This is a genomic window from Pedobacter sp. UYEF25 (genome assembly GCF_054061655.1).
In genome coordinates this window covers 1-222,115 of record NZ_JBSSEL010000005.1, presented here as the reverse complement: position 1 = coordinate 222,115, position 222,115 = coordinate 1, and the positions used below count along the sequence as shown (strand labels likewise).

Genomic DNA, 222,115 nt, shown 5'->3' with positions numbered 1-222,115 from the left:
GAACAGAGAAGTTAAGCCCGCCAGAGCCGATGGTACTGCGGTAACACGTGGGAGAGTAGGTCGGTGCCAGATCTTAAAGATGGATTCCCCGTAGCATGACGCTACGGGGATTTCCTGTTTATACACCCCGGCGGAAGCCGCAGACCCGAAGTCAGAAATCAGACATCGTTCAACCGCGTAACCGATTGCAGAGAGATCCTCTCAGCACGGAACGAACATAAAAGATTGGAATAGCAGGCCACCGCAACCGGACAGGATAAGCCCATAACTCCCCGCATCGGGAATCTACATGTGATCCCTTCAATCCGTGTCAGAAGACCCTTTTGGCCAATGCATAGGCAGGTAAAGTAGTTGAGTGAGAATTGATCAGTTGGATTGCTTCACGCGGCATATTAAAAATATTTTTTCTATCGGAATAAAATTTATGTTGTTTAATAATATTTTGCGACTTTGTAAACTTTCAGCAATTATTGATTAACAATGAATTTTATCAAAAGCTCTTACGCTGATATCAGTTCTATTTCGGCCCTTTATAATTCGGCAGCCGCTTATCAACGGGAGAAGGGTATGCCGAACTGGCTCGGGTTTGACAGACGAATCATAGAAGATTCAATAGGTGAAGGTTGTCAATGGCAGATTATGATAGGTGCTGAGATTGCATGCGTTTTTACTTTGGCTTTCAACGATCCAATGATTTGGGGTGAAAGAGATCGTGATTCTGCAGTCTACATACATCGGATTGCGACAAATCCTTCGTTTCGGGGCAATCAGTTTGTGCAGCATATCCTTACTTGGGTTTCAGAATATGCAAGAACTCACATGAAGGACTATGTAAGGTTGGATACCCTAAGTGGAAATCAACAATTGCACAACTATTATTTAAGTTGTGGGCTTATCTTTATAGGGTCCGTCAAATTAAAAGAAACCACAAGTCTTCCTGCTCATTATCAAAATGGGATGTTTAGTTTATTTGAAATTTGCCTCACTAACCCTGTATTGTCAACAGTTTAACTGAAAATAGCTTTGCTATTAATCCTATTGTGGGCGCAAAATGAATGTTAGTTCTTTAAAATTAAAAATGGGCAAAAAAATACTTACATGTATTTAAAAAAAATTTCGGCAAAACACAATCTATATGCTGAGGTTTGTTATGGTGCTGTTAAACAAGCGTATTGAATTTAGATTCGATGTGACTTCTAGCTTGTTTTTGAAATCCTTCGGGCGTTTGCTGTGTTTGTTTTTTAAAAAAGCGACTAAAATAGGGTCGGTCGGAAAAGCCCAACTCGTAAGCGATTTCTTTAATGGTACTTTCACTGTGAATAATTTTTCTCTTCGCTTCTAAAATAATGCGGTCGTGGATAATTTGCATGCCCGTTTTATTTAGTTTTTCTTTTAAGATTTGATTAAGGCGTTTCGAGCTGATTCCAATTTTACCCGCATAGAAATCAGTATTTCTTACTTGCTGATAATTGCTTTCTAAAAGCATTAAAAATTCATAGACTCTTTTTTGATTCACATCCTGGCTCGTAAATTCATGCTCCTTAACCTGAATGAGCTTCAATAAAAAAACCTTCAGCAACGCTTTTGTAATCACGAAGTTGTTGCCGGCTTTTTGATACTCATCTTCTATTAACTTATAGATACCGGCTAATTCTTCAGCCACAGCTTTGTTCAATCTCAGACAGGAAAATTCGCCTTGTACATTAAAAATTTTAAACAAGTCTAATAAGAATTCTTTTTCCTCACCCTCTAAAACAGACCTTTTAAACGAAATTAATTCGCCGTTTTTTCCTGCTTTATTTAATTGATGAACGCGATAGGGAGGAATCAAATAAATCCAGTCGCCAATAGTTTCGAAATCATTGTCTTTCAAGTCGTGCAATGGAGCTTCATTTTTGAGCCAAACGATCTCAAAAAATTCTTTACGATTGGGATCGTTCAAATAACTAGGCGGACAATTATTAAGATTTCGAATGTAGATGATTGATTTTTCTAGGTTGGATATTTCTGCTAAACTCATGATCATCAAAGATAAGGACTAAATATTTTAATGTAGGATATCTTATCTCCTGCGGTGGACTATTCGGAAAGTCTGTTGCTATAAGGCGTTGTTTATGACTTTCATCAGATTAAATTTCCTGATAGTCCAATATTACTGGCTAAATGTGTAACCTTTGCCGCTGATGGTAATTCTACCTTTACAAAGCAAAAAGCAAGCAAAATTATGGACCTGGACATATTATTAAAAGAGGTTGAAAATGATAAATCAATTATGGATACACTAGATAATCAACAGTTGATTTGGGATTTACAGATGAATCTTGATCAGGTTATTAATGAAAACGCCCAATTAAACAAGCGTTTGGATCTTGAACAGCTGATTCCTTTCATCTATCATATTCAACAGGCCAAACGAATTTTTATTACGGCAGCTGGTCGCTCTGGTTTTGCAATGAGATCTGCCGCAATGCGTTTAATGCATTTAGGATTAACGGTTTATTATGTTGGCGATACCACTACGCCAGCTATTGAAGAAGGTGATTTATTGATCGCCGCTTCTGGCTCGGGAACAACCAGTACGATTTTGAAAGCAGCAGAAAAATCAATTTTGGTAGGCGCAAAAGTAGTTGCATTAACCACTCAAGTCGAATCTGAACTAGGTAAACTCGCTACTCATATCGTTTTTATTCCTGCGGCAGAGAAGCAAGATCATAGTGAAAAAATCTCCACGCAGTATGCTGGTAGTCTTTTCGAACAGTTTTTACTCCTACTAACCGACGCAATATTTCAATCTCTCTGGAAGCTAAATGGTAAACCTGCAGAAGAACTTTGGAAAAAACATTCAAACTTAGAATAACATAAAATTTAATTTCACATATAAATACCATCATGGCAAAATTACAAGTAGCAATAGATTTATTAACTACAGAAGAGGCTTTAGCACTTGCTGCAAAAGTTGCTCCCTATGTAGACATCGTTGAATTAGGAACACCATTAATTAAGAATATGGGTTCGGCAGTGATCACTGCAATGAAAAATGCACATCCCGATAAATTGGTTTTCGCAGATTTAAAAACTGCAGATGCAGGCGAATTAGAAGCTGATGTCGCTTTTAAAGCAGGAGCAGATTTAGTTACCGTTATGGGCGCAGCAGGAAATGCAACAATTTTGGGTGCAGTAAAAGCAGCAAAAGCACACAATAAAGGGATCGTAGTAGATACCATCGGTTATGCTGATCGCGTTAAAAGAGCGCAAGAAGTTACTGAGTTTGGTGTTGAATTTGTAGAATTACATGCCGGTTTAGACGAACAATGGACGGATGGTTATTCGATTCAGGTTTTAATTGATGAAGCGGCAAGAGTTGGCGTTCCGGTTTCAGTTGCTGGTGGTGTAAACATTGATAATGTTGCAGCAGTAGTAAAGGCTGGTGCAATTGTAGTGGTAGCGGGTGCAGCAATTTATGGCGCTGAAGATCCAGCGGCTGCCGCAAAAGCACTTCGCGAAGCAATTGATGCAGTTGCAGCTTAAGAAATAACTCACATGTAAAGAAAGGCCATTTCCATTTCAGAAGTGGTCCTTTTTTTGGTTTGAGCTTTAGGGAATAAGGTTTGGGGATGTGTTGAGGGAATTGGGGGAAAGTGCTCGTTGTTTTATTGTACGAACTCAGGTTTTATAACCTTTTAAACGCGACGGCCATTTAAATTAGTTGAATTATATTTTAAATAAACTATTTTAGGGCGTTATTTAATTTTAACTGATAAATAATCAGCCAACTTCAAGAAATCAATGCTTTTGAGAATCACCAACTGTTGTTAATGTATTAAACTATGAAAACCTATATTTCTAAATTTCTTCTACTATTTTCACTCAGCGGAATTATGTTTAAAACCAACGCGCAAGATGCTGTGAGAGCCAATCATGTGGCGCTTTACGTAAATAATCTGGCGAAAAGCGCCGCGTTTTATAAGGATGTAATGAAGCTGCAAGAAATTCCAGAGCCATTTCATGATGGTAAACATGTGTGGCTAAAAACCGGCCCAAATACCAATCTACATCTAATACAAGGTGCAGAAAAAGTAACCGAGCATGATATTAACTCGCATTTTGCGTATTCCGTTGGTAACATGGACAACTTTATTAAGCATTTAGACGCATTGCATATTGAATATGGTAACTGGAAGCAACAGTCTAAAACACCGCAAATTCGGCCTGATGGCGTTAAGCAAATTTATTTAAAGGACCCAGATAATATTTGGATAGAAGTGAATGACGAGAAACTCTGAAACGGTTTTTCTTTGAGGTATAATAACATCAGCATCTGCCGTGTTAAATTGGTTTAGAAGCTTGCTTTTTTCACGATAAAATATTGGAAACTGCCTTCTATGTGCGGAGTGCTTAATTATTCATTTTACAGAATGCAAAGCCAATCAAATAGTTTGCACTTTTGATGTAAAAATTATTCCGCATAACGGTCTTTCGGAAGAAAAGTAGATTATATGGAGGAACAAGTTGTCACCTACAACAGAAATCGGGGCTGAACCCAACCGAAGGACTACTGCACGAGCGTTTTCAATTAACTAAACATGCTCCTTTTCGGTTCTAGTGCTCAGACTGCTTTCCCAAAGCACAAATCTGGACAAGCTGTTCCTCGCAATGGCGCCGTGAGGAAACCTTCAACCCTCTACCTTCCAAAACTCATCCTAAAAAACTTCCTCCAACTATTTGATACTAAAAGTATTTCAGCTATCTTTGCAGTCCTTTAAAAAAGAGGAAATTAACAAATAATTAAATAATTAAATAAAAGCAAGTGAATACGTTAAGTTACAAAACTGTCTCTGCCAATGCCAAAACTGTTAACAAACAGTGGGTTGTTGTTGATGCTGAAGGAGAGATTTTGGGGCGCTTGTCATCGAAGATCGCAATGATCATCCGTGGTAAAAACAAGCCTGAGTACACCCCACACGTAGACTGCGGCGATAATGTAATTGTTATCAATGCAGAGAAGGTTAAATTGACAGGAAACAAATTTACTGATAAGCAGTATGTTTCTTACACTGGTTACCCAGGTGGCCAGCGGTTTATCTCCCCAAAGGAGTTAATGGACAAACACCCTCGTCGTGTAGTAGAAAAAGCGGTTAGAGGTATGCTACCTAAAACTAAATTAGGCAAAAAATTGTACACCAATCTTTTTGTTTATGCAGGTTCTGAGCATCCACATGAAGCCCAATCTCCAAAAACCATTAAACTTTAATTAAATGCAAGTTACAAACACTTCGGGAAGAAGAAAAACAGCTGTTGCCCGCATCTATTTGAAAGATGGCGCCGGCATTATTACCGTTAACGGTAAAGATTACAAAGAGTATTTCCCTACCTTACCTTTACAATATATTGTTAACCAGAGTTTAGAAGTTGCTGAACTTACTGGTCGGTACGATATCAAAGTAAATTTAGCTGGTGGTGGTATTAAAGGACAAGCAGAAGCTGTTCGTTTGGCTATTGCCAAAGCGATTGTGGAACTTGATGCGGAGAAAAAGCCTGCATTGCGCGCAAAAGGTTTAATGACACGTGATAGCCGTATGGTTGAACGTAAAAAACCAGGACGTGCAAAAGCTCGTAAGAAATTCCAATTCAGTAAACGTTAATCTAAGGAGACAAACACAATGGCAAGAACGACATATCAAGATTTATTGGATGCAGGTGTACACTTTGGTCACCTTACCCGTAAATGGAACCCGAAAATGGCTCCTTATATTTTCATGGAGCGTAATGGCATCCACATTATAGATTTAAACAAAACCTTATCAAAAACAGAAGAAGCAGCTGCTGCAATTAAGCAGATTGTTAAATCTGGAAGAAAGATTTTGTTTGTATCTACTAAAAAACAAGCAAAAGGAATTGTTGCAGAACAAGCTGCAAAAGTTAACATGCCTTTCGTAACAGAACGCTGGTTAGGTGGTATGCTCACCAATTTTGCAACCGTTCGTAAGTCTATCAAAAAGATGGGCAACATAGATAAGATGACCAAAGATGGCACTTACACGATCTTATCTAAGAAAGAGCGTTTGATGATTCAGCGTGAGCGCATCAAGTTGGAAAGCCTTTTAGGTGGTATTGCAGATTTAAATCGCCTGCCCGCAGCGCTTTTCTTAGTAGATGTTAAAAGAGAACACATTGCTGTAACTGAGGCCTTGAAATTGAACATCCCAACTTTTGCGATGGTTGACACAAACTCAGATCCTTCAAACATAGATTTCCCTATTCCTTCTAACGATGATGCGACAAAATCTATAACCTTAATTACCGATATTGTGGTTAACGCAATTCAAGAAGGTTTAGACGAACGCAAACGCGAAAAGGAAGATGAAGCTGAGAAAGAAGCAGTAGCAGCAAAGGCTGCCGCAGATGAGCCTGAAGTTAAGGAACCTCGTCGTAAAAGAGCTGGGTCAATAGATGTTGATGCTGTTTCAACAACTGAAACTCCTTCGGAAGAAGTAGCTCCTGCGAAAGAAGAAGCCCCTGTGAAGGAAGAAGTTTCTACTCCAAAAGATGCGGTAGAAGAAGCCCCTAAAGAGGAAGAACTAAAAAAAGATTAATAATTAAAATTATAAGTTACGAGTTTTGAGTTGTAAGCATAACCTTACAACCTTTAACCCGTAACTTTTAACATTTATAGAACATATAAAATTCAAAAAATGTCTACAGTACAAATTTCTGCAGCAGATGTAAATAAGTTGCGCCAACAAACTGGTGCAGGCATGATGGATTGCAAAAAAGCTTTGGTAGAAGCAAATGGCGATTTCGAAGCAGCGGTTGATTATCTGCGTAAAAAAGGAGCAAAAGTTGCCGCAAGCCGTCAAGATCGCGAAAGCAACGAAGGAGTGGTAATAGCAAAAGCAACCGCTGATGGCAAACGCGGTGTCATTTTAGAATTTAACTGCGAAACTGATTTCGTGGCTAAGAATGCTGATTTTATTGATTTGGCAAATAAGTTTGCTGATTTGGCAATAGCCGAAAATCCGGCAACTTTGGAAGCATTGTTAGGCCTAACTTTAAACGGATCTTTGGTTGCTGACGTTATTATCGAAAATACTGGAAAAATAGGTGAGAAAATAGGTATTTCGAAATACGAAGTAGTAGAAGGTGAGAAAGTTGTTCCCTACATTCACAGCAATTATCGCTTGGGTGTTTTGGTTGCTTTGAATCAAGATGGGTCTCAATCTGACGAAGCAGGAAAAGATGTAGCAATGCAAATTGCTGCGATGAATCCGGTAGCGTTAGATAAAGGAGATGTTGATCCCCATACTATTGAGCGTGAAATAGAAATTGCCAAAGAACAAATTCGTGCAGAAGGAAAACCAGAAGAAATGGTTGAGAAAATTGCAGCGGGTAAACTAAATAAATTTTATAAAGACAGTACTTTGCTAAATCAAGAGTTTGTAAAAGACGGTTCAAAAACTGTAATTCAGTTTTTAGATTCAACTTCTAAAGGGCTAACGGTTACTGCTTTTAAGCGTGTTCAGTTAGGCGCTTAAGAAAATAAATTTTCGTAAAAAGCCCAGATTTTATCTGGGCTTTTTTTTGTCTGTTTTTTTTTCGTGTGGACGCTAGTTGTTCATTTAAGTTCACCATGAAACACTGAAGTTCGGTCTGTTATTTAGCGTTACATGGTAGCGGATATCTTTTCTTTTAATGGGAAAGTGTCTACTAACAAGTTTATTAGTTCTTTTTTTGGCGCATTTTATTTCTCGAAATATTCAATTGTTAAATCCTTGCCATCAAATATTCCGTATGAGTTATGACCCAACCATTCGCCGATATTTACATATTTGCTACCTTTGCCCAACTCTATCTCAATAGGCAAATGTCTATGGCCGAATATAAAATAATCATAATGCGCTCTTTCAAGCTGCTCTTTTGAATAAAGCGCAAGCCATTCTCTATCTGCACCCAAGAATTTTTCCTCGTTCATACTGGCTGCACGGCTTTGGTTCGCCCAGGCATTCGCTAAACCAATTCCAAAATTAGGATGTATTCTTTCAAACAACCATTGTGAAAGCTTATTTCTAAAAACCTTTCTTAAAAATTTATACTTATTGTCGCCGGGGCCTAAGCCATCACCATGGTGGAGGAAAAATTTTTTCCCATTGCGCTCCATCACAAACTCATCGCTAATGATTTTCAGTCCCAACTCTTCTTCAAAATAGTCCTTCACCCACATGTCATGGTTTCCTTTAAAAAAGTAGATTTTTATTCCCGCATCAGCCATTCTAGCTATTTTCCCTTGGAATCGGATAAATCCTTTCGGAATAACTTTGGCATATTCAAACCAAAAATCAAATATGTCCCCCATTAAAAATAGTTCGCTACAGGTTGGTTCTATAACATCTAACCACCTAACAATACGCGCTTCTCTCTCCCTGCTTTTTTCGTATGTTGGGCTTCCTAAATGGAAATCAGATGCAAAATAAATGTTTTTATCCATAAAATGATTGTCAAAGGTAAGCCAAAAACCTCAAAGTCTAACAGTTTGACAGGGCAGACATAAAAACATATCTTAGTAAATAAATCTTTCAGATGATGGAAAAACCAATGCTTATTTTTTTATTTGTGCTTAGTCTATTCGCTTGCAATCAAGATAAACGCCCCAAAACAACCATAACTTTGATGAAATATCCGGAGACAAGAAAAGACAGTGTAGAAGACAATTATTTTGGGACGAAGATCGCAGATCCTTATCGTTGGTTAGAGGATGACACTTCGGCAGAAACAAATGCTTGGGTGAAGGCCGAAAACGATGTTACTCAGAATTATCTTTCGCAGATTCCTTTTAGAGCGCATATTAGAGATAGATTGACAGAAATATGGAATTATCCAAAAGAAGCTGCTCCTTTTAAAGTTGGCGATTACTACTTCTTTAGCAAGAACAACGGGCTACAAAGTCAGAGTATTTGGTTTATTAAAAAAGGAATTAACGGCCCAGAGGAGCTCTTCTTAGATCCGAACAAAATCACTGCCGACGGTACAGCATCGGTATCTCTCCTGGGCTTCTCTAAAGACCATAAATATGTGGCCTATTCTGTTGCACAAAGCGGTTCTGATTGGAGCAATATCTATGTGATGGAAGTTGCCAAAAAACATAAATTGATCGACGAACTAAAGTGGACCAAATTTTCTGGCGCCGCGTGGAATGGCAATGGATTTTATTATAGCAGATTTGATAAGCCGGCAAAAGGAACAGATTTGTCTGCGGAAAATAAATATCAAAAGGTTTATTTTCATAAGTTGGGTGAAGATCAAAAAGCAGATCAACTTGTGTTTGAAGATAAATCAAATTCAAATCTTTATTTTGGCGCAGGAACTACTGAAGATGAACATTTTTTAATAATAAATGCGGGCGCAGGAACTTCTGGAAATGCTATTTATTACAAAAATTTAAGTGAGCCGAACGGCAAAATCACCTTACTTGTTCCTGGTTATAAAAACAACCATCAAGTGGTAGATAACATAGGCGATAAGCTGCTCCTGGAAACCGATTTAGGAGCTGAAAATAGGAGGGTTGTGCTTGTCGACATAAAAAATCCAGCGGTGGAAAATTGGGAAACTATCATTCCTGAATCGAAACTTGCCCTAGAAGCGATCAATACAGGGGGTGGTTTTTTGTGGGCCAGCTATTTGAAAGATGCAAGCAGCGAAATTGTACAATTTGACTTATCTGGGAATGAAATTACTGCTGTAAGCTTGCCTGAAATTGGTACAGCGACGGGTTTTGGCGCGCATAAAAATGATAAAGATTTTTATTATACCTTTTCTAATTTTACCACTCCCAACACGATCTATCGCTATGATATTGCTGCAGGAAAATCATCTATTTATCGAAAATCTGAATTTAAATTAAATACAGATGATTATGAAACCCATCAGGTTTTCTATCCATCGAAAGATGGGACCAAAGTACCAATGTTTATCGTGCATAAGAAGGGAATAAAGTTAGATGGAAACAATCCAGTTTATCTTTATGGTTATGGCGGCTTTCAAATTAGTTTGACCCCAGGTTTTAGCCTTTCACGTATGTTGTTTTTAGAACATGGTGGAATTTACGTGCAGCCGAGCTTACGCGGTGGTAATGAATATGGAGAAGCTTGGCATAAAGCTGGTATGTTTGATAAGAAACAGAATGTGTTCGATGACTTTATTGGCGCAGCAGAATATCTAATTAAAAAGAAATATACCAAGCCAAGTAAAATCGCCATTTCTGGTGGTTCAAATGGAGGTCTTCTGGTGGGCGCCTGTATCACTCAAAGACCCGAACTGTTTAGAGTTGCCTTGCCTGCCGTAGGTGTGCTTGATATGCTGCGATACCATAAATTTACTGTTGGCTGGGGTTGGGCAGTAGAATACGGAAGTAGCGACAACAAAAATGATTTCGATTATTTGATCAAATATTCGCCTTTACACAATATTAAGGACAAGGTTAATTATCCTGCAATTTTAATCACTACGGCCGATCATGACGACCGTGTCGTACCCGCCCATTCTTTTAAGTTTGCCGCTACGCTACAAGAAAAATACCATGGAAAAGAACCCGTGTTAATAAGAATTGATACGAAAGCAGGCCACGGAGCGGGTAAACCAACGGCAAAGCAGATTGATGAAGCTGTAGATGTTTGGAGTTTCGTGTTTCAAAATTTAGGAATGAAGTGGTAAAAAAATAAAAACTACTAAAATTGTAGATTATTTCACAAAATTGACCGACTGCGCGCATTTTATAAACGGCTTTTTTGTAACTTCGCATCAAAATTTTTTAAATGATCTCTACTGATATTGCTGTTATTGGTGCTGGCCCAGTTGGGTTATTCGCGATTTTTGAAGCCGGTTTGCTAAAAATGCGCTGCCATTTAATCGATTATTTACCGCAAGTTGGCGGGCAGCTTTCTGAAATTTATCCAAAAAAACCAATCTATGATATTCCGGGTTATCCATCTGTTTTAGCACAAGAATTAGTGGATAATTTAATGGAACAAGCTAAGCCATTTCATCCAACATTTACACTTGGTGAACGGATTGAAGGTCTGGAAAAAAGAGCAGAAGGGGATTTCCTACTCACCACCAATATGGGTACAACAGTGCACGCAAAGTGTGTGGTAATTGCAGGCGGTTTGGGTTGTTTCGAACCACGTAAGCCGGCAGTAGAGCATCTAGAGAAATTTGAGAATGGCAAAGGAGTCAATTATATGATTTTGGATCCTGAAAAATACCGAGACCAAAAAATGGTTATTGCTGGTGGTGGAGATTCTGCCTTAGATTGGACCATTTATCTCGCAGATGTTTGTTCCGAACTTACCCTAATCCACCGAAGTGAAAGTTTTAGAGGAGCACCGGATTCTGTGGCTAAAGTAATGAGTCTTGCGGAAAGTGGCAAAATTAATTTGGTGTTAAACAGTAATCTTCAGTCGGTTAATGGTGGAGAAAGATTAGAACGGGTAGAAGTTGTCCAAAACCGGACAATGGAAAAATCTACCATTTTAGCAGATCACTTAATTCCTTTGTTTGGATTGAGTCCGAAACTTGGTCCTATTGAGGGATGGAATCTTAACATAAGTAAGAGTGCAATTGAGGTAAATACCGATGACTATTCAACCAATATTCCCGGTATTTATGCCATAGGCGATATAAATACCTACACCAATAAGTTGAAGTTAATTTTGTGTGGTTTTCACGAAGCTTCATTGATGAGTCATAGTGCTTACAAATACATTAATCCTGGTGTGAAATACACTATGAAATATACGACAGTAAACGGAGTTGCAGCGTTTTAAAACGATTTGCTTTATGCAAAACTGATTACGCCAAATTGTTAACAAATTTTTTCTCTGTTAGGAAAGGGTGTTAAAACGCCCCAAAACTTTTATTGATTAATACCCATCAAATTTAGGCTTTTAACAAAAAAAGCTGCTATTATGGAGAACAACATTACCATTTACATGCAAGAACCAGATGGTTCTGTTACAGAACATGAGGCGCCCACAGACATGGGATTAAGCTTAATGGAGTTTTTAAAGGCATCAGAATATGATATTTTGGCCACTTGTGGCGGAATGGCGCTTTGTGCGACGTGCTGCGTAGACGTATTGGTCGGCGACGAAAATTTGCATGAAATGAGCGACGATGAATACGCAATGCTAGATACTTTACCTGATCTTTTACCCAATTCTCGTTTGGCCTGTCAATTGCAGTTGCACAATAACATGAACGGCTTGAAGGTTAAATTACACTAAAATATTATTTTGATTTTTGCAGTGTAAAAGCGAATGTAGTTCCAACACCCGGAGTGCTGCGAACAGAAATGGTTTGTTCATGCGCTTCGATAATGTGTTTTACAATTGCCAAGCCTAAACCTGTGCCACCAATTTGTTTCGATCTGTGATTATCTATGCGATAAAAACGTTCAAATAATCGAAAAAGATGTTTTTCTTCAATTCCTACGCCGTTGTCGGTCACCTCTACTAAGTACTGGTCATGAAGTTCAAAAATTTTAATTGCAGTATCGCCACTTTTTCTACCGTATTTTATGCTGTTGATGATGAGATTTATTAGCACTTGCCTAATTTTTTCTCTATCGGCAATTACAAATGTCGAAGCCGTATACTTTTCTTTAAAATGGAGTTGAATCTCCTTGGTTTTTGCAGAATCTTCTAAATAATCCATCACCTCTTTAGCCAGCAAAACGAAATCAAATTTTGCAAATATGATAGGAGACTCGCCACTTTCTAACTTAGAAATACTGTCTAAATCTTCAATAAGATAACTTAATCGTTCGACATTCGTTTCCGCTTTTTTTAAAAACTTCAATGCCTGTTCCGGATCATCCAACAAGCAATCTTGCAGCGTTTCGATATAACCTTGTATGGCAAAAAGTGGTGTTTTGAATTCATGCGATACATTTGAGAGAAACTCTCGCCGAAATTGCTCTTGCTTCTTTAATAAATCTATCTCCTTTTTCTTGGCACCCGCCCATTCCTTCACCTCTTGCTCTACATCGTTGATTGGGTCTGCACTAACATACTCGCCAAGCGCATCTTTTAAATCTTGACCGAGTTTTAAGTTGTGAATAAGCTTATAAATCAGTTTAATTTTGGTATAGATGTACTTCTCGAGTAGGTAATAGAACACCAAGAAGCTAGATAAAAATGAGACGCTGAATGATATCAATAGATAGTACCAGCTGTGTTGAAAATAAAAATTTACCATCCCGATGGATAATCCAACTGCTAAGGCGGTAAATAAAACCAACACGCTCAATTTCATGTTGCAATTTAGCGGTTTAATGTTAACAGAACGTTAAATAGGGGAGATTATAATTCGTTTAAAATGCCTTATTTTTTTGCTTTAGGGTTGTTTTTATTAAGAAGGTAATTGCGTTTTTACACGCTTTGTAGCGAGATTTTTTTGAAACAAAAACTAAAACAATGTCGCGTCAATCGTCAATGCTCCGCCAAAGTAGAAAAGTGTCTAGCCAAAACAATACTGCAGGTCTGAACAATCTTTGGCATTAATTAATTAAACTTAACAGAACCATAATTTACTTTAACAGCGATGTTCGCATTTCCACCATTACCAATTTTTCCCGAGTATCGCTTTTCATTTCCAGAGCTGCTAGGATCTGCTTTTTGCGAAGTTATATTAGTCCCATAATTAAAACTTCCATAATCTGTCCCTAAATTAAAATCGCCGTTAAAATTTGTTGCAAAAGCCAAGGAAACGTCTGCATAACTCGCACTAACGTCAAGCTTTTTGCAATCGTTGGTTACGTTTTCAACATTAAGTCCGCTGTATCCTAAACTTGCTGTAATATTTCCTGCCGCCTGCCCTAATTTTACATCACAGTACTGAGATTTTAGAATTAGGTTTTTTGCCGAACTGATGTTTAATCCGCTGCCGTATTGTTGATTTATTGTTGCATTCCCAGTGACAGAACCAATGGAAACTTTCGAATACTGGGCATTTAACTCCAACGTGTTTACAGCGCTAATCGTCAGTCCGCCACCATATTGCTGCTTTATTTTAGCTGCATTAATGTTTCCAATCATTGCTTTGCCATATTGAACGCTGATGTAATTATTGGTATTGCTCAAATCCCCTGCAGTTAAGTCTCCATATTGAACTTTTAGGGAGGTTGCGCCAGAAAAATTTGGCATCGAAATGTTCCCATATTGTTGCATGGCCGTTAGGGAGTTGTTTGCTGGCATGTAAACGGTGTAAAAAACTTTTATCTGATTTCCGTTTCTATTTCTTCTTTTGACATTCGTCTCGGCAATTGAGGTTTTAAAACTTGCCTGATCTCCCTCTTTTATTGCAGTAATGGCAACATTTTCTAACAATTGACTCGCTTCTTGATCTGAATTGCCGAAGGCGTTTATTGCTACATCGACCCTTATCTCATTTTTATTCCAGATTTTAATAGAAATACCTCCAAAAATATTACTTAACACAACCTTGTCGTTTTTATCCAAAGGAAAACTCTTGCTTAACAACTTGTTTTTTTGTATGTCAAATGTAGGCGCAGCTTCAGCAAGGTATTTTTCGCTGCTAAACTCGGTTGTGGCAACGGCAGCCAAACGGGTCATATCACTAGACCGAAGGCTGGTCTTCGCATAACTATTCATTGAAACAATAGCCAAAAGGCAGATACATATGTTTGTGTGTTTCATTTTTGATATATAAGATTATAATTACTCCAGGTCCAGACAGCCGATGTTTAAATCTGATTTACTCTATTATAGCTATCCACTTGATTTATGATTAAAAGTTGTTGTTTTAACAGTTTAAGCTGGATTTCTCTATTCTTAATCATTGCCAGCAGAATAGTTGGTCGGTTTGGGGTGGTATTTAATTCGTCTTTTAAGCGGTTATATTCTTCGTCTAACTTAAATAAATCGGTAGTAAATCGCTTATATAAGTCTGGATTTGTAGAAGCGAAAATTGCCAAGCTGTCTTTCTTCTCTATAATCAAGCTACGATACCTCGTTTCTTTATTTGCTATTTCTGAGTTAATTCCCGGGTTTTCCCCATCTGCATTTACAAATTTTGGGATATAAACCAAAGCCATTGCAGATAAGGTTAATACTGCCGCAATTCCTCCAAGCCATGTAATTAGTCGTGTAGATTTTTTTGCCCGTTTCCGTTGGAGATTCATGGCGATTTTAGCCCATACTTCCTTACTAGGCTCGCCATCGTTAAAGGCTTTTCTATTTATTGTGATAAAATCTTCTAACTTATCAATCATGTTGATTCCCCTTTTCCTTTAAAAAAATTCTTAATTTTTGTTTTGCCCTCATATACTGTGTTCTGCTCGTATTTTCGCTAATTTTTAAAATATGGGCGATTTCTTCATGGTCGTACCCTTCCAACAGATACAAGCTCAAAACAACCCTATAGCCGTCAGGCAAACGTTTTATTGCTTTTTTAACCTCGTCGACGCTGAGCGACTCGTCAGACATGTTCTCAGGCTTTACTTCCGGAACTTCTACAAATTCATCTACAGATACAAACTCTAATTTCCGTTTTCTTAAGTAATTGATGGATTTGTTAATGACAATTTGCTTAAGCCAGAGACCAAAAGTGCTTTCCTGCCTGAAATCTGCAATTCGCATAAAAGCATCTAAAAAAGCCTCCTGTAAAATATCTTCAGCTTCTTCCTCGTCGTTAACAATACGCAGCGCCACATTGTACATGGCTTTGCAATAGCATTTATACAGTTCAAACTGAGCAGAGCTACTGCCTTGCATACATTGCTTTACCAACTGTAAATTCTTGTCTAAGTACGCTGTTTCCAAATTCTGTAGGTTCTTGTTATAAGACATTGGTTTTTCGGATGTGTTGCACGAGAAAAAAAATATATTTTTCGTGGTGGTCACCCGTCGAATAGTAACATTTCCTTCGAACATAAGCAATCGAACTATAGTTTGTCCTTTTTGGAATGTTACTCGATCATTTTAATGATTTCTAACGCCGGTGGTCATGGTTTAATAAACATTAACAGGGTAGCGTTTTCTAGTCATTTAGCCAACATTTAGCCTTGTTTCAAACCATTCGCCAAGTGTCAACTGCCAGTCCAAACCATTCTTTAAAAAGCATAGGCCAAATACTAAGCGCCTCAGCACTCGGGACGATGAAATCGCTCAGATCCAAAGAGGTTTTGCCCAAGAAATTGCAAGGGTAGTAGATGAGTTTTTTTTCGAATACCTTATCGAAAATAATTTTAGACCTAGGAATGTGCCATGCACTCGTAATCACAAGGATTGTTAAGTTTTTACCACGCTTCGATATTAGCGTAGCACTATTTTTTGCATTTTCCAGCGTATTTCTGCTACTGTTGTCAACCATGATCGCGCTGTCAGGAATGCCGATTTCTTTTAAATATGCAGATGCCAAATCTGCTTCCTTAATTTTATTATCCATCAAATTGGCATTCCCGCTGGCGATTAATATCTTTCCGATAATTCCGTTTTTATAAAGTTTAATGGCCTGGATCAACCTATCGCCAGAGCCATTAAATGCAATGCTCTTGTTTCTTGAGTTAATGCCTGAGAAACCTCCCAAAACGATGCCCACATCGTATGTTTTTAACTTTGGATATTTTGCTTCGTAAATGTTTAGCACCGAGCACACTAAAAAAGTATTTGAAAAGATAACCAGTGCAATAGCACACAACCAGATCAACTGTTTTTTTCGCTGATAATTTCTGCAAAATCCCGCGTAGAATAGCAATAAGCAAATCCAGAGAAGTGGATTTATAAAAAAGCCAAAGACTTTAGATAGGACGAACATTATGAGAATTGGCTTTGCTAATTAACAAACATTTACAAGCCATTGCCCATACGCGTTGACCGAATATTGTTAACTAAAGATAGCATTTCGATTTAAGAAGAGGCCTTTGGCCTTCATTTTTTATGACATTTTTTCATGAGCTAGCTAGCACAATTGTATTGAAGTCCTTTCTTCAGCTTAATGGAGTAAAATACAGCAGAAGTGTTTTAAAAGCGCCAAAATAATAGGAGTAATATACAGTGGAGAAATAAATCAACCTCTACAATTAATGCAACTTACAATTCAACATAAGTTCAACATTTCCAACTCGTTAACGGAGAGGTATCCTTATTGGTTTTAATCTTTTTGATAGCATCAGCGTTCTAGGGGAACGATTTTTTGAATCAAATTAATAATGGTCATTTGCAAAGAAATAAACTGCCTAAATTTTTTTGCATTTAGGGGCAAATTTCTTAAAAAAAGAATGCCTTCGGGAACCACTCCGAAGGCACAATCAACCTAAACCTAAACTAAAACTATGAAAAAAATCTTTATCTAATATCGTCTCTAAATATCTTAAATCATTTATTCAAATCAAGGTGAGTTTTTATCTTGATTTGGTGGTGCAAAAGTAAGTATTATTCGTATAATATTTAGTATTTTTTTTAAAAAAAAATATTAATACAATTGTATGATATTTGAAGTCGAAAATAATTGGAAATCTAATTTTTAACGAATTTAAAATCAGACACTTGCAAGTGTTTAGAGCAAAAATCATATTCATGTTCTTGATTTGAGCCGACGATGATTAATTTATCTGCTGAGAAATTCTTTGTCAATTCTCTGTACCAATCTAGTCCTTGAACGTCTAAATTGCTGGTTGGCTCATCTAAAAATAGTATTGGGCTTGCCGCACAGAATGCTATCGCCAACTTTGTTCGCTGTTTCATACCGGATGAAAAATACCGAATTTCCTTATTTGCCGACTTTTGCAGACCGAGTAAGTCAATTAAATTCGATGTGTTCATCCCAGGCGTAAATTCTTTGAATTTGAAATGAAAGTTTATGAGCTCTATAAGCGTGAAAGTTTCTACCAACTCTAAATAAGGAGCTGCGAAACTTATTTTTTTATAAACGTCAGAAATGTCGACAGGCGATTGATTGTGACTGTAAAGTATTTGGCCTTCAGAAGGTGTTAAGCTTCCGTTTAGAATGCTGATGAGCGTAGATTTTCCAGAGCCATTGGCTCCAAGTATTGCATAACAGTTTCCGGAAGTAAACTCGTAATCTACATGTTTAAATATCCATTCTCTGTTAAACCGCCGACCAATATTCTTTAGCGTTATTTTCATGTTTGATCACGTCAGAAGCGCAAAATTTACGATTTTCGTGTTTTTTTAAAAATGAGTGTATTCCTACTTGTATTTTTTTCAACAGCTGTGCTTGCCTTTTACGTGTCAACGTTAAGCCATGCGCTAGGCTTTTATGAGATACAAAAGATTATTTTTGGTTCTTGAGCATCAGCTTCCCATTCCAAAACCTTTCATCACACCTCTATTCGAGTTTCTTATAAAATCTACAATTTCATCTCTTATTTCTGTTGGTTTAAATTCTGCTTCAATTATATCTAACGCTTTGGTTACATTGTTATGTTTTACAAAAAGTACTCGGTAGATTTCTTGAATTTCATCAATTTTTTCGTTTGAAAATCCTTTTCTTCTTAATCCTACAGAGTTAATACCGGCGTAAGAAAGCGGTTCTCTTGCTGCTTTAACGTATGGTGGAACATCTTTTCTAACGAGCGAACCACCTGTAACAAATGCAAACGAACCTACTTTTACAAATTGGTGTATGGCTACTAAACCTGCCAACACTACATTGTTTCCAATGATAATATGTCCTGCCAGTGTGGTACTATTTGAGAAAATACAATTATCTCCCACTTGACAGTCGTGTGCGATATGTGAATAAGCTTGGATGAGGCAGTTTTTACCAATTACCGTTTTCCACCTATCTTTGGTGCCTCTATTGATGGTAACACATTCTCTAATTGTTGTATTGTCACCAATTTCTGCGGTAGTAACTTCTCCCTCGAATTTAAGATCTTGAGGTTCGCCAGAAATTACAGCGCCTGGAAAAATTCTACAGTTTTTGCCAATGCGGGCGCCGTCCATGATGGTTACATTAGATCCTATCCACGTACCTTCTTCTATGACAACGTCTTTATGTATGACAACAAATGGCTCAATTACTACATTTTCTGCAATTTTGGCTTGAGGATGTATGTATGCTAAGGGCTGAATCATATTTTACGAGGCTTCTACTTGTTTAACTTTAGATATTTGGGCCATCATTTCTGCTTCTACCACAACTTTATCGCCTACCATACCTACTCCTTTCATTTGTGCAATTCCTCTCCGTATCGGTTCTAATAAATCACATCGGAACACAAGTGTATCGCCAGGGAGCACTTGGGCTCTAAAACGTACTTTGTCTATTTTTAGAAAATATGTTAAATAATTGTGTGGATCTGGAACGGTACTCAATACCAAAATTCCGCCAACCTGAGCCATAGATTCGATTTGAATCACTCCGGGCAAAACGGGAGCACCTGGAAAATGACCCTTGAAGAATTCTTCATTAATGGTTACGTTTTTTACACCAACTACATGGTTTTTAGAAAGTTCTAAAATTTTATCAACGAAAAGAAATGGTTGTCTATGAGGTAAAATCTCCATAATTTTAACAACATCGTACAACACAGGCCCTGCGGGGTCGTAGATTTTCTGCAATTTCTTACTTTTTTCTTTTTTTATGGCTGCTTTGATTTTCTTGGCAAATGCAACATTCGCAGCGTGGCCAGGTCTAGCAGCCATAATGTGGCCTTTTAAGTGCATGCCCACCAATGCCAAATCACCAATCATATCAAGAAGTTTATGTCTGGCAGGCTCATTCTGGTAGCGAAGTTCCATGTTGTTTAAAATCCCTTGCGGGGCCACGTTGATGTCTTTCCTGTTGAAAAGTTTTGCCAGATTATCCAGCTCTTCTTTATCTACTTCCTTATCTACGATAACAATGGCATTATTTAAATCACCGCCCTTTATTAAGTTGTGTTTTAACTGATATTCTAACTCATGCAAAAAACAAAATGTACGACATGAAGCAATTTCTTTTTTAAACTCTGCAATGGTGTTAATGCCGGCATGTTGGCTTCCCAACACCGGCGAGTTGTAATCAATCATGCAGGTAAAGCGATAATCGTCTAATGGCATTGCCACTATTTCTACTCTTCTTTCTTCTTCTGTATAGGTAATGTTATGCGGAATGACAAAATACTCTCTGTAGGCATTTTGTTCTACCGCTCCGGCTTGCTCTAGCAAATCCACAAACTGAATGCTGCTGCCATCTAAAATAGGTGTTTCTGGTCCGTCTAGCTTAATTAGAATGTTATCTAAATCCATGCCTACTAGCGAGGCCAAAACATGTTCTACTGTGCTTACGCTTGCGCCATGTTGAGTAAGTGTGGTTCCTCTGCTTGTGTCGGTAACTAAATCTGCATCGGCATTTATAATCGGTTCTCCGGCTAAATCCACGCGTTGAAATTTAAAACCATGGTTTTCTGGAGCAGGACAAAAAGTTAGGTTTACATTTTTACCAGTATGCAATCCAACACCATAAATAGATACTTCTGTGCTTATCGTTTTCTGTCTAACGTTCATTTTGGTAAGGTGTTCCTTTCTAGTTCTGAAGTAAGTCGTGTAAGTTCCTTTTCGAGGAGGTCAATTCTGTTTTTAATGTCGGGCAATTGCTTAAAAATTACAGACGAGCGCAACCAGTTGCGTAAAGGCTGCGCAGGGCTTCCATGCCATTGTTTGTTTTCTTGTGATATGTTGAAGTTGACTCCAGCTTGGGCTCCAATTTGAGTTCCCTTTGCTAAATTTAAGTGACCGGCAATACCAACCTGACCACCAATAACACTATTGGGACCAATCTTGGTACTTCCAGAAACGCCCGATTGTGCAGCTAGCACAGTATTTTGTCCAATCTCTACATTATGTGCAAGTTGAATAAGATTATCTATTTTTGCACCTTTTCTAACAATTGTTGCACCGAGAGTGGCCCTATCTATGGCTGTATTTGCACCAATTTCTACATTGTCTTCTATAATTACATTCCCAATTTGGGGTATTTTGTTGTATGTGCCATCTGGTTGGGGTGCAAATCCAAAACCATCGCTTCCAATAACAGTATTGGCGTGGATAATTACTTTATTGCCAATAATGCAATTGTGGTAAATTTTAACACCTGGATGAAAAACGCAACCCTCGCCAACTTTTGTATCGTGACCGACAAAAGTTTGAGGATATATCTTAACATTGTCGCCAATTTCTACTTGCTCCGCAATATAGCTAAAGGCTGCAATAAAGACATTTTTACCAATTTTTGCCGTGGGATGAATAAATGCTGACTGCTCTACGCCCTGCTCGTCAGATTTGCTGTTAACCCTGTCGTTGTACTTATCTAGCAAAATAGTAAATGCACTATATGGATTATCTACCCTAATAAGAGTGGGTTTATATGGATGAGCAGGCTTAAAATCTTTGGAGACTAAAACAACCGAAGCCTGTGTTGCATACAAAAAAGACTCATACTTTGGGTTAGACAAGAACGAAAGCGAACCTTCTTTTCCATCCTCGATTTTAGAAAGCTCACCTACCAAAACCTCGGCATCGCCTTCTACAGAGCCATTTAAGAAGTCACTAATCGTTTGTGCAGTAAATTGCATCGTACAAAGTTAAATGTTAAATTGACATGACCAAAAAAACCTAAACAGGCGTGTATGGGATAATTTACACAATGATAAGATTTTAAATACAACAGAAAATTTATTTTTAGTTAAAAAAGCTTAAATCCCTCGTGGGTAACAGAGAATAAATTTCTCTACGGTTTTTTGTAAAGACTCTAGATTAGAAAGATCAGAGGCTTTAGCAATATCTAGTACCTCGTTATTTTTCATTAAAATTTTAACGTTGCCTACACCTGGATGGTATGCCCTATTCTTAATCGTGTCTGTAAAGACAAAGTATTCAATGTCATCTTTATCAATTTCTAAGAGATTCATAGCATCGTCCTTAAGCATTGAAATTCTATCTTCACTTGTTAAATTTGTGCTAATTTCTACCTTATACAAATTTCTGTAAATAAGCATGTGTGATAGTTTAGACAAAATTTTGTCGCTATGGTTTATCCAAACTTTTATAGAAGTGTGAATGTCTTGATCGTCTAAATTAGTAAAATGGGTTAAGCTTTCTTTGTTATCGAAGAAATTTAGCTCATCAACGTTGTTCTTTAAAAAATAATTTAGAGACGGAGGCGCAAACAGTTCATGGCCCATAGAGGCCAAGTATTTTGCTCTGGCCAATATTTTTACCAAAAGCATTTCACCCGCGATAACTGTTTTGTGAAGGTATACTTGCCAATACATCAGCCGACGTGCAATTAGAAATTTCTCTACAGAATAAATTCCTTTTTCCTCCAATACAAGATTATCGTTGCTAACATTTAACATTTTGATAATCCTATCAAAGCTAATTACGCCCTCACTTACCCCAGTAAAAAAACTATCTCTATTCAGGTAATCCATTCTATCTAGATCTAACTGCCCTGATATAAGCTGATTTAAGAACTTCTTAGGATAAGTGCCACGAAAAATTTCAATAGCTGTATCTAGTTTTCCCTCAAAATGGAGGTTTAGTTTATGCATCAATTTCAGGGAGATGTCTTCATGTTTTATTCCGGTTACAAGCGAATGTTCTAATGCATGTGAAAATGGTCCGTGGCCAATGTCATGCAATAAAATCGCCAACAAAGCGGCCTGTTCTTCTGCGTCAGTAATGTGGTTTCCCTTACTTCGCAACAATGAAATAGCGAGCGACATAAGGTGCATAGCGCCTAATGCATGATGAAACCTGGTATGAAGTGCACCAGGATAAACCAAATGAGTCATTCCTAATTGCTTAATGTAGCGCAAACGCTGGAAATAGGGGTGTGAGATGACATCGTAGATCAACTCTGAAGGAATGCTGATAAAGCCGTAAACAGGGTCGTTTATTATTTTTTTCTTATTCAATAGTTAAAAAGAGTTAAATAGAGGGATGCGGTACAAAAATTGCTATTTTTATTTATACTTTGAATAAACTCATTTAAATTAAACTCAAAATTTAATTATTATTACATTAACATGCTAGAAACCAAAATTTTATGGGCAGATGACGAAATCAATCTGCTTAAACCTCATATTCTATTGTTAAACGATAAAGGCTATGACGTTACCACCTTTACCAACGGGAACGACGCCTTGGAAGCATTTAGAAATGGGCAATTTGATTTGGTTTTTTTGGATGAGAACATGCCTGGTATGAGTGGGTTAGAAACCTTATCAGCGATTAAAAATATCAGTCCGGATGTGCCAGTTGTACTTATTACAAAAAGCGAAGAAGAAAATTTAATGGAAGATGCCATTGGCAGTAAAATAGATGATTACCTAATAAAGCCTGTAAATCCAAAGCAGGTATTGTTAACCATTAAGAAGCTGATAGACAATAAACGTTTAATCAATGAGAAGACCTCTATGGCTTATCAACAAGACTTTAGAAGGTTGGGGATGACGTTAGGCGATAAACTTAGTTACGAAGAATGGGTAGATGTATATAAAAAAATCGTGTTCTGGGAGTTGGAGTTAGAAAAGCTAGACGATCCGCAGATGCATGAGATTTTGACGATGCAGAAACAAGAGGCCAATACACAGTTTTCAAAATTTATTCAACAACATTACCTCGCTTGGATAAAGGACCGCAACATTGCACCTTTAATGAGCAACGAACTTTTAAAGAAGAAAGTTTTTCCGCTGCTTGAAGAAAATACGTCTGTGTTTTTCATTTTAATAGACAATTTACGCTACGATCAATGGAGGGTAATCCATCCCCTTATCTCAGAGTATTTTAGGATAGATGAAGAAGACATGTATACTGCCATTTTACCAACGGCAACTCAGTATGCCAGAAATTCTATTTTTTCTGGGCTGATGCCTTTAGATATGGAGAAGCGTATGCCTAAACTTTGGCAGAACGATGATGAGGAAGGCGGTAAGAATTTGCACGAAGAAGAATTTTTGGCAGACAATATAAAACGCAGTTTGCATAAAGATTGCAAGTTTAGCTATCATAAAATTTTAACTTTTGAACAGGGGAAAGAATTGGTAGAAAACACGAATAATTTATTAAAAAACGATTTCAACGCCATTGTTTTTAACTTTGTAGACATGCTAAGTCATGCGCGCACCGATATGCAAATGATTAGGGAGCTTGCCAATGACGACGCCGCATATAGGTCTCTTACGCTTTCTTGGTTTGAACATTCTCCACTATTTGATTTGTTGAAGAAACTAGCGCAAAAGAAAACAAAAATAGTGTTGACAACAGATCATGGAACGATACGGGTTAAAAAACCTGTAAAAGTTATTGGTGATAGAAGCACAAACTCTAACCTACGTTACAAACAGGGAAGGAATTTGAGCTTTAATGAAAAAGAAGTTTTTTCAATAAAAAATCCGCACGAAGCCATGTTGCCAAAAATAAACATTAGCAGCAGCTATATTTTCGCCCAAAACGACAACTACTTTGTCTATCCGAATAATTACAACCAGTTTGTGAATTATTACAACGAAACTTTTCAGCACGGGGGAATTTCATTAGAAGAAATGATTATTCCAGTAGTTACTTATTCACCTAGATAGAGGTTAATCATTCTATATTATGTCAAGATAGGTTAGACTGCATTTCAGCCTAAAAGTCTATAAATCCTTTTCATACCGATCTAAAATCGCATATTAACTTAGACGTTAATGTAAAGTGCGGTTTTAGTTCGGTTTTCTTCTAGCGGGCTATTTTTCAAACCTACGACACTCACCAAAAGATTCTACGCTTAAATGTATCCGCTTAGAATTGCCATTAACTATTTGAGCAACAAACATAAACTTTGGATTTCCTTAGAACGGGCAAATAAAATTCCCCGGTAATTATATTATGCATTTCAAAAGAATTGTAACTTGCATTTTTAATACCAAAACTAACTGCGATGAGCAAGAGCAAGACTAGCAAGAAACAAGACGCTTTAGATTACCATTCAATTGGCCGCCCTGGTAAGATAGAGGTGATACCTACCAAGCCTACAAATTCTCAAAGAGACCTCACATTGGCCTACTCGCCTGGTGTGGCAGAACCCTGTCTAAAAATAGCAGAAAATAAAGATGATGTTTATAAATATACCGCAAAGGGGAATTTAGTTGCTGTAATTAGCAATGGTACCGCGGTTTTGGGTCTTGGAGATATTGGTGCAGAAGCCAGTAAGCCAGTAATGGAGGGAAAAGGGTTGCTGTTTAAAATCTACGCAGATATTGATGTATTCGATTTGGAATTAGACTGTAAAAACGTTGATGATTTCATTAAAATAGTAAAAGCGTTAGAACCGACTTTTGGAGGAATAAATCTTGAAGATATAAAAGCGCCAGAGTGTTTCGAAATAGAGCGCAGGTTAAAGGAAGAGATGACCATTCCGGTAATGCACGATGACCAGCATGGTACTGCAATTATTTCAGCGGCAGCCTTGATTAACGCTTGCGAGATTCAAAAAAAGAAATTAGATAAAATCAAGATTGTAGTTAACGGCGCTGGCGCTGCGGCAGTTTCTTGTACAAAACTTTACATAAGCTTAGGGGTGAAGCCCGAAAATGTAGTCATGTGCGATCGATCTGGCGTTATTAGAAAAGACAGAGCAGACTTGGGTGTAATTAAAGCGGAGTTTGCCACTTCTAGAAAAATAAATACTTTAGAAGAAGCAATGAAAGGTGCTGATGTATTTATTGGGCTATCTTCGGCGGATTGTGTAAGCAAAGAAATGATCGTTTCTATGGCGAAAAATCCTATTGTTTTCGCTATGGCAAATCCTAATCCAGAGATTGCTTACGAACTTGCAACAAAAACACGTAGTGATGTAATTATGGCCACCGGACGGTCGGATTACCCAAATCAGGTAAATAATGTATTGGGTTTTCCCTACATTTTTAGGGGCGCATTAGATGTTAGAGCTCGGGCAATAAATGAGGAGATGAAAATTGCAGCTGTAAATGCGATAGCGCAATTGGCGAAACAAACGGTTCCTGAGGCCGTAAATTTAGCGTACAATTCCAGAAATTTAAAGTTCGGTAAAGATTACATCATTCCAAAACCAGTAGATTCTAGGCTTATTACGGAAGTTTCTATCGCGGTTGCAAAAGCAGCGATAGAAAGTGGGGTGGCGAGAAAAATCATAACCAATTGGGAAAAATATGCCGATGAGCTTAGAACGCGTTTGGGTTTAGATGATGCAATTATGCGCTCCGTAACAATCCACGCAAAGGCAAATCCTAAAAAAGTAGTGTTTGCTGAGGCAGATAATTATAAAATTCTTAAAGCCGCTCAAATTGTCAGAGAGGAAAATATAGCGATTCCTGTGCTTTTAGGCAATAAGCAGAAGATACAAGAAATTATAAGTGCAAATGCGCTTGAACTCGACGATGTAGAAATTATCGATCCTGCATTGGAACCGGAAAGAAGTGCGCTATATGCGGAGTCGCTTTATAAAAAACGTCAAAGAAGTGGTTTTACGCAAACTGATTCGATAAAAGCCTTGAGAGACCGAAATTATTTTGGGGCAAGTATGGTAGAATTTGGCGAGGTAGACGCTATGATTTCTGGTCTAACCAAGAATTACGCCGCCACTATAAAACCTGCATTGCAAATTATTGGCGTAGAACCGGGCATAAGGCGCGTTGCCGGCATGTATATGATGATGACAAAAAAAGGCCCTGTATTTTTTGGAGACACAACGGTAAATGTTAACCCAACTGCAGAAGAATTGGTAGACATTACGCTTTTAATCGACCGATCTGTTAAGCAATTTAACATTATACCCCGAACTGCCCTTCTTTCTTACTCTAATTTTGGTTCGAATGATGGAGAGACACCAGAAAAAGTAAGAGCAGCCGTAAAAATATTGCATAGAGATCATCCAGAAGTTTTGGTAGATGGAGAAATGCAGGCGAATTTTGCGATGAATAGCAAATTGCTCGAAGAAAATTTTCCTTTTAGTCGGTTGGTAAAAGACCCGGCCAATACATTAATCTTTCCAAATTTGGAGGCGGGAAACATAGCTTACAAGTTGTTGCAAGAATTAGGCGAAGCTGAAGCGATAGGCCCAATCTTACTGGGGCTCAATAAGCCGGTTCACATCGTCCAACTTGGCAGCTCTGTTCGCGAAATCGTAAATATGGTAACCATAGCAGTTGTAGATGCCCAGGCAAAAGAAAGCTTAGGTAAAAACTCCCCAAAAAAGGGTAGATTTACGCAAAAATAGATAACAATACTTGAATGTATGATTATATAGACGGGAAACTCAATTCTAAAAACCCTGCATTTGTTGTAATAGAGGCTGGCGGAGTGGGTTACCACATTAATATTTCGTTAAATACGTACAGCAGTTTGCCAAGTACTGAGCGGTGCAAATTGTTTACATGGCTACATGTTAAAGAAGATGGCCATACGCTGTATGGCTTTGCAGACGAGGGGGAACGTAGATTGTTTTTACATCTAATTTCTGTTTCGGGTATTGGGCCTAATACCGGCAGGATGATTTTATCGTCCATTACCCCCTTAGAAATTCAAGCCGCCATCGTCCATGCAGATTATCCTTTAATACAACGCATAAAAGGACTTGGGGCGAAAACCGCACAACGCTTGGTTTTAGAACTGCAAGATAAGCTAAAAAAAGAAGGTTCAGACTCGCTCATTTCTATGCCTCAGCATAATACCGTAAAAGATGAGGCTTTGTCGGCCCTGGTAATGCTGGGCTTTGCAAAGCTTTCAGCGGAGAAGACATTAGATCAATTACTAAAAATATCAGAGGCTCAACTTACTGTGGAGGAACTGATAAAGCAAGCATTAAAAAAGTTATAATAACCTGTTTTTGAAGAAAATCTGCACTCAATTTTTTCTCCTCCTTATTGTTTGTTGTGCAGTAACAACTTCTGCGCAGGTGGTATTGAACAAAACTGATAGCTCTAAAATTAAGCAAAATAATTTATCCCTAAAAGAACGACAACTGCTTGGTTTAAGCCCAATTAAAAGTTCATTTTTCCCGCTACAGGGCAATATGAAAACAATAGTTGAATATGATGCAAAAAATAAACGTTACGTTGTAAAAGAACTCATTGGAGACACTTATGTTACTCAAACTAAGTATTTAACTATTGACGAGTATCAAAAATATGTAAATAGCGAAATTACGAGGTTTAATTTTAGAAAAAACTCTAATGCCGAGGTTAATGAGATTCGAACTACTGGCATTATCCCTCCAATTGAGGTAAGGAGCGAGGGTTTTGAGAAATTATTTGGAAGTGGTTTAATAGATATCCAACCTCGTGGCGAAGCAGAGCTTACTTTTTTAGTGCGTAGAAATAAGAATGAAAATCCTTTATTTAATGAGAGGCAAAGGGTTCAGACAAATTTCGATTTTAACCAACGGATTCAAATGGATCTGGTTGGCAACATTGGTACCAAGCTTAAGATTGCAAGTAACTATAATACTGAGGCACAATTTGATTTTGAAAACCAGATTAAATTAGACTACACTGGTGGACAGGATGAAATCATTAAAAAAATTGAGGCTGGGAATGTAAGTCTACCCTTAAATACTACATTAATTAGTGGAACGCAGGCGCTGTTTGGAATAAAAACTCAACTTCAGTTTGGTAAGCTTAATGTTACAAGTGTGTACACACAGCAAAAATCGCAGTCGAAAGAAATTAGAATTACAAACGGTGCTCAACAGAATGAATTTCGGATTAGTGCCGACAGCTATGAATCAAATCGGCATTATTTTTTAGCGCAATACTTTAGAAATAACTATAACAAATTTCTTGCAAATGCACCGATCATTACTTCGCCAATACGCATTACACGTATAGAAGTTTGGATCACAAATAAGTCTGGAAGCACGACAGACAGTAGAGATGTGCTCGGTCTTTTAGATTTGGGCGAAAATCAACCTTACAATACCAGCTTAATTACGGGAGGTACTTCCGCACTTCCGGCAGGTACAACGGCGGCGGGCTTTCCCCAACAATCCAACTCGTTGTTGAGAAATTTACCACCCGGCGCCCGATTTACAAATAATAACGACATTATCAATTATTTTCAGGCCAGCGGTGCTACAGATAACTACGGTAAAGTGGTCTATGCCAGACGTTTGTCTGATAATGAGTTTACTTTTCAACCCCAGCTTGGCTACATTTCTCTTAATAATCCTTTAAATAGTGATGAAGTTTTGTCTGTAGCCTACCAATATACTTATAACGGTCAGGGCTATCAGGTTGGGGAGTTTTCTACAGATATCCCTTTTGACCCTACCAATCCAAAGTTGCTTTACACCAAGTTGCTTAAGAATGAAACCACTAAAATAAAGTTGCCAACTTGGGCGCTGATGATGAAAAACATCTATTCAATGGGTGGATATCAGATTAGTCCGGATAACTTTATTTTTAATATTTTTAGGATTGATAACCAAACTGGAGTAGAAAGTCCTGTGATGACGGAGGGGCAAAATACCAACAATCAACAATGGATTCGGCTTGCAGAGTTAGATCGATTAAACCAGCAAAATGAGCGGAAACCAGACGGAGTATTTGATTTCGTTTCTGCAAATAATGCATTTGGAACTTACGCTGCCGGCGGTAGCAACGCTTATGCAGCTAGCGCATCGAGCAATCCGTTTGGAGGAAATCTATCTACTTCTGGTAATGCTCAATCTCTTTTTAATACCAATAATGGATATGTAACCATCGACCCTGCAAATGGGCGAATTATTTTTCCGGTAATTGAGCCATTTGGAAAAGATTTGGCGTCAAAATTTTTACCAAGCGAGCAAGGATTGATAGATAAATATGCTTTTACAGCTTTGTACGATTCTACCCAAACCATTGCAAAGCAATTGTTTCAAAATCAAAATCGCTATGTTTTCAAGGGAAGTTATCAATCTACCGTTTCCTCAGAATTTAGTCTTAATGCGTTTAACATTCCTGCCGGTTCTGTAAAGGTTTTCGCTGGGTCTACGCCGTTAACAGAAGGAGTTGATTTTACGGTAGATTATCAGGGAGGAAGAATTAGCATCATAAACCAAGCACTGCTGCTTTCTGGGCAGCCGATAAGAATCACAACAGAAAACAATGAGCTATTTGGTTTACAGCAGCGCTCGCTCTTTGGCACTAGGTTAGATTATCGGGTAAATAACAAATTGAACATCGGCGGCACTGTCATGAATTTGACGGAAAAGCCACTTACGCAGAAAGTAAACCTTGGCGAAGAACCGGTATCTAATACCATTTGGGGCGCCGACCTCAATTACAGCGCTCCCTCCAGATTTTTGACGAAGTTGGTTGATAAAATTCCGCTAATCTCTACAAAAGCACCATCTAGTGTGACCTTTTATGGCGAATTTGCCAACTTGATACCTGGGCATCCTAAGTCTTTGGACTTTGCCGGAAGTGATAGAGGAGTAAGTTATTTAGACGATTTCGAAGCTTCGCGATCCGTTATAGATTTAAAAGGAGCGATTGCCTGGCAAATCTCTGGAACGCCACAGTTGTTTCCAGAATCCCAATTGGTTAATGACTTGTCATATGGTTACAACCGCGCTAGAATGGCCTTCTATAACATTGATCCAACTTTCTACAATAGTTCTACATCATTAATTGGAAACATTGCAAATCGCAAAAACGAACTTTCTAACCCGTATGTTAGGCAGGTAATAGAGCAAGAAGTATATCCTTTTAAGCAAACGGCAGTCGGTCAGCCTTTAAATATTGCCACTTTAGACGTTGCTTATTATCCCACCGTGCGTGGTCCATATAATTTTACCACCTCTGGGTTTGCCAGTGATGGTTCGCTGCTAAATCCTAAAGGCAGATGGGCCGGATTTCAAAGGAAAATAGAAACCAACGATTTCGAAGCCCTAAATGTTGGATACATTGAAGTTTGGATGATGGATCCATTTATCAGCAAGCCAAACTCAACGGGAGGAGATTTATATTTTAACTTAGGTAATATCTCAGAAGACATTTTAAAAGATGGTAGAAAATCTTTAGAAAATGGACTGCCTGCCACAGACGATCCGACGAAGTACGACGAAACCAATTGGGGTAGAGTACCGAAATTGCAACCTGTGGTACAGGCTTTTGACAACGATGCGACCATAAGAAAAGCACAAGATGTTGGTTTGGATGGACTGTCTGACGAAAATGAACGACTAAAATTTGCTCCCGCAATAAACATAATTAGAGGTCAGCTTAACCCAGCCGCCGCAGCAGGTTTAGAAGCCGATCCATCTTCTGATGATTACAGTTATTACCGTGGCCCAGTTTTAGATCAAATTGGGGCAGGTATTTTAAAGCGTTATGAGCGATATAATGGTACAGATGGGAACTCGAAAACTGCCCAGCAGTCGCAGGCTGAGTTAGGTTTGGAGAATTCTGCCGCTACATCCCTGCCCGATGGAGAAGACATTAATCGCGACAATAACATGACGCAAAGCGATGAATATTTTCAATATAAGATATCCTTAAAGCCTGCTGACATGATTGTAGGGAAAAATTTTATCACCGATAAGGTAACCACCCAAGTGAAACTCTTAAATGGCAATACGCAGGCCATTACTTGGTATCAACTCCGTATCCCGATAGATCAGTATCAAGACAGAGTTGGCGATATACAAGATTTTAAATCTATTAGGTTTTTTAGGTTGTTTATGACAAACTTTGCAGACACGACCGTATTGCGTTTTGCAGCCCTTCAATTAGTTAGGGGTGATTGGCGCGCGTATAATGCCACAAATGGTGCAGAGCAAGTTATTGTAGACCCCTCTTTGCCAATACTTACTCCAGATAATTCTACCATAGAAGTGGCGACCGTAAATATTGAGGAGAATGGAAAAAGGCAGCCGATTCCGTATGTAACGCCGCCAGGAATTGTGCGAGAGCGAGATTATAGCAATTTTAATGGAGATACCCGTTTAAATGAGCAATCGTTATCGGTTACAGTTAAAAATTTACGAGATGGATATGGAAGAGCTGCATTTAAAACTGCATTTAGCGATTTCCGTTCTTATAAACGCCTACAAATGTTTATACATGCAGAAGCGATCGACAATATGGTGCTTAATGACAGAGACATTTCTGGATTTTTACGTATCGGTACAGATAACCAAGACAATTACTACGAATATTCCATCCCGCTAAAAGTTACGCAGCCAGGAACAAGTGATCCTGAGAAAATATGGCCTGCAGAAAATGAGATGGATATTGATTTATCTCTTTTTCAGAAAGCAAAGCTCGCCAGAAATGCAGCTCGGTTGCCAAATGGTCAAAATTGGCCAATAAATGTTCCTTTTGGTTTTTCAGATGGTTTGCACACTGTTACGATTAAAGGGCAGCCCGATATGAGCAAAGTGAGGGTGTATATGCTTGGGGCAAAAAATCAATTAAGAGTTGCAGGCGATGTAGAAGGCGATAATTTAGATAAGAGCGTGTTGCTTTGGTTTAATGAGTTGCGGTTGACCGAATTTGACGAACGCGGCGGTTGGGCAGCAACTGCGCGATTAAATTTAAAATTGGCCGATTTTGCAGAAGTAAATGTTTCTGGAAGCAGATCTACCATCGGTTTCGGCACGTTGGATTCTAAAGTTGGCGAAAGAAATCGATCAAACAATACACTTCTAGATGTTTCGACATCCATAGAACTTGGAAAATTTCTTCCACAAAAATCTGGAGTGAAAATTCCATTGTTTTTAAATTATACGGCACAGATTGCTACGCCGCAATACAATCCTAGTGCGCCAGACATTGAGCTTAAGACGGCACTGAATGGCGTAAGCAAGGCACAAAAAGACTCTATTTTAAACTTTGCACAAGATTATACAGAGCGGCGCGGAATTAATTTTACCAACGTACACAAAGAGCGCGGCCAAAACGCCAAACCGGCCCAACTTTGGGACTTAGAAAATTTTGCGGTAAGCTATGCTTTTACAAAATATAGTCATCGCGATTTTATCACCCAAGACAATTCTCAGAATGTTTATAGAGGATCATTGCAATATTCTTATGCAAAGGAAGCAAAGAATTATGCGCCTTTTGAAAAGATTGTAAAATCTAACTTATTGAGGGTGCTCAAAGATTTTAACTTCAGCTTGTTTCCAAGTGCAATAAATTTTAGGATTGAAGTAAACAGGTTGTATGCAGAAAATACGCTTAGAAACAACGACCCGAACAATAGCATTCCAGTTTTTCAAAATGGGTATCCGACTACTTTTAATAAAAATTTTAACATAAATAGGATTTATGGAATTTCTTGGAATTTGACAAAGTCACTCCAGCTGGATTTTAACGCAACCAATTATTCCATCATAGACGAACCTGATGGAAGAATTGATGGATTGAAACGAGATACTGTGTGGGAAAATTTAAAAAAATTGGGTCGTACGACAGACTACAACCATAATTTAAATTTAACGTATGCCATACCTATAAATAAATTGCCTGGTTTAGATTGGGTTATGATGCAGGCAAGATATGGAACCAATTTTAACTGGCAAACTGAGCCTTTGGCAACACTGCAAGATCCAAATATCAATTTAGGGAATACGGTTCAGAACAGTCGAACGGTGCAACTCAATCCCACATTGAATTTTTCCTCTTTATACAATAAGTTCGGTTTTCTGCGCAACAAAGAATCGTCGGGCGCAACAGGATTTTTTATAAACTTACTTACAAGTATTAAAAATTTAAATGCTGCTTACACGCAAACAAAAGGGATTTTTTTGCCCGGCTATTTGCCAAATACTACTTATTTTGGTTTAGATAAGGCAACGGGTGCGCCTGGTTTAGGCTTTGCATTCGGTAGCCAGAGAGATATAAGGGAAATGGCACTTGGAAGTGGCTGGCTCACCTCAGACACGTTACAAAACCAGCTGTATGTAAACTCGCTACACGAAGATTTAAGCCTAACTAGCCAAATTGAACCTATAAAAAACTTAAGAATCACGCTTCGTGCAAATAAAGCACAATCTAGAAACTACTCCAGTAATTTTAGATACCTCGCGGCTACAGATGCGTTCGAAAACTTAAATGGGATTACGAGTGGCGACTATAGCATATCGTACATTGCTTTGAAAACCTCGTTTAAAGAGAATAACTCTAGCATTGTTTCAGCATTATTTAATCGTTTTATGGCCAATCGGATAATTATTTCTCGAAGACTTGGCGCGCAGAACCCAAATTCGGCAGGAACGACAAATGGATATGCAGATGGGTATGACAAGCAAAGTCAAGATGTGCTGATTTCTGCCTTTTTAGCGGCTTATTCAGGCAAAGATCCAAACCAAATAAAAACAAATTCTTTTCCGAACATCCCGTTGCCAAATTGGAATTTAACCTATAGTGGCTTAACTACCATACCGTTTCTTGCAGAAAGGTTTTCTTCCATCGATATTAGACACGGTTATCGGTCATCTTACAATGTAAATGGCTACAATACCTTATTAAATTATGGGGAGAATAATGGTTTTGTAACTAGTAGGGATGGAAATAATAATTTTTTGCCGAAATACCAATTTGCACAGGTAACTGTTTCAGAGTATTTTGCCCCTTTAATTGGGATAGATGCAAGGTTTAAAAGCAGTTTAAGCGCTTCTGTTGAGTTTAACAAATCGCGTTTATTGGGATTAAGTTTAGCAAACAGCCAACTCGCGCAATTCTTAGAAAATAACATTGTATTAGGCATTGGCTACCGCACCAATAAATTTCAATTCCCATTTGGTTGGTTTTCTAATTTAAAACTCGACAACAATTTGGATTTTAAGCTAGATGTCGCTATTCGAGATAATAAAACGGTTATTTACAGGGCAGATGTTGAAGAAGCGGAAGTATCTTCTGGAGCAAAAAACATTACTTTTAGGCCAACAATCGATTATGTAATCAATCAAAAATTCAATATCAAACTGTTTTACGATTCCAACATTACCAAACCCTATACTTCGCAGACTTTTAATACTTCTTTTAGCAATTTTGGCTTTAGTTTAAGGTTTATTTTCAACTAAGAAGGTTGATTTAAGTATTGTGAGCGACATTGTGCTTTAATACAGAAGCCGGGATCTTCAGTACCAAACCTAAACCTCCTTTATTTTTTTCTAAAATAACTGATGGCATTTCAAACGGCATCAGCGTCTTCAAATCAAATACATCTCAATATTTCAGTTTTATAATTAACTTTGTGCAACTAATTATTAGACGCATGGATTTTCCTATAGAATTTAAGTATACCAAAGACCACGAGTGGATTAAGATAGATGGCAACGAGGCAACCATTGGCATAACACAATTTGCGCAAAGCGAACTTGGCGACATTGTTTATGTTGATATAAACTCAGTTGGTTCTACAATAGAGAAAGATGAAGTTTTTGGAACTGTAGAAGCGGTTAAAACAGTTTCTGACTTATTTATGCCAGTTACAGGAACTATTGCAGAAATTAATCCCGCACTAAATGACAATCCTGAGTTGGTTAACTCTGATCCATATGGAGAAGGATGGATGGTAAAAGTTACTGTTACAAATCAAGCGGACATTGAGGAGCTTCTTTCTGCAGATTCTTACAAAACATTGGTAGGTGCATAATTGGCAAATATGCAAATGTTAAGAATCCAGAAATGGGCAATTTTCTGGGCAATTTTTATCTTAATTCTCTGCAACATTCGCCTGCCGGATACCTCCGGTAGCGGGTTTTTTTTTAAAGGTTTCGACAAGATGACTCATTTGGGGTTTTTCTTTGTCCTTTCTGTATTGTTGTTTTATGGGAAGATAAAGTATCAACACAGTTTTGCATTTCGAAAATTAACTGTCGTTAAAATCCTGATCATCAACATTGCGCTAGGTGGCGGGATAGAACTTTTACAATGGAAAATTTTTACATATAGGTCTGCAGAATGGTGGGATTTTGGCAGTGATATGATCGGTTGTTGTATGGCAATATTTAGTTATGTATTGCTACACCGTTTAAATCCGTTAACTGTTGCTTTGAGAGATGAACAACTTCTTAAGAATGATTAAACTAAAAATATTTCTCGGCGGTTTACTTGTTGCGCTATTAATTAGTGGCTGTGGCCTTTTTAAGAAGGGCTGCGGTTGCCCAACGGTGTATCAGAAAACGTTATCCCTGCGAAAGCCCAATAAGTTCTAAACCTTTTTTTGGGTGTGTATTTAAATTGTTACCATCGGCTTCCTTTTCTCAATGAAACCTTTACCACTTCTTGGAGTCTGAAAAGATGATTTAAAATAACAATCTGAATTAATGAGATCATTCCTTCGCATAATAATTATGCTTATTGTAGTTGCCATGTGTAACTATAGTGCCAACGCTCAAAATGCTGCTACGGTTACTGGTAAAGTGATCAATTCAAAGGATAAATTCCCGGTAGAATTTGCTTCACTGGCGATACGAAATTTAAAAGATTCTACTGTAGTTGCCACCGGACAAACAAATGGTGATGGTGTTTTTACGTTAAAGCCGTTGCCCGCTGGAAGATATAGGATTTACGTTGCATATCTTGGCTTGAAGCCATTAAACAAAGATTTCGAGATTATCGATAAAGCGATCAATCTCGGTAGTTTGGCATTGTCAGATGATGGTTTAAATTTAAATACTGTCGATGTAACGGCTACTATTCCTGTTGTGGTTAAGCAAGATACTTTAGAATTTGATGCAAAATCTATTAAAACTAGAGAAAATGCAGTTGTAGAAGATGTATTAAAGAAGCTGCCCGGAGTTGAAGTTGCGAAAGATGGTAGTATTAAAGCGCAGGGCGAGACCATTACAAAAGTAAAAGTAGATGGAAAGGAGTTTTTTGGAAGTGATCCACTTTTGGCTACCAAAAATTTGCCGGCAGATATGGTGGATAAAATTCAAATTATAGACGAACAGTCTGAACAAGCAAAATTTTCTGGTGTGGATGATGGGGCAAGAACCAAAATTTTAAACATTACCACGAAAAGTGGAATGAAGAAAGGATATTTTGGAAATAGTAGTTTAGGATATGGTACCAATGATAGATACGATGAAAACATCAATATAAATAAATTTGATAGCGATCAGCAAATTAGTTTGATAGGTCAGTTTAACAATGTTAACAAACAGAATTTTGGCGGTGGTGGCGGTCGTGGGAATAGGTTTGGCGGTGGCGGCGGAAGCTCAAGCGGCGGAATTACTACAACAAATGCTGCGGGCTTAAATTTTGGAGATACCTACAAAGACGGAACGGAGATCCAAGGAAGTTACTTCTTCAATAAGTCTTCAGTTTTTAACGATCAAAATAGTTTTACTCAAAACCTATTAGGCAACACCATCACAACGGTTGCAAATAATTCTACCAATAATACCAATACCACCAACAATAGGTTTAATTTTATGGTTGATACCAAGTTGGGAGAAACGGCTTCGTTAAAAATTCAGCCAAATATTAGCTACACAGAAAACGATGGTGTAAATCAAAGCACCTACAATAAAAATTTGTTGAGCGGGCAGACGATCGGTTTACAGAACTACAACACAAAATCGACGACACCTAACATCAGCAACAATTTACTGTTTCGCAAAAAATTTCAACGTCGTGGGAGAACACTTTCTTTAAACGTTAGTACAACAATTGGGGACAACAACAGCGAAAATAAAAATTATATTTCCGAGCGCATTCAAACCGGTACTGATAGTACCACAAATCTTACAAACCAATTAAACAATTTAGCCAGCAATTCCATCAGCAATACATCTCGTCTTGTCTATACAGAGCCAATTTCTAAGACGCTTAGTATGGAATTTAATTATCAAAATGGATTTAATAGAGACAATCAAGATCGGGCGGTGTTAAATTTTAATCCCGCTAGCGGCATGTATGATGTGATAGATTCTGTGTACAGTAACGTGTATCAAAACAGAACGCTTACCAATGCGGTTGGATTTAGCTTGAGTAAAACGGAGCGAAAATATAATTTGAATATTGGTGTTGCGGGTCAACAAACCAATAGAATAAACAGCAACTTAACTACAGGCTTGGTTAGAACTCAAAACTTCATCAATTTAACACCTTCGGCAAATTTCAGGTATAATTTTAGCAATTCAAAACGCTTAAGTATAAGATATAGAGGAACGACTCAGCAGCCATCTATAAGTCAAATTCAACCGATCCCAGACAATACAAATACGCAAACTATTTTTGTCGGAAACCCAACGTTAAAGCCGTCTTTTAACAATAACCTGAATTTTAGATACAACAATTTTGATTTTGCGCACTACCGTATTTTCTTCGCATTTTTAGATTTAAACCAAAGCTTTAATGCCATTGGCAACAACAATACGTTAATAACCGATCTTAACGATCCGAACTATGGAAAAATTGCGACTACCTATGTAAATGTTGGCGGAGTTTATTCTGGTAATGGAAATGTAACTTATGGTGTGCCACTTTTGCCCGACAAAAAGTTAAATTTAAACATGTCGTTAAATGGCCAATACAATCGAAATACCAATTTTACAAATTCCATTAAAAACATTACCAATTCATGGTCGATTACAAACCGATATACCTTTGTAACCAATTTTGATAAATTTGATTTTACTGGCGGTATTTCTGGTACTATAAATACAGCAAGTTATTCTGCCCAACCAAAATCAAACACTACTTATTACACGGTTAACCCAAATTTCGAAACGAGCTATGTTTTTCCAGGTAGCATCCGTTTTGCGGTAGATTTAGATTATATTAACAATAGCGGCCGTGGCGAGGGTTATAATACTCAATATACCCTAGTGAATAGCTATGTAAGCAGACAGTTTTACAAAAATAAATTTACTTTCAAGGCAGCTGTAAACGATGCTTTTAATCAAAATCAAGGCATTAGCCGTACAGCTACAAACAATACAATAGTAGATTTAAATTATAACGTGCTCAAGCGTTATTACATGTTTTCTCTTACTTATTCTATTACTAGAATAGCTGGAAAAACCATTGGAGGAGACATGCAACAAGATGGAGGAAGAGGTTCCAGACAGAGAATGTAATGTTTAAACTAACAACTAGTAAGCGCTAATTGTCTTTTTTTTTTAAAATCTGTTTTTGGTGTCAACATGCGGTTAACGCTGTTGATAGCCACTTATTGTTTATATTATAAGAGGTTTAAGGACAATATACGAGTCTAAATCGTTTTATCTATTATTTTTGTTACGAAAGCGATGTAAACCTTTTAGTAATTTCACAGTCATTAATGGCAACTAAATCAGGCTCGGATGACTAAATATTTTACTATAATTTTTTTTCTTTTTGTTTTTTCCTTCGCAAAGGCGCAAAAGAAGGCGTCTGTTACTGGCGTAGTTTTAGATTCAAAAGATAGTAAGCCAATTAGTTTTGCTTCTATCCTCATAAAAAATTCAAAAGATTCTACCGTTGTTGCGAGCGCAAGTACCGATGATGACGGTCGCTTTAAATTTGAAGGCATAAAACCTGGCAAGTACATTATTTATGCTGGTTTTTTAGGCTACCAGAAGATTTTGAGAAATTTTTCCTTAACGGAAGAGAAACCCAGCTTAACGCTTTCTAACTTTATGTTAGAAGGCAGTAGCACAGACCTAAATACGGTAGACATTACGGGAAAAGTTGCGCCAGTTGTGATTAAAAAAGATACCGTCGAATTTAACGCGAGTTCTTTTAAAGTGATCGAAAATGCTGTTGTGGAAGATTTGTTAAAAAAGTTGCCGGGCGTGGAGGTCGATAAAGATGGCGGGATAAAAGCGCAGGGGGAAACCATAACGAAAGTGTATGTAGATGGGAAAGAGTTCTTCGGCAGCGATCCGCTGTTGGCTACAAAAAATCTTCCTGCCAATATGATTGCCAAAATACAGGTAATAGATCAAGGGTCAGAACAATCTAAATTTACAGGTATAGACGATGGAAGTAGAACTAAAGTCTTGAACATTACCATAAAGAAAGACAGAAAATATGGGCATTTTGGACGCGCAGATGTAGGATATGGGACAAATGATAGGTATGACGCTTCGTTTAACGTGAATCAGTTTGAAAACGAGAAAAAATTAAGCGTAATTGGCCAGTTTAACAATGTTAACAAACAAAATTTTGGCGGGGGCTTAAGAGGAGCTGGGATTACTGAGACAAATGCAGGTGGAATTCGTTTTGTGGATTCTTATGATGACAAAACTGAGATTAATGCCAATTACTTCATTAATAAGTCCAGTAAGACTGAACTTAGAAATAGCATCAATACCAATTTTTTGGGGGATGTAACCACTTTGTTCAAAACCAATCAAAATAACAATGCTGATAGATTGAACCACCGGTTTGATTTTATGGTAGATACAAAATTGGACAGTTTAACTTCTATCCGCATCCAGCCAAACATTAGTTTTACGGTAGATAACAACGATAATTTAAATACTTATAACAGAGATTATGGCAATTACATCATAAACGGAACTCAAAAATATAAAAGCCACAATACTTCGCCTTCAATTAACAATAGCCTTTTATTACGTAGAAATTTTAACAAAAAGGGCAGAACTATTTCATTGAGTTTTAATACGAACCTAAATAATAACGATGGAAATGTGTATAGCGATATTGAAGAGTTGAATACGCGAGACAGCGTAATTAAGTCTCGTTCTGACAATCAATTTAATGATCAAAAGGGCGAATCGCTAAACCAAAGTGAGCGTGTGGTTTATACTGAGCCGATTTCTAAAACACTAAGTTTCGAAGCTAACTATCAAAATGGCTATAATCACAACACGTCAAATAGATATACCTATGATTTCAATCCTTCCACTTTGAAGTATGATTTGATAGATACAACTTATAGCAATGCGTATGAAAATACCATTTTGGAAAATCAAGGCGGGTTAAGTATTAATTATAATGCAGAAAAGACGAATTGGAATTTTGGCTTGTCTGTAGAAAATACCGATAGAACGAATACCAACTTAACGAATGATTATATATTGAAGCAGAATGTTACCAATTACCGCCCATCGGCAAGTTACAGGTATAGATTTAGCGACAGTAAGCGATTGTATGTGCGTTATCAGGGTAGAACGAACCAACCGAGCATACAACAGTTGCAGCCTGTAAGAGATAATACAAATACGCAATCTGTTCCTATTGGTAATCCAAATCTGAAACCAGAATATAGCAACTCTTTGCGGGCTTCGTATCGAGTTTTTACCCCAGGAAAAAATCGGTCGTGGTTTGTTAATTTAAACCTAAGCCAAACCTCTAACAATATTTCAAATAGCTCGGTTTTGCAAAAATCTGGACTATATGAAGGTAAAATTGCCATAACACCAATTAATGTAAATGGTGTTTATTCCGGCAATGTGTCTTCTGATTTAAGTTTGCCTTTAATGCCGGAAAATAAACTGAATTTTAATATTAACGTTTCTCTTAACTATAACCGAGACGTAAACTTTACCAATGCAGTAAGAAATATTACCAATAATTATTCATTAAGAAACGGTTATCGCCTCAGTTCTAATCTAGATAAATTAGACTTAAATATTGCCGTTTATGGAGACCTAGATCATGCTACCTATTCTGTTCAGCCTGATTTTAATACGACTTTTTATAGATTGAGTCCAAATGGAAATATAAGCTATCTTTTTCCGGCAGACATCCGTTTTGCCATCGATGCAGATTATACCCTTAACACCGGTGGCGATGCAAGTTTTAATAACCAGTTTACTATTGTTAACAGTTATGTTAGCATATTGGCATTTAAAAAAGCTGGAACTTTTAAAGTTGCTGTAAATGATTTACTTAATCAAAATCAAGGCATTTCTAGAAGTGCAAATAACAATACCCGTAGGGAAACGAACTTTAACGTTTTGAAACGTTACTTTATGTTTTCTTTTGTTTATGCACTTAATAAATTTGGAGGCAAACAAGTGAGCATGGACGGCGACGGAGATCGTAGAAGGCGGGGAGGAAGAGATTATTAGGTTTAAGCGTAGTATAAATGTAATATATACGGCCTCTTATTTGGATTAAATCTAAAGAAAGATTAACTTGCCGAAAATTAATCCACATGAAACTGTCGCATTTAAAAGTTGGAGAAACCGCAACCATAGTGGCTTTTACTGATTTAGACATGTCTATTAAACTTATGGAAATGGGCTGCTTGCCCGGAGAAGTAGTAGAAGTAGAACGCTTTGCGCCCTTTGGCGATCCAATGGCAATCCGCATAGCAGGCTATCAACTTTGTTTACGAAAAACAGAGGCAGATGTAGTAATCATTCAATAAACAAAACCGAGGTTGGGCAGTAGAATTGCATTAGTTGGTAATCCAAATACGGGTAAATCTACGTTGTTTAATCAGCTAACGGGGTTAAATCAAAAAATAGGCAATTTTCCTGGTATTACTGTTGATAAAAAAACAGGCACGACAAAGTTGCCGGATGGAAGTATCGCCGAAATAGTAGACCTTCCAGGTACCTATAGCTTATATCCTAAAAGTAACGATGAAAGGATTGTTTTTCAGGTGCTTGCAGATAAAACAAACTCTAGCCATCCAGATATAGTCGTACTAATTGTAGATGCGTCTAACCTAAAGCGTAATATGTTGCTGTATTCGCAGGTTGCTGATTTGGGTATTCCGATGATATTGGCCTTGAACATGACCGATTTGTCAGATAAGCAAAACATTTACATCCACGTAAATAAACTTTCAGAAAAATTAGGTGTTCAGGTCATTCCAATTTCTGCGCGAAGCAATGTCGGCATAGAAAAACTTAAAACCGCGATTGCGTATACAAATAAAATCCCCACACAGCTCGCTGCGGTGGATGTAGATTTTTTAGTTCCCGAAGCGATAGAAAGTGCAAAAAAAATTGTCGGTACAGAAAATGATTATTATGCACTTCAAGTACTTCACCAACACAAGTTCTTAAATAATTTAACAATCGAGCAGCAACGAAAGCTTAGCGATTTAGAGATTGAATATAAATTTGATTCTCCAAAATTACAGGCAGCGGAGACTATCGCTCGATATAAGCGCTTTGGAAGCATTCTCGCCGACGTAATTATCGATAAAGGACGTGCGTCAAAGTTTACTATAAGCGATAAAATAGATGGAATACTCACCCATAAAGTCTGGGGTTTTGTGATCTTCTTGCTCATCTTATTTCTTATTTTTAATGGGATTTTTGCCTGGTCGGCTTATCCAATGGCATGGATAGAAACTTTCTTTGGTTGGATAACTGAGTATGGCCATCAATTTTTACCTGCAGGAATGCTAACCAATCTTATTTTGGATGGCGTGGTGGCCGGACTTGGTGGTATTTTTGTTTTTATCCCTCAAATTGCGATTTTATTTGCTTTTATCTCTATTTTAGAAGATACCGGTTATATGGCTCGAGTTACCTTTATGATGGATAAGGTGATGAAAAAAGTCGGATTAAACGGTAAATCTATCGTTCCGATGATTGGCGGAATTGCCTGTGCGGTGCCATCTATTATGGCTGCAAGAAATATAGAAAATTGGAAAGATAGAATGATAACCATTATGGTTACGCCGCTTATTAGTTGTTCTGCAAGGCTGCCGGTATATATATTGCTTATATCTCTCATCATTCCTCAAAAAATAATTTGGGGCATCATTAGCTTGCAAGGTTTGGCACTGATGATCATGTACCTCATCAGTTTTATTGCTGCAATTGCTGTTGCTTGGGTTATGAAGGTAATTATCAAAGCAAAAGAACGGTCTTATTTTATTATGGAACTTCCCGTATATCGGATGCCCAGGTGGAAAAATGTTCTCTACAACATGATCGAAAAGTCTAAAACGTTTGTATTCGAAGCCGGAAAAGTGATAATTGCCATTTCCATTATTTTGTGGGTATTGGCGTCATTTGGGCCTGGGAATAGGTTTGAAAAAATTGAGCAAAAGTATGAGGTTTTATCGGCAAAACAACCAGATCAAACTGAACACATAAAAACTTTAATTGCCACAGAAAAGCTAGAAAACTCTTACGTTGGAATTTTAGGACACTGGATAGAGCCCGCAATTAGTCCGTTGGGTTACGACTGGAAAATAGGAATAGGGTTAATTACTTCATTTGCGGCCAGAGAAGCGTTCGTAGGCACTATGGCGACCATTTATAGCGTTGATGGTGGCGCGGACGACAACTCGACCATTAGAAGTAAAATGGCAGCTTCAGTAAACTACAAGACCGGCTTGCCCGTTTACTCTTTTGCAACTGGTATTTCGTTAATGCTTTTTTATGCTTTTGCGCTACAATGTATGAGTACTGTTGCGGTAGTCTACAGAGAGACAAAAGGGTGGAAGTGGCCAGTTATACAATTGGTCTACATGACAGCAATGGCTTATATAGCAGCGCTTATCGCTTACCAATTTTTAAAATAGTTTAGCTAGAAGAGCAGTTGCAGGATAAACCTGACCTGTGTATCTTGTCTTCGTCTTACTCTAGATAAAAAAGCCTGTCATATCAGTCTTTTGGACGACCAGCAAATGTGCGTTACAAAAGCCTTAACTAGCCCAATTCAATCTGTCGTTTAATGCTTTCTTCTAAAGAAATTAGTGTTTCTGTACGTTGTATGCCCTTAACTGCTTGTATTTCTTCGTTTAATACCTGCCTTAAATGCGCTGTATCTCTACAAATAATTTTGGCAAACATACTGTAAGCACCAGTTGTATAATGTAGCTCTACCACCTCCTTTATTTTACTTAATTGCGTAACTGCATCTTTATATAATATTCCTTTTTCTAAGTAAATACCCAAAAAAGCGCAAATGTCGTAGCCTGCTTTTTGAGGGTCTATAATCAGATGCGAACCTTTTATAATGCCCATTTCTTGCAGTTTCTTCATCCTAACATGAATTGTGCCGCCAGAAACAATTAATTCCTTTGCAATTTCGGTATATGGCTTAGTTGCATCGTGCATCAATTGTTTCAATATGTCAATGTCGAGGTTATCAATCTCTAAATTGTAATTGTCCTTTTTTAACATTTGTTTTCATATTTTTATACAAATATACAAATTCATATAAATATTATAATAATTTTTTTATTTACTTATAATATTTGCAAACTAATGGAAGATCTCTTACATTTGTAGTAAGCAATTAGGAAAACGGATGAATTCTTTGACAATTGCACAACAATGTAGGGTGGTGAAACAGGCAGACACACCTCCTTGTCTCGGTGGCGGAGAATACGGAAAATACAGTTTACTGTGCTAACCACTCCTTGAAGGTTCGATTCCTTCCCCTACAGCTTTGAGTTGAAAGTTAGATGTTAAAAGTTTTAAGTGTTTGATGCACTTTTAATCTTCGGTGTTTAACGTGCAATTCTGCTAACATAATGTTGGGTGGTGAAATTGGCAGACACGCCTCCTTGTCTCGGTGGTGGGGAATAATGGGACAAACGCAGTTTATTGGGTTGACCACAATTAATTTTTTGAACTGTAGCTAACTACCCCTTGAAGGTTCGACTCCTTCCCCAACAGCATTTTATGAATAATAAGTTAGTTTAAAAACGAGTAACCTGGATGGGTTGCTCTTTTTTTTTGCCTTGCCCAGACAAACTTCTAAAAATCTTGCAAATTTTCTAAATTGTTATTTCGCACCTCTAGATAAATACAAATAAGAAAGGCAAAATCTTCTAAAAGACTGCCTTTCTTATTTACTGCTTCTTTATACGGTCATAATGTCTTTTTCCTTAGCTTCAGAGTGCTTATCGACTTTTATAATATAAGCATCAGTTAATTTTTGTACCTCTCCTTCACCAAGTTTTATATCGTCGTCTGATACACTTTCCTCCTTAAGCTTTTTAATTTGCTCATTGGCATCTTTACGAAGATTTCTTACCGTAATTCTTCCCCTCTCTGCTTCTTCCTTTACTTTTTTAACCAAATCTCTTCTACGTTCTTCCGTAAGCGGTGGTACCATTAAGCGAATAATAATACCATCGTTTTGCGGGTTAATGCCAATGTTCGCCTCTTGTATGGCCTTTTCAATGGGTGTTAACATATTTTTTTCCCAAGGCTGAACAATAATGGTTCTCGCATCTGGTGTATTAACGCTTGCAACTTGCGACAAAGGAGTTGAAGATCCGTAGTAATCCACAAAAATACCGTCTAACATACCAACTGAAGCTTTTCCTGCGCGTATCTTGGTTAGTTCTCCTTCACAATGCACTATCGCCCTGTCCATTAGTGCTTGTGTATCGTCTAGTTGAAGTTTTATCAGTTCGTTCATTTCTCCGTTTTTTTACAAAATTATAATCTTTTTGTTAGCTAACAACCGTTCCTATGTGTTCGCCGTTAGCAATTTTCATAAAATTCCCATTTTTGTTCATGTCAAATACGATAATGGGCAATTGGTTTTCTTCGCAAAGCGTTATGGCTGTCATGTCCATCACATTTAATCCTTTAGAATAAACTTCTTTAAAAGAAATGTGCTCGTATTTTTTTGCCGACGGATCTTTTTCAGGGTCGGCGGTATATATTCCATCTACCCGCGTTCCTTTAAGCACAGCATCTGCTTTAATTTCAATTGCGCGAAGCGCAGCTGCGGAATCTGTTGTAAAATATGGGTTGCCTGTACCTGCTCCAAAAATAACAACACGCCCTTTTTCCAAGTGTCGCACTGCACGTCTGCGAATGAACGGTTCGCAAATTTGCTCCATTTTAATTGCAGTAAGTAAACGAGTTTTAATGCCCTGTTTTTCTAAGGCATCTTGCAAGGCCATAGAGTTTATAACCGTAGCTAACATACCCATATAATCTGCTTGGGCTCGATCCATGCCGCTTTTTTCAGCGCTTAGACCCCTAAATATGTTTCCACCTCCAATAACAATTGCAATTTCCAAACCCCTATCGTGTACCGCCTTAATGTCTTCAGCATATTGCCTAACTCTTTCATTATCAATACCGTATTGTTTATCGCCCATAAGCGATTCTCCACTGAGTTTAAGTAATATGCGTTTGTATTTCATGATTTCAAAAATATCAACAATTTTTTAATACCTAGCTATGGTTGCACACAATTGCTACAAATATTTAGATCGATACTACTTCTCCTTTAAAAAGAACAGTTTTTATATTAAAGTCTTCATCAATATATAGTAGGTTAGCCTGGTTGCCAACTGCTATTGAGCCACTAAATTGACCTAAGCCCAATAATTTTGCAGGATATTGTGTTGCCATTTTGAGCGCTTCATTTAGATCGATGTCGCAGTGGTCCACACAGTTTCTTACCGATTTTAACATTGTTATAGAAGAGCCAGATAAAGTTCCATCTGGTATAACATATTTGTTTTCTTTAGCAGTGTGCTGGTATGGTCCCGTCGTACATTCTGTTACGGCATCTGTAATTAAAAATAACCGCTCTTTCAAAATACGTTTGGCAAATTTCAATACCTCAAAATCTACATGTAGGCCGTCTGCAATAATACTCGCCATCGCCTTATTGTGACTAAAAACCGCGGTAGGGATACCTGGGCTTCTGTGGTGTATCGGACTCATGGCATTAAAAAGGTGGGTAGTTGTTTGTACTCCTTTTGCATAGGCCGCATTTGCTTCGTCAAAAGTTGCATCGCTGTGACCTAGCGAAACAATTACACCATTATCTACTAAATAATTAATAACGTTATCATCTTGGAGCTCAGCGGCAATTGTCATCATTTTGATTACACCATCTCCAATATCTAGTAGCTGTTTTACCTCGTCTAAAGTTGCTTTGCGGATGTATTCTTGCACGTGCGCTCCAGCACGTTTAGCATTTAAAAACGGGCCTTCTAAATGTAAGCCTAAAAAGTTTCGGGCTTTGGTTCGATAAGCTTTAGCAGTTTCTATACAAGTTTGGAAAACTTCTGGCGTATTGGTCGCTAGGCAAGCTAAAAAACCAGTAGTACCTTCACGAAGAAGTTGGTTTTCTATTATTTCTAAAGATTCAACGGTGGGTTCGGCAGAAAATAATCTTTCTGCGGCACCATAAATTTGGAGATCGATAAATCCAGGTACAAGAAGTCCACCTTTAGAACTTAGCTCATCCGCATTATTTGGAGATTGGTCTTCAATTTTAGAAATGATTCCATTTTCTAGCGATACTGTTTTATTTTTTATGAGTTGATTACTTTGAAAAAAATCTACGTTTGAGAATTTCTGCATCGGTTGTTAAGATAGGAGTGATCAACCAAATGTAGTTTTTTTAAGCTAAATGCAACCAACGTTTTTTCTACAGGCGACCCACATTAGACTCAATATAAATGAAAAATCTTTAATCCCTAAAACGCTATACAATCCTATCTTAGGGCTTAAATGTTGAAATATTAGCGAAACTGAATACAGCTGCATGTTTTGCAGGATGATCTTCTGGGAAAAAAGAGGGTGTTATGTTAATTTTGGCATTTATTACTGTTTTAGCATTTTAAATGGAAAAGGGCATATGGTTCCACTAGTGCACGATGGGCTAACACCAGAAAAATGCGATCTTTTTTGTTTAATTTTGCAACACTCATTTGGGTTGAAATGATATTAAAAACAACTTTTTCTGAGATTTTAAAACTGTTATGTTAGAAAAATTAGAAGCAATAAAGCAGCGGTGGGAAGATGTAGAGGAGCAATTGAGCAACCCAGATGTGGTGCAGGATATGAAGCGTTTTGCAGCTTTAAACAAAGAATATAAAGATCTTGGTAAAATTGTAGATGAATATAAAATCTATAAGAATGTAATTAGCAACATAGAGGCAAATAAGGAGATTTTAGGTGGTGAGAAAGACAATGAGTTGCGTGAAATGGCAAAAGGAGAATTAGATACACTAATCCGGCAGCAGGAAGAAATGGAAAGTGCCATTAGGTTGATGCTTATTCCGAAAGATCCTGAAGATGCAAAAAATGCAGTTTTCGAGATTCGCGGAGGAACAGGTGGTGATGAAGCTGCACTTTTTGCGGGAGATCTTTATCGAATGTATACCCGTTTCTTTGAGACCAAAGGTTGGCATGTAGAAACTGTGGATGTGACCGAAGGTACTGCCGGTGGTTATAAAGAGGTTATTTTAAAAGTAAGCGGAGAAGATGTTTACGGTCAGCTAAAATACGAAAGTGGTGTACACCGAGTACAGCGTGTGCCTGATACGGAAACCCAAGGGAGGGTACATACTTCTGCAGCTTCTGTTGCGGTATTGCCTGAAGCAGAAGAAATAGATGTGTACATAAATCCGGCAGATATTGAATTGCAGACTTCTCGTTCGGGTGGCGCAGGTGGGCAAAACGTAAATAAGGTTGAAACCAAAGTTCAGCTAACCCATAAACCGTCAGGTCTTGTAGTAGTTTGTCAGCAAGAGCGCTCGCAATTGGGCAATAGAGAAATTGCAATGGATATGCTACGCAGTAAGTTATATGACATAGAATTGCAAAAAAAGAACGGAGACATTGCGGCAAGGCGAAAAACAATGGTTTCTACCGGAGATAGATCTGCAAAAATTAGGACTTACAATTATCCACAAGGTCGAGTGACGGAACATAGGGTAGGATTGACGTTATATAACCTTCCTAATATTATGGATGGAGACATTCAGGGTGTGATTGATGCACTACAGTTCGCAGAAAATGCAGAGAAGATGCAAGAAGGTGCTGTAAATTAAGGGCTTGTAATTATTTTTAAAATATTTGTTGTAAAATAGAATAAAGCGTCTATATTTGCACTCCCGCAAGGGGAAACGGAGTGGTAGTTCAGCTGGTTAGAATGCCTGCCTGTCACGCAGGAGGTCGCGGGTTCGAGTCCCGTCCATTCCGCCAAGTCATAGTACAAAAGGTATCAAAAGCCTCTAGAATGTATTTCTAGAGGCTTTTTTGCTTTTACAGCATCGCAAAAAATTCAGATTTGATTGAAAAAAAGGGGCGCAAATAGAGCGCACTGCAAAATTTCAAAATCTGGTGCGCACCAAAAAGGTCCCAATAAACTGTAAATCAGGATGTTCAATCATTAAACATCTTGATTTGAAAGAACAACAAGCTTAATTTTATAACTTTTAAACCATTTTAGAATGAGTGCAAAATTTAGTTTGTTATTCTTCCTTAAGAGAAGGGCAGGATACGTAAAAGGTAATTTGTGTATATACATGAGAATTACCGTGAACGGGCAAAGAGCTGAGATGGCTATACAGCGAAAAATAAGCCCTGAGAAATGGAATATGAAAAAGGGTTGTATGTTTGGCAACAGAGATGAAGCCAAGGAACTGAACGCTTATTTAATAGCACTTCAAACTAAGGTGTATGAAATTCACCGATCACTTTTAATTGATAATCTTCCAATAGACGCAGATGTGATAAAAAGAAAACTTTTAGGAGAAGAAGATACTCCAAAGATGTTCTTGGAAATTTTCACAGCGCATAATGAAAACATGCATAAACTTGTTGGCAAAGATTATTCGAGAGCAACCCTAGTAAAATATACCACTTGTTTGAAATCACTAAAGTTGTTTATACCCTTTCACTATAAGGCTAAAGATATCAATATTAAGTTCTTGGACTTTGCCTTTCTCAAATCACTCGAAATGTATCTTAAGACGAAACAGGGAATTGAACACAATACCGCAATGGGATATATTAAAAAAGTTAAGAAGATCATTCACTTTTGCGTGGCGAACAAATGGCTTGCAGGAGATCCATTCATGGCATTCAAAGTATCCATTAAGAAAACTTCTCCAATTTTTTTAAGCGAAGAAGAATTAAAAAGGTTGATAGAAAAAACGTTTGAATTACAACGCTTGAATGAGGTTCGAGATATGTTTCTCTTTAGTTGTTACACAGGCCTGGCCTATGTGGATGTGGCGAAGCTCTCCAAAAATGAAATAATTCGAGGAAATGAAGGTACAAATTGGATTATGATTGAGAGAACCAAAACTGGGGTGATGGCCAACATTCCGATTTTGCCGCAGGTAGAAAAAATAATTGATAGATATAAGAAGCATCCTAAAGTTATGGTCACAGGTAAATTATTGCCGCTAATTAGCAACCAAAAGGTAAATGCATATTTAAAGGAGATTGCAACTTTATGTGCAATAAACAAAGAGTTGACCCATCATTGCGCTAGGCATACTTTCGCGACAACGGTAACCCTATCTAATGGTGTCCCAATTGAAACAGTTTCAAAAATGCTCGGTCATTCGAGTATTAAAGCTACGCAGCATTACGCAAAAGTTTTGGATAAAAAAGTTGCAGGAGACATGCTGAAGTTAATTAGCATTTTGCAATAAGGTCGATTCCGACAGTAAATTTTTTGAAAGTTCAAAAACTTACTAATTTTTATCCTGTACAGGTTAGACTGCAAACTGATCGCGTCAATTAAAGCTAAAAGTATGCTAATAAGCAGCTGGATATTCTTGAGAATGCTGACTTATGGTTGAAGCTGGTTAATGATATTGTCGAAGACTAAGGCATTTCACTAAAGAAGCGGTTTTCATCCCGAAGCTTGCCAGCCGAACAGATAGACGGTTCGGTTGATAATGTTCGAGAGGTTTTTCTCTTGGAGATGAAAACACCGCCTGATATTCAGCATCGCATCTAAAAATGGCATTTATTTAAGAAGGAGCTTTATAACAACATCAATTTCTATCACGATTTAAATACCGCTTTTAATTTCTGCTTTATATAATTAGCATCCAACCCGCTATAACCACCTGTAAGGTGAGCATACAAACCTTCCTCAAAATTATCATTATCCATAACAAGCTCAATTTCTTCTTTTAGCCATTTTCTTACCTGTTCCGGTCCATTTTTCAACTGTTCTTCAAAATCATCAACATTTTCTAAGATGTAAACCAAGTCCTCGAAATCTTTACTAGTACGATAGTCATTTTTACCTCGTCCTTTAAATGCTTCCCATTTAGAAGCAACAAAATAAGGGAGGGTAAATATCTTAACTACTGTTTCATCATCCAACCGAATTTCCCGGGCAGTAGCGAAACCATCTGGATACCAACGGTTGCTAAAACCGATAGCCTTGGGATCTGTAGGCATTACATCAACAATAATTCCTTGGATTGTATATCGGCAAATCACACCAGATGAAATATCATTTTGAAATCCAATGCCACGTAACCGCTCGTCTAATTCTGAATATCCCCAATAGGTAGCCAATTCTACAATTACATCCACGTCATCGGTCGGCCTTACTTCCGATGCTAGGTCGCTATTCGTTGCATACAAAGCGACTGTTGCACCGCCAACAAATACATACTCCTGTTTTAAGTCTTTAAGTGCCAGACCTACGGCCTTCATCCTTACCAGATTTTCGTGCATCATTGGTCAAAGTATTTTTTTAATAAGTCCATGGCTTTATCCTTTTCTCTTACTTTACCGACCCTGACACTATCGATCAGAGCCAACATATCATATAACTTGCTGTCCTGTAACACAGCTTGTACTTGATTGGGATATAAAGGTTGTATTGCCTCACCTTTTACATTCCCACTAGCGTAAGGCCAAACGTAATTTTCCTGTGAAACAATTTGGTCTTTTAATACGGGCGCGCTATGAGCAGTCGGAATTCCACGCCCGATGGCGCCTGGTTCAGCAGGAAAAACATAGCCCAGACCAAATTCAATAAATTTCAGCAGAGCACTCTTAAATACCTTTTTCTTGTCGGGACTGATCAGACCTGCAATTGCAGAGCGGTTCAATGATTCACTTATTTCTGACTGGCTAATATTTAGCTCTGTAGATAAGTCTTTATTCAACCACCCATTGTTTGATGACAATATTTTTAACAGTACCACTATGTCATGTGGCCGCATACCATTATGTGATTTCATAACACAAATATAAATTATTATTCGCGATTTGCAAATCGCGAATTGAGAATATATGGAAGTGATCTTTATCTGATGCGTCCCCAATCAAAAACCATCGGTCACATTTCGTTCCTCAAAGAAACCGACGCCCTTCGGGTGCCACGTTCCGCTCCATAGCGGAATGGGCAGTTTAGATTGAGAACGATTCAAATGCGCGGATCAATTGCCTGCACATTCCGGCCATACAGCCTTAAAAAAATAACTTTGAAAAAAGTTAGGAAAGTGCGATTCTTCGAAACTCCCTTTGGCTTTTCTGCCGAGGCAAAGTTAAACCCCGCCTCAGCGGACAAGACCATGCCCTTCGGGTCTGGACAAAAAAATCTCCACCCTCCGCTTCGCTCCAAATATTATTTTTTTGACTCAGAGTCTTGCCCCTCTTGGCCAACGCTTGTTTTTCTTGCCTCTACAAAAAGCCAATGGAGAAGTGTGCCAGAATGGGCTTACAAAACAGTTCATGTTTTTTAACTGAAGCCATTTAAAACCTGAATGATCAGACATAAGATCAAGGTTTTAATTGGCAGACCAATAAATTTGGAAATTTGAACTATAATCAACAAGCTCCAGAAAATGATTCCAAATTTCCAAAAGCAGTACAAATCCGACGTAGTCGTCTAGAATACCTAGGTTTTTTATAACTATCTTATTAGTTTGGACCAGTGGTTCTGCGCTTAATGCCTGTAAGTTTCAGTTAATTCCTTATTCAAATATTAATGGCAACCGCTTTCCATTAGCTGCCTCCAGTTTATTATCGTATTTCCTTTAATATTATTGACATAACTAAGGATTCCGCTTATCTGTAAATGACCGAATTTCTAAAATGTACATGGCCTCAGAGACAATGTTTAATAAATGCTAAATTTGAGTATAGAAGAACATTCCAGTTTATGCAAGAAGACTAATTTTCGAAGCCATGCCAAACAAATATTTCAAACCGCACGAAGCATTTAACCTCAGCCCACACCCTTATGATATCGGAGTTTTTACAGGACTAAAAAACGGTTTTGAGGATAACCTTTTTATAAAAAAGCTGTTCACTTTGCCCGAAAAAGAGTACGCCGCCTATTACCAATATCATCTAACCTTTTTTTTAGGTAAAGAGCCACAGGGCGAAGAAGATTTTTTCGCTTTTGTATGGCAGATCGTGTTGAGGCGTATCAATTATATCGAACATAAGAATCCATTTAATTCAAGTCATGCCTCGGATGTGGAGATACTGGACAAGCTCACGAGTTTTCAAAAGTATCTTCGCTCGATTGACCAGTGGCATACCCAAAAAACTCTACCTGAAATCATTGCAGATCAGGTCGAACTGATCAGGAAACAGCAATCAGAGATTGCTGAATTAAAAGCAGAACTAAAAGAAGCCCGCCAGTGGGATGGCGATATCAATATCAGGGATGGGCAGGCGCTAGCCGTACTTGACCTTTGCCTGCAGATGCAAAAGCTGAAAGCGCCCGATGGCAGCGAACTGTTGATCACCCCTGCACAAAATACCTGGGCCAAGATGATCAGCAAGTATTTCAGGGAATATGATCAGGAGAACATAGGCCAGGTCAAAGAAATCAAAATTGATAAGTTACGGTATTATCTGAGAGGTCTCGATCCAAAAGATCCCTTAAAAAGAGAGAACGAGATCCCCGAAAAACACAGACTTTACACCATTATTCCTACAAAAAAGCAGAAATAAGATTTTTTCGGTATGCCAACAAAGTATAAACGAAATCGTTTCCCATCAATCTTACAATCGATATTTTAATTGCGCTCTTCAACCAGATCCAAACCACCCCAATTTTACCACGCCGTTTTCGTGGTAACATGAAGTTAATTCCATACTGTTCTTTTGTTCCAAAACAAGGAATATGGAAATCGTCAATCAACAAGCGCTTAGCACCTGCATCCGAGATGTACTGCGGGAAGAATTAAAACAACATTTCAGAACACCCAGCAGTTCCGGCCAGGAACTGGAGGAACGTCTATTGTCCAAAAAGGAACTAGCTGACGAACTCGGGGTATCTCTTGCCACCCTATCCGACTGGATGAAAAAAGGTCTGCCTTTTTTACGCCTGCACAGGCGTGTGTATTTCAGGAAAAGCGAAGTACTCAAGATCATGAATCAGGAAATTACCCATGAAATTTAAGGAGGAAACAATTATGAACCTAGAGATCATCACAAAGGAAGATTTAAAACAATTAAAGATCGAGATGCTGAACGAGATCAGGCAGCTGATCAAACCTGAGCACAGGCAGGATAAACAATGGCTTAAGAGTGCCGACGTACGCAAGTTGCTGAGTGTCTCACCGGGTACCCTGCAAAACCTGCGCATCAACGGTACGCTGCGGTTTTCCAAGATCGGCGGTATGATGTATTATAAAATGGCAGACATCACCAGACTGTTGGAGGGAGGTAATCCATGACCGAGCTTAGCATTAAGAACAAGACATCAGACTATGGTAAAAGAATCAGGCGCATGGGTGCAGACAAGCGGATGCTCGCTACGCACATCAGTTTGTTTACCGCACTTTTCGTCTGCTGGCAACATGGTAGTTATACCAGTCCATTTAACATTACTCGTAAAAAACTGATGGCCTATAGCCGCATCGCATCCATTGCCACCTATCACAAATGCATCCGGGAATTGGATGAATTCGGGTACATCCGATACAGGCCGTCCTATCATCCGAGATTGGGCAGTCTTGTTTACTGGCCGCCGGGATAACTAGCTCAGCAGATCAGCAAAAGTAGGTCGGGATACACTTGCGAGATATTATAAAAGGAAATAAAAGTTCTTTTAGTAGAGAACACAGAGATGGAAATCGTAAAAGAAAATATCAGTTTTTTAGGGCGTCAAACTTATGCGATTGTTAGGGAGCAAGTTTGTGTTTTTGTTACACAAAAACCTTTTTCGCCCTGCGAAAAAGAACTTGTCTTTTTACTCCCGTTGGTCGCAAAAAGTAGGAAAAGGAAAATGTATGGAACCTCGGGAAACGAAAATAGATCTGCCCAAAAAAATGGGAGGAAGGCCTGTAAAGAAAATCAAGAAAGAAACCGGCATCAGGATCCGTCTCACCAAAACCGAAGATTTTATGATCCGTGAAAAGGCAAGGAAAGCGGGGATGAGGGTAAGTGAATGGTGCCGGCAATCCGCAAAATCAGCAAGGATAACCCCGAGGTTGAGTGCCGAAGATCTTCAGTATTTCAGGGTGCTTTCAGGATTGGCGAATAATCTGAACCAGCTCACCAAACTTGCGCACCAGCAGGGGATATTATTGGTGCAAAAGAAATGTAGGGAACTGATTGCTGAGATAGATGCACTGATCAAAAAGTTAATTAAAGAATGATAGGGAAAATAGTGATCGGGAAAAGCTTTGGCGGTTGTGTGAGGTATGTGGTGGAGAAAAAAGATGCTATACTGCTACATAGTGATGGGTTAAGGATGGACAAAATTTCCGGTACGATACAGGACTTCAATATTCAGCGAATGGCCAATCCAGAACTTTCAAAAGCGGTCGGGCATATTTCATTGAACTGGAGTGAAAGAGATCTCCATCTGCTCAGTCCGGAAAAGATGTTGGATATGGCAATGGAATACCTAAAACTGATGGCGATCAAAGATACCCAGCTACTTATCGTTCAGCACACGGACAATCACCATCCACATCTGCACATCATCTATAACAGGGTTGACAATAATGGAAAAAACGTCTCAGATCAGTTTCAGTTCAAGAAGAACGTGGCGGCCTGCAAAACCATCACGATGAAAAACGGCCTGTTCATCGCAGGTGATAAATCACAGGTAAACAGGGAAGCGCTCAAGGGAACCGACAAAGAAAAATACAAAGTATTCGATCAGGTGAAGAGAGCCAAATCAATAAGTAGAAACTGGAACAACTTCGAGCAACAGCTAACCAAAGTTGGAATTACATTGGCATTTAAATACAAGGGGCAAACGGATTTAATTCAGGGAATCTCCTTCCGCTCAGGAGAGTTCAATTTCAAAGGCTCAGAGCTTGACAGATCATTAAGTTTTGGAAAGATTGATGGGTATTTCAATCAGCTTGCTGCAATTCAGATCGCAACAAAAAATATGGGGAGAGAAGTCAAATCAGGTTATTCGGAGATCTATTTTTCTTATAAGAGCAAAGAACCATCTACAAAAAACTTATTGGAAACTCTATTGGAGCCTGGCTATTCGCCGATAGTGGCAGATCCAGAACCAAGACCGAAGAAAAAGAAAAAAGGTAAAAAACAAGAAAACAGTTTGAGGATTGGCAGGTAAACTAACAAAAAGAAATAATGGAAAAAACAGAAGAAAAATTGGAACACATAGAGGAGCTCCTAGAGCTTTTTATCACTCGATCAAAAACACAGCAGGAACAGCTCGATCTCATAGTAGCCAGGCAGATTCCCAATTATGAAAAACCGCTGTCAAAGATTCTAGAGGTATTGGCTAATGAGGAACACGCTAAAAATGTTGAGACGATAAGCAAACAGCTTCAGCTATTGGTAAAAAATGCATCCAGTGTTCCCAATGTTATTCCGGTGAGGCACCACCATAATTTTGATCTCAGATCAAGACCATATTTTATAGGTGCGGCAATCGTTTTCGTCACGATGGCACTTTCGTTCGGCGGACTACTGTTTCTTGGATTTAGAAGACAAGAATTGAGGAGCGAGGCTGAAAAATTTAGGGTAGTCAGGGGAAGTGATCTTTCTCTAGCATTAGCTATCGATTCATTGTATCTTCAAAACAGGGAGTCGCTTATGGAAAAGGCGGAAACAAGAATTCTTGAACGGGAACAGCTGTTGACGGCACAGGCAAAAGAACTCAAAGCAAGAACAGAGTATGAGAAAGCAAAGGGCGATACAAAAAAACTTAGGGCAAAGTTCCAAAAAAATAATTTTTAATCTAATTGCTTATTTTATTGTCACGTCGTAAACAAGACTGATTTTATCCATCCAATACTTAAAATGGCTCTGGTAATGTTTTTTAAGGATCAGCATCTTAAAGTTTTTCTCTGAAAAATAGTGTACCAAAACTGCATCTTCAACCGAGCCCAGAAGATAGAACTTTTTGGATTCTTTAACTGAAACTGCAAAGTAAAAGACTTGCAGATCGTGTGCGAATGCGAACTCTTTTTTGCCGATACGAAATTTTAACTCCAGTTGGTAAAAATCTTTTAGTTCGGTTAGCGTAAACAAAAGACTGGGCAGTTCGTTTCCAAAGCAACATAGATCCATGTCATTCTTTCTTGGTCTGGCTCCAAGGTTTTTCAATCCATAACTGTAATAATAATGGGTAAAATTCTGACCCATTAATTCAGGGAGTGCACTGTTCCATAAATTGAAGATGCGCATGATCTTTTCCGCATACTGCTTATTTTCATCTGTTAGCCATCTGATCGAACCGGAAAAGTAAACCATGTCCAAGCTGCAGTCTCCCATCATTTCTTCGCAAATTTGGTTCAGGAGAATCTGAGCATTGCTTAATTCAGTGGAAATATGGGTGCCGTTCCAGGATAGGAAAGATTTTATACCTTTTGTAGTTCTGTTCAAAGAGGCCACATAGACATTGCATATTGTACATTGGATTTTCTTAGTTATTGCTTATATCTGTATGGTTATTTTACCAATGATTTATTATTTTCACAAACCCTACAAATTGGTAATTTACGTTCCATTATTTTTCTTGGTATTGCAATTCATTAGTTTAACTATTTTTTCTATTGTATTAATTCCTTTTATAGCAGTCTGGATTATTGCGATAATACTTTTGAAGTCCGAAAATTCTCTCAATAACAGCAATCAGCCGCCTGTTTGAAAACACGTCGGATACTTCAGGCAATTATTGTGAAGCACTGCTTTGCAAGAGGTTATAAATTACTTCAATATTTGAACCTTAAATTGAACCACTCTGTTCGGCATCTTCCGCAGGGAGATCTTTAACTTTTGATGAAATAGGATATCCCACAAAGTGGCTGCTTTGGAGTAATACCGATAAGAGTATACCTAACCCTTAATATGAAAACGAAAAATTATTATATTTCTATCGTTAACTGGCTTATATTCTTAAGCTCTAATTGCTTCCCCCATTTTAAATTGATATGCAACCTGAAATTCTACGTATCATAATTCCCTGGCTTTCTGATAATACGAAAGCTAGTGTCTCAGTATTTAAGGGATTTTTAAGATTTATTATAACGACAAGAAGTGTCACTTTTAGATTATTACCAACTATAAGAATTTTTATACGCTTCTAAAATTAGGGATGTGGTTAGTGGATTAACTGCGCAAAAGACTTATTCGATCGATCAATGTATATGGTTTCTTTGTTTCAAACGACTGTTGACCTTCAAATATTTTCTCCAAATGTCAGCAAATTATTATCTGGGTCGAGCAATGCAAATTCCCTTTGCCCCCATGGCTTCGTTGCCAAATGTCCTTGTGGATGAATTTCAGTTTTATTGTCCATCATTGACTTATATAGGCTGTTAATGTCATCGGTTCTGATATATATTTGAGCATAGTTCTCTTTCGGGTCAAGCTCTTTAAATTCAAAAAAATGAATTTCTATTTTATCTTTTTTGACTATTAAATAGCCATCATAATCGCCTATTTCTTCGAAGCGCAATTGTTCAACGTAATAATCTCTTGTGGCATGTTTATTACGCATTGGCAATTTCGGGTTAACGTTGGTTAGCATTTTTATTTCAGTTTAAATTGGGTTGCTTTTATAAAATTTACCTACCGGTACAAGTCCGATAAAAATGAGAATTGAGCCAATTAACATCCAATTACCTAAACCCATAAATACAATAATAATTAGGCATCCAGATATGATTGATATTGGCGACCATTTTGGGAATAATTTAATGCTTAAAATCCAAATACATAGAGAAATTATTCCAATAAATGATAATAGCGAAAGTTGTGTTATAATATTCAATACACCCTCCGTTCCAGTAAGCTGTTTTAATGCTGCTTTTGCTCCAATGTAATTTTTTGGTTCAACTCGAGAGACTGCTGAAAATGAAAGCCAGGCTCCGAAGAAACCTGCCAAAAATAAAGAGCCAAAAATACCAATTGCAGTGCTTATAAAAGAAAAAATAGGTTTCCTAGCATAAAGTATTTTCCCCAAGCACAATATGGTCAGAACCATAAATGAACACTAAAGTAAGCTAGCGAGTGCGAATGAATGAAACTTGCACCACCATCTCCTATTAAATTTTCAAATAATATGCTCGAATCATAAACAGCTTTCTTAAATGTAAAAATAAAAAGATCATCTGCTGATTGAATATGCATGGCAAACGCTATAATCAATACTGATGGAAAAATGAGTAGGCTGTTTGCTAATACCTTACTTATTATAGTTTTTGTTTGACCCATTATTTTGTCTTTTACCCAATAAACAAAGTTGAACCAAATGAATTGGATTAAAATTGATTATAATCAATAAATCAGATAAGTCTTGCTCTAACTCTACTCAAGGTTTCAGGTGTCATTCCTAAGAATGATGCTATCTGGGTCTGCGGAAAACGATTAATCCAATCAGGGTGGATTATCAGAAGTTCTTTATATCGCTCATCGGGACTTTTGATGTTGATAGTGGTTATATGCGTGGATGAGATTGTTAGATTGGCTAATAACCCATACAACATATGGAAACAAGGATGAGTATCCATTAGTCTATGTATTTCTGACAGTGCAATGGTAGCGATGTCAGAATTCTCAAAAGCCTCAATATAATTTGTTGAGGGCTTTTGCATCAGAAGACTTTCAATATCTGCAAACCAAGAGTTTTCCGTTATAAACTTTAATGTCAGTTCGCCCTTATCTGTTATAGAATAAAATCTGAGGCTTCCACTTAGAACGAAGGCTAAACTGTTAGATATTTGATGTTCTTTAAGAATGAAATCTTTCCTATTTACTCTTTTAAAGGCTAATGTATTTTCAAATTGATTTAGTTGTTTTTCCGAAAATGGGTAAATCTTTAAAAGTGACTTCCTTATTTCTGAAAAATCTGTCATTTGGCTTTTTGTAAGATTATGGTTGTTGATTTAGTGGCAGCTGATATGTTTCCAAATCAATAAACGAAAACTATGAGATAGAGGTCATTCATTGATTTGGTTGGACTAAAATTACCATAAACCTTCAAATAACCTTATCATTTAATAGTTTTTTATTAAATAAATTTTCTTCAACAAGAAGTCAGAAAAATAAGTTACCGTTGAAAAACAATTTTTAAAACAATAAGTCATATCTCATAAAACGGTGGAATAAAAAGATAACCCAGATTATTTTTCTTTATGCCGTTAGTGAAATTTTACGCTAACAACAAAATAAATTATCTCAGAAAAACCGGGGAATTTCGGGATTTTTATTGATGTGTAACCATATTAACCCTTAAATCCAGTGGCATGAAAATCAAAAAAAAACCTGAGCCGTGGTACCGATAAAGCCTTTGCCTAAGCAGGAGGCACCAAACCGGACAGGCCAAAAACAGGTGAGCCATTGGCAGAATCGGATGAAGTAAAACAGGCAGAAGAAAACATGCGTAAGCGGCTATCACATTTAAATAAATCAGAAATTCCAGAGCAAAATATATCTAACAGCCGCAAAACAAACGGACATAAAAGATCGCATATGTTGTTTAGATAAATAGAAATAATCAACAGCTTAAGAGTCTATAAATCAGTCCTATTTAGAAAGCGGTAATGTAAACCAAAAGGTACTTCCTTTACCTACTTTGCTGTCCACGCCAATTTCCCCTTCATGGTTTCTTATAATCTCCCTGCTGATATATAATCCAAGCCCTAATCCGGAATATTGTTTTACGCTGCTATCAACCCGAAAATACCTGTCGAATAGGTGCGGGATTTTATCGGCTGGAATGCCAGCGCCCTTGTCGGTAACAGATACCTTAGCCTGATCGTTTAGTTTTTTAACTGTAATCAGTATTTCTTTTGAATTAGGGGCATATTTTATCGCATTGTTCATAAAATTAATAATAACCTGTTCTATACGCCCTGGGTCTGCACAAATTTCCAATTGATCATCACTTTCGTTTTTAATGATAAAGACACCTTCCGAAGTTATAGGTTGGCAGCAATTCTCTATTAATTCACTTATCCTTATCCGTTTTTTATTCAAATGAAGCTGTCCCTGGTTAAACCGGGTTAAGTTCAAAAGATCTTCAATCAGGACATTTACTTTATCTACACTTTTGTTAGCCCGTTCAATCAGGTTGGGGAAAATTTTCGCAGAGGGATTGTCCTTCATCCTGTTTAAAAGCTGCAAAGAAGCGGTAAGGGTAGTAATGGGGGTTTTAAGTTCGTGGCTGGCAATACTGATAAAATCGTCTTTTTGTTCCTGCAATATTTTAAGATCATGTATGTCTGTAGCGATACCTGTCCAAAGCTGTACTTCTTCGCTGTGTTTATTCTTAATTGGTAAAATGTTAACCAGGTGCCACCGGTATTTACCATCTGTTCGCTTAAAACGAATTTCACAATTCATATCCAAACTATTATCATCCCGCATAAACCGGAGTTTTTTTAAAGTTTGTTCTGAATCATCCGGGTGTATCACAGCATACCATCCCCCCGCTTTACTTTGTTCTTTATCCAACCCGGTATAATCATACCAATGCTTATTGAAAAAAGTAGCTCCGGCTTCAACTGTAAATGTCCAGGCTATTTGAGAAATAGTTTCCATAATGGAACGAAAACGAATTTCATTTTCTTCAATCTTTTTCCTAGCCATAACCTGCATACTCACATCATAGGCCTGAACCATTATTCCCGAAATACTTCCATCGCTTTCGCGATAAGGGAGGTAAACAAAATTGAAATAAAAAGTTTGTGCTTCTCCATTCTCACGAACGAAGTATGCGGGCTGTTCATTCCCGTAATGCGTAACACCATTTCGCAACACATCAAGCAATAATCCTTCAAAGGGCTGCCCCTTCATCTCAGGCAAAATTTCCAAAAACGGCTTACCTAGAGCTTCCTTTCCTACATTCCATACTTTAAATAAAGGCTCATTTGCCAACTCCAGTTTCAAATCTTCGCCTTTTAAAATCAGAATGGGGTTAAGTGATTGTTCTACTACATTTCTAAAACGTTCTTCGCTTTCTTCGATTTTTTTATGGGAAGATGCCAGCTTTTTGTTCGTGATGACTAACTCTGCTGCCCGGTTTTCCTTCTCCTGGTTTTGAAAGACCAGTTCCTTGTTGGCAATGATTAACTCTGCCGCACGTTTTTCTTTCTCTTGATTTTGAAAGACCAGTTCCTTGTTGGCAATGACTAATTCTACCGCACGGTTTTCCTTCTCTTGGTTTTGAAAGACCAGTTCCTTGTTGGCAATGATTAACTCTGCCGCACGGTTTTCCTTCTCCTGATTTTGAAAGACTAGTTCCTCGTTGGCGATGATTAACTCTGCCGCACGTTTTTCTTTCTCTTGATTTTGAAAGACCAGTTCCTTATTGGCAATGACTAACTCTGCTGCCCGTTTTTCTTTCTCTTGATTTTGAAAGACCAGTTCCTTGTTGGCAACGGCTAGTTCTGCCGCACGGTTTTTCTTCTCCTGCTTTTGAAAGACCAGTTCCTTGTTGGCAATGACCAATTCTGCGGCACGGTTTTCTCGTTCCTCAATATGAAAGTCCAGATCTTTATTAGCTTGCTGTAATTTTTTAATTGCAGCTTCATCATTTCCCATTGTTTAGCCGAAACGCTTTTTAGCCATGGTCGCCTCCTTTCAAAGGTACGTTTAAAATAAGAATAAGCATTTTCCTACTTATACACGGCTTTCTTTTAAAAATAGCGCTTAATTGGGCATGATTGCCTACACTTTTAACGACGGTTTAAGAATATAACACCCGAACAAAAACTAAACTTTATTAAAAAACTATTTATTGCATTAGCAACATTAATTCACAATCAAATATTGTTTTATGGCTAATTTTTCTACCTGTGATAAGCATGGGTTAGCCTTGTTTGAAAAGGGGGAAAAGAATACTTTTTTAGAACATATGCTCATTACGCACCTGCTATTATTGGGATATTGGTGCGGATTCTTGCAGCTCGGGACCGGGCAGAAGAACGTTTGAATAATTAGTTTTGCAAAATCTGGTCGCAGCCGCAAAGTTATGATCCCGTTAAAGAGCGGCTGTTTAGCTGGGCTGTAAATTTTGCCCTGAGCTGCGCCGAATTTAGTCCTGCCAAAACAGGGAATTTGGATCGGCAGATCCGGTAAAAGATTAACCTGGTATCTGCCACCGATATAAAGTTGTACCTGCACCAAAAACGGCGTTCAGGGTGTGATAGCTTTGGAATTTGCTTTTACCTTTTAACACAGCAAGCCATTGGCCTTTTTTATTTTAAATACCATAGTTTCGCAATGGCTGCTAATTAGGAATTTCGGTTGATGATCTAAAAAGAATGATAATAAGGACAATCACGCAATTAAAGCAGGTGCGGTCCTGTTCGATACCCAAAAGTTCTTTATAATCTTCATCGGAATGTAAACGAAGCTTAATAGCTTAAATACTTGATAACTATGGAAATTCTATTGGCACCGTTTGCGGAAATGCTCCGAAGGAAGCTTTCTTGAAAAAGGTAATCATTACATTTATGGAAAGAAATACCATCTTTCTTTCTAAAAGTGTCACTGACGAAATTATATGTGAAAATATCGGTAATCAAATAATAACGGGAATGGAAAAATCCGCATCAAAACTTGACACGATGAAAAAGAATAGAGTATCAGCATTACAAATTCATAAAATTCTGACTCATGGTAAAGAAGGTGCTGTAAACGGAACAACAAAGATGCAATCCGGTAAAATGGAGGATTTTCTGACTTCTAACAATTCAGTGGCGCAAAAGGAGCACAAATAAAATCTATTACCTCCTATGTACTGAAATAAATAAAAAGAATCCTGACACTGTAAGCCCCATGCGACGTGGAAGTTAAATTCACAGCTCTACTCGTTAACAAAAAAAATTCTCTTCTTTAGTTTATTCCTAAATTGCTGTCTGTCAATGACATTATACAGCCTCATCACCCTTAACAGTTTGATTGAACTATTTTAAAACAAATTTTCAAAATCGGTTATTCCATTTTTTTCAAACTTTCTCGCTACATTTTTGTCCCAATATCAAATACTTAAATGGAAATTCCAAAAGATTACCAAACAGTAGTGCCCTATCTAATTGTAAACGGTACGGCAAATTTTATTGACTTCACAAAAAATGTTTTTTAAAGCTGTTGAAAATGAAAAGATGAGGTCTATGCGGAATGCAAAAATCATTATGCACAGCGAAATAAGGATTGGTAATATTACGATTATGTTCTCTAACAGTATCGAAGAATTTGAATCTCGTACAGCAGGACTTTTCATTTGGTTAATATGTGTTTTTAGTTTTAAAACCAACAAAAACTATTGAATTAGGTGTGAAATATTAGTAACCTGAATTGGATTCATCAGAATGTGCAAATCTGGTTTGAAGTCAATGTTTGATAGGCAATTGATCGCCGGCTTTTTTGTAATCAGTTAGGAAAATTGCCAACTCCTCAATAAATTGGTTCTTACGGCACGTACACTGATAAAAAGGCAAATTACGGGGAAGAATTACTGCCAGGATATGCCGATGGTTTTCGATATTGAGTTGCTTGAGCTAAGTCGTTTGTCCTTATTTTTATAGGAAAAAAACGGAAGCATTCGATAACTCTGTTGGATATCCTGCATGCTTCTTGATAAAGCCAAATGAGCCTAAGGCAATGGTCAAAATAAGGATGATAATCCAGAGTTTTTTGATCGTGGCATATGAATGAGTTTTTATGTTTTGTCGTCAATAGAAAAGAATCACTAAAAAAAAATATAAATTTCTGTAAGGAAATGTGGAAAAAGACGACCAATCATTAAATAGGAACTTATTATCTTTATAGACGCATATTGATATTACATACAACCATAGCCCTTTGCTAAATCATGGATAAGGTCGGACCCCAAAAAACCTTGCATCACATTGACCCAAACCACTGGGTAAGCGATCATGCAGATTATCTTTATAGTTATGCGATCAGACGGTTGAATGACAAAGATCTCGCCCATGACCTCATTCAGGATACGTTTCTGGGAGCACTGGAAAAAGTTGGCAGTTTTCAAGGTCTAAGTACGGAACGCACATGGCTTATATCAATATTAAAATTTAAGATCATTGATGTTTATCGGAAACGATCATCGAAAACCGTGGCGAATAAGTCATCCCATAACGTGAATTTTGTGGATAACTTTTTTGATATTGATAATGGACACTGGAATGAAAAACATAGGCCTGGAGAATTTGGGATGGAGGATCACGACCCTCTGGCCAAAAAAGAGTTTAACAGGATATTTAATGAATGTCTTAAAAAGTTACCGTCACAATGGCTCTCTGTTTTTTCCATGAAGCATATTGACGATATGGATACAAACTTCATATGTACTGAACTTAAGATAACCAAGTCGAATTACTGGGTATTGATACACAGGACAAAAGTCAACTTAAGATCCTGTCTGCAAAAAAATTGGATATAACTTGATTCGGGAAAATGGGAATCGAAAAAGACGAGTTAAGGAAAATTGCCAACAACTGCAAGAAGGCAACTTTTCTTATAGAAAAAAAACAAACGGGTAAAATTACTATACGGGAGCAACTGGAGTTAAAGATCCACATGATGGGATGTTCTTTATGTAGGATCTATGAAAAACAGAGCCTTTTAATTAATAAGATGGTCAAAGATTTTTTTTCCTCACAGGAGGAAGAAAAATCATCCCTGGATGAAAAATTTAAGAAAAAACTACAGGCAGAAATTGAAAAAAAATTGAAGGATAATTGATTTTTACCAGCAATAAATATAGGCTTTATAACTCTTTAACTGTCAAATGTTTAAAGTTAGTCAATAGTCAAACAAAGTTTGCTCTTTTAGTTAAAAGTCAATCTTTTGCGGTACCTTTAGTCTATTTTACTTTTATATTAAAAATGTTACTTTTTTAGAAGGTGTTTTCTATTCCCGCGACTAGGCAAATAAAAATATAATCAAAATGAGAAAAACTGCCAAATTTAACAACTGGGGAGCCAAAAGCATCCTTGTATTTTTAACGCTGGATATCTTGGCAATTAATGCATCTTCGGACGCTTCAGCACCTGAAAACTCTAACGAATTTAAGATCTAACAGTCTAGGGAAGAATATTTCGGATACGACGAAGATGATGTCTGGCGTTCCGCTTCATCCACAGGATGTGAGCCAGTTACTAATCGGGGAGAAAATTTTAATGCTTAGGTTACCAAATGCGGGCGGCATGCCTTTTGACCTGAGAGAGGCCGTTGCAGCTAAGCCAACGATCCTAATTTTTTATCGTGGTGGATGATGTGCATCTTGTTCGAAACAGCTTGCAGGTTTGCGAGACATTCAAAACGACCTGACTGCTATGGGATATTAGGTTGTCGCTGTAAGTGCCGATAGTCCAGAAAATGTAAGTAAAACTATTACGAAGGAAAAAATTGTCTTATACCCTAACAGCAACCTAATAAATAAAAACAAAGAAAAGAATTTTAATTTACGGAGCAACAAGACGAACAGGAGAATTGGAATTGAAATATGCATAGCACAAGGTTATGAAGTAACGGCACTCGATGGTAATCCTGATAAAATAAGTTTACAATCAGAAAAGCTAACTGTAATAAAAGGATTACCCACCATTATTGAAGATGTAAAGAATGCAATGAAAAATTGCTATTATGTCATGAGTCTTTAAGTGCCCTTCCGGAAAAAGAAAGTATGTCATGCAGGAAGATAGAACCGCCACATACGATCGAGAAGAGTATTTACAACAGTATTGAATGTATGCGGGAATATGGTATAGAACGTATAATCTCACTTTCGTCTATTGGTGTTGGTAAATCATTTGTTTATGAGCCTTGGTTTATGAGATTATTTATTAAAATTTCAAAATTGTATTTGCAGACCACGATAAGCAGGAACAATTGCTAATGAACTTAAATCTTGATTGGACTATTGCAAGGCCTGTTGCCTTCAATAATAATGAAACATTAGGGTAACTGGTTATCGGTTTCGATAAAACGCCTTCGCCATTTAAGATGAGCCGAAAACAGTTAGCAAAATTTTTGATTGACAATTTAGAGAAAAAGGATTTCATTCATAAATGCCAATATTATCTGAAAAATAATCAAGGAGAGCTTTTGTTGAAAACAGCTAGGAAACTTGAAAATAGATATTGCAAAATAAAATAGCTAATCTGAATTTAGGAGGACAAAAGAAAAAAGATTATGGTAAGATAGTATTGAAGTAGTTAAACCTTCAAGCGATTGATAGATACCTAGTGGTACTAAATGCCCATCTTGGTTGTGTGAATGTAGAAAATAATTATTGTGAAAGCAATAAGAATCCATTAGTTCGGCGGAGCCGAAGTTTTAAAATAGAGGTCATAGAACGTCTCTTTGCTGCTGCAGATGAAATTTTAGTAAAATTAAATGTAAGTGGGGTAAATCCTGTCGATCGGGTAATTCGAAGTGGCGCAAATGAGTCTTTGCGACAATACTTCATCTTGCCGGTAACTTTAGGCTGGGATGCAGCTGTCCATCTCGTGTCAGATCATATTATAAAAACCGACTTCTTTAAATCCTAGTCTCCACGCATCTTTTTTAAAAATTTATTTGCCTACTAATCTATCGCCAACCGCCACCTAAAGCCCTATATAATGAAACTCCTGCATTTAGCCGCTCGGTTTTAAGACTTGTTAATTCTAGTTCGCCCTGCAACAAATTCTGTTGCGAAGTAATTACTTCTAAATAGTTCGCCAGCCCGCTTCTGAACAATAAATCTGAATTCTTTACAGCCAATTGCAAGGTTTTTACCCGCTCTAGAGCGATTAAATATTCTGATTTTAAATTTAATATTTTCACCTGCTCATTTGACACTTCAGCTACCGCACCTACAACAATTTGTCTGAATTGTAAAACAGACTGTTCTCTCTCAATTTTCGCCAATTCAAATTGCATTTTTAATTCTTTTCTATTAAAAATTGGCTGTGTAAGGCCACCGCCAAAAACGCCAAATAGCGATGCCGGAATATTAAACCAATTACTTGCCTTAAACGAATTTAAGCCACCCGATGCAGAAATAATCAACGATGGATATAATTGAGCATTTGCTATACCAACTTTTGCATTGGCAATCCTTAAGCCTAGTTCAGAATTCCTCACATCGGGCCGAATGCGCAACATGCCTGCGGGTATTCCAACTGAAAGTTGCTCTGGAACGATAATTTGATCCAGAGTGCTTGCCCGTTCTAAAGCAGATGGAAATTTTCCTGTTAGGGCGGCCAATGCGTTTTCTTGGATGTCAATTTCTGATGTAAGTTGTGGTATTAGTTGTTGAGCTTTCAACTGCTGGGCTTCTGCTTGCTGAATGGCAAGTGATGTAACCTGTCCTGCATTGAATAACTTTTTAATCATTGTTAGCGTGTTGATATTTAAGACTATGTTACTTTTAGCAACATTCAACTGAGCATCTAACATTAAAAGCCGATAAAACCCTGTAGCCACCTCAGAAACTACGCGCGTTTGCACCGCTTTTTTTACTTCCGCAGATTGCAAATATCCTGAATAGGCTACATCTCTTTGCTTGGCAATCTTACCCCAGATGTCTGCTTCCCAGGTTAATGCTAAGTTAGCATTGTAATCTTCTAAATGGTTAGTGTTTAAAAACTGAGAAAGACTTATGCCGTTTAGACTGTTATTTGATGGACTGTTTGAATTGGCCAGAATTTGCAAGTTTAACGTGGGGATATTCCCCAACTTGGCTTTTCTTAGAATAAGGTCTGCTGCCTCTATATTTTTTGTGGCAATTTGTAGGGTAAAGTTTCTTAATAAGGCGCTATCAATTAAGCTCAGCATGGCTGGGTTATCGAAAAATTCTTTAATCGGTAAGGAACCTATACTTAAATTCTCGTTAATTTCTGCACCTCTGTAATTAATGGGAACATCATTTACTGGTGTGACGATGTCTTTTTTAAGACCACAACTGCTTAACACCAAAATCAACAATACGCTAAAATTCTTTAATATTTTTTTCATTCTTTTTAAAATTTATTTGGATCCTCCCTGGGGTAGTTTACACGAAGGACAACGATTTCTCTACCTCAACTTTTTATGTCGGCGTTTTTTTTATCAATCGGCATCAATGGCTGAGTCTTTATTTAAACCAGTCAAGGCTGCTGGAGCTTTGGTTATTTTTTCTTGCAAATATTGGAATGTGATGAATAACACGGGAATAATAAACAGGCCTAGAACAACGCCCGAAAGCATACCTCCGGCGGCTCCAATACTTATTGAATGGTTGCCTTGAGCAGAAGGTCCTGAAGCAAACATCATTGGAATTAACCCAACTAAAAATGCTAGAGAAGTCATTATAATAGGCCTTAACCTTAGTTTAGCAGCCTCTAATGCAGATTCTGTGAGTGACTTTCCAGCTTTTCTCTTTTGCGCGGCAAATTCCACAATTAAAATTGCATTTTTTGCAAGTAATCCAATCAGCATAATCAGTGCAACTTGAACATAAATATTATTTTCTATGCCTGTTAATCCAATAGCGACAAAAACTCCAAATATTCCGGCGGGTATAGATAAGATAACCGAGAGTGGAAGTAAATAACTCTCGTATTGTGCGGAGAGCAAGAAATATATGAACACCAAACACAATAAAAAGATAACTGTTGACTGACCTCCCGAAGAAATTTCTTCTCTAGTCTGTCCGGAGAATTCGTAGTTGTAACCTGCCGGCAATTGTTTGGCCGCCACCTCTTCAATCGCTTTTATTGCATCCCCAGAACTGAACCCAGTTTTGGGAATTGCATTGATTGAGATTGAATTAAACAGATTATATCTAGATGCCGTTTCTGAACCATAAATTCGAGTCAATTTTACCAACGTATTTATAGGAACCATCTGTCCTTTATTATTCTTAACGAAAACTCTATCTATCGACGATGGATCTGCTCTATCGGCGATGTCTGCCTGAACAACCACCCTGTAGTATTTACCAAAACGGTTAAAATCTGAAGCTTGCGCACTACCAAAATAAATTTGCATCGTTTGTAGAATATCTTTTACGCTCACGCCCAATTGATCCGCTTTTTCGTCATTAATGTCCAGTTGAACTTGAGGATAATCTGCTTTAAAACTCGTAAAAGCTGCGCCAATTTCGGGACGTTTCATCAGCTCGGCGATAAAATTTTGAGATACGCCACTAAATTTATCAAGTTTACCTCCTGTCTTATCCTGTAAAACTACATCTAATGCTTCTACGTTGCTAAAACCCGGAACGGTTGGAAAACTGAACACGAAAAACTTTCCACCGGAAATGGCAGCTAGTTTTCCATTTACCTCATTCATTATCTCATTAATGTCTTTTATTTTACCTCTGTCCTCATTAGGCTTTAGTAAAACAAAGACCACTGCAGAGGATGGGCTGGTTGAATTTGTTAATAAGTTAAACCCAGAAATTGCCGTGACAAATCTCGATGCATCTAATTTGCTCAGAATATTTTCAGCTTCGGTCATCACTTTTTGTGTTCCATCCAATGAAGTTCCTGATGGAGTAGATACAGAAATCGCAATAAAGCCCTGATCCTCTGTCGGAATAAATCCTGCTGGAGTAACTTTAACCATCCAAATAGTTAGTAAGGTAATTAATGCCAAGCCGCCTAAACTCACCCATCTATTGCGAATTAAAAACTTTAATCCACCAACATAACGATTTGTCATCGAGTTGAAACTCCTGTTAAATCCGCTAAAGAATTTTTCTTTAAATGTTTTTTTAACATGAACTTGATCTTGCTGTTGCCCGGCATGATTATCCTTTAGAAATAATGCAGCAAGTGCAGGGCTTAAGGTTAGGGCGTTGACAGCGGAAATTACAATCGCTATTGCCATGGTAAAGGCAAATTGGCGATAAAAAACTCCTGTTGAACCATCCATAAATCCAACCGGTAAAAACACTGCCGCCATTACCAAAGTAATCGAAATAATAGCGCCTGTAATTTCGTTCATAGCCTCCATGGTGGCTACTCTCGGAGACAAGTGCTTATTTTCCATTTTCGAATGCACAGCTTCCACCACCACAATTGCATCATCTACAACAATACCTATTGCTAAAATCAGAGCGAACAGCGTTAGCAAGTTAATTGAAAAGCCAAATAGATTCATAAAGAAAAAAGTACCGAGAATGGCAACCGGTACCGCAATAGCTGGAATGAGGGTCGATCTAAAATCTTGAAGAAAAATAAAAACTACAATAAAAACGAGTATAAAAGCTTCAATTAACGTATGTATGACTTGTTCTATGGACTGGTCTAGTGCGACTTTGGTGCTGTAAAAAATATTGTACTTTACACCTTTAGGAAAGTTTTTTGATGCTTTTACCATCAGCTTGTTGATGGCAACCTGAATATCGTTAGAATTTGAACCCGCCAATTGAATAATCCCAATAACCACACCTTTTTTCCCATTCAAGCGGGTTAGACTATTGTAAGAATACGAGCCAAGCTCTACACGGGCAACATCTTTTAGATGTAAAATCGAACCATCTGCGTTTGACCTGATAGAGATATTTTCATATTCCGCAGGCTTCGTTAGTTTCCCCTTATATTTAATCACATATTCGAAAACTTCCTTACTTCTTTCGCCAAATTTACCCGGAGCTGCCTCTAAACTTTTGTCCTGAATGGCTTTCATTACTTCGTTTGGTGTAACTTTATAAGTAGCCATTTGTGTTGGATTTAACCAAACACGCATTGAATAATCCTTGACTCCACCAAAAATACTTGCAGAACCAACTCCTGGAATTCTTTTAATCTCTGGAATAATATTGATTTGAGCGTAATTTGCAATAAAAGTCTGATCATACTCTGCTTCATCTTCTGTAAACATACCGATGCCCATGATGAAACTACTTTGCTGTTTTGTAGTGGTAACACCCTGCTGCACAACCTCTGCAGGCAATTGACTTGTGGCTTGCGCTACCCTATTCTGAACATTGACCGCCGCTCGATCTGCGTCTGTTCCAAGTTTAAAGAAAATCGTAATTGCGAGCGATCCATCATTACTCGCTGTCGAACTCATGTAAGTCATGTTCTCGACACCGTTTATCGATTCTTCCAAAGATGGAGCCACCGAACGTAAAACTGTTTCGGCGTTTGCACCGGGATACACTGCGGTTACCAGAACTGAAGGTGGTGCAATATCTGGAAATTGTTGTAACGGTAGTCTTGTTAGACCAAGCACGCCAAGAATAACCAACAAAATGGAAATTACGGTCGCGAGTACCGGTCGTTGTATAAATATTTTAAACATAATCTTGTTCTTATTTTTGAGAAATTAACAGGGCTGTCTTTGTAGACTCTTGTTCTGGCTGGATAAGTTGGCCGTCTTGAAGTTTGTCCAAACCACTCAAAACGATAAGGTCTCCCGACTTTAAACCATCTTTAATGAGGTAATTAGTTCCCGATTTCCCGTCTGTGGAAATAGACGTTTTGGTTACTTTGTTGTCTTTTCCAACTGAGAACACAAAAATTTTATCTTGCATTTCTACCGTAGCAGATTGAGGAACCAATATAGCGTGATCATGAGCTAAGCCTAGTCTTATTCTTCCCGTATTACCTGCTCTTAATAATCCTTTTGAGTTTAAAAAGGTTGCTCTCAGCGTTATTGCTCCTGTTGTTTTGTCAAATTGACCGTCAATCATGTCTATTTTGCCCTTTGTCGGATATATACTGTCATCTGCTAGAACTAACGAAACAGCTGGGAGTTGCATAATTCTATCTGCTACAGAACTCCCTTTGTATTTCTTATTAAAATTGATAAAGTCTGTTTCTGCCAGAGAAAAATAGACGCGTACTTGGTGAACATCAGAAAGTTGTGTCAAGGGGTCTATATCTACTGGACTGACCAAACTTCCGCGCTTTTTGTTCAATCTGCTTATAAAACCGCTAATTGGAGCCTTAATTTGGGTATAATTCAAATTAATTTGAGCGCTGTTTACCGCAGCTTTTGCTTGTTCAACATTGGCTAATGCAATTTGAAATGTAGTTTTGGCAGTTTGCAATTGAAACACTGCAATAACTTTAGCCTGAACCAATGGCGTTAATCTTTCCACTTCTAATTGCGCATTTAACACTGCAGCTTTCGTTGCCGCCAAAGCAGCATTTGCGCTATTCAATTGGGCTTTAAAAGGTAGGTTAGAAATTTGAAATAAAATTTGGCCTTTTTTAACCAATTGACCCTCGTTAACTAACACATCATCAATTATTCCGGCGACTTGTGGGCGAATTTCTAAATCTGCTACTCCCTGTATGGCCGCAGGATAATCTACATAAGTCTGCTGAGGTCTTTCAATTAATTTAGCTACAGGTAGAGAAATAGCTGGCTTGGTTTCAGTTTGTGCTGGGGTAGAACTGCAACTTGTTATAAATATTAAAAGGACGAGTGCTAGCGCAACAATAATGGTGTTAAATAATTTAACATTGTTAAATTTTAGAACGAATTCTGGCATGTAATTCATGAATTTAATTGTTTTGTAGATTTACTTTACGTGTATAATTAATTTAACGGCGTTAGATTTAAAAGAAAATTTTTTAATCGTTTATGGTTTTAATGATCGCCTTGATCGCACTTCTCAAGATTTCTTGATTAATCACATCATTTGCACCTTTTTGAACTAGATTTAAAGAGATTAAGCCATGTATCAAAGACCAAAAAGTATAGTATTTTAAACAAGAAGTATCTTCGGAAACAGGGAGTTTCGTAATTAATTTTTCAATAGCATCGTAAAACAGGTCGGTTGTATATTCTGCTTCAGGCATTTTTTTATACAGTTCACAACAGTTTACCTGAACCCCGTACATCAACTGGTAAAATTCCTTTTCTTCGAAAGCAAAATCCCAATACGCAAGCCACATAGCCTCCAGCTGTTCTTCAGCTTTCACTTTGCCATCTCTCGCCACTCTAACCTTTATCCCTAAATGATTGTACCCTTGTCTAGTTAGTTCAAGTAAAATCCCTTCCTTATTTGAGAAATACTCATAAATTATTGGTGCTGTGTATTCTATCAGGTCTGCGATTTTGCGCATACTTAATGCTGCCCATCCATCCTGTTTTACAATCTGTAAAGCAGCATCCAAAATATTCTTACGAGTATCATCTTTCTGACGCTGAATTCTTTCTTTACTTCCCATGGTTAAGTGCTGTACAATAATCTAACACCGTTAGGCAAATGTATAACCAATTTTTATTTTCCTAATCATCTATTTGTAAGATAATGAAGCTTAATCTCATTAAAAGATAAGTTGCGACATTATTTGAGAAATGCTTTCGAGAAATTTGAAGTAGCACATTCATTTTGATATCGTATTTCCGGACTCATTTTAGGAGTCGATTTGACGATTTTGTAGTTGCTTCGATAAGAACATCCTTTATAAATTGGTTAAAAATTATCGTAAACATGCTTAAAGATCAGTCATTTAACCAAATATAATTAGTGAACCATCGATTAATAGGCATTTGTATTAATATGTACGCTCTTGCTTTTAGCTATCACCAAAATTGAAATTGCCAAAAAAGCTAAATCTTTCACTATAAAAAAGTCTGTAACGGGAACGCCTTCGCTAATTTTCCAGATTCCTGGCGTAGTGATCAGGAAACTTAATGTAGTAGCGAATATAACCAAGGTCATGATACCTGCGATTAGGCCTATTTTTTGGTTCCAAAAAGAAATTATGAGGAGTATTCCTGCTATTATCTCGTAAACACCTATTAAGTTGGAAACTCCTTGTACCGAAAATATGCCATACATCCAATTCATGAGAAAGCTATGTGAAACATAGTTTTTAATGGCATCTGCCTCTCCAGGGGTAAATTTTAATGCCCCGATCCAAAGTAACACGGTTATGATCGCGATCACCCCAATTCTGTAACCCAATTTTTCTAAATTCATCTTATTTCTGTTATTAACAATTTATATTTAAACATCTGAAAGCTTTTGGGCTAAAGACCCGAATAATAGTCATAGCCCTGCTCTGCCCAGTAATCCTTTGGTCGGAAATCGCTGAAGGTAATTGTCCCAATACGTTTTAGATTTTTTATGCCATATTTTACAGGTATAATGAGTCTTAAGGGTGCTCCGTGTTCTACCGTGATAGGTTGACCATTCATTTCGTAGGCCAATATAGTCTGGGGGTGCAGCGCACTTTCTATATCCAGTCCAATGTAATATTTCTTGTTCGGGGTTTCCATGCCAACGTATGGCATTTTTACGTGGTCAGATAGCGCAAAATGTTCGACAAAGTCGCTAAACAGAACCCCGCCCCAATACTGTATCTGATCCCATCCTTCAACACACTTAAAGTCATAAATGATTTCTGTTTTTGGAAGGGCTTTGATCTCTTCAATTCCAATTTTAGTTTCAACCCCGTTTTTCATCTGGACCGTCAATTTCCATTTTTCAGGGTCAAAGTTTTTGTCATCAATTCCGATGTGACTGTTTACTCTTACCTTTTTTGCGGCCATCTCCTTCGGATAGGTTTTTGCCCGATGATTATTATCGAAAAAGTTCCTGAAGAACAGTTCAGTCTTATTTAAAGCCCTTCTAAGTGGTTTTCTTGCACCCGAAGTAACCCCAGCTTTTTCTGCCGGGGAATTATACAACCATTTCCAGCCTCCGTAAGCTGCGCTGCTGGCAGCCAAAAATGTAGTAAAGGATAAAAAATTGCGCCGGTTAAGTTTTTGATCTATGGTCAGCTCTTTTTTGATTTTTTTTATTCTGTTTTCCATAATTCGTTCGGTTTCCTATTACTGTATTTCAGGATTTTTTACATCGTGAATAGGCATGCTGATATTTTCGACACACTCGTCAGATTTTTCTACCACTTCAAATCCCGAGATTGATGATGTAAAATTATTCCAGCCCGCCATTGCAACCTGAAATACGTGAATAAAAAAAAACAGCACGTAGCCTAAAGTTAAGGCAAAATGTAAGATGCGCGCAAAATGGTAACCTCCACAAAGCCAGGTAAGCCAAAAAAACTGGACTGGTTTATAGATGGCAAGCCCTGTAGCAACCGAACCGATACCCATCGCAATGATCGCAGTATAAGCGATGCGTTGTGCAGCATTATATTTATCTTTGGTAGGTAAACCTTTTCTTATGTGCAGATCATGAAGCAATACTGACCATGCGTCCCTAAAAGAGTTTCTTTGGGGCAGAAGAACTCGCCACTCCCCAGATATAATAGTGTAGAGTACGTATGAAATTCCGTTCAACATAAAAAACCACATAAATAAAAAATGAAAAGCCATACCCTCAGCCAGACGGCTGGGGATATGCAAAAAAGTATAAAACCACCGGGGGAAAAAATGGATATAGGTATGGTCGAGTAAGGTTACGCTGTACGCATCATTCGCCCAGTAGATCAACATCCCGCTCCATACCATTAAAGTAAGAATCGGAAAGTTTATCCAATGCGTCCAGCGCATTACTAGTGGATGTTTTTCTTTAATTATTTTCATTAACATTAAACTTTAGAGAGTAATTTAAATATTTTCCTTCCATGTTAAAACTAAGCAGTGCTGCAGTTGCCAATTTAGAATCCTGCTGAATATTTAGTTGCGCCAATGATCTCACCCGAGCTGTTCTTTTGCAACAACGCGATAATTTCCATTTCGCCTTTCGTGCCTGACGGAATGGAAAAGGATGTCTCTCCGTTTTGTTGACCGGTTAAAGCTATTGTTTTGATATCTCTGACAATTTGAACATGTGACAATTCTCTTCCTTGGTTTTCTCCCCGTAATATTTTATCGGTCGCATTTTTTTGGATCAGGGCCACTAGAATGGAAGTATTTTCTGAGTCACCATTAATTTGATAATGAAGGTGAATTTTGTCATTCTGATTTTTTACTTCGGATAGCACTATTTGGGCAGTCGAAGGTGCAATTAACGACTTTGCGATCGCAGTGCGAAGTGCATGCTCGTCAGATCCTACCAGCTCTTTTTTGCCGTTTATTACCACTTGTGGTGTATAAACAGAAGAGGATCCTAACCATGTGCTATATTTACTCTGACGTTTGGAAAATTCTAATTTACTGAACTGATCTTTCCATCCGAGCCTATCCCAATAATCTACATGAAAGGCCAGGATATAGATATTTTCGTTGTCAGTTTCTTTTGCAATCTTAGCGATTAACTCATCTGCTGGGGGACAGCTAGAGCAACCTTCAGAAGTGAAAAGCTCAATAACGGCGAAGCCCATAATTGGTTTGCTATCTTTTGTAGATCTATTGATAAACGCAAGCGAGCCGAATAAAATGATGAACATGAAAGTGGTAATCCAGAATCTTTTTGATGGTGCCATGAAAATGTGTTTGTATACTTCGTCGTCACTAAATGAAAATCCTTACAAAAGATCTCAAATTTCTTTGAGGAATTGTAGGAAAAGAAAACCAACTTACCGTTAAAAGACACTTGATAACTCACGAATGAGGATTATTTACATTTCAAGCGTAGATGGAAGCTCGGAATGTGGCTGTAAGGAACTTAGCTCCTTATCATAGCTAATTTGTATTCTAGCGACTTTAAAATAAATGGCGATTTAACTTACATTAAAGTTTTTGAAATGCAGATGTGAGGCCAACAGTTATCAAAATAAGTTTTTGCATAAAAAGCCGGTTTAGAAAATGAATCTCTAAAGCACAAAAAATTAAGGTTTCTTTGTAAATTATACCAATTAGTACCTTTTTATGAATAAAGCAGCTGCTACGTGACACACCATTTTAGAGAAAGCGTTTGAGATTATCTATAATAATGGGTATCAGACCACAAGCGTAGATGAGATCATCGCAACAACAGATGTTACTAAAGGTGGCTTCTATTACTATTTCAAAACGAAAGATGAAGTGGGATTGGTAATCATAGACAAAATTTCAAGACCTACAATGCGAACTGCCTTTGTAGAAACCTTTCAAAACAGTACGGATCCGGTAAAAGAAATTTATGAATTGATAAAGTCCTTGCTTTTGGATAACTCCTTTTTAACTGTGGGCCGTGGCTGTCCGGTGGACAATCTCGCACAGGAAATGACACCTTGGAATCCAATTTTTGGCAAACCAATTGCTGACATAATTCTGAATGGCAACTTACAATAGAAAAAATCCTCCGAAAAGACGGAAATCCTCAGCAAGTTGCTTATTTCGTACTATCTGGATTTTGGGGAATTAGAAGTTTTGCGAAAATAAATAACAATGGGGATTGTTATCCTTCCTATTTAAAAGAACTTAAAGCCTATTTAAGCAACCTAAAATAAAATATGATATTTAAAAAATACTATATGGTATGTTTCAAGTATCTTTGCATCGTTAGTTTAATCGATGTATCAAACAATTATATTTTACCATTCCATAATTTGAAGGCTTGTTCTTGCAAGTTTACTATACTCCATTCTCAGGGCGGCAAAAGTCTACGGTCCAAACGCACCTTTTTCTAAAACCGATAATACAGATAGGCATTAGACAGCAACCATTGCGCACGTTCAACTTGTTATCGGCATTATTCTTAATACGCAAAGCCAGATAATAAAATATTTTTGGAACGACTTTCATCAGGCAGTTAGAAATTTTGACAGCTTATTTTTCGGACTGGTCCATATCAATTTAATGCTCATTTCGATTTTTTTAATAACCATCGGGTCGGCCTTTGGAATAAGGAGAGTAACAGATAAATCAAAATTTCGAACTTTATTGATCTGGTATTCTACTGCACTTTTGATAATTTTTATTGCCATTCCCTGGCCTTTTTCACCCTTGGCACACGGACCTTTTAACAATAGTTATGATAAATTTATTTAAGACAAAAGTTGGCAGACTTAGGATTGTCGGATTTTTAGAGGGCATGTCCTTATTAGTACTTATTTTTACTACGGTACGATGAAGCACTATTACAAAGAACTGAGTTGAACGAAATCTATAGGCTGGGTACACGGAGCTATATTCTTGCTTTTTATTTAATGTATTAAGTGCTGGTAATGAATACGGTTGGAAATTTAAAGACACCACTTGGAAAGTTTTTTTGGCCTGCTTTATTCCTTTCGGAACCTTTTTAATTGATCATAAAATATTAAGCAGGCTATGAAGTGGGTTTTAATATTGTTTTTTATCTATATTTCTTACCGCACTTACAGAATTGCTACGATAGACAACGGCCTGGGAAAGAAAGTAGAAAACGATGCGGTAATTCTGGACGTAAGAACGGCGACAGAATACAACATGGGCCATATTGATGGATCAATAAATATCTCATTGGCAGCAATAAGAAAACGGTATGTGGAGGTAGATCCAAATAAAGTTTACATCACGTGCTACTCGCATAGCTTACGAAGCGTGAAAGTTAAGAGCATATTAAACGAAAATGGATTTAAACACATAAACAACGGCGGGGCTTGGTCTGATTTAGAACAATTGGTAAATAAATTTCGACATATGGGTCTCTGATTGCATCATAACTTAAGCTAAAAATAAAATTTCTCTTTTTTTTTGGCACTTTATTGTTTATCGTCAGATCCCGGTTTTCCAAGAGAATTTATTTTTTTCTTGGCGCAAAATTTCACTTGCGGCATAAAGATAAGTAACGGGATTATCTCGTTATTTTACCGTTTTGTAAGAATTCACGTAATCTTCGGTTCGGCTTTAAAAATAAATAGTTTTTTTTGTAAAGTAATTTGTCTAAAGTTAATTATCATACGCCTTAAAAGTTAGATCAGGGAACTACATATTTTATACAGATTCTTAATTTATATTTGATGTATGACGAATAAATTATTGATGTTGATCGCTTTTCTAGGAATTTCGGTCAGCGCTTGTGCTCAAAAAAATATTCCAACCGTTGTGAAAAATTCTTTTGCCAAAGCTTACCCAGGTGTTCAGGCCAAATGGGATAAAGAAGGCAGCAAGTATGAAGCTAGCTTTAAAAAGGATAAAATGGATATGAGTGTGCTTTATAATGCAACTGGAATGGCAGAAGAAACGGAAATGGATATGAAGGCACAGATGTTGCCTGCTGCAGTTAAAGCCACTTTAGCTAAAGACTACAAAAACGAGAAAATTGCAGAAGCAGCCAAACTTACCAAAGCGGACGGAACCGTGATGTACGAGGCAGAAATGAAAGGTAAAGATTACTTATTTACACCCGAAGGTAAGTTTATCAAAGCTGTAAAAGATTAAACATTTCGGCATTAAGACCTTTAATTTGGCGGGGGACGTAAAATCATCCGCCAATTTTTTTCAAATCAATGTATACTTTAAATTCTGGTCTAAGTTTTAAAAAAGGCCTGATTACCTAAAGTCTTTTAGGAAAGGAACTTCGTTGTGCGAAAATAATATTCAGGCTAAGCTTCCTCTAGTTAACAAAACAAAATTTATACTTAATTATAGACTAATTTAGAAGAATGATATACTGAAAAGATAGCTTTAATAAAGTGGTCCAAATAACTTTTTTGTTTAGGTAATAAATACTAGCGACAACCTTGGGCGGAACGCTTGGCGATTTTTTATCTATGACGCTAAATTTTGGTTATTTGGCAAGTGTCGTTGTTTCGTTTATAATATTTACCATTGCACTAAGCTTTCAGCTGAAGACAAAAATACTAAACCTTGGATTTTATTGGTTTGTAATTATACGGACTACTACAGTTGGTACGGAAATCGCCGACTTTATGGATAGCTCTCTGGGACTTGGGTATATGCTCGGATCCTTAATTTTATTTGCAGCTTTAATTAGCACCCGGGCAATTTGGTATAAGCCAAAAGGAAACTTGACTATTTATCAAATAACTGCCTTTCGTGTAGAAATATTTTACTGGATTGCCATTCTATTCTTTAATGGTTTGGGCACTACTTTTGGAGATTTTTTAAGCGACAATGTTGGCTTAGGTTATGGTGGTTATGGTGGATTGGTAACGGCGGCTGCTAGAGCATTAGTAACTGCAGTACATCATTAAACAAAGGTTATCCAGATACTATTATTTTGGATTGCATTTATCTTTACCAGGCCATTTGGCGATTTATTAACCAAACCAGCTGCAAAAGGTGGGCTAGCACCGGGCACCATTCCGGCAAACAAAACTCTAGTATACTATTGCAATTCCACTTTAACGTTCTATCTCATGCTGAGCAGCGGCGACACTAAAAAGCCCTGCTAAATAAATCCTTTGATTATGTAATTATCCAGGCCCTCCTGGTCGTCGGTCAGAGAGTCTGTCTTGTTTAATTTATTATTTCAGATTTTGTACATAAAATATCCGATAGCACCGATAAAACTTACTGGTAAGAAATAAGCTTGAAGAGTCGCCCTGAAGTCATTCGCACTCCATTTTCTCATCTTGCCATAAACAATAAGTGGGAGACCGTTCACGCCAAAAGCACCTCCCAATATACCTAAAACAGAACCGCAAATAAAAAGGCATATTTTGTAATCCTTTTTTATAGTTGTATAGCAGATTCCCCAAAATATAGCATAGAGCGCATATAAAATAATCAATACACCTAAACAAATTTTTATAAAGAACCGGTTTCCATAACTTAAGATCAATAAACCAAACGGTATACCTAAAATGGCAAAAACGATAAGCCATTTAGCGCTATCGAAATGTATTTGGCTATGATCTTGAATAGCTACGACCATTGTAATTAAAATTGAAGTAAAAACAGAAATTGGTACAGCAGAATTTATTGGGATAAAAAGTACAAATAAGGGGACAGCGATTAAAGATTCGCCAAACCCAAATGCACGGATAAGCTTTAATCGAATTCGAATCAGACCATAATGTTTCTACTATCCTCATTAAGCCGGGCAAATCTAAAACCTGCCTTAAAAAATTTCTTATTAATTGCTTGAAGATGTTGCAAAGTCAATAACGCATGAGTTCACTTTCAGCAAAAATAAACAAATCGGTGTTTTCTAGTTTACGTCACAGTCTTTATCATATCCGAGTCTTCTGATGAAATATCTGTCACGAGAGACCGTCCGGTCCACTTTTATAGGGTTTTTTAATCTAAGTCCGCAAATCTGTCTGAAATTTAAGCAGCTTATTAAATTTTAAGGATCGTTCGATGCTATTGTTTTATACACTTGTTTTATACCCGGGGGAGGTAGCTGCCAAATTTGGAAAAGAGCTTAAAGTCCGATTGGCGATAATTATAGCTAGGTTAGTAAGAAGTCCAATAACATAATGGATCAGGCTTTAAACCTTTTTTATCAGAGATTTTTAATTTATGGGTTACTTGTTGATTGACCAGAGATTTTTTCTTTTCCTATCTATCAATTCAGATTTTGGTAATGTATTCTTATACGCTCTGAGACTTTGTATCTTTTGATATTGAAACAACCGCTATAAATGTTGTTTTCCTACTTTTCAGGAAATCTAATCCAACTTGGGGCAAATTGATGTATTTGTTTCTGCCAGGAAAACATTTAGGGATGGTGTTTTTAAGAAGACAGATAACAACTGCTCTTCACTGATAGGTTTGTTAATGTAGTCGATAACCATTCCAAAGTCGGCCTCTCGTTTGATGTTGTCTGGCGAATAAGACACCATGATGACCCATATAGAATATGCCAAAGGATGAGTTTTCAAATGCTCTATCATACCCCGCACGTCAGCAATAGGCATGCTGATGAGGATCAAAAACATGCTATCCTTTTTTTGCGGCAAGGAAATATACTCAAGGGGAAGACTTGTAGAGAGAAAAGTAGAAATAGATATAGGATTCAGTAATTTCAGAACATCCTTGTGTCTGGACAAAACATTGATATCGTCATCAACCAGCAGAATCTCATTTTTATCTTTCCGGAATTCGGGCTCGCGCATTTCTAGGTAATTGTTGATAGTACTTACAAGTTTATATCTGTTGGTTTTTCGTAAACTAAAAGTTTTTTTTAAGTCGTCAAAAAATCTTACATAAAATTTTTTTTTATTATCGATTAAATCTCGGATTTCCAAGTTGGAAAATCTGAATCATTGAAACATCTGTCAAGAAAATGATCAATAATTACTGGAATTTCCACCAGGAGTACCATGACCTCCCCGATTGGGCAATCTAAAAAATGCACTATGTCTTCAAGTCAATTTCTTTGCATTAAATGAAAAATGCTGTATTATAACGTGAAAATAACATATATTCGTTAGTTTTTATCTTGCTTCCCACTAGCCCAGAAAGACTTTAGTTTGACATCATAAAATTTCTAAAGTTACTAAGAATTTTAACCATAGGATTTAGACCATGCAACCTGCGTCAGATCATACAAACCTGTCGGTTTCCAAACTGCAATTTCCTGTCGTGGGCATCGGGGCATCTGCAGGAGGTCTGGAAGCTTTTAAACGTTTGGTGGGCACGATACCCGAGAGGTCGGGAATGGCCTACGTATTTGTGCAGCATCTGAGCCCGACATATGTAAGCAATTTAACAGAGATCCTTCAAAAATCCAGCAGGGTCCCGATACAGCAGATTAGGGACAATGTGCACCTTGAACCGGATATGATCTATATAATACCCCCGGGAATGATGTTGACGGCAATGGATGGTATGCTTAAGCTAAAGCCCATCACGGATAAAAAGATAAAGATCATTGATCTTTTCTTTTCCTCTCTGGGGATCGTCCACCAGAGCTTTGCTGTCGGCGTGGTCCTATCGGGTTCCTTGAACGACGGTACTCTTGGCCTTCAGGTGATTAAATCAAGTGGTGGACTTACGTTTGCACAAGACGATGATGCAGCGTTTGACAGTATGCCAAATAATGCCATAAAATCCGGAGCTGTCGACTTTATCCTCCCCGCCGATCAGATCATACCGAAACTGGTAGCCATCAACCATCCCTTTCCCGCTGATTACACAAAACAAGAGATCAGAAAAGGGCCCCATGAGGACGAACAAGTTCTTCGAGAGCTGCTTAATGTGATTCGGTTAAAAAGCAGTGTTGACTTTACTAACTATAAGCAGAGCACGATCAAAAGACGCATAATGCGTCGTATGGCATTGAACAGGATAGAAAAAGCTAAGGAATATCTTGAGTTTCTCAGAGGCAATAAAAACGAACAGGATGCACTGTACAATGATCTGCTAATTTCTGTGACTAGTTTTTTCAGGGACACAAAAAGTTTTGAGCTGTTGTGCAGCATTATATTTCCAAGGCTGCTTGATCAAAAACCGGGAGATGAACCGTTAAGGATCTGGGTGGCGGGCTGCGCCACCGGTGAAGAAGCCTATTCCATGGCAATATGTATCCATGAATATCTGGGGGATAAAGGTGAAGTGCGGAAAATACAGATCTTCGCGAGCGACGTGTCAGCTGTTGCCATTGCCCAGGCGCGCTCGGGTATTTACCAGTCAGCAGATCTGGAGGGTATCTCCCCCGTACAGCTTAAACATTATTTTACCAGGCTCGATGGCAGTTACCGGATCAACAGGGACATAAGGGAGATGTGTGTGTTTGCCCATCATAACTTACTGAAAGACCCTCCGTTTTCAAAAATAGATCTTTTGAGCTGCAGGAACGTACTCATCTATTTTGGCCCCATATTACAAAAAAGGGTTCTTTCCATTTTTCATTATGCACTGAACGAGACAGGGTATCTGATGCTCGGAAAGTCTGAGACCATAGGGTCAAGCACCGATCTTTTTACACCCACCCATCCACGCGAAAAAATCTACCGGTCGAAAGGCGGGCATGGAAAATATATAAATGTATCCTCTGCCAAGAGCGAACGGTCACTAAGAGACATAGATCAGGATAGTCAGAGTAAAGGCAGTGCAAACGACCTGCATAAACTGGCCGACGAAGTTTTGCTGTCAAGATATATGCCTGCCAGTGTCATCGTCAATCAATCGTTTGATGTAGTTGAGTTTCGGGGAAAAACAGAGCCCTGGCTTGCGCTGCAAACCGGCAGGGCAAGTCTCAACATCTTAAAAATGGCTAGAGAGGGGCTCTCATTTGAGATTCAGCTTCTGCTGAACCTAGCTAGGGCCAAGCAGGTCTCCGTAAGCAAAAATAATCTTTCCTTCAATAGCCATGGACGGCAATATGTTAATATAGACGTAATGCCTCTAGCGGATGACCCGGAAGATTTTTATCTGATAGTCTTCCATGCCGTTACCAACGTGGGTAGAAAGACGCTAAACTCCTCAGGCGGCTCTAAAAAAGCCAACGCTGCTACGGCACTGCGCAATGAACAACTTGAGAACGAGATCACACAGACTAGGGAGAATATGCGGGTAGTCACTGAAATCCAGGAGGCTGCGAATGAGGAGCTGCAGAGCGCCAATGAAGAGCTGCTCTCGGGTAACGAGGAACTGCAGAGCATGAATGAAGAACTAGAAACCTCCAGGGAAGAACTGCAGAGCAGCAATGAGGAGATTACCACTGTAAACAGGGAGCTGATCGAACGCAACGACCAACTCAACAACTCCCGGCGCTATACCGAAGAGGTATTCAATACCATTTATGACCCTCTGATCATTCTGGACAAAGAACTTAGAGTCCTGCGGGCAACGGAAGGCTTTTATAACATGTTCAAGGTTGATGAACAGGGTACGGAAGGATGTTTTTTATCTGACCTCGGAAATGGACAATGGAACATTCCAATACTCCGCAGACAGTTGGAGCGCGTGTTGCCTAAATTGGGCTCTTTCAAAGCGTTTGAGGTAGATCACGTTTTCAACGTCATCGGGCGCAGGGTGATGGGACTGACCGCGACTGAGTTTGAAAGCCACATGCACGAAAAACTGATCCTACTCGCCATCCATGACATCACAGATAAGAGAAAAGTGGAGGACGGGCTCGTCGAGGTGGAGCGCCTGTTGGCCGAAAGTAAGGAAAGGCGTTATTTTGCCCTCGACTCTGCAGGTGTGGGAATATGGGATCATAACCTGATCACGGGAGAAATGGTCTGGGATAACAGATGCAGGAAGCTACATAGGATCGATCAAAGAAAAGCCATCGATTACGCTGTTTTTCTGGGGCTGGTAGATGCCCGAGACCGCCACAAAATCCAAGAGACTATCCTGCAGGCCATACGCTGGAAAAAAGGCGAAACATTTGACCTAGAATACCGTATCGAGGGATCCGATGATCATAACGTTCGCTGGCTAAAGTCCAAGGGCAAAGTTTATTTTAACAAGAAAAAAGAAGCCACGCGATTCATAGGGACCGTTCTTGACTTTTCGGTAGAGAAAGCTTTTCAGGAACAGATCAAAGAGCTGTTGATCAGGAAAGATGAGTTTATGAACATTGCCAGCCATGAACTGAAAACACCAATCACCAGTCTCAGGGCCATTGTACAGATTCTGGCCAAATTTCTCTCAAAGAAAGAGGATCTAAAAGTCCACGATCTCGCGCAGAGGGCCATCAAGCAGATAGATAAATTATCTTCACTGGTTACAGACCTTTTAGATGTAACCAAGATCCAGTCAGGACAGTTGGAGCTGGAAAAATCAAGCTTCTCTATTATCGAACTGATTGAGGAATGCGCTGAGCAGTTGGGGGAGAGACCAGAGGGCTACAAAATTGCAGTGATGGGCCCGAGAGAGATCCTGGTTTATGCAGACAGGAACCGGATAGAACAGGTATTGATCAACCTAATGACCAATGCGATCAAGTACGCCCCAACTAGCAATTTGATGAAAATCGGGGTGACCCACCACGATGGCGATGTTGAGGTCACGGTAACAGATTTTGGGATAGGTATTAGTCACAGTGAGATCCCTTTTGTTTTTGACCGTTTTTTCAGGGTAGAGGAATCATCGAGGTCTCTTAAGGGCTTGGGGCCGGGTTTATATATTTCGGCTGAAATCGTAAAGCGACATAAGGGAGAAATCGGCATAAAAAGTGAGCCGGGTGAAGGTTCTACCTTTTGGTTTACAATCCCTGTTTAGCGAAAGCAGATTTTTGCACCGTAGTTTTATTTCAAAGCCATAGGATCAAAAATGAACAAAATATTGATAATTGACGATGACCCTAATCTACTAGCAGTATTGAATGAATGGTTTTCAGATGGGGGTTTCGAGACAATGGCCTTAGCACAATCGAATGAGGTTTTCGATGTAATCGAAGCATTTGGACCAGACATTATACTGATCGATTATCTGTTAGCTGGAATAAATGGCGGCGAAATCTGCAGCCAGATCAAAAGCTCCATCAAATATCGTCATATTCCCATAGCCATTCTTTCCGCTTATCCTAAAGTATTTCTGTCTCTGGGAAGCTATAATTGTGATCTGTTTGTAGCAAAGCCTTTTGACCTTTATTCTTTGACCCAGAAAATACACCAGTTAATCAGCACAAAACAATTTTCCGGGCATTAGCAGCAAGTAGATGGTGGATAAAATGTGGAGCTTGATACTGCCACACAATAATTTACCAGATTTACGACTGTAAACAAATATTGAGGTTAGGCAATAGCTTGCATCACCGATGACTCAGGAATAAGAATCGAAACATCTTCCATAGGTATAAAAGTAAATCAAATGCTTGTCGCAATCAAACCATAAAGTTGTCGTTGACGCTACTCATTAATTTCATATAAGATTCCCATGTTTGTATTGCAAGTTTAACCTTAGGTGTTTATGAACAAAAAATGGAAACAATGAAAAAGGAAGTTTTTATCAATCTGGCAGTTATAGATCTCAAAAAGTCTGTTGACTTTTATACAGCAATTGGCTTTAAAAATAATCCTCAATTCACAGATGAAATTTCTATCATGCTCTTAACCCATCCAAAATTTTGTGAGTTTACAAAAAAAAATTGCCGATACCAAAACAACAGTATCCGTAATTAATTCTACGGCCGTTGATAGTATCGACGCGGTAAATGACTTTACGGCAAGAGCTTTAAAAGCAGGTGCGAAAGAGCTTCACGAAGTAAAAGACAATGGTTTTATGCAACAAAGAAGTATGGAAGATTTAGATGGCAACCTTTGGGAAGTGCTTTTTATGGATTTCTCAAAGTTTACTCAAAAATAATTTGAGCTGAAGAAAGAAAATGAAATGATTAAAATTTACCGTTGCTTATGCTTTGATTGACAGGTCAAAGCTGCAGCAGAGTTTTATTCTTCCATCTTTAAGAACTCTAAAATAACCAGATATAGTCAAATGGTGGTAACACCTGACCTGAATGGAAAAAAGTTTATGGTTTTAAATGGCGGACCTACATATAAATTTTTGCCGGCAACTTCTTTTGTGGTAGAGTGCGATACACAGGAGGAAATTGATTTCTATCGGGAAAAGCTAGGAGATGGCGGCATTTATAATCAATGCTGTTAACTCGATCCTATTGGTCTGGCTGATGAATATTTCTTTCTCGTTCAACTATCCAATAATTAAATACTTTGGAATAATTATTTTTTTTTGCTGAAATTAGATTGCTTCGTAAAAATTATTTTCTTCACTATCGGGAAACGACAACACAATATTTTTACCTATAGCAAAGTTCGAATAATTAAAACTGCTACTTTTCATAATGAATTTAGTTTGTTTGCGTACTTACTGTCAAATAATTTCCCGCACGGTCATAAAATGACCCCCTTGTATCTGGGTCGCCATCTTTATTTATTGGTTCTTCTATAACTTCGCAACCGTTTTTAATTGCTATGGCAAATGTTTTGAAAACGTCAGGCACCTAAAGATGAAGCATTATTTTGTTTGCAAGATAATTTTCAAGGCTGTAGCTAATCATTATTACGGTATCATAAATTTGTAATTCACAATGGGCAATTTTTCCATTATCTCTGTCAAAGCGTCTGAACTGCTTTGCATTAAATAACTTTTTCACTAAGTCAACTAATTCTTGTGCATTATCTACAATTAAATATGGCGAAAGTGAATTATAATTTTTCGGTTTGTATGCTGTACTCATATTCTGTAGCTTATTTTTATATTTTATCGTTTTACAATGACAGCTGATGAGTATATATGCGCTTTAATATAGCGCCTATTTTTCAATTAAGTTAACCAAATTTATCCTAAGATTCTAAATTTTCAAACTATCCAATAGTCTTTTTACAAAACCATTTTTTTGCATAAATAAACATAATACATGTTATAAAGACCACTTGTTTTCGAAAATCTGACTAATGATAATGCAAGTTAAATTCACGAAACGGTAGAATAGCAATAAATAAAACCCACTTAATCAAAAAAAATGGGGAATTGTGAGAACTATTATTGATTTGTAATTATTGTCAAACCGATGTTATAGGAATTGGCTTTTTATAATTCGCTTTCTGCCGTCGTTAATTAAATGAATGTTTGAATTCCAATGGCGAAAGATTTGTCTTTGTCTTGAAAAGTTTGCTAAACGATTGTGAATGTTCAAAGCCCAATTCATAAGCAATTTCTGAAACGGAAAGATTTGTAGTTGATAATTTTTCTTTAGCTTTTTCTATGATTGCGTTTTGAATGTATTGTTGTGTGTTTAGTCCTGTCAATGAACGCAACATATCGCTTAAATAGCGTTGAGATAATTTTAATTCCGTGCTGATATATTTCACGGATGGTAAGCCACTTTTCAAACTGTTTTCATCTTCAAAATAACTATTTAAAAGTTTGTCCAAAGAAGTTATGATGTCGTGATTGATTGCTTTCCTCGTGATAAATTGCCTGTTGTAAAAACGATTGCTGTAATTCAATAACAATTCTATTTGCGATACCAAAACATCTTGACTGAAGCTGTCTATATTGTAGTCTAATTCACCGGCTATTGTAGCAAATAAATTGGCTATGATTTCCTTTTCCCTTGCCGATAGAAATAAGGCTTCTGAAACATCGTATGAGAAAAAGCCATACTGATTTATTGTGCTTGCTAACGGATAATTTCGGATAAAGTCCGAATGGAAATACAAAGCAATCCCTTCATAGCTTTCTATGTCTTGCGGTGGAGAAACGATTTGTTTTGGCTTCAAAAATGCTAATCCGCCTTCTTCAAAATCATAATATCCTTGTCCGTATTTTATGTGTCCTGTAAATGTCAGCTTAAAGGAAATTTTATAAAAATCAAGACTTACTTTTTGCCCTTTTGGAAACATTTCAACAGAAACGTTATTATAATCAACCAATGCAATCAGAGGGTGCAAGGGTGCAGGAACTCCCAAGAGACGCACCAGTTGCGATATACTTTTTATGTGATTTATGTTAGATTGTTGTTGCATTTTTCGTTTACGAATTTAATCAATTTTGTTTTGACGGGCGAATAACTATATCGCCAATTTCAACATCGTTAGGTTGGCTTAATGCATAAATCACAGCTTTAGCAATAGCCAATGGATTTATGGCAATTTGTTCCATTCCTTTTTGAATAGTTGTTTTCATTTCTTCGTTTTTTATGTTGTTCGCAAAGTCTGTTTTCACAAATCCGGGCGAAATGCCTGTAATGCGTATGTTTCCGTCTGACTCCTGACGAAACGCTTCTGCGATAGTGCGAATGGCATTTTTACTTCCTGCATAAACCCCTTGCATTGGCACAATCTTTATTCCCGAAGTTGAAATGATGTTGACGATGTGCCCCGATTGTTGTTGTTTGAAAACGGGAATTGCAGCTGCCATTCCATACAAAACGCCTTTGAGGTTAATGTCAATCATTTCTTCCCAACCGTCGATATCCAGCCCGTCAATGCGGCTTAATTGACTTACACCTGCGTTGTTTATGATAACGTCTAAACTTCCGTATTCCTCAACTGCTGTCCTCACCAATCGGACTAAATCGGCTTTATTCTTTACATCAATTTTAGCACAGGCGGCTTCACCACCTGTACTTTTAATTTCTTCAACAATTTGTTGTAATTGTTCTGTTCGCCTTGCACCCAAAACAACCTTTGCGCCATTTTTTGCTAATTCTATTGCAATGGCTTTGCCCATTCCACTACTTGCACCTGTAATAGCAACTACTTTTCCTTTAATATTTTGCATCTCTATTCCTTTTTATTTGTCTATTTGTTTTTCTAAAAATTCAGGATAGCGGTCGCCTACAAGTGTAATTCCATTTACTGTTGTATCAATTTTTGCAAGCTCGTCGGCTGTTAATATAACATTTGCACTGCTAATGTTTTCTTCTAAACGATGCAATTTTGTAGTTCCAGGGATTGGTGCTATCCACGACTTTTGAGCTAATAGCCAAGCTAATGCTAATTGTCCAGTCGTAATATTTTTTTGTTTAGCAATCTCAGATAGCGCATCCACTAGAACCAAATTAGCCTTAATGTTTTCTTCGCTGAAACGAGGAATAATGTTTCTACGGTCGATATCCTCTAATTTTTTGTTTATTATACCTGTGAGGAACCCTTTGCCCAAAGGACTGAAGGGAACGAAACCAATTCCTAACTCTTCTAAGGTAGGTATGATTTCATCTTCTGGCTCACGCCAAAACAAAGAGTATTCGCTTTGTAAAGCTGATACAGTTTGAATTGAATGTGCCTTGCGAATGGTTTTAACGCTTGCTTCCGATAAACCGAAATATTTTACTTTGCCCTCTTGTATCAGGTCTTTTACTGTTCCTGCAACATCTTCTATCGGAACATCAGGGTCAACTCTGTGCTGAAACAACAAATCAATGTAATCTATTTTTAGCCTTTTTAGAGATGCTTCGGTTACTGCTCTTATAGTGTCGGGTCTGCTGTCTAAACCTACTGCTGGTCTAGCATCTTTACATCCAAATTTTGTGGCGATTACTATATCTTTTCTATAAGGTTGTAATGCCTCGCCAACAATTTCTTCATTGGTGTAAGGTCCGTAGGCTTCTGCGGTATCAAAAAATGTGATACCTCTTTCGACTGCGTTGCGCAGTAGTGTTATGGCATCTTTTTTATCAAGTCCTTTGCCATCCAAAAAGTTTAAACCCATACAGCCAAAACCCAGTGCGGAAACTTCCAATTCGCTATTTCCTAATTTTCTCTTTTGCATACTTATTTTCTAATTGTTTATAAAATTAAATTTCAAATACAAAATTCCTGATTGTCGTTCCATAAAAAGTAGCCGAATTGGTAATTGTTGTAGTCCGATTTTCAAACATTTCTTAAACACTATAAATTAGTCCGCTACCTTGATCTAACGATTGGATAGTTGCCATATCATCGGCTAATAACCCAAAGTCAAATACATCAAAATTTTCCTTAATTCTTTTTACATTTGTTGATTTCGGAATAGCAACGACTTATTTTTGAAATTAACCATCGTAGCACCATTTGAGCAACACTCTTACTATATTTTGTTTAAAGTGCTTTTAAAAGTGACTGATTAAAAAGATTATTTTTACCATGAGCAAAGGGTGCCCACGATTCTAATTGGATACCTTGAGATTTCAAAGCTTTCTGAATCTCTGTTCTTTGGGAAAAAGGATGCGTTTCCAATTGATTGCAGGTATCACACTATGCTGTTCAAATAAATTCTGGATCTGATTCATATTGAGACTGCAGAAATTCAGATGTTAAGCCAGCATAAAACTCCATTAAAATGACTCCAAGAGAAAACGATAATCATTGCGAAAAAGTTACTCGTCTTATAGAGCAAAAGCAATTTGAGATACTTTCTACTGAGGATACAGGGAATTTGGAGGATCATTTGTCACAATGTCCTGAATGTGAGATTTGCCAAGGGCAAAGCGAGCTAATAAACAATCTTTATCGTAAATTTTTAACAGAGCCTGTTACAAAACCTTTGCTTGAGGGTGATTTTATAGAATCATTGAAAAGTAAGATTAACAAGAAACTTTAGTAGAATTAAACAGTTCTCAAAAAAAAATAAAAAAAAATGTAAGGGTTTCCCGAAGGCTACGTCTAAATGATAAACTGCAAAGTTTTAGCAGCTCAATTATTTAACACAGTCTAATCTCATGGAAAATTTAAGCACAAACACAAACTCGCAAAATTGGGCAAACCTGCAAAAATGGGGGTTCTATTTAATCCGTTACGGATTGGCCTTAGTGCTGATCTGGATAGGCATATTAAAATTTACTCCTTACGAAGCAGAAGGAATTGCACCTTTGGCAAGCAATAGCCCCGTCATGTCCTGGCTTCCTTCAATGCTTGGAGTTGTAGGATTTGCCAAATTGTTGGGCGTGATAGAAATTACAACCGGTCTGCTAATATGTTGCAGACCGTTTATGGCTATACTCTCTGCCTGGGGTAGTGTTGCTGCAGCAATCACTTTTCTTATAACACTTACCTTCCTTTTCTCTACACCTGGCATTGTGCAACCCGGGTACTCTTTTCCTTTTATTTCTCCGATGCCAGGCCAATTTATCATAAAAGATGTCGTGCTGCTAGGCGCGTCTCTTTACACAGCGGGAGAGGCTTTCACCGACGCCGGTGGAAGATAACTACAAATTAAAGCTGATAAAGATTAAAAACATTTTTTACATCAAATAAAATAAATTATGACTACGTTAAAAAGTAAGTTTACCCTACTATGTACAGTGGCAGTAAGCTGGATGCTCTTAGTGAGCAGTTGCAAAAAAGATTATTACCAACAAGGCACTAACGGCGATGTTGTAGGTTTCCTTTATACCAGTACGAACGGAGAAACCACCAACCAGGTGGTTAGATTTTCTCGCCATACAGATGGAACCCTTAGCGACGAAAAAGCTTTCAGCACCAATAGTCTAGGTGGGGCAAACGTAGCCGCTGGTGGCGATGCCCATGGCGATTTTGATGCCCAAGGTGGTGTACAAATAATAGGCAACTATTTACTGGCGGTGAACGCGGGCGGTAAAGATGTTTCGGTCTTCGGATTGAATAAAAAAACAGGCGATTTAACTTATAAAAACAAAGTTCCCTCTGGCGGTACGAGACCGGTAAGCATTAGCTATACGAAGAAAAATGGCAGTGCAGATGAGTACTGGTTGGTTGTGGGTAACCAATGGAACAATCCAAACGTTCAAAAAGACGGGGCGGCGATAGAACGCTATCCCAACGACGCGTTTTACATGCAAGACCTTAAATTGCCGGATGCAACTGATAACGAAAGAAACATCCAGCTCTTCACATTTAACACCAGTACCGGCACACTTGCCAGTATAAAGCAATTGGATAAATATGTACGTGAGAATGGCGGTCCAACTACTGTGAGTTTTAGTAATGATGGCACTAAACTGGCTGTATCTACATGGGGCATCGCACATTTTGACACCAAAGTTACTTCATTAGCCGAACAGCATGCGAGCCGCGTATATATTTATGATTTTGCAAACGGTAACGTAAGCAATGGTAGATATTTTGAAGAAGCAGGTATTGCCGGCACCATAGGTTTTAGTTGGGCAAAAAACAGCAATTCTAAATTGTTCGTCTCAAACTTTAACCTCATTCCATCCAAAATGGATAACAGTGTTACCGTTTTGACAGATGGTGGCTCATCCGTTACGAAAACTGCAAACTTTAGTGCAACGCCCGCCCTAGCGATCAATGAATCTTGCTGGACGGTATTGAATCCGGCAGGCGACAAACTTTACGTATCTAGTTTTCAAACAAGTCTTGTCTCAGCATTTAACGTAAATGGCACGACTTTGAATTATGCCTCTACTCAAGTTAGGGGAGATCTTGCTCCTAAAGGCGGTGATTCTAAAGAAGTTTGGGTGTCGCCCGATAACAAATATTTGTATAATACAGGGGCGCTCCAATCCTTTTCTGTAAACAAGTTTGACATCAATGGCAGCAACTTTACCTATAAAAAACAGTATATTCTTGCCACAACTGCAGACGGTGCCGGCGTTGCAGGGAAATATAATTTTTTAGGACTGGTTGGTTACGATATTCAATAATTTATCTTCATAGTGCTTTTTGATTGTTTTTAACAGGATATCCCACATAAACCGGGGTATCTTGTTTTTTATTGTAGTCATAATGGATCAGAGTGAAAGATACTTAAAAATCGAACGAATTTTTAATGTTTAGGACTCGCAATGTATGCTAGAAGTTGCAAATTTATCTGATAAACAAGAAAAATTTGAATTTTAGTGATTCAAGTGCGAGTTACATTAACTGTACTTTGGAGAAAGGCACAGAGACTAGTCACACTGACATGTTGATGCAAGTTTCTAAATCAATTATGCTTAACGAAAAAGGTAAGGTTGATGAGATTCGTTTTATCGATCATGATTTGGCTACTGGAATATATCCAGATATGAAAAAATATGGGTGGAAAATAGATGTGTAACCTGCTTTTTCAAGAGGATATTAAATGCTGACGTACTCACCGTTGGAACGCCAATTTGCCTTGGGGAAAAGTCTCCAGATGCCCAAAAATTAATCGAAAGACTTTATGCAATGAGTGGCGAAATTAACGAGAAGGGGAATATATTTTTTCGGTAGAGTAGGAGGTGCATTATACGGGAAACGAGGACGGGATAAAGAATTGTGCAATGGGTCTGATATCATTACAACATATCGGTTACACCGTTCCTCCCTAAGCAGATTGTGGGTGGATTTGAGAAAAATATTCCTAGATTATCTCTATATTTGAATTTAGAATTGTTGTTCTTTGATGGGATTTATTGGTGTGCATTTAGAGCGCATATATTTTTGTAAGTTGTAACTTATTGTTAAATAGATATTTAACAGGGATGGTTGGGGTCCCGTCCATTCCGCATCAAAAGGGTAAAAGCCTGTAAATTAATCAATTACAGGCTTTTTGGTTTGCTTGAAAGCATCAAATTATGAATTCAAAGAAAAAAGCCGCAACTAGGAATTTATTTTACTCAAGACAAAAATATTAATTCCTTTTTATCCTTCCAGCATTGCTGCAGCGCAGAAGCTTTAAAGTATCCTATGATTTATCGCATGAATGATTTTTTACAATGATGATTTTGAGCTCATACTAGTCAGAAGTTACTCAACTAAATTTAATTACGCGCCCAGTCTGGTTGCATCCCACAGTAGGAAAATAATCGTTTGTACTTAACCAAATGAGTAATAAGGGTATTTCAAAAGGCTGGTTATTTTTTTTAGCAAATTAAATAGAAGTTAAGAATTTACGCAATCGATTGCATTTTAATAAATTTAATTTTTAAGTTTGTTTCGAGAAGTTGAATTAAAGCAATTATTTAATATGTTGTTGTTAGGAATAGACATAGGTACCTCATCTGTAAAAGTCAGCGTTTTAAACGTTAGCGACCAAAGAGTAATTGCCTCTGCGCAATACCCAGAAAAAGAATCGCCCATTATATCATTGCAAACTGGTTGGGCAGAGCAGTCGCCAGAGATGTGGTGGGAACAAACGTGTGAGGCTATAGCTTTGTGCCATAACAAGGCTGGTTACAATCCTACAGATATCTCAGCGATTGGCATAGCATACCAGATGCATGGCCTTGTTTTGGTAGACAAAAACAAGAAATTGCTGCGGAATAGCATTATCTGGTGTGATAGCCGTGCTGTAGAAATTGGAAACAGGGCTTTTGAAGAGATTGGAAAGGAAACTTGTCTATCGCATCTGCTCAACTCGCCGGGTAACTTTACGGCTTCCAAACTGGCTTGGGTAAAGGAAAATGAGCCCGACATTTATAAAGAGATCGATAAAATAATGCTACCCGGAGATTACATTGCCATGAAGTTAACAGGCAAAGTAACCACATCTGCTTCAGCACTTTCGGAAGGTATTTTTTTCGATTTTAAAACTAGTGGACTTTCAAAAGATATAATTAATTATTTTGGTTTCGATGAATCGCTTTTTCCGGCAATAGAACCGGTTTTCTCTCAGCACGGTATAGTCAGGGAGGATATTGCATTATTGTTAAACTTAAAAAAAGGAATTCCTGTGAGCTATAAAGCGGGTGATCAGCCAAATAATGCGCTTTCGCTCAACGTATTGAAACCCAAGGAGGTTGCAGCTACGGCAGGTACTTCTGGCGTCATCTACGGCGTAAGCGATAAACTTGCATACGATCCAAAATCGCGGGTAAATACTTTTGCACACGTTAATTTTACCACCGCTGAAAAAAGATTGGGCGTTCTGCTCTGCATCAATGGCACGGGAAGCCTATATCGATGGATAAAGAATTCTTTTGCTCCGCATTTAAGCTATGAAGAAATGAATGTTGAAGCGAAGAAGGCACCTATGGGTTGTGATGGCCTGCGTATCCTGCCATTTGGAAACGGTGCCGAGCGGATGCTTGAAAATAAAAGCGTAGGCGCTCAGCTATCAAACATCGATCTAAACCTGCATACGCCAGCACATATTTATCGTGCCGCTCAAGAAGGTATCGCATGTGCATTTCGCTATGGTTTAGATATTATGCGCGGCAACGGCATGAATCCCGTCGTTATCCGAGCAGGAAAATCAAATATGTTCTTGAGCGAACTGTTTGCAGAATCTTTTGTAAATGCAACAGGGGTACCGGTCGAACTTTACAATAACGACGGCAGTATTGGTGCTGCTATTGGAGCGGGAATCGGTGCCAAATTGTTTTCTGATGAGGAAGCTTTTGCACATACAACAGTCATCGAGAAAATACACCCACAGGAAGCCCCAAGCTTTGAACCGATTTACCAAAGTTGGAAAGCTTTGCTAGAACAGGAAATAAAAAATACGTCAAATAGCTAACAAAAAATAATAATTATGTCGATAGTAACAGGAGAAAAAGAATTTTTTAACGGAGTAGGTCAGGTCAAATATGAAGGTCGGGAATCAGACAATCCACTCGCATTTCGTTGGTATGATGCCGAAAAGGTTGTTGCGGGTAAAACAATGAAAGAACACTTGAGGTTTGCATGCTCTTACTGGCATTCGTTTAATGGAAACGGCGCGGATCCCTTTGGCGGCGCTACGCATGTTTTTCCATGGGATGCAAAAGCAGACGCAATAGCGCGTGCGAAGGACAAAATGGATGCCGCATTTGAGTTCATTACCAAAATGAGTTTGCCATATTACTGCTTCCACGACATTGATGTGGTGGATTACACCAACGACGTAGCAAGCAATGAAAAGAGATTGCAAACCCTAGTAGACTATGCCAAGCAGAAGCAAGCGGAAAGTGGCGTAAAGTTGCTATGGGGCACGGCAAATGTGTTTAGCCATAGCCGTTATATGAATGGCGCATCTACAAATCCTGATTTTAAGGTATTGGCACATGCCGGAGCCCAGGTAAAAGCAGCTATTGATGCAACAATTGCCCTTGGCGGCGAAAATTATGTTTTCTGGGGTGGCAGAGAAGGCTATATGAGTTTATTAAACACGGATATGAAACGCGAGCAAGAACATCTTGCTAAGTTTTTGCATTCGGCTAAAGATTATGCACGCAAACAAGGCTTTAAAGGTACTTTTTTCATCGAACCAAAACCATGCGAGCCAACCAAACATCAGTATGACTACGACGCGGCTACTGTTTGCGGTTTTTTGCAGAAATATGATCTTTTAGGGGATTTTAAGCTCAATTTAGAAGTAAACCACGCCACACTTGCGGGCCATACTTTTGCGCACGAATTGCAGGTTGCGGTAGACAATGGATTGTTGGGCTCGATGGACGCGAATCGAGGCGATATGCAGAACGGTTGGGACACTGATCAATTCCCGAACGATGTGATGGAGGTTGCAGAATATATGCTTATTATTTTAGAGGCAGGCGGTTTTGCAGGCGGCGGGATAAATTTTGATGCCAAGATAAGACGTAACTCTACCGACCCTGCAGATCTTTTTTATGCACACGTTGGAGGAATGGATGTATTTGCCAGAGCGCTAATCATTGCAAATGATATCTTGAAAAAGTCTGATTACAGAAAGGTAAGAGCAGACCGCTACGCTTCTTTTGATAGTGGTGCAGGTAGCGATTTTGAAAATGGCAAGTTGTCTTTAGAAGATTTACGCAACTATGCAGCAAGCAATGGCGAACCTGCAAAAACAAGCGGTAGACAAGAATACTTAGAGAATCTGATAAACCGATATATTTAATCAGGTTTAAGAAAAGCGATATGTTATAGAAAAAAATAATTTTCTCCCTGTGGTCGTGTGGATTCTCATTTACGCCATCATGGGGAGAATTTTTAATTCATTCTTTTTAAATATGTCTTTAAAATTTATAATCCAACGAACTTTTCAAATCGAACCTAAACCATCTTTGAGCTAGTTAATAAGTTAAAAATGAATCGGTTTCTCGACAGTTCCAAAACGTTTCAAGTGCAATTCTTACCAGACTTTCTTTTCCTTATCGAAAATATATAATAATTTTAACCGCCATTTTATGGTTCTCAATTTTGAAAAACGCTACATTGACTTTTTGCTGTTCCTGATACGGCAACAATTTACATCTGCCAGTAATAGAAAGTTCCCTATCCACTTTCAATAGCACTTTAGCGCACTCACCGTCGCTTTTTGCCATTTTAAATATAATTGGCGCTTAATTTTTTTTATAATCAAACAGCCTAATTCAGTAGGTCTGGGGGAAATGTTGCTATAATACGACAACGAATCGCTAACATACTTGCACACAATACGGCTATTCAACGATACCTTGCGCTGCGAAGGTTGACCCTATTTTAACTTGAATCAGAATTTCTACTTAAATAAAGTTTTTTGCTTCAAGGTTGCTCACGGTTTATCAAACCCAAAGGATATGATGTGGAGAATACATTTTTAAGTTGGCGTTTAGTCAAACAGTCCAAATCTGATTAGTATCTATAGACTTGGGTTTTTAGCGATTTAAAATTAGACCATTGCCAACATTGTATTTACGAAGGTCATTTTACTTGAGAATCCCTGTCTTATAAAATCATAAAGTATAAGCAGATTCTTCAAGTTCGAGCTTTTAAATCAAATGTAATGTCTGGCCCTATGGCAGAATTTGCATTTGCCTCGGGAAGGAAATAGAATTTTATAAGTTACCATTGTTTACTTTCAATCACATCAAATGAAATACAAATTACTTGCTGTTATGTTGATGTTCTTCTACATGGCCAATGCACAGAATAGAAAAGCAACAACAGGTTTAGAAGATCGAGCATTCTGGGTTAAAAGTTTGTATAAAATCGCTTATCCGGTCATACATAATCTTGCCAACGGAACCTTAAAGAAAAACATGCCTTTAGAACATAATCCAGATTATGCTTTAAATTTAAGGAAGGTAACTTATTTAGAGGCGATGGGTAGAACCGTTGCTGGTGTTGCACCTTGGTTGGCTTTACCAGATGAGGAGACAAAGGAAGGCAAAATGCGCAAAACAATGCGTCTAGAATTGTTAAAAGGTTTTGCAAATTCGGTTAATCCGGCAAGTCCAGATTATATAAGTTGGGGCAGCGAGAGCCAGCCAATTGTCGATGCAGCTTACGTTGCGCTTGCATTTTTACGGGCGCCAAAAGCGTTGTGGGAGCCTTTGGATGATGCGACTAAAAGGCGCTTCGTGGAAGCATTTAAATCGTTAAGGAACCGTAGTGGTGCCTACAATAATTGGTTGCTTTTTGCAGGTTTAAACGAGGGCTTCCTAATGAGCATCGGCGAACAATATGATCCGGCAAGAATTCAGTTTGCCATTAACAAAATGAAAGAATGGTATGTTGGCGATGGCTGGTATAGCGATGGGGCTAAGTTTAGTATGGATTATTATAACTCATATGTTATACATCCGATGCTGGTTGCTTTATCAAAAGTACTTTTAGATCATAAACGGCTCGCTCATGCAGATTTTGATTTGAACGTTAATAGGATGGTTCGATATTCTGAGTATTTAGAGCGCGTTATTTCGCCCGAAGGGACTTATCCTGCAGATGGTCGTTCAATAACTTATCGTACTGCTGCATTTCAAGCGTTGGCCCAAACTGCCTTAATGGAAAAGCTGCCTGAATACATAAAACCTGCACAAGTGCGCTGCGCGCTAACCAAGGTAATGCATAATATGTATGACGGTGATCAAAATTTTGATAAAGGAGGTTGGTTGGTGTTGGGTTTTAACGGGCATCAACCAGAAGTTGCAGATTATTACACTTCTACCGGAAGCCTGTATATGGCAACTTTATCTTTTTTAACACTTGGTTTGCCTGCTGATAATAACTTCTGGATAGATCCTCCAGCTCCGTGGACAAGCGTAAAGGCATGGACCGGAGCCCCGTTAAAAAAGGATTATAAAGTAGCGTATTAAAGAAAATTATTTAAAGAAGCATCTACTAATATTATACTTTTGATGCATCATTGAAAAACAAAAAGGTTAAATAGATGGCTTTTAAAAAAATAAGAATGAAAATAAGCATAGTGTTGATATTGTTATTTACTTGCTTCTCTGCAAAAATAGAAGCGCAATCTAAAAATGAGAACTCCTCACACACGTTTGTAATTGCTGATGGGGCTTTTCTTTTAGACGGAAAACCGATTCAGATACATAGTGGAGAAATGCACTATGCGCGAGTTCCTCAGCCATATTGGCGCCAGCGACTAAAAATGATGAAAGCCATGGGATTAAATGCTGTGGCAACTTGTGTATTTTGGAATTATCACGAAGTTGCACCTGGCGTCTGGGATTTTAAAACAGGCAATAGAGACATTGCAGAATACATTAAAATTGCGCAAGAAGAAGGACTTTTTGTAATTCTCAGACCCGGGCCGTATGTGTGCGCCGAATGGGAATTTGGGGGTTATCCTTGGTTTTTGGCTAAAGTGCCGGGCATGGTTATTCGTACCGATAACCCACAATATTTGGCAGCGACCAAAGCTTATTTTACAGCGCTTTATGGGCAGATTAAAAATTTACTGGTCACAAATGGTGGTCCTATAGTAATGGTTCAGGGCGAAAATGAATTTGGGAGCTACGTAGCCCAGCGAAAAGATATCCCACTAGAAGACCATAAAAAGTACAGCGCCGCAGTATTCCAACAACTAAAAGACGTGGGTTTTAACGTTCCATTTTTTACTTCTGACGGCAGTTGGTTATTTGACGGTGGCGCTTTGCCGGGCGCTTTGCCAATGGCGAATGGAGAAGACGATGTAGACAAACTTAAACAAGTAGTTGATAAATACCACGATAATAAAGGTCCTTATATGGTTGCAGAATTTTACCCAGGTTGGTTAGACCATTGGGCTGAGCCTTTTCCATTGGTTTCTACTCAAAGCGTTGTTGATCAAACAAAAAAATACTTAGATGCGGGCGTTTCCTTCAATTACTATATGATTCATGGCGGCACAAGTTTTGGTTTTACATCTGGTGCTAACTATGACAACAAACACAACATTCAGCCTGATTTGACGAGTTATGATTACGATGCACCCATAAGCGAAGCTGGTTGGCCGACCGAAAAGTATAACGCATTAAGAGATTTATTGAAAAACCAAACAACACCCGCGGTTCCTCCAAGAATCCCGGTTATTAAGTTTCCAGAAATAAAACTCAGCGAATCTATTGATTTAGAAGAAGTTAGAAGTAATATTGTTCCGATAACCAGCAATCAGCCTTTGTCTTTCGAAGATTTAAATCAAGGACACGGTTATGTTTGGTATAGCCGTAAGTTCAAACAGTCCATAAGTGGTAAATTAGAGCTTGCCGGCCTTAGAGATTACGCAATTGTTTACGTAAATGGAACAAAGGTTGCAGAATTGAACAGCTATTATAAAAAATACGACTGTGATATTGATATTCCTTTTAACGCCACTTTAGATATTTTGGTAGAGAATATGGGGCGAATAAATTATGGAGCTAAAATAGTAGAGAGTAAAAAAGGCATTATCTCTCCCGTAATTGTAAACGGGCAAAAAATTACGGGAAATTGGGAAATGTATAAATTACCAATGGACGTTGCGCCTAAATTAACCGCTGGAAAATCAAAAGCCGAAATCGATCGTCCTTCCATTTACAAAGGCGCTTTTCAATTGACTAAAACCGGCGACACTTTTTTAGACATGAGCGATTGGGGTAAAGGAATTGTATTTATCAATGGAATTAACATAGGTAGATATTGGAGTGTTGGTCCGCAACAAACCTTATATGTTCCTGGCTGCTGGCTAAAAATAGGCAAGAACGAGATTGAGGTTTTCGAACAGAAGAACGAAAAAATCCATAGAACAATTACCAGCCTAGAGACACCAATTTTGCAAAACTTAAAACCAGAAAAAGGCATGTAAATCGAGCGTAACGTAAGACATTACAAATTTGGCAAAGGCTCGGCACTTATCAGCAAGTAGCTAACATCAACAAATCGAGAAAAAACAAAAAATTGAGGCAACTATTCGATTAAAATAGTCTCTTTTATTTGAAATATGGAAAATTATAGAAGTCTCTTCTTCGTGTTTAGCTTTTCTATCGCGTGTCTTCTTTCTGCTAATACGGATGTGGAGGCGCAGCAAAAACCCAATATCATTTACATTTTGGTTGATGATTTGGGGTATGGTGATGTTGGCGTATTGTTTCAAAATCAAAAAAACAAAAACCTGCCTGCTTTATCTTCTCCGCATTTGGATGAGATGGCTAAATCTGGCGCCATTTTAACGCAGCAATATGCAAATGCACCAGTTTGTGCGCCTTCTAGGGCTTCTTTATTAACGGGAGTCAACCAAGGAAATGCACCTGTTAGAGACAATCAGTTTGATAAAGCTTTAGAAAATAACCACAACATTGCCACTGTATTAAAAGGTGACGGTTACGCGACTGTTGCTATTGGCAAATGGGGTTTACAAGGTGTAGATGAAAAGCAGAAGCCAAATTGGCCTGCACATCCACTAAAAAGGGGATTTGATACCTATTATGGTTACATGCGCCACTCAGATGGCCACGAGCATTATCCGGTTGAGGGTGTTTACAGAGGGAAAAAAGAAGTTTGGGCCAATTATACGGAGGTTTCGAAAGGTTTGGCAAAGTGTTATACCACAGATTTATGGACTGCCAAAGCCAAAGACTACATTGCAGGTTTTGAAAAAAATAAAAAGGATAAAAAGCCATTTTTTATGTATTTGGCATATGACGCTCCTCATGCAGTTTTGGAATTGCCTACTCAAAAATATCCCGATGGAGGTGGTTTAACAGGTGGCCTACAGTGGCTTGGAAAACCAGGCGAAATGATCAATACAGCTTCCGGAACCGTGGATCATTATGTGCATCCAGATTATGAAAATGCTACTTATGATGATGATAAATTACCAAATACGCCCAAGGTACCCTGGCCAGATACTTATAAAAGATATGCAACGGCAGTTAGACGTTTGGATGATGCCGTTGGCGATATCCGGAAATTATTATCAGATTTGAAGATCGACAAAAATACCGTGGTTGTTTTTAGCTCTGACAATGGACCTTCAATAGAATCCTATTTACCACCTTCATTTGTCCCAAACAAACCTACTTTTTTTGAAAGTTATGGCCCTTTCGATGGAATCAAACGTGACGTTTGGGAAGGAGGTGTGCGGATGCCGGTTTTCGTGGTATGGCCAACACATATCGCTGCGGGTAAAACGGTCAATATGCCGTCAATGCTTTCGGATTGGCTGCCCACTTTTGCGGCGATTGCTAAAACCCCAATACCAGCAAGAATTACGGGTATATCGCTGCTTCCCGCACTCACAAATATCGGAAAGCAAGAGAAAGGTTTAGTTTATACAGAATATTTTGAGTCGGGAAGTACCCCAAATTTTAATGAATTTGAACCCAATCACGCCAATAGAAAGCGGAATCAAATGCAAATGATTCGGTTTGGCGATTTTGTGGGGGTGAGATACGACGTAAAATCTGCCGAAGATAAATTTGAGATTTATAATGTTGTAAAAGATCCCAAAGAGATAAATAATCTTGCTAAAAAAGCAGATTTCCACAAAATGCAGAGTCAAATGCAAGCCAAAGTTTTGCAGGTTAGAATGGCAGATTTGGCAGCGCCGCGTCCGTACGATGAAACACCTATACCAGGAGTAAATGTACCTAAAAATCTGAAAAACGGGCTGAAATGGTCTTTTTTTAAGGGTGATTTTAAGTATGTTCCTTCGTTAGATGCAATTAATCCCGACCGGGTTGGAGTGGTTAAATCATTGTCTACCATAAATAGTAAGCAGCCCGGTATGGTGCGATATACCGCCTTAATTAAAATATCAAAAAAAGGCCTTTATACCTTTAAACTTGCCACACAGGGAAAATCTTTTGTTAAGCTGCATGAAGCAAATTTACTTGATGCAGATTTTGATTATCATGCCGGGCAAACGATCGAAAAAAGCATTGTACTCGCCGAAGGATATCATCCAATCACAATTTATATGCTAAAAAGTAAGGTTAGTCAAGAATCCCTTAAACTCCAGTTTAAAGTTGCAGATGGAAAATGGAATAATTTAGATGAGCGGAACAGTTTCTATTTATAATAATGTAAGCCGCAAAATGCTAAGCAATAAATGCTTAACTCAATTGTAAATATGAAAAGAACAGCATGGTTAATTATTTTGTCGATTGCTTTTTATAGCCCTCTTTTTGCCCAAACGGATAGCAATTTAGTAAAATCAGTACCAGAAATCCAAGCATTGAACGCTAGTGATACAGAAATTTCTTTTCCCCTTAGTCCAGATGGATATCGCGTGGAATTAGTCGGAACGGATCATAAACCTATTGTCAGTCATTTAGGGAAGATCACAAAGCCACTCGTCGCGACTAAAGTTAACGTATATTTTCAGTTAATTAGCAAGCTAACAGATACCATTAAAACTGATTTTTCCAGAGAAGTTATTGTGCAAGGTAAATTTGGCAATAGGGGCATAAATGCTCAACCCTTTGTTATTCCCTCGTTACGAGAATGGCATGGCGCCGAGGGTTCTTATAGACTATTGCCGACCTCAAGAATTGTTATTAGCAAATTACATTCATCAACTTTAAACAAAGTTGCAGGCGTTTTACAAAAAGATTTGAAAGCACAGACTGGGTTTGTTATTAAAATAGTCACCGCAAACCCAAAAAAGGGAGATTTATTTTTAACACTTAATGAAAAGGATTCCTCGATCGGAAAGGAGGGCTATTATTTTAATTCAAGCAGCTATATAACAATTAGTGCTTTAAAATATGAAGGGTTATTTTGGGGTACAAGGACTTTGCTACAGTTGCTAGAACAGAATATTTCAATACCTAAAGGGGTTGCCAGAGACTATCCGGAATTTAAAGTACGAGGATTTGTATTGGATGTTGGGCGCAAATTTTTTAGTTTAAGATTCTTGCAAGACTATGTTAAATTTATGTCTTACTATAAAATGAACGATTTTCAAGTTCATTTAAATGACAATGGCTTTAAAAAGTTTTTTAATGATCATTGGAACGAAACTTATTCTGCCTTTCGCTTAGAAAACACTACCTATCCAGGCTTAACTGCAAATGACGGCTCCTATAGTAAAAAGGATTTCATCGCTTTACAACAATTAGCAAAAACCTACGCAGTTCATATTATTCCAGAAATAGACGCTCCGGCACATGCACTCGCTTTTACAAAAACCATTCCCGAAATTGGGAGTGAAGCATATGGAATGGATCACCTCGATCTTCACAATCCGCTTAGCATTACGGTGATGGAAAATGTGTTTAAAGAATATCTTTCTGGCAAAAATCCTGTTTTTATCGGTGATGAAGTCCACATAGGCACAGATGAATATGCAAAAAAAGACGCGGAAATTTTTAGGGCGTTCACCGACCATATGATCAAATATATTGAAGGTTTTGGAAAAAAGGTAAGATTATGGGGAGCACTAACACACGCAGCAGGAATTACCCCGGTAAAAGTTAAAAATGTGACGATGAATACTTGGTATAATGGTTATGCCAATCCAACAGAGATGAAAAAACTAGGGTACAATCAGATTAGTACGCCTGATGGATGGTTGTATATTGTGCCGGCTGCGGGTTATTATTATGATTATCTTGATGTGAAAAATATTTATAACAAATGGACGCCTTCTATGATTGGCGATATTCAGTTCCAGCCCGGAGATACGACTATTTTAGGAGGTTCTTTTGCCGTTTGGAATGATATTGTAGGCAACGGTATTTCAGAAAAAGATGTTCATGATCGCGTTTTTCCCGCTATGCAAGTGTTATCTGAAAAAATGTGGGTAGGAAACCATACCGGCCTTGGTTTTGAAGAATTTCAGGGAAAAGCGGCAAATATAGGCGAGGGACCAGCTTCTAATATTAGGGGAAAAATCGGGACAAAGGACTCTGGTCAAATTGCAAAATTTGCTTTTGATAAAGCAGATAAGCGATTAAAATACACCAACACCAAGTTTACTAAGGGTATAAACGGCAACGCAATAGTATTTTCTGGAAATAAAAGCTATGTCACATTGCCAATCAAAGAAATTGGCTATAACTACACCATATCATTTTGGATTCGACCCCAAGCCAATCCAAACAGCGATATAACAATCTTCAAATCTGAGAATGCTTCTTTTAAATTGAAACAGAACCAGAGCGGAAAGCTAGGGTTCTCTAGGGAAGGTTATGATTATGATTTTAATTATACCGTACCTGAAAATATATGGACAAATATTGTAGTTACAGGAACAAATAAAGGAACTAGTCTATACGTCAATGGAAAATTACAAAAGAAACTTTATGACAATTGGATTCAATACAATGATTCAAATAAAACAAAGGTTAGAAAAATGGAGACTTTATTTTTTCCACTGAATAAAATTGGATTTTTTAATGGCACTATTGACGAGCTCAAAATCTGGAACAATATTTTGTCAGACGAGGCCATTATGCATAATTTTCAAGGTTTTCGATAAATTGACCATTTTGAAGTTCCATCTAAGCCGTGAAATTGGATAGAAAAAACCTGTTTTCAAATATTAGTCACCCTGCCCGACAATGCAAAGTGGGTGATGGTGATTGTTTTAATTTCTTACAGAAGCTAATATTTTTTGTTTTTCAAGCTCAAAAAACACTTCATGGCGCAGGTAATTTTTTTAGAATAAACTGCTTAGAATTATACTTTTAACCTCGAAGAAAGTATGGGAAATCTATGGCTATTGACTTTTAAGATTCTGGAATTAAATGCTATGATACGACAAGCATTTGTCAATATCGCACAAATTTATTTTTTAATATTGGTTAATTTCGTTCTGCACAAACTGAGAAAATTTCTTCTATGGAAATCACTTTATATAATTGTAAAAGAACATCGATCCAATCTGCAGAGACAGCGCAACTTCAGCATATAAATTTATGCCGGAAGCCATTAAACTCATTGATTTTCAATTTTTTAAGTCTTTACAGTGGATATTAATCACTAAGCAATAAACAAGGTATATAAATTCTTTACTTCAACACAAGCTTATTTTTTCATCGTTAAATGCAGTGTTTTCAAACCATACAACATTGTTTAACAATTGAATAGGATACTTAATAAACAATATTTAAATTTTTCAAATGAATAAACTTTACAAATCCCACATTGGCTGTTCTGCAACAGATTCAAGGTATAAATATTGTTGGAAAAAGCTATTTCTTAGCGGAATGCTTTTCTTTTTACTATTTTTTGTAGCCACGCGTTCAAGCGCGCAGACAAAAGTAAGCGGAACCATTAAAGACGAAAAAAACTTGCCTGCAATCGGAGCTTCTGTTATGGAAACAGGCACAAAAAATGGCGCTGTAACAGGTGCTGACGGGAATTTTAGTTTGACGCTGCAGGGCGCAAACAAATCTATTACAGTGTCTTTAATCGGATATAAAAGTCAAACTTTAACTGTTGGCGCATCAAACAAATTATCTGTGTCTTTAGAGGAAGAAAAAAACAGTTTAAATGATGTAGTGGTGGTTGGTTACGGAACTCAACGGCGCGGCGATATTTCTGCCTCTATTAGTACAATAAAAAGCGATGAATTAAATCTCGGTGGTACAACCTCAAATATAGGTCAAGCGATACAGGGTAAAGCTGCGGGTGTACAAGTGCAGCAAAGCAGTTTTGCTCCGGGTGCCGGCCTACAGATTTTAATTAGAGGCGGTAACTCTATCCAAACCAGCAATAGCCCACTTTATGTGGTAGATGGGTTTATTACAAATAACGGAGCAGACATTAATCCAAATGATATTGAAGACATTCAAATTTTAAAAGACGCTTCATCTGCCGCAATTTATGGCGCTAGAGGTGGCAATGGTGTTGTTTTAATTACTACAAAAAAGGGCAAGATTGGAAAGGTTGCTGTAGATTTTGACTATTCTACCGGCCAACAGTATTTAACCTATAAGCCAGCTTTACTAAATGGTCAGCAGTATACTGATATACAAAATGCGACCGCAATAGAGGACGGAAAACCGCCTGTATTTCCCGTTAGTTTTACGCCAACCAATACAAATTGGTTGCAAGCAGCCACTCAAAATTCTTTAATAAACAATATGAATTTGAGTGTAAGTAGTGGCGATGCAAATTCAAAAGTATATGTTTCGGGAAACTACATCAACCAAGTCGGTATATTAAAAAATACAGGTTTTACCAGGTATACGGGCAGAATCGGAGTGGATAAAAAATTGAACGAAAAACTGCGTTTAAATGCTAATTTTTATGGCGCCAGCGGCGTTTCTAAACTCCAATCATATTCTGGCGATATTACAGCTCCTTTATTTAGTCTGTTGACTGCACAGCCAAATTTGCCGGTATTTAATCCAGATGGAAGTTATTTTGTTTACCAGGGCAAAAATAATGCCCTAGCCAATTTATTGGAACCAAACAATGATTCAGAAAACAAACTAATTAATGCAAATATTGGTTTGGATTACAAACTGATTAAAAATCTTACCTATCATTTAGGTGCCGGAAGTGAGTTTTCCCAAACCAACGCAGGAACCTATATTCCGCGTACACTGGTTGCAGGCGCTGCCAACGGCGGACTGGCTACCTCTAAAAGTTTCTCAAATTTTAGGTGGTTATTAGAAAATTATTTAACATATAAGTATAAGATAGAAGACAACGATTTTACTTTATTGGCGGGGGCATCGGCACAAAAAGATGTTGCAGAATCTTTGAATGCCGGATCAAAAGGATTTTCTACCGATCAATTTTTGTATTATAACTTAGTTGCTGGCGCTTTGTCTAACGGTTACGGGAGCAATAAAACGCCAACTACGTTTAATTCTTTTTTTGGGAGGTTAAACTACGCATTCAAAGACAAGTTATTGGCAGCTTTTACCATTAGAGGTGATGGGTCTTCTAAATTTGGGCAGAATTTCCGTAGAGGTTATTTTCCGTCCGGATCCTTGGCTTATAAATTTACAGATGAAAGTTTTATTAAAGATTTAAATACTTTTTCAAACCTAAAAGCTAGGTTAAGTTATGGTGTTACCGGTAATGATCGGATTGCTGACTATTTATATTTGTCAACCTTTGGTAGTTATGGAACCGCCCTAGATGCAGACGGCGGTTTGCAGGCAGGTGTGGAACCTAAAAGTTTGCCGAATTCTAATTTGAAATGGGAAAGTACTGCTCAATTAAATGCCGGTCTAGACATGGGTTTTTTCAACGACCGTTTAACGATTTCCTTAGATTATTACAACAAAAAAACCACCGATTTACTTTTGAACATTCCTATCGGATCTTATTATGGGTTTTCAAGTCAACTGGTTAATGCAGGGTCGTTAAGGAATCAGGGGCTAGAGTTAGGTGTAAATACAGTAAACGTCAATCAAGGTGGGTTTAATTGGACGTCTAGTTTTAATATTTCCTACAACAAACAAAAAGTAATATCGTTGGGGCCGGTAAGTAATATACCAGTAAACACTGCAAATCCAAGTGGTACGGTATCTGGACGAGAATTTACAAGAATATTGCCCGGTCGCGAATTGGGCGAAATTAGAGGTTATTTATATGCAGGCGTAATTAAAAGTGGAGAAAATTATGCTCCTCAACCAAACGCAAAGCCCGGCGATCCAAAATATGTTGATGTTGATGGTGATGGAAAAATTACACCAGATGATCAGACTTTTTTAGGCAATACTACGCCTCGATTTAGCAGCGGTTTATCAAATGATTTCCAGTATAAAGGGTTTAACCTTAACGTGTTCTTTCAGGGTGCTTTCGGTTACTATTTATATAATATGAACCGGTTGGTACTTGAATCAACTACCGGAGCAGATGCTTTGAATAGATTTGTGGTAAATAAAAACGAAAATACCGATGTGCCAAGAGAAGGATATTTTTTAAGTTCTTACGGCGGGTACGTAAACTCTAGATTTGTAGAAAATGCATCATACGTAAGACTGAAAAGTGTTTCTTTAGGTTATTCTTTACCTAGCGCCTTATTCGAAGCTACAAAAATAGTTAAGGGGCTAAATCTTTATGTACAAGCACAGAATTTATTTACCATTACCAATTATTCTGGTACAGATCCCGAAGTGAATTCTCATTCGAGTTCAAATTTTGGTGGGGGTATAGATTTTAATGCTTTCCCGGCTTTTAGGACCATAACATTCGGCGCTAAACTTACTTTTCACTAATCGCAATAATTTTCAAAACATTTCAACTTAGTAAGATGAAGAATTATAAAATATTTACCTTCTTAACAGCTTCGATCCTTGTGATCTCCTCCTGCAAGAAAAGCTTAGATCCTGTAGTTTACAGCAGTTTAACCGAAAAAAATGCTTTTGTAACTAAGGCAGATGCCATCGCAGCTGTAAATTCTGTTTATGCACGATTAAAAGGCCCTGCCGTGGGAGACAATTATGATTATTGGACAGTTAGACACTTTGCACTTACAGATTTAGCCACAGATTTGGGACATTGTGATTTAGGTGGAGATCCAGGGCAGCTGTCGAACATAGAGTGGAATTCTTCGAACGGATTAATTTTAGAAGATTGGAGACAAATTTATAAGTTGATTTCTAATGCAAACTCCGCCATATTAAATATATCGCCAATGACTAAAATTGCGGAAGGTGATAAAACGAAATTTTTAGCGGAGATTAGATTTCTACGAGCAATTGCCTATATGGATCTTACAGATCTTTGGGGTCCTGTTGTGCTGGTGACTGAAAAAGACCTCGAAAACCCAAACTATACTTCTCAACCTCCATTAACTTCACTCGCAGATATGAACACTTTCTTGATAGGCGAATTAGAGTTTGCCGCGAGCAATTTACCTTTAAACTATGCCAACAATGCTATTTATCCCGGCAATGATGTAGGACGGGCTACTAAGGGAGCAGCTTTGGGAATGCTTGCAAAGCTTTATTTAAGGGATCATAAATGGCAAAAGGCAGCCGATTATAGCAAACAAGTGATGGATTTAAACATTTACAGTCTGTTCCCTTCTTATGCTGGCTTATTTGCTGAAACCAATACCTGGTGCAGCGAAAATATTTTTTCCGTTTTGAGTGATGCAAATGTAAATGGTACAGAATTACTTAACCACTTTGGGCCACTAAATCATCCTGTACTTACAGACAGATGGCAATACTATGCCGTAACTTGGGATTTTTACAACACTTTTGCCAACAATGACGATAGAAAAAAGATGTTTTTTGCAGAATACAAAGGCGTAGACGATCTGGTACATAAACAGGCGCCCACTTTAGGAGCAGCGCCACCGGAAGGCGAATTTTATATGCCAGATGTTGCTACTAGCAAATATGCAGACCCAAAGGGTTCTAATGCATATTACGATGGCCACAGCGTAAACATTCTGCGGTTTGCAGATATATTGCTCAGCAGAGCTGAAGCCCTAAATGAAATTAGCGGACCGACTCAAGAATCAATAGACTTAATAAATCGGGTAAAAAGCCGTTCGAATGCGACCGAATTGCAATTGGCAAATTTTAACCAAGCTTCGCTTAGAGATGCGCTTATACAGGAACGTGGTTGGGAGCTTTTCTATGAGGGAAAACGCAGAGCAGATTTGATTCGAACCGGTAAATACGCTCAAATTGTTAACGGATATTTGGGGAGAATAAACAAATCGCCTTCAATTGTTATGCCCCGAGATGAATTTTTTCCTTATCCAACAAATCAGGTAAGTATTAATCCTAACTTAACTAATGCAGGAAGAAGAAATTAACACGTTGTATATATTAATTAAAAAGAATATACGATCCCCGTATATTCTTTTTAGTTTTAATGTTTTTAGTAGTCAACAACTTAAGAAAGGATGAAATTTTTTTTAACATTTTTAGTGTTTTGCTGTTTTTTAATTTCATGTGCTGTTGATAGTGATTTAGCGATTAAAGAAATAAAAATTGGTTTACATAACAATAACCGTTTAAAGATTGAGCTAAATATTTTTACAAATGCCACCAGCAATGCTTATGTTGAGTATTGGGTAAAGGGCGATTCATCAAGAAGATTTAAGTCTCAAATTTCTAGCAGAGCTGACACGCATCGTTTTGTACTCACCAATATTCAGCCTAAAACGAATTATTTTTATGCCATTCATTTCGGCAAAGAAAACCTTAATAAAACCAGTAAAACATATGCTTTTACATCAGAAGATTTACCAGAGTTTTTAAAAAATCAGTTCAAGGCAGCCCTCTCTTCAGATGCAATACTAGGCAACAATTTCAAGAATGGCTACATTTTAGTAAATAAGCGTTATTCGCCCGGTGCTGCCTATCTTACCGATTATAAGGGCAGATTGCGTTGGTACCACACGGTTGATGATTTTGGGTTTAAAGTGATTCATTTTACAAAAGACAAAACCATGCTTTCCATTCTTGGAAGCAATGATGAACCGACAAGTTATGGAAGCCAAATTTTAGAAATTAATATGCTGGGAGATACAATCCTCCATCTAAAAAAAGGGCAAGGAGATTTTAAGCAAACTGTACATCATGAAATCCTAAAAAATAGTGGAGGACAAATTGTCACGCTCGTTTTAGATCAGAGGGTGTTCGATTTAAGTAAGGTGGGTGGAAGTAAAAAAGATACCGTAAGCGGAGACGGGATATTGGTTATGGATAAGAAAGGAAATGTAGTCTGGAAATGGAGCGTATTTGATCACCTAGACCCATTGAAAGATAAAAATATCTTAAAAATAAGAAAAGATTGGGTACATGCAAACAGTTTAAATTTCGATGTTGATGGTAATTATTTAATCTCCTTTTACAATACAGGTGAAATTTGGAAGGTTGATTCGAAGACTGGAGAAGTGTATTGGAAATTTGGAAAAAACGGAACCATTAAAACAGCTACGGGCGAGATATTTAGTGAATCTCATGCAGTACACATTAATACTGAGGGCGATTTAATGCTGTTCGATAATGGTTTGAAGAAAAAATTATCTGGCGTTTATGCTTTTAATTTAGATACGTTAAAAAAGGTGGCAACTACTAAACTACATTTTACATTGCCTCAGCCGATATACAATGATAGAATGGGAAGTGCTTATTTATTAGATTCGGATCATTTTCTCATCTGTGCATCCAAAAGACATATGGTTATTTTAACAAATAGAAAAGGTACGCTATTGTGGACGTTAGAAACTTCGATGCCATCCTACAGGGCAATCTTTTTAAAAGGGGAACAAGTTGCTCCATATATAGAAGCTTTGCCAAATGGAGCCAAAACAGTAAAGGCCGATCAGAAGTAAAAACGGATATTTAAATAGGAAAAACATTTTAAAAACATTAAAAATCCACGTTCAAATGAAGTATGTTTATATAATTTGCTCAATTGTGTTGTCATCACTTATTATTTCTTTAGGGTGTGACAATGTTGTTAAGAAAGAGGAGAAGGCAGAAGACTTTCCAATAGACACGAGAACGATACCAAAATCTAAGTTTGGAGATGCGGTGAGATATGGGCGTGAATTAATGGTTCGAACAGCCTATTATATAGGTCCAAATGGAATAAATGGAAAGTTTGCAGGTAATAAAATTAGTTGCAGCAACTGCCACCAAGAGGCAGGGTTAAAACCATATTCACTTAATCTTGTATCTGCTTTTCAAAATTATCCTCAGTATAGAGCAAGGGAAGGAAAGGTGTTGTCGCTTGCCGAGCGCGTAAATAATTGCATTATGCATCCATTGTTAGGCATTAAGGCATTGCCTCTAGATGGTAAAGAAATGATTGCTTTCATTTCTTACCTAAAATTTATAAATGATTCTTCGAAAATGAGTAGCGGAAATCCGGGTTTAAAGAATCTTGAAATTCAATTACCGAATGCAGCAGCTAGACCCGAAGCCGGTAAATTATTGTACGCTAAAGACTGTGCCCGATGCCATGGATTAAATGGAGAAGGTGTTTTTACCGCTGATACATCCGCTTATATTTATCCCCCGTTATGGGGAAAAAAATCTTACAGGGCCGGCTCCAGTATGCATCGAGTGATTAAGATGGCACAATGGCTCTTGCCGAATATGCCTTTTGATAAAGCCACTCATACAAATCCAATGCTGACAACCAAAGAAGCTTTAGATCTTGCAGCATTTATAAATGACGACACGATCCATCTGCGCCCTACGTTAACTGAACTGCAATATCCAAGTTTGGAAGAGAAACCCATCGATTATGATAAGGGGCCGTTTATAGATTCATTTAGCGAAAAACAGCATAAATTTGGGCCATATAAGCCAATAATTGACGAGTATAAGCGTAAAAACTTAAAAATAACTTACTAAAAACAACGGGTTTTTAACTGGTCAAATGAGTAGCTACCAAACGCTGTAAAAGTGAAAAAGTCAAAATGATATAGCGGGACATCGTTAATGGCGCTTATTGATGGGTGATAAAGCTTCAATTTTACAGAAAGACAAGACCCGTAGCATGCCGGATGGGTGTAAAACCGATAGGCCTAAATCAGTGAATAGAAATTAATTCCGCATCAGGACACATCGATTTATGAAGATTTAAATGGGATTGTATTTTATGTTCGATAAACCATATAAGGTCCTCACATCACCAATAAATTTTTTTTACAAATTCACTTGCTTGCTTTTTTTAAATGGTTACATTTGCCACGAAATGTTCCAAAGACTTACTACTTGGTTCTTATTGGTTGCTCTAATTGGCTCCAGTTATTCGCGATTTTTCGTGTATGCTGGCTTTGAAATTAACCAAAAATATATCATAGACAATTTGTGTATAAATAGGTATAAACCGGCAGAAAATTGCAACGGCCGTTGTTATCTTGAAAAAAACCTAAAGCAAGCAGGGGAGAACGAAAAAAAACAAAGTACCGAGAATAAAAAGGGCAATTATCAAGAAGCGTTACCTGAGCAATTTTTAATTTTTCGCAACACTTTTTCTACGTTTGTCAGAATTTCGTACCCTACCACTTTTCCTGAAAAGGAAGTAAAACGCCCTCGATCTATCTTTCAGCCTCCAAAGCTAGTCTAACCTTCTATTTGCGACAAAGCTGCCATGTTTAAACATAGCAAAACTTTGTCTTTTTTCTCAATTCATAGAATTCTATTTCTAGTAGTAACTTATTTAGAGGCAAAAGTCTGCTTTTATTTACTGCGCTATAAATCACTTTTAATTCAGAAAATCTGATATTAATATTTTTAAATATCAGAAGTTCATTCAATTAAAAGTATGCACCCTATAACAATAACTGGGAGATACATCATTGCCCGTTCAGGTGATTAGACAAGAATTCTGTCTGCAATAACAAATTAAGTAATCCCAAAAAAAATCATGAAAAATAGAAATTTAATTTTAGCTGTTTGCCTTTTATTTACCATAACAGCCTGTTCAAAAAAGGACGATCAAAAACCAGAATTTTCTGAAACCAACCTCGCACCACTTTCGGTAGAATTTGACAATATCGTTGGTGATAGGACATTAGTGCTAAACAATACCGCCAACCTTTATACCAATGCAGCCGGGGAAAAGTTTTCAATTTCCATGATGCAGTATTTCATAAGCAACATAAAATTAGCGACCGCCGATGGGAAGACATACACCGTTGATCCTGATAGCAGTTATTTTCTGATTAAAAGTGCTGATAAAAATACTCGTTTTGCTAAAGTTAATGTGCCAGAAGCAGATTACACTAAACTTACTTTTACGCTTGGCGTAGATAGCTTAAGAAGCACGATGGATATTGCCAAACGGACAGGCGTGCTAGATCCAGCAGGAACGGACAATCACGATACAGGCGGTATGTATTGGGGTTGGAATGCCGGTTACATATTCTTTAGACTTGAGGGGAATTCAAGCGTCATCTCAGACGATTTAAACGGCGATCCAACTGGCAAAAAGCAGTTTAAATATCACATAGGTGGCTTTGGCGGCTATTCTGCACCAACCATTAATAACGTTAAAACCATTACGTTAGATTTAACATTGGGTGGTATTGCAAAAGTAAGAAAAGGCCGCCAAAGTAACGTGCATTTATTTGTAGATGCGATGAAAGTGTTTAACGGACAAAACTCATTTCACATTGCAGCGCACCCAAATGTAATGTTTAGTGATTACAGCGTAAATGTAGCCGCAAATTTGGTGCAAATGTTTAAACACGATCATACAGAAAACTGATAATGAAAAAGCGCGCCTTTTGGTTTACGATGGCCATTTTGGTTTTAATGGTATATGCCTGTAAAAAACAAGGACAAATGGAAGATGCGATAAGTAGTTTTCTTGGGTTTCAAAAACCAGCTAATTTCCCCGAACCGGTCTATAAAATGGCAAATAATAAGATTACGGAGGGTGGTTTTATTCTCGGTCGAAATTTATTTTACGAATCGAGATTGTCGAGAAATAATACCGTTTCTTGTGGCTCATGTCACATTCAGTCTTCTGGGTTTACACAGCACGGACACGATGTGAGTCACGGAATAGATGATCGTTTAGGTACTCGAAATGCGCCGCCAATTATGAATTTGGCCTGGAATGAGGCTTTTCTATGGGGAGGTGGTATTTATGATTTAGATCTTCAGCCTGTAGTACCAATTACTTCCCACGAGGAAATGGACGAAAATTTAGAAAATGTGCTTGCTAAGATCAGATCTCTTCCAAAATACCAAACGTTGTTTAAGGCTGCTTTTGGTACGGAGGAGGTAAATACGGCTCGTTTCATGAAAGCCCTTTCGCAATTTATGCTGATGTGTGTTAGTTCAAACTCAAAGTATGATAAGGTGATGAGAAAGGAAGACAATCAAGTTTTTACCTCTACAGAGTTGGCCGGTTATGCAATGTTTAAAGCCAATTGCGCGAGTTGCCACGCAGAGCCATTATTTACCGACGGGAAATTTCGCAACAATGGATTGGCGCCAAACCTGGTCAACGATCAAGGGCTTTACTCCGCTACTTTGACAGAAACGGACAGGTATAAATTTAAAGTACCTAGTCTCCGTAATTTGAGTTATACGGCACCCTATATGCATGATGGACGTTTTTTGACGATTGAGGGCGTTCTTGACCATTATACCGGTGAAGTCAAAGCGACGGCCAATCTCGATCCCCTATTAAAAAAAGACGGAAAATTGGGGATTGCCCTTACTGCTGAACAAAAATTGCAATTAATTTCTTTTTTAAAAACCCTAGATGACAGAGATTTTGTCAACCGCAAAGATTTGTCAGAACAATAATATGAGAAGAAAATATATGTTAACTTTATTTGTCTGCCTGTCAGCATCTGGCGTTTTTGCCTGCGACATCTGCGGCTGTGGAGTTGGAAGTTATTACTTGGGCATTCTGCCAGAATACAGTATGCGTTTTGTAGGGATTAGATATCAATATAAGTCGCTCACTACGCATCTTGGGCCCTTTGGCGAACGTACGCCAATTACATCCGATGAGACGTATCAAAGTATGGAACTTTGGAGCGGATGGAACCTTGGTAAAAAATTTCGGTTACTTGCATTCCTACCCTATAATTTTAACGAACGTGTGGCGCAAACCGGCAAAGGCTCTAAAACCGGAGTGGGTGATATTGCCTTCATCGGTTATTATAATTTGCTCAATACCAGAAATACGATAAAAGAGAAATTATTGGTGCAATCTCTTTGGGTCGGCGCTGGAATTAAATTGCCCACGGGAAAATACGAGCCATCGGAAAGGTTTCTGGAATCAGAATCACCAAACAACTTTCAACTAGGCACGGCAAGCACAGATTTTACACTCAACGCGGCTTATGATGTGAGGTTGATGGATTTCGGCGCTAATGTAAATGTCAATTACAAAGTAAATACCAGCAATAAGTACAATTATCGGTATGGCGATAAATTTACCACCAATGCACTGCTGTATTATAAAATTAGGCTAGCCAAAATAATTACACTTTCTCCAAATGCTGGTATTCTCTATGAAACTTCTCAGCAGGATACCGAAGAAAAGCGGTTTCCTGTGGCTGTATCGGGTGGCCACGCTTTTTCCACCATCGTAGGAGTTGAAGGCAATGTTGGTCGATTTTCCTTCGGTGCAAATTACCAAGCCATTGCCAATCAAAAATTAGCTGGAGGACGTGTAAAAGCTGGCAATCGTTTGATGATCCATACCACAATTAGCTTTTAGAAAGGTTAATTTTATATGGCAAAGGCCCCAGCAATTACTAAATTGCTGGGGCCTTTTTACATGGAAATTTCTACAACTAATTTAAGTTTCTTGGACGCCTAATTTGCCTAGTCTTATTAGCAAAAGGTATTAAAATTGGGTAATAACTTTAAAGAATCAATTTTACTAAAGCAACAAATCAATTATATTGCTTTAAAAATTAAATTTATTCTTTTGTTTTAATCTCAATATTTCCACCATTCTTAAATAAATCGTTTGAAATAAAGTAGCCATTTAGTCGTTTCCCATTTACATCAACTTCTGTCAGTTTTCTACCAATACCTTCTTTTTTGATAATCAGTTTTTTACCGTTGTTTGTAGTCCAGTCTATTTGATCGAAAACAGGAACGGTGGTGATGAAATGCGCATCTGTTGGCGAAAGGGGGTATAGACCCATCGCGCTAAATACATACCAAGAAGACATTTCGCCAGCGTCGTCCATCCCCGAAAGGGCTAAGCCCTCTTTGCCTATTCCGTAAAGATTGTTAATAATATAATCTAAAATTTTCTGAGATTTTTCTGGCTTATCGACAAAATAGTAGGCAAATGGTGCTTCATGATCTGGTTGATTGCCTTGGCAATATTGTCCTATAAAAGTAGATACATTTCTGGCGATGTGTTTGGGATTCCAAGGTTTGGTAAAAAAGGTATCTAACTTGTTTTCGAATGCTTGCTTCCCGCCGTAGAGATTTACTAAGCCAGGCATATCATGCACTGCATAAAAGGAAACTTGCCATGCGTTCGCCTCTCTAAACATATATTCATAGTATGGATATTCAGCATCGAAATTTTTTACAAAATCTCCGTTTGATAAGCGGCCACGCATAAATTTGGTTTCTTTATCAAATACATTTTGATAGTTTTTAGAGCGTTTCATAAATGTGCGGTAATTGCTGCTATCGCCTAAAACTTTTGCAAGTTGCGCTACAGAATAATCATCATAAGAAAATTCTAAAGTTTTAGATACACCAGCTTTTGCTTTTGTTTCTGTGTTTGGATGCGCAATATCGGGCGTAGAAATGTAGCCTTTCTCAATATATTCTTTAATAAATGGCCTCGGACCGCCTTCGTCATTTGCGCTTTTTAAGAGTAAATCGTACGCATGTTTCACATCGAAATTGGTAATGCCTTTTAGATAGGAACCAGTAATAAAAGAGGCGGCGTGGTCTCCATGAAAAAAAGTTGGAATGTAACCAGTTTTATCGCCCATATCCATCAACGATTTTATAACATCTTCTGCCGTTTTTGGCTGCAGCATGCCCAGTAATACAAGTTTATTTCGGTAAGTGTCCCACAGAGAAGGAACCGTATAATAATTAAAATTAGCCTTTATTTTATGTTGTTTTTCATCAGTATATTCACCATTTATGTCGCTGCGTAATGCTGGCCATAAAAACGATCTATAAAGGGAAGAATAGAACATCTCTCGCTGTTTGTTATTGCCGCCCTTTACCTGCACGCGACTAAGCAATTGCTCCCAAGTTGCGTTTCCTGCGGCGCGGATTTGTGCAAAACTTTTATTTCCTATTTCTACTTCTAAGTTTTCTTTGGCGTTTGCTACACTCACAAAAGACAAACCTATTTTTAATTCGACAGGTGTAGACGCGCCGTCTTTTAAGGTAACCATCGCATAACTGTTGCTTTTTTTTCCTGGCGATTGAAATAGGTTAGAGACGTCGTTATTTAAGTCGATATAGAAATAGACTTTCTCGCTTCCCATGTCTTGATAACCACTTAGATTTCTATCGCCAACCTGCTCTATCATCCAAGACTTAATACCACTATTCGCTTTATTTAAATCCAAGAAAATTTGTCTGTTTTTATTATTTTGATATTCGTATTTATGGTAACCGCATCGAAGCGTAGAGGTTAAACTCACATTTACTTTATAGTCGTCTAAAAATACTTGATAAAAAGCAGGTGATGATGACTCATTTTTATGCGAAAAGTGAGAAGAGAATTTGTTGGTACCATCAACTGCGCCAGAGACAGGTAAAATAGGAATGTTACATAAATTCCAATGACCTTTATTAGTGTGCGCAAATCCCAAAATCACACTATCTTCATATTCATAACCTGCACCAGATCCAAATTTTGTGATTGGGCTCAATTGAACCATTGCATTTGGAAGCGAGCTACCCGGAAACGTTAATCCTGCCCAGACGCGCCAATCTTTCGGCGGCGTATATCCAATTATTTTCGGATCTAATAGGGGCGCAGTACCAATAAAGGTATTTACATATCTGGTGTATCCTCCGGTTTGTTTTCCTTTAGTAGTCCTTAGCGTTTTGCAAGAGGAGCCAAGTAAAGCTATCGCTAAAATACTTAAGTTAAATCGATTTACTAACATACTTTAAAGATAATATTTTTATGGTTGTTTAGTCAAATTTAACGTAACAAACAGCTTAATAAGCAAAAACTAGGAAAACAACTGTTTTTAGCTTTATAAAAAAAGTGTATTGGTGAAATAAAAGTCAATACAGCTTAGGATGCCGTTAAATACCTTTATATGAGGGTGAATAAATGGTAAATCTGAGATCAATAATTAACAATCTAAGGCCAAATACGCGATTGGCCCTGTTGTTGGGAAACCAGGCATTCCAATGATTTTTAAAGACATTCGGGCCTTTTCCTCCAATCTTTGGCGCCGTTCCTCAACCAAAGTATTTCCGGTTCAATCCCGTTTAGGAACGCAGGTCAATGCAATAAGACGCAGGTTTAATTAAGGGTTTGGGCACTGGTAAGTTGGCTTTTAGCAAGTCAAAAATGTGGCTGGATCAAAAATTAACGGAAAATACGTTTCCTAAGAAAGCACGTAGTTCCTCCCACAGTCCGGAAGTTATTTAGCTATTCCTTTGCCAATAAATAGTTCTCTAAAATCTAACCCCTTCCTTTATAGGCTTTCCCCACAAATTCTTTCAGTTCTAGGTACTTAGTGACAGAGGCTATGAGCCATTGTTCCCTCAACTCCTAAATTTTAACCACTGATTTCCCGAATTCAACTGTTAACTTAATCGCTGATCCTACTTTCCTGCTAGACCAAAGAGCCGAGGATAATAAGATAAGGTTGCCATAAAATATTGTTGCAAAACGGTTTGTGTGCCAGTCGTTAGGCTATTTGAATTGGTGTAATTTATTATTTGAGTGTTTTGGTGCAATAGATCCAATGCAGATATTTTAATTTCGACATTGTTCCCTTTTAATAACCTATAAATAGCGCTCGCATTCCAAATGGCAAAATTAATGTCTTCATTGTTAGATGATGTATTTTTGTTAAGCGTAATGTTGCTGCTAAAATTTAATTTTTTGGTTACGTTATAACTCGTGCTTAGCATATTGCTATAGGTTTGACTCGTATACTGCGTGTTAAAAAGCAACTGTTTTGATTTAGAAAACGACATGCTGGTTTTCGCCTCCAAAGCCAGCTTATCCTTAAAAGAATAGTAAATGGTTAGATTGTTATAGTTAGAAATAGACCTGGAAAAATTAATGGCACCATTGGTAACGCTGGGCGATTTCAGACTGTTTAAGCCAGTATTTAATCTAAATTGAAGCTGCGCGCCGCTTATGGTAATTGCTTTGTTAATATTTGCATATACATTCAAGCTCTTTTGTCCGCTTATATTTACGTTATAGACCTCACGTCTGTTTTGTGCGTCTATGATAATGCTATCAACAATTGCGTTCTTTATAAATGCAAAGTTTCCACCCAGACCCATGTTAAACGCATTTTTTGTTTTATTATCGTTATGGTTAAAGTTAAAAGAAATGCTCTGTGTTGTAGCTTCCTTTAAATTTAAGTTACCTCTCCGCAAATTATATACTTGGGTGCTATCGGTTAAAGGAGCCAATTGCCATATTTCGGGTATTTGCATACTCGTGCTATAAGATATAGATGCCGAACGATAATATGCTCCATACTGATTGTCTTGAGCAGAAATACTTGCAGATGGTAAAAAGCGGCTATAGGTTTTATTTATATTTTGGAAATCTTTAATAGACGTGGTATTTTGATTGGTAACATTTTGTATCGCGCTAGCGCTAATTGAAAGATTTTGGTAGAATCTATTCGACAGTTGTTTGTAGAAAGATTTTTGAATTCTTAATTCTGGGAGTTCTTCTATTAAATCTGTTTTTAAATTATTGCTTAAATAACTGTTTCCTCTAAAAGCACCTGTTAAACTATCAAGATCGCTAACATTGTTTTGATTTTTATTGGTATTTAATTTTAAGTTATTTATTAGTGCAATGTTTAAATTTTGCAATCCGTTTTTTCTTATTAAGTTTGAAATTGAGGGCAATTCGATTCGTATTTTATGCGTCATGTCATTTACAGGGTTTTGATACCGCCTATCAATCAATCTATTCGTACTCGGATTGACAAAGGATTTAAAGTCTGAAATGTTGTTATTTTCGTCTAGTCTGTCGCTTAGGTTAAAATCATATTGCACAGACATACCTCTAAACAGCGGAAATATTTTGCTATTGTAATTGTAATTTCGCTGGTTATAATTCATGGAAAAATTCAAATATTTATAGGTTGAGCGTTCATTAGATGTCGACCCATTTGCACTTACCAAACTATTTTCGTTGTTAAAAGAATTGGATAGCGAACGGTTGCTAGAAACCCTATTGCCAGGATTGTAAGAGGAGGAAATGTTAAATGAGGAATGGTCGGTGTTTAGCAAATACCGAGCATTAAATTTTTGGTCGTTACTCGTTTGCTCATTTTTGTTTTGAGAAGTATTGTAGATCTTATCTGCGTCGCCAATGGTTGTTATTGTTTGATTGTCAGTATTGTTTTTATACAGTTGGCGCTGCACAAAATAATCGGCGGTCAATGTATTTGTTTTGTCCCATTTTGGATCTTCAAAAAAATCATACTTAAAGTTAACTCCAGCAGCTGTTGGTTGGTTTATGCCATTTGCCCTAAAATCAGATTGGTAATCTATATTTGCGCCCACGCCTTTGTAAGTAGAACTTTCTAATAAATCATTGGCATTTTCGGCAGTTTTGTTTACATTATTGCTCGCGGCTACAATGCCAATCTGCATTTTGGCATTGTAAATATTTATACTGGCATCTGTTTCATACCTATCATCTGTACCGTAACCACCACCAGTTTTACCAAACATTCCTGATTTTTTATTTTTCTTTAATTTTATGTTCATAGTCAGGGTAGAGTCTCGAAGGTTTTTCTCATTAGGCTCTCGGTACACCTGCACTTTCTGAATTACTTGGTTAGGCAAATTTTGTAGGGCAACTTTTGGATCGCCACCAAAAAACTGTTTGCCATCTACATACACGTTTTTTATCGCCCTGCCATTAAAGGTAATGACGCCATCGCCCCACAGTTCTAAACCCGGCGTTCTTCGAAGTACATCTTCTATCACCGCATTAGAATCTAATTTAAAAGCAGCAGGATTAATTTCAAGTGTATCTCCGTTCATGGTTATCGGCGGCACCCTAATTTCTACGTCTTTAAGTGTAATGTTTTGCGGTTTCATATAAATCGTCTTAAAATCGTAGGTTTTTGCGTCGGCGGGGATGGTAAATTTTTTCTCAAAAATCGTATAGCCGGTATGGCTCACTTCTAATTTGAGGGGAATGCCTACAGGCAAATTGGGTACATTAAATTCTGCATATGCGTTGCTCAACTGGTAATTTATTAAGCTGCTGTCTTTAACGTTATAAACGGAAATGGTAGCCGTTCTTAAAATGTATTTTTGTACAGTATCTTTTAATGCACCTTTTACGCTGCCGGGCTGTGTAGGTTTTTTTTGAGCTTCTGCGAAATGAATGTTTACGAGAAAAAGGAAAGAAATCGAAAAAAACAAGGTAAGCGTTCGCATTGAGCTAGTTTTTTGTTGGTTTTAATCTTATAATAATTGGATTGTCATTTATGCTACCTTCTTTAAATAGCTTTGTTAGTGCGGCGTTATATTTAGTTTTTTTGCCATTTCTTTGCTCTTTAACATTAAATAATGTTAGAGAAGAATAACTCGTATACATGTTGCCCTTATAAAAGACAAGAAAGTTTCTCTGCTCAAAATCATTACCGAGTTTGTCATCAGTTATCGGTAAGAATTGAGATAGTGCATCAGGCTGCAAGTCTGCAATAGAAGTGAGATCGCCATTTTTTAAATTATACATAAGAGCGCTTTTAGCATCAGTTCCTGTATTCATCTGCTTCGCTGTAAAAAACAATTTATTACCTGCCAAAAAGCTGTTGCCCAGACCATATATTATTTCGCCGTTGTGAGCTAGATACTCCATTCTCGCAAATCCTTTATATTTGCCAGGAGTCAAAAAATCGGCAGGCAACATTTTATTTAACGGAAAAATAAATTTATAGGCCACCAATAACTTATCTGGGGTTGCCAAATAGATATGGTAGTCATGTGGGCGCAGAAAAAAAAGTTTATCCACTGCATCGAAATCAAAAATGCCACAACCGTCTGCTATGTAGGAATCACCATTTAAATATTTGTCTTTAGCAGCCGGAAAATATTTTCCTGTTATTTTGTTTTGGTTAAAAGTTGCCAAATCAAAAATTGTAGAATCTTTCTTGTTTATTTGGATGTAATTTGTTTGTACATAGCCAGAATTAAAATAAGTCTTCAGGTATTCTCCATTTATCTTGTTGCTTTTTAATGCAGTTTTTTTAATCAATTTGGCATTTGTATCAAAATAAAGCATGTTTTTGTCGGTTTCTATAGTAATTAGATTTTTTCCATCTAGGCGACTTACCGCAAAACCCTGAGTGTATTCATACTTTTTGCCATTTGCGGCTTTCAAAACTTTGGAATCTATTTTAGTTTTAAACTTACCATTCTGTTCAAAAATATATACAGCTTTGGTGTCAGCATCATAAAGTACAAAGCAATCATCTATAATTTCTAAATGCAGTATATAACCAAACAAACTCTCTTTAGTGGTTTCCAATGGGATAAATTCTACCTCGCTAAACACATCAGATACAGCGCCACCTTTTGCACTTGCCGGATCAATGCGCAGCACAACCGTTCTAGAACTATCTGGATAACTTTGTTGTGCGGAAGCACCGAATAGAAACGAAGAGAGTAAACCGAATAAAATTAAATAGTAGAATGGTTTTATCATTAATTTAATTTTGGTTTTAACCTTACAATAATTGGATTGTCTTTTCTGCTCCCTTCTTTAAATAGCTTTGTTAGTGCGGCATTGTACTTAGTTTTCTTATCATTTTTTTGTTCTTTCAAATTAAACATAACAAGAGATGAAATAGAGGTATAAAAAGACTGATCCTTGTAAAGGAAAAATCCCTTATTTAAAAAGTCATTTCCCACACCGGCATCTGTAACCGGCAGAAACTGCGATAGGGAATCTGGCTGAAGATCTGACACTGAGGTTAGTTTGCCATTTTCTAAGTTGTAGATCAAATCGCTTTTTCTTGTATCATTACCTCCAAGCTGTGCGGTCTTGAAAAAGAAATTTTTGCCACATAAATACGTGTTACCGATGCCAAAAATAACATCCTTGTTTTTTAGTAGCCACTGAAAACGATCAACGCCATATGCTTTAGCTGTTCTAAAATCTTTTGGCATCGTGTGCCTCATCGGAAAAACAAACTGATAGGCCACGAACAATTTTTCTGGTGTTACCAAATAGATGCGATAGTCGTGCGCTCTCGCATACAAAAGCTCGTCATCAACGCCATAATCAAAAAAACCACTTCCATTGCTAAAATAGTTATTGTTTTCACTATCGGCTATTGTGAAGGGGAAATATTGGTTCGTCTGCTTGTTGTTTTTATAGGTGGAAATTTCGTACACAGTGGAATCACGCTTTTTATAATTGGGGCGCCCAAGTTGTAGATAATCCCAGGGCGACTTAAAATAGGTTCTCGAATAATCATCCTTAATCTCATCTCGGCGAAATTTCTCAATAAACTGCCCATCTGTATTATAATAGAATATATATTTAGCGCTATTCATTTGAATGGTTTCTTTGCCATCCAAATTTTTTACTGAAAATCCAAAATAGTCTTTGTCCTTAATCTCGCTGTCTTCTTTCATAAGCATTTTGTTATTTATTTTCGCTCTGAATTTTCCATCCATGTCAAAAATATACACAGCTTTCGTATCGTAGTCAGAAAAGACGAAGCGGTTCTCAATAATCTTTAGTTGATTAACCTGCCCAAAAAGACTTTCTTTTGTTGTCTCTAGGGGAATAAATTCTACTTGGCTAAAAAAGTCAGATACCAATCCCCCCTTGGCATTGTTAGGGTCAATGCGCAACGTAACCATCTTAGAGCTGTCGAGGATGCTCAATTGGGCAAAGGAAAAAAGCGGGAAAAAAGCGAATAGTAAAAATAGGAGGGAGCGTTGTTTAGATTTCACAAGTTTATATAGGTTTTCCGTTTAACAATTATAGGAAAATCCATTAACACCCCCTAATTTTTTTGACAAAACCGACAGAAAGAGAATGTGTTACGTGAATTTCATTTTTCTTGTCAGAAACTTTTTAAGCTGATTTAAGTTTTGTCAGGCGTAAAAAAACGGAGGATCATCTTATAACTTTGCCATACCAAACGGGGTAAATAAGCCGTCGTTTCTGTTGCTTTTCGCTAAATGAAATTTAGTTAATTTAGATAGATTGCCTCTTTACCCAAAACAATTCTAGGCTTTATAGGCAATTGCTCCGCGTGAATAGGCTAATTGTTTTTTACCAAAAATGGAATGAAGTTTTGCAAAACTGAATTAATTGTTTTTCGGTTTTAACCTTAAGATAATTGGGTTGCTTTTTCTGTTGCCCTCCTTAAAAAATTTGGCCAACCTTGGGTTGTTTTTTAGAAGTTTGCCTTCATTTTGCTCCATCAAATCAAAAAAGGCCAGAGATGAATAGGAAGTATAGAAATTTCCATTTTCGAATGTTTGCAAACCTTTTCTTTGAAAATCTCGGCCAATTCTAGCATCTGTAATTGGGAAAAATTGCGAAATAGAATCTGCTTGCAGATCTTCTATAGAAGTGAGTTGATTATCTTTCAAATTATAGATAAAGGAGTTTTTACCTTCTAAACTCTCCGCTTTAAAAAAAAGATTATTGTCCAACAAATAGGTGTTGCCAATACCATAAATAACTTCACTATTGTTGCTTAGCCACTGAATTGCATTGTTTCTATATTTTTCTGAGGTCCTAAAATCTTTAGGTAAAGTTTTTGCTTTGGGAAATACAAATCGGTAGGCAATAGAAAGTGCTTCTGGCTTTGCCAAATAAAGGTTATAGTCTTGCTTGCGCGAAAAGAAAAATTCATTTTCTGCACCATAGTAAAAAGGGCCGGCATGTGTTCTAACAAAGGTATATGGCAAACTATCTTTTAGGTTTACTGGAAAATATTGTCCTGTCTTTTTATTGTTTTTAAATGTGGCCAATTCGTACAATGCAGTGTCTGGTGTTGCTTCGTCAACTACATAAAATCCTACAAAGTCTTTTGGAGAATTAAACTTAACCTGCCTAAAACCATTTATTGGTTGTTCGGGATCAATGGCTCTTTTTAGTAATTTTCCATCAAGATCAAAAATAAATAAATCCCGACGGACACTTATTTGAATCGCTTTTCTCGCCCCAATAGTTACCACCTCAATGTCAAAATTTATATACTGCGTATTTTTAGCGCCGACAACTTTCAATTTATGAGCATCAATTTTAGACTTAAAATTCCCTTTCGCATCATAAATGTAAACCGCTTTGGTATCTACATCAGAAAATACAAAGTTCCCGTCGATCACATGTAAATTTTCTATCTCACCAAACAAACTTTCTTTTGTTGTTTCTAGCGGAATAAATTCAACCTCGCTAAATACATCAGAAACTTTGCCGCCCTTGGCATTTGCCGGATCAATCCGTAAAGTAACCATATTGGCACTGTCTGGAACGCTTTGCTGCGCAGAAGCTGAAATGGAGAAAAGAGCGAACAACAATGGAGAGAATGCTGTGAATTTAGATTTCATGTACGTAGTTTTCGGTTACACAAGTTTACTATAATAATTGATTTCGAACTAATGATTGCCTGAATATTTGCTTATTATCATCCCCGTATTTTTCGTAAAAAAAAATCTGCAGACAATACTGCCTACAGATTTCCCTTCTATCCTTTAATAATTTCTTTCTATTTGATCAAACTCAGCACATAACTATACGTGTATTTTTTATCGAGCAAACGGTATTGATCATGTGGGAGCATGCCCCAACTGTTATCGCCACCAACCCCCCGTTGTTTAAAATCGATGTGTAAAAATACCTCATTCCTAGGTTTTAAATCTGTAGGATGCTGTTGTTTTTTGCTCAAGCCGGGATCTAAATCTTCTGCGCTGTGGTTAATGGCGCTAAAATTAATTGGTTGGATGCCTTCTACTTTTAAGCCATAACCTTTGTCATTGCTTAGCGTAAACCACCTTACATCGGTTCGATTGCCGCTTTCTTGCGGGCGAATATAGGTGTTTACATATTGGTTTTCGACTGAATCGGTGTACTTTCCAATAAACGAAGAAGTTTTTCTATCGCTGTAATTTTCCCAAGGCCCGCGACCATAATAATTAATAAGGTGCGTGCTTGGCGACACCTGCATGCGCATGCCAAAACGAGGCAATTCTGGAACGTCTTTGCCATTCATGTCTATGGTTGCCGTAATTTTTACAGAGGCATCGTTGTTGATGTGATAAGAAACTGTGTAGGGAATGTTTGCGGCCTGTAAAATGTAGTTTACTGTTACCTCAACACCGGTTTCGTTCTTGTCTCCGACAACAACAGAGGCGATTTTTTTGTTTTCGTGTGCATTTCGCCAAATGCCCATAGCATTAGGCATGTTGTTGCCAAAATCATTGTCGGTTGGCGCGCGCCAAAAATATGGTTGTGGCAATTGATTTATTATTCTCGGAGTTCCTTTCATTTGGTAAGAAGCCATTTCTCCATTTTTTAGGTTTATAGCTCCTTCCACATCGCCAGCAGTAAAGATTAACCTGTCGTTTTCGTTTTTAACGGCTAATTTTCCTTTCGAATTATCGGTAGTTGTAGCAAAATAATCTGGTTTTAAGAGAAACTGTTCGCGTGCAATTTCATGACCAACAGCTAATAATGGTTCTACGTTTTTAATGAAGGCAAAAACGTCCAAGGTATATTCTTCTCCTTTTGCATCCTTCATTTCTGGCAACGCAAGCCTTTGTGTTTTTTCTTTACGCGGTGCTAAATCTACGTCAAATGTTCCTTGTCTTATCAAATCCCCATTTTTGTAGAGTTTCCAACTAAAGCCATAATTATTTAGATCTGTAAATGCAAATCGATTGGTTATTTTTAACTGACTTGTAGCTATATCGAAATTAGAGAAAATAATATTTTGATAGACTTTTTTCACTTCATATAAACCTGGATGTGGAATTCTATCGGCAGAAATCAGTCCGTTGGCACAGAAGTTTTCGTCATTCTGTAGGTTAAAACCACCTAAATCGCCACCATAAGCATAAAATGTTTTTCCATTGGCGTCTTGTGTTTTAATGCCCTGATCTACCCAATCCCATATAAACCCGCCTTGCATTTTTTTATTGGTCTTGATTACATCCCAATATTCTTGAAAATTACCTGAGCTATTTCCCATGGCGTGCGCATACTCGCACATAATATAAGGGCGGGCTTTGTTCGACGCTGCATAAGCTGTCATAGCATTTAACGGAGGATACATTGGGCAAACAATGTCTGTGTTTACATCCTCACCTGCTTGCTCAAATTGTACCGGACGTGTTGGATCCTCTTTTTTAATCCATTTATAAGCGTCGTGAAAAACAGGTCCATTTCCGCACTCATTTCCCATAGACCAAATGATGACTGAAGGATGGTTTCGGTCTGTTTTTACCGCTCTATGGATTCGATCTGCAATTGCTGGCGCCCATAAAGGAAGATAAGCTGGATGCACTTTCTCATCGAACCACCCTTGTAAAGAGGCGCCCATACCATGAATTTCTACGTTCGCCTCATCAACCAAATACATGCCATATTCGTCGCAGAGTTTGTACCACATTGGGTTGTTTGGATAGTGGCTGTTTCTTACCGCATTGATGTTAAATTCTTTCATCAATTGGATGTCTTTAATCATTGAGGCCTTATCTAGCACATGGCCGTTTACGGCGTCATGTTCATGCCTATCTGTTCCATGTACAATAACTGGAACGCCATTTACCATCAGTTGGCTATCTCTAATTTCTACCTTACGGAAACCAATTTTTGCACCGGTATAGGTTTTTTGACCATTTTCACCTTCCAATGAAATAATTAAATGATAGAGGTAGGGTCGTTCTCCGCTCCACTTTTTAACATTGTTAACAACACCTTCAAAAGTGATCCATTTGTCTTCTTCTTTGCCAAGCGTAATTTGTTCGGATTTTTTGAAAACTACATTGCCGTTTGCGTCTTGAAGCGCTAGATTTAAAACTCCCGATTTTTGGTTATTGTCTTTAAACTGACGTAGGTTAATGGCCGTTTTAAGCAGGCCATTTTGATATTTGGCATCCAACCCTGCATCTACGTTAAAATCCCAAACACTCAATTTTGGCATGGCATACATAAATACATCCCGCTCTAAACCACTTATTCGCCAAAAATCTTGATCTTCTAAATAACTTCCATCGTGCCAGCGAATTACCTGTATCGCAAGTAAATTATCGCCTTTTTTAAGGTAAGGTGTGATGTCAAATTCGGCAGCTGTTTTAGACGCTTTCGTTAAGCCAACTTCTTTTCCGTTTACTGTTACAAAGGCAGCGCCTGTAATTGAGCCAAATTGTAAGATGATTTCTTTTCCTGACCAGTTTTCTGGTACAGTAAAATGCTTTCTATAGGTTCCTACCGGATTATCGGCGCCGACAAAAGGAGGGTTTTTTGGAAATGGATAGGTTACATTTGTGTATATTGGAACGCCAAAACCTTTCAATTCCCAATTTGAGGGAACCTGAATATTATCCCATCTGCTTTCGTTTAAATTTGGATTTGCAAAATCTTTCTCGCGGTTTGCAACCTTATCTACGTAGCTAAATTTCCATTCGCCATTTAGCGATTTGAAAAAAGGAGAAAGCACATAATCATCGCTTACCACATCTTTGTCATTGTCAAAAAGCATGAAAGTTACATGCGGATTTTCTTTATTTTTTTGATAAACAGTAGGATTTTCCCAGAGGTTTTGTGCGCCGGCGAGCGCAGAATGAGCCAAGAAAAGGAATATAACTCCAATTTTTTTCATAAGATTATTATTTTAATTAAACACAGTTTAATAGCTAGGTTAGGTTCTACAAGGTAATGTGAAGTATGAAATTTAAATCACAGTTGAAAAATATTTCTTTAATCTTTCTACAATTTACCCTCCTGTTTTTTTCAGCCAGCCATTACTCAACATCCATTTATGGCATTCGTTTATCCATTTAGAAGTTGTAGTGGCATTGTTTAAACCGAAGCCATGACCGCCTTTGGGGTAGAGCAACAGTTCTGCCTCAACACCATTTTTATGCAAGGCTTGGTAAAAAGCGATGCTGTTTTCAACTTTTACAGCCCCATCATCACCGGCCTGAACAATAAACGCAGGCGGTGTTGCGGTGGTAACATTCAGCTCGTTGGAATATTCCTTAATTTTTTCTGCCGATGGGTTTTTACCAATCAAATTATTTCTAGAACCCATGTGCGTGAGGCTATCGGTAAAGCTTATAACAGGATAACCCAGCACCATAAACGCAGGTCTAAGGCTTATGCGTTCTTTATTTTGGATGTAATCATGTTGAAAGTGTGTGCCAATGAAAGCGGCAAGATGACCACCTGCAGAAAAGCCAATAATTCCCACGCTCGCAGTGTCAATTTTCCACATTTTCGCATTCGATTTAACCATTTGGATAGCACGCTGCGCATCTTGTATCGGTCCGATTGTTTTGTCTAACATTGTTTCATCCGATGGCATTCTGTATTTTAAGACGAACGCAGCAACACCCATTTTCTGAAATTCTTCTGCCACTTTGTATCCTTCTTTTACAACAGCTACACCGCTGTAGCCACCACCGGGGCAAATAATTACTGCCGTGCCAGTTTCGGTACCTGCGGTTGGAAGGTAAATGCGTAAGGTGGGGACAGAGGTCTCGCTTATAAAAGTGTCTAGACCATTCCTTGGATCAACTTTATCTAAATTGGCAGTTGTTTTTGAGTTTGGAATTTTACCAGAATAAAGCGGCATCTCTTCTTGCCCGAATACTTGTACACTTAAACTCATGGTAAATAAGATGAAAAGAATTTTTTTATTGATCATAATTTATGGTTCTTGTAAGTAACCCTGCTGATGTTAAAGTTACCTTTATAGTGCCAAACTTTTGTGCAGACTGCACGAAAATTAGCAATTTACCGTTCAATGTCTCCCTTTTGTTACTTTTGTAATCTTCGTGAGTTACGCTGCTGCCGCTCTCTAAACCGGCTAATTTTCCTGAGCCGCTAACCATTACAGAAATTTAACGGTCATCATTAGCAACTGCAATTCCTTGTTCGTCAGATAATTGCAATTCAATCTGCTTCATTTTCGGTTTTTTGAAGTTTAGATTTATAAAGTTGAACTTGTATTTGTGTTGCCTGTCCAGAACTGCGTAAGGTATCTGTAACTAATTCCCCATCTCTATATCCCTTTACCACCAATTCACCGCGTTGATAAGGAATTTTCCAAAAAATAAATTTCGCCGGTGTTTGTATAGTTGTCTGTATCCTTCCCAGCCACATACGTTTTAACGGATAGTTGATACAGGTTGGGATAATCTACCGACCAAAGTTCCGGATGTTCAACTTTAAACTTGACGGCTTCATTTAACACTTTATTTTTTCCGATTTTAATTTCGGCTTGACCAGAAGACACGATTTTGTTTTCTCGATCGGTAAGCGTTACTTTTAAGGTTATTTCTTGAAGTTTTGAGGTTTGATTCTGGATGGAAACTTTTGCTATTGCCGACGCATTCTCTTTAAAAACTATCGGTGTAGAGAATGCAATACCCCATCGTTTCACATGCACAGGGTCTCCCGCAATAAGCGATACATTTCTGTTTATCCCCGAGCCAGTATACCATCTAGAATCTGCAAACTGACTATGATCAACGCGAACAGCCACAGTGTTTTCCCCGTTTTATAAAGATATGGGGTAAGGTCATATTCAAATGAGATGAAACCATTTGATCTCTTACCCAAAACGTGGCCGTTTATCCAAACCTCACTATTTTTATAAACCCCATCAAAATATATTGCAATGGATTTGTTATGTGCGTTGCCAAGCAAAAGGGTTTTCTATACCAACCTATTCCGCCTGGTAAGTAGGCGTTGCACTGCCCATTTTTCACCGAAGGCGCCTTCAACGCTCCGGTCGTGGGGCAAATTAACATCTGGCCATTTGGAGTCGTCAAAAGACTGAGATTCGCCTTGCTTTACGTCTCCTTTATAAAATTTCCCAATCGGTATTAAAATTTGAGGTAATTCTGGATTGCTGAGCATTTACATCTTGTATAACTATGGCAAATAATAGAATTAGGGAACGCGTAATTTTTTTTACGTTTAAAGTTATAATCGATCGTTATTATTGCCAACGAGTGTCACAATTGCAAGTGCCGGAATTGAAATATAATTTGCGCTGGATAAAGAATTAGTAGGTTTTAAATCAGTTGTGCTAGACGTAATGTACCCTTTTAGTGAAGTTATAGTTGCCCCTTCAAAATTTAATTTTACGGTCAAAGGTTGAGCTGAAGAATTGATAATTACTGTTACAATCTTCTTTGTTTTGGTATTTTGAAAAGCGGAAACGAGCAATGATTTGCCGTTATTGATTGAAGTTGTCAACGACACCCCAATTCTTAGATCTCCAGGCCTAATAAATTTGCTAAAATTGCCAAGTGCCCATAGCATTTTGCTTTGATAGAAGTTCCCGTCATTTTTATTTTTATCAATGTAAATAAGCCCATCTTTGTAATTGTATGCGGAAACTGCAGTCCACCAGTGCCAGGCATTTGCATTCGCATTGACAAGATCATTATGAATAACGCGCGCAATATACAACGCCGGAGTTATGCCTAAATCTCTGCCACTACCATCTATTTCGCCACCATTATCTCCTAAGATGCAATATTCCGACATCCAAAAACCAATGTTGTTATCGCTGCTTTTCTTTTTTAGCTGCTGTCTAATTTCAGCAGCCTTGGCGTAAGGTGAGGTCGTAAAATAACTATGTCCGTCGATGACATGCTTTACGTTGTATAGCTTCCCGATGTAGGTGGCTGATTTTTGATTAAAGAAAGCATCTATTTGGTTTCCGCGGCTTTGTTTGTCTTTTGCCCCAATTAGATAGTCAAGCTGCCCTGCTTCTGTAACAGAAATTTTTGTAGCTAAGTTTTGAGCACTTAAGGTATCATTTAAGTTATTCACCAGGGCGTAAATTTCAGCGTTGGTGTACGGGTTGCCTTCTTGTCCACCATCTTTCCAGTCCCACTGTGGCTCATTTACCGGGCTTAGATAGTCGAAAAGAATACCTGTTTTTTGCCTGATGCCTTTTAGGCTTTCTGCAATATAGTGACTAAAGGCAGGATAGGATTTTTCTGAAATGTTAGAAGAACCATCAGACGAAAAGGCCTTGGCATTTTTCGTAAATGTTACCGGCGGGCTGTTAAAAAAACCTAAAAAGTTATTGACTCCTCTTTCTTTCGCAGCCTTTAGAAACCAGGTTTGGCCCGCCTGCCTATCAAAGTTATAAGTTCCGTTTGCATCTAAAAAAGATTCAGCCCTTCGCCATTCATCTTTAATTCCACTTTGCATGCCTTGTTGCGCGCTGCCTGCACCAAAATTATAGCGCCATAAGGAAAGGCCGATTCCTTTAGGTTGCCCCGTAGATGTAGTGTCTGTGCTAAAAAGCAAGTCTGCAATTGCCTCTTTTTTTGACTCCGGCCAGTTTCCTAGAAATTGGAAAGACCAGGCGTCTGATGCGCCAAAATTATCAATGGTTTGATAGGTTTGGTTTGCAGTCACGATGATGGTAATCAATGGAGCTGTGCTAGAAGAGCTACCCGTTATTTGTTGTTGACCACGAGCAGAAAACGCTAGCAAGCAAGTAAATGAGTTGACCAAAAGAAATTTATAGAAAAGGTTTTTAAACGTCATTGTAATCAATGCTTAAAGTTTCGTGAAAATTATTGTTGAAGAATAAGCCATTGCTGGTTAGGCTTCCCATCAAAGGCAGACTGAACAACTTTAGAACCGGCATGTTTTGACGGGTCAGAAATCCCAAAAGCTTTACACTGTTGCGGACTATAATTGTGATAGATGCTTAAGCCGCTATTGGTGCCAACCCAAATATTCCCTTCTTCATCATCTGCTAAACAAATTATTCGATTGGAAATGATAGATGACGTGTTGTTTCGAGCATTTGTAAATATTTTAAATTCATAGCCATCGCATCTGTTTACCCCATCGTCCGGTCTAAACCAAATGTGTCCAAATTTCTCTTTAAACTTCTTATTCACTGAATTATTAGAAAGTCCGTCTTCAATACCCAAAGTACTCATATTTACATTGCTGGTTTCGGATAGTTTTTTTTCCATATAAAGTGCAGCATTCATTTGTTCTTTTGCCTTAGAGGTCTTTTGTTGCGCCAGACTTAATTCTGTGGTTAGAAAGAGCAAGCAAACAAATGAAAGAAAATTAAGAAAAATGGTTGTCATGGTTAGGATCTCGTTCTAAAGTCACCGATGTGGTAAATTTATATGATTTGTCATTGAATTTTACAAATGTTTACAGATTTATAGGGAAAATAATAACAATTTATTAGGAAAACATTCTAGTAGAAAATCGTTGCGATCTATTATCTGCTTGCAACTATGAAAGGTAAATCTAGAAACAAAAACGATGGTTACATAGCGGAAAGCTAAGTTAGACGAACAGCTTTATCATGACATCTGAATGTGCCGTTCGAAAGGAATTGGACGTTTTTCTGTTAGCAAAAACTTAAATACAATTAAAAAATAATTGTACTTTGGCAATTCGAGGAGTTTGAAACATAAAGGGCAAATAATTAGTTATATTCACGAAGTTAGGCATGGTCTACCAAATAATAGTTGCGAATAAAAGAGGGTTTTTAAACAATTGTAATGCTTGCTTTGTAATTTTGTCAATGTTCATAATGGACGTCGATCTGGATGAATAATGCATCTAATACACATTTGATTAGCGTAGATGACCCTCACAGTTCGTTACAGCGTTTAAATAAATACCAACAAAAACAAATTTATGTAGGCAAAACTTTTCTAGTTGGTTAAACGTATATAATAGTACAATTTTATACTAAAATTGTACTTTTGATAAAAATTCTAATCATTTAAAAGTTAAAGACGGGGATTTAAGTAGAATCTTCAAAATCAGTTAGGTTTTATGTTTAATTCTTAAAGCCTTTTTATACATTACCATTTACCATCATACTAACCTATTTATGAATGCATCACCAAATAATTTTACATCGTTTTTAAACGATTTTGAAACATCTTTAAAATATTTATTTCACGAAAAATCAGATATCGATGCATTAAGTTTAGAAAGAGGTTTACCTCCTGAGATTTTGAGCGGTATTATGGCTAATAAGCCCTTATCTGTGGCCATCCCTGTAGAATTTGGCGGTCGTGGAAGTGTTGTAAAAGAATGCCTTGGCATTTTGGCAGCAGCGTCTTACGAGTCTCTTGGGCTCTCACTGACCTTTGGAATTAACATCGCATTATTTTTAGAACCGATTTCTAAATACGCCAATAACGATGTTAAAGGCCCAATTTTTAGGCGTTTTTTGGAAGATGCAAATATGGGAGGGTTAATGATAACCGAACCTGATTATGGCAGTGATGCCTTAAGCATGAAGTCGTACAACGCCGAAACAGAAAATGGCTATAAAATTAAGGGCACCAAGCATTGGCAGGGTTTAACAGGAATGGCCGATTTTTGGCTTATTGCATCGCGCAAGCAGTTAGATGGCGGCGACCTAGCGAGAGATATAGATTTTTTTATTGCAGACGTTTCTAATGAAAAGCAAAAAATTGTTGTAGAGGAATTGTTTAAAAACCCAGGTCTTTACATGATCCCCTATGGGCTAAATACTGTAGATATTGAAGTGCCCAAAAATTATAGGTTAGAGCCAGAGACAACCGGCATAAAAATGATGCTGGATATTTTGCATAGAAGCAGATTGCAGTTCCCAGGGATGGGTATGGGTTTTATCAAACGCATGTTGGATGAGGCAACGAGCCATTGCCGAAGTAGGATAGTGGGTACAGGTAATCTATTGGCAATAGACCAAGTTCAGTTTCAATTGGCAAGGATACAGTCTGCTTTTACCATCTGCTCTGCGATGTGCACAAGGAGTAGCAAAATAAGCGGTATAGCGCATAATTTGGCTACAGAGGGATTAGAAGCAAATACGATGAAGGCTGTGGTGACCGATTTAATGCAAGAATCTGCGCAGCTGCTTATGCAGCTATCTGGTGCTCAAGGCTATAAAATAGACCACATTGCTGGCCGCGGTATTATGGATAGCAGGCCATTCCAAATATTTGAAGGATCGAACGAGATGCTCTATGGGCAAATTGCAGAAATTGTAACCAGATCTATGAAAAAGCAAAAAGAATCAAATTTGTTTAGCTTTCTTAAAAGTTTTGATCAAACTGCGCAAGGATGTGTGTATTTTAAGGAAAGTTTAAGCTTTACAATTAACAGCCAGCTTTCTCAACGTAAATTAATCGATTTAGGAAGAGTCTTAGGAAGGGTAGTATGCGTAGGGTACGTATTAGAACTTCAAGAAAAAGGCTTTAGAAAAGATTTGGTCGACAATTGTATCACTATGGTTAAACAAGAAGTCGCAGCATTAATTAGTTCATTTCATTTCGAAAACACCACGGCGGTTGTTGAGGATTATGCCCAAGATAGCTCTTGGTTAGATTTTGCCGGATAAAAAAATTGGACGATATTTAGCGCAAGTTAGTTCAAGATTTAAGAACTAACCTGCTTTTTTCAACGAAGTTTTAATCGCTAACTTATTTAGGAAGAGAACTGTTTAAGTAAGTTATCGGAAGTTTTTTCTGATCCGATCAATTCTGCCAAAGTGATTTGATCCAATACTTGATCTACAGAATACTGGATTTTTTTCCATAACGACCTGATTGAGCAATCTACAGAGTTGGTACACATCGTTACATTTCCATTGTAATCACCGCAAAACTCTTTGCTAAACAGCGAGCCACCTAAGTGTTTTAATACGGTATTTACATTTATTTCTTCAGGTAATTTTGCCAAAATATATCCGCCAATATTGCCGGGAGTGCTATTTATAAACCCACCTTTTCGAAGAATTCTCGTCAACTTTGCCACATAGGCATGAGACAAGCCTTCTAATTCGCTCAACGCTTGGATACTGGTGTTTTTTTCATCATCGCTCCGTGCAATTCGAAGCAGTATTCGTAAACCGTATTCCTCTTGTGCAGTAATTTTCATGCTTGCATTCTTATTAAATGGATTTAAAAGCTACAAAAAGCCCAGTTCAAGCTGTGCCGATTCGCTCATCATAGTTCTGTCCCAAGGTGGACTCCAAACAACGGCGACATCTACATCTGCCACTCCCTCAACCGCTCTTACTTTTTGTTCCACTTCCACCGGAATTTCTTGTGCAGAAGGACAGCTCGGAGCCGTTAACGTCATGTTGATCTGAACGTTGTTTAAAGGCAGAATATTTATTTCGTAAATTAATCCTAACTCAAAAATGCTTACTGGAATTTCTGGATCGAAAATTGTCTGTAAACACTCAATTATTTTTTCTTTCAATTCTTCGGCCGCTATCATAATGCTGTTTTTTCTGTTTCACTGATTGATTTATATGCCAATGCGTAGTTTTTAATCTGTTTAATCATAGCCACTAAGCCATTAGATCTGGTCTGCGCCAAGTGTGACATCATGCCAATTTCATTGATAAAATCTAATTTTGCTTCCAATATTTGATCTGGTGTCTGCCCGGTCAATACCGAAATAAGCATGCTTACCAGGCCCTTTACAATAATCGCCTCGCTACTCGCTTGATAAAAAACTTTTCCTTCTTTAAAATCGGCAACCAACCAAACGGTAGATTGGCAACCTTTAATGGTGTTTTCTTCCAACTTAAATTTCTCTTCTAACGGGGCAAGCTTTTTTCCGAGCTCTATAATGTACTCGTACTTTTCTTCCCAGGTCTCGAACCAAGAAAATGCATCTACAATCTCTGCTTCTTTTTCTTTTATTGTTATTACACTCATTTCACGTTAGCATTTTTATGGCTTTTTGCAAGCCTAAAACCAATTTATCTACCTCTTCTATGGTGTTGTAAATGGCGAAAGAGGCCCGAACAGTGCCCGGAAGACCATAACGTTTCATTAAAGGCTGTGTACAATGGTGCCCAGTTCTAAGTGCAATTCCCTGATTGTCTAATAAAACGCCAATATCTTGTGGGTGGATATTTTCTATCACAAAAGAAATCACGCTTATTTTATTTTTTGCACTTCCAATAATGCGTAAGCCAGGTATTGAGGCCAAACGCTCCGTTGCATAAGCAAGCAATTTTTCATCATGTGCACGAGCAGCTTGTTTTCCGTAAGTTGATGCGAAATCTAAAGCGGTTTTTAGTGCGATGGTATCAGCAATATTTGGAGTTCCAGCCTCGTATTTGTAGGGAAGATCGTTATAAGTGGTTTTTTCGAAACTCACTTCTTTGATCATTTCGCCACCGCCCATAAATACTGGCATGCTTTCTAACAAACTCTTTTTACCATATAACACGCCGATACCAGTTGGTCCGTATACTTTATGCCCAGAAAATGCAAAGAAATCGCAGTCCATATCTTGCACATCAATATCTAAATGTACCGAAGACTGCGCGCCATCTACCAAAACTACCGCGCCAACTTTATGCGCTGCCTCAATCATTTCTTTAACAGGATTGAGGGTACCTAAACTGTTTGAAACATGTACAATAGAAACTAGCTTCGTTTTTGGAGAAAGCATGTTCTCATACGCATCCAAAAGCAGCTCTCCATCATCAGTTACCGGAATAATTTTAAGGAATGCTTCTTTTTCCTCGCACAAAATCTGCCATGGAACAATGTTAGAATGGTGTTCCATCTCCGAAATGATAATCTCATCGCCTTTGCTTACGTTTTGTTTTCCCCAGGTATAGGCAACTAAATTAATTCCCTCGGTAGTACCTCTTGTAAAAACAATCTCTTCTACGTTTGCAGCGCCAATAAATTTCTGAACACAAACACGTGTCGCCTCGTAGGCAGCGGTTGCTTCTTCTGCCAAAGTGTGTATGCCGCGGTGAATGTTCGCATTGTAGTTGCTGTAATAATCTGATATTGCATCGATAACTACCTGCGGCTTTTGAGAGGTAGCAGCATTATCCAAATAAACCAATGGTTTGCCATGCACTTCTCTAGAAAGAATAGGAAACATATTCCTAACCGTTTCTACATCAAAAATTTTCGGCGCTGTGAGTGTTTCTTCCATTATTAATTTATTGTAAGTCTGTCGATAACAAGGTCTTCTACGTAATTGCGCAAAGCAGGCAGTTTCACTTGCTCTAAAATATCAGCAGCAAAAGCCTGCAACAACATAGAAGTTGCTAGCGGTTTAGAAATGCCGCGTGATCTTAAGTAAAAAAGTGCTTCTTCATCCAGTTGACCAATGGTGCAACCGTGAGAGCATTTTACATCGTCGGCAAAAATTTCTAATTGAGGCTTTGTATTTATTGTTGCTTCATCGGATAGCAAGATGTTTTTATTTGATTGATAGGCATTTGTTTTCTGCGCATCCTGTCTCACCATTATTTTTCCGCTAAAAACTCCTGTAGATTGCTCATCCATAATGCCTTTGTAGAGCTCATTACTAAAGCAGTTAGGCTTCATATTGTCCACTAGCGTGTGATTATCTACATGCGTTTTGCCTTTTACCAAATACAAGCCATACATGTGCCCTTCGTTTCCTTCGGTTTCCATCATGATGTGGGTATTGTTTCGAACCGTTCCTCCATCTAGCGTTAGTGTAAAAGTATGGACGTAGCTTTTTCCAATTTGCCTGATGTGCGTCGTATTCACCTGGTTTGCTGTAGGAGCGTCATTTTGAATTTTGTAATGTTCTAAAATGGCATTTGCGTTCACCACTATTTCCATCACTTCGTTGGTAAAGCTTTCTAACGATCCCAAAGTGGCATAACTTTCTACCACTTGCAGCTTTGTGTTTTCCGATATAAATAGTAGGCTTCTTGGCTGCGCAAGTGTATAGTTTTCTTTAGCGTCGGTAATGTGGTAAAAATAAACCGGGCGTTCTACCATTTTATTCTTCGGTACATAAATAAACACACCTTCATTAATGAATGAAGTATTTAGTGCTTGTAACCCATCTTTAATCACAGAACTGCTTTTATCTAAGTGTTCCGTCACCAACGCTTTATATTCGCCTTTTGCGGCTTCATCTAAAGAGAGTACTACCAACTCGGTTGCTGCTGAGCGCACGGTAGAAAGCGCTGGCGAAAATTTTCCGTTTAAAAAAACAAGTTCATTGGCTTTTTCAAAACCTGGCAAACGAATGGCGTCTACATCTGCAATGCTTATGCGCGGCATGTTCGCATGGCCCGAGAGGGAAAACTTTTGCTTAAAAAGGTTTTTTACCTTGGTGTATTTCCACTCTTCATTTTTGTAACTTGGCAAGCCGACTTGGTTAAAATCTGCAAAGCCGTGTTCACGAATTTGACTGATCGTATCCGTTCCATTAGAAGCCTGAAGCTGCGAAAATTTTGTCTCTAAATAATTTAAATCAATGTTCTCCATACTGCTTTTAATGTTTTATGATTCAACGCGTTCAGACGCCAATGCAATTTCATCTTTAATAAAATCGTAGCCTTTCTCTTCTAGTTCCAAAGCCAATTCCTTTGTTCCAGATTTTACAATCCGGCCGTTCACCAATACATGAACAAAATCTGGCTGAATGTAATCCAGCAAACGTTGGTAATGGGTAATCACGATTACGCCTCTTTCTGGTGTGCGCAATTTGTTCACACCGTTGGCCACAATCCTTAACGCATCTATGTCAAGGCCAGAATCTGTTTCATCTAAAATGGCAAGTTTGGGTTCTAACATAGCCATTTGGAAAATCTCATTGCGTTTTTTTTCTCCGCCAGAAAAACCTTCATTAATGGAACGGCTTAACAAAGATTTATCAATTTCTACTAGAGAAATTTTTTCCTTCATTAGCTTTAGAAACGAAACAGCATCTAAAGGTTCTTGTCCATTATGTTTACGCTTTTCGTTTACCGCAGTTTTTATAAAATTTGTGGTACTTACGCCTGGAATTTCAACAGGATATTGAAAAGCCAAAAACAAGCCTTTCCGAGCCCTAACCTCTGGCGATAATCCAAGTAATTCTTCGTTATCGAATTGAACGGTACCCTCTGTAACTTCATATTCTTCTCTACCCGAGAGTACAGAAGCCAGGGTACTTTTACCGCTGCCATTTGGGCCCATTATGGCATGTATTTCGCCCGGTTTAATGGCCAAATTGATGCCCTTTAATATTTGCTTACCTTCTATTGAAGCGTGAAGGTTTTCTATTGATAATAACATGTTTGTGTTTTCTTTTGTTGTAAAAAATTAACCTACGCTACCCTCTAAACTAATGGCAAGCAGTTTCTGCGCCTCTACGGCAAACTCCATTGGCAGCTGATTCATCACTTCCTTTGCGAAGCCGGTAACGATCATTGCTACAGCTGCTTCTGGAGATATTCCCCGTTGTTGACAGTAAAACATTTGGTCTTCGCCAATTTTTGAAGTCGTTGCTTCATGTTCTATGATGGCTGTTGGGTTTTTAGATTCTATGTATGGAAATGTATGTGCGCCACAGGTGTCACCGAGCAATAAAGAGTCGCATTGCGAGTAATTTCTGGCATTCGTTGCGTTTTTTGATGCACGAACGAGACCTCTATAACTGTTGTGACTTTTACCTGCAGAGATGCCTTTCGAAACAATCCTACTTTTGGTGTTTTTCCCTAAGTGAATCATTTTTGTTCCAGTATCGGCCTGTTGAAAATGGTTTGTTAAAGCAACAGAATAAAACTCACCGATGGTATAATCTCCTTTTAATATTACGCTTGGATATTTCCAAGTGATGGATGAGCCAGTTTCTACTTGAGTCCATGAAATTTTAGCATAATCGCCGGCACATATTCCCCGTTTTGTTACGAAGTTGTAAATGCCACCTTTTCCATTTTCATCTCCAGGGTACCAATTTTGAACGGTAGAATATTTAATTTCTGCTCGTTCTGCTGCAACAAGTTCCACTACGGCAGCATGCAATTGATTTTCATCGCGCATTGGTGCGGTGCATCCTTCTAAATAACTTACATACGCGCCATCTTCGGCGACGATGAGGGTACGCTCAAACTGACCAGAGTTTTCTGCGTTTATCCTAAAATAAGTAGACAACTCCATCGGGCAACGAACACCTTTCGGGATGAAACAGAAAGATCCGTCGGTAAACACAGCAGAGTTCAAAGCCGCAAAATAATTATCCGCCGCAGGCACTACAGAGCCCATATATTTTTTAATCAAGTCTGGATAGTCTTGAATGGCTTCACTTATAGAACAGAAAATTACTCCAATTTCGAAAAGCTGCTTTTTAAAAGAAGTCGCAACAGATACACTGTCCATTACGACATCTACCGCAACTCCGCTTAATCGTTTTTGTTCGTTAAGTGAAATGCCTAATTTCTCAAAAGTTTTAAGTAATTCTGGATCTACTTCATCCAAACTATCTAGTGTGGGCTTTTTCTTTGGCGCAGCATAATAGATAATGTCTTGGTAATTTATTGGTGGATGATGCAAATTACCCCATGCCGGCTCTTCCATTTTCAACCAATGTCTATACGCTTTTAACCTCCATTCAAGCATCCATTCTGGCTCGTTTTTTTTTGCCGAAATGAGGCGAACCACATCTTCACTAAGTCCTTTAGGGATAATGTCGGTTTCAATGTCGGTAACGAAGCCATATTTATAATCGCTTGCTACAGTATCTTCCAACAATTTAATTTCGTCTTCCATATCTCTTAAAATAAGGCTAAGTAAGCCATTCTTTAAGCTGTAAAGGTACGGAACTTTAGGTGTTTGTACAAAAAAGTACAAACAAGAGCTACTCGTTTGTGTCAAGCGAACATCAAAGTTTTATTGCTTTACCGATTTGCCCCTAATTACAGAGGCTGTAAAGAGATTTTTTGAGCAGAGCATCAATTTTAAACCAATTTTCGATGTGCTTCATGACGAACTTACTTTCGGTACATAACTATACACTGTATACCTGCAAATTAGTTGAGCAGCATACTTGGCTATAAAACTTCCAATTAAAATAGGGATAAATAGCAAATAACCTCCTGCAACGAGACTGCAGGTTAAAAACACAGAAGTTAACGGTGCATGAATGGCTGCACTTAAAACAGCTGCCGCGCCCACTAAAGCAAAATTTAACACGATCAAATCTGTGTTAAAACAGTGGTTTAAAAATGTGGCTGTCAACATGCCCAATACAGCGCCAGAAATAATGCTCGGTGCGAAAACACCTCCGTCGCCACCAGCACCCAATGTTAGAGAAGCAACCAAAGGTTTAAACAATACAATAGCAAGTAAAGTTGCACCCAGCGCTACCGATAACGGCTGATGCGCTACCGTTCTCATCAATTCTGGGATGGCATGATAACTATCGCCATAGAGTTGAGGAAGAAAGAAAATTGACAGCCCGACCAACAGTGCACCAATATTTACGCGTATGAAATTATTGCTAATTTTTGCGAAGACTGATTTTATCCATATCACCATTTTTGTAAAATATACAGCCAACAAGCCGCACAAAATCCCCAGAATAATGAAATATGGAATGGCGTGGTTTCCCCAAGAAGTTACATTGAAACTAAACAGCTGTTTACCCCCAATTAATAGTAGTAATGCCCAAGAAACCAACGCAGATGTAGCACAACTGATAAGAAGCGTCATCGTTATTTTTCGTTTAGCAATTACTTCTACAGCAAACAAAAAACCTGCAATTGGACTGCCAAATAATGTTGCGATTCCAGCCGCTACTCCGGCACAAACCAATTCGGTTCTGTAAATATTGGCTATTGCTGTCTTTCTTTGAGCTAAAGCGCCAACTGCTGCGGTGGCAACAACGGTGGAAACCTCTACGCCGGTGGACCCACCGAAAATAATGGTTAAAAACCCATTAAAATAATGAGAAGGAATTTTATACGCCGGTAAGGAGTTTTTTCGATTGTCGAGCGTTTGGTAAATTTCTTTAATGCCTTTATTCTGCTTTCCGCTAAAAACATATTTTCTTAAAAAATAGATAATTGTTATGCCTACGGATGGAAGAATAATAAATATTAGAGGAATTTCAGATGCTCTATGGAAGATAAGGTCTTCGTATTTTGCGGTGATGCCCTTTAAGGAAGCAGCAAGCAGCGCCGATGCCAAACTTACCAAAATTGAGGTGACTAATAATTTTAAATAATTTACGCGGATAATCCTTTTTCGCATTTTAGAAAAAATATAAGGTGCTTTTTGCAAATATAGTTACAATTGCCATCATCAAAACATCAGAATGCGAAGCTTGTTTTCTAATAACTTGTGATTGTTGTGGTTTGGCGTAAAATAGAATTTCTCAACCCAACTTTATCAATTAGTTCAATAAAAATCGACTCTATTAAATTGGATAAAAGTATTAGCGCTAATTGCAAAAACCCAGCAACAAGCTGGGTTTTTACTTTTTATACGATAAACAAAACAAAAAGCTGTAATGTTCAGTCCGAATAGATTAGTGCTAAAGGTTTAAAAAATCCTCAAAACTAGCTTTCCACGCACATGTCCATTTGCGCTTTCACGCAATGCCTGAGGCGCTTCCTCTAAACTAAAAACGCCGCTAACATTTGGAATTACAGCACCATCTTGTATTAAAGCGGCAATTTCGTCTAATTGACCTTTATTAGATTTAGCCATAAATGCTTCCACCCTGATGTTTTTTGCCTTTGCTTCTTGTTCTACTGAAACACCTACGATAGAAATTAACCTACCACCCTCTTTTAAAACCAGCAACGACTTTTCTTGGGTTTCGCCTCCAATGGTATCCAAAACCAGATCGATTTCCTTTAGCTCCTTCTCAAAGTTTTCTTTGGTATAGTCAATCACCTCATCCGCACCAAGTTTGCTAACAAAACTCACATTGTCAGTAGAGCAAGTTCCAATTACGTAGGCGCCTTTACTTTTTGCAAATTGAACAGCTAATGAACCCACGCCACCAGATGCTGCATGAATTAATACTTTTTCTCCTTTTTTAAGGTTTCCGTATTGAAACAATCCTTGCCAAGCAGTTAATCCCGCCAAGGGGATGCCGCCTGCGTCTGTAAACGAAATGTTTGTTGGTTTAGAAGAAACGATGCTTTCTTGGACTACAATAAATTCTGCATACGCCCCTTCTCTATCTAGATCTGGCTTACAAAAAACCTCGTCCCCGATGGAAAATGATTTAACACTTTTGCCAACTGCTTCTACTACACCGGCAAGGTCCCAGCCCGGCGTTACGGGCAATTTCATTGGAAATCTATCCTTAGCTTTTCCCTCAATAATTTTCCAATCTACCGGATTAATTCCCGCAGCATGCACTCTTATCAATATTTCTTTATCTTTTGGTTCAGGAACAGGTATGGTTTCTAACTTTAATTGATCTACTGATCCGTAGGCATTAAGTCGCATCGCCCTCATCTCTTTCTTTGTGCTCATTTCTTTCATAATTTGTGTTGATATCTGAAAACATACAATTGTTCTTCTATTAAAAAAAACATAAACATGTTGAATAGGTTTTATCTAAATCTAAATAGAGGTTTAATTGTGTGCAGAAGTTGGCGAGGAGCAATTGGTGAGTAGAAAATAAACGGCGTGAATTAAAGATGTTGTCGGCACAGATTCTATTAGCTAGCGACCTTTTCCACTTTTTAAATCATTCAGGCAAAATTATTAATCGATAGAAAATGTTTTTAAATTCGGCCATTCTATTTTACAATCTACTTAAATTATCACATTGGAATCAATTCAAAAAACCGACCGACCGAAACCTCAAAAAGATTGTTGTGGAAATGAACAAACCCATAGTGAAGATGATGGGCACAGCCACGGGGGCGAAACAGATGGTTGGCTAAACCATTGGCCACTGATCTTAGCCCTGGCAATATTGGGTGTTACGCAAGTGATGCATTTTGGTTTTCAGGTTACCTTCGGTCTTATCATAAATTTAATTGTATTTGGAATTGCGCTGCTCCTTGCAGGATACAATGTTTTTAATTTGGCCTTTCGAAAAGCGATTCGATTTGATTTTTTTAACGAATTTTTTCTGATGAGCGTTGCCACGATCGGCGCGTTCGCCATAGGTTCTTTTAGCGAGGGCGTAGCGGTGATGGTTTTTTATTCCATTGGCGAGTGGTTTCAAGATGTGGCCGTTGGAAACGCAAAGAAAAGTATTAAAGCGCTGTTAGATGTTCGGCCAGACGTGGTGGAGGTAATGAGAAATGGACAATTTATTACGGTAACTCCAACAGAAGTTCAAATGGGAGAGATTATCCATATAAAAGCGGGAGAAAAAGTAGCGTTAGATGGGGAAATGATGTCGGCGAAAGCCACGTTTAATACCGCTGCGCTTACGGGCGAGAGTAAACCTGATGAGAAAATAAAAGGTGATACCGTTTACGCAGGTATGATTAATTTAAATGCCGTTGCCGAAATTAAAGTAACCGCTAATTTTAAAGACAGTAAGTTGAGTAAAATTTTGGAGATGGTGCAGGATGCGACGGCCCGAAAATCGCAAACACAGCTTTTCATCTCCCGTTTTGCAAAAGTATACACACCCATTGTGTTTACCCTGGCCGTGCTATTGGTGCTTTTACCGATGCTTATCGTGAGCGAATATCAGTTCCACGAATGGTTTTATCGTAGCCTGGTATTCTTAGTAATTAGTTGTCCTTGTGCCTTGGTGGTTTCTATTCCGCTAGGGTATTTCGGCGGCATCGGACTTGCATCTAAACATGGCATATTATTTAAAGGAGGCAATTTTTTAGATGTCATGACAAAAATTGACACCGTTGTAATGGACAAAACCGGAACTTTAACAAAAGGCGTTTTTAAGGTACAAAAGGTTTATGCAGAACGCATCGATGAGGAGACGTTACTGAAGTATGCCGCAGCTATAGAAAGTAAATCTACTCACCCGATTGCCAAAGCAATAGAAGATTACGTAGGTAAATCGAAGCAACAGGTAGAAATTAAAGAGGTACATGAGCTAGCTGGTTATGGCTTACAGGCTGAGATAAATGGAAAGCGCATCCTTGCCGGAAACTTAAAATTACTTAAGAAATTCGGGATCAGATTTGACGAGTCGCTAGAAAATATAAAGGAAACAATTGTAGTTTTAGCAGTCGATGATGAATATGTGGGCTACATCACCATCGCTGATGAGCTTAAAGAAGATGCAAAAGTTGCCATCGAAAAATTACAAAAGCTGGGCATCAAAACGGTTATGCTTAGCGGCGACAAACAAATGGTGGTAGATGAGGTTGCACGCGTGCTAAACATCGATCAGGCATACGGTAGTTTGATGCCAGAAGATAAGGTGGCGCACTTGCAAACGTTGATAGATCAAAATAAACGCATTGCTTTTGTGGGCGATGGTATAAACGATGCCCCCGTAATTGCCCTTGCAGATGCCGGAATTGCCATGGGCGGTTTGGGTAGCGATGCGGCAATAGAAACGGCCGACATTGTGATCCAGAACGATCAGCCGTCTAAAATTTGGACGGCCATTAAAATTGGCAAACTTACCCGAAACATCGTTTGGCAAAATATAGCTCTGGCCATGGGGATAAAAATTATAGTGCTGGCATTGGGCGCCGGCGGTATTGCCACATTATGGGAGGCCGTTATTGCCGATGTTGGTGTAGCCCTATTGGCGATATTGAATGCAGTGCGGATACAAAATAAGAAAATCGATTGAGGAATAGGCAGAGAAGTCAGATAAATACCCTAAAAACCCTATCAAGACAGCGTTTTATGCAACATGATTTTCAGGTCGCAACCGTCAACTTTCATCACTTTTAGAACGGGAAATGGTACAAGCTACCCTTTAGTAATTAAGTTTTAACAGATTGTATGATGTCCGAATGCAAGGAAATCGTATTTACGTTGCAAAGTTGAGAAGATTGTTTGCTATAATTCCATAAGCGCCACGACTTTCAACTTTAAATGCTCAACACCATCATAAAGTATTAATTGCGCCGTCCATCCAGGTAATCCTGTCTGTTAGCCAAGTTTTAACATAATTGACCTCGCTGTCGTAATTAGTGCCAATAAAATTATTCGGCCACACATAAACGCCCAACACTGGCCATTTAGCAAAATTTTTATCTATAACCTGCGCTTTCGAAAGCACATTTGCATATCCGTCTATATTAGCCAACAAAACGTTTTGTGCCATCGGACCTGCTTTTAGTTCATTCCATCGTGCTTTCAATTTGACTACATAATTTGGATCCTCAAGCAATTTGCTCCACCAAAACGGAACTAAATTTCCATCTGCAGAACAGCGGTCATTAAATTTATAGGCCCATACGTCGCTGCTGCCGCCGCCACAATAATCTGCATTGCCGAAACCCAGATTGAAATCCCAAATGGGGCCTGCTTTAAGTTTTCCGTTTTTGTCTTTGTTAAGAAAAGTGCTTAAACGATACCCATCTACATTGTTAGACAGTTCGTTTAATAAGAAGAAGTCTATAAAGCTCGGAACGTCGATGTATGCCGCATAACCAAGAGATGGATTGGCAAAATCAGTAGAATTAAGTGATTTTTCAAAATCGCCGATATAATTGGAAATGTAAGTTTTTTGGGCAGCGGTTATGTCTTTAGCTTTCGGATATTCGTATAAAAAATTAATTTTCTGATCTGCGGAAGCGCCTATGGGTGTTACGGTCGAAGAAAAAGAATTTTCGCTATTATATCCGCTGCCAACATTGTTTCCGGCAAGTTTATCTATTTTTAAAATGTAACCCCCTGTTACATCTTCGCCGCTATTCTCACTAGATTTCAATTTGTCTATATTTATTCTGCTTTCATTTCTCTTCAGTTTTTCCATCAAGACATAAATGCCTTTATATTCTCTATTGACTGTAAGCTCTACAAAAGCAGTGCGACTTGCATAATCGCCCATTTTGCGCGCAAGATCGTAAATTAGCACATTTCTAATTAGAGATTTGTCACTGTATGGTCCGTACAAAATCCAGTCTTCTTCTGCTGGTAGGCCAAGTAAAGAGGTAGAAAGACCATTGTTATTTGCATCTCGAATCTCTAAACCGTAAGATTTTTTTGGAAAAGTTTGCGATGTTGCGCCTCTTAATTCGATTCCCAGACTGCCATCGAAAGAGGTCTTGTCAAATTGCGAGATGGTTATTTTTCCGTTCACTTTTGGGTCGTCGACAATACTGTCTGTGGTAACAACTAAAATTTTCGGCAGCCTATAATCTACTACTTTCACCGTGTCTACAGGTGGTTCGGAAATCGGATCTGCCATTTTCTTGCAGCCGAACTGGACTGAGGATATAAGCAACGCGCAAAAGACCAGCGCGAAAAAGTATTTTTGCGAAGAATTTATTTTCATAATACGGTTAGAATTCAATCAAATATAGTCTTTTTATTAAAAAAATTTCGTTTGTTTTAGCGTGTAAAAAGGAAGGCAGAAAGAGGAGGTTTTAGTTTATTTATGCGCGCCGCAATTTTAAATACACTCGGTTTAACAGCTCGAAGAGCCGAAGGTCGGTTTGAGCGTTCCTCTATAAAAAGTAATAAATAGAAAAAAGTAAAAAGGCCGATTGCAAAATGATTTCCCTTTGTATTTGCGCCCTGCTAACGCTAACGATAGAAAGCATAACCCGATAAGCTGCCAATTAGCACCTAATCGGAGTATTTGTGACAGTGTGTCAATGCGCTTAAATTAATATAGATAAATACATCTTCGACCGATAAACCACCGCCTTTAAATAATTAGGCGGTTTCGAGTGCATAAATTTAATTCTATACAATGATTGTCACTGTGTTTAAGGCATTTACTAAAATATTTAAATTTTATTACAAATAGCTGATTGATACAAATTTAACTAACCGTAAGCGAAAATATTTTGATTTTATTTGTGTATAATGATTTTGTTACATTACCTTACATTTATTTTTATTAACTCTTCAATCAACTAACTTAACTTCAAATCGTATGAAAAAACTTGCACAAAGTTTATTTATCTTGCTGTTCTTTGCGTCTACCGCACTGGCACAAGACCGTACCGTTTCTGGTATGGTAACTGACAAAGCGGATGGACTTCCTATCCCGGGCGTTAGTGTAAAAGTAAAAGGAACAAACGTAGCAACACAAACAAGTGCTGACGGAAAGTTTTCTTTGAAATTACCATCAAACTCTACAACCCTCGTAATTTCTTACTTAGGTTTTATCTCGCAGGAGTTGCTGATTTCTAGCGCAAATTCCTATAATGTTTCTTTGGTATCTTCCTCTAGGCAGCTTTCTGAAGTAATCGTTACGGCATTCGGATTAGAAAGAAAGCGAAACCAAGTTCCCTACGCTGCCCAGCAAGTTTCGGGTGCGGAGGTGAGTGACAACAGGTCTACTAATGTTTTAGGTAGTTTATCTGGCAAAATTTCTGGTTTAGAAGTTAAGCAAAACAATGGTTTGGGGGCATCTACAAATGTAATTTTAAGAGGCGTGAAATCTATTACGGGAAACAATCAGGCTTTGTTTGTCGTAGATGGAGTACCTGTAGACAATTCAAATACCAATAGATCTGGTCAGAGCCAAGGTGGTGGCGGTTATGATTATGGTTCGCCTGCATCAGACATAAATCCAGACAACATTGAATCTGTAACTGTTTTAAAAGGCGCTGCGGCGTCGGCCTTATATGGTTCGAGGGGAAGTAATGGAGTAATTTTGATCACAACAAAAAAAGGAAGTAACGGGTTAGGAATTGTCGTAAATACCGGATTGAGCGTAGGAATGCTAGATAAAAGTACCTTTGTAACTTACCAACACGAATATGGTGGTGGTTACGGCGCCTTTTATGAAAACAGGGATGTCCCCGTGGGTAGTGCAAACTACAGAAGATTTTTTTACAGAGATGTAAATGGTGATGGCGCAAAGGACTATGTTTTCCCTACAACTGAAGATGCTTCTTACGGAGCTAAGTTTGATCCAAATTTGCTCGTTTATCAATGGGATGCTTTTGAAAAAACTTCTCCAAACTATAAAAAAGCAACCCCTTGGGTAGCTGCTGCAAATGATCCTACCACTTTTTTTGAATCTCCAGTCTCTAATAATCAAAACATACTGTTGACAGGCGGAGGAGATAATGGGACCTTTAAACTTGGGTTTGATAGAAGTAATGATCAAGGCATTCTACCAAATTCTAAGCTCAATAAAAATATAATAAACTTTGGGGGTACGTATAATATTACTAAGCAACTTACCGCCGGTGCCAACATTAACTATTATAATATTAATGGTTCTGGAAGAGGAGGTACTGGATATGATGGTGCCAGTGGACGAAATGTATTGACCAACTTTAGAGAATGGTGGCAAGTAAATACCGACGTTAAAGAACAGAAAGATGCTTACTACAGAACTGGTCGTAAAAACGCAACGTGGAACTATGCAGATCCTGATAATCTTACCCCTATTTATTGGGATAATCCTTATTTTGTAAGATTTACAAATGTAGAAAGCGACACCAGAAATAGATATTTGGGAAATGTGAGTTTAAACTACAAACCTTTAGATTGGCTAAATATCACAGGAAGAGTTTCGTTGGATAGTTATGCAACTTTACAAGAAGAAAGAAAATCAGTAGGCAGTGTTGGTGTTCCTTATTATTCAAGATTTAATCAATCTGTAAGCGAAACAAACTTTGATTTATTGGCCAATGTCGATAAAAATATATCAGAAGATTTCAACTTTAAAGCACTTCTTGGAACCAACATCAGAAAACAACAAAACAATTTCGTTTCTGCAATTACGAATGGAGGGTTAATAGTGGATGGAATATATGCGCTATCCAACTCCGTTAATACACCAAATGCGCCAACAGAATTTGAGGGAAAAAGAGAGGTAGATGGTGTTTTTGCCGGTGCAACCCTTTCTTATAAAACTTTTTTAACTTTAGATGGAACGATCAGAAGAGATGCTTCTTCTACGTTGCCAAAAGGCAATAATGTGTATTATTATCCATCAGTTTCTGTAGGATTTGTATTCTCAGAATTAATGAAAGATCAATCTTGGTTATCTTATGGAAAATTGAGAGCTAACTATGCTCAGGTAGGTAGCGATGCAGGTTATTATAACATTACCGATACTTATACCATTATTCCGCCATTCGGATCTGCTGCTCAAGTAGCTGTTGGAGGTACTAAAAACAATCAGAACTTGAAGCCTGAAAGGACCGATAGTTATGAAGCAGGATTGGAAATGTCATTCTTAAAAAATAGACTTGGGTTTGACGCTACTTATTTCAAAACAAGTACGGTTGATCAAATTTTGCCAGTAACCGTTTCTACAGCGACCGGTTACAGTTCGAAATTTCTTAATTCTGGTACTGTAGAGAATAAGGGTTTTGAGCTTTCGATGAATGGTATACCGCTAAGAACTAATGATTTTAGTTGGAAAATTAATGCCAATTGGTCTAGGTTAAGAAGTAAAGTGACAGAATTATTTAAAGACGATTCCGGACAACAAGCTCAGAATTTGCAACTTGGCATTTTCCAAGGCGGAATTACGTCTAACGCTTCCTTAGGTCAACCTTTTGGAATTCTACGAGGAACTGATTTTATTTATGACAGTCAAGGACAGAAGGTTATTGATGCAAATGGGTTTTATGAAAAAACCGCCACTTCAAATAATAACATCGGTAATCCCAATGCAGATTGGATAGGAGGCATAAATAATAGCTTTACTTATAAAAATTTAACATTTAGTTTCTTAGTCGATATTCGTCATGGTGGCGATGTATTCTCAGCAGATTTATATTATGGATTAGCCACTGGTTTATATCCTGAAACTGCGGGGCTTAATGAACTTGGCAATCCATCGAGAGATCCGTTAAGTAGCGGTGGAGGGATCTTAAACAAGGGAGTTACGGCAGATGGAAAACCAAATACAGTTAGAATTAGCAATTCGAATTATGGTAATTTAGGGTATAGCATAAATCCAGATAAAGCGTTTGTATACGATGCAAGTTTTGTCAAACTAAGAGAAGCTGTGTTAAATTATTCGCTTCCAAAGTCTTTCATTGCAAAACTAAATCCTGTAAAAGCAGTTGATGTTTCTCTAGTAGGACGAAATCTTTGGATTATACACAAGAACCTACCATATTCAGATCCCGAAGAAGGATTGAGTTCTGGCAATATTCAAGGATATCAGGTTGGTGCCCAACCAACAACCAGAACTATAGGTTTTAATTTAAAATTTAAATTCTAAATACAGGAAAATGAAAAAGATATTTTTAATTTTTGTACCCATATTCATTTTGTCGGCTTGTACTAAGGATTTGACGAGTTTAAACGTTGATCCAAAAAACCCGCTTAATGTACCTTCATCTGCATTGTTTACCAATGCTCAGAGAAGTCTATCTAATGTATTAACCTCCTCAAATGTTAATTCCAATATATTTAGATTGGTAGAGCAACAGTGGCAGGAAACAACCTACACAGATGAAAGTAATTACGATTTCACCACACGGCCAATTCCAGATAATCTTTGGAATGTGCTTTACAGTGTTGTGATTAAAAATTTTGATGAAACCAAGAAAAAGGTTGCTCAAGATGTGGCTGATCCAGCAGTGCTAAAAAACGATATTGCCATCACTGATATCATGCAGGTTTATGCCTTTTACTATTTAGTAACCACTTATGGTGATATTCCGTATTCTCAAGCATTAGACATTACCAATACTTTTCCAAAATACGATGATGCAAAGACAGTATATTACGACTTGCTGACTAGGTTGGATGCAGATATTGCAGCATTAAACCCTGCTGCCGGAAGTTTTAGCGGTGCCGATATCATTTATGGTGGAGATGTAACAAGCTGGAAAAAGTTTGCAAATACTTTGAAATTAAAAATGGGAATCACTATTGCGGATTCCGACCCTACAAAAGCAAAAACTGTAGTGGAATCTGCAGCTCCAAATGCGTTCACTTCTGCGGCTGATAACGCTTTGTTCAGATACCAAAGTAGCCCCCCAAACACAAATCCAATTTGGGTGGATTTAGTGCAAAGTGGGCGAAAGGATTTTGTTGGAGCGAGTACATTGGTAGATAAATTGAAATCATTAGCAGATCCTAGATTACCACTTTATCTCACAGTTGATGGAGCGGGAGGTTATTCGGGAGGTACGCCTGGAGAAAGTAGCGCCTATGCAACATTTTCTAAACCAGCAGTTGCATTAACAGCACCGGATTATCCGAGTCTGCTTTTAAGCTATTCTGAAACAGAACTTAACTTGGCAGAAGCTGTAGAGAGAGGTTTTTCTGTCGGTGGTACTGCAATAGGGCATTACAATGCAGGAGTAACCGCTTCAATAAAATATTGGGGTGGTTCTGATGCAAATGCAACTATTTATTTAGCCACCCCTGGGGCAAATTATTTAACTGCAGCAGCTACTTACAAAGAAAAAATTGGTATTCAAAAGTGGTTGGCTTTATACAATAGAGGTTGGGATGCCTGGATAGAGCAAAGACGATTGGATTTTCCAAAGTTATTACCACCCGCAAGTGCACAAAGTGGTTTTCCTGTGCGTTTGAGGTATCCAATTAATGAACAAAATATTAATACAAGTAATTACAAAGCTGCAGCTACCGCCATTGGTGGCGATAAGGTGGAGACAAAATTATTTTTTGATAAGTTTTAAACCGATTAATGTCACGAATTAAATGGGAGGTAGTTTAAACTACCTCCCTTTTTTTTTTATGGCCTTTTATTCAAAATTTGAATCCGCACAATGTGTTTAGTCCAAAATTAATTATCCAGTCAATTTGATTGGTTTTGGAAGAAGTCATTTCAATTTTTTGACCGATTTATCTTTGTTTAAGAAATTCCAACGAACAAAATTTCGTTTAAAAAGGTGGGCAAGCTCCTGAAAATGCTGAAATCCATGTTGTCTTGGTCTTAGTATGCAAAAGCAGAAAGTTAGCAGACATTAATAGTTTTTTAAGTTAAACCTTGACAAGAAAAATTGCCGTGATAAATCAGCATTATGCCATCAATGTTATCGTTGAATCATTTGTTAAGCGCTAACGACAGAAGCGGCATCTTTTTGGGCTTTTCTGCCAAAAAAATACAGCGGATGGCGTGTTAAAGCGCCCAAATAATTTTTATCCTCAACATAAACCTCAGCTTTAATCTGAATCTTTAAACCTTGCCTAAACCTATTTTCTTGTCTTCAAGAAACTTACAATATCGTTCATCTCGTCTTTGGTAAGAATACCTCCATAAGCAGGCATATTGAGTGCGCCATTTGTAATCATTACTTTAAGTTGTTGTTCATTCCAAGACCTGCTGACGTTTGAAAGGTCTGGTCCGCGCTTGCCACCAACTCCATTTATTCGGTGACAATACTGACAACCTTTTTTATAGAAGAGATTTAAGCCGTGCTCTAAATTTACTTGCTTAAACTTCATGGTATTTGCCAATGGTGGCGTATTAAAATGTGGCGACCAATCTGCCTGATAGCCCAAATACATAAAGCCAAATATAAAAGATAATGTAGTTATGACTCCGAAAACTGCCCATGGTCTTCTGATGGCGTGACGCTCGCCCCGGTTGGAGATGAATGGAACTGATAGAAAAATTAAAATGGTAAACAATGGTCCGAAAAAGATAATGTACGAACCGATTTTGGGGGGCATGAGGGCAAATACAGCGAAAAACGGAATCATATACCAATCTGGTTCTGGCACAGCATTTATAGAGGATGGATCTGGCGCTTTTGTTAAGGCGGGGGCACCAAAAACGATCGCTAAGCCAATAATTGCCAAAACAACGCAAGCGCCGAATAGTGCATCTCGCCAAGCGGCATTTGGCCAAAATGGCACGCCCACTTTTTTAAGCATGTCGCTGTACCACTTCCTATATGTTTTTGGATCTACCAAACGACCGGCTTTTGGCGGTTCTGATATGCCATTTCTAATTACCAAAAACAAATGCAAGCCTATAAGCAAAAACATGAGTGCCGGGATAGCGAATACGTGAAATGCAAAGAACCTGCTCAGCGTATTGTCGCCGATGGTTGAGCCACCAAGTAGCACCCGGGCCAGATAATCTCCAATAATTGGCACCCGACCAGCTTGTTGTGCGGCGACCACCGTGCTCCAAACGCCATTGCTATCCCATCTTAATAGCTGGCCGGTAAAGCCCATCGCAACCGTTAAAAACAGTAGAATAACACCCGTTACCCAATTTATTTCTCTCGGATATTTGTAGGCTGCGGTAATGTAAACCCTAATAAGATGTATGCCCGCAAATAGCACCATGCCGGAGGCGCCATAGAAATGGATGCCGCGTAACACATTGCCTAAAAAAGCTTGATTGGTAATGTATTGCAAAGAGTGGTAAGCATTGGCAGAGGAAGGCTCGTATAAAAAGCTTAACCCAATTCCGGTAACAACCTGTAGTAAGAAGCAAAAAAGCGTTGCGCTTCCAAATACATAGCTCCATTTGCTATTTGGCGGCACTAAATGGTTAAGCAAAGGCTTTACAGCAGCGCCGATGCCAGTTCTATCCTCTATATAATTACTTAATTTTTTGAGCCAAGCCATGCTAGGAAATCATCTTTGTAATGGGTACTGGGGCCGTTTGTATTTCTATGTTACCGTTTTTCGGCCGCACTTCATATTGCACCAAAGCTTTCGGTGGTGGACCAGCAGCTACCGAGCCGTCCTTATAGTAAACGCCGCCATGGCATGGACACATAAATAAATCCGCTCCTTCTTCCCAGCGAATTGGACATCCTAGATGCGTACAATTAATGGAAAAGGCTGTAAACTTTTTTTCGGAATCTCTGCGTAACCAAGCGGCCGATTGATCGCTTTCTCCAGCCAATGTGTTATTATTTGCGTTGGTAAATTTAACCAATCTGGTATCTCCAATTTTAAAATCCCCTAGCTTGGCAACCTCTCGCCACGTTTGTTTTTGTTTTTTAATAAGTGGATTAAACAGCGCTCCTATCACCGGAATTCCGGCACCTAAAGCAGCTAGACCACCCAAACCAATACTTAGTTTCAAGAGGAAGTTACGTCTTCCTTCGCTAATTTCTTTTTCTTGTTTCATCGATTAAATCTTTTATCCATCCTCGTATGGAAATAACAATGGTTACAAAGCCGACAACAGAAATAATCCACGTTGTTAGAATGCCCCAGAGTAGAAATGTAAATCCGAAAGCAAGAAAAAATGGCCAATAGGTAGGTTTGGGAAGCGTTTGTGGTCTTGCTTCATCCGTCCAGGTTTTTACCTGTTCTATTAAAATATCGTTGGTAATCTCTCTATCCATTACACCTACGTCCGCTGTCTTACTCATAATAACTTCCTTTCCAAATGGGCGTTTTGATTTTTGGCATGTCTTTGTCTTTTATCCAATGAAAAAATAGGTAGCAGCAACCACAAATGTATATGAAACAGCAAGGCACCCACATAATAAGGCCGGCTGCTTGTTGATCTGTGCTTCTCGTGATGTTCCAATTTTTTAAGATCATAGTTGAGAAGCCGTACACATCAGGCATAAAATAGTGTGCATATAACGATGGCGGCGCAAAAGTAAGGTACAGGCCCAATATGGAGCAACCGATGCAAGCCGTAAATAGATAAACGATGCCCAATAATGGATGTAAGCGCAAAGACTTTATCGGGCCCATAATTGGCCAGGCGAATAATACACCTGCGAAAAGAAGCGTTACCGTATGTAAAAAAGGGAGCAGATTAAAGCTAAAAGTGCTATGATGCATAGGAAAAACCGCGTCGAAGACAATTGGAATGTGCCAAAACCACATCGTGCCTATTCCAGAAATCCATCCCAACCATGGCCAATTGTTCATAGTTGTAGAAACGACAGTAGTTAGTTTATGGGATTTGGGAAGATCTTTAGGAAGGCCGATTACCAGCAGCGGCCCACAAATAAGCAATAAAAAAATATGAACGAGCATATAAGCACTTAATAAATAACGCATACCGAGAAAGTGTAGCGGCGAAGTAGTAACTAAAAGCATCAAAACCAAAGCTGAAAAATAACTTCTTGATCCTTTTGTAAACTTTCCTGCCGATAACTTAAAGTATGTGAAAGTGAGAAACACCGTTAAAAAAATTGCGCCCCAATCAACCATCCAATAACTTGATAGATTCTCCATATTTAGCTCATCTAATAAAATAGGGTGAAACATAAATTAGTGTAAAAACAATTACCCAAACCACATCTACAAAATGCCAATACAAACCAATTGTTTCTATAACGTTTGATTGATGATCTCTAAAATTTCCCTTAAAAATTAAATAAATAAGGATACAAAGCATCACTAAACCCACAATAACATGGAAAGCATGAAAACCGGTCAACGTAAAATAATTGGTACCAAACATATTATTGCTGATGGTAAAGTTGGCCGCAAGTAAGTTTTTATATTCTATTGCCTGACCAGATAAAAAAGTAAAGCCCAATATTACCGTAACAATCATCCAAATTTTAAGGTTTTTATAATTGCCTTTTTTATAATTTCGCTCTGCGAGATAAAGTGTAAAACTGCTTAGAAAAAGCGCCATAGTAAAGATACTTTCCGCTTTAATGTTTAACAATGATTTAGATTGACTGCCAAAATTGGAGTTTAAGGCGAAGTACACGTAGGCAATCACCAGCGATATGAAGAGGATGGCTTCTGTGGCAATAACCAATTTCATCATCAGTTTATTTTCCATATCACTTTTTATCTGCTAATTTTTTTCTTAAATCTCTTAAAGGCCTAAATGTGGCGATTGGCGGAACTTTTGTAAAGTTTTTTAATTGTGGAGGCGAAGTTGTCGCCCATTCTAATGTATATCCTGCCCAAGGATCATTGCTCGCAATTTTTCCTGTTTTTCTGCTTTTGTGCAAAATATAAAGTAGAAACAACACAGAAAAGCCCATAAGAAATGCCCCAATTGTAGAGAGCATATTCATCCAGGCGTAACCTTTAAAGTTTGCAAAAGTGTAGACTCTACGCGGCAGACCGTTTACACCGAGTACGTGTTGAATGAAGAATGTGGTGTTAAATCCGATTACAAATAACCAAAAAAACCATCTTCCTAATTTCTCACTAATCATTCTACCAGTAATTTTTGGGAACCAATAAAATAATCCAGACAGCAAACCAAAGAGACTTCCGCCGACAAAAACATAATGCAAATGAGCCACTACATAGTAAGTATCTGTTAGTTGCCAATCGATTGGTACAATTGCGAAAGAGATTCCACTCAGACCGCCAATGGTGAATTCTACTAAAAATGCCATCGCGAAAAGCATAGAAGTTGTAAAACGAAGTGATCCGCCCCACATGGTCGCAAGCCATGTAAAAATTTTTATCCCGGTAGGAACCCCAATTAACATGCTGCTTGCTGCAAAAAAACTATATACGGTTAAGCCCAAACCAACCGCAAACATATGGTGCACCCAAACGCCAAAAGCAAGTAGTGCAATTAACATTCCTGAACCCACCACGATCCAATACCCAAAAATGGGTTTGCGAGAATACACTGAAAATACTTCGGATAAGATGCCAAAAGATGGTAGAATGAGGATGTAAACTTCTGGATGCCCAAATCCCCAAAATAGGTGTTGCCAAAGCAGTGCGGATCCTCCGTCATTCGGATTAAAAAAGTGGGCATGTAATTGTCTATCCACTAAAAGCATCGCCAAAGCTGCATTTAAAGGAGGAAAAGCTGCGATGATTAAAATGGAATTTGTTAAAATCATCCATACAAAAACGGGCATGGTTTTAAGATTCATTCCCGGGCTTCTATAGTAAATAATGGTAACCACAAGATTTATAGCTGTGGCAACCGTTCCTGCGCCTATAAGTAAAAGGCCTATGCAGTAATAATCGATCCCTGTAGTTAAAGAATACTGACTTGTATTCAGCGGCGCATAATTAAACCAGCCTGCATCGGGTGCACCGCCGGCTAAAAAGCTATAATATAGAAGTAGCCCACCAAAAAAGCTTATCCAAACGCTAAAGGCATTTATTCTTGGAAAAGCAGTTTCGTTTGCGCCAATCATTAGTGGCGTCATGTATACTGAAAAGCCCAAAATGGCAGGCGTTGCGACCAAAAAAATCATGGTCGTCCCGTGCATGGTAAAGAGTTGATTGTATACTTCCGGACTTAAAAACGTATTGTTCGGAACTGCGAGCTGTATCCGCATCAATAGAGCTGCCAGCCCTCCAACAAGTAGAAATAACACGGCCATTAATAAATATAAAATGCCAATTTGTTTATGGTCTACTGTTGAAATCCATTGCAGCAGGCCTTGACTAAAACTTACATTTGTATTTGGTATCTGTTCTTCTGGTTTAGGTATATTGAGCGCTTCCATTATTTTAAACTGCTTAAATAATCAACCAAAATAGCAATACTATCTTTTTCGTAAATAAAGCGCGGCATGTTTACCCCTGGTTTTAACGCTTGAGGATTACTTATAAAATGGGTTAAATTCTCTTTATTATTATTTACTAAACCAGACAATAATGTGCTTCTATTTGCGATGTGAGTAAGATCTGGACCAACATTTCCAACAGCACTGGTGCCGCGGATGCTGTGGCACGAGCCACAGCTACTTTTACTAAAGAGCAATTCTCCTTTTTTTATGTTTTCGTTTGTGGAAATAATCGCCGGCTTTGCATTTTCGGCAAGCCACAAATCGTACTCTTTTCTCGTCTGTGCAATTACTTTAATTCGCATTCCTGCATGCTGCCTACCGCAGAATTCGCTACAAGCGCCTACATACGTGCCGGGTTTTAAAATGTTTAGCCATAAATAATTCGTTACGCCCGGAATCATATCCATTTTAGGTCCGAAAGAGGGAAGCCACCAATCGTGTATTACATCTGCAGCCTGCAATTTAAGAAGCACTTTTTCATTTACCGGAAGATGAATTTCATTTGCAGTAATTGCTCCACTAGGATAATGTGCCTCCCACCACCACTGTTTGCCAGTAATTACAACCGTAGGTTTGTCGTTTGTTACCTGTGGCTCGGTGTCTCTCATGGTTTTTACCGTGAGGTAGAAAAAATAGGAGACCAAAATAAAAGGCAGGCCCACCATAAAAATTTCAAGTAAACGATTGCTGTAAATCTGTTTTGGTTCTGTTTGATTTTGTTTTGGCCTAAACTTAAATGAGATGAAAATAAGCATTCCGATGACAAGAATCAAGATTGCCGAAGATGCGACGATAAAGTAAATATTTAGCGCATGCAACTCTTGAGCCTCACTGGTTCGAGGGCTAAAAATGGAAATGCCTTTGACATATTGTACCGAATCGGGCATACGGTGTATTGTTGTAAAATGAAAACCGTTAGCTTACTTTAAATTTTGGAGAACTTTAACAATACGAACTAATTTTCGGAATCAAGAGACATTTAGGTGCTTGATTTAATGCGCTTATTTAGCAACATTAGTTAAGAAACTTTAACGCCTTTCCAAAAAGCAACATAGTCTTTAATTTCTTTTGCAGCATCTTTCGGCTCCGCATAATACCAAGCCGCATCCTTGTTTTCTTGCCCGTCCACAATGACTGAATAATAGGATGCCTGTCCTTTCCAAGGGCACGTTGAGTGCGTTTCTGATTGTTTAAATAAAGAGTCTTTAATGGATGATTTTGGAAAATAATGGTTATTTTCTATTACGATGGTGTCATCGCTTTCGGCTAAAGTTGCGCCATTCCAAGTTGCTTTCATATGGGATTAACAATTATTAAAATACTTTTGATTTACTTATTTGAAAAAAAAACAAAAAAGATTTTATCGATTCACTATCGTATTACTCTGCCGTTTTTGCCAATGTTTACGTCATCAAACGGTTTTAGAAACTGTGTAACCACCACTGCAAATTCTCGCCTAGTTAACACACGTTCTAAATCAAAAGTGGATGTGAAGCCATAACTTTTACTCCAATTAGTTTTGATTGTTTTTAAGGTGGCATCCTCGGCTTTATTCCCGACATAACAAATTAAGTTTACCAAGGTTCTTAAATTAATTGGTCCCTCCTTATGGTCGTCGAACCAAATCTGAGCTTTATAGTAATACTCTTTTATCGGTTGCTTTATCTCCGCATAAGTTACTGCTCTCGTAGCGCCAAAAAAAGCTTTATTGTTTGTTATTTCGGCTTTTAAAATCCCTGTAACACCGATTTTCTGGATGGCAAGCCAGTTGGTGTCTGCGATTTTTATGTCTGCGAAAGGCATTAGTGGAAGTTTATATTGCAAAAGTTCCCCTTGAATTCCTTTTAAGTTGGATTCGCTCAATTTTTTGCTGTAAAAAGCGGCATAGGCAGCTGTCGCTCCCGCTGATTGCCCTATTTCTAATGTTCCTGCAGTTAAATAAATAAGGTTGTCTTCAGTTGAATTTAGCAGATTATACAAAGGTAGAAATCGGGGTTTCGCTGCAGAGATTCCGGCTACACTTGTTCGGTACATATTGTCTTTATAAGTCAATGTATCGGTTTCTGCGGGAGGCAAATCAGTAGTTTTAAGAGAAGCAAATAGCTGTTTTGGGTCGCCGGCCATGACCAATACCTTACTTTTAAGGTCTCTACCATTTGCAAGTTTTAGTATCCATCCGCTACCACTTCGCCTTAATCCGGAATAAGAACTATTTGTGTAAAGACTTAACAGTTTCGAGCTGTCGGCCCAATATTTTACTACCGCGTTGGTTGTTGCAGCATTTAACACAGGCAATGATAGGCTGTCTGGAAGTTTTAAATATTTTTTTGCATTTTTTTCAAAAACTTCAGCAACTCCATTTCCATTAAATTGCTTAAAATCGTTTAGTTGAAGCTGGTTGTTTGGCGTTAGCAGAATTGCATGTACACCAGATATACTCGCTTGCGCCGCGGCCGCGAATGCAGCATCAGAATTGCCAATAACCAAAACGTCGGTTTTCACGGTTTGCGCAAAAACGGCAATTGGTATATAACACAATAAAATTAAAATCAGTTTTTTCATGGGCCAAATTATGCTGCAATATGCTTTAAATGGATGAATTTATAATGAAAATCACTCAATAATCAAGCTATTGTGAGATTAAGTGCGTGTATAAGTTACGATGTTATCTGCAAAAGAGATTAAATGCGCCGTAATTGAGCTTTGCAAGATGCACCACTACAATAATTTGTGACCATCTAATAAACCCTAATTTTTAAGCTTTTATAGGTTTTTAAAACGTTCGTGGAACGCTTTTTCCAATTCTTCCTTATGGGTGGGATGTGCGATTTCTATCAAAGCCTTTCCGCGTTGTTTTAGGTTTTTGCCAAACAGATTTACTTTGCCAAATTCTGTTACCACCCAATGAACATGGCCTCTTGTGGTTACTACGCCCGCGCCTTCTTTAATAAATGGCGTAATTCTAGAAATGCCTTTATTGGTAATGGATGGCAGGGCTATAATTGGTTTACCTCCCGGCGATAAGGATGCACCTCTAATAAAATCCATTTGCCCACCAATGCCAGAATACTGAAAAGTACCGATAGAATCTGCACAAACTTGTCCTGTAAGGTCTATTTCAATGGCGCTGTTAATTGCGATTGCTTTCGGATTTTGGCGGATAATGCTCGTGTCGTTTACATAACTGATGTTCATCACCCTGATACTGATGTTGTCATCTACAAAATCATATAGTTTTTTAGTGCCGACCATAAAAGAAGTAACGGATTTTCCTCTGTTCAACTTTTTCTCTGAATTGTCGATTACACCACTTTCTATCAAAGGAATTACCCCGTCAGAGAGCATTTCGGTGTGTAAGCCTAAGTGCTTATGACCATTTAAATTTTTTAAAACTTGATCAGGAATGCTACCGATACCGAGTTGAAGCGTCGAACCATCTTCTATGAGAGATGCAATATTTTTCCCGATGGATACGATGGTGTCACTTGCTTTTGCAGAATAATCGATCTCTGGCAAAGCAGATTCGTGCCAAACTAAAGCGTCTATCTTACTCGTATGAATAAAACCGTCGCCATTGGTACGTGGCATATTTGGGTTCACTTGTGCAATTACTTTTTTTGCATTGTCAAATGCTGCTTTCGTTACATCTACCGATGTACCCAAAGTACAATAACCGTGTTTATCTGGTTCAGAAATCTGTATTATGGCCACATCAATGGGCAAAAATTCTGGTGTGAACAACAACGGAATTTCACTTAAAAATACCGGGACATAATCGCCACGAGATGTATTTACAACTTTTCTAGAGTTTTCAGACACAAACAAAGAGTTAAAGAAAAAACTTTCTCTGTATTTTTCATCGTCGAATGTGCTTTCTCCTAGCGTACTTATACTTACCAATTCAACATTTCTTAATTCCTTATAACGTGCTTGAAGTGCTTTTATAAGGAAAGTAGGAGTTGCCGCACTCCCGTGTAAAAAAACCCGGTTACCCGATTTAACGATTTTAACTGCTTCCTCTGCAGATATGTATTTGTTGTTTAAAGTCATGTGGCTGGTAAATTGTAAACGTAAAAATACAACGGAAAACGCAAGAGCTATGTTTCTTAAAAATCAATTTTTACGTTTCTCTGTACGTTTGATGAAAAGTTTTGAAACGGACGAAGTTAGAAATATGAATTTAAGGGCTCAGTTTAAGAATAAGGTTCAGTTAAAGTTAAAATGGTGTTTTAGCGATTTTGCACTGTTTTAAATCTAAAAACGGTTTTTGTTCCATTGCTTTACCCTAAGCCTGGACAAAGGGACAATTGCCGTAAGGGCAAAGTTTTCATGTGTACGAGCGAATTGAAGGCTACAGCAACCGATGAATTGTGAAGATGAGGTCTCCAAATGTTAAATTCAGTTTGGACCTATTGGCCAAATGCACGTCGCCTGAAATAGAATTATACCCTAAAGTAATTTCTTTAAAATTGGTTGAATAACACTTTCCATCACCGTGTAGCCCTCTTTTGTAGGATGCACGCCGTCTTTAGAATAGTCGGTTTTCATTCCTTTGGCATCATTTACCAAAGCTGTATAGTAATTTACAAAGGTAAAACGGTTTTCTTTTGCATATTCGGCAATCCATTTGTTTAGCATGATGATGTCGTCTGCGGGCTTTAATTCTGGTTTCCAGCCAAACTTATTCGAAGGCGTTACCGAGCAAAGTACCACCTTAATGTTGTTTGCTTTTGCCAGTTGCGCCATAGACATAATGTTGTCTTCGATCATTTTTAACGTAGATGGGCCTGTATTTCCTGCTATATCGTTGATGCCACATAAAATGACCACTGCTTTGGGTTTAAGCTCCAACACGTCGGCTCTAAAACGAACCAACATTTGTGGCGAAGTTTGGCCGCTTATGCCCCGATCTAAATAGTTGTTTTGAGAGAAGAAATCTGAAGAAGAGTTTATCCAGCCATCGGTGATAGAATCACCCATAAAGATTGCCGCAGCCTTGGTTTTGTCTTGCTTTATCTTTTCATTGGCATCCCGATATCGAGCTAAGTTTGGCCAATCTTGTGCCTTTGCCAATGTTGAAAAAACCATAAGAAGGAAGAATAATTTAACGGTTGCGTATTTCATGTCTTTACAGATAAGTTGTCTAGCAAATATATACTCTTTGATCAAAAACTGCAAAGATGCCTATAAATAGATGAAGCAAACAGCTCACTTCAATTGTTTTTTAGTCAATTGCCGATTCTATGCAGCCTTAACAACTCCAAAATAACTTAACTTTACTGTAACATTTCGAAGGGTGATGAGTTTAAATATAAACAGAAATATGGATAAAATCAATCGTCTTTTTTGGTTCTGCTCAGGCGTTCATGTCGATACGTTAGAAAATTATCCAACCGAACAAAATAGGTATTTTGGCATTGGTGCAACCATATTTTTTACTGGTTTGTTTGCTGCATTGTCTGGCGGTTACGCCATGTACTTTGTATTTAAGGGGGATGATTTTGCGATAATTTTTGCCATTATTTTCGGACTGATTTGGGGCGCAGCTATTTTCAACATGGATAGATACATTGTGTCTAGCATAAATAAAAGTGGGAGCACATGGAAACAGCTTTTGCAGGCGGCGCCACGTATTTTATTGGCCATTATGATTGGAATAGTGATTTCTAGGCCATTGGAGTTGAAAATATTCGATAAGGAAATTAAAGATCGTTTAAAAGTGAGCTATCTAAAGGCGCAACGAGATAAAATCGATACGCTAAATGCTTCGTTCCAAAGCAAATATAGGGTAGAATTTGGTAGATTGGGGCAGCAAATTGCCGAGAGAGATTCACTCGAAAGCGACATTAAAACTGCTAGAAAAAAGCTGAATTTTGAGATTTTTGGCAATAAAACGACAGAAACTTCGGGTGTGATGGGTTATGGGCCATACGCCAAAAGGAAAGAAGCCGAGATCACATCACGTACAGCAGAATTAGATACATTAAAAACTAAGATAGGTGCTGCTCAAGCTTTTATTGACAGTAGAAAGCAATTCGATGGACTATTTTTAGAAAAGTTATTTACCAATAAACAACAAGACAGCCTGGCAAATATTGCTGGTTTTGCGGATAGAAATTGGGCCTTGGGGCAATTGAAGAAAAATGCAGATGGAACGGCCGACAGCAATACGGATCTGGCGGTAACATTTATTGGTCTTCTTTTTATCTTCTTTGAATGTTTGCCGGTATTTGTGAAGTTGATGAGCCAGCGCGGCCCATATGATTATGCCATTGCTGATGGAGACGAGGTTTCCATTCACCATTCTGGAAAAGAGAAGGACTTTAAGGTTGAAGTGACCGATAATATACAAGAAACGCGAATAGAATCCGAAACTACCAAAAGAAAGGAAATTATAAAAGGCCGTGCAAATCGAGATTTAGAACAGATCAATTGGAATACAGACTAACCGACTAAATGCAAAGATTGATCTTTTTACAAACAGCTTTTATTGGTTTTAGGAGAGGTGTTTATTTCTCAGAATACGGAATTTCAGAAACATTTGGCTAGATTTACGCCACCGATAACCAGCTATATAAGCCTATATCTATGAGAAAAAACGACAAGTCATCCATCATTATTTCCTATTGTGCGATGGGAATTTCTTTGTTGCTGATCGCCTCCTGCTCACCCAAACTTGCGCCGAGAGACAGTAAGGCAAATATCGATCAGATTATCACTAGCGATTATACGGATCGCCTTATAAAGACGCTAAGTGCAGACGATATGCAGGGTAGGGGTACTTTTACACCTGGCATAGGTAAGGCTGCAAATTTTATTGCTGCTGAATTTAAAAAGATTGGCTTGAAACCTTTGGAGGGGAATAATTCTTACCGACAAACTTTTTATAAATATAGAATTACTGGGGTAAGTTGGAGTTTTAAATTAGATGGGCAAAATATAATGCCAAGTAATTTAATGGTTATGGGTTTATCGCAGGTTCGTGAAGATTTAAATGAATCGAACACAACTGTGGTAAAGCTAGATGCAGAAAAGCCTTTTAGAGATCAAATTGGCGCCATTATGTCGCTAAGGAAAAACCAGTTGGTGTTGGTGGACAAAAAGTTTGAAGCTGATTTTAAGCGTTATCAGACTCATTTTTCTGCGCCTCAAACGGTAGATGCGCTGAATGATGGAGGCAGCTCTGCTGTTAAGGTTTTTGTGTTAGGCAGCACTTCTGCTGATAAATTTAGCGGAGCATTTGTCAATTCTGTAGAAAAAATGCCGCTGTTTAATGTGGTGGGAATGATTCCGGGAAAATCCAAAGTTAAAGAGTTGGTTGTTTTCTCTGGCCATTATGATCACCTTGGTATTTTAAAACCGGTAGAGGGTGATAGCATCGCGAATGGTGCGGATGACGATGCCTCTGGAACTACTGCGGTGATTGCTTTGGCAAAATATTACATTGCAAAAAATAATAACGAACGCACGTTGGTGTTTGCTGCATTTACTGCCGAGGAAATTGGTGGCTATGGTTCGAAGTATTTTTCAGAACAGTTAAATCCAGATGGTGTGGTCGCGATGTTTAACATAGAAATGATTGGTAAAGATTCTAAGTTTGGAAAAAATACAGCTTTCATTACCGGTTATGAACGATCTGACTTTGGAAAGATTTTGCAAAAAAACCTAGCAGGTACAGCATTCACGTTTTATCCAGATCCCTATCCTGCGCAAAATCTTTTTTATCGAAGCGACAACGCAACGCTTGCGGCGCTTGGCGTCCCGGCACATACCATCAGCACCGACCAAATTGATATTGATAAATATTACCATACCGTGAAAGATGAATACAGCACCTTAGATGTAGAAAATATCTTATCTACCATTAAAGCGATTGCCAAAAGTGCCACGAGCATTATTAATGGCACGGATACTCCAAGCAGAATACCCAAATTGAAGTAGTTGTTTTAACTTTATTTTTGTATTGGTTTTTGTACAATGCCAACCAGCTAACAATGTTTGTTAAGTATTGATTTTTCCAAGCTTTCATTTGTTGGGATGTTAGTTGGCGTGTCTGGGAGCTAAAAAAACCTAGGTTTCAAATCGGCAAATGAGTCAAAGTTTTATTCCAATCAATTTCAAATCCGTGTTTGTCAAGAGTTCGACTTGCTTCAGCAAACTTACGTACCTTTACAACTATTAAAAAAATATCCGGTAGAAATTATTAGCTTGCTTTTAAACCTTTGTAGGCTTCTGTTCCTACGTGTTTATTTAATGCAACGATCGGCGAGGGTATTTTACCGTGATAAAAACGGTTAGAAACTTATCCTAGACGCTAATTTAAAGTGGATAGAAAAAATAGATACTTATAGAAATGACTATAGAGCAAATTTATACAGGATGTTTGGCACAAGGAGCCTATTACATAGAAAGTGAGGGAGAAGCTGCAATTATAGATCCGCTTAGAGAAGTGCAACCCTATATCAATAAAGCTGCCGCAAAAAATGTAAAAATTAAATATGTGTTGGAAACTCACTTTCATGCAGATTTCGTTTCAGGCCATTTAGATTTGGCAAAAAAAACTGGTGCCACGATCATTTACGGGCCTAATGCAAATCCGGATTTCGAATTCCATCAAGCCAAAGACAATGAAGTTTTTAAACTTGGCAACATTACCATAACCGCATTGCATACGCCTGGGCATACTATGGAAAGTACCTGTTATTTGTTAAAAGACGAAAATGGTGAAGAAAAAGCATTGTTTTCTGGTGACACACTTTTTATTGGCGACGTTGGCAGACCAGACCTTGCCCAAAGCGCTGTTACGGACTTAACGCAAGATAAATTAGCTGGTTATCTATTTGATTCGCTACGCAAAAAAATTATGTCTTTAAATGATGGCATCATCGTTTATCCTGCGCATGGAGCGGGAAGTGCATGCGGAAAAAATATGAGCAAAGAGACGACAGATACGCTCGGAAACCAGAAAAAGACAAATTATGCCTTGCGTCAAGACATGACGAAAGAGTCATTTATTGAGGAAGTTAATAGAGGTCTTTTGCCACCTCCAGCTTATTTTCCACTAAACGTTAAAATGAATAAAGAAGGTTACGAGCCGATCGATATCGTTTTAGAACGAGGAAATATAGCACTTAACCCCAGCGAATTTGAAAGAATGGCCAATCAAACTGGCGCCATTATTTTAGATACTCGTGCACCGCAAACATTTGCTTCAGGCTTCGTGCCTAATGCAATAAATATCGGAATTGACGGCAGTTTTGCACCTTGGGTTGGTACTTTAATTCCGAATATTTTGCACCAAATTTTGTTGGTTACAGAGGAAGGAAAAGAAGAGGAAAGCATTACTAGATTGGCACGTGTGGGTTACGATCATACGATCGGTTTTTTAGACGGAGGGGTAAGAGCTTGGGAAAAGGCGGGGAAAGAAGTAGATTATATAGAATCCATTAGCCCTGCTGAACTTGAGAAAGAAATAAGAGCAGGCGGCGTGCGTTTAGTAGACGTAAGAAAAGAGGCTGAGTTTGCAACTGAACATGCGGAAGGAGCAAAAAATATCCCCTTAGAGTACGTGAATGAACAGATGACAAATTTGAACAAAGACGATACTTACTATGTCCATTGTGCAGGTGGATATCGGTCTATGGTTTTTAACTCCATTCTGCGCGCACGCGGCTTTAGAAATTTAATCGACATACAAGGAGGATTTAAAGCAATTAAAGACAATGGCAAAATTTCTACCGTTGCCAACACCTAGCGCTATTTGGATATGTTAACATTTTTAAGCCATCCGTGGCCTTGGTATTTCTCTGGTTTCTGTATTGCGTTAATTATGGCTGCGCTGCTTTTTTCGGGGAAAACCTTTGGATTCTCATCTAACTTACGCACCATGTGTAGCATTTTGGGCGCCGGAAAAAAAATCTCATTTTTTAACTACGACTGGAAAGCGCAACGCTGGAACCTGCTTTTTTTAGTCGGTGCGGTATTGGGAGGCTTTATTGCGTCGACCTTATTAAAAGACAATGCGCCAATTAAATTGGCATCTTCTACCATAAAAGACTTGGGCAACATCGGCATTAAATTCGATGGACAACTTAATCCATCGCAAATTTACGGCTTGGATGTGTTGACCAATTTTAAGGGTATTTCTATTTTAATGTTCGGTGGGATACTTGTTGGATTCGGAACCAGATATGCCGGTGGATGTACTTCTGGTCACGCGATTACAGGTTTGGCCAATCTCCAAATGCCTTCATTAATTGCCGTTATAGGGTTTTTTATTGGGGGCTTAGTGATGACATTTTTTATACTACCACTAATTTTTTAAACGATGAAAGGTTTAAAGTACATCCTTTGCGGTCTGTTTTTTGGCATTGTAATGGTAAAATCTGAAGCCGTTTCATGGTATCGAATCCAAGAAATGTTTCGTTTCCAATCTTTCCACATGTACGGAATTATTTTTACCGCGATATTTTTCGGATTAGTTATCATTTGGTTGATCAAAAAATTTAATCTGAATGATGTCCAAGGTGAAAAAATCATCCTAAAAGACAAGGTGAGAAGTTGGAAAAGATACTTATACGGCGGTAGTATCTTTGGTTTAGGTTGGGCCTTAACAGGCGCTTGCCCCGGCCCAATGTTTGTAAATGTTGGTTGTGGTTATTACGCCATGCTCTTGGTTATTTTGGGTGCGTTATTTGGAACTTTATTGTATGGAATGATTAGAAACAAACTTCCGCATTAGCGAGCGCATTCTTATTTCAGACTATGTTTAGATCAAAGACAATGAGCGATTATCGAGCCAGCGTTCCTAAAACTCAATGGTGACCTGCACTTCTTCCTCAACAGATTTCCAAAGAGGCCCATCATTTAGCAAACGGATCGCTTCTGAATTCTCTTTTTTTCCGACGCCTTTGATTACTTTTATGTAGATTGGAGTACCTTGATTCGATACATGAAATCCTAAAATAACCTCTTTAACCTTCTGGTCATCTTTAATGATGCGGTTGTTTTTTTGTAGGTATGCTCTCCACTTCGTCCATCCTACAGTTGGCAAAGAGGCCGAAGACATCATAGATGCTGCACTTCCGGTCATTGTTGCCCTCATCTGTTTCTGGTAACCAACAACAACAACTTCGTTTAAATTCTGCTTATCTTCCGCTAACTCAATAAGGATCGGTTTTGCGGCGAAGTTATTTTTAAGTAGAGCGACACTTTTCCTCTGCGCCGTATCTAATGATTTCGATTTTGCCAAGTTATCGGTTAAAACATTTCGATTAACTAACTTTTGTTTAAAGCCAATATAGCTTGCTATCAAATTGGTTTTATGCGCGCTGTCGGCAATCAAGGTAAAGTTTCCGTTCTTGTCTGTTGTAGTAGAGACATTACTACCTTCTAACCTTACCGTAACTCCAGGCAAAGCTAAACCATCGTCTTTTGCCACAACTTTGCCGGTTAACACTTCGTTCATCCTTTCAGATATGCCAATTCCATTTGCAGTGCTTTGGACTATTGCACCTATTTCACCGGTTTTTTGTGGAGCGGCAGCAGCAATTCGGGCGTTAGAAGAAATAACCAAAGTATCTTTTTTTACTCCAGCGCTCAACACATAGGTTTCATTCGCTTTACGAAGTGATGCTTTAGAAAGGGGAGGAGCTGAAGCAATAACCGCCGCTTTATCCACGGATGTTGACTCTTTTGGTGGCGCAGTTTTAGTTAGCGCTTCTTGATTTTTAGCTGACCTGCTCTCTAAATTTATAATAACTTCTTTATGATCTAATTTGACAAGCTGATTGCGCCTATTGGTTTCGCGCATAATAAATAAAATGCTTACCGAAATAAATGCTACGGTAGCTGTTGCGGCTATGCTTAGGCGTTGAGTCGTTATGCCCCACATTTTGCGCTTTACAGGTTGGTTTTTAATGCGGTCATGTAGTTGCTTTTGTAAAATAGAAAGTGTTTGTTTTCTTTTTGGAGTTTCTCTAAGTCCTTCTAAGGCTTCCGCAACAAATGGATCTTCAAGCGCTTCACGCTCAATCCGGTACATGGCTTGCGCATCAAGCTTACCTTCTAGGTAATCTTCAAGCACTGCGATATTTAACCAATCGTTATTCACTACTGTTCTTCTCTATGCAGATTTTTAAATTCCGCTTACCATTTTGGATATAGCTTTTTACCTTTAACAAGTCATAACCCGTAATTTCGGCTACTTCTATATAACATTTTTCCTGTAGATAAAACAAATCTACACTTTTGCGCTGCTCTTCACTCAACGACTCCATGCATTTTTCCATCAATGTAAGCTGCGTTTCTTTTGTGTTGTCTATATCCAGATGCACAAACTCAGTGTTTTCCACAAAGGTCTCATCAATAGATACAACATTTTGCTTTCCCAATTTTCGCAAAGCCATTAAACAATGGTTTCGAGTAAGCACGTGCAACCAGCTTTTAAAATTTTGCACCTCGTGCACCATCAATTTCGGAATCAGTTCCTCAAAAATCTGCATTACGGCATCTTTACTTTTTTCCTCATCTTTAAAATAGGTTATGCATACGCCAAAAACCAAGTGCATATACCTATTGTATAAAGTACCCAGTTTCTCCAAATCGCCAGTACTCCTGTACTGAGCAATGAGTTCTGCGTCTTCAATCTGCCGTTTATCAGCTGTATGCTTTATAAAATTCAAAAAATGATTTACCTAATTTTTTACTCAATTATAAAAATTTTTTTTGGCTTTATCTGTGGAAAACTTCCACATTCAGCATCATTCAAAAAAAACTACTTATGAAGAAGCTCATTTTACTCGCAGCTGTTGCCCTTATTTTTTTTGGTTTCAGAGCTGTCGATCAGAGAAATATTACGGGTTTGGTAACAGATGAAAACGGTAAGACACTCGCAGGAATTCAGGTAATTTCTTATCCAAGTCGAACAACGACTAATACCGATAAATTTGGAAAATATGCCATTTCTGTAAACGAGAAAGACGAAACGATTGCGTTTTACTTTATTGGGTATAAGACTCAAAAAATTAAAATTGCTAAAAAAATAATAAATGTGCGGATGAGACCCTCCGATCAAGTCCTTAATGACGTGGCAGTTATCGGATACGAAAAAAGGTCAAAATCAAAAATGGTTGGTGCATCCCCAATGAATATGGTTATGCCCTCTAGTACTTCAGGCTTAAGAAATATTGCGTTTCCAGAAAGCACCGAAAGCTACGCAAACATTTCAGAAAGTGGTTTTCATAGTGTCAAGAATGATCCACTCTCTACTTTTTCTATAGATGTAGATGCGGCTTCCTACAGCAATTTGCGTAGATTTATTAACAATGGCACATTGCCTCCGCCAGATGCGGTTCGGATTGAGGAGATGATCAATTATTTCGATTACCACTATCAGCAACCAAAAAGTACCGATCCGGTTAACATCGTTACAGAAATGAGCAATGCTCCGTGGAATACTACACACAAATTGGTGCAGATTGGCTTACAGGGAAAAGTCATTCCAACCGATAATTTGCCAGCGACCAACCTCGTTTTTTTGATCGATGTGTCTGGGTCGATGTATGCTCAAAACAAATTACCGTTACTAGTTTCCTCATTTAAATTACTAACAGATCAGTTGCGCGCTAAAGATAGAGTAGCTATTGTTGTTTACGCAGGCAATTCTGGATTAGTGCTTCCAGCAACGAGCGGAGACCAAAAAACAGTTATAAAAGAAGCGTTAGATAAACTTATTGCAGGCGGTTCTACTGCAGGTGGAGCAGGTATAGAACTTGCCTATAAAATTGCGACACGGAATTTTGTGAAGGGCGGAAACAATAGGGTTATTCTTGCTACCGACGGAGATTTTAATGTAGGTGCAAGCAGTGATGATGATATGGAAAAATTAATCGAGGTCAAGAAAACAACGGGGATTTTCTTAACTGTTTTAGGTTTTGGAATGGGCAATTATAAAGACAGCAAAATGGAAACCCTTGCAGATAAGGGTAACGGAAATTACGCCTATATAGATAACATTAACGAAGCGCGCAAAACATTAATAACCCAATTTGGTGGAACGCTGTTTACCATCGCAAAAGATGTGAAATTGCAAGTTGAATTTAATCCATCTAGAGTAAGTGCTTACCGACTAATAGGGTACGAAAATCGGCTGCTCGATAAAGAGGATTTTAACGACGATAAAAAGGACGCTGGCGAATTGGGCTCTGGTCACACCATTACAGCACTCTATGAAATCATCCCGGTAGGGGTAAAGGATAGTTTTAGCAGCATTGTAGATGATCTGAAATATCAAAAACCGGTTAAACCCAATGGTTTAGATAGGGGTGAGTTGCTAACTGTAAAACTGAGGTATAAAGATCCAGACGGCGAGAAAAGCAAGCTATTGAGTAAGGCAGTCCTAGACAATCCGTTAAGTTTTACCACGACCAGTAACAATTTTAGATTCGCCACAGCCATTGCAGAATTTGGAATGCTGTTGCGTCAATCTAGATTTAGGCAAAATGCTTCTTATGAGCATGCCATCGTTACGGCAGAAAATGCTAAAGGAATAGATAAAGAAGGCTACAGATCTGAATTTGTGAATTTAGTTAAAGCCGCCAAATTAATGACCAAAACCAATAGTTTGAGTTTGAAAGACAAGCTCATTATGAATAACGAAGACTAAAATATTGACTTATCGAACAAAGAATAAGGCGCAAAGAACAAAGCAGCTGTGTAGATAGATTATCCAATCCCACTTAAAATTAGGAGGGATTGGATAAATATCATCTAGTGATAGCAAAACCAATAAAGTTGTCTTGAATTACTTATTGCACTTTTTTTAGATCTTCAGTCTTTGTGTTCGGTTCTGTAGAATCAAATTTCTTTTGGGTTTCTTCTACGTTTTTCTGAAGTTTCTGCATGGCGTCTTTCCACTCTTTTGTTTGGAATTGCTTTGCCATGGCCATGGCGCTTGCTTGTACTTTTGCTATTTGATCTTTCCATTCTTTGGTTTCAAATTGTTTTGACATAGCCATGGCACTTTTTTGAATTTTTGCCATTTGGTCTTTCCATTCTTTAGTCTCAAACTTTTTTGTCATGGCGGTGGCAGTTTTTTGCACCGCTGCCATTTGTTCTTTCCATTCCTTACTTTCGAACTTTTTAGACATTGACGCCGCATTTTCTTGTAATGCCGCCATTTTATCCTGCCATTCCTTACTTTCGAATTTTTTAGAAAGCTCCAACGCTTGTTTTTGGATATCCTTAGTTTTTGCTTTCCATTCTGCAGAATTAAAAAATATTGTCGTCGAATCCCTTTCAATAATTCCTCGCCTCATCGTTGTTTTAAGGCTATCTGGCAATGCACTCAAAGAATTATAGGTCTTTACATTTCCCTTTTTATCCGTAATGGTAATCTTCATTTTGTGGCGCTTAGCCTTTGTCGTATCCGTATCAGCTCTAATAACGATATGTTTATCAAGTGGCTTGTCTGTTACTGTTGTTCTTGTAATTGTCTTTTTATTATCCGTTCTTTTACTAATGTGCACTTGTTTTTCTGTTGGATTTATCCAAGCCAAAGATGAAACCGTTGCTATGGTTATAATTAGTGTTAGAAACTGTTGCTTCGCATTGATGTAATTCGTTTTCATATTTGTAATTCTTTTTATACGTTGGTATAGATGCTGATTATTTCCTGTAGCGGCTAACGATAAAGCCGGTGTATTTTTCTCTCTAACTAGTTCTAGTTTTAGAAGAGTATGCGCATAGGTTAGGGGTGTTCCCGTAAAATTTACGACCAAATCGTCGCAAGCATATTCTCTTTCTATGCTGATGAATTTGCTTATCAACCATACAAATGGATTGAAGAATAATAAGGTTTCGATGCCGGTTTTAACAAGGTTGATAAGGTAATCGTTGCGGCGGATGTGCGATAATTCGTGAATTAGAATTGCTTCAACCTGCTGCATATCCAACTGTGTGGCCAATGAAATCGGAAATAAAACCACTGGTTTAAAAAAGCCAATTATCAATGGAACATTAACCTTCTCTGATAAGAAGAATTTTACTTCCTTATTTATATTTAACTGAGAAACAGTCCTATCAAAAAGAATTTTCCAATCTGTAGGGATTGCTAAAGTCCCTGTTTTTTTAATCCGCTTAAGTTTTAAATAACTCGATAGAAATACAAGCAGCTGAAAAAATATGCCAACCAAATAGACTGTAACAATTACTGGTAAGTAAACTTCTGTATTAAAACTGAAGTTGTTTCTTAGTTGGTAAAGATCTTTGTACGTAATTTGGCTGATAAGCAATTGCTGGCTTGTTGCATCATATACAGGTAGCCTAAACAAACAGAAAAATGTACAGCAAAATGTGGTAAACAGTAAAAGGAGCGCACCAAAAGCAAGATTATGCTTTACTTTCGAGTTTAATTTCGGGAATGAAACAAGCGCCATAAATAATACTGCGTATATAATTGCGCCCTGCCACAAGAAATGGAGAATGCTCCAGCCAATTGCTTTGATTAAATTGTTAACTATAGTTTCCATAGCTTAGTTTTTATAAAATAAATCGTCTCTATAGGTATCGAAACCTAAACTTTTAACTTATTTAAATAGTCTCGAATTGCGTCTATCTCCTCTTTGGAGGCTATTTTGTTGCCTAATGCTTGCATAACTAACCTTGCAGCAGAGCCATTAAAAACGTTATCAATCATCCTATTAACCAATTGTTGCTGTGTCTTTTCTTGATTAATTAAGGGCTTATATAGGTGCGTTTTCGAACTTGTATCTCTATCAACTAAGCCTTTTTCATGCATAATCTGCATTAGCTTCAAGGTTGTGGTATAACCAGAATCTTTTTTGTTTAAAGCCTCATGCACTGTTCTAACCGTACAACTTTTTTGTTCCCAAAGAACCTGTAAAATTTCCATTTCGCCCTCAGTTGGTTTGCTGTCTATCTTCCCCATTTTATTATACTACGAATTTTTTCGTATTCAAATGTACGAATGTATTCGTATAAAAAAATTATTTATTAATTATTTTTTTTGAGTGCTGTTGTTTAGTTTATATACTACCTATTTTGACTGAAGCAGCGCATGGAAAAATCCCGGAATCGTCGCCTTGAGTGCAGCGAAAGGTCTCACAATTAGGTGTCCTTATTTCGATAATAAAAGTTCATAGTATGTCTTTCGCAGCATTGAGATTTTCCTACAGTAAAAAGAACGCAAGTGTGTGTGTTAAATCTCCCACTCCAAATACTTTTTTAATATATCTTGATAATTAGAAAGATAAGGAATGGTGAGGTAAACCCCATTTGGCAAGAACAATAATTTGGTTGGATAACCCCTAATTTTAAAATCCTTTTCTACCTTTCCATCCGACATAAGCACCTGATAGGTGTATTTTGTTTTGGCCATAAAATCATCTACATTCTTCTTCTTATCATGGCAAGCTACTGTAGTAACCATTAATTTTTCAGGGTCCGGATTGTGTAAGTTTACTGCTTCAACTTTATCAATCTCGCCAACGCAAGCGCCGCACCAAGTACCTCAAAAATCTACAAAGATAAACTTACCTTTTTGATCTTTATTGGCCACAGCTATGCCGGAGCGCTCATTTAGCGAAAATTGTGGCACAACGGGCAACTTACTTTTCAATGCTGCACTAAAGAAAGCTTTAAAATTTCCCGTTGGATAGGCCTTAAAGTAATCTTCTTTTAATTTGCCATAGCGCTCAGGTTCCATAATTACCATATCCACATATTTTTGTAATCTGGCCTCTTCGCTTAAACCACTCTTGCCACCCGAGGCGAGATAAACGTCTGTATAGGGTACAAACGGAGTAAATTTATATTCTGCCTCTAACCCAAATTGGTTGTCAATAATATCTTGTTGGCTGGGCAAATAATCAGCAGCCATTTGGATATAAGCAGTTTCCGACCCTTTCTGTAATTGGCTTTTCCGGTAGTAAGCATCTGCGAGGTTTTTTTTATCTACCACTTTATTGAGCAAAAAGTCGTACTTAAAATTTGAAGGAGATACATTCTCTATTTTCCCTGAATCCAGTTGACTCATCTTTTTCTTATCAAGGTCTATGGTGTAATCTATATACGCCACCAATATAGAATCTGGGACGTGCTTTTTTAGCAATTCATCATAAATTAATATTCTGTACCGCCCTGCTTTATCATAGGGAGCATTAAACTGAGTGTTCGCTATTTCTGACAACTCACTTTGACTAGTTGCCAATTTTGCGCGAACGTAAGTTTTCAAACCTGCAAATGTTTCTGTTGCTATCGGAATATTAAGCGCCCCTATCTGCTCAATAATCTCCAGCGATTTGATAAGCGAATCTCGATTTTTTAATCTAAAAACCAATCCTCCAAAATCATTATGTATGGCATCACTTGTGTTCATCATATTTAAGGGGTAATAATCTTCCCCTTTAAATTTGGTAAAACAAAATTCAATAGCATCTTTTACATTGCTAAAATCTCCTCTCTCCAACTCACCATTCATCTTGTTTTGCACATCATTTTCACTTGGTAAAAACTTGTAAGGTACCCGTTGCAAAATTTCCGAATATCCATCGCCAACGTAACCCAAAATGCCGAGTTTGGCACCTAGATATTGCATGTCATCTTTTGCAAAGCCCTTATCCATCGAGTCTAGTTTGCTCATAATCTCGGCCTCTATTGTTTGGCTGCCCTTGTTTTCTTCATAAAGGTTTGCAAGTTCATCTATCTTGCGAGTTGCCCTTTTAATAGGAGAATAATAGTCTCCATAATTAAGTGTTTTTGTTGCCTCTTTAAGTAACGGAAATATTTTAGATCTATCTTTTCTATTGGCTTGAATTAAGCTAAATTTGAGCAGCGTATTTTCCTTGTCAATTCCCCCCCCTAAAGCGGATGTGATAAATGCGACGGAATCAAAAGTTGACGAAGTTATCAATCCAGTCGAATCTGAATTGTTAGTAAACTGCTTGAATTTTACGCTGGTAATTAGGCCGTTTGTTTTTGTTTTATATGTAGTATCTAAATTCACAGGCGGACGTGCGAAAAAGTTAGATGAATAATACACTGATTGCTCGTTTAAGATCAAATCGACCAATTCTTTATGCTTTTGGGCGGTTTCTGGAATCCTCATTTCCTTGGCTTTGGCTAATACGGCAGCTTTAATTTTAGCTAAACCATTTAAAGATTTTATATTTCCGCTATTGTCGATAACAAGTTCATAAGAATTTTCAGTCATAACTTTATTCGCTACAGCCTCAAATAGAGGTTGTTCAGAAAAGGCAACTTTTGAGTCAACAATTAAATCATCTGACCATTTATAGAGGAATTGTTCTGGGGATGCTTTTAAAGTATATAGACCGTTTTTATGGCTAATCACTTCAAAATTTGTTCGCCAATAGGAGTAGTTATAAGAACTTACTTCTCCTTTTTTGAACCCTGAAGAACTTATTCCCTCATAACCGAATTTTTCCCCGGGTTTTAATTTTAAAGTTTGCGCTTCCGCGATCGCTGTGATGAAGAAGAAACACAGTAAGAGTTTAACTTTCATGTTATTAATGGTTGGTACTCGAAGGTATAGAAAAGGCATTTCATTTCAAAACTTGCATAAATTGGCCGGCCCGTTGTAGAAGTTGGTTTCAATAATGATAGATAGGCTTGTCTAACTGGAACTTTCCTAACACCCAATCTTCAAATTAAATATCCGTAAATTTGCCCTTCATCAACCGAAATGCAATGCGTATTTTAAGATTAATAATTCCATGCTTGGGTATTTTAGCTGCCTGCAACAATCGCCAAACAGGCGAAGGAAAAGCGTTGTTAGACACGATTTCTCCGATGAGCAAAAAATTTGAACTCGCTTATCAGAACGATGGTAAAATAACTGCCACCAGTTTAGATACGCTTTATCAGGTTTCTTTTGGCGGTGCTACAGACGCTGCCATTTCTCCAGATGGCGATCAATTGGCCTATACTGTTAGCGATTCTAGTAAGAAACGCAGCATTTGGATGGTCAATATGAAAACCAAAAGTCAAGATCAACTCCACGTAAAAAGCAGTAATTTTTATCAGGCCATGTTCTCGCCAGATGGTAAAAATATAGCCTTTAGTATTTTTAAAAATGGAATTTGGAAAGTTGGTGTTATCGGTTCTGATAATAATAATTTTGAATTGTTAGGTGGCGCCTCTGGTAAAAATTATTATGCGCCAACTTGGAAAGGAAATGGGGAATTGGTGATGCAAGACTTGGATAACCTTTATGTTTTTGGCCTAGATGGTAAGCTGAGAACTAAGTTTGTGTTGAAAGATTTGATTGGTAAGGGGTTGGAGGTGGCGAGTACCAATCGCTTTTTCTATACTTCTGATGGGAAATCTATTGTTTTTAACGCCAGTAATCCCGTCGATAAATTTGACGGATTGATGGGGTCAGTAGAATCGATCTATAAATTAGATTTAGCGAGCAAGGCTGTATCTAAAATATCTCCGACACGCTATTCTGTGCCGTCTATCTATCTTACCGCAAAAGATATGTTGATATTTAGTGGGCTAGAAAAACCATTTAATACTTCTAAAATATATACTTCGACGGTAGATGGTAACGACTTTAAGCTATTGGTTGATAAGGGCTCGAACCCCTCTGCGAATTAGTTTTGGTCTAGGAGCTTACTTTATTATTTAAATTAAGGGGACTTAATTTTATTTAGATTTTTCCCGTTTGCTTTTCCGCGGGATAGTGCGCCAACGACAGGAACGATATCCTTTTAACCGTCAGAATCCCCTTTAGGGGTTTGAGGTTAAAAGATTTAGTGGATGGCGTGTTGAGGCGCCCAAAGAAATAATAAATTAATAGTAATTAAGTCAGCGCAGTTAGAAACCCTTGATTAAACCACATTTTTCAACCGTTTGCTATTGGCGGTATTTTGGGGTACTTTTGTAAAAATAAAAACATCATATTGAATTTCAGCGATTTTAACTTTAACCCCGATTTATACGAAGGCCTAATGGCGATGGGTTACAAAAGTGCCACTCCCATACAAGAACTTGCCATTCCAGAAGTTTTAGCACATCATGATCTTATTGCTTGTGCACAAACTGGCACCGGCAAAACGGCCGGTTATTTGTTGCCAGTGATGGATAACATTAGCAAAGCTAAAAATAGGCATAACAATACGTTGATTTTAGCGCCTACTAGAGAACTTGCGCAGCAGATTGACTTGCAAGTAGAGGCACTTTCCTATTTCACCAACATCAGTTCGCTAACCGTTTACGGTGGTGGCGATGGCATAGCTTATGAACAGCAGAAACGTTCTATGAGAGAAGGTGTAGACATTATCATCGCCACTCCAGGCCGATTGATGTCGCATTTATCGTCAGGCGTGCTAAATCTTTCTCAACTGCAACATTTAGTATTAGACGAGGCAGATAGAATGTTAGACATGGGGTTTTATGATGACATTATCCGAATCATCAGTTATCTTCCTCAAGACCGACAAACACTTTTGTTTTCGGCAACCATGGCGCCAAAAATTAGAGGTATGGCCACAAAAATCTTAAAAGATCCCAAACAAATTACGATTTCCATTGCCAAACCTGCAGCCGGAATTGACCAACGTGCGTATAACATTCACGATCAACAAAAACAAGCACTACTTACAGAAATTTTCAGAAGTGGGCTTTATAAGAGCAGCATCGTTTTTGCCTCTACAAAAGAAAAAGTAAAGGGTTTATATAAAACTTTTAAGAGTTTGGGTATAAAAGCCGCTGCTTTTCACTCGGATTTAGAACAGAAAGAACGCGAGCAGATTTTGCTTGATTTTAAAAATCGAAAACTGCCTATTTTGATTGGTACCGATGTGCTTTCTAGAGGCATTGATGTTGAGGGAATTGATCTGATCATTAATTATGACGTTCCCGGCGATCCGGCAGATTACGTACACCGCGTTGGAAGAACTGCACGTGCAGAAACAAAAGGTACTGCCATTACTTTAGTAAATGCAAAAGATAAACGCCGTTTTGAAAATATAGAAAAATTGATCGAAAAACAAGTGCCGCGTATTCCTCTATCAGAAGAGATTGCCAAGATGGAAATTAAACATGTAGAGGAAAAAAGACATGCTGCGGGCAGACCCAACAAGCGCGTGTGGACAAAGAACAAACCGAAGGCAAATAAGCCTGAATAAGTTAGTTTTAGCATCCAATAATCTGTTATCGGTGTTTGTAAATTTTCACTAACGTCGTAAATTCAATTGGCCAATTTTTTAATCATCCTTTTATGCTTTTTGGCAGGGGTAGCTTTTAGAAAAAGCAAAACCTTGCCTGTCGATTCCCATAAAGGGATTAACGCTTGGATTATTTACATTGCGCTACCAGCGTTGTCTTTCAAGTATATTCCGCACATTGTCTGGACAAAACATTTAATTTTTCCGGCATTGGCACCCATTTTAGTTTGGCTATTTGCTTGGTTGCTGATAACAGTTTACGGTCGCTTTAACAAGCTAAACAAAGCAACAACAGGCGGATTAAAATTGGTAAGCGGTTTAGGTAATACTTCTTTTATCGGTTTCCCTTTAATTATGGCCTATTTTAGCGAAAAGGAATTGGCCATTGCCATTATTTGCGATCAGATTACGTTTGCTATTCTGGCTAGTTTCGGAGTGCTCGTTGCCATTAGGTCTTCTCAAAAACAATCTATTAGCATTGTCATCTTAGTTAAAAAAGCACTTTCTTTTCCGCCGCTAATGGCCTGTTTAATAAGCTTAACCATTCCTCACTTTATCGATATTTCATTCCTGGATCCGCTTTTCGACAAACTCTCCATTACAGTCGGGCCATTAGCACTATTTTCCATCGGCTTACAATTAAAGTTTGGCGGCTGGTTTTCGCAGTTAAAACACATCCGCATTGCGCTTTTTTATAAGCTCATATTGGCGCCCGCTTTAATTTTCATAATTGCCATTCTGTTGCAAATCAATGGCGTCATTAGTAAAATTACCATTTTCGAAATGGCGATGCCAAGTCAGCTGACTTCTGCAGTAATAGTTGAGCAATATAACCTCAACCCTAAACTCGCAAATATGGTGGTTGGCATTGGGATCGTTCTAGGATTTGTCACCACTGGAATTTGGTGGTTAATTTTACAACATTCGGGTTTGATTTAACAGATGCCTTTACTAGAAATCGATGGTGTTAAGAACCACTGATATGCCCATTTCACATGTAATTTTAGATCTTAAAAAACTTCCCTTGCAATTGCTCTCGTCTGTTCTGGTTTTCCCATGGTGTAGAAATGTAAAACCGGAACTCCAAAGTCTATCAATTCTTTGCATTGCTTAATCATAAAATGGGTGCCAATTTCTTTTGCTTCTGCATTGGTTTTGCAGCGCTGAACGGCGTCGCTTAAATCATCAGGCAAATCGATATGGAAAATCTTGGGTAAACTAACCAGTTGTTTCAACGAGCTTATTGGTTTCAATCCTGGAATTATCGGAACGTTTATATCGTTCTCGCGGCACTTCTTTACAAATTCAAAAAACTTTTTATTGTCGAAAAACATTTGAGTAACAATAAACTCTGCGCCCATATCTACTTTGGCTTTTAGATATTTAAAATCAGTATTTAGATTTGGAGCTTCAAAGTGTTTCTCTGGATAACCAGCAACGCCGATACAAAAATCACTTTGGTGCGTATTGTCAATATCTTCGTGCAAAAACTTGCCTGCGTTATGGTCTTTTATGTGCTGAATAAGTTCAGTAGCATAATGATGGCCGCCGGTGGTTGGTATAAATGCATTATCTGCTTGTCTAGCATCACCACGAAGCGCCAGCACATTATCGATTCCTAAAAATTGCAAATCTATCAGCGCATTTTCTGTTTCTTCTTTAGTAAAACCACCACAAATTAGATGTGGAACAGCATCAATTTTATATTTGTGAATAATTGCAGCACAAATGGCAATGGTGCCAGGGCGTTTACGATAGGAAACTTTTTGCAGCAATCCATTTTCCTGCTCTTTATAGATATAATCTTCCCTTAAAGAGGTTACATCTATAAAGGGTGGATTAAACTCTAAAAGTGGCTCGATGGCATCAAACACCCATTGTATGCTTTGGCCCTTCATAGGCGGCAGCAATTCAAAAGAAAAAAGTGTTTTGTTGTCTGCGTTTTTTATGTGATCAGTAATCTTCATAGGGTGTTATGGGTTGCGAGTTATGGGTTACAAGTCTGGGCGGTTACCTCGTTAGCGACTGATAGTATTTTATAAACCCGTTTAATAATTTTCTCGTTAATTCTAATTTTATCAATAAAGGTTCAAGGTCTATGTCAGAAATATATTCTAAATCAAAGGCCAGGTATAGTTGAGTTTCGACTTCGTAAATAGAGCCACGAGCGATGAAGAAAAATTGAATACTATCTTTCGGATGGTTTCTTCCACAACCCTCTGCAATATTGGAGGGAATGGAAACAACTGCTCTTCTAATCTGACTTGTCAACCCAAATCTTTCATCTTTTGGAAAATCGGATGATGCGAGATAGATCTCTTTCGACAAAGTCCTAGCCTCTTTCCAAACATCTAGATCTGTATAGTTCTTCTTTTCTTTCTCCATTTAAATCTTTTGTGGATACTCAGACCAACAACTTTTAACTCGCAACACTTTTATACTTCCAGACATATAACTTGTGACTGGCAACTCGTAACCCATCTAATAAGCCAAATTCGGGCCCAACCAGCGCTCTGCTTCTTCTAAAGGCATTCCTTTTCTGGCAGCATAATCTTCTGCTTGGTCTTTGGTAATTTTTCCCAACCCAAAATATCTAGAATCTGGATGGGCGAAGTAAAATCCACTTACCGCAGCTGTTGGATACATGGCATAGCTTTCTGTTATGTTTAACCCAATTTCTTCGGTTGCATTAAGCAGTGCAAATAAAGCTCCTTTTTCTGTGTGCTCCGGACAAGCAGGATAACCGGGAGCCGGTCGAATACCCGCATATTGTTCTTTTATCAGCTCTTCTGTATTTAGTTCTTCTGAAGTAGCATAACCCCAAAATTCCTTACGTACACGTTCGTGCATCCGCTCTGCAAAAGCCTCTGCCAATCTATCTGCAATAGCTTTAACCATGATGCTATTGTAATCATCGAAATCTTTCTCATACTCCGCTACCAATTCATCAACTCCGATACCTGTAGTTAATGCAAACCCACCAAAATAATCTGGAATGTGGCTTGTTTTAGGTGCGATGAAATCGGCCAACGCGTAATAAGGTTGTCCATCGGTCTTTTCTACTTGCTGTCTTAAGGTATGGATGACCACTTTTTGAGGCTCCGTCTGAGTTTGTGCATTGATGTCCCATTCGCCGTTAACAGATTTGCCTTTTATATGCTCAACCGTTAATTCGATATCATCATCGCCTATGGTGTTTGCAGGCCAAAAACCAATAACAGCTTTAGCAGTTAGCAACTTTCCGTCAACAATTTTATGGAGCATTTCTTGCGCATCGTCGAACAGCTTTTTTGCTTCTACGCCAACAAATTTATCATCAAATATTCTTGGGTAGCTACCGCGAAGTTCCCATGTGTGAAAAAACGGAGTCCAATCTATATAGTCGATTAACTCGTCAAGCGGATAATTATCAAACACTTTAGTACCAAGAAAAGACGGCTTTGGTAAATTCTCCTTAAAATCGATTTTAAATTTATTAGCGCGTGCTTGTTCCAATGTTTTGTAACGCTTATCAGAACGCTTGTTTAAATGTGCCTCTCTAGCTTTATCATACTCAGCCCTAATGGTATTTACATATTCCCCTTTTTTCTCCTTGTTCATTAAGGTGCTACAAACCGTAACGCTCCTAGACGCATCTAACACATGGATGGTTGGACCAGAATAATTAGGTGCTACCTTTACGGCAGCGTGAATTCTTGAAGTGGTTGCACCACCAATAATTAAAGGAATATCGAAATTCTCGCGTTCAATTTCTTTCGCAAAATGCACCATTTCATCTAAAGACGGGGTTATTAAACCGCTCAAACCAACAATATCTGCTTTTATTTCTCTGGCTTTTTTTATAATCTCTTGGGCAGGAACCATCACACCCATATCTATTACCTCGAAATTATTGCATGCAAGTACCACACCCACAATATTTTTCCCAATATCGTGCACATCGCCTTTTACGGTTGCTAGTAATATCCTACCGGCAGATGAACTTTGCTCTTGATCTGGGTTGTCTAGCTTTTCTTGTTCGATAAATGGAAGTAAATAAGCAACCGCCTTTTTCATTACTCGGGCAGATTTTACCACTTGAGGTAAAAACATTTTCCCGGCGCCAAATAAGTCTCCAACAATGTTCATCCCATCCATTAATGGGCCCTCAATTACTTCTATCGGACGAGCGTAAACTTGTCTGGCTTCTTCAACATCATTGTCTAAATGCTCTATTAAACCCTTAACTAAAGAATGCGATAAGCGTTCTTGTACCGTTCCCTTGCGCCAAGTTTCGTCTTTTATAATTTCTTTTCCTTTAGATTTTACCGTTTCCGCAAAATCGACCAATCGCTCGGTTGCATCATCTCGGCGGTTAAACAGCACATCTTCTACGCGCTCTAATAATGCAGGAGGAATTTCTTGATAAACCTCTAACATCCCAGCATTTACAATACCCATATCTAAACCAGCCTGAATGGCGTGGTATAAAAATGCGGAGTGCATGGCTTCTCTTACCGAATTGTTTCCTCTAAAAGAAAAGGAAATATTAGAAACACCGCCACTCACTTTGGCATAAGGCAAGTTTTCTTTAATCCACTTTGTTGCCTTAATAAAATCCACCGCGTAATTATTATGCTCCTCTAATCCCGTGGCAACGGTTAAAATGTTTGGATCGAAAATAATATCTTCTGCAGGGAAACCAACTTCATTTACAAGAACATCATAACTTCGTTGACAAATTTCTTTACGTCGCTCAAAACTGTCTGCTTGCCCTTTCTCATCAAAAGCCATTACCACAACTGCCGCACCATAATTCATTATCTTTTTGGCACTTTCTATAAATAGCTCTTTACCTTCTTTTAACGAAATAGAATTTACGATTCCTTTTCCTTGCATGCATTTTAGCCCACATTCTATTACGCTCCACTTAGAAGAGTCTACCATAATTGGTAGTTTAGAAATGTCTGGTTCTGATGCAATAAGGTTCATAAACTTGGTCATGGCGGCTTCTGAATCCAACATGCCCTCATCCATATTTACATCAATAATTTGGGCTCCACCTTCAACCTGCTGACGAGCAACGGCAAGCGCTGCTTCATAATCACCACTAAGAATAAGTTTAGAAAATTTTGGGGAACCTGTAATATTTGTCCGCTCGCCAATATTTACGAAAATGCTTTCTGGCGTAATGGTTACAGGTTCCAAACCGCTTAAACGCATATAAGGCGTAATTTCTGGAATTTTTCTCGGTGCTATTTTTTTAGCCTTTTCGGCAATGCATTTAATGTGCTCTGGCGTAGTGCCGCAGCAACCGCCAACAATATTAACAAAACCGGAGGTTATAAAACCATCTACCAAATGGGCTGTTTCGTGTGGCTGCTCATCGTAAGCACCAAACTCGTTTGGTAAACCTGCGTTTGGATAAGCAGATACGTAGCAGTTCGCTTTCGCGGAAAGTTCCTCAATATGTGGTCGCATATCTTTGGCCCCAAGTGCACAATTAAAACCTATACTAAGCGGCTTTGCATGAATTACTGAGTTTAAAAAAGCTTCTGCCGTTTGCCCAGAAAGTGTTCTCCCCGAAGCATCTGTAATGGTGCCAGAAATCATGATTTCAATCCCCTCCCCAACCCTCCCCGAAGGAGAGGGAGTTTCTCTTGAGCGCAATTCAGTTTCGTATTTTTTAATGGCAAAAATTGCCGCCTTAGCATTTAAGGTATCGAAAATGGTTTCTATTAAAAGAACATCAGAACCTCCGTCTACCAATCCTCTAACTTGCTCGTAATAGGCATCTACCAATTCATCAAAAGAAATTGCCCTAAAACCCGGATCGTTTACATTAGGAGAAAGAGAAAGCGTACGGTTGGTTGGTCCAATCGCCCCAGCTACAAAGCACTTTCTATCAGGATTTTGGGCCATAAATTCTGCGGTAGCTGCCTTGGCAATTTTAGCACCTTCTAAACTAAGCTCATAACTTAATTCTTCCATCTTATAATCGGCCATGGAAATGCGCTGCGTACTAAAGGTATTTGTTTCAATAATGTCTGCTCCGGCAGCTAAATATTCTAGATGGATGGCTTTAATGATATCGGGGCGAGTGATGTTTAACAGGTCGTTATTTCCCTTTACGTCGGAAGAGTGATTTGCGAAACGCTCGCCACGGAAATCTTCTTCTGTAAGCTCATAGCGCTGAATCATGGTACCCATTGCACCATCTATAATTAAAATACGCTTTTCAAGTTCTTTTCTAATATCCATCTATATAGTATTGAGTAGCTAGTATCAAGTAGCAAGACTCCAGTATCGGGCATCAAGATAACTCAATCAAGTCCATATTCAGCTTCAAGTTATTGGCCGCTTTGTCTTAATACCCCAAAATGCTTATTGAAAACTTCGGCGCATCTTCACACGTCTAAAAACTTATCTTTTCTCTTTTTTGAGATAGAATGTAGCACCTTGTTGGCACAGGTTGCTAAGACTTCAGCGGTTCTAATCCCTCCGTCTTTCTTTATAAGCGATGCAAAAATAACACATCGCAGTATCATTATCAAATTTTTGGACATCTAACAAAACATTATTGAAATTCGGTTATAATCTGCTACGATTAACCAAATTAAATTTGCTAAAACAGAAATAATAAAAGTATCGTAGCAAACAAAAAAAGCGCTTCCTAAGATGCGCTCTATAACTGTTTATTTTTTACGACTGTTTTCGACGATTGCCAAAAATTTATTTGCTATTGCGCTTATTTTCTTCCGCCAAATATACGAAGCAGAAATAGGAAAATGTTAAGGAAATCTAGATAAAGAGATAGTGCGGCAACGATGGCCATTTTTTTGGTGTCGACTTGCAAAACTTGATCCCCTCTGGCTTCAATTCCCATCCCAATACGTTTAATTTTTTGTACATCATAAGCTGTTAAGGCGGTAAATATGGCAATGCCGATGAACGCCATAAATAAGCTAAACTGCTCGCTTTGGATAAACATATTGATCACCATGGCAATAACTAGTGCGATAACACCAACCATTAGAATAGGCCCAAACTTGCTTAAATCTATGTTTGTGGTATAACCCATCACAGCCATAATGCCGAAAATACCTGCGGCACCAGCGAAACAGCTTACAACAGAACCTGCGGTATATGCAAGTAAAATAAAGCTTAAACTAATTCCGGTTAGCACAGAATACAACACAAAAATCCCCACTAAAGAAGGGTAGGAAAGTTTGCTTAATCCGAATCCCATAAGTAAAACTAGCGCTAATGGAGAAAACATTGCGATGTATCCGAAAATAGACATGCTTGGTTTGCCCGTAGCAGGGTTAACATCTAATAAATACTGCATTAAACTAGCGTTGGTGCTAAATAAATAGGCAGCAACTGTTGACAACAACAGCGCTACAAACATCCATAAAAAGACATTTGCGAAAAACTTTTTTGAAATAGAGCCCTCTTGTTGCACAAAAACACTATTGCCTTGATATTGATAATTTTGCTGATCCATTTTATTATTATGTATTAATTAGTTTTAATCAATTGAAAAGCGCCGTTTAATTGCCAGCACCTTTATATCTCTAATTGTCGCCTAAGATATTAACAAACAGTGTGCAAGATTTATTTTACAGCCGATTTGTCAGTATTCGACATATAAAAGTAGTAGTTTAGGTTAATCTTTTTGTCAAAAGTTCTTCAATTTTTTTAAATAGTTGAAGCGGCTTTAGCGGTCTCCATGCGAAGTTATCAAAAGCGCCACCAAAATTTATATAGTAATCTATGTTGTTGTCTTTAAACTCGTTGATTACATGATCGTTAAAATTTAGTCCCACTATCCATCCGTCTTCTACTTCTTGAAACCATTCGTCATAATAGCTGTCATCTGAGGCATGAAAGTTTAAAACATTTTCTCCAATTAGGATAAATTTGTTAATGCCCTCATCCACCATTAGTTCCAAAATTTCTCTTTTTAGTAACATAATGTCATTGTTGATGGCGTCATTCCACTCGCCAATAAATTCTATAATGGCATAGCTGCGTTCATAGTCTACAAAAAGCACCTTTAGATAAAGGGTATTTGAGCCAAATTCGTCCCATTGGGGATGAAGGAGGAAGTTATAAATTTGCTTATCAAAATATAGCTCGGAATACTCAGTGTTATAGAAAGGGGATTTCTCATCTTCTGAAGACACATAATCGTCTCTCCACTGGTAATACGGTTCAATTTCGTGCATTGGCAAAGTAATTTATTGTTGGTACTTGAGTAAGAAAGAGAGATCGGAAATCGGATATGGAAATTAGAAGCTTATGCACTACAATCTTACCTCGTAAATTTTAAAAATCAGAAATTAACTTATTTTCCCGCTTCGACCGCCTTTCGAACACTGCCGTGCTGGCTCAACAAATTTGCTGCTTCACCATAGCCAATGTTTAAATCTTTGGCCACCATTTGCGTTCCCCGATCTACAAGTTTGTTGTTACTTAACTGCATATCTACCATTTTGTTTCCGACCACTTTTCCAAGTTGAACCATAACTGTAGTGCTGAGCATATTGAGCACCATCTTTTGCGCTGTACCAGATTTCATACGCGTAGAACCAGTTATAAACTCGGGTCCAACAATTACCTCCACAGGAAAGTCTGATTCAGCTGCAATCGGTCCTCCTTCGTTGCAAACGATACAACCAGTTAATAGGCCATGTTTTCTTGCTTCTTGCAAACCTCCAATTACGTATGGGGTGGTACCAGATGCCGCAAGGCCAACCAAACAATCTTTTTCACTAATGTTAAAGTTTTGTAAGTCTTTCCAAGCCTGTACCTTATCGTCTTCGGCAAATTCTACTGCTTTTCTTATGGCAACATCTCCACCAGCGATAATTCCTACCACACAATCGAAAGGAACGCCAAACGTTGGCGGGCATTCTGATGCGTCTACCACGCCCAATCTGCCGCTCGTACCGGCACCAATATAGAAAAGTCGTCCTCCGTTTTTCATCTTTTGAGCAATTGCCGATACGAGTTGCTCAATTTGAGGCAACGCTCTTGCCACCGCGGATGCAACCGTTTGATCTTCTGAATTTATTGCTTGCAGAACCTCTAAAACAGACATTTTTTCTATGTCTATATAATTGGATTCTCGCTCAGTAACGTTGTTCATAAATATAATTTCTGTAAAATTCGGAAAATTTAAATGAGAATGGCGCGTTTTTTTAAAAATTAGCTACGTTCAGCCGAAAAGTAATCTTCGTTACTCCTTAAAACCTGAAAATTTTACAAACAAAAGCGGCTAAATTTCTATTTTAAATTTAAACAAACCGCTAATTTCCCTAAATTTGTATAATCTAAATGAAAAAGAATACCCGTTATAATTTACTTCTTGCCCTTAGTTATTCGGTTATTTTGATTACCGGAATGTATTTAGGGTACAAGTTTTTAAAAGATCAAGGGTATACTGTTGAAAAAAATCAAAATCTGGCCGACTCACAAGCCCAGAAAAAAGATGAGATCCTTCAAATTATTAATAAGAAATATGTAGATGACATTAACACTGCCAACCTAAAAAAATTACCCATTGACAGCCTGCTCCACGAGCTAGATCCACATAGTGCATATTTGCCTCCGGCCGACGCCGAGGATATGGGGCAAACACTTGAAGGTAATTTTGAGGGAGTAGGGTTAGAATATTACATGCTTAACGATACCATGTTTGTTACTGGGGTTGTAAAAGGTGGCCCTGCTAGCATAGCCGGAATAAAATTGGGAGATAAAATTCTTAGGATAGATTCTGCCACTGTTAGTGGTCGTAAAATGAGTAAAGATCAACTGTACGGACGTTTTAGAGGAAAATCAGGCACTGGAGTAAGCGTGTTGCTGTTGCATCCTGGGAGTGCTCTGAGTAAACGTTTGTTAGTTACCCGCGGAAAAATAAACGTGAGCAGCATTGACGCTTCTTATCTTCTAAATCCCGAAACCGGTTACATTAGGATAAGTAAGTTTGGAGCAAATACTGACATAGATTTTCTCGCAGCGCTTTCTAATTTGAAAACGGCTGGGATGAAGAAACTGATATTAGATCTGAGAGACAACGGTGGAGGCTATTTTAGCGCTGCGACGGGTTTAGCAGATCAATTTTTGCCAGACAATAAACTTATTGTTTATACTCAAGGCAAGCACGAGCCACGTACCGATTACATGTCTACCGGAACTGGTATTTTTCAACAGGGAAAATTGGCGATTTTAATTAATGAGAATACAGCATCGGCAAGTGAAATTGTAGCTGGCGCCGTGCAGGATCTTGGTAGAGGCATAATTGTTGGACGCCGTTCTTTTGGAAAAGGATTGGTACAAGAACAATTTCCGTTTGAGGATGGATCTGCACTAAACTTAACGATAGCGCGTTACTACACTCCGAATGGCAGAAGCATACAGAAATCTTATGCCAAAGGTTACGATGCTTACAAACGGGAAATCGACGACCGAATGACTGATGGAGAATTGACAAGCGATAGAAGTTCGTTTAAAGATTCTATACAAAAGGTTGAAACCGTAGAAAATGGGGTAAATAAAATAACAAAAACGCCAGGCGGAATCGAACCAGACGTTTTTGTTAAGCTTGACACCTCTGGATATAATGCATTTTACGGAACACTAATGAGTAAAAAAGTTTTGTCAGACTTTGTATTTCAAACCCTGACGGTAAGATATCCTGCTACTGTAGTAGAGCAAAACCTAAATACATTTAAACTTAATGAAAGTGATTTCAAAGATTTTACAGGTTTTTTGCAAAAAAGAAATGTTTTGCTAGACTTTCATCAATTAAATGCCGCAAAACCCATTATTTTAAATAATTTGAGAGCCATCTTATATCGGTTTTACTTTGGAGATGTTGGATACTACAGGGCTGTAAATCCGAATGATGCTATGGTAAAAGAAGCGCTAACCAGTTTGCAATAATAAAATGAAATAAGCTAAATGCAACTTTGAATAACAAGTTGTTTTGGTAAATAAATGTTTGGACGTTTTATTTCGCAAACGATCAAATTCAGTTTTAAGATTGGCTGGTATTTTTCAATTGAAAAACATTTAAATATCCCATTTCGAGGTCTATAAAAAAGTAAATAAATCGAGGAATTACAGTATAATATTGTCTATTCCTCCACTACTCCCATGGCGCAGAATTTGTTAATTCTCGTTTCAACCAATTTATCTGTGGTAAGATTATGCAATTCCGCAAGATCGGAAATTAACTTTTCTTTAATTGTTTGAGCCATCAACTCGGGATTTTGATGCGCCCCCCCCAATGGTTCGGGAATAATTCCGTCAATTAGCTTATTGCCAAACATATCGGCAGAAGTAAGTTTTAAACACTCTGCTGCCTTTTCCTTAAAGTCCCAACTACGCCAAAGAATTGAGGAGCAAGACTCTGGGGAAATTACAGAGTACCAGGTGTGTTCTAGCATATAAACCCTATCTCCAATTCCAATACCCAACGCACCACCAGACGCTCCTTCTCCAATTACGATACAAATAATTGGTACTTTAAGCACCGACATTTCTAATAAGTTCCGAGCAATGGCTTCACCTTGGCCGCGTTCTTCTGCTTCTAAACCTGGATAGGCACCCATAGTGTCTATAAAAGAAATTACCGGTTTATTAAACTTTTCAGCAAGTCGCATTAATCTCAACGCTTTTCTATATCCTTCGGGGTTTGCCATTCCAAAATTTCGGAATTGTCGCTCTTTGGTATTTTTTCCTTTTTGGTGACCTATAATCATAGCGGTTTGACCATTGATGGTGGCAAAACCACCAATAATTGCCTTATCGTCTTTTACGGTTCTATCACCGTGCATCTCTATAAAATCATCGCATATTAAACTGATGTAGTCCAACGTTTGGGGACGGTCAGGATGTCTGCTCAACTGCACTTCTTGCCAGCCTGTTAGGTTGCCATAAAGCAACTTAGTCGTTTCGTCTAATTTTTGTTCGAGTTCGGTAATCGTTGCCGACATGTTCACCTTAGTTTTTTCGGCAACCTGATTTACCTTTTCTATCTGTTGATGTAAATCTGCGATAGGTTTCTCAAAATCAAATGATGTTTTTATTTGCTGCATAATTGGGTGGCAAATTTACAGATAAAATTTTATTATTAAAGGCAAATTCCTTCATATGAAAAAAATGCGCATGATTGAAAACACGTAATTGCATCAGTTTATACCTAGATTAGTTAAAAGTTTCTTTTTAAAATATTACTTCTTTTTCAATTTATAATAGATCGTATTAAAATGAATTCCACGCTTTTGGCGTTAAAAAGCCCAACTTGTTGCCAATTGCTATTTTTTTAAGCCCTAGATAGCACTGCATCGATTTCAGTGATCAATTTAAAACTTGGCAGCCACACCTTGCTTTGGCAAAGACGCTAAAATAAATTCCCTAATGTGAGCAGTTGCGGTTTTTAAATCGTCTTTACGCAAATACATCATATGGCCACTCCTGTAACCTTCCCACTTTATCCTGTTTTTAAGCTTTCCAGATGCATCTAATTGCCAAAGGCTATATTTTGCGTTGAAATAATCGCAGGCACCATCATAATAACCAGATTGAACCAACAAATGTAGGTAGGGATTTTGAGCCATCGCATCCCTTAAATTGTCTCCAGTATGATTGCCAGAATTATCCCACGGATAAACTGACCCGAACATATTGTATTTCAAATCGGTCTTAAAATTCAAGCCGTTTCTCAAATACATGTTTATTGCAGGCGTGAACGAATGCAACCAAGAAGTAAGCTCTGCATTATAGTCTGGATTCTCGCCTGCGTTCATTTTATCGATGCCGCGATAACGCGAATCTAGCCGCCCAACTGTAAAACCCTTATCGCGTAGCAAATCTTTCCAGAAAAAATCTGTAGGCACGTTTAAGTTGTAGTCTGCAATTGTTTTAGCTGGCAGTCCGCTATATCTAGCCATTTTCTCGGCCATCTCTTGCTTTTTCTCTTGGCTCAACATACTGCCAGAAGCGATTGCAGGAACAAGTTCATTGATGGTAAATTTCTCAACTTCTGGCAACACGTCTATTAAATCCTTCTGCTGCAGGTCTGTGGGGAGCTTTTTATGATACCAAGCGGTTGCGGTAAAATAAGGCAAACGTAAAGCAGCATCCACTGGTCCGGCCCTATCAATGCCCAAATCTGTCGGAGAAACCAACACCACTCCATTTAAATACATCCACTGGCTGTCTTGCAGTGCCAAAGCAAGGCCTGCAACTCTAGCTGTTCCATAACTTTCGCCAATTAAAAACTTTGGCGAAGCCCATCTATCGTTTCTTGTAACAAAGGTATTTATCCATTCTGCTAGATATTTAATATCGGCATTTACACCGAAAAAAGTAGATTTTGGAACGTCCTTATTCACTGCGCGAGAATAACCAGTGTTTACCGGATCGATGTACACAATATCGGCAACATCTAAAATCGAATACGGGTTGTCGCTATATCCGTAAGGTTGTACCGGATAGCCTTCGTCATCGATATTTAAAACCACAGGGCCGGTATAAGCAATGTGCATCCAAACAGAAGCAGAACCCGGACCGCCGTTAAAAGAAATGACCAACGGACGCTTATTTTTTTCTTTAAAATCTGTACGTTCATAATATGTATAAAATAATCCTGCAATTGGTTTTCCATCCTCGTCCCAAACAGGCATGGTGCCCGCTGTGGCTTTATAAGTTATGCTTTTTCCATTTACGGTTAAGGCGTGGTTAGTGATCACAGCAGTTTCTACCTTTAATTTGCGCTCATCTCCAATTGTATTTACCGCGTCTTTTTGAGCTTCTTTATTTTCTGCGCTGATAACTTTTGATGATACGTTCTTTGATTTTTCTTGAGCTTTGGCTAAGCCGATTAAACAGATGAATGATAATAATAGAAGTTTAGTTTTCATTTTGGTTGGTTTCATCTTTAAATATCTCATAAATGGTTCGCTATTCAAAATCGGGAAAATATTTTTTTAAGATTGCCACGAGGCTTAAACTAAAAATTGTCTTTTTCAATAAGTTATTTTTCGCTACTTTGGCATTTAGCTATGAAAGAACCTACATCAGAAAAGGAAAAAATGCTCGCAGGATTGCCTTACTTCGCAGGCGAAAAAATGCTCAGTTTAGAACGCTTAAAAGCTAGAGAAGTGATTTTTGAATTTAACAATTCTGCTCCAAAATTTATAAAGCAGCGCAAACAACAGCTAAAAAGTTTGTTTGGGAAAACTCAAACCAATTTTTATGTAGAACCTCCATTCCGGTGTGATTATGGTTATAACATAGAAATAGGCGATCATTTTTACGCCAACTTTAACCTTATTATTTTAGACTGCGCCAAGGTTACCATTGGAAATAATGTTTTCATTGCTCCAAATGTTGGGATTTATACCGCAGGGCATCCCATACACCCGTTTTTACGAAACCAAGAAGTAGAATGGGCACAACCGATAACCATTGGTAATAACGTTTGGATTGGAGCGAATGCCATTATAAACCCGGGCATAACCATTGGCAATAATGTGGTTATTGGATCTGGTAGCGTGGTTACCAAGAATATTCCGGATAATGTGTTAGCTGTCGGAAATCCATGTAAAGTGATAAGAGGAATTACTGACGCGGATAAAGAGCTCTACTATAAGGACTTGAAAATGCCGGAGGAAGGGTAAAGTTTTTTTTTAAACCCAAAATTCAGTCATAGACGTCTATGATTAATGACTTGCCCTTTCTAGCGCTCGCCATGTCGATGAAAGGAGACATCTCATATGCCAGAAACGTAAAATGAATAGTTAAATGCTATATGTGAGACTTCTCGTTCCTCGAAGTGACGAAAGCTAATAGGTAGCATGATCTGAATCCATTTTTCTTCCGCAGGGCAATGCCGAATTTTAGATAAGACGGGATTTGCAGTCCCGTTAAAAGAATTTACTAAATATTTTCTTGCTTCGGATTTAGAAATCAGCTTTATTTAAGCTTCGAGATGCGCACGCCTAACGTCCTGAAGAGCGAAGATCATGTCCTGGCGGGACAACCGGAGAGAACTGGCCGTGTTTTTCGATTCCCCGTGGAAATCAGAAAGATCATCTACACCAAACCTGATAGAAATCTGAACGGAAAAATAAGGAAATACACCAGAAGCAAAATGTCTTTTCCTACAGATGAGGACGTGTAGCAATTTTGTTTTACTTGTTTTGAGAGAAGCAAGTAAAAAATGGACTATGCCCATCAGAAACTGGGGAATTATCCTAAACCAGTTTTTGCTTATATTTGAACAAAGACTTAGATTGTAAAATCCAGGCGATGACTTCAACTTACATACTTGATGGGATGGTATCAATTCTTATTGAGAATACAAGGCATTTTTGCATTACCCCAACCACAGATACAAGAACAATATAAAATTTTCAAATGAAGATAAGTTAGCCAGACACTAATGCCGCTTATGTTAATTTAATAAATGTGCCATGAAAAAACTATTTCCAAACACTTTACTTCAGATTCTTTTTCTGTTCTCGGTCGGACTGATGTTGTGTTTGCCATTTTATTATATCATAAAGACATTTTATTCGAACTGGTCTCCTGATTCGACTGCGACTGTTATCTATGTGCTGCTCCTTTGTTTTTATATTTCATTGGTCTTTTTTGTTAACAGAAAGCGGCAAATAGCCGTAGCAATTACATGGAACTGGCTTTCTTGGAGCATCATCTGTCTTATTTTTTTTGCTATTATTGGATTTAGGTTTGGATTTGAATTCCCCATTTTAAAATTGTTAAGTACTAAACCAACTCTCCCGGTACCGGAATTAATGTCATTTGCTATCATTTTAGGGGCGCTGCTATTGGCCCCTTTATTAGAAGAGGTTCTATTCCGTGGAATGATATTAAAAGGACTTTTGACGAATATTCAGTATGGGCGGTCATATTTTCAGCTCTTATTTTCGCGCTTGTACATTCAAACTTTTCCCAGATGGGCAGTGCCTTTTTTCTAGGCATTGCATGTGGGATTATGTTTTATCGGATAGCCAGTATGAGTTGTGTAATATTAATGCATTTTATTTGGAACTTAATCGGGGTACTAAGTGATATTATTGGTTTTAATCACATCGGGATTGGCTCTAAAACAGCTTTTGAAATACCGCCAGTATTTCTGATCTCAGCCGCTGTTACAGTATTTTTCGTCTCCCTTTTTCTTTTAATAAAGAAACTACGAACAATTAAAGTAGAACGGAGCGACCTCAAATTTAAAATAGATTAATCATGGAAAAGATATCAGATACGCTGTTCGATAGCTTCCCAAATGCGATGCAGAACGTTGGATAAGATGGGTTTCCTAATCCCCTTAAAAGAACTAAATGAACATTTCTCCGCCTGCGAAGTTAGCAATTCGCTAATCTACGCTTAGGGATGGGTAAACATCCATATAATATTTCCGTCAACCTTAATATTTCCTTTATCAATTATTTTTATCTCGACAATTTCGGAATTAGCTTTATAAACCAACCAACGCTCAGCCTTTACACAGTTAAGTTTTGATAAATCTGAAATTGCAACATTAAAACCTGGAAATTTATCTGAAATGGCAGCATAGCCAATTCCATCTATTTCTTTCAGAGAATAGCAAATGCTAGTTCTAACACTCGTTATATTGTACAACCCATTGAAAAAAGTCGATTTAAATTTGTCCTTAATATAATTTTTTAATAATAATGCTGATTTTCTTCGAAGATCTGGCCAGTTAGTTAGATAGCTCTCAGGCATTCTGTGCGCAAATGGGAGATTTTTAAAATCGGTGTCTGATCCATCAACAAAGTTGGCCACACATAATTTTTTCACTATCCCAACAGCCCGTTGCAACGATGTAATTGCCCGTGGGTTCCATCTAAAGTACTACGCAAATAGCCGTTTTTATGTTAGTTGATGCATAAAACACAGGCTTGTCTCTTGGATTTGCGCGCCATTCTGCGACATCAACAGATTTGGCGCCGATTTGGTTGACCAAAGTAGCTATCTCGAAATATTTTGTATTAAGTCTAGCTCTATATAAAAGTCCTCCTAAAAAAATCCGTGTTACAGGAAATCCCTCGCCCTTCTTCAAACCCAACGTATTTACAAATTTCGTAAATAATTCTTCATATTCTAGGTCTCAATATTTTTCATTTAGTAAATTTAGCGCAATCTGAACTTGGTCGGGATTCTCTAAACATTTAAAGTATTTCTCTACTCCCATAAATGTATATCAGACATATGATGTTTTCAAAAAATTTTTCACTTAAGAACAGACCTATTATTTTTTAAGATGTAAATTTTAATATGTGAAACATTCTAATTTCTGTCGCACATCTTCCTATTCTTTACTACTCGATGTATGATCTACTGCAATTTTCCACTGTCCGTCCTTTTTTTTAAAGAGCAGAGTAAAAAAACCATGTGGATTGTCTGTTGCTCTTTTTAAACTCCAGCTTCCCATTACAAATGCCGCATCTCCTGCCAACACAGTTACTTTTTTGATGTCGAATGTTAATTTACCCATTGCAGCCTTATCAGGATAACTTTTCTTATAATTGTCTAACGTAGTTTGCCAACCATATGTTGGCCCATTTGACCCAATAAATAGTAAGCTGTCGCTTTTGAGATAGCCTTTCATAAAGCGTTCTATATCGCCATTATTCCATGCAGTCTGTTGGGTATGCAGAACGGTTAATATCTGATGTGTCACATTTTGTTGTTGCGCACAAAGGTTCATCGTACCTAGGGCAAAAATGAGAATCAATACATATTTCATAGTGGAAACCTACATAAAAAAACTAAGTTTTTGTTCTAACTTAGGCCTTATTTAATTGAACAAAAAGGCAGATTGTTACCATTTTTTATGCAGAAAACAGTAGTATGTATTGGAGAACTGCTCTGGGACGTATATCCAGGCAGCCGAAAAGTTGGCGGATCTAGCGCAAACGTTTCGCTTCATTTAGCCAAACAGGGTGTCAATTCTCTACTCATTACTGCTGTAGGCGATGATGCAGACGGAATAGCACTTATTAACAACCTTACTGTTAAAAATTTATCAACGCAGCTTGTTCAGGTAAAAAGCAATTTGCCCACCAGTACAGTCATTATCAAACTTGATACCGAACAGAATGCGACTTACGTTATTTCCCAACCTGTTGCTTGGGATGAAATATCACTAACAACGGAATGTTTAGAATCTGTGGAACATGCTGACGCTTTTATTTTTTGCAGTTTAACATGCAGACAGCAACTCAGCAGAGATACTGTCTATAAACTGGCTGAAAAAGCAAGTTTATCTATTTTCGATATGAACCTTCGCGAGCCATTTTATAAGTTTGAAACAATTGAGCGGCTCCTTGGCAAAGCTGATATTTTAAAAATTAACGAGGCCGAGCTATTTTATCTAAAACAAAATTATCTGTTAACTGAGCAACCCGATGCCGAATGTTTGCAAGTAATTGCTGAGAAATTTGCTTTACAGACAATCTGCCTAACATTGGGCGGAGACGGCGCGAAGGTTTGGCACAATCATCAGCTTTTTTGCCATAATGGATTTAAGGTAAAAGTGGCAGATACTGTTGGTGCTGGAGATGCATTTCTGGCTAGTTTCGTTAAAGGTTTCTTGGCAGGAAATGAGATTTCGGAGATTCTAGAACACGCTTGTTTGGTTGGTGCATATGTAGCTTCGCAACCAGGTGCAAATCCACTTTACAACGAAGACATATTACATGAATTTAAACGAAACAGCTTTTAAAAAGCCTAAAGTAGTAGTTATCGGTGCAGGATTTGCCGGCATGGCGGCCGCAGCATTAATGGCGAAAGCCGGTTGTGCTGTTACTGTTTTAGAAAAAAATGAGATGGCAGGCGGCAGAGCCAGAGCATGGGAAAAAGATGGATTTATGTTCGATTTGGGGCCAAGTTGGTATTGGATGCCTGATGTTTTCGAAAATTACTATGCGATTTTCGGTAAAAAAGTGGCCGATTTCTATGATTTAAGAAGACTCGATCCATCTTATCGAATTTTCTTCGGTAAAAATGATGAGTTGGATGTTCCGGCTACAGTCAAAAAACTTTACCAATTATTTGAAAATCTAGAGCCTGGAAGCAGCGAGAATTTAGCACTCTTCTTAAATCAAGCAGAATATAAATATCGGGTTGGCATGAACGAATATGTGTTCAAGCCATCGCACAGTGTGATGGAATATTTCGATCCGCGATTGGCAGTAAGTGGAATAAAATTGCAATTATTGGGCAACATGCGAAAGCATGTACACAAACTGTTTAAAAACGAAAAATTGAGGAAGCTTTTAGAATTCCCCGTTCTTTTTTTAGGTGCAACACCACAAAATACGCCTGCATTATATAGCCTGATGAATTATGCTGACTTGATTCTTGGTACGTGGTATCCAATGGGAGGGATGCATAAAATTGTCGGCGCCATGCAGCAAATTGCTGAAGCCGAGGGTGTAAAATTTCTTTTTAATAGCGAGGTAACCAAAATCAAAGTTGAAGAAAATAGAGTGAAATCTATAGAGGCCGGCATCAATAGTTTTGAAGCCGATTTTGTTATTGGCAATGCAGATTATCACCATTTGGAGCAACAACTGTTAGAAAAGAAGGATAGAAGATACAGCGAATCTTATTGGCAAAAAAGAACTATGGCACCTTCTTGTTTACTCTTTTACATTGGATTAGACAAAAAACTAACGGGCGTTTTACATCATAACCTGTTTTTTGATCAGGACTTTGATAAGCACGCAGAAGAGATTTATGCTAATCCTGTGTGGCCAACTGAACCACTCTTTTACGCTTGTTGTCCGTCCATAACAGACACTTCAGTAGCGCCAGAAAACTGCGAAAACCTTTTCTTTCTAATGCCTATAGCACCCGGCTTAGAAGACTCGGAGATACAGCGTGAAAAATATTTTGAATTGATTCTTGAAAGATTTCAGCAGTTAACTGGAAACAAAATTTCAGATCATATTCTTTTTAAACGCAGTTATGCCATGGATGACTTTGTGAAAGATTATCATGCGTTTAGAGGAAACGCTTACGGCTTGGCAAATACTCTTTCGCAAACTGCTTTCTTGAAACCAAAGATGCAGAGCAAAATTAAAAACTTTTTATTTACCGGACAACTAACTGTTCCGGGGCCTGGTGTGCCGCCAGCGATTGTTTCAGGAAGAGTGGCAGCAAACGAAAGCATAAGAAAGTTAAAAAAGTTTGGATTATTAAAAAAATAGATTTACATTTAAAAACTCTAACAAATAGTGGTAATTATTTCGGAAAGTTTAAGCAAACGATAAAAAGCGAAAACTAACGAAAGCATATATAAGAATCAACTAACCAAATATATGATTAGGCAAAAAGGCTAAGATTTATCTTAGCCTTTTGCTGTTTTAGATCTCTCGGACAAGCCATTTTGGTGTTACTCTAGTTCCGAAATTTAGCATATAAAAGCGCTTATCTGTGAAGCGCTTAGATTGAATGCCAAAAGATAAATCCATTTATTCGACAATCTATTTTACTGGTGTATTTATTTTCCGCCTAAACCTGCCAACACATTTATAGTTAAAGCGACTATAATGGTATTAAAAACGAACGACAGAAGACTATGCAATAGTGTAAGTCTGCGCATTTTTTTAGAAGAAATCTCCACGTCTGAAACTTGGAAAGTCATGCCTATTACAAAAGAATAATAGGCAAAATCTAAAAAATCGGGCTCATCGTCGCCAGGAAAATTTAGCCCAACTCCTGATTTTTTATCGCTGCTCTCGTTGTTATTTTGATAATACAATCTTGCATATCGTAAAGTAAAAGTTGTGTGAACTAAGCACCACGAGAGGAACAGCCCTATAATGGCTATAGAAATATCTGTAGGTTTTAACTCCTTATCAATTAAAACTAATATTACCGCAAATAACGCCGCAAAGGTAGCCACAAGAATCACTAAAAAAATTTCACTTCTATTTTCATCTTGCATTTGAGCCCGAAGTTTGGTTCTAGCAGCATCAACCGAGAAAAACATAGACCAATGTGTGGCGATTAAAGCGACCGAAAAGGCATCCCAAGCAAACATAATTTGGCTTAAACCATTTAGTTTAAAAAAGAAGCCTCCCAGATAAAATATTAACCCAATTGTTAAACAAATTAGTAGGATGGGTAATGCAGTTAACTTGTGGAAGCGACTTAATGTTGGAGTTTTAGCCATCACTAAAATTTAAGTTTAAAATGTTGTTTTGCTTGGCCCTTTTTAAAAAACACCAATCCAATCCAAAAAAGATCAATCGTTAAAGTAACCTGTGTGTTGTCTTTAATTTCCGTCCACGCTTCTTTCATTCCCTCGCTCCAGTAAATGTCATCAAAAATAATTATTGAACGCTCTGTCATTTTTGGTAGGCACCATCTAAAATAGTTTAGAGTTGCTTCTTTGCGATGATTCCCATCGATGTAAACGAAATCTAAACTAGATTGTTTCTCAATAATATTTGGCAAAACATGATTGAAATTGCCAACTTTTACCGTGATGTTTTTAAGGTTCAAATCTACAAAATTTTGTTTGGCCACCGACGCAGTTTCCGGACAGCCTTCTATGGTAGTTACGGTAGCATTTGGGGAAGATTTGGCCAAATATGCGGTAGTAATCCCTAAGCAAGTTCCTAATTCAACTATACTTGTTGGCCTAGTATTGTCAGCCAAACGATAAATTAACTGTGCCAAACGTGGCGATTTGAGCGCATTTTTAGCAATTTGTCGAACTTGTTTTTTCCTATTTTTATTTATTTGGGATCCTGCACCGAGGTCAGTAACGGTAATTTCTGCACAGTCATTTAAAAGTTTTTTTCTTTGTTTTTCAATGCTAACGTAGGCCGTATTGGCACTAAAATTGTAAATTACTTCATCTACAAGCTTATATACAAAAGGCGAGTGTGTGCCGTGCCTAGTCTTCGCCTTAAAACGGTGTTTTAGGTAATCGACAAAAAAAGAAAAAACCATAGTCACAAAAATAGATATTAGCGGCGATTGAAAGCATTTTTTCATGGAAAATAAAAATGAAATAGATGCTTTAGTTAGGCTGCTGGACGATCCTGATCAAGAGGTATATCGACATATAGAAAAAAAGCTGTTGAGCTACGGCGGAGAGGTAATTGAGTTTTTAGAAAATGCCTGGGAACATTCGTTAGACACTTTATTGCAAGAAAGAATAGAAAACATTGTTCATCAAATACAATTTAATTCAGTTAAAGAGGGCTTAAGTCTTTGGTATATGAGTGGCGCTTTTGATTTACTCCAAGGCGCTTTAATTATTAATCGCTATCAATACCCTGATTTAGACGAGCAGAAAGTTATCAATCAGATAGAAGACATTAAAAGGGAAATATGGCTGAGTTTGCAATATGACATGAGTGCACTAGAGCAAGTAAAGCTAATTAATCACGTTCTTTACAATCAGCTTGGGTTTGGGGGAAATACTAAGAATCATCACGATCCGCAAAATTCTTATTTAAACCAAGTACTTGAAAGCAAACGCGGAAATCAAATTTCTTTGGCGATTATTTACGCTACACTTGCTCAAAAGTTAGACATGCCAATTTATGGCATCAACTTGCCGCAGCATTTCATTTTAGGTTATTTAGACGAGAGTAAGCAGGAAAGTACCGAATATGGGGTGCTTTTTTACATTAATGCTTTTAATCGTGGAAATATTTTTGGCAAACACGATGTGGATCAGTTTCTAAGGCAATTAAATTTAGATCCTCAACCCATTTACTACAAACCTTGCACAAATGCCGATATCATTAGGAGAGTAATTAGAAATCTTATTTCTGCTTATGAAAAAGCTGGCGCAATGGAAAAGGTCTCAGAGTTAAAGGAGTTGCAACTTGTTATTGAAGACACAGTAGATTAAAAGCATTTGATTTAAGACAAAATTGGTTTTTGGATTGATCATTTTAGTTTCTTGGTTTCAGAGAATATAAGCGTAATTTCTGTTCCATCTTCTCGGTTAGAAGCAATAATAACTTTAATGCCATGGTAGTCTGCAATGCTTTTTACAATTGCTAATCCCAAACCAAAGCCATTCTCATCGCTATTTCCTCTTTTAAAACGATCAAATGCGTTTTCTGCTACCTCTGCATTCATTCCAATACCAGTATCGATTACTTGCAGTTTATAATTATTGTGTTCTGAGGTCCCAACCACTACTATGGAACCGCCTGTGCGATTGTATTTTATGGCGTTGTTTATGATGTTGGTTAGCAAAATATGGATCAACGTTTTGCTGCCTAAAAACTTAAAATCAGAATTAAGTGCTGCACTGTAGTTTACTTTTTTATCTACAATCCTATCTTCTAGTTCTTCGTAAATTTCTAACAATTCTTTTCTGATACTGATGTTTTCTTGCTTTAAATATTGATGATTTTCGACGCTAGAAATCAACAGCAAACTGTTTATAATAACCTTTAAGCGGTTTAACGTTTTAAGCGAGGCGTATAATTTATCTTCATGGTCGGGAGGGATGTTTACAGCATTTAGCATGTTTTCAAAACGAGTACTTAAAATGGTAATCGGGGTAAGCAACTCATGCGATACATTTGCTATAAACTGCTTTTCCAAACTAAAAAGCTCATTTATTTTACGCATCAAAGAATTTATACTTTCGTCCAAAATCTTAAAATCATATGTTGTCGTCGGAATATTTTCGTAGTTATAGAGCGTAGGGTCGTTAACCTTATTTATCTTTTTATCGATGATGGCATAAAAGGGTTTGAGCAACCAACTGGTAAAAGCATAATCCGTAAATAAGCTTATTGTTAGCGCAACTGCCAATAATATAAGCATGTAAAACCGAATGAAACTTTTTATACTGTCTATGCCGCCAATTGTTTCTCCTATTTCCAGTCGGTACCAATTGGTATTGTAAAGAAACTTATAATTAAGTATTCGAAACGGTTCTACTTCATCCTCTATCTCTCTATCTTCTGTGATTATATTTACTGGTTCAGCTTTTTGCGTATCTGGAATATCGTTTAGAATGATAAATTCTTCCTTTAAGATATTGTAATCGGTAAAAGAGTCCTGCTTGTCTAAAAGTACTTTTATTTCCTCATCGCTTAAATTTCTAATAATTTTGTTCTTTTTCTTTACCAATCTATTATCCAACTGGTTGTAAGCAATTTTTTCGATTGAAAACAGCACAACCGCGCCCAACAATAGAGCGATGGCTATTTTAGTTACCGTATTGTACAATGATAGCTTTAATTGAAGTTTCATTGGATGCCCATTAATTTTAAAAAGAAACCTAACAATTAATTCGATAACCGATACTCCTGACGGTTTCAAACCAATCTATCTCGCTTAAGCATGCCAATTTCTTACGTAAATTTTTAACATGAACATCAACAAAATTAGAATCGGAATTTACCTCCAAAATATCTCCCCAAACATGCTCGGTTAAACCCATTCTAGAAACCACACGGTTTTTGTTTAAAACTAAGTAATTGAATATCTCATATTCTTTTTTGGTGAGGTTTAGCCGATCACTGCCGAAAGCAACGGTTCTGTTCTGAATATTTAGCAAAAAACCGTGTACGTTGACTTCGTTGTTTTCCAACTTATGCTTTCTGCGGATAATGGCATGCATTCTTGCTAAAAGTTCGTTTAGCGAGAATGGTTTTGGCAGATAATCATCAGCTCCACCGTCCAAACCCTTAATTCTATCGTCTACAGCGCTGCGGGCAGTTAAAATTATCACCGCATCCTCTCTATCTTTAAAAGATTTTAATAATTTTAATACGTCGAAGCCATCGCCATCTGGCAAACCAAGATCCAAAAGAATGAAATCATAGCTGTTTACAAATATTTTTTCCTCTGCCGATGCTTTTCTCCAAGCATGCTCTACGGTAAATCCTTCTTTGCTTAAAAACTCATTAATTTCTAAAGCCAAGCTTCGTTCGTCTTCTACAATTAGGATGTTCATTTATTCTGTAGGATTAATTTGGTAGAGCAATATGGGGAATTTTTAATGATTAAAAAATTCGCCATAAAAATGTATTAAAGATCAGCCGTGTCTTGTTCCAAAAAGTGCAGACGCTTTATTTTTTACGTAAAAATCAACGTTGAAACACCGCTTCAACATTTTTTAAAATAAGGCTACAAGCCTCTTCAATTTCTTCATCAGTGATAATTAGGGGAGGAGCGATTCGCATGGAGTTGCTACAATGTAAAAACCAATCTGATAGCACACCATCTAAAATGCAACCATCAATGACAAGTTTGTTGAACTCAAAATTTTCAAATTCTGCTGCCAACATCAATCCCTTTCCCCTAACTTCTTTAATGGCAGGATGCTTTAATAGCTTCTTAAACAATTGCCCTTTCCGTTCTACATCTTGCACAATCTCTTCATCCATCAGTACATTTAGCGTAGCCAAACCTGCTGCACAGCATACTGGATGACCGCCAAAAGTAGTCATGTGACCCAAAATAGGCGTATGCGATAGGACCGACATGATCTTTAAAGAGCTAATGAAAGCGCCAATAGGCATTCCGCCGCCAATTCCTTTGGCCAACAATAAAATATCTGGCACAACGTCATAGTGTTCAAAAGCAAATAATTTTCCGGTTCGGCCAAAACCAGATTGTATCTCATCAAAGACCAATAATGCGCCCACTTCTTCGCATTTTGCTTTTAATGCTTTAATGTAGTCTTTAGTCGCAATTCGAACTCCTGATTCTCCTTGGATGGGTTCTATGAAAACGGCAGCAACTGTTTCATCTATAAGATATAGATCTGTTAATTTATTATGCTCGATAAAACGAACGTGAGGTAAAAAAGGGCCATAGCCCGCAGTAAATTCTTCACTTTCTGTTAAACTTTCTGCACCGTGTGTACTTCCATGATAAGCGTTTTTGCAGGCAATAAATCCTTGGTGACCGGTAAACCGCTTAGCCAATTTCATTGCGCCTTCTACTGCTTCGGTACCAGAGTTCATAAAGTATGTACAGCTTAAGCTTTCGGGAAGCACATCTGCCAAAGCTTTGGCAAAATTTACCTGTGGCGTTTGCACATACTCGCCGTAAACCATCAAATGCATATACGTTTCGGCCTGCTTCTGTACCGCTTTTACCACGCTTGGATGGCAATGGCCAACGTTACTTACGCCGATACCAGCAATTAAATCCAAATGTTTGTTGCCAGCGCTATCGTAAATATAAACGCCTTTTGCGCTTACAAATTCTAATAAAAGAGGTGTTGGAGAGGTTTGCGCATTATGTTGAAGAAATAACTGACGTTGGGTAAGCATATTGCAAAAATAGCTAATAAAGCTAAATTAGCTACGCGCGAGCATTAAAATTAGTTTTTAGCGACATAAGTTTTTTCAGTTGCACGCGCAAAAATAAGGCCCGCAAATTCTGCGGGCCTATCCAATGTAAATTAAGTAAGTTTAAACACATCGCTCACGTCATCTAAGCCAGAGCCTGTAAACTTCAGATCGTTAATTAACCCAGTTTTTAAACTGTAAACCCAAGCATGAACTGACAATTCTTGTCCGCTTGCCCATGCATTTTGCACAATAGAGGTATTGCTTACATTAGATGCTCCGGTTATCGCATTAAGTTCTACCAGTCGGTCGAATTTTTGAGCAGGATCTCTTATCGTCTCCATCTCTCTTATGTGGGTTTTATAAACATCTTTTATATTTCTTAACCAATTGTCTATAATTCCGACAGGTTTGTTTTCTAGCGCAGCTTTTACGCCTCCACATCCATAATGCCCACAAACAATTACGTGTTTTACCTTCAGCACATTTACAGAATAATCCAATACCGAAAGCATATTCATATCGGTATGTACCACTATATTGGAGATATTTCTATGAACGAAGATATCCCCAGGCATCGTATTGGTAATCTGATTTGCAGGTACGCGACTGTCTGAACAACCAATCCACAAAACTGGTGGCGTTTGGCCGGCAGATAATCTTTCAAAATAATCTGGATCAGCATCCAAAACTTCCTTTACCCAATCTTTATTGCCTTGAAGCAAGGTCTCACAATTTATATCTGCTGTTTTTATATGTTTTGCATTCATCATGTCTAGTTTAATATTTCGTTAGCAATTTTGTTAGTCATTTTTGGCACGACATAATTCTTTTTTATGTCTTCTAATTTTACAACAGTTCCCTTTGTATATGCATTTTCTTCAAAATTGAATATAGTTTCGAGCACATCTGGATGAATATATTTTGCATTCGATCCATCTATTACCACGTGGCTGTCTTTAGGGATATTCGTTAATAAAACCTGTATCGCCGCTTTATTTAAAAACGAAACTTCTTCTGCCAATTTTATTCTAAGATGTTTTTTATCACCTTCTTGTTGCACTTTGTAAAAGTAAGAATTTCGCATGTTTGTACGCAATAAATAAAATACAGAAACAAGTAAGCCAAGACCAACACCTTTTAATAAATCGGAAAACAGGACTGCGATAATCGTGATCACAAAAGGCACAAACTGGTCCCAACCTTTTGCATACATGTGCTTAAATAAGCTGACTCTGGCTAATTTATAACCAACAACCAATAAAATTGCAGCTAGGCAAGAAAGGGGAATTAAATTAATAATTGTTGGGATGAATAAAACAGATAACAGGAGAAAAACTCCATGAAAAACAGCAGATAAACGTGTTCTTGCTCCAGCACCTACATTGGCAGAACTTCTTACAATAACGGATGTCATTGGTAAGCCGCCAATTAGACCACTACAAATGTTTCCAATTCCTTGAGCAAGTAACTCTCTATTTGTTGGTGATACGCGTTTAATCGGATCAATTTTATCAACGGCCTCTAAGCTTAAAAGTGTTTCTAAACTAGCTACCACGGCAATTGTTGCGGCGATGATATACACTTCTTTATTTGCCAATGCAGAAAAATCTGGCGTAGTAAATAATCCCAAAAATTCTCCAAAATTACCTACAACTGGAATTGCAACCATTTGATCGGCGCGTAAATCGTAAGCAGATCCTGCAAATAAGTAACTAATTGAGATCCCAAGAACCACCACTACTAATGGCGCTGGCACGATACTTATTTTCTTGATTTTTGGCCAAAGCAGAAGTATTGCAATAGACAGAACACTGATGACGACGGCTGCAACGCTTATATGGCTGAGGGCTTCGCCAATTGCCGAAAAAGTATTTTGATTGTCTTTTTGAAAAAATGTTTGGTCGCCATCAAAATCGGTATCGACGCCAACGGCATGTGGCAGTTGTTTTAAAATTAAAATAAGACCGATGGCTGCAAGCATTCCTTCTATCACGCTAGAAGGAAAGTAGTTTCCAATTGTCCCGGCTTTTATCAAACCTAAAATAATCTGAAATATTCCAGCGAGAACAACAGCCAGTAAAAAGGTTTGATAACTCCCGAGCGAGGTAATTGCACCTAAAATAATAACTGTGAGGCCTGCAGCAGGCCCACTAACGCTAAGTTGGGAGCCACTAAATGAGGCAACCACTATGCCGCCGATTATTCCGGAAATTATTCCCGCAAAAAGGGGAGCGCCAGAAGCAAGCGCAATGCCTAAACAGAGTGGCAGAGCGACGAGAAATACCACAATACTGGCGGGTAGATCCTTTTTTAGGTTCTTTTTTAAAATGTATTTATTGGCATCCGACTTAGAGAATGCGGGTTTGAATCTTTGCATGAAATGTTTAATTGATCTAATATTGAAATATGGACATACCTCTCCGAAAGAAACGACAAGGCAGCTGCGTGCAAACTTCCACGGCAGTAATATTTAAAACAGAAAATCAGCTAAAATTGGGCGGGGGAGTCGCTACCGTGGGATGATAGGAATTGACAATGCGGTTGCCGCTCCGTAATTCATTTTTTTTGAGTTCTATAAATGAATAAAAGAACGAAAAATTTGGGATTGGTTGAATAACCTCGAGCAATTTAAAGTCTGTAAATTTTAAACCGTCTTTCGCGTCATCGCCAGGTCCGTGAGTTACTTCAATTTGCATAATCACAGCGTTCATAATCGCCTTATCCGCACTTGCAAAAAATACAGGCGCACCAGAGATAACCATTTTCGCCATGAAGACAAAAAGGAATATTCCTACGATGCTGTATTTGTATTTTTTATTTTTCAATTATCGCAATGATAGAATAAAAAATTTTAAAATCCCAAAACCACTCGTCGAAGAAATGTCAATTAAAATATTTTTTCTTTTTTTCCTGTAGCTATAAATTGGCAATTTTATAAACCTTTTTTATGCTCAGGCTTAAATTTGGTGCATCTAATGTTTGAAATCGCCATTTCAATGAAGCATTTAAGCAGTTTGTAAGAAACGTCCGCGCTTACTCTTTTATCGCGTATGAACGGTTTTTTTAGTAGAATTGAAAGCGTATCATTTCTAAAAAATAAAGGGAAAATTGTTTTAATTTTATATTAATTTAACGAATTTAAACGTACAATATGTGGTCAAATCTACTTTGCTTTGCATTTATATGGATTATTTCCCAGTCGCAGGCACAAAGTCTGAAACGGAAGATGCTTCCAAATGATGTTTATCATTACCAATCTATTTCCGGCGCTAAAATATCACCAGCGGGCGATTGGATTCTGTACAGTATATCAACTCCAGATTCGGCTAAAAACAAAAAGCAATCTGACCTTTTTATGGCAAGTTGGAACGGTAAAGAAACTTTACAGTTAACCTATTCTGACGAAGGTGAATCTGATGCTGACTTTAGTCCGGACGGAAAATACATCTCTTTTATTTCCTCTAAAAAAGTGGACAGTATAGATAACGCTCAAATCTGGTTGATGGATAGACGAGGTGGCGAAGCACATCAATTTACGAAAGTTAAACAAGATCTACAGAGCTATGTCTGGTCGCCGGATGCAAGTAAAATTGCTTTGCTGATGAAAGATGTGGATGCTAAGGAAAAGAAAAAACCTAAAACCAAAGCGCCAGTGGTTGCGAATAGGTATCATTATAAGCAAGATGTAGAAGGATATGTAGATAGTTCCAGTACACATCTTTACATTTTAGATGTGAAATCGGGGAAAATCACGCAATTAACCAACGGAATTTATAGTGAGAGCTCCCCAACCTGGTCTCCAGATGGCTCTCAAATTGCTTTTTCTAGCAACAGAACAGAAGATCCCGATAGAAATAGCAACACGGATATTTATGTGGTTGATCTAAAAAGTGGAAAATTAAAGCAACTAACAACTTGGAAGGGAAGCGACAATAAGCCAGTTTGGAGCGATGACGGAAAATATATTGCTTACGCAAGATCGACTGCAGACGATACGTACATTAACTATGATCAGAGCATCTTAGTGATCATGAAATCAGATGGAACTGATCAAAGGCTACTTACTAAAGAACTAGATCGCCCTATCTCGAATTTCAAATGGGCTAAAGACAATAAAAGTCTTACTTTTTTAGTAGACGATGATAGACAGACCTATGTCTCGAAAATTGATGTCGTTTCTGGTAAAATAGAGAAATTGATTGGTGGAGACAGAAGTTTTATGGATCTAGAAATAAATCCGAAAGGTGGTTATTTAGTAGCCATGAGCGATCCTCAACATCCAACCAATTTATACACTCTTGTTGATGGAAAATTGGAAAAGATTACCAAAGTGAACGATGAATGGTTGAGCAAAATAGATTTGGCTACAGTTACGGGCTTCAAGTCTAAAAGTAAAGATGGTACAGAAGTATCTGGACTGTTTTTCAAACCTTCAGACGCCGGTACTAAGAAACTACCTTTTATATTATTTATTCATGGTGGCCCAGTTGGGCAAGATGAATATTCTTTTGATTTTACCCGCCAAATGTTGGCAGCAGGTGGTTATGCAGTCGCTGCGGTAAATTATCGAGGCAGTAATGGACGCGGAATAGCTTTTAGTAAATCTATCTACAGTGATTGGGGAAATTTGGAGGTGGCGGATCTGTTGGGTGCGACGGACTATCTATCAAAACAAGGGTTGATAGATGAAAATAAATTAGGCATTGGCGGTTGGAGTTACGGCGGTATTTTAACAGATTATACAATTGCCTCAGACACGAGGTTTAAAGCTGCTTGTAGCGGTGCCGGAAGTGCCATGCAACTCTCTATGTATGGAATCGACCAATATTTATTGCAATGGAACGAGGAAGTTGGCTTACCTTGGGAAAAAAAAGGCCTTGATAACTACTTGAAACTTTCTTACCCATTTATCCATGCCGACAAGATAAAAACCCCTACTTTATTTATGGTTGGTCAAAATGATTTTAATGTACCATCACAAGGGAGTGAGCAAATGTATGCTGCTTTGAAAACACTAAAAATCCCTACGGAATTGGTGATTTACCCAAACCAGTTTCATGGAGTAAGTGTGTTGAGCTATCAGGTAGATAGGTTTGAACGTTATTTGAAGTGGTATAATAAATATTTGAAATAATAATTAATTATTTGGAAGTGGTTGAAGAAAACCGAAAAATAATATGCAAAAAAAAATAGAAGGTTTAAACGACAAAATTAGACAGGCAAACCTTGGCGGCGGCGAAGCAAGGATAGCTAGTCAGCATAAAAAAGGAAAGCTAACTGCGCGGGAACGAATTCATTTTTTAATGGATGAAGGTAGTTTTGAAGAAATTGGTATGATGGTTACCCACCGAAGTACCGATTTCGGCATGGAAAATGAGAAATATTTGGGTGATGGTGTAGTTACCGGCTATGGAACGATAAATGGGAGATTAACCTATGTTTTCTCTCAAGATTTTACCGTTTTCGGAGGATCTCTTTCAGAAACTCACGCAGAGAAAATTTGTAAGTTGATGGAAATGGCCATGAAAAATGGCGCACCACTTATTGGCCTAAATGATAGCGGCGGTGCGCGCATACAAGAGGGAGTAGTTTCTTTAGGTGGTTATGCAGACATTTTTTATAGAAACGTACAAGCTTCTGGCGTTATCCCTCAGCTTTCGGGCATTATGGGTCCGTGTGCCGGTGGGGCGGTTTATTCTCCAGCCATTACAGATTTTACCTTGATGGTAGAAAACACCTCCTACATGTTTGTAACGGGGCCCAACGTGGTAAAAACGGTAACGCACGAAGAAGTTTCTTCAGAAGAATTGGGGGGTGCGAATACACATGCAATAAAATCTGGCGTAACACATTTCGCTTGTGAAAATGAAATTGCACTCATCACAAAATTGAAAAACCTGTTAAGTTATATGCCGCAAAACTGCGAAGAACATGCGACATTTCTGCCTTACGAAACATCCGATGAAAGTCGGCCTGCTTTAAACAATATTTTACCAGAACTAGTTTCTCAACCCTATGATGTTAGAGAAATTATAGCTGCCCTTTGCGATGAAACCAGCTTTTTAGAGGTTCACCAAGATTACGCAGAAAACATAGTGGTAGGTTTTGCAAGGTTGGCCGGAAGAAGTATTGGTATTGTAGGCAATCAACCGGCTTATCTAGCTGGGGTGTTAGATAGTAATTCTTCTAAAAAAGCTGCTCGGTTTGTTCGTTTTTGCGATTGCTTTAACATCCCACTGTTAGTATTAGAAGATGTACCCGGCTTTTTACCAGGCACAGATCAAGAATGGAACGGTATAATTACAAATGGGGCAAAGCTGTTATACGCGTTTAGTGAAGCAACTGTTCCGAGGATTACCGTGATCACACGTAAAGCTTATGGCGGCGCATATGATGTGATGAATAGCAAGCACATTGGCGCCGATTTAAATTATGCTTGGCCAAGTGCAGAAATTGCGGTTATGGGTGCAAAGGGCGCTGCAGAAATTATATTTAAAAGAGAGATAAATGCCGCAGAAAATCCAGAAGAAAAGTGGCTGGAGAAAGAAAAATTGTACTCAGAAATTTTTGCAAATCCATATAGAGCTGCAGAACGAGGCTTTGTAGATGAAGTGATTGAGCCTTCGCAAACGCGAGCTAAGTTAATTAAAGCGTTTAAAATGTTAGAAAACAAAGTGGTGAATAACCCTAAGAAAAAGCATGGCAATATACCTTTGTAGCTAGCCCGCAAACATCAATAAGACCATAATTAATGCGCGGTGAAAACATCCTTTTGATAGTTGTAATAGTTTTTCTTTGCCTACTTAATTCACCGATTATCTTTGCTCAAGATATCGATACGAATAATAAAGATGCAGGAAGCGTAGCATCTGTAAATAAAGCAAAGATATATTTAGTTGGTTTCGGATTAGAGCGGGAACAGAGAATTGCTAAACGATCTACCCTTTATATCGGAGCCGAGATAGAAGGAGTTGTTCCATTTTTTCCTCATAGACCGACTAACAGCAGTGACGTATTACGTGTAGACTATGCCATAAATATTGCTCCATTATTCTCTGCAGGTTACAAAAATTATTATAACCTTGCTCGTAGAAATAACTTAGGAAAAATGACAAAAAACAATAGTGCAAGTTTTGTTGGGTTTGAATACAGCTTCATTAATCCAATTTTACTTAACGATAACTACACGACCAACTCTGTAAGCTCATTTTCTCCTGTTTGGGGCTTTCAAAGAAAAGTATCGAGCAATAAAGTAAATGCCAATCTAGAATTCATGATTGGTCCATCAATCCAAACAGATTTTCGAAAAACGCGCGCTTCAGGGTTTTTAAGATTTGGCTATAGTTTAATATTTTGATGGCTGTCGTAGAACAAATATTTCCGTCTCTAACTTGGCGTATTCGCCATGAAGTGATGTATCCAAACATGTCTTTTGATAGTGTAAAACTCGATGATGACTTTGATGGACTTCATTTCGGCTTATACCTCGATCATAAATTAACAGGCGTTATTTCCTTATTTCAGATTGGAAATATTTACCAATTTAGAAAACTTGCCATCTTAGAAAGTGCTCAAAAACTAGGTTTAGGCTCACAATTGATGCAGTATATCTTAGATTTTTGTAAAATTCAAAAGGCTGAAAAACTATGGTGCAATGCTAGAGTGAACGCCAAGGCATTTTATATCAAATTTGGCTTTGTAGAAACCGATGCGGTTTTTTTTAAAGATGGTTTTGATTTTGTAGTGATGGAAAAATACTTTAATTTAAACGAGGAAGGAAAAGGTTAGTGGTTAATGGTTAAAAAAATTAGTTAGAATAAAAAAATATAATAATGTCAAAGAAAAAAGAAGTAGAAATAGAAGATAAACCAAAACATTTAGCGGTAGTAACGAAAAAATCGCTTACATTTTTAGAAGAGTACATTAACAATCCTGCGCCAACTAGTTATGAATGGGAAGGACAAAAAATGTGGCTTAAATATCTAGAGCCATACATTGATGAACATTTTGTAGACAACTATGGTACTGCGGTTGGAGTTATCAATCCAAATGCACCATATAAAGTGGTAATTGAGGCCCACGCAGACGAAATTTCTTGGTACGTTAACTACATCACCAGCGATGGCCTTATCTACGTCATCAAAAATGGTGGATCTGATCATCAAATTGCACCCAGTAAACGCGTAAATATTCATACAGATAATGGTATGATAAAAGCGGTCTTCGGTTGGCCAGCTATCCATACAAGACATGGCGGTGAGAAAGAACAAACTCCCGAATTAAAAAATATCTTTTTAGACTGTGGTTGTACCACAAAAGAAGAGGTAGAAAAATTAGGCGTGCATGTTGGTTGCGTAATTACCTACGAAGATACTTTTATGGTATTAAATGACAGGTATTATGTTGGTAGAGCACTAGACAACCGTGTAGGTGGTTTTATGATCGCCGAAGTTGCTCGTTTACTAAAAGAGAATAAGAAAAAATTACCGTTTGGATTGTACATTGTAAATTCTGTACAAGAAGAAATTGGGTTGAGAGGAGCAGAAATGATTGCCGATCGAATTAAGCCAAACGTTGCCATCATTACAGATGTAACGCACGATACAACAACACCAATGATTAACAAAAACACGCAGGGTGAATTGTTTGCAGGTAAAGGTCCGGTGGTTTCTTACGCGCCGGCGGTACAAACGAACTTAAACAAACACTTAATCAAAACTGCCGACAAAAACAACATTCCGTTTCAACGTCAAGCATCTTCGAGATCTACAGGTACAGATACGGATGCTTTTGCCTACTCAAACGGTGGTGTTCCGTCTGCATTGATTTCTTTGCCATTACGCTACATGCATACCACCGTAGAAATGGTACATAAAGAAGATGTGGATAATGTAATTAGCTTGATTTACCATAGTTTATTAGGGCTGGAAGTCGACCAAGATTTTAGAAGTTTTAAATAAAAATATAGTTGGAGAGTAGTAAAATTTGCGACATAAGTTTTTTTGCAAAAGCTTTAATCGAGAATCTAACTACTCTCCTTTTTTATTAGTTTTCTTTGGGTGCACCTCTCTATCTAAAATAGCACAACAATTTTATCGCTTTTATAAGTATTCGGTCGTATTTATTACCTATGCTCTGTCCATTTTAAGAAAAGTGCAGCAAACTTCAAATCAGAAACAGTTTAATTATTTGGGCGCTTTTACGCGCTGTCCATTTATATCTTTAATTGGCTTTTTGGAGGCCAATTAAAGATTCTGTGATGAATTCCAAATAATTTCTATCTTTATTTTTCAAGGCGGCTTTGTGCCAGCCTGTTTAGGGCAGCTCCTTTTTTGTGGCTGC

Annotated in this window: 181 protein-coding genes, 2 tRNA genes, 1 rRNA gene, 3 pseudogenes and 1 riboswitch; of the genes and pseudogenes, 90 read left to right on the top strand and 97 right to left on the bottom strand. The window is 38.0% G+C overall.

Annotated features, from left to right (window positions below):
* Both rrf and ACVWYG_RS07425 read left to right on the top strand, forming a co-directional pair.
* Positions 1–72: ribosomal RNA gene (gene rrf / locus ACVWYG_RS07430) — 5S ribosomal RNA — on the top strand; the annotation flags it as partial.
* 408 nt (positions 73–480) lie between these two features.
* Positions 481–1,011, top strand: a complete 531-nt coding sequence (locus ACVWYG_RS07425; RefSeq protein ID WP_457269538.1) for a GNAT family N-acetyltransferase — start codon at positions 481–483, stop codon at positions 1,009–1,011.
* Between the two features lie 148 nt (positions 1,012–1,159).
* Here ACVWYG_RS07425 and ACVWYG_RS07420 read toward each other — a convergent pair whose 3' ends face one another.
* Entirely contained in the window at positions 1,160–2,020 is an 861-nt protein-coding gene (locus ACVWYG_RS07420; RefSeq protein ID WP_457269537.1) for a helix-turn-helix domain-containing protein, read from the bottom strand.
* A 204-nt stretch (positions 2,021–2,224) separates the two neighbouring features.
* On the opposite strand from ACVWYG_RS07420, the gene hxlB reads away from it, so the two are divergent.
* From hxlB to tsf, 7 genes are all read left to right on the top strand, one after another.
* Positions 2,225–2,857 (top strand): 6-phospho-3-hexuloisomerase, encoded by a 633-nt coding sequence (gene hxlB, locus ACVWYG_RS07415; RefSeq protein WP_457269536.1) that lies wholly within the window; start codon positions 2,225–2,227, stop codon positions 2,855–2,857.
* Positions 2,858–2,889: 32 nt separating this feature from the next.
* The gene (gene hxlA / locus ACVWYG_RS07410) at positions 2,890–3,528 is read left to right on the top strand and encodes a 3-hexulose-6-phosphate synthase (RefSeq protein ID WP_457269535.1); all 639 of its coding nucleotides are present in this window, start codon (positions 2,890–2,892) and stop codon (positions 3,526–3,528) included.
* Between the two features lie 299 nt (positions 3,529–3,827).
* Positions 3,828–4,283: a VOC family protein gene (locus tag ACVWYG_RS07405; protein ID WP_457269534.1), complete on the top strand. Its 456-nt coding sequence runs from the start codon at positions 3,828–3,830 to the stop codon at positions 4,281–4,283.
* Between the two features lie 524 nt (positions 4,284–4,807).
* Entirely contained in the window at positions 4,808–5,251 is a 444-nt protein-coding gene (gene rplM / locus ACVWYG_RS07400) for a 50S ribosomal protein L13 (RefSeq protein WP_457269533.1), read from the top strand.
* A gap of 4 nt (positions 5,252–5,255) precedes the next feature.
* Positions 5,256–5,642, top strand: coding sequence for a 30S ribosomal protein S9 (rpsI, locus tag ACVWYG_RS07395; RefSeq protein ID WP_457269532.1), 387 nt, complete (start codon positions 5,256–5,258; stop codon positions 5,640–5,642).
* Positions 5,643–5,660: 18 nt separating this feature from the next.
* Positions 5,661–6,593 (top strand): 30S ribosomal protein S2, encoded by a 933-nt coding sequence (gene rpsB / locus ACVWYG_RS07390; RefSeq protein ID WP_457269531.1) that lies wholly within the window; start codon positions 5,661–5,663, stop codon positions 6,591–6,593.
* A gap of 99 nt (positions 6,594–6,692) precedes the next feature.
* Complete coding sequence (tsf, locus tag ACVWYG_RS07385; RefSeq protein WP_457269530.1) at positions 6,693–7,532, top strand: translation elongation factor Ts; 840 nt, start codon at positions 6,693–6,695, stop codon at positions 7,530–7,532.
* A gap of 206 nt (positions 7,533–7,738) precedes the next feature.
* Here tsf and ACVWYG_RS07380 read toward each other — a convergent pair whose 3' ends face one another.
* Complete coding sequence (locus ACVWYG_RS07380; RefSeq protein ID WP_457269529.1) at positions 7,739–8,482, bottom strand: UDP-2,3-diacylglucosamine diphosphatase; 744 nt, start codon at positions 8,480–8,482, stop codon at positions 7,739–7,741.
* A 92-nt stretch (positions 8,483–8,574) separates the two neighbouring features.
* Between ACVWYG_RS07380 and ACVWYG_RS07375 the strand changes: the two genes are divergently transcribed.
* The 3 genes from ACVWYG_RS07375 (at position 8,575) to ACVWYG_RS07365 (ending at position 12,275) form a co-directional block, all read left to right on the top strand.
* Entirely contained in the window at positions 8,575–10,704 is a 2,130-nt protein-coding gene (locus tag ACVWYG_RS07375; protein WP_457269528.1) for a prolyl oligopeptidase family serine peptidase, read from the top strand.
* A 101-nt stretch (positions 10,705–10,805) separates the two neighbouring features.
* Positions 10,806–11,816, top strand: a complete 1,011-nt coding sequence (locus ACVWYG_RS07370) for an NAD(P)/FAD-dependent oxidoreductase (RefSeq protein WP_457269527.1) — start codon at positions 10,806–10,808, stop codon at positions 11,814–11,816.
* Positions 11,817–11,957: 141 nt separating this feature from the next.
* On the top strand, positions 11,958–12,275 hold the full coding sequence (locus ACVWYG_RS07365; RefSeq protein ID WP_457269526.1) for a 2Fe-2S iron-sulfur cluster-binding protein: 318 nt from the start codon (positions 11,958–11,960) through the stop codon (positions 12,273–12,275).
* Between the two features lie 4 nt (positions 12,276–12,279).
* Here ACVWYG_RS07365 and ACVWYG_RS07360 read toward each other — a convergent pair whose 3' ends face one another.
* The 10 genes from ACVWYG_RS07360 to ACVWYG_RS07315 all read right to left on the bottom strand — a co-directional run bounded on the left by ACVWYG_RS07360 (position 12,280) and on the right by ACVWYG_RS07315 (position 22,936).
* Positions 12,280–13,305: a sensor histidine kinase gene (locus ACVWYG_RS07360; RefSeq protein ID WP_457269525.1), complete on the bottom strand. Its 1,026-nt coding sequence runs from the start codon at positions 13,303–13,305 to the stop codon at positions 12,280–12,282.
* A gap of 248 nt (positions 13,306–13,553) precedes the next feature.
* Positions 13,554–14,708 (bottom strand): hypothetical protein, encoded by a 1,155-nt coding sequence (locus ACVWYG_RS07355; protein WP_457269524.1) that lies wholly within the window; start codon positions 14,706–14,708, stop codon positions 13,554–13,556.
* Positions 14,709–14,755: 47 nt separating this feature from the next.
* Complete coding sequence (locus tag ACVWYG_RS07350) at positions 14,756–15,283, bottom strand: hypothetical protein (protein ID WP_457269523.1); 528 nt, start codon at positions 15,281–15,283, stop codon at positions 14,756–14,758.
* A complete protein-coding gene (locus ACVWYG_RS07345) occupies positions 15,276–15,860 on the bottom strand; it encodes an RNA polymerase sigma factor (protein WP_457269522.1) in 585 nt (194 codons plus the stop codon). Before ACVWYG_RS07345 ends, ACVWYG_RS07350 begins: the two co-directional genes overlap by 8 nt.
* 220 nt (positions 15,861–16,080) lie before the next feature.
* Positions 16,081–16,659, bottom strand: coding sequence for a YdcF family protein (locus ACVWYG_RS07340; RefSeq protein WP_457269521.1), 579 nt, complete (start codon positions 16,657–16,659; stop codon positions 16,081–16,083).
* A gap of 869 nt (positions 16,660–17,528) precedes the next feature.
* Positions 17,529–18,158 carry an ABC transporter ATP-binding protein gene (locus tag ACVWYG_RS07335; RefSeq protein ID WP_457269520.1) on the bottom strand — a complete coding sequence of 210 codons (630 nt, stop codon included), beginning with the start codon at positions 18,156–18,158 and terminating at the stop codon, positions 17,529–17,531.
* 168 nt (positions 18,159–18,326) lie between these two features.
* A complete protein-coding gene (gene lpxA, locus ACVWYG_RS07330; RefSeq protein WP_457269519.1) occupies positions 18,327–19,112 on the bottom strand; it encodes an acyl-ACP--UDP-N-acetylglucosamine O-acyltransferase in 786 nt (261 codons plus the stop codon).
* 3 nt (positions 19,113–19,115) lie between these two features.
* Positions 19,116–20,525, bottom strand: coding sequence for a bifunctional UDP-3-O-[3-hydroxymyristoyl] N-acetylglucosamine deacetylase/3-hydroxyacyl-ACP dehydratase (locus ACVWYG_RS07325; RefSeq protein WP_457269518.1), 1,410 nt, complete (start codon positions 20,523–20,525; stop codon positions 19,116–19,118).
* Positions 20,522–21,592, bottom strand: coding sequence for a UDP-3-O-(3-hydroxymyristoyl)glucosamine N-acyltransferase (gene lpxD, locus ACVWYG_RS07320; RefSeq protein WP_457269517.1), 1,071 nt, complete (start codon positions 21,590–21,592; stop codon positions 20,522–20,524). Before lpxD ends, ACVWYG_RS07325 begins: the two co-directional genes overlap by 4 nt.
* Positions 21,593–21,712: 120 nt before the next feature.
* The gene (locus ACVWYG_RS07315) at positions 21,713–22,936 is read right to left on the bottom strand and encodes an HD domain-containing protein (protein WP_457269516.1); all 1,224 of its coding nucleotides are present in this window, start codon (positions 22,934–22,936) and stop codon (positions 21,713–21,715) included.
* A gap of 111 nt (positions 22,937–23,047) precedes the next feature.
* Here ACVWYG_RS07315 and porX point away from each other — a divergent pair, with 111 nt between their 5' ends.
* The 10 genes from porX (at position 23,048) to feoB (ending at position 44,423) form a co-directional block, all read left to right on the top strand.
* On the top strand, positions 23,048–24,601 hold the full coding sequence (gene porX / locus ACVWYG_RS07310; protein ID WP_457269515.1) for a T9SS response regulator signal transducer PorX: 1,554 nt from the start codon (positions 23,048–23,050) through the stop codon (positions 24,599–24,601).
* Positions 24,602–24,942: 341 nt separating this feature from the next.
* Entirely contained in the window at positions 24,943–27,258 is a 2,316-nt protein-coding gene (locus ACVWYG_RS07305; RefSeq protein WP_457269514.1) for an NADP-dependent malic enzyme, read from the top strand.
* Positions 27,259–27,272: 14 nt separating this feature from the next.
* Positions 27,273–27,857: a Holliday junction branch migration protein RuvA gene (ruvA, locus tag ACVWYG_RS07300; protein WP_457269513.1), complete on the top strand. Its 585-nt coding sequence runs from the start codon at positions 27,273–27,275 to the stop codon at positions 27,855–27,857.
* A gap of 10 nt (positions 27,858–27,867) precedes the next feature.
* Positions 27,868–35,046, top strand: a complete 7,179-nt coding sequence (gene sov / locus ACVWYG_RS07295) for a T9SS outer membrane translocon Sov/SprA (RefSeq protein WP_457269512.1) — start codon at positions 27,868–27,870, stop codon at positions 35,044–35,046.
* A gap of 194 nt (positions 35,047–35,240) precedes the next feature.
* Complete coding sequence (gene gcvH / locus ACVWYG_RS07290; RefSeq protein ID WP_457269511.1) at positions 35,241–35,621, top strand: glycine cleavage system protein GcvH; 381 nt, start codon at positions 35,241–35,243, stop codon at positions 35,619–35,621.
* Between the two features lie 15 nt (positions 35,622–35,636).
* Complete coding sequence (locus tag ACVWYG_RS07285; RefSeq protein ID WP_457269510.1) at positions 35,637–36,053, top strand: VanZ family protein; 417 nt, start codon at positions 35,637–35,639, stop codon at positions 36,051–36,053.
* Between the two features lie 241 nt (positions 36,054–36,294).
* Entirely contained in the window at positions 36,295–39,057 is a 2,763-nt protein-coding gene (locus ACVWYG_RS07280; RefSeq protein ID WP_457269509.1) for an outer membrane beta-barrel protein, read from the top strand.
* A gap of 225 nt (positions 39,058–39,282) precedes the next feature.
* Positions 39,283–42,000, top strand: a complete 2,718-nt coding sequence (locus tag ACVWYG_RS07275; RefSeq protein WP_457269508.1) for a TonB-dependent receptor domain-containing protein — start codon at positions 39,283–39,285, stop codon at positions 41,998–42,000.
* An 86-nt stretch (positions 42,001–42,086) separates the two neighbouring features.
* Positions 42,087–42,302, top strand: a complete 216-nt coding sequence (locus ACVWYG_RS07270; protein ID WP_457269507.1) for a FeoA family protein — start codon at positions 42,087–42,089, stop codon at positions 42,300–42,302.
* Positions 42,303–42,314: 12 nt separating this feature from the next.
* Positions 42,315–44,423 (top strand): ferrous iron transport protein B, encoded by a 2,109-nt coding sequence (gene feoB, locus ACVWYG_RS07265; RefSeq protein WP_457269506.1) that lies wholly within the window; start codon positions 42,315–42,317, stop codon positions 44,421–44,423.
* Positions 44,424–44,550: 127 nt separating this feature from the next.
* On the opposite strand, the gene ACVWYG_RS07260 is transcribed toward feoB, so the two are convergent.
* Positions 44,551–45,027 (bottom strand): Lrp/AsnC ligand binding domain-containing protein, encoded by a 477-nt coding sequence (locus tag ACVWYG_RS07260; protein ID WP_457269505.1) that lies wholly within the window; start codon positions 45,025–45,027, stop codon positions 44,551–44,553.
* A 354-nt stretch (positions 45,028–45,381) separates the two neighbouring features.
* Here ACVWYG_RS07260 and ACVWYG_RS07255 point away from each other — a divergent pair.
* Positions 45,382–45,525, top strand: a tRNA-Asp gene (locus ACVWYG_RS07255).
* Between the two features lie 187 nt (positions 45,526–45,712).
* Here the strand turns inward: ACVWYG_RS07255 and frr are convergent.
* From frr to nagA, 3 genes are all read right to left on the bottom strand, one after another.
* Entirely contained in the window at positions 45,713–46,276 is a 564-nt protein-coding gene (frr, locus tag ACVWYG_RS07250; RefSeq protein WP_457269504.1) for a ribosome recycling factor, read from the bottom strand.
* Positions 46,277–46,310: 34 nt separating this feature from the next.
* Complete coding sequence (gene pyrH / locus ACVWYG_RS07245; protein WP_457269503.1) at positions 46,311–47,015, bottom strand: UMP kinase; 705 nt, start codon at positions 47,013–47,015, stop codon at positions 46,311–46,313.
* A gap of 64 nt (positions 47,016–47,079) precedes the next feature.
* A complete protein-coding gene (nagA, locus tag ACVWYG_RS07240) occupies positions 47,080–48,189 on the bottom strand; it encodes an N-acetylglucosamine-6-phosphate deacetylase (RefSeq protein ID WP_457269502.1) in 1,110 nt (369 codons plus the stop codon).
* Positions 48,190–48,590: 401 nt separating this feature from the next.
* On the opposite strand from nagA, the gene prfA reads away from it, so the two are divergent.
* The 3 genes from prfA to ACVWYG_RS07225 all read left to right on the top strand — a co-directional run bounded on the left by prfA (position 48,591) and on the right by ACVWYG_RS07225 (position 51,278).
* Positions 48,591–49,664, top strand: a complete 1,074-nt coding sequence (gene prfA / locus ACVWYG_RS07235; protein WP_457269501.1) for a peptide chain release factor 1 — start codon at positions 48,591–48,593, stop codon at positions 49,662–49,664.
* A gap of 77 nt (positions 49,665–49,741) precedes the next feature.
* Positions 49,742–49,818: transfer RNA gene (locus ACVWYG_RS07230), tRNA-Asp, on the top strand.
* 248 nt (positions 49,819–50,066) lie between these two features.
* Entirely contained in the window at positions 50,067–51,278 is a 1,212-nt protein-coding gene (locus tag ACVWYG_RS07225) for a site-specific integrase (RefSeq protein WP_457269500.1), read from the top strand.
* Between the two features lie 358 nt (positions 51,279–51,636).
* Here the strand turns inward: ACVWYG_RS07225 and ACVWYG_RS07220 are convergent, their stop codons facing one another.
* Together ACVWYG_RS07220 and ACVWYG_RS07215 are read right to left on the bottom strand one after the other, a co-directional pair.
* On the bottom strand, positions 51,637–52,326 hold the full coding sequence (locus ACVWYG_RS07220; RefSeq protein WP_457269499.1) for a hypothetical protein: 690 nt from the start codon (positions 52,324–52,326) through the stop codon (positions 51,637–51,639).
* The gene (locus ACVWYG_RS07215) at positions 52,323–52,835 is read right to left on the bottom strand and encodes a hypothetical protein (RefSeq protein WP_457269498.1); all 513 of its coding nucleotides are present in this window, start codon (positions 52,833–52,835) and stop codon (positions 52,323–52,325) included. Before ACVWYG_RS07215 ends, ACVWYG_RS07220 begins: the two co-directional genes overlap by 4 nt.
* Before the next feature lie 243 nt (positions 52,836–53,078).
* Here ACVWYG_RS07215 and ACVWYG_RS07210 point away from each other — a divergent pair, with 243 nt between their 5' ends.
* The 8 genes from ACVWYG_RS07210 to ACVWYG_RS07175 all read left to right on the top strand — a co-directional run bounded on the left by ACVWYG_RS07210 (position 53,079) and on the right by ACVWYG_RS07175 (position 57,780).
* Positions 53,079–53,339, top strand: coding sequence for a hypothetical protein (locus ACVWYG_RS07210; RefSeq protein ID WP_457269497.1), 261 nt, complete (start codon positions 53,079–53,081; stop codon positions 53,337–53,339).
* A gap of 445 nt (positions 53,340–53,784) precedes the next feature.
* On the top strand, positions 53,785–54,561 hold the full coding sequence (locus ACVWYG_RS07205; protein ID WP_457269496.1) for a hypothetical protein: 777 nt from the start codon (positions 53,785–53,787) through the stop codon (positions 54,559–54,561).
* A gap of 172 nt (positions 54,562–54,733) precedes the next feature.
* Positions 54,734–55,012 carry a helix-turn-helix transcriptional regulator gene (locus ACVWYG_RS07200; RefSeq protein ID WP_457269495.1) on the top strand — a complete coding sequence of 93 codons (279 nt, stop codon included), beginning with the start codon at positions 54,734–54,736 and terminating at the stop codon, positions 55,010–55,012.
* Positions 55,013–55,025: 13 nt separating this feature from the next.
* Positions 55,026–55,289, top strand: a complete 264-nt coding sequence (locus tag ACVWYG_RS07195; RefSeq protein WP_457269544.1) for a helix-turn-helix domain-containing protein — start codon at positions 55,026–55,028, stop codon at positions 55,287–55,289.
* Positions 55,286–55,591, top strand: coding sequence for a hypothetical protein (locus ACVWYG_RS07190; protein ID WP_457269494.1), 306 nt, complete (start codon positions 55,286–55,288; stop codon positions 55,589–55,591). Before ACVWYG_RS07195 ends, ACVWYG_RS07190 begins: the two co-directional genes overlap by 4 nt.
* A 253-nt stretch (positions 55,592–55,844) precedes the next feature.
* Positions 55,845–56,213, top strand: a complete 369-nt coding sequence (locus tag ACVWYG_RS07185; protein ID WP_457269493.1) for a plasmid mobilization protein — start codon at positions 55,845–55,847, stop codon at positions 56,211–56,213.
* A complete protein-coding gene (locus ACVWYG_RS07180; RefSeq protein ID WP_457269492.1) occupies positions 56,210–57,151 on the top strand; it encodes a relaxase/mobilization nuclease domain-containing protein in 942 nt (313 codons plus the stop codon). The genes ACVWYG_RS07185 and ACVWYG_RS07180 overlap by 4 nt, the downstream gene beginning before the upstream one ends.
* Before the next feature lie 17 nt (positions 57,152–57,168).
* Positions 57,169–57,780 (top strand): hypothetical protein, encoded by a 612-nt coding sequence (locus ACVWYG_RS07175; protein WP_457269491.1) that lies wholly within the window; start codon positions 57,169–57,171, stop codon positions 57,778–57,780.
* A gap of 9 nt (positions 57,781–57,789) precedes the next feature.
* Here the strand turns inward: ACVWYG_RS07175 and ACVWYG_RS07170 are convergent, their stop codons facing one another.
* The 5 genes from ACVWYG_RS07170 to ACVWYG_RS07150 all read right to left on the bottom strand — a co-directional run bounded on the left by ACVWYG_RS07170 (position 57,790) and on the right by ACVWYG_RS07150 (position 63,591).
* Positions 57,790–58,320: a hypothetical protein gene (locus ACVWYG_RS07170; RefSeq protein WP_457269490.1), complete on the bottom strand. Its 531-nt coding sequence runs from the start codon at positions 58,318–58,320 to the stop codon at positions 57,790–57,792.
* Positions 58,321–59,224: 904 nt separating this feature from the next.
* On the bottom strand, positions 59,225–59,575 hold the full coding sequence (locus tag ACVWYG_RS07165; RefSeq protein WP_457269489.1) for a bleomycin resistance protein: 351 nt from the start codon (positions 59,573–59,575) through the stop codon (positions 59,225–59,227).
* A gap of 12 nt (positions 59,576–59,587) precedes the next feature.
* Positions 59,588–60,031: a hypothetical protein gene (locus ACVWYG_RS07160; RefSeq protein WP_457269488.1), complete on the bottom strand. Its 444-nt coding sequence runs from the start codon at positions 60,029–60,031 to the stop codon at positions 59,588–59,590.
* A gap of 301 nt (positions 60,032–60,332) precedes the next feature.
* Positions 60,333–60,902, bottom strand: a complete 570-nt coding sequence (locus tag ACVWYG_RS07155; protein WP_457269487.1) for a Crp/Fnr family transcriptional regulator — start codon at positions 60,900–60,902, stop codon at positions 60,333–60,335.
* 670 nt (positions 60,903–61,572) lie between these two features.
* Complete coding sequence (locus ACVWYG_RS07150; protein WP_457269486.1) at positions 61,573–63,591, bottom strand: ATP-binding protein; 2,019 nt, start codon at positions 63,589–63,591, stop codon at positions 61,573–61,575.
* 914 nt (positions 63,592–64,505) lie between these two features.
* Between ACVWYG_RS07150 and ACVWYG_RS07145 the strand changes: the two genes are divergently transcribed.
* The 6 genes from ACVWYG_RS07145 (at position 64,506) to ACVWYG_RS07120 (ending at position 68,567) form a co-directional block, all read left to right on the top strand.
* Positions 64,506–64,772, top strand: a complete 267-nt coding sequence (locus ACVWYG_RS07145) for a hypothetical protein (protein WP_457269485.1) — start codon at positions 64,506–64,508, stop codon at positions 64,770–64,772.
* 1,094 nt (positions 64,773–65,866) lie between these two features.
* Positions 65,867–66,454, top strand: a complete 588-nt coding sequence (locus tag ACVWYG_RS07140) for a sigma-70 family RNA polymerase sigma factor (protein WP_457269484.1) — start codon at positions 65,867–65,869, stop codon at positions 66,452–66,454.
* Positions 66,455–66,468: 14 nt separating this feature from the next.
* Complete coding sequence (locus tag ACVWYG_RS07135) at positions 66,469–66,756, top strand: hypothetical protein (RefSeq protein WP_457269483.1); 288 nt, start codon at positions 66,469–66,471, stop codon at positions 66,754–66,756.
* Positions 66,757–66,961: 205 nt separating this feature from the next.
* Positions 66,962–67,093 carry a hypothetical protein gene (locus ACVWYG_RS07130; RefSeq protein ID WP_457269482.1) on the top strand — a complete coding sequence of 44 codons (132 nt, stop codon included), beginning with the start codon at positions 66,962–66,964 and terminating at the stop codon, positions 67,091–67,093.
* A gap of 34 nt (positions 67,094–67,127) precedes the next feature.
* Positions 67,128–67,289, top strand: coding sequence for a hypothetical protein (locus tag ACVWYG_RS07125; protein WP_457269480.1), 162 nt, complete (start codon positions 67,128–67,130; stop codon positions 67,287–67,289).
* Positions 67,290–68,261: 972 nt separating this feature from the next.
* On the top strand, positions 68,262–68,567 hold the full coding sequence (locus ACVWYG_RS07120; protein ID WP_457269479.1) for a hypothetical protein: 306 nt from the start codon (positions 68,262–68,264) through the stop codon (positions 68,565–68,567).
* A gap of 40 nt (positions 68,568–68,607) precedes the next feature.
* Here the strand turns inward: ACVWYG_RS07120 and ACVWYG_RS07115 are convergent, their stop codons facing one another.
* The 8 genes from ACVWYG_RS07115 to ACVWYG_RS07080 all read right to left on the bottom strand — a co-directional run bounded on the left by ACVWYG_RS07115 (position 68,608) and on the right by ACVWYG_RS07080 (position 78,344).
* Positions 68,608–70,017, bottom strand: a complete 1,410-nt coding sequence (locus tag ACVWYG_RS07115; RefSeq protein WP_457269478.1) for an efflux transporter outer membrane subunit — start codon at positions 70,015–70,017, stop codon at positions 68,608–68,610.
* A gap of 93 nt (positions 70,018–70,110) precedes the next feature.
* Positions 70,111–73,293 (bottom strand): efflux RND transporter permease subunit, encoded by a 3,183-nt coding sequence (locus ACVWYG_RS07110; RefSeq protein ID WP_457269477.1) that lies wholly within the window; start codon positions 73,291–73,293, stop codon positions 70,111–70,113.
* Positions 73,294–73,303: 10 nt separating this feature from the next.
* Positions 73,304–74,491: an efflux RND transporter periplasmic adaptor subunit gene (locus ACVWYG_RS07105; RefSeq protein WP_457269476.1), complete on the bottom strand. Its 1,188-nt coding sequence runs from the start codon at positions 74,489–74,491 to the stop codon at positions 73,304–73,306.
* An 82-nt stretch (positions 74,492–74,573) separates the two neighbouring features.
* Positions 74,574–75,173: a TetR/AcrR family transcriptional regulator gene (locus tag ACVWYG_RS07100; protein WP_457269475.1), complete on the bottom strand. Its 600-nt coding sequence runs from the start codon at positions 75,171–75,173 to the stop codon at positions 74,574–74,576.
* Between the two features lie 314 nt (positions 75,174–75,487).
* Complete coding sequence (locus ACVWYG_RS07095) at positions 75,488–75,931, bottom strand: DUF417 family protein (protein ID WP_457269474.1); 444 nt, start codon at positions 75,929–75,931, stop codon at positions 75,488–75,490.
* A 50-nt stretch (positions 75,932–75,981) separates the two neighbouring features.
* Positions 75,982–76,767 carry a molybdopterin-dependent oxidoreductase gene (locus ACVWYG_RS07090; protein WP_457269473.1) on the bottom strand — a complete coding sequence of 262 codons (786 nt, stop codon included), beginning with the start codon at positions 76,765–76,767 and terminating at the stop codon, positions 75,982–75,984.
* Positions 76,768–76,785: 18 nt separating this feature from the next.
* Positions 76,786–77,502 carry a cytochrome b/b6 domain-containing protein gene (locus tag ACVWYG_RS07085; RefSeq protein ID WP_457269472.1) on the bottom strand — a complete coding sequence of 239 codons (717 nt, stop codon included), beginning with the start codon at positions 77,500–77,502 and terminating at the stop codon, positions 76,786–76,788.
* 74 nt (positions 77,503–77,576) lie between these two features.
* Positions 77,577–78,344 carry a DUF1223 domain-containing protein gene (locus tag ACVWYG_RS07080; RefSeq protein ID WP_457269471.1) on the bottom strand — a complete coding sequence of 256 codons (768 nt, stop codon included), beginning with the start codon at positions 78,342–78,344 and terminating at the stop codon, positions 77,577–77,579.
* 415 nt (positions 78,345–78,759) lie between these two features.
* Between ACVWYG_RS07080 and ACVWYG_RS07075 the strand changes: the two are divergent.
* The 6 genes and pseudogenes from ACVWYG_RS07075 to ACVWYG_RS07050 all read left to right on the top strand — a co-directional run.
* Positions 78,760–78,825, top strand: a pseudogene (locus ACVWYG_RS07075) (TetR/AcrR family transcriptional regulator); the annotation flags it as partial.
* Between the two features lie 99 nt (positions 78,826–78,924).
* On the top strand, positions 78,925–79,134 hold the full coding sequence (locus tag ACVWYG_RS07070; protein WP_457269470.1) for a hypothetical protein: 210 nt from the start codon (positions 78,925–78,927) through the stop codon (positions 79,132–79,134).
* Positions 79,135–80,029: 895 nt separating this feature from the next.
* Positions 80,030–80,116, top strand: a pseudogene (locus ACVWYG_RS07065) (DUF3817 domain-containing protein); the annotation flags it as partial.
* Positions 80,113–80,475 (top strand): rhodanese-like domain-containing protein, encoded by a 363-nt coding sequence (locus ACVWYG_RS07060; protein ID WP_457269469.1) that lies wholly within the window; start codon positions 80,113–80,115, stop codon positions 80,473–80,475. The pseudogene ACVWYG_RS07065 and the gene ACVWYG_RS07060, both read left to right, overlap by 4 nt.
* A 312-nt stretch (positions 80,476–80,787) precedes the next feature.
* Positions 80,788–81,204, top strand: a complete 417-nt coding sequence (locus ACVWYG_RS07055; protein ID WP_457269468.1) for a hypothetical protein — start codon at positions 80,788–80,790, stop codon at positions 81,202–81,204.
* A 287-nt stretch (positions 81,205–81,491) separates the two neighbouring features.
* A complete protein-coding gene (locus ACVWYG_RS07050) occupies positions 81,492–81,980 on the top strand; it encodes a hypothetical protein (RefSeq protein ID WP_457269543.1) in 489 nt (162 codons plus the stop codon).
* Positions 81,981–82,258: 278 nt separating this feature from the next.
* Here ACVWYG_RS07050 and ACVWYG_RS07045 read toward each other — a convergent pair whose 3' ends face one another.
* Both ACVWYG_RS07045 and ACVWYG_RS07040 read right to left on the bottom strand, forming a co-directional pair.
* Positions 82,259–82,774: a sulfite exporter TauE/SafE family protein gene (locus ACVWYG_RS07045; protein ID WP_457269542.1), complete on the bottom strand. Its 516-nt coding sequence runs from the start codon at positions 82,772–82,774 to the stop codon at positions 82,259–82,261.
* Between the two features lie 628 nt (positions 82,775–83,402).
* On the bottom strand, positions 83,403–83,849 hold the full coding sequence (locus ACVWYG_RS07040; protein WP_457269467.1) for a hypothetical protein: 447 nt from the start codon (positions 83,847–83,849) through the stop codon (positions 83,403–83,405).
* A 412-nt stretch (positions 83,850–84,261) separates the two neighbouring features.
* On the opposite strand from ACVWYG_RS07040, the gene ACVWYG_RS07035 reads away from it, so the two are divergent.
* The 4 genes and pseudogenes from ACVWYG_RS07035 to ACVWYG_RS07020 form a co-directional block, all read left to right on the top strand.
* Complete coding sequence (locus ACVWYG_RS07035; protein WP_457269466.1) at positions 84,262–87,909, top strand: CheR family methyltransferase; 3,648 nt, start codon at positions 84,262–84,264, stop codon at positions 87,907–87,909.
* A 51-nt stretch (positions 87,910–87,960) separates the two neighbouring features.
* Entirely contained in the window at positions 87,961–88,338 is a 378-nt protein-coding gene (locus ACVWYG_RS07030) for a response regulator (protein ID WP_457269465.1), read from the top strand.
* Between the two features lie 420 nt (positions 88,339–88,758).
* Positions 88,759–88,995, top strand: coding sequence for a VOC family protein (locus tag ACVWYG_RS07025; RefSeq protein ID WP_457269464.1), 237 nt, complete (start codon positions 88,759–88,761; stop codon positions 88,993–88,995).
* A 75-nt stretch (positions 88,996–89,070) separates the two neighbouring features.
* Positions 89,071–89,295, top strand: a pseudogene (locus tag ACVWYG_RS07020) (VOC family protein); the annotation flags it as partial.
* Positions 89,296–89,650: 355 nt separating this feature from the next.
* On the opposite strand, the gene ACVWYG_RS07015 reads toward ACVWYG_RS07020, so the two are convergent.
* The 4 genes from ACVWYG_RS07015 to ACVWYG_RS07000 all read right to left on the bottom strand — a co-directional run bounded on the left by ACVWYG_RS07015 (position 89,651) and on the right by ACVWYG_RS07000 (position 92,925).
* The gene (locus ACVWYG_RS07015) at positions 89,651–89,887 is read right to left on the bottom strand and encodes a hypothetical protein (protein WP_457269463.1); all 237 of its coding nucleotides are present in this window, start codon (positions 89,885–89,887) and stop codon (positions 89,651–89,653) included.
* Positions 89,888–90,263: 376 nt separating this feature from the next.
* Positions 90,264–91,178, bottom strand: coding sequence for a helix-turn-helix domain-containing protein (locus ACVWYG_RS07010; RefSeq protein WP_457269462.1), 915 nt, complete (start codon positions 91,176–91,178; stop codon positions 90,264–90,266).
* Positions 91,179–91,197: 19 nt separating this feature from the next.
* Positions 91,198–91,935, bottom strand: a complete 738-nt coding sequence (locus tag ACVWYG_RS07005; RefSeq protein ID WP_457269461.1) for an SDR family oxidoreductase — start codon at positions 91,933–91,935, stop codon at positions 91,198–91,200.
* 12 nt (positions 91,936–91,947) lie between these two features.
* Positions 91,948–92,925, bottom strand: a complete 978-nt coding sequence (locus ACVWYG_RS07000; protein ID WP_457269459.1) for an aldo/keto reductase — start codon at positions 92,923–92,925, stop codon at positions 91,948–91,950.
* Positions 92,926–93,474: 549 nt separating this feature from the next.
* Between ACVWYG_RS07000 and ACVWYG_RS06995 the strand changes: the two genes are divergently transcribed.
* The 16 genes from ACVWYG_RS06995 to ACVWYG_RS06920 all read left to right on the top strand — a co-directional run bounded on the left by ACVWYG_RS06995 (position 93,475) and on the right by ACVWYG_RS06920 (position 120,317).
* The gene (locus tag ACVWYG_RS06995; RefSeq protein ID WP_457269458.1) at positions 93,475–93,735 is read left to right on the top strand and encodes a hypothetical protein; all 261 of its coding nucleotides are present in this window, start codon (positions 93,475–93,477) and stop codon (positions 93,733–93,735) included.
* 118 nt (positions 93,736–93,853) lie between these two features.
* A complete protein-coding gene (locus ACVWYG_RS06990) occupies positions 93,854–94,339 on the top strand; it encodes a YkgB family protein (RefSeq protein WP_457269457.1) in 486 nt (161 codons plus the stop codon).
* Between the two features lie 57 nt (positions 94,340–94,396).
* The gene (locus ACVWYG_RS06985; RefSeq protein WP_457269456.1) at positions 94,397–95,776 is read left to right on the top strand and encodes a hypothetical protein; all 1,380 of its coding nucleotides are present in this window, start codon (positions 94,397–94,399) and stop codon (positions 95,774–95,776) included.
* Positions 95,777–97,062: 1,286 nt separating this feature from the next.
* A complete protein-coding gene (locus ACVWYG_RS06980; protein WP_457269454.1) occupies positions 97,063–98,553 on the top strand; it encodes a xylulokinase in 1,491 nt (496 codons plus the stop codon).
* Positions 98,554–98,568: 15 nt separating this feature from the next.
* Positions 98,569–99,897, top strand: a complete 1,329-nt coding sequence (gene xylA / locus ACVWYG_RS06975; protein ID WP_457269453.1) for a xylose isomerase — start codon at positions 98,569–98,571, stop codon at positions 99,895–99,897.
* 955 nt (positions 99,898–100,852) lie between these two features.
* Positions 100,853–102,076: a DUF2264 domain-containing protein gene (locus ACVWYG_RS06970; RefSeq protein WP_457269452.1), complete on the top strand. Its 1,224-nt coding sequence runs from the start codon at positions 100,853–100,855 to the stop codon at positions 102,074–102,076.
* 95 nt (positions 102,077–102,171) lie between these two features.
* Positions 102,172–104,046 (top strand): glycoside hydrolase family 35 protein, encoded by a 1,875-nt coding sequence (locus ACVWYG_RS06965; RefSeq protein WP_457269451.1) that lies wholly within the window; start codon positions 102,172–102,174, stop codon positions 104,044–104,046.
* 135 nt (positions 104,047–104,181) lie between these two features.
* Positions 104,182–106,260 (top strand): sulfatase-like hydrolase/transferase, encoded by a 2,079-nt coding sequence (locus ACVWYG_RS06960; protein WP_457269450.1) that lies wholly within the window; start codon positions 104,182–104,184, stop codon positions 106,258–106,260.
* Positions 106,261–106,311: 51 nt separating this feature from the next.
* Entirely contained in the window at positions 106,312–108,663 is a 2,352-nt protein-coding gene (locus ACVWYG_RS06955; RefSeq protein ID WP_457269449.1) for a family 20 glycosylhydrolase, read from the top strand.
* Between the two features lie 643 nt (positions 108,664–109,306).
* Positions 109,307–112,366 (top strand): SusC/RagA family TonB-linked outer membrane protein, encoded by a 3,060-nt coding sequence (locus ACVWYG_RS06950; RefSeq protein WP_457269448.1) that lies wholly within the window; start codon positions 109,307–109,309, stop codon positions 112,364–112,366.
* Positions 112,367–112,401: 35 nt separating this feature from the next.
* Positions 112,402–113,922, top strand: coding sequence for a RagB/SusD family nutrient uptake outer membrane protein (locus tag ACVWYG_RS06945; RefSeq protein WP_457269447.1), 1,521 nt, complete (start codon positions 112,402–112,404; stop codon positions 113,920–113,922).
* Positions 113,923–114,012: 90 nt separating this feature from the next.
* Positions 114,013–115,449: an aryl-sulfate sulfotransferase gene (locus tag ACVWYG_RS06940; protein WP_457269446.1), complete on the top strand. Its 1,437-nt coding sequence runs from the start codon at positions 114,013–114,015 to the stop codon at positions 115,447–115,449.
* 85 nt (positions 115,450–115,534) lie between these two features.
* A complete protein-coding gene (locus ACVWYG_RS06935; RefSeq protein WP_457269445.1) occupies positions 115,535–116,479 on the top strand; it encodes a c-type cytochrome in 945 nt (314 codons plus the stop codon).
* Between the two features lie 1,018 nt (positions 116,480–117,497).
* Positions 117,498–118,340, top strand: a complete 843-nt coding sequence (locus tag ACVWYG_RS06930; protein ID WP_457269444.1) for an MbnP family protein — start codon at positions 117,498–117,500, stop codon at positions 118,338–118,340.
* A gap of 2 nt (positions 118,341–118,342) precedes the next feature.
* Positions 118,343–119,392: a cytochrome-c peroxidase gene (locus tag ACVWYG_RS06925; RefSeq protein ID WP_457269443.1), complete on the top strand. Its 1,050-nt coding sequence runs from the start codon at positions 118,343–118,345 to the stop codon at positions 119,390–119,392.
* A gap of 1 nt (position 119,393) precedes the next feature.
* Positions 119,394–120,317, top strand: coding sequence for a transporter (locus ACVWYG_RS06920; RefSeq protein ID WP_457269442.1), 924 nt, complete (start codon positions 119,394–119,396; stop codon positions 120,315–120,317).
* Positions 120,318–120,522: 205 nt separating this feature from the next.
* Here ACVWYG_RS06920 and ACVWYG_RS06915 read toward each other — a convergent pair whose 3' ends face one another.
* From ACVWYG_RS06915 to ACVWYG_RS06850, 14 genes are all read right to left on the bottom strand, one after another.
* Positions 120,523–122,706 carry a GH92 family glycosyl hydrolase gene (locus ACVWYG_RS06915; RefSeq protein WP_457269441.1) on the bottom strand — a complete coding sequence of 728 codons (2,184 nt, stop codon included), beginning with the start codon at positions 122,704–122,706 and terminating at the stop codon, positions 120,523–120,525.
* 673 nt (positions 122,707–123,379) lie between these two features.
* Positions 123,380–126,208, bottom strand: coding sequence for an outer membrane beta-barrel protein (locus ACVWYG_RS06910; RefSeq protein ID WP_457269439.1), 2,829 nt, complete (start codon positions 126,206–126,208; stop codon positions 123,380–123,382).
* 4 nt (positions 126,209–126,212) lie between these two features.
* Positions 126,213–127,478, bottom strand: coding sequence for a 6-bladed beta-propeller (locus tag ACVWYG_RS06905; protein ID WP_457269437.1), 1,266 nt, complete (start codon positions 127,476–127,478; stop codon positions 126,213–126,215).
* A complete protein-coding gene (locus ACVWYG_RS06900) occupies positions 127,478–128,668 on the bottom strand; it encodes a 6-bladed beta-propeller (protein ID WP_457269436.1) in 1,191 nt (396 codons plus the stop codon). The genes ACVWYG_RS06905 and ACVWYG_RS06900 overlap by 1 nt, the downstream gene beginning before the upstream one ends.
* A gap of 429 nt (positions 128,669–129,097) precedes the next feature.
* Positions 129,098–130,348 (bottom strand): 6-bladed beta-propeller, encoded by a 1,251-nt coding sequence (locus ACVWYG_RS06895; RefSeq protein ID WP_457269434.1) that lies wholly within the window; start codon positions 130,346–130,348, stop codon positions 129,098–129,100.
* A gap of 158 nt (positions 130,349–130,506) precedes the next feature.
* Positions 130,507–133,620, bottom strand: a complete 3,114-nt coding sequence (locus ACVWYG_RS06890; RefSeq protein WP_457269433.1) for a glycoside hydrolase family 2 TIM barrel-domain containing protein — start codon at positions 133,618–133,620, stop codon at positions 130,507–130,509.
* A gap of 114 nt (positions 133,621–133,734) precedes the next feature.
* On the bottom strand, positions 133,735–134,667 hold the full coding sequence (locus ACVWYG_RS06885) for an alpha/beta hydrolase (protein WP_457269432.1): 933 nt from the start codon (positions 134,665–134,667) through the stop codon (positions 133,735–133,737).
* Positions 134,657–134,854 carry a hypothetical protein gene (locus ACVWYG_RS06880; protein ID WP_457269431.1) on the bottom strand — a complete coding sequence of 66 codons (198 nt, stop codon included), beginning with the start codon at positions 134,852–134,854 and terminating at the stop codon, positions 134,657–134,659. Before ACVWYG_RS06880 ends, ACVWYG_RS06885 begins: the two co-directional genes overlap by 11 nt.
* A gap of 61 nt (positions 134,855–134,915) precedes the next feature.
* A complete protein-coding gene (locus ACVWYG_RS06875) occupies positions 134,916–135,125 on the bottom strand; it encodes a DUF4982 domain-containing protein (protein WP_457269430.1) in 210 nt (69 codons plus the stop codon).
* A complete protein-coding gene (locus ACVWYG_RS06870; protein ID WP_457269429.1) occupies positions 135,046–135,507 on the bottom strand; it encodes a hypothetical protein in 462 nt (153 codons plus the stop codon). Before ACVWYG_RS06870 ends, ACVWYG_RS06875 begins: the two co-directional genes overlap by 80 nt.
* On the bottom strand, positions 135,444–135,671 hold the full coding sequence (locus ACVWYG_RS06865; RefSeq protein ID WP_457269428.1) for a sugar-binding domain-containing protein: 228 nt from the start codon (positions 135,669–135,671) through the stop codon (positions 135,444–135,446). Before ACVWYG_RS06865 ends, ACVWYG_RS06870 begins: the two co-directional genes overlap by 64 nt.
* A 9-nt stretch (positions 135,672–135,680) precedes the next feature.
* Positions 135,681–135,884, bottom strand: a complete 204-nt coding sequence (locus tag ACVWYG_RS06860) for a hypothetical protein (protein WP_457269427.1) — start codon at positions 135,882–135,884, stop codon at positions 135,681–135,683.
* 66 nt (positions 135,885–135,950) lie between these two features.
* Complete coding sequence (locus tag ACVWYG_RS06855) at positions 135,951–137,537, bottom strand: glycoside hydrolase (protein WP_457269426.1); 1,587 nt, start codon at positions 137,535–137,537, stop codon at positions 135,951–135,953.
* A gap of 29 nt (positions 137,538–137,566) precedes the next feature.
* Positions 137,567–138,097 (bottom strand): two-component regulator propeller domain-containing protein, encoded by a 531-nt coding sequence (locus ACVWYG_RS06850; RefSeq protein WP_457269425.1) that lies wholly within the window; start codon positions 138,095–138,097, stop codon positions 137,567–137,569.
* A gap of 764 nt (positions 138,098–138,861) precedes the next feature.
* On the opposite strand from ACVWYG_RS06850, the gene ACVWYG_RS06845 reads away from it, so the two are divergent.
* A complete protein-coding gene (locus ACVWYG_RS06845; RefSeq protein ID WP_457269424.1) occupies positions 138,862–140,364 on the top strand; it encodes an acyl-CoA dehydrogenase family protein in 1,503 nt (500 codons plus the stop codon).
* An 86-nt stretch (positions 140,365–140,450) separates the two neighbouring features.
* Here the strand turns inward: ACVWYG_RS06845 and ACVWYG_RS06840 are convergent, their stop codons facing one another.
* The 9 genes from ACVWYG_RS06840 to ACVWYG_RS06800 form a co-directional block, all read right to left on the bottom strand.
* Positions 140,451–140,903 (bottom strand): RrF2 family transcriptional regulator, encoded by a 453-nt coding sequence (locus ACVWYG_RS06840; RefSeq protein ID WP_457269423.1) that lies wholly within the window; start codon positions 140,901–140,903, stop codon positions 140,451–140,453.
* Positions 140,904–140,933: 30 nt separating this feature from the next.
* Complete coding sequence (locus tag ACVWYG_RS06835) at positions 140,934–141,248, bottom strand: iron-sulfur cluster assembly protein (protein WP_457269422.1); 315 nt, start codon at positions 141,246–141,248, stop codon at positions 140,934–140,936.
* Entirely contained in the window at positions 141,245–141,694 is a 450-nt protein-coding gene (locus ACVWYG_RS06830; protein ID WP_457269421.1) for a SufE family protein, read from the bottom strand. Before ACVWYG_RS06830 ends, ACVWYG_RS06835 begins: the two co-directional genes overlap by 4 nt.
* Position 141,695: 1 nt before the next feature.
* Positions 141,696–142,940, bottom strand: coding sequence for a SufS family cysteine desulfurase (locus ACVWYG_RS06825; RefSeq protein WP_457269420.1), 1,245 nt, complete (start codon positions 142,938–142,940; stop codon positions 141,696–141,698).
* 2 nt (positions 142,941–142,942) lie between these two features.
* Positions 142,943–144,259, bottom strand: coding sequence for a Fe-S cluster assembly protein SufD (gene sufD / locus ACVWYG_RS06820; RefSeq protein WP_457269419.1), 1,317 nt, complete (start codon positions 144,257–144,259; stop codon positions 142,943–142,945).
* Positions 144,260–144,274: 15 nt separating this feature from the next.
* Positions 144,275–145,051: a Fe-S cluster assembly ATPase SufC gene (sufC, locus tag ACVWYG_RS06815; protein WP_457269418.1), complete on the bottom strand. Its 777-nt coding sequence runs from the start codon at positions 145,049–145,051 to the stop codon at positions 144,275–144,277.
* A gap of 27 nt (positions 145,052–145,078) precedes the next feature.
* Complete coding sequence (gene sufB / locus ACVWYG_RS06810) at positions 145,079–146,524, bottom strand: Fe-S cluster assembly protein SufB (protein ID WP_457269417.1); 1,446 nt, start codon at positions 146,522–146,524, stop codon at positions 145,079–145,081.
* Positions 146,525–146,734: 210 nt separating this feature from the next.
* Positions 146,735–148,006, bottom strand: a complete 1,272-nt coding sequence (locus tag ACVWYG_RS06805) for a chloride channel protein (protein WP_457269416.1) — start codon at positions 148,004–148,006, stop codon at positions 146,735–146,737.
* Between the two features lie 291 nt (positions 148,007–148,297).
* Positions 148,298–149,245 (bottom strand): NADP-dependent oxidoreductase, encoded by a 948-nt coding sequence (locus ACVWYG_RS06800; protein WP_457269415.1) that lies wholly within the window; start codon positions 149,243–149,245, stop codon positions 148,298–148,300.
* 466 nt (positions 149,246–149,711) lie between these two features.
* Here ACVWYG_RS06800 and ACVWYG_RS06795 point away from each other — a divergent pair, with 466 nt between their 5' ends.
* Positions 149,712–151,505 (top strand): heavy metal translocating P-type ATPase, encoded by a 1,794-nt coding sequence (locus ACVWYG_RS06795; RefSeq protein WP_457269541.1) that lies wholly within the window; start codon positions 149,712–149,714, stop codon positions 151,503–151,505.
* Between the two features lie 261 nt (positions 151,506–151,766).
* On the opposite strand, the gene ACVWYG_RS06790 is transcribed toward ACVWYG_RS06795, so the two are convergent.
* Positions 151,767–153,074 (bottom strand): CotH kinase family protein, encoded by a 1,308-nt coding sequence (locus tag ACVWYG_RS06790; RefSeq protein ID WP_457269414.1) that lies wholly within the window; start codon positions 153,072–153,074, stop codon positions 151,767–151,769.
* 693 nt (positions 153,075–153,767) lie between these two features.
* Between ACVWYG_RS06790 and ACVWYG_RS06785 the strand changes: the two genes are divergently transcribed.
* On the top strand, positions 153,768–157,031 hold the full coding sequence (locus ACVWYG_RS06785; RefSeq protein WP_457269413.1) for a SusC/RagA family TonB-linked outer membrane protein: 3,264 nt from the start codon (positions 153,768–153,770) through the stop codon (positions 157,029–157,031).
* Between the two features lie 10 nt (positions 157,032–157,041).
* Entirely contained in the window at positions 157,042–158,463 is a 1,422-nt protein-coding gene (locus ACVWYG_RS06780; protein WP_457269412.1) for a SusD/RagB family nutrient-binding outer membrane lipoprotein, read from the top strand.
* 517 nt (positions 158,464–158,980) lie between these two features.
* Here the strand turns inward: ACVWYG_RS06780 and ACVWYG_RS06775 are convergent.
* The 11 genes from ACVWYG_RS06775 to ACVWYG_RS06725 form a co-directional block, all read right to left on the bottom strand.
* Positions 158,981–160,369 carry a cytochrome b N-terminal domain-containing protein gene (locus ACVWYG_RS06775; RefSeq protein WP_457269411.1) on the bottom strand — a complete coding sequence of 463 codons (1,389 nt, stop codon included), beginning with the start codon at positions 160,367–160,369 and terminating at the stop codon, positions 158,981–158,983.
* Between the two features lies 1 nt (position 160,370).
* Positions 160,371–160,880 (bottom strand): QcrA and Rieske domain-containing protein, encoded by a 510-nt coding sequence (locus ACVWYG_RS06770; protein WP_457269410.1) that lies wholly within the window; start codon positions 160,878–160,880, stop codon positions 160,371–160,373.
* Positions 160,858–161,127 carry a hypothetical protein gene (locus tag ACVWYG_RS06765; RefSeq protein WP_457269409.1) on the bottom strand — a complete coding sequence of 90 codons (270 nt, stop codon included), beginning with the start codon at positions 161,125–161,127 and terminating at the stop codon, positions 160,858–160,860. Before ACVWYG_RS06765 ends, ACVWYG_RS06770 begins: the two co-directional genes overlap by 23 nt.
* Complete coding sequence (locus ACVWYG_RS06760) at positions 161,120–161,950, bottom strand: cytochrome c oxidase assembly protein (protein ID WP_457269408.1); 831 nt, start codon at positions 161,948–161,950, stop codon at positions 161,120–161,122. Before ACVWYG_RS06760 ends, ACVWYG_RS06765 begins: the two co-directional genes overlap by 8 nt.
* 7 nt (positions 161,951–161,957) lie before the next feature.
* Positions 161,958–162,512, bottom strand: a complete 555-nt coding sequence (locus ACVWYG_RS06755) for a cytochrome c oxidase subunit 3 (protein ID WP_457269407.1) — start codon at positions 162,510–162,512, stop codon at positions 161,958–161,960.
* Between the two features lies 1 nt (position 162,513).
* The gene (locus ACVWYG_RS06750) at positions 162,514–164,163 is read right to left on the bottom strand and encodes a cytochrome c oxidase subunit I (protein ID WP_457269406.1); all 1,650 of its coding nucleotides are present in this window, start codon (positions 164,161–164,163) and stop codon (positions 162,514–162,516) included.
* Positions 164,163–165,113 (bottom strand): cytochrome c oxidase subunit II, encoded by a 951-nt coding sequence (gene coxB / locus ACVWYG_RS06745; RefSeq protein WP_457269405.1) that lies wholly within the window; start codon positions 165,111–165,113, stop codon positions 164,163–164,165. Before coxB ends, ACVWYG_RS06750 begins: the two co-directional genes overlap by 1 nt.
* Positions 165,114–165,244: 131 nt before the next feature.
* Positions 165,245–165,523 carry a DUF427 domain-containing protein gene (locus tag ACVWYG_RS06740; RefSeq protein ID WP_457269404.1) on the bottom strand — a complete coding sequence of 93 codons (279 nt, stop codon included), beginning with the start codon at positions 165,521–165,523 and terminating at the stop codon, positions 165,245–165,247.
* A gap of 74 nt (positions 165,524–165,597) precedes the next feature.
* On the bottom strand, positions 165,598–166,788 hold the full coding sequence (locus tag ACVWYG_RS06735) for a hypothetical protein (RefSeq protein ID WP_457269403.1): 1,191 nt from the start codon (positions 166,786–166,788) through the stop codon (positions 165,598–165,600).
* A gap of 201 nt (positions 166,789–166,989) precedes the next feature.
* Entirely contained in the window at positions 166,990–168,276 is a 1,287-nt protein-coding gene (locus ACVWYG_RS06730) for an acetyl-CoA hydrolase/transferase family protein (protein WP_457269402.1), read from the bottom strand.
* 399 nt (positions 168,277–168,675) lie between these two features.
* Positions 168,676–169,350, bottom strand: coding sequence for an SGNH/GDSL hydrolase family protein (locus ACVWYG_RS06725; protein WP_457269401.1), 675 nt, complete (start codon positions 169,348–169,350; stop codon positions 168,676–168,678).
* 199 nt (positions 169,351–169,549) lie between these two features.
* Between ACVWYG_RS06725 and ACVWYG_RS06720 the strand changes: the two genes are divergently transcribed.
* The 5 genes from ACVWYG_RS06720 to ACVWYG_RS06700 all read left to right on the top strand — a co-directional run bounded on the left by ACVWYG_RS06720 (position 169,550) and on the right by ACVWYG_RS06700 (position 174,967).
* Positions 169,550–170,674 carry a DUF4407 domain-containing protein gene (locus ACVWYG_RS06720; RefSeq protein ID WP_457269400.1) on the top strand — a complete coding sequence of 375 codons (1,125 nt, stop codon included), beginning with the start codon at positions 169,550–169,552 and terminating at the stop codon, positions 170,672–170,674.
* 140 nt (positions 170,675–170,814) lie between these two features.
* Positions 170,815–172,167, top strand: a complete 1,353-nt coding sequence (locus tag ACVWYG_RS06715) for a M20/M25/M40 family metallo-hydrolase (RefSeq protein ID WP_457269399.1) — start codon at positions 170,815–170,817, stop codon at positions 172,165–172,167.
* Positions 172,168–172,579: 412 nt separating this feature from the next.
* Positions 172,580–173,980: an MBL fold metallo-hydrolase gene (locus ACVWYG_RS06710; protein ID WP_457269398.1), complete on the top strand. Its 1,401-nt coding sequence runs from the start codon at positions 172,580–172,582 to the stop codon at positions 173,978–173,980.
* A gap of 12 nt (positions 173,981–173,992) precedes the next feature.
* Positions 173,993–174,550, top strand: coding sequence for a YeeE/YedE family protein (locus ACVWYG_RS06705; protein WP_457269397.1), 558 nt, complete (start codon positions 173,993–173,995; stop codon positions 174,548–174,550).
* A gap of 3 nt (positions 174,551–174,553) precedes the next feature.
* Positions 174,554–174,967, top strand: a complete 414-nt coding sequence (locus tag ACVWYG_RS06700) for a DUF6691 family protein (RefSeq protein WP_457269396.1) — start codon at positions 174,554–174,556, stop codon at positions 174,965–174,967.
* A 66-nt stretch (positions 174,968–175,033) separates the two neighbouring features.
* Here ACVWYG_RS06700 and ACVWYG_RS06695 read toward each other — a convergent pair whose 3' ends face one another.
* Both ACVWYG_RS06695 and ACVWYG_RS06690 read right to left on the bottom strand, forming a co-directional pair.
* Positions 175,034–176,338: a carboxypeptidase-like regulatory domain-containing protein gene (locus ACVWYG_RS06695; RefSeq protein ID WP_457269395.1), complete on the bottom strand. Its 1,305-nt coding sequence runs from the start codon at positions 176,336–176,338 to the stop codon at positions 175,034–175,036.
* Positions 176,331–176,909 carry an RNA polymerase sigma factor gene (locus tag ACVWYG_RS06690; protein WP_457269394.1) on the bottom strand — a complete coding sequence of 193 codons (579 nt, stop codon included), beginning with the start codon at positions 176,907–176,909 and terminating at the stop codon, positions 176,331–176,333. The genes ACVWYG_RS06695 and ACVWYG_RS06690 overlap by 8 nt, the downstream gene beginning before the upstream one ends.
* 98 nt (positions 176,910–177,007) lie before the next feature.
* On the opposite strand from ACVWYG_RS06690, the gene ACVWYG_RS06685 reads away from it, so the two are divergent.
* On the top strand, positions 177,008–178,891 hold the full coding sequence (locus ACVWYG_RS06685) for a YfbK domain-containing protein (RefSeq protein WP_457269393.1): 1,884 nt from the start codon (positions 177,008–177,010) through the stop codon (positions 178,889–178,891).
* A gap of 142 nt (positions 178,892–179,033) precedes the next feature.
* Here ACVWYG_RS06685 and ACVWYG_RS06680 read toward each other — a convergent pair whose 3' ends face one another.
* The 4 genes from ACVWYG_RS06680 to ACVWYG_RS06665 form a co-directional block, all read right to left on the bottom strand.
* The gene (locus ACVWYG_RS06680) at positions 179,034–180,755 is read right to left on the bottom strand and encodes a M56 family metallopeptidase (RefSeq protein ID WP_457269392.1); all 1,722 of its coding nucleotides are present in this window, start codon (positions 180,753–180,755) and stop codon (positions 179,034–179,036) included.
* Between the two features lie 44 nt (positions 180,756–180,799).
* Positions 180,800–181,174 (bottom strand): BlaI/MecI/CopY family transcriptional regulator, encoded by a 375-nt coding sequence (locus ACVWYG_RS06675; RefSeq protein ID WP_457269391.1) that lies wholly within the window; start codon positions 181,172–181,174, stop codon positions 180,800–180,802.
* Positions 181,175–181,444: 270 nt separating this feature from the next.
* The gene (locus tag ACVWYG_RS06670; RefSeq protein ID WP_457269390.1) at positions 181,445–181,675 is read right to left on the bottom strand and encodes a TlpA family protein disulfide reductase; all 231 of its coding nucleotides are present in this window, start codon (positions 181,673–181,675) and stop codon (positions 181,445–181,447) included.
* Between the two features lie 81 nt (positions 181,676–181,756).
* Positions 181,757–183,769, bottom strand: coding sequence for a hypothetical protein (locus ACVWYG_RS06665; RefSeq protein ID WP_457269389.1), 2,013 nt, complete (start codon positions 183,767–183,769; stop codon positions 181,757–181,759).
* Positions 183,770–183,954: 185 nt separating this feature from the next.
* Between ACVWYG_RS06665 and ACVWYG_RS06660 the strand changes: the two genes are divergently transcribed.
* The 3 genes from ACVWYG_RS06660 (at position 183,955) to ACVWYG_RS06650 (ending at position 187,376) form a co-directional block, all read left to right on the top strand.
* The gene (locus ACVWYG_RS06660) at positions 183,955–184,866 is read left to right on the top strand and encodes a TolB family protein (protein WP_457269388.1); all 912 of its coding nucleotides are present in this window, start codon (positions 183,955–183,957) and stop codon (positions 184,864–184,866) included.
* Between the two features lie 305 nt (positions 184,867–185,171).
* Positions 185,172–186,398, top strand: coding sequence for a DEAD/DEAH box helicase (locus tag ACVWYG_RS06655; RefSeq protein WP_457269387.1), 1,227 nt, complete (start codon positions 185,172–185,174; stop codon positions 186,396–186,398).
* A 66-nt stretch (positions 186,399–186,464) separates the two neighbouring features.
* The gene (locus ACVWYG_RS06650) at positions 186,465–187,376 is read left to right on the top strand and encodes an AEC family transporter (protein ID WP_457269386.1); all 912 of its coding nucleotides are present in this window, start codon (positions 186,465–186,467) and stop codon (positions 187,374–187,376) included.
* Between the two features lie 71 nt (positions 187,377–187,447).
* On the opposite strand, the gene metF is transcribed toward ACVWYG_RS06650, so the two are convergent.
* From metF to murQ, 6 genes are all read right to left on the bottom strand, one after another.
* Positions 187,448–188,404 (bottom strand): methylenetetrahydrofolate reductase [NAD(P)H], encoded by a 957-nt coding sequence (gene metF / locus ACVWYG_RS06645; RefSeq protein ID WP_457269385.1) that lies wholly within the window; start codon positions 188,402–188,404, stop codon positions 187,448–187,450.
* Positions 188,405–188,447: 43 nt separating this feature from the next.
* On the bottom strand, positions 188,448–188,822 hold the full coding sequence (locus tag ACVWYG_RS06640; protein ID WP_457269384.1) for a four helix bundle protein: 375 nt from the start codon (positions 188,820–188,822) through the stop codon (positions 188,448–188,450).
* A 96-nt stretch (positions 188,823–188,918) separates the two neighbouring features.
* Positions 188,919–192,677, bottom strand: coding sequence for a methionine synthase (metH, locus tag ACVWYG_RS06635; protein ID WP_457269383.1), 3,759 nt, complete (start codon positions 192,675–192,677; stop codon positions 188,919–188,921).
* A gap of 159 nt (positions 192,678–192,836) precedes the next feature.
* Positions 192,837–192,936, bottom strand: a riboswitch (SAM riboswitch).
* Between the two features lie 228 nt (positions 192,937–193,164).
* The gene (locus ACVWYG_RS06630) at positions 193,165–193,923 is read right to left on the bottom strand and encodes a Bax inhibitor-1/YccA family protein (protein WP_457269382.1); all 759 of its coding nucleotides are present in this window, start codon (positions 193,921–193,923) and stop codon (positions 193,165–193,167) included.
* A 157-nt stretch (positions 193,924–194,080) separates the two neighbouring features.
* The gene (locus tag ACVWYG_RS06625) at positions 194,081–194,647 is read right to left on the bottom strand and encodes a hypothetical protein (RefSeq protein WP_457269381.1); all 567 of its coding nucleotides are present in this window, start codon (positions 194,645–194,647) and stop codon (positions 194,081–194,083) included.
* 119 nt (positions 194,648–194,766) lie between these two features.
* Complete coding sequence (gene murQ / locus ACVWYG_RS06620; protein WP_457269380.1) at positions 194,767–195,570, bottom strand: N-acetylmuramic acid 6-phosphate etherase; 804 nt, start codon at positions 195,568–195,570, stop codon at positions 194,767–194,769.
* Between the two features lie 188 nt (positions 195,571–195,758).
* On the opposite strand from murQ, the gene ACVWYG_RS06615 reads away from it, so the two are divergent.
* On the top strand, positions 195,759–197,366 hold the full coding sequence (locus tag ACVWYG_RS06615) for a S41 family peptidase (RefSeq protein ID WP_457269379.1): 1,608 nt from the start codon (positions 195,759–195,761) through the stop codon (positions 197,364–197,366).
* 194 nt (positions 197,367–197,560) lie between these two features.
* Here the strand turns inward: ACVWYG_RS06615 and ACVWYG_RS06610 are convergent, their stop codons facing one another.
* Both ACVWYG_RS06610 and ACVWYG_RS06605 read right to left on the bottom strand, forming a co-directional pair.
* Positions 197,561–198,523: an acetyl-CoA carboxylase carboxyltransferase subunit alpha gene (locus ACVWYG_RS06610; RefSeq protein ID WP_457269378.1), complete on the bottom strand. Its 963-nt coding sequence runs from the start codon at positions 198,521–198,523 to the stop codon at positions 197,561–197,563.
* Between the two features lie 267 nt (positions 198,524–198,790).
* Complete coding sequence (locus ACVWYG_RS06605; RefSeq protein WP_457269377.1) at positions 198,791–200,350, bottom strand: S10 family peptidase; 1,560 nt, start codon at positions 200,348–200,350, stop codon at positions 198,791–198,793.
* A gap of 141 nt (positions 200,351–200,491) precedes the next feature.
* Here ACVWYG_RS06605 and ACVWYG_RS06600 point away from each other — a divergent pair, with 141 nt between their 5' ends.
* Entirely contained in the window at positions 200,492–201,109 is a 618-nt protein-coding gene (locus ACVWYG_RS06600; protein WP_457269376.1) for a sugar O-acetyltransferase, read from the top strand.
* Positions 201,110–202,242: 1,133 nt separating this feature from the next.
* Entirely contained in the window at positions 202,243–202,695 is a 453-nt protein-coding gene (locus ACVWYG_RS06595; RefSeq protein WP_457269540.1) for a CPBP family intramembrane glutamic endopeptidase, read from the top strand.
* Between the two features lie 143 nt (positions 202,696–202,838).
* On the opposite strand, the gene ACVWYG_RS06590 is transcribed toward ACVWYG_RS06595, so the two are convergent.
* From ACVWYG_RS06590 to ACVWYG_RS06580, 3 genes are all read right to left on the bottom strand, one after another.
* Positions 202,839–203,258, bottom strand: a complete 420-nt coding sequence (locus ACVWYG_RS06590; RefSeq protein WP_457269375.1) for a hypothetical protein — start codon at positions 203,256–203,258, stop codon at positions 202,839–202,841.
* A gap of 61 nt (positions 203,259–203,319) precedes the next feature.
* Positions 203,320–203,535, bottom strand: coding sequence for a hypothetical protein (locus ACVWYG_RS06585; protein ID WP_457269374.1), 216 nt, complete (start codon positions 203,533–203,535; stop codon positions 203,320–203,322).
* A gap of 249 nt (positions 203,536–203,784) precedes the next feature.
* Positions 203,785–204,156, bottom strand: a complete 372-nt coding sequence (locus ACVWYG_RS06580) for a YybH family protein (RefSeq protein WP_457269373.1) — start codon at positions 204,154–204,156, stop codon at positions 203,785–203,787.
* 153 nt (positions 204,157–204,309) lie between these two features.
* Here ACVWYG_RS06580 and ACVWYG_RS06575 point away from each other — a divergent pair, with 153 nt between their 5' ends.
* Both ACVWYG_RS06575 and ACVWYG_RS06570 read left to right on the top strand, forming a co-directional pair.
* On the top strand, positions 204,310–205,200 hold the full coding sequence (locus tag ACVWYG_RS06575) for a carbohydrate kinase family protein (protein WP_457269372.1): 891 nt from the start codon (positions 204,310–204,312) through the stop codon (positions 205,198–205,200).
* Positions 205,175–206,689: a phytoene desaturase family protein gene (locus ACVWYG_RS06570; RefSeq protein ID WP_457269371.1), complete on the top strand. Its 1,515-nt coding sequence runs from the start codon at positions 205,175–205,177 to the stop codon at positions 206,687–206,689. The genes ACVWYG_RS06575 and ACVWYG_RS06570 overlap by 26 nt, the downstream gene beginning before the upstream one ends.
* 293 nt (positions 206,690–206,982) lie before the next feature.
* Here the strand turns inward: ACVWYG_RS06570 and ACVWYG_RS06565 are convergent, their stop codons facing one another.
* Complete coding sequence (locus tag ACVWYG_RS06565) at positions 206,983–207,657, bottom strand: DUF1345 domain-containing protein (RefSeq protein WP_457269370.1); 675 nt, start codon at positions 207,655–207,657, stop codon at positions 206,983–206,985.
* Positions 207,658–207,659: 2 nt separating this feature from the next.
* The gene (locus tag ACVWYG_RS06560; RefSeq protein WP_457269369.1) at positions 207,660–208,442 is read right to left on the bottom strand and encodes an O-methyltransferase; all 783 of its coding nucleotides are present in this window, start codon (positions 208,440–208,442) and stop codon (positions 207,660–207,662) included.
* Between the two features lie 43 nt (positions 208,443–208,485).
* Between ACVWYG_RS06560 and ACVWYG_RS06555 the strand changes: the two genes are divergently transcribed.
* Positions 208,486–209,355: a transglutaminase-like domain-containing protein gene (locus ACVWYG_RS06555; RefSeq protein ID WP_457269368.1), complete on the top strand. Its 870-nt coding sequence runs from the start codon at positions 208,486–208,488 to the stop codon at positions 209,353–209,355.
* 38 nt (positions 209,356–209,393) lie between these two features.
* On the opposite strand, the gene ACVWYG_RS06550 is transcribed toward ACVWYG_RS06555, so the two are convergent.
* From ACVWYG_RS06550 to ACVWYG_RS06525, 6 genes are all read right to left on the bottom strand, one after another.
* Entirely contained in the window at positions 209,394–210,719 is a 1,326-nt protein-coding gene (locus ACVWYG_RS06550) for a sensor histidine kinase (protein WP_457269367.1), read from the bottom strand.
* 28 nt (positions 210,720–210,747) lie between these two features.
* On the bottom strand, positions 210,748–211,425 hold the full coding sequence (locus tag ACVWYG_RS06545) for a response regulator transcription factor (RefSeq protein ID WP_457269365.1): 678 nt from the start codon (positions 211,423–211,425) through the stop codon (positions 210,748–210,750).
* A gap of 133 nt (positions 211,426–211,558) precedes the next feature.
* Positions 211,559–212,752 carry an aspartate aminotransferase family protein gene (locus ACVWYG_RS06540; RefSeq protein ID WP_457269364.1) on the bottom strand — a complete coding sequence of 398 codons (1,194 nt, stop codon included), beginning with the start codon at positions 212,750–212,752 and terminating at the stop codon, positions 211,559–211,561.
* A 131-nt stretch (positions 212,753–212,883) separates the two neighbouring features.
* Positions 212,884–213,540 carry a carbonic anhydrase gene (locus ACVWYG_RS06535; RefSeq protein WP_457269539.1) on the bottom strand — a complete coding sequence of 219 codons (657 nt, stop codon included), beginning with the start codon at positions 213,538–213,540 and terminating at the stop codon, positions 212,884–212,886.
* Positions 213,541–213,545: 5 nt separating this feature from the next.
* A complete protein-coding gene (locus ACVWYG_RS06530; protein WP_457269363.1) occupies positions 213,546–215,150 on the bottom strand; it encodes a SulP family inorganic anion transporter in 1,605 nt (534 codons plus the stop codon).
* A 106-nt stretch (positions 215,151–215,256) separates the two neighbouring features.
* Complete coding sequence (locus ACVWYG_RS06525; protein WP_457269362.1) at positions 215,257–215,598, bottom strand: hypothetical protein; 342 nt, start codon at positions 215,596–215,598, stop codon at positions 215,257–215,259.
* A gap of 326 nt (positions 215,599–215,924) precedes the next feature.
* Between ACVWYG_RS06525 and ACVWYG_RS06520 the strand changes: the two genes are divergently transcribed.
* The 5 genes from ACVWYG_RS06520 to ACVWYG_RS06500 are packed head-to-tail and all read left to right on the top strand — an operon-like array spanning position 215,925 to position 221,733.
* A complete protein-coding gene (locus tag ACVWYG_RS06520) occupies positions 215,925–217,907 on the top strand; it encodes a S9 family peptidase (protein WP_457269361.1) in 1,983 nt (660 codons plus the stop codon).
* A 43-nt stretch (positions 217,908–217,950) separates the two neighbouring features.
* Positions 217,951–219,492: an acyl-CoA carboxylase subunit beta gene (locus tag ACVWYG_RS06515; RefSeq protein WP_457269360.1), complete on the top strand. Its 1,542-nt coding sequence runs from the start codon at positions 217,951–217,953 to the stop codon at positions 219,490–219,492.
* Between the two features lie 32 nt (positions 219,493–219,524).
* Positions 219,525–220,130, top strand: a complete 606-nt coding sequence (locus ACVWYG_RS06510; protein ID WP_457269359.1) for a hypothetical protein — start codon at positions 219,525–219,527, stop codon at positions 220,128–220,130.
* Positions 220,130–220,561, top strand: coding sequence for a GNAT family N-acetyltransferase (locus ACVWYG_RS06505; protein ID WP_457269358.1), 432 nt, complete (start codon positions 220,130–220,132; stop codon positions 220,559–220,561). The genes ACVWYG_RS06510 and ACVWYG_RS06505 overlap by 1 nt, the downstream gene beginning before the upstream one ends.
* 44 nt (positions 220,562–220,605) lie before the next feature.
* Positions 220,606–221,733 (top strand): M42 family metallopeptidase, encoded by a 1,128-nt coding sequence (locus ACVWYG_RS06500; RefSeq protein WP_457269357.1) that lies wholly within the window; start codon positions 220,606–220,608, stop codon positions 221,731–221,733.
* Positions 221,734–222,115 lie beyond the last annotated feature (382 nt).

Excerpts from the sequence above, each read along its gene's own strand:
- ACVWYG_RS07425 (WP_457269538.1), top strand. The coding sequence starts at position 481 with ATGAATTTTATCAAAAGCTCTTACGCTGATATCAGTTCTATTTCGGCC.
- ACVWYG_RS07420 (WP_457269537.1), bottom strand. The coding sequence starts at position 2,020 with ATGAGTTTAGCAGAAATATCCAACCTAGAAAAATCAATCATCTACATT.
- hxlB (WP_457269536.1), top strand. The coding sequence starts at position 2,225 with ATGGACCTGGACATATTATTAAAAGAGGTTGAAAATGATAAATCAATT.
- hxlA (WP_457269535.1), top strand. The coding sequence starts at position 2,890 with ATGGCAAAATTACAAGTAGCAATAGATTTATTAACTACAGAAGAGGCT.
- ACVWYG_RS07405 (WP_457269534.1), top strand. The coding sequence starts at position 3,828 with ATGAAAACCTATATTTCTAAATTTCTTCTACTATTTTCACTCAGCGGA.
- rpsI (WP_457269532.1), top strand. The coding sequence starts at position 5,256 with ATGCAAGTTACAAACACTTCGGGAAGAAGAAAAACAGCTGTTGCCCGC.
- rpsB (WP_457269531.1), top strand. The coding sequence starts at position 5,661 with ATGGCAAGAACGACATATCAAGATTTATTGGATGCAGGTGTACACTTT.
- tsf (WP_457269530.1), top strand. The coding sequence starts at position 6,693 with ATGTCTACAGTACAAATTTCTGCAGCAGATGTAAATAAGTTGCGCCAA.
- ACVWYG_RS07380 (WP_457269529.1), bottom strand. The coding sequence starts at position 8,482 with ATGGATAAAAACATTTATTTTGCATCTGATTTCCATTTAGGAAGCCCA.
- ACVWYG_RS07375 (WP_457269528.1), top strand. The coding sequence starts at position 8,575 with ATGATGGAAAAACCAATGCTTATTTTTTTATTTGTGCTTAGTCTATTC.
- ACVWYG_RS07370 (WP_457269527.1), top strand. The coding sequence starts at position 10,806 with ATGATCTCTACTGATATTGCTGTTATTGGTGCTGGCCCAGTTGGGTTA.
- ACVWYG_RS07365 (WP_457269526.1), top strand. The coding sequence starts at position 11,958 with ATGGAGAACAACATTACCATTTACATGCAAGAACCAGATGGTTCTGTT.
- ACVWYG_RS07360 (WP_457269525.1), bottom strand. The coding sequence starts at position 13,305 with ATGAAATTGAGCGTGTTGGTTTTATTTACCGCCTTAGCAGTTGGATTA.
- ACVWYG_RS07355 (WP_457269524.1), bottom strand. The coding sequence starts at position 14,708 with ATGAAACACACAAACATATGTATCTGCCTTTTGGCTATTGTTTCAATG.
- ACVWYG_RS07350 (WP_457269523.1), bottom strand. The coding sequence starts at position 15,283 with ATGATTGATAAGTTAGAAGATTTTATCACAATAAATAGAAAAGCCTTT.
- ACVWYG_RS07345 (WP_457269522.1), bottom strand. The coding sequence starts at position 15,860 with ATGTCTTATAACAAGAACCTACAGAATTTGGAAACAGCGTACTTAGAC.
- ACVWYG_RS07335 (WP_457269520.1), bottom strand. The coding sequence starts at position 18,158 with ATGAAAATAACGCTAAAGAATATTGGTCGGCGGTTTAACAGAGAATGG.
- lpxA (WP_457269519.1), bottom strand. The coding sequence starts at position 19,112 with ATGATTCAGCCCTTAGCATACATACATCCTCAAGCCAAAATTGCAGAA.
- ACVWYG_RS07325 (WP_457269518.1), bottom strand. The coding sequence starts at position 20,525 with ATGAACGTTAGACAGAAAACGATAAGCACAGAAGTATCTATTTATGGT.
- lpxD (WP_457269517.1), bottom strand. The coding sequence starts at position 21,592 with ATGCAATTTACTGCACAAACGATTAGTGACTTCTTAAATGGCTCTGTA.
- porX (WP_457269515.1), top strand. The coding sequence starts at position 23,048 with ATGCTAGAAACCAAAATTTTATGGGCAGATGACGAAATCAATCTGCTT.
- ACVWYG_RS07305 (WP_457269514.1), top strand. The coding sequence starts at position 24,943 with ATGAGCAAGAGCAAGACTAGCAAGAAACAAGACGCTTTAGATTACCAT.
- ruvA (WP_457269513.1), top strand. The coding sequence starts at position 27,273 with ATGTATGATTATATAGACGGGAAACTCAATTCTAAAAACCCTGCATTT.
- gcvH (WP_457269511.1), top strand. The coding sequence starts at position 35,241 with ATGGATTTTCCTATAGAATTTAAGTATACCAAAGACCACGAGTGGATT.
- ACVWYG_RS07285 (WP_457269510.1), top strand. The coding sequence starts at position 35,637 with ATGTTAAGAATCCAGAAATGGGCAATTTTCTGGGCAATTTTTATCTTA.
- ACVWYG_RS07280 (WP_457269509.1), top strand. The coding sequence starts at position 36,295 with ATGAGATCATTCCTTCGCATAATAATTATGCTTATTGTAGTTGCCATG.
- ACVWYG_RS07275 (WP_457269508.1), top strand. The coding sequence starts at position 39,283 with ATGACTAAATATTTTACTATAATTTTTTTTCTTTTTGTTTTTTCCTTC.
- ACVWYG_RS07270 (WP_457269507.1), top strand. The coding sequence starts at position 42,087 with ATGAAACTGTCGCATTTAAAAGTTGGAGAAACCGCAACCATAGTGGCT.
- ACVWYG_RS07260 (WP_457269505.1), bottom strand. The coding sequence starts at position 45,027 with ATGTTAAAAAAGGACAATTACAATTTAGAGATTGATAACCTCGACATT.
- frr (WP_457269504.1), bottom strand. The coding sequence starts at position 46,276 with ATGAACGAACTGATAAAACTTCAACTAGACGATACACAAGCACTAATG.
- pyrH (WP_457269503.1), bottom strand. The coding sequence starts at position 47,015 with ATGAAATACAAACGCATATTACTTAAACTCAGTGGAGAATCGCTTATG.
- nagA (WP_457269502.1), bottom strand. The coding sequence starts at position 48,189 with ATGCAGAAATTCTCAAACGTAGATTTTTTTCAAAGTAATCAACTCATA.
- prfA (WP_457269501.1), top strand. The coding sequence starts at position 48,591 with ATGTTAGAAAAATTAGAAGCAATAAAGCAGCGGTGGGAAGATGTAGAG.
- ACVWYG_RS07225 (WP_457269500.1), top strand. The coding sequence starts at position 50,067 with ATGAGTGCAAAATTTAGTTTGTTATTCTTCCTTAAGAGAAGGGCAGGA.
- ACVWYG_RS07220 (WP_457269499.1), bottom strand. The coding sequence starts at position 52,326 with ATGATGCACGAAAATCTGGTAAGGATGAAGGCCGTAGGTCTGGCACTT.
- ACVWYG_RS07215 (WP_457269498.1), bottom strand. The coding sequence starts at position 52,835 with ATGAAATCACATAATGGTATGCGGCCACATGACATAGTGGTACTGTTA.
- ACVWYG_RS07205 (WP_457269496.1), top strand. The coding sequence starts at position 53,785 with ATGCCAAACAAATATTTCAAACCGCACGAAGCATTTAACCTCAGCCCA.
- ACVWYG_RS07200 (WP_457269495.1), top strand. The coding sequence starts at position 54,734 with ATGGAAATCGTCAATCAACAAGCGCTTAGCACCTGCATCCGAGATGTA.
- ACVWYG_RS07195 (WP_457269544.1), top strand. The coding sequence starts at position 55,026 with ATGAACCTAGAGATCATCACAAAGGAAGATTTAAAACAATTAAAGATC.
- ACVWYG_RS07190 (WP_457269494.1), top strand. The coding sequence starts at position 55,286 with ATGACCGAGCTTAGCATTAAGAACAAGACATCAGACTATGGTAAAAGA.
- ACVWYG_RS07185 (WP_457269493.1), top strand. The coding sequence starts at position 55,845 with ATGGAACCTCGGGAAACGAAAATAGATCTGCCCAAAAAAATGGGAGGA.
- ACVWYG_RS07180 (WP_457269492.1), top strand. The coding sequence starts at position 56,210 with ATGATAGGGAAAATAGTGATCGGGAAAAGCTTTGGCGGTTGTGTGAGG.
- ACVWYG_RS07175 (WP_457269491.1), top strand. The coding sequence starts at position 57,169 with ATGGAAAAAACAGAAGAAAAATTGGAACACATAGAGGAGCTCCTAGAG.
- ACVWYG_RS07170 (WP_457269490.1), bottom strand. The coding sequence starts at position 58,320 with ATGATGGGAGACTGCAGCTTGGACATGGTTTACTTTTCCGGTTCGATC.
- ACVWYG_RS07165 (WP_457269489.1), bottom strand. The coding sequence starts at position 59,575 with ATGCTAACCAACGTTAACCCGAAATTGCCAATGCGTAATAAACATGCC.
- ACVWYG_RS07160 (WP_457269488.1), bottom strand. The coding sequence starts at position 60,031 with ATGGTTCTGACCATATTGTGCTTGGGGAAAATACTTTATGCTAGGAAA.
- ACVWYG_RS07155 (WP_457269487.1), bottom strand. The coding sequence starts at position 60,902 with ATGACAGATTTTTCAGAAATAAGGAAGTCACTTTTAAAGATTTACCCA.
- ACVWYG_RS07150 (WP_457269486.1), bottom strand. The coding sequence starts at position 63,591 with ATGGGAAATGATGAAGCTGCAATTAAAAAATTACAGCAAGCTAATAAA.
- ACVWYG_RS07145 (WP_457269485.1), top strand. The coding sequence starts at position 64,506 with ATGGAAAGAAATACCATCTTTCTTTCTAAAAGTGTCACTGACGAAATT.
- ACVWYG_RS07140 (WP_457269484.1), top strand. The coding sequence starts at position 65,867 with ATGGATAAGGTCGGACCCCAAAAAACCTTGCATCACATTGACCCAAAC.
- ACVWYG_RS07135 (WP_457269483.1), top strand. The coding sequence starts at position 66,469 with ATGGGAATCGAAAAAGACGAGTTAAGGAAAATTGCCAACAACTGCAAG.
- ACVWYG_RS07130 (WP_457269482.1), top strand. The coding sequence starts at position 66,962 with ATGAGAAAAACTGCCAAATTTAACAACTGGGGAGCCAAAAGCATCCTT.
- ACVWYG_RS07125 (WP_457269480.1), top strand. The coding sequence starts at position 67,128 with ATGATGTCTGGCGTTCCGCTTCATCCACAGGATGTGAGCCAGTTACTA.
- ACVWYG_RS07115 (WP_457269478.1), bottom strand. The coding sequence starts at position 70,017 with ATGAAAAAAATATTAAAGAATTTTAGCGTATTGTTGATTTTGGTGTTA.
- ACVWYG_RS07110 (WP_457269477.1), bottom strand. The coding sequence starts at position 73,293 with ATGTTTAAAATATTTATACAACGACCGGTACTCGCGACCGTAATTTCC.
- ACVWYG_RS07105 (WP_457269476.1), bottom strand. The coding sequence starts at position 74,491 with ATGCCAGAATTCGTTCTAAAATTTAACAATGTTAAATTATTTAACACC.
- ACVWYG_RS07100 (WP_457269475.1), bottom strand. The coding sequence starts at position 75,173 with ATGGGAAGTAAAGAAAGAATTCAGCGTCAGAAAGATGATACTCGTAAG.
- ACVWYG_RS07095 (WP_457269474.1), bottom strand. The coding sequence starts at position 75,931 with ATGAATTTAGAAAAATTGGGTTACAGAATTGGGGTGATCGCGATCATA.
- ACVWYG_RS07090 (WP_457269473.1), bottom strand. The coding sequence starts at position 76,767 with ATGGAAAACAGAATAAAAAAAATCAAAAAAGAGCTGACCATAGATCAA.
- ACVWYG_RS07085 (WP_457269472.1), bottom strand. The coding sequence starts at position 77,502 with ATGAAAATAATTAAAGAAAAACATCCACTAGTAATGCGCTGGACGCAT.
- ACVWYG_RS07080 (WP_457269471.1), bottom strand. The coding sequence starts at position 78,344 with ATGGCACCATCAAAAAGATTCTGGATTACCACTTTCATGTTCATCATT.
- ACVWYG_RS07070 (WP_457269470.1), top strand. The coding sequence starts at position 78,925 with ATGCGAACTGCCTTTGTAGAAACCTTTCAAAACAGTACGGATCCGGTA.
- ACVWYG_RS07060 (WP_457269469.1), top strand. The coding sequence starts at position 80,113 with ATGAAGTGGGTTTTAATATTGTTTTTTATCTATATTTCTTACCGCACT.
- ACVWYG_RS07055 (WP_457269468.1), top strand. The coding sequence starts at position 80,788 with ATGACGAATAAATTATTGATGTTGATCGCTTTTCTAGGAATTTCGGTC.
- ACVWYG_RS07040 (WP_457269467.1), bottom strand. The coding sequence starts at position 83,849 with ATGCGCGAGCCCGAATTCCGGAAAGATAAAAATGAGATTCTGCTGGTT.
- ACVWYG_RS07035 (WP_457269466.1), top strand. The coding sequence starts at position 84,262 with ATGCAACCTGCGTCAGATCATACAAACCTGTCGGTTTCCAAACTGCAA.
- ACVWYG_RS07030 (WP_457269465.1), top strand. The coding sequence starts at position 87,961 with ATGAACAAAATATTGATAATTGACGATGACCCTAATCTACTAGCAGTA.
- ACVWYG_RS07015 (WP_457269463.1), bottom strand. The coding sequence starts at position 89,887 with ATGAGTACAGCATACAAACCGAAAAATTATAATTCACTTTCGCCATAT.
- ACVWYG_RS07010 (WP_457269462.1), bottom strand. The coding sequence starts at position 91,178 with ATGCAACAACAATCTAACATAAATCACATAAAAAGTATATCGCAACTG.
- ACVWYG_RS07005 (WP_457269461.1), bottom strand. The coding sequence starts at position 91,935 with ATGCAAAATATTAAAGGAAAAGTAGTTGCTATTACAGGTGCAAGTAGT.
- ACVWYG_RS07000 (WP_457269459.1), bottom strand. The coding sequence starts at position 92,925 with ATGCAAAAGAGAAAATTAGGAAATAGCGAATTGGAAGTTTCCGCACTG.
- ACVWYG_RS06995 (WP_457269458.1), top strand. The coding sequence starts at position 93,475 with ATGACTCCAAGAGAAAACGATAATCATTGCGAAAAAGTTACTCGTCTT.
- ACVWYG_RS06990 (WP_457269457.1), top strand. The coding sequence starts at position 93,854 with ATGGAAAATTTAAGCACAAACACAAACTCGCAAAATTGGGCAAACCTG.
- ACVWYG_RS06985 (WP_457269456.1), top strand. The coding sequence starts at position 94,397 with ATGACTACGTTAAAAAGTAAGTTTACCCTACTATGTACAGTGGCAGTA.
- ACVWYG_RS06980 (WP_457269454.1), top strand. The coding sequence starts at position 97,063 with ATGTTGTTGTTAGGAATAGACATAGGTACCTCATCTGTAAAAGTCAGC.
- xylA (WP_457269453.1), top strand. The coding sequence starts at position 98,569 with ATGTCGATAGTAACAGGAGAAAAAGAATTTTTTAACGGAGTAGGTCAG.
- ACVWYG_RS06970 (WP_457269452.1), top strand. The coding sequence starts at position 100,853 with ATGAAATACAAATTACTTGCTGTTATGTTGATGTTCTTCTACATGGCC.
- ACVWYG_RS06965 (WP_457269451.1), top strand. The coding sequence starts at position 102,172 with ATGAAAATAAGCATAGTGTTGATATTGTTATTTACTTGCTTCTCTGCA.
- ACVWYG_RS06960 (WP_457269450.1), top strand. The coding sequence starts at position 104,182 with ATGGAAAATTATAGAAGTCTCTTCTTCGTGTTTAGCTTTTCTATCGCG.
- ACVWYG_RS06955 (WP_457269449.1), top strand. The coding sequence starts at position 106,312 with ATGAAAAGAACAGCATGGTTAATTATTTTGTCGATTGCTTTTTATAGC.
- ACVWYG_RS06950 (WP_457269448.1), top strand. The coding sequence starts at position 109,307 with ATGAATAAACTTTACAAATCCCACATTGGCTGTTCTGCAACAGATTCA.
- ACVWYG_RS06945 (WP_457269447.1), top strand. The coding sequence starts at position 112,402 with ATGAAGAATTATAAAATATTTACCTTCTTAACAGCTTCGATCCTTGTG.
- ACVWYG_RS06940 (WP_457269446.1), top strand. The coding sequence starts at position 114,013 with ATGAAATTTTTTTTAACATTTTTAGTGTTTTGCTGTTTTTTAATTTCA.
- ACVWYG_RS06930 (WP_457269444.1), top strand. The coding sequence starts at position 117,498 with ATGAAAAATAGAAATTTAATTTTAGCTGTTTGCCTTTTATTTACCATA.
- ACVWYG_RS06925 (WP_457269443.1), top strand. The coding sequence starts at position 118,343 with ATGAAAAAGCGCGCCTTTTGGTTTACGATGGCCATTTTGGTTTTAATG.
- ACVWYG_RS06920 (WP_457269442.1), top strand. The coding sequence starts at position 119,394 with ATGAGAAGAAAATATATGTTAACTTTATTTGTCTGCCTGTCAGCATCT.
- ACVWYG_RS06915 (WP_457269441.1), bottom strand. The coding sequence starts at position 122,706 with ATGTTAGTAAATCGATTTAACTTAAGTATTTTAGCGATAGCTTTACTT.
- ACVWYG_RS06910 (WP_457269439.1), bottom strand. The coding sequence starts at position 126,208 with ATGCGAACGCTTACCTTGTTTTTTTCGATTTCTTTCCTTTTTCTCGTA.
- ACVWYG_RS06905 (WP_457269437.1), bottom strand. The coding sequence starts at position 127,478 with ATGATAAAACCATTCTACTATTTAATTTTATTCGGTTTACTCTCTTCG.
- ACVWYG_RS06895 (WP_457269434.1), bottom strand. The coding sequence starts at position 130,348 with ATGAAATCTAAATTCACAGCATTCTCTCCATTGTTGTTCGCTCTTTTC.
- ACVWYG_RS06890 (WP_457269433.1), bottom strand. The coding sequence starts at position 133,620 with ATGAAAAAAATTGGAGTTATATTCCTTTTCTTGGCTCATTCTGCGCTC.
- ACVWYG_RS06885 (WP_457269432.1), bottom strand. The coding sequence starts at position 134,667 with ATGATCAATAAAAAAATTCTTTTCATCTTATTTACCATGAGTTTAAGT.
- ACVWYG_RS06880 (WP_457269431.1), bottom strand. The coding sequence starts at position 134,854 with ATGGTTAGCGGCTCAGGAAAATTAGCCGGTTTAGAGAGCGGCAGCAGC.
- ACVWYG_RS06875 (WP_457269430.1), bottom strand. The coding sequence starts at position 135,125 with ATGTGGCTGGGAAGGATACAGACAACTATACAAACACCGGCGAAATTT.
- ACVWYG_RS06860 (WP_457269427.1), bottom strand. The coding sequence starts at position 135,884 with ATGCTCAGCAATCCAGAATTACCTCAAATTTTAATACCGATTGGGAAA.
- ACVWYG_RS06855 (WP_457269426.1), bottom strand. The coding sequence starts at position 137,537 with ATGACGTTTAAAAACCTTTTCTATAAATTTCTTTTGGTCAACTCATTT.
- ACVWYG_RS06850 (WP_457269425.1), bottom strand. The coding sequence starts at position 138,097 with ATGACAACCATTTTTCTTAATTTTCTTTCATTTGTTTGCTTGCTCTTT.
- ACVWYG_RS06845 (WP_457269424.1), top strand. The coding sequence starts at position 138,862 with ATGAATGCATCACCAAATAATTTTACATCGTTTTTAAACGATTTTGAA.
- ACVWYG_RS06840 (WP_457269423.1), bottom strand. The coding sequence starts at position 140,903 with ATGAAAATTACTGCACAAGAGGAATACGGTTTACGAATACTGCTTCGA.
- ACVWYG_RS06835 (WP_457269422.1), bottom strand. The coding sequence starts at position 141,248 with ATGATAGCGGCCGAAGAATTGAAAGAAAAAATAATTGAGTGTTTACAG.
- ACVWYG_RS06830 (WP_457269421.1), bottom strand. The coding sequence starts at position 141,694 with ATGAGTGTAATAACAATAAAAGAAAAAGAAGCAGAGATTGTAGATGCA.
- ACVWYG_RS06825 (WP_457269420.1), bottom strand. The coding sequence starts at position 142,940 with ATGGAAGAAACACTCACAGCGCCGAAAATTTTTGATGTAGAAACGGTT.
- sufD (WP_457269419.1), bottom strand. The coding sequence starts at position 144,259 with ATGGAGAACATTGATTTAAATTATTTAGAGACAAAATTTTCGCAGCTT.
- sufC (WP_457269418.1), bottom strand. The coding sequence starts at position 145,051 with ATGTTATTATCAATAGAAAACCTTCACGCTTCAATAGAAGGTAAGCAA.
- sufB (WP_457269417.1), bottom strand. The coding sequence starts at position 146,524 with ATGGAAGACGAAATTAAATTGTTGGAAGATACTGTAGCAAGCGATTAT.
- ACVWYG_RS06805 (WP_457269416.1), bottom strand. The coding sequence starts at position 148,006 with ATGCGAAAAAGGATTATCCGCGTAAATTATTTAAAATTATTAGTCACC.
- ACVWYG_RS06800 (WP_457269415.1), bottom strand. The coding sequence starts at position 149,245 with ATGAGCACAAAGAAAGAGATGAGGGCGATGCGACTTAATGCCTACGGA.
- ACVWYG_RS06795 (WP_457269541.1), top strand. The coding sequence starts at position 149,712 with ATGCATTTTGGTTTTCAGGTTACCTTCGGTCTTATCATAAATTTAATT.
- ACVWYG_RS06790 (WP_457269414.1), bottom strand. The coding sequence starts at position 153,074 with ATGGCAGATCCGATTTCCGAACCACCTGTAGACACGGTGAAAGTAGTA.
- ACVWYG_RS06785 (WP_457269413.1), top strand. The coding sequence starts at position 153,768 with ATGAAAAAACTTGCACAAAGTTTATTTATCTTGCTGTTCTTTGCGTCT.
- ACVWYG_RS06780 (WP_457269412.1), top strand. The coding sequence starts at position 157,042 with ATGAAAAAGATATTTTTAATTTTTGTACCCATATTCATTTTGTCGGCT.
- ACVWYG_RS06775 (WP_457269411.1), bottom strand. The coding sequence starts at position 160,369 with ATGGCTTGGCTCAAAAAATTAAGTAATTATATAGAGGATAGAACTGGC.
- ACVWYG_RS06770 (WP_457269410.1), bottom strand. The coding sequence starts at position 160,880 with ATGAAACAAGAAAAAGAAATTAGCGAAGGAAGACGTAACTTCCTCTTG.
- ACVWYG_RS06765 (WP_457269409.1), bottom strand. The coding sequence starts at position 161,127 with ATGAGTAAGACAGCGGACGTAGGTGTAATGGATAGAGAGATTACCAAC.
- ACVWYG_RS06760 (WP_457269408.1), bottom strand. The coding sequence starts at position 161,950 with ATGGAGAATCTATCAAGTTATTGGATGGTTGATTGGGGCGCAATTTTT.
- ACVWYG_RS06755 (WP_457269407.1), bottom strand. The coding sequence starts at position 162,512 with ATGGAAAATAAACTGATGATGAAATTGGTTATTGCCACAGAAGCCATC.
- ACVWYG_RS06750 (WP_457269406.1), bottom strand. The coding sequence starts at position 164,163 with ATGGAAGCGCTCAATATACCTAAACCAGAAGAACAGATACCAAATACA.
- coxB (WP_457269405.1), bottom strand. The coding sequence starts at position 165,113 with ATGCCCGATTCGGTACAATATGTCAAAGGCATTTCCATTTTTAGCCCT.
- ACVWYG_RS06740 (WP_457269404.1), bottom strand. The coding sequence starts at position 165,523 with ATGAAAGCAACTTGGAATGGCGCAACTTTAGCCGAAAGCGATGACACC.
- ACVWYG_RS06735 (WP_457269403.1), bottom strand. The coding sequence starts at position 166,788 with ATGAAAAAACTGATTTTAATTTTATTGTGTTATATACCAATTGCCGTT.
- ACVWYG_RS06730 (WP_457269402.1), bottom strand. The coding sequence starts at position 168,276 with ATGACTTTAAACAACAAATACATATCTGCAGAGGAAGCAGTTAAAATC.
- ACVWYG_RS06725 (WP_457269401.1), bottom strand. The coding sequence starts at position 169,350 with ATGAAATACGCAACCGTTAAATTATTCTTCCTTCTTATGGTTTTTTCA.
- ACVWYG_RS06720 (WP_457269400.1), top strand. The coding sequence starts at position 169,550 with ATGGATAAAATCAATCGTCTTTTTTGGTTCTGCTCAGGCGTTCATGTC.
- ACVWYG_RS06715 (WP_457269399.1), top strand. The coding sequence starts at position 170,815 with ATGAGAAAAAACGACAAGTCATCCATCATTATTTCCTATTGTGCGATG.
- ACVWYG_RS06710 (WP_457269398.1), top strand. The coding sequence starts at position 172,580 with ATGACTATAGAGCAAATTTATACAGGATGTTTGGCACAAGGAGCCTAT.
- ACVWYG_RS06705 (WP_457269397.1), top strand. The coding sequence starts at position 173,993 with ATGTTAACATTTTTAAGCCATCCGTGGCCTTGGTATTTCTCTGGTTTC.
- ACVWYG_RS06700 (WP_457269396.1), top strand. The coding sequence starts at position 174,554 with ATGAAAGGTTTAAAGTACATCCTTTGCGGTCTGTTTTTTGGCATTGTA.
- ACVWYG_RS06685 (WP_457269393.1), top strand. The coding sequence starts at position 177,008 with ATGAAGAAGCTCATTTTACTCGCAGCTGTTGCCCTTATTTTTTTTGGT.
- ACVWYG_RS06680 (WP_457269392.1), bottom strand. The coding sequence starts at position 180,755 with ATGGAAACTATAGTTAACAATTTAATCAAAGCAATTGGCTGGAGCATT.
- ACVWYG_RS06675 (WP_457269391.1), bottom strand. The coding sequence starts at position 181,174 with ATGGGGAAGATAGACAGCAAACCAACTGAGGGCGAAATGGAAATTTTA.
- ACVWYG_RS06670 (WP_457269390.1), bottom strand. The coding sequence starts at position 181,675 with ATGGTTACTACAGTAGCTTGCCATGATAAGAAGAAGAATGTAGATGAT.
- ACVWYG_RS06665 (WP_457269389.1), bottom strand. The coding sequence starts at position 183,769 with ATGAAAGTTAAACTCTTACTGTGTTTCTTCTTCATCACAGCGATCGCG.
- ACVWYG_RS06660 (WP_457269388.1), top strand. The coding sequence starts at position 183,955 with ATGCGTATTTTAAGATTAATAATTCCATGCTTGGGTATTTTAGCTGCC.
- metF (WP_457269385.1), bottom strand. The coding sequence starts at position 188,404 with ATGAAGATTACTGATCACATAAAAAACGCAGACAACAAAACACTTTTT.
- ACVWYG_RS06640 (WP_457269384.1), bottom strand. The coding sequence starts at position 188,822 with ATGGAGAAAGAAAAGAAGAACTATACAGATCTAGATGTTTGGAAAGAG.
- metH (WP_457269383.1), bottom strand. The coding sequence starts at position 192,677 with ATGGATATTAGAAAAGAACTTGAAAAGCGTATTTTAATTATAGATGGT.
- ACVWYG_RS06630 (WP_457269382.1), bottom strand. The coding sequence starts at position 193,923 with ATGGATCAGCAAAATTATCAATATCAAGGCAATAGTGTTTTTGTGCAA.
- ACVWYG_RS06625 (WP_457269381.1), bottom strand. The coding sequence starts at position 194,647 with ATGCACGAAATTGAACCGTATTACCAGTGGAGAGACGATTATGTGTCT.
- murQ (WP_457269380.1), bottom strand. The coding sequence starts at position 195,570 with ATGAACAACGTTACTGAGCGAGAATCCAATTATATAGACATAGAAAAA.
- ACVWYG_RS06615 (WP_457269379.1), top strand. The coding sequence starts at position 195,759 with ATGAAAAAGAATACCCGTTATAATTTACTTCTTGCCCTTAGTTATTCG.
- ACVWYG_RS06610 (WP_457269378.1), bottom strand. The coding sequence starts at position 198,523 with ATGCAGCAAATAAAAACATCATTTGATTTTGAGAAACCTATCGCAGAT.
- ACVWYG_RS06605 (WP_457269377.1), bottom strand. The coding sequence starts at position 200,350 with ATGAAAACTAAACTTCTATTATTATCATTCATCTGTTTAATCGGCTTA.
- ACVWYG_RS06600 (WP_457269376.1), top strand. The coding sequence starts at position 200,492 with ATGAAAGAACCTACATCAGAAAAGGAAAAAATGCTCGCAGGATTGCCT.
- ACVWYG_RS06575 (WP_457269372.1), top strand. The coding sequence starts at position 204,310 with ATGCAGAAAACAGTAGTATGTATTGGAGAACTGCTCTGGGACGTATAT.
- ACVWYG_RS06570 (WP_457269371.1), top strand. The coding sequence starts at position 205,175 with ATGAATTTAAACGAAACAGCTTTTAAAAAGCCTAAAGTAGTAGTTATC.
- ACVWYG_RS06565 (WP_457269370.1), bottom strand. The coding sequence starts at position 207,657 with ATGGCTAAAACTCCAACATTAAGTCGCTTCCACAAGTTAACTGCATTA.
- ACVWYG_RS06560 (WP_457269369.1), bottom strand. The coding sequence starts at position 208,442 with ATGGTTTTTTCTTTTTTTGTCGATTACCTAAAACACCGTTTTAAGGCG.
- ACVWYG_RS06555 (WP_457269368.1), top strand. The coding sequence starts at position 208,486 with ATGGAAAATAAAAATGAAATAGATGCTTTAGTTAGGCTGCTGGACGAT.
- ACVWYG_RS06550 (WP_457269367.1), bottom strand. The coding sequence starts at position 210,719 with ATGAAACTTCAATTAAAGCTATCATTGTACAATACGGTAACTAAAATA.
- ACVWYG_RS06545 (WP_457269365.1), bottom strand. The coding sequence starts at position 211,425 with ATGAACATCCTAATTGTAGAAGACGAACGAAGCTTGGCTTTAGAAATT.
- ACVWYG_RS06540 (WP_457269364.1), bottom strand. The coding sequence starts at position 212,752 with ATGCTTACCCAACGTCAGTTATTTCTTCAACATAATGCGCAAACCTCT.
- ACVWYG_RS06535 (WP_457269539.1), bottom strand. The coding sequence starts at position 213,540 with ATGAATGCAAAACATATAAAAACAGCAGATATAAATTGTGAGACCTTG.
- ACVWYG_RS06530 (WP_457269363.1), bottom strand. The coding sequence starts at position 215,150 with ATGCAAAGATTCAAACCCGCATTCTCTAAGTCGGATGCCAATAAATAC.
- ACVWYG_RS06520 (WP_457269361.1), top strand. The coding sequence starts at position 215,925 with ATGTGGTCAAATCTACTTTGCTTTGCATTTATATGGATTATTTCCCAG.
- ACVWYG_RS06515 (WP_457269360.1), top strand. The coding sequence starts at position 217,951 with ATGCAAAAAAAAATAGAAGGTTTAAACGACAAAATTAGACAGGCAAAC.
- ACVWYG_RS06510 (WP_457269359.1), top strand. The coding sequence starts at position 219,525 with ATGCGCGGTGAAAACATCCTTTTGATAGTTGTAATAGTTTTTCTTTGC.
- ACVWYG_RS06505 (WP_457269358.1), top strand. The coding sequence starts at position 220,130 with ATGGCTGTCGTAGAACAAATATTTCCGTCTCTAACTTGGCGTATTCGC.
- ACVWYG_RS06500 (WP_457269357.1), top strand. The coding sequence starts at position 220,606 with ATGTCAAAGAAAAAAGAAGTAGAAATAGAAGATAAACCAAAACATTTA.